Genomic DNA, 226657 nt, shown 5'->3' with positions numbered 1-226657 from the left:
CGATCGCGGTCCTTCTGGGTGCGGATGGTGTTGTAGATCGGGTCGAGCGCGAACAGGGGGTCGCCGGGGAAGTACATCTGGGTGACGATCCGCTGCGTGAACGCCGATCCGAACACCGAGAAGTGGATGTGGGCGGGCCGCCACGCGTTGACGTGGTTCTTCCACGGGTAGGCGCCGGGCTTGATCGTGGTGAAGTGGTACGCGCCGGCGTCGTCGGTGACGATGCGTCCGGCACCGGTGAAGTTCGGGTCCAGCGGCGCGGGGTGCTGGTCGCGCTGGTGGATGTAGCGTCCGGCGGCGTTGGCCTGCCAGATCTCCACGAGCTGGGCGCGCACCGGGCGTCCCCACGAGTCGCGCACCGTGCCGCTGACGGTGATGCGCTCTCCCTGCGGCTCGCCGGTGTGCTGCAGGGTGAGGTCGGACTCGATCGCGGCGACGTCGCGCTGCCCGAACGCCGGCGAGAACAGCTCGATCGTCTCGGGGTCGACCAGCTTCGGGTTCTTCGTCGGATGCCGCAGGATGCTGGACCGGTACGGCGGGAAGTCGTAGAGGGTGGCGGGGACGTCCTCCCCCGCCGCCACCCGGCGCTCCGCCGCGGCGTGCGCGTCGATGATCTCCTGCGTGATGGCAGCCTGGCTCACCTGGTCCGGCGACGCCAGCAGCGTCTCCGGCGCGGCCGCGGACGGGGTCTCGGTCATGGATGTCTCCCTCGACATGACGATCGGGCACTCCATCGTGCGGCGGGACCGCGCGCACGATGGAGGCATTCCCACCCAATGGGAATGAAGATCGCCCTCAGCCGCGGAAGGCCGGGATCCCCGTGATCCGCTCCCCCAGGATCAGCGTGTGGACCTCGTCGGTGCCCTCGTACGTGCGGACGGACTCGAGGTTGTTCGCATGGCGCAGCGGCGAATACTCCAGGGTGACGCCGTTCCCGCCGAGGACGGTGCGCGCGTCCCGGGCGATCTCGATCGCCGCGCGGGTGTTGTTGAGCTTCGCCACCGAGATCATGTGGTGCTCCAGCCTTCCGGCATCCTTCAGGCGTCCGAGCCGGAGGGCGAGGAGCTGCGCCTTCTGGATCTCCAGGGCCCACTCGACGATCTTCCGCTGCGTCAGCTGGAACGATGCGATCGGGCGGTCGAACTGGCGGCGCGCCAGGGCGTACGCCAGCGCCTGTTCGGCCGCGTCCCGCGCGGCGCCGACCGCTCCCCACGCGATGCCGTACCGCGCCTCGTTCAGGCACGAGAAGGGGCCGCGGAGCCCACGGACCTCGAGCATCGCGTCGGCCGGGACGCGCACGCCCTCGAGCGTCACGTCGCACTGGATGGACGCGCGCATCGACAGCTTCTCGGGAATGGGGACGGCCGCGAAGCCGGGGGTGTCCGTCGGGACGAGGAATCCGCGCACACCGTCCTCCGCACGCGCCCAGACGACGGCGACGTCGGCGATGGACGCGAGCCCGATCCAGCGCTTGGCGCCGTCGATGACCCAGCCGTCGCCGTCACGACGCGCGGTCGTGGCCATCCCGCCCGGGTCTGACCCGGCATCCGGCTCGGTGAGACCGAAGCATCCGATGATCTCCCCCGCCGCCATGCCGGGGAGCCACCGCTGCTTCTGCGCCTCGGTGCCGTGCTTCGCGATGGCCGACATCGCCAGCGACCCCTGCACCGACACGAACGTGCGGATGCCGGAGTCGCCGGCCTCGAGCTCGGCCATCGCGAGGCCGTACTCCACCGCCGAGCGCCCCGCGCAGCCGTAGCCGTGCAGGTGCATCCCCAGGAGCCCGAGCTCGGCCATCTCGGGGATCAGCTCGCGGGGGAAGTGCGCCCGGTCGTACCAGTCCGCGATGTGCGGACGGATGCGGCGTTCGACGAACTCCCGCACGCGGTCCCTGCCCGCCCGCTCCTCGTCGGTGAACTCCGACTCGATGTCCATGAGGTCCAGGGCACGGCGGAGGTCCGCCGCGGATGTGTCGGTCATGTCGCGCCTCCGCTTCGAGTGTGCACCACCACGCCCGCAGACGGGCGAGCAAGATGGATCCCATGATCGATCCCGCCGAGCTCGCCCGCGCGTTCGACCGACCGACGCACGGTCCGCTCGCGGGCGTCGTCGTGGCGGACTTCAGCCGCGTCCTCGCGGGCCCCTACGCGACCATGCTGCTGGCCGACATGGGGGCGCTGGTGGTGAAGGTCGAGTCGCCCGGCGGCGACGACACCCGCCGGTGGCGACCTCCGGTCCGGGGCGACGAGAGCACGTACTTCCTCTCCGTCAACCGCAACAAGTTCGCCCTCAGCCTGGACTTCGCGGATGCCGGCGACCTCGCGATCGCCCATCGGATCGTCGCGCGCGCCGATGTGATGGTCGAGAACTTCCGTCCCGGCGCGCTCGCACGGTTCGGCCTGGACGCCGCGAGCGTGCGGGCGCGGCATCCGGCGCTGATCGTCGCCTCACTCACCGGGTTCGGCTCCGGCGCCGGTGCCGCCCTCCCCGGCTACGACCTCCTCGCCCAGGCGGCGTCGGGTCTCATGAGCGTCACCGGAGATGCGGACGGACCGCCGACGAAGGTCGGTGTCGCCGTCGTCGACGTGCTCGCCGGCCTCCATGCCGCTGTCGGCATACTCGGCGCCCTGCACGCACGGGAGCGCGACGGAGAAGGCCAGCGCGTCGAGGTGGACCTGCTGACCTCCGCGTTGTCGGGCCTGGTGAACCAGGCGTCGGCGGTGATCGCCGCGGGCGCGAGCCCCGGCCGGCTCGGCAACGCGCACCCGAGCCTTGCACCCTACGAGCCCTTCGCCACGGCGGACGGCACGCTCGTCATCGCGGTGGGCAACGATCGGCAGTTCGCGCAGCTGTGCGAGGCGCTGGAGACCCCCGATCTCGTCGAGGATCCCCGGTTCGCGACGATGCCCGCGCGCAACGCGCACCGCGAGATCCTGCACACCCTCCTCACCGAGGCGCTGCGGGCGCGACCCGCGGCGGAGTGGTCGGCCCGACTGCGGGATGCAGGCGTGCCCTGCGGACCGCTCAACGACATCGCCGGCGGCATCCGGATGGCCGATGAGCTCGGGCTCGACCCGGTGGTCACCGCGGGCCCGGCGGAGAGCGGCGTCCCCACCGTCCGGCATCCGATCCGCTGGTCGAGCGGCGACCTCGACTACTCGAAAGCTCCCCCGGAGCGGGACGCCGATCGTGACCGGATCCTGCGCTGGCTGGCGGCGGACTCCGCCTGACGCCTCCCGGGGGGCGGGTCAGGAGGCGTCGAACAGCCCCGACGACCCCATCACACGCTCGGGTTCGATGCGGATCACCACGCGTTTCGGGTTCACGCGGGGCGGCCGGTAGCGCTCGGTGTACAGCTCTTCGGCGCGCCGCACGGCAGCGGGATCGCGCTCGATCACCGCGCGTCCGGCGATGCTCAGCCACTGCGGCCCCGACACCTGCGCGACGGTCGCCCGGCCGTCGCGCTCGACGTTGCGGACCTTCTGCGTCCCGTCGCCGGTGATGATCCGCACGACCCCGTCGGCCACCGTGAACCCGACGGCGACCGCGTGGATGAGTGCGGTCGGGCCGATGGTCGACAGGGTGGCCAGGTGGCGGTCGGAGACGAAACGTCGCCCGTCCTCGGTCAGATCCGCAAGCGTGGGCACCCGTTCATTCGATCACACCGCGGAGCCCCCGGGGCGCGGCGGCAGGTGCGGGATCGGCTTGGGTTTGCTGTCGTGGGCATCGTGGATCTCATGCGCTCCTGAGTCAGCCGGTCCCGACGCTCCGGGCGGCGCATTCCGACGCGCATTCCGCGACGCGCTCCGGGACGCACGGAGGAAGCGGCGCCCGCTCACGCGGTCAGGATCGACCCGCACGACCTCGTTCTTCACCCACGACCCCGCCGAGCGCAGACCCCGGACTCCGGATGCCTCGACCTCGGCATCCGTGTCGAGGATGCGCGCGCGACCCCGGACGACCACGCTCCACACGTCTCCGTGATTCTCCCGATCGATCTCGAAGGCGACCGGCCGCCCCGCGGCGAACGCATCGAGCTTCGCGCCCGGCGCGGTGCGGAGGAACAGCGCGTCGGCGCCGGCGACGTAGTTGACCGGGAACAGGTCGGGCGAGCCGTCGGGGTCGACGACGGCGATCCGGCCGAGATGGCTGATGCGCAGCAGGCGCCAGCACTCGGCGACCTCGAGCACTTCCACTTCGGGTGATGGCGCGTGCATACCGACCTCCCATGAACGTCCGGAGATCCAGTCAACGCCGGTGGGGGCATCCGTTCAAGGCCCTTCGTCCCACGCCCACCGGACGAAGAATGGATCAGACGAGGATCTCCTCCCCCGGCCGATGCACGCGGAACCAGTGCCAGCCGAACGGGGCCACATCGATCTCGACCACGGCGCCGTCTGCGCGATGCACGCCCGCGCCGAAGAGGTCGCTGAGGACCGTGCCCTCCGGCTCGTCGCCGACGTCGATGCGCGCCACGCACGGCACGTCGTCGAAGTTGTGGACCGCGATGAGGTGGCCGAGGTCGCTGCGCACCCCGTGGACGAGGAGGGCGTCGTTCTCCTGCGCGAGGATGCGCAGCTCGCCCCACCCGATCTCCGGGCTCGTGCGGTAGCGCGAGGTGAGGTGACGCACGAACTGCAGCAGCGAGTCGGGGTCGTTCCGCTGGGCGGCGGCATTGACGAAACGCGGCGCGTAGCCGTCCTCGGGGAACCGACCCGGCCACCTCGAGGGCGCCGCGGTGGAGAAGCCGCCCTTCGCCTCCGCGGTCCACTGCATGGGGGTGCGGACGGCGAGGCGATCGGTGACGCGCGCGTCTTCGGCCATCCCGATCTCCTCGCCGTAGAAGAGCACGGGGGCTCCGGGGAGGGAGAACATGAGGCTGTAGACCATCCGGAGGCGGCGCGGGTCGCCGTCGAGCATCGTCGGCAGACGCTTGACGATCCCGCGGTCGTAGATGCGCTGACTCTCGTCGGGTGCGAACGCGGCGAAGACCTCCTCCCGCTCCTCGTCGCTGAGCTTGTCGAGGGTGAGCTCGTCGTGGTTGCGGACGAAGTTCGCCCAGCCCGCCTCGATCGGCAGATCCGGCCGCGCCTCGAGCGCCGTGCGGAGCGGCGTCGTGTCCCGCCGGGCGAGCGAGAGGTAGAGGGCCTGCATCCCCACGAAGTCGAACTGCAGGTCGAGCTCGCCACCCTCAGGACCGCCGAAGTACTCCAGCTGCTCGTCGTAGGGCAGGTTGACCTCGCCCAGCAGCATCGACTCGCTGCTGCGCCGCCGGAGGAAGCGCTTCAGGTCGCGGAGGAACGCGTGCGGGTCGCCCATGTCCTCACCCTCGGGCGGTTCGATGAGGAAGGGCACGGCATCCACGCGGAAACCCGAGATGCCCAGCTTCACCCAGAAGCCGATGACCTTCGCGATCTCGTCGCGGACCTTCGGGTTGGCGATGTTCAAATCGGGCTGGTGCCGGTAGAACGTGTGCAGGAAGTACTGCTCGGTCTTCTCGTCGTACTCCCAGATCGAATCTTCCTCGCCCGGGAAGATCATGTTCGGTGCATCGGCGGGAGCCTCATCGGTCCAGACGTAGAAGTCGCGGTAGGGCGAGGTGCGGCTGCGGCGGGCGGAGATGAACCACGGATGCCGGTCGGAGGTGTGGTTGACGACGAGGTCGACGATCACGCGGATGCCGCGATCCCGCGCCATCCGGATGACCTCCACGAGATCGCCGTGGGTCCCCAGCCGCGGGTCGATGCCGTAGAAGTCGCTGACGTCGTACCCGTCGTCGCGGTCGGGGGTCGGGTAAATCGGCATCAGCCACAGGCACGTGATGCCGAGGTCGGCGAGATAGTCGATGCGCTCGGCCAGACCCTCGAGGTCACCGATGCCGTCCCCGTTCGCATCGAGATAGGTCTCGACATCCAGGCAGTAGTAGATCGCCGACTTCCACCACAGGTCGGCGGTGTCCGCGGGCTTCATACGATCGCCCGCAGGGCCGGGAGGAGCTCGCGGCCGGCACGCTCGATGAACGAGCGCTGGTCCGGGCCGACCTCGTGGAGGTAGACGCGGTCGAAGCCGACCGAGACGAGATCGGCGATCCGGGCGGCGAGCTCGTCGGCGTCGTCAGAGATGAGGACGCTCTCGCGGAGTTCCTCGTCGGTGACGTCCGAGGCCGCGGCATCGAACTCCTCCGGAGTGGAGATGTCCCACAGCCGCGTCGGCGGAAGGGCGCCGTGACGCCACTGATCGCGCACGGTACGCATGCCAGCGTCGAGATCATCGGTCAGGCAGACGTGCACCTGGAGGGCGGCGGGACCGCGGCCCCCGGCATCCCGGTAGCCGGTAAGCACCCGCTCCAGCGTCTCCCGCGGCTGGGCGACGGTGGCGAGGCCGTCCGCCCACGGGGCCACGCGGACGGCGGTTTCGACGCTGACCGCGGCGGCGAACAGCGGCGGGGGTGTCTCCGGGAGCGTCCACAGGCGCGCTTCGTGCACGCGCACACGGCCGTCGTGCGTCACCTTCTCGCCGGCGAGGAGTCGGGCGATGACGGACTGCGCTTCGTCCAGGCGCCGGTCGCGTTCGGGCTTCTCCGGCCATCCTTCGCCGGTCACGTGCTCGTTGAGCGCCTCACCGCTGCCGAGCGCCGTCCAGAACCGCCCCGGGAACATCTCCTCCAGCGTCGCGATCGCCTGCGCCGAGACGACCGGGTGCATGCGCTGCACGGGCGACGAGACCGACCCGATCGAGAACGAGGTGCGCGAGAGTGCCGCCCCCAGCCAGCTCCACGAGAACCCGGACTCACCCTGGCGCACGCCCCACGGGGCGAGGTGGTCCGAGCACATCGCGGCGTCGAAACCGGCCTGCTCCGCGAGGGCGACCCACTCGAGGAGGGCGCTCGGCGGGAACTGCTCGTGCGAGGCGTGATAGCCGATGACATCCATTCCCCCACCCTCGCGTCCGAACGCCCGAGCAGCGGAGGCTTGCGGCCGGTCTGCGCTTCGGCTAGGCAGACGGCGACCGATGCCGCACCAGGCGCGGGACGACGGCGACGAGGACGACCATCGCGACGAGCTCGACGAGCGTCTGGGTGACCACCACGAGCGGCGTCAGCGCGAAGCCGGCCGGGAGGGCGAGCGCGAGCGGCAGGACGACGAGGGAGTTCCGCGTCACCCCGCTGAAGACCACCGCCCGCCGCTCGGGGACGGCGAGGCCCGCGACGCGGGCGGCGACGATGCCGAGCGGAACCATCACCGCCGTGAACGCGAGGTACACCGGGACGACGGCGAGGAGCGCACCGGCCCGACCGGCCACATCGGCGATCTGCGAGGCCACCACCACCGCGAGGGTCAGCATCATCAGCGGGACCATCGCGGTGATTGCGGCATCCTGGATCCTCGCGATGACGCGGACGCGACGGGCACCCAGCTGCACGAGGACCGCCGCCCCCAGGGGCAGAGCGATGAGCAGGAGGAAGGCCTCGACGAACGGTCGGAGATCGAACGCGCCGACGATCGTGGGGCCCGCCAGGAGGAGCAGATACAGCGGCAGGAGGAGGATCTGCACCACCATCAGCAGCGGAGTCGCCGCGAGGAGCTTGTCGCGCGCACCACCGGCGAGGCCGGCGAAGACGATGACGTAGTCGACGCACGGCGTCAGCAGCACCAGCAGCACGCCGACGAGCACCGCCTCCTCGGCGGCGACCACGCGGCTGAGGGCGAAGACGACCAGCGGCACCACGAGGAAGTTGACGGCGAGCACCGTGGCGGCGAAGCGCGTGTCGCGCAGCGCCGTCCCGAGCGTCCGGAACGGCACGCCGAGGAACGTGGCGAAGAGGAGGAGGGCGATGACCGGGGTGATCGCCGGTGCGACGACGGGAGCGGTCGCCGGGGCGAGGATGCCGACGGCGGCTCCCCCGGCGATCGCCGCGAGGCACAGCGCCACCTGGTGGCGTTCGAGCGTCGCGGCGACGGGGGGCACCGCTCCATCATGGCCCGGGCGGGGCGTCCGTCACGCCGCGGGGAGCTCCAGCAGGTGCCCGGTCCGGTCGCGCTTGGCCTCCAGGTACCGGGCGTTGGACGCGGTGACGTGGACGCCGGTGCGGACGACATCGACCACGTCGATCCCGAGCGCCGAGAGCTGCGCGGCCTTGTCGGGGTTGTTCGTCAGGAGACGGATGCCGCCGACCCCGACCGCGCGCAGCATCTGGGCGGCGGCGGTGTAGTCGCGTTCGTCCTCCCCGTGGCCGAGCGCGGTGTTCGCGTCGTAGGTGTCGAGGCCGGCATCCTGCAGCGCGTAGGCGTCGAGCTTCGCGTACAGGCCGATCCCGCGGCCCTCCTGGCGGAGGTAGAGGAGCAGGCCGCCCGCGTCGTTCAGGCGCTCGGCGGCCTCGCGCAGCTGAGGTCCGCAGTCGCACCGCTCCGAGCCGAAGACGTCTCCGGTGAGGCACTCGCTGTGCATGCGGATGAGGACGTCCGCGCCGGGGGTCACCTCGCCGTCGTCATTCACCGCGTCGCCGAAGGCGAGGAGGAGGTGCTCGGCGCCGTCGACCAGGCCGGTGAAGGTGAGCACCCGCGCGGGAGCGGTGTACCCGTCGGAGAACCGCAGCGGGATGGTCACCGCAGTGCGCACCTGCGCCTCGGTCAGCGGGGTGATCTCGGCCGGGTGAACATCGGCCGGGACATCGGCGGGGCGGGCCTGTGACATGGGGGCTCCCTCGTTCGGTGACCGCAATGCGGCGTTCGTGCGACCGCGATGCGGGAGTGCAAGCCGGTCGTCTCGCTGATTATTCCGGCGCGCGCAGGGGGTCGGATGCAGTTCCGCCGGATTTCTCCGCGGGCCGAACTCCTCCGATCCGGCCCCGGTTGGCCCCTGCGGGCCCGGATTCGGCCGTTTCCGGCCGGAATGGAGGAGTTCGGTACGCAGCGGGGGCGGCGCGGGAGGCGGGTCAGCCGGCGGGGAAGAGCTCGGCCTCGGTCTTGGCGTACTGCCGCTGCAGCCACACACCGAACTTCGGCTTGGCCAGGCACGCCTGCGCCGACGCGCACGAGACGACCGAATCCTGCGCCGCGTACACCCGGAACGCGTCCACCTTGCGCGCCAGCAGGTCGCCGGAGAGGTTCGCCGGCAGGTCCTGGGTGCGGTAGCCGACCGCGTAGCTGACACGGTCGGCGGGGAAGCCGATCGCCTGCCACGCGGCGCGGGTGACCGTGCCGGTCGCCGAGTGGTCGGGGTGGTCGCCGCCGGCCCACTCGGTGCCCTGCGGCACATGGGTGTACAGCTGATCGACGCGGTAGGCGACGATCAGCTCCGACAGCGACGAGGTCAGCGCGTCGAGGGTCAGCGGGGTCCCGCCGTCGATGGGCGCGAGCGACGCGAGCGCCCCCGAGACCAGGGCCGGCAGCGTGACGAACCCGGTCGCGCGGAATCCGCCGCCGTTCAGCGCTCCGTCGGGGAGGCGCAGGAACACCACGGTGATGTCCGGATCATCCTCCGGCGACCACTGACTGATCTCGACGCCCGAGTTCAGCGTCACGCGGTGCTCGGCCCAGAACCCCTGCGCGCCCCGCATGGTGTTGTACGCGCGCAGGATGCCGAGCTCACGGCCCTTGGCGTAGTGCTCGCCGCGCCCGGCATCCGACCCGGTGAGGAACACGGTCCGCACGCACCGCCCGGCGTCGAACGCCTCGAGGAGACGCGGATTCATGAACAGCAGATCGTCGTCGTAGTGCGCCCACACCGACATCGTCACGCCCGTGTCGCACGGGATGTCGGCGGGCGAGACGGGCGGCGGGGCCGGCTCCGGCTCGGGTGCGACGGGCTCGGCGACGGGGGTCTCAGTGGTGTCGGGAACGGGGAGCGAGGCCGCCGGCGACGGCGTCTCCGGCGGCGACGAGGCCGTCGGGGTACCGGACACGCCGGACGCCCCGGCGGAGGTGCTCACACCGAGACGGTCGGTCGAGGTCACCAGGAACCCGGCGAGTGCCGCGCCGCCCGCACTGCTGAGCCCGACCACCGCGGCGATCGTCAGAACCGCCACCACGGCATTCCGTGCCCGTCCACGCGCCCTCGGGCGCGCACGACGCCCTTGTTCGCGCGCGTCCATCGCGCGCCGATCCCCCACGTGACCGTCCCCCAGTCCTGTCTGCGCCGGATCACCCCCGTGCCCGCGCGCGCCTGATTATGACACGAACGACGCGCAGGGGCTCACATCGACGCGATGGATCCCCCCGGGCGGCGGACATGCGAGGCTGATCCCATGCGTATCGCCCTCACCGGATCCAGCGGAAAGCTCGGCACCGTCGTCGCTCGCGAGCTGCGCGCCGCGGGTCACGATGTCATCGGGATGGATGTCGCGGGGACCCGCGCCCCCGGCTTCCTCCAGGTCGACCTCACCGACTACGGCCAGGTCGTCGACGCGTTCGCCGGGCTCGGCGATCGTGGGGACGGCGTGGACGCGGTCGTCCACCTCGGGGCGATCCCCGCGCCGGGCCTGCGGAGCGAGGTCGCGACGTTCCACAACAACATGACCGCCACGTTCAACGTGTTCTGGGCTGCGGTGCGGCTCGGCATCCGTCGCATCGTGTACGCGTCGAGCGAGACGGTCCTCGGCCTGCCCTTCGACGTCCCCCCGCCCTACGTCCCTGTGGACGAGGAGTACGCGCCGCGGCCGGAGAGCGTCTACTCGCTCGTGAAGACGCTCGAGGAGCGGATGGCCGACGAGCTCGTCCGCTGGCACACCGACCTGTCCATCACGGCCCTGCGCTTCTCGAACGTCATGGTCCCCGAGGACTACGCCGCCTTCCCGTCCTTCGACGCGGATGCCGGCATCCGGAAGTGGAACCTCTGGGGCTACATCGACGCGCGCGACGGCGCGCAGGCGGTCGAGCGGGCGCTCACGTCGGCGCCGGTGGGCTTCGACACGTTCATCATCGCGGCGGCGGACACCGTCATGACCCGCCCGAACGGCGAGCTGCTGCACGAGGTCTTCCCCGACGTCCCGCGCCGGGGCGAGGTGGGGACGAACGAGACCCTGCTCTCGATCGACAAGGCGCGTCGCCTGCTGGGCTACGCTCCGCAGCACTCATGGCGCGACGAGGTCTAGGACTCCCAGCGCACCGCCGAGCCACGTGAGGGCTTCGCGACGGAACGCGACGGATGCCGGGGCCTCGGGGAAGAGCGTGTCGAACCCGTGCGGAGCCCCGGGCACGACGCGGAGCTGAGCATCCACCCCTGCGGCGCGCAGGCGCCGGGCGTAGGCGGCGTCCTCGTCGTGGAAGAGGTCGATGTCGCCGACGCCGATCCACGCCGGAGGGAGTTCCGCGAGGTCTCCGCGCTGGGCGGGGACGGCGTACGGCGGGGGGCACGCGAGGGCCTCGCCGAGGTAGGACCCCCAGCCGAACCGGTTGGAGGTGTTGTTCCAGACGGGGTGGGCGACGGCGTCGAGGGTGCGGTCTGCGGCCGTCCGCGCGTCCAGCATGGGCGCGATCAGCAGCTGCGCGGCCGGCGCGATCCCGCCTTCGTCGCGGAGTCGCTGCGTGAGGGCCGCGGCGAGTCCGCCGCCCGCGCTCACGCCGCCGAGGGCGATGCGCGACGGGTCGAGGTCGCGGGCCCGTGCCGTGGCGACGGTGCGCATCCAGACCGCGTGCACGTCATCGAGCGCGGCGGGGAACGGATGCCGGGGGGCGAGCCGGTAGCCGGCCGAGACGACGGTGATCCGCAGGGTCGCCGCGACAAGCGCGCAGAACCGGTCGTCCTGGCGGGGCGACCCGGTGACGAGCCCGCCCCCGTGGATCCACACGAGGGCCGCGGACGACCGCCGCGTGTGCGGACGGTAAAGCCGGTACTGCACGCCGGCCTCGCGCACCGCACGGACCGACACCGTCCGCGCGAGAGCCGGCGGCACCCGGCTGGGCACATGGCCGAGGAGCCAGCGGACCGGCCGCTTGCGCACATCGAGTGCGCGCGCCGTGGCGACGCCGTGGAAGGAGGGGTCTATCCGCGCGTCGTCCACGGTCCGGGCGAGCCCGGGCCGCCTAGCCGCGACGGTGGACGGCGACCACCGGGCAGTCGAAGGGGTCCCGGGCGGCGAGGCCGACGCGGTTGAGGTAGTCGATCACGATCGCGTACGAGCGCAGCAGCGTCGTCTCGGTGTACGGCACGTCGAGGGTGCGGCACTGCTCGATGACGATCTCGCGGGCCTTGGAGAGGTGCGGGCGCGGCATGTTCGGGAACAGGTGGTGCTCGATCTGGTAGTTGAGTCCGCCCATGAGCCACGTGGCCCACCAGCCGCCGGCGATGTTCCGGGAGGTGCGCACCTGCTTGGAGAAGAAGTCGAGCTTCGCGTCGGGGGCGATCACGGCCATGCCCTTGTGGTTCGGAGCGAAGGAGGCTCCCATGTACACGCCGAAGACCGCGAGCTGCACGCCCAGGAAGGCGAAGGCCATGCCGAGCGGGAGGAGGAAGAAGATCGGCACCACGAAGACGGCGAAGCGCAGGAGGAGGAGGCTGATCTCGGCCGCGCGGTTCTTGACCGGTCCGCGCCCGAAGACGTGGCCGAACGCGATGGCGTGGAGGTTCAGGCCCTCGAGCGTCAGGAGGGGGAAGAACAGCCATCCCTGACGGCGGGTGATCGCCCGGCGGAGACCCCGCGCGGACGCGGCATCCTCGTCGAGGAAGGAGATCGTGTCGATCTCGATGTCGGGGTCTTTGCCGACGCGGTTCGGGTTGGCGTGGTGGCGGGTGTGCTTCGTGGTCCACCACGAGTAGCTCATGCCGACGATGCCGTTGCCGAGGAGACGGGCGAGACGGTCGTTCGCGGGCCCGGAAGAGAGGATCTGCTTGTGCGCGGCCTCGTGCGAGAGGAACGCCACTTGCGTGTACAGGATGCCGAGCGCGGCGGCGATGAGCAGCGTGAACCAGCTGTCTCCGAGGAGGAGAAGACCGGCGACGCAGGCGGCGAAGCCGAGGGCGACGAGGCTGCCGGTGAGGGCGTAGAACCAGGGGGTGCGGCGCAGGAGGCCGCTTTCGCGCACGACCTGGGACACGTCGGTGAACGCGCGGGTCAGCTGCGGGAAGTCTTCGGTGCGGGAGTACGTCTGACGAACAGGTCCGAGCTTGGGCTCGAGGACGGTGGCGACGATGAGAGCACCTGCTCTTTCGATCGGGACCCGGGGGCCGGAAGCCAAGGGCGGGTGCCGATCGCTGTGTGGGCCCACTGTATGCCGGGTGCTATACGCGACCCGGCATACAGTGGACCGCCGACCGGAGGTCATCCGGTCGGCGGTGAGGATCAGAGAGGCCGGATGTTCGCGGCCTGCATGCCCTTGGGCCCGCGCTCCGCGTCGAACTCGACCTTCTGGTCTTCGCGCAGCTCCTTGAAGCCGGACGTGGCGATCGCGCTGTAGTGCGCGAACAGGTCGGCGGAGCCGTCATCGGGAGCGATGAAGCCGTAGCCCTTTTCGGAGTTGAACCATTTCACGGTGCCAGTGGCCATCGTGTCTTTCCTTTTTCTTTTTGTGCAAGCCGCGTATGCGACCATGGACGCCGTTCCGACGGATCGAGACGGACGAGGTGGGATCCGAGATCGTCGAGCGAGCGACGTGATCCGGATGAGGACGGCGATGATGCCGCGTGATGCGGCCCAGACTCCGCAGCTCCGCCGTGAGCGCAGAGGGTTCGGCGACGATGGAACCCCGAGAGCCGGGGTCGGGCCAGGCTAGCACGCCCGAGCCGTCCGGTCTGCATCCGGTTCCCATGCTCCCGCCGCGACGGGTTCCCGTCAGACGGCGCGGGCGTGGAGGATGACGGCGTTGCCCGGGGCGAGCAGCGGCTCCGGGAGGCCGGGCGCCGTGTGCCGGAGGACGTCGGGATCGTCGGGTTCGACGACAGCTCGTGGGCTCTGCGATGCGATCCGCCGCTGTCGACAATCCACCAGCCCGCCGGCGAGCTGGGGCGCGCGGCGGCGAAGGCGGTGCTCGCGCAGCTGCGCGGCGAGCGCATCGAGACCCCGATCATGCTCGACTGCCCCGTCGTCTGGCGCGAATCCGCCTGAGGGCCCTACCCCCTTCGTTCACTCGTCGCCTCTTGCGGGTGACCGCGCGATAGACCCGCAAGACGCGACGAGTGAACGTGTTCGTCAGTGGAGGGACGCGTCGGCGTCCGTCACCCGCCAGGCGTGGAACGGCACGCGCAGGCCCGCGCGCGTCGGACCGCACACCATCGGCCCCGCTCCCACCGCGCCGGGGTCGGCGGGAAGAAAGGGCAGCACCCGCACGAGGCGCAACGGCTCGCCCGTCGGTGCCGCGCGGACGGTGAGGGCATCGCCCGTCCAGCTCACCCGCACGGTGATCCGGCGATCCGTCCAGTCCGGGACGGGTGCGATCGACCAGTCCGAGCGGATGTCGGTGACCACGGCGCCGACGCCGGGGACACCGTCGGCGAACTCCACGCCCGCCTTGATCCAGTGCTCGTCCCCGGCGCGGACGAAGATCCCCGCCTGGTCGAACTCCCCGGAGAACGCCGCGGTGAACTCGACCTCGACCGCCGTGTCGATCGCGAACGGGGCGAGGAGCGCGTGCTCGGTGTCGTGCACGAACCCGTAGGAGGTGTGCCGCCAGGCGTCGCTCCCCTCCACCGCGGTGACGACGAGGTCTCGCCCGACCTCCTCCACCGCCGCCGGCTCGTGCGTCCACGTCCCGTCGGACCAGGAGCGGCTCATCGCGCGCCCTCGCCCGCCGCCCGCACGACGGTCGCCGAGACGGCCGGGAGGCGGAGCCCCGCCGGAATCACCGCGGTCGCGGGGTCGGTGGCGAGGAGGACCTCGGACGCGGCATCCGTCTCCACCGTCACGTCGGCCTCCGACACGTTGACCCACACCGTGACGGCGCCGCGGTCGAGGCGGTACACGCGGCCGCCCGCGACCTCGCGCTGCCCGGCGTCAGGCCACGCCGGGTCGGTCAGCTCGGGCACCTCGCGGCGGAGGCGTGCGAGCTCGCGGTAGAGCGACAGCAGGCGCATGTGCCGTCCGGTGGTCACCTCGTCCCAGTTCAGCTTCGATCGTGTGAACGTCTCGGGATCCTGCGGATCCGGAACGACGGATTCGTCCCAGCCCATCTCGGCGAACTCGGCGATCCGGCCCTTCGCGGTGGCCTCCCCGAGCTCGGGCTCGGGGTGGGAGGTGAAGAACTGCCACGGCGTGGATGCCGCCCACTCCTCGCCCTGGAACAGCATCGGCGTCCCCGGCGCGGTGAGCGTCAGCACCGCGGCGATCGCCAGGCGGTCGTCGTCGAGGTTCTGCGACAGACGGTCGCCCGTCGCGCGGTTGCCGATCTGGTCGTGATCCTGCGCGAAGGTCACCAGACGCCACGCCGGCACCTTGGCGGGGATCGGCTTGCCGTGATCGCGCCCTCGAAAGGACGAGTACGTGCCGTCGTGGTAGAAGCCGCGACTCCAGACCTTCGGCAGCGCCTCGGGGTCGGCGAAGTCCTCGTAGTAGCCCACGGTCTCACCGCTGACGGCGACGTGGACGGCGTGGTGCCAATCGTCGCTCCACTGCGCGGTGAGACCGTACCCGCCGGCCTCCCGCGGGAGGATCAGCGTGGGGTCGTTCATGTCGGACTCGGCGATGAGCGTCAGCGGTCGCCCCAGGTGCGCCGACAGGGCGTCGGTGCGGCGCGCCAGTTCGGCGAGGATGTGCTCGTCGCGCTCGTCGAGGAGGGCGTGGACGGCATCCAGCCGCAGCCCGTCGACGTGCATGTCGCGCATCCACATCAGCGCGTTCTCGACGATGTACGCCCGCACGGCGTCCTCGTCGAGGTTGACCGAGTCCCCCCACGTGTTGCGGCTGCCCTCGCGGAGGTAGGGACCGAACTCGGGCAGGTAGTTCCCGCTCGGGCCGAGGTGGTTGTAGACGACGTCCTGGATCACCGCGAAGCCCGCCGCGTGCGCCGCGTCGACGAATCGCTGGTACGCGGCGGGTCCGCCGTACGGCTCGTGGACGGCGTACCAGAGCACCCCGTCGTACCCCCAGTTGTGCACGCCGTTGACGGCGTTGACGGGCAGGAGTTCGATGTGGGTGACGCCGATGTCGCGCAGGTGCGGGAACTTCGCGATCGCCGCGTCCAGGGTCCCCTCGGGCGTGAAGGTGCCGATGTGCAGCTCGTAGATGAGTCCGCCCGCGAGCTGGCGCCCGGTCCAGGCGGCGTCCGTCCAGGTGTGCTGCGCGAGATCCACATGAGCGGATGCCGCGTGCACGCCGTCGGGCTGACGACGCGAGCGGGGGTCGGGGCGGAGGTCGTCGCCGTCGCCGAGCACGAAGCCGTAGCGTTCCCCGTCGGCGAGCTCGACGTCCGCCCGCCACCATCCGTCGGTGGCGGCGTCCAGCTCGAGGTCGACGCCGGGGGCGCCGTCCGTTCCGATCCGGCGCAGGCGCACCCGGGAGGCACGCGGAGCCCACAGGTCAACGGTCATCGGTCATCGTCCTCTCGGATGAGCAGAGCCACGGGGTAGTGCGCGAAGAGGTCCGCCACGGCGATCTCGCCCGCGGTGAACCGGCGGCCGGTGAACGCGTCGACGGCCGGAACCGGGCGGCGGAGCAGCGCGGTGTCCCCCCACCCGCCGCGCGCGGCCAGACCCACGGGCAGGCGGGTCGCGGCGACGACGGCCCCGCCGCGGTCTGCCGCGACGAGGTGATCGGCCGCGGCCCCGACCGCGGTCATCGGCGTGTAGCGGTCGAACAGCTCCGGGCGGTCGCGACGCAGTCGCAGCGTCCGGGACGTGACGAGGAGCTTGGCAGCTCCCGTCTCGTCGATCGGCGGCACCTGCTCCGCGGGCGCGGCGTCGAGGTCGGCGAGCATCCGTGCGCGCAGATCGAAGTCGACCGGGCGACGGTTGTCGGGGTCGACGAGAGAGGTCTCCCACAGCTCCGACCCCTGGTACACGTCCGGGACGCCGGGACCGGCGAGCTGCAGCACCTTCTGCGAGAGGCTGTTCACCCAGCCGGGGGCGGCGATCTCGTCGACGAACGCCTGCACCTCGGAGGCACCCGGCCCCGTCGCGGCGTCGATGACGGCGTGCATCCGCTTCTCGAAGTCGGCATCCGGATCCCACCACCCGGTGGCTTCGGCGGCCTCGCGCGCCGCCTTCTCGGCGTAGGCGTGGAGGCGCTCGGCGGAGGCCGGCCACGCGCCGATGATCGCCTGCCAGAGCAGAGCGTCGAAGGGCCCGTGCCCCGTCGAACCGATGCGCTGGAATGCGGCGAGCTGATCCGCCCAGCGGTCGGGCATCTCGGCGAGGACGCTCAGACGCGCGCGCACGTCCTCGCCCCGCTTGGTGTCGTGGGTCGACAGCGTCGTCATCGCGTGCGGCCACGCGGCGAGCCGCGCCGCCTGGGCGGTGTGGAACTCCGCGACCGACAGCGAGAACTGCGACGGGTCGCCGCCCACCTCGGTGAGCGGGCCGAGCCGGGTGTGCCGGTAGAACGCGGTGTCTTCGACGCCCTTGGCCATGACGGGCCCGGTGGTCTGCTGGAAGCGCCGCGCGACCTCGTTCGCCGGATCGGCCAGGAGCGGCACGAGCGCGTCGATGGTGGCGGCGAGCTCCGGCCGCCGATCACGGCTCTCGGCGGCAGCGGCCTCGAGGTGCTCGCGTCCCGCCGGCAGGTAGGAGCGGTAGACGGGGAAGCACGCCAGGAGCTCGGCGAGCGCGTCCTGCACCGGCTCCTCCGCCCCCTCACGCACGTCGTCGGGGAGGAGCCGGATGAGGCGGCGGATCTCGGCGACCTGGATCGTGTCCGCGATCATCCGCTTGGTGTCGTGGATGAGGTCGTGCCAGGCGAGCGGGGCGGGGAGGCCGCTGTCGGCGCGCAGGCGCGCATCGAGCGCGTCCAGGCCCGCTTCCCCCGCCGGGTCGATCAGGACCCGTCCGATCTCGGCGAGCGCGTCGTATCCGGTCGTCCCGTCAGTGGCCCACCATGCGGGCAGGGTCTCGCCGTGCTCGAGGATCTTCTCCACGAGCACGTACGCGTCCCCGGTCGCGCCGGCGAGGCGATCGAGGTAGGCGTCCGGGTCAGCGAGTCCGTCCGGGTGGTCCACCCGCAGACCGTCCGCGAGCCCCTCGCGCGTCCAGCGCAGGATCTCGGTGTGGGTCGCGTCGAACACCGCAGGGTCCTCGATCCGGACGCCGGCGAGCGAGGTCACCGCGAAGAAGCGCCGGTAGTTGAGCTCCGCCGCCTCCCGACGCCAGAACATCAGCTCGTAGTGCTGCCGGGCGAGCACCGCGCGGATGGTGTCGGCATCCGTCAGATCGGAGTCCTCCACCGCGTCCAGCGAACCGGGCGCGAGCGGGAAGACGTTCTCGTAGTAGCGCAGGAGTCCGTCGGGCGCGTCCTCCGCGGGGGTCCGATCGAGCGTGAGCTCTCCGGCGGCGAGGACCTCGTCGAGGGGACCGCCGAGGGCGGGCAGGCGCACGCGCCCGCCGCTGAGGCGCGGATCCACGTCGAAGGCGGCCGCGTGCGGCGACTCGGCGCCGCGGCGGAGCATATCCCACCACCACGCGTTCTCGCGCGGGGCGGAGACCCCCATGTGGTTCGGGACGATGTCGATCAGGATGCCGAGCCCGGCCTCCCGCGCCACGGCGGCGAACCGGTCCAGGCCCGCCGCACCGCCGCGGGCCGGATCGATCGCCGTGGTGTCGACGACGTCGTAGCCGTGGTCGGACCCGTCCGTCGCCGCCAGAAGCGGGGACAGATACGCCCACGACGCACCGAGGTCGCTGAGGTACTGCGCGCGGCGCGCCGCGGCGTCCAGGTCGAAGGAGGCGCGGATCTGCAGTCGGTACGTGGAGACAGGCTCGCGCCTCATGTCACAGCTCCGGTTTCGGTGCGGGTGCGGGCGTCGGCACGATCTGGATCGCCGAGGTGGCCGTCTCCGCGCTCAACACGGACGAGAGGGCGTGGTCGACGGTGGTGTCGGAGTCCGCGTGTTCGCGGAGGACGACCATCGACCGTTCGGCGACCTCGATCTCGCCCTCCGGCTTCACCGGTCCGCCGTCGGCCAGACGCGCCGCGGTGTCGACCAGCACGTCCCAGCTCGCGCCGTAGTCCGCGTTCGGCAGCCGGACGGAGACGGGCTCGTCACCGGCGTTGAAGAAGAGGATGAAGTGATCGTCCGTGATGGGCTCGCCACGACGGTCGCGCTCGCGGATGCCGTGGCCGTTGAGGTACACCCCGACCGCGCGGCCGAACCCGGAGTCCCAGTCCTCCGGCTGCATGACGGTCCCATCGGGACGGAGCCACACCACGTCGGGGACGGGGGCGCCCTCCTCTGAGCGGACCGGGCCGCCGTTGAAGAAGCGACTGCGGCGGAACGTCGGATGCTGGCGGCGGAGGCGCGAGAGGGCCGCGGTGAAATCGATCAGCGAGGTGTCGGCGGACTCCCAATCCACCCAGGTGATCTCGTTGTCCTGCGCATACCCGTTGTTGTTGCCGCCCTGCGTGCGGCCGAGCTCGTCTCCGTGCAACAGCATCGGCACCCCCTGGCTGAGGAGCAGCGTGCTGAGGAAGTTCCGCTGCTGCCGGGAGCGCAGCGCCAGGATGTCGGGGTCGTCCGTGGGGCCCTCGACGCCGAAGTTGTACGAGCGGTTGTGCGACTCGCCGTCGCGTCCGTCCTCGCCGTTGGCGTCGTTGTGCTTCTCGTTGTACGACACCAGGTCGCGCAGCGTGAAGCCGTCGTGCGCGGTGACGAAGTTGATCGAGGCGACCGGCCAGCGTCCGGAGTGGGCGTACAGGTCGCTGGACCCGGTCAGGCGGGAGGCGAACTCACCGAGGGTCGAGGGCTCGCCTCGCCAGAAGTCGCGGACGGTGTCGCGGTACTTTCCGTTCCACTCCGTCCACTGCGGCGGGAAGTTGCCCACCTGGTAGCCGCCGGGACCGACGTCCCACGGCTCCGCGATGAGCTTGACCTGGGAGACCACCGGATCCTGCTGCACGAGCTCGAAGAAGGTCGCGAGGCGGTCCACGTCGTAGAACTCGCGGGCCAGAACCGAGGCGAGGTCGAACCGGAAGCCGTCGACGTGCATCTCCAGCACCCAGTACCGCAGCGAGTCCATGATCAGCTGCAGGGCGTGCGGGTTGCCTGCGTTGAGGCTGTTGCCGGTGCCCGTGTAGTCGGTGTAGTACCGCTTGTCGTCGTCCTCGAGCTTGTAATAGGCGACGTTGTCGATGCCGCGCATCGACAGGGTGGGACCGAGGTGGTTGCCCTCCGCGGTGTGGTTGTAGACGACGTCGAGGATGACCTCGATGCCCGCGGCGTGGAGCGCGCGCACCATCGCCTTGAACTCCTGCACCTGCTCGCCGCGCTGACCGCTGGAGGCGTAGGTGTTCTGCGGGGCGAAGAACGCGATCGTGTTGTAACCCCAGTAGTTGGACAGCCCCTTCTCCTGGAGGGTGGAGTCGTCGACGAACTGGTGCACGGGCATCAGCTCGATCGCGGTCACACCGAGCTTCTGCAGATGCTCGATGACGGCGGGGTGGGCGATGCCACTGTACGTGCCGCGGAGCTCTTCGGGAACCAGCGGGTGGAGCTGGGTGAGACCCTTGACGTGGGCCTCGTAGATGAAGGATTCGGCGTAGGGGGTCTTCGGCAGGCGGTCGCCGCTCCAGTCGAAGAACGGGTTCACGACCACGCCCTTCATCGCGGCGGCGGCCGAGTCCTCGTCGTTGCGCGAGTCCGGCTCGCCGAAGTTGTAGCCGAAGACGGACTGCCCCCACGCCACCTGACCGTTCACGGCCTTCGCGTACGGGTCGAGCAGCACCTTGTTCGGGTTGAACCGCATCCCGTTCTCCGGGTCGTACGGACCGTGCACGCGATATCCGTACACCTGACCCGGCCGCACCTCGGGGAGGTACGCGTGCCAGACGTATGCGTCGACGTCGATCAGCTCGATGCGCGTCTCCGTCCCGTCATCGTCGAAGAGGCACAATTCCACTTTGTCGGCGCCCTCACTGAACAGGGCGAAGTTCGTCCCGTTCCCGTCGAAGGTCGCTCCCAGGGGGTAGCTCGATCCAGGCCATGTCTGCACGTCGCTCAGATTAGGCCAGGTAGCCTCCCTCGCGCCGCCCTTGACCGCGGGGGCGGCACCGAGTAGGCGGTCGCTCACATGCGCGCGTAGCGGGCGCGGGCGATCGAGAACAGGCCGTAGAGGATCAGTCCCACTCCCACGACCCACAGCACCGCGGGGCCGAACGGCAGCTCGACCAGCGCCTTGAGCGCGGCGTCCAGGCCGCCGGCGGCTTCCGGGTCGTGGGTGACCGCCGCGGCGAGGAACAGGATGCCGGCGACGCCGATCGCGATGCCCTTGGCCACATACCCGGCGACGCCGAAGGCGACGATGCCCTTGCGTGCGGCTCCCCCGGGGAGGGAGAGGTTCTCCTCGAACTTCCGCGTCACGCCGCGGAAGACGAACGCGACGCCGATACCGAGGATCACGAGACCCACGAGTCCCACGAGGAACACCCCCGCCGGCGCCGCCATGAGCGTCTGGCTGAACGAGGATGCCGAGTCCTCCGAGTCGGAGCTGCCGCCGGCGGCGAAGACGGCCGCGGTGAAGCCGATCGCGAGGTAGGTCACCGCGGTGCCGAGGTACTTCACCCGGTGCGCCCAGGCCTTCTTCGTGTCGGGGTCGCGCTCCAGCAGCGCCTCGGCGATCTGCCAGGCAGCGAGCGCCGCGAGCCCCACGACCACCGCCCACAGGGCGAAGACCCCGGCGGGGGCCTCCCGGATCTGCTGCATCGCGCCGCTCTGATCGGCCTCGCCGCCACCGGCTCCCGTGGCGATCGAGATGGCGATCGCCCCGATGACGAGGTGGAGGAGTCCGAGGACCACGTAGCCGACCCGGGCGGCGACGCGGAACGCGGTGGAGTCCTGGGCCTTGCGCGCGGCATCCTTCGAAGCACTCATGTTCGGGACGATAGCGATCCGGGCCGACGCGGATCGGGGGTTGACGCGGGACGCCGACAGTGTCGAGGCGTAACGTGAGCGCGTGACAGACTCCGCCGCCCGCATGACCGGAACGCAGCGGACGGTGCTCGCCGTGGCGGTGCTCGGCTCGTTCGTGGCGTTCCTGGACTCCACCGTCGCCACCGTCGCCCTCCCCGCCATCAGCGACGAGCTCGGCGGCGGGCTCACCACCCAGCAGGGGGTGGTCGACGCCTATCTCATCACCCTCGGCGCGCTCATCCTGGTCGCAGGTTCGGTCAGCGACGCGTTCGGACGCACCCTCGTGCTCCGCATCGGCCTGTGGGGCTTCGGCATCGCGTCGGTCGCGATCGCCGCCGCGCCGACCGCGGAGGTGCTGATTATCGCGCGGGCCGTGCAGGGGGCGGCCGGCGCGTTCCTCGTCCCGAGCTCGCTCGCCCTGATCACCGCGCACTTCCGCGGGCCCGCGCAGGCCCGGGCGATCGGCCTGTGGACGGCCATGACGACCACGGCGATGATCGCCGGCCCCGTCATCGGGGGCGTCTTCGTCGACACCGCGTCGTGGCGGTGGGCGTTCCTCATCAACGTCGTCCCGATCGCGGTCACCCTGGTCCTCCTCGCGCGCGGCGATTTCCGCGACACCCGGGCACCGGATGCCGCGATCGACGTCCTCGGGGCGGTGCTGTGCACGCTCGGCCTCGCCGGGATCGTCTTCGCGCTCATCGAGCAGCCGAACCTCGGCGCCGCCTCACCCGCGATCTGGATCCCCGGCGGGCTCGGAGTGGTGCTGTTCACCGCCTTCGTGCTGCGTCAGCGGCGCGTGCGCGCGCCGATCCTTCCGCTGGACCTGTTCCGCGCGCGCATCTTCACCGCGGGGAACGTCGCGACCTTCTTCGTCTACGCGGCACTGTCGCTCAACGGGTTCGTCGTGGTGGTCTACCTGCAGCAGGAGGTGGGTTTCCCGGCCACGCTCGCGGGGCTGGCGAGCCTCCCGGTGACGGTGCTGATGATCCTGCTGAGCTCTCGCTTCGGTACGTGGAGCGGTCGGGTCGGACCGCGGTGGTTCATGACGCTCGGCCCCGCCGTCATGGGGATCGGGGCGCTGCTGCTGCTGACCGTCGGCGAGCCGTTCTCCTATCCATGGCAGATGCTGCCGAGCATGCTGCTCATGGGGCTCGGGTTGTCGGCGACCGTCGCGCCGCTGACCGCGGCCGTCCTCGGCGCCGTGTCGACCGAGCGCTCCGGGATCGCCTCCGCCGTCAACAACGCCGTCGCGCGGATCGCGGGGCTCGTGGCGGTCGCGGTGCTGGCGGCGATCGTCGGAGGCGCACTGGATGCGACCGGGTTCCACCGGGCGGCGATCGCCACCGCGGCCCTGCTCTTCGCGGGAGCGATCACCTCGCTCCTCGGCATCCGGAACCCTCAGCCGGTCGAGCGCGCCTGACGTGCGGCGCGGCGCGCGCGCCACCACGTCCAGAAGCGCTCGAGCATGCGCTTGCCCCAGAGCGAGATGCGGCGGGCCCAGTGGAACTCGGTGCCGAGGATCGCGAGCCCGAGGAAGACGACCAGCCAGCCGGGCCCGGGAAGAGGCACGAGGATGAGCCCGAGGACGGCGACGGCGGTGCCGACGACGCCGATCGCGATGCGGTACGCGACTTGGAGAAGCGGATGCCGGGCGATGAACGCGCGGCTCCGACGCATGGAGCGGCTCCAGACGTTGCCGCTGCGTTCCGCATGGGCGATGTCGTCGCGGATCTCCCTCTCGAAAGGGCCGTAGAAGGACGCCGAGGACGCAGACATGGACAGAGGTTAGCGAGCGCAGTCGAGCACCGTCTGCGTGTTGACTGACGATCCCGTGTGTGCGGGCCGGAGACGTCGCCCGTGGGTACGTCGTAGGGTGAGCGGGTGATCTGCGTGGGTGTCGACCTCGCGGCCGAGCCCGCCGCGACGGCCGTCGCCCGGCTCGAGGTCGGCCCGAGCATCCTGCGACTCGTCGACCTGCGCGTCGGCGCGGACGACGACGCGATCGTCGCCGCCGCGGACGGTGCCGACGGGGTCGGGATCGACTGCGCCTTCGGCTGGCCGGTGGCCTTCGTGGAGTTCGTCAGCGCCCACGCGGACGGGCGGATGCCGGCGGTGGCGCCGGTCGGGAAGGACGGGCGTCGCGCCCTCGCCTACCGCCGGACCGATGCGGAGGTGCACCGGAGGACCGGGCGGTGGCCGCTCAGCGTCGCGACCGACCGCCTGGGCCTGACGGCGATGCGGTGCGCGGTGCTGCTGGACCGGTTCGCGCGCGCCGGGGAGGACGTCGACCGCGCCGGATCGGGACGCTTCGTCGAGGTGTACCCGGCGGCGTCGCTCCGGGTGTGGGGCCTGCTCGAGCCGCGGTACAAGGTCGACACGGGCGTGCGGGCCGTGGCCCTGGAACGCGTCCTCGCGGCGGCGGCGCCGATCGTGACGACCGCTCCCCAGCGGGAGCTGATGACGCGGTCCGCGGACGCGTTCGACGCGTTCATCGCCGCGCTCGCCACGGTCGCGCACCGTCGTGGACGGACGCATCCCGTGCCGGAACACCTCGGCGAGGTCGCCGCGGTGGAGGGATGGATCGCCCTCCCCGCCGGAGACCTCGCCGAGGTGCTGCGCGGGTGACCCGAGCTCAGTGCTCGTCGTAGTGGTCGCCGTGCGGCGCGTGCTTGTGGCCGTCGTGCACGTAGTCGACGTGGTCGTCGTGGGCGACGGTCTCGTGCCCGCAGGCCTCACCGTGGGCGTGCTCGGCGACGGTGTGCTCGGCGTGGGTCTCTGTCGTGCTCATGGTGTGCTCCTCGTGTGCTGATCGGTGGGATGGGGTTCTTGGACGTGCGCGAGCGCGTCCTCGATCACGTGGGCGACGTGACGGTCGGCCAGGGCGTAGGTGACCTCTCTGCCGGTGCGGCTGGTGGTCACCAGTCCGACCTGACGGAGCGTCCGCAGATGCTGGGACACCAGCGGCTGCGACATTCCCGTCGCCTCCACCAGCACCCCGACCGTCCGCGGCTCCGCGCCGATCAGGCGCAGAAGACCGAGCCGTGATTCGCTGCCCAGAACCTTGAACAGCTGGGCGGCCTCGGCGAGCCCCGGTTCCGTGATCACTCGTCGATCATGCCCGATGCATAAACAAATCGCTATGTATTCATGCAATTGAGAACGATGGTCGATGTCATCGGGCGCGGCCCGCGGGTTCCGATGTCGCCGGCGCGTGGGACGATCCGGGCACGGAGAGGGAGAGCGGATGCGGGACGAGGCGACGGTGCTGCACGCCGATCTCGACGCGTTCTACGCCTCGGTCGAGCAGCGCGACGCGCCGGCGCTGCGGGGAAGGCCGGTCATCGTGGGCGGCGGCGTGGTGTTGGCCGCGAGCTACGAGGCGAAGGCGCGCGGAGTGCGGACGGCGATGGGCGGGAGGCAGGCACGGGAGCTGTGCCCCGATGCTGTGGTCGTGCCGCCCCGGATGGAGGCGTACTCGGCGGCGAGCCGAGCGGTGTTCGCGATCTTCCACGACACGACCCCGCTCGTGGAGGGTCTGTCGATCGACGAAGCGTTCCTCGAGGTCGGCGGGCTCCGGCGGATCGCAGGCACGCCCACGCAGATCGCCGCGCGGCTGCGCGAGCGGGTGCGATCGGAGGCGGGACTTCCCATCTCGGTGGGCGTAGCCCGCACGAAGTTCCTCGCGAAGGTCGCCAGCGCCGTCAGCAAGCCCGACGGTCTCCTCGTGGTCGAGCCGGATCGCGAGGAGGAGTTCCTTCTGCCCCTGCCGGTCGAGCGGCTGTGGGGCGTCGGGAAGGCGACGGCTGCGAAGCTTCACGGTCTCGGCATCCACACCGTCGGCGAGCTGGCCGAGCTGGAAGCCGCGACCGCGGAACGACTCCTCGGCAGGGCGGCGGGTGCGCACCTGCACGCGCTGTCGCGGCTGCGCGATCCGCGACCGGTGGACATTACAAAGCGACGCGGGTCGATCGGCTCGCAGCGCGCCCTCGGCACGCGCCCGCGCACGCCCGAGGAGCTCGACCTCATCCTCACCCAGATCATCGACCGGCTCGGCCGCAGATTGCGCGAGCACAACCGCGCCAGCCGCACCGTCGTGCTGCGGCTGCGATTCGGCGACTTCGCGAAGGCGACCCGTTCGCGCAGCCTCCGCTCACCGACCGACCGCACGTGGGTCCTGCTCGACGTCGCGCGCGGGCTGATGGAGTCCACGCTCCCCGAGATCGCGGACCGGGGCATCACCCTGATCGGTGTGTCGTTCTCGCAGTTGGAGCGCGCCGACGCCGCTCCCCCCGAGCTCCCCCTCGACTGGGAGGACGGCGCGCGGCTCGACACGGTCCTCGACGCGGTGCGCGATCGCTTCGGCGCGTCCTCCGTCGCGCGGGCGACCCAGCTCGGACGCGACCCCGGCTGGTCGACGCCGGTGCTTCCCGAACACGAGTGATGTCGGATGCCGGCCCTACTCTTCCTCCATGGCGGAGCGGGTCGAGCTGTGGTGGGCGCGCCGGCAGTTCTCCAAGGGTGCCGAGGTTCCGTATCCGATGGGCACCTATCGCGAGGCATGGGCGGCCTTCCCCGCGCTGATCCGCCAGTACCACCCCGAGCTGAACGCGGGAATCGTCCTGAGCCAGATCCCGCCCGCGGCGGACGTGCTGCTGCTGTGGCAGTGCGAGGCGGGCCACGCGTTCGCTGCGACCCCCGATGAGCAGCGCCACCGCCCCGGGCGGGAACGACGGCGGTCGGCGTGGTGCCCGGAGTGCACGCAGCGCGCCCGCCCCGCGCCGGCGCTGCCGATGCGCGACTCGGTGACGGTGCCGAGTTCGGGTTCGCCCGGCGTTGCGGGGGTCCGCGGCGCGCCGGATGCCACAGCACAGCGCGCCGTGCTCCGAGCACGGAAGCCGAAGGCGCCGCAGCGAATCTGCGCGAAAACCCCCACACTGCCCGTGGGCACACCCTTCGTGTCCGAGTGCGCACCCCGTCCGGCGTCCGCGATCGAAGGGCAGATGCGAGCCGATCTCTTCGGCGCGCTGGCCCTGACTCCCGGACTGAACGCGGTGCGGGTCGCCCGGCCGTTCTTCGACCACGTCGAGGTGTGGCCCGACATCGTGCTCACCGAGCTGCGGGTCGCGATCGAGTACGACAGCACCGGTCGGCATGGACTGGAGCACGTCGGCAGGCGCGCCGATGCCGACCGCCGGAAGGACCGGGCGCTCCGCGCGGCGAAGTGGGAGGTCGTGCGCATCCGCACCGGGAAGCTCGACCTCCTCGGGCCCCACGACCTGCAGGTCTCGTCGTGGAACCGGGCGACGCTGACGCGGCTGATCGACACACTCCGCGGCATCCGTGGACCGTTGCTGGTCGACGCGTACCTGGCCTGACGTCCGAGGCGCGCTCAGCCGCCCCTGCCGCGCCTCAGGCGGTGAGGGTGTATCTGCGGGTGCCGGTGGGGCGTGGGGTGCGGTGGGGGTCGATCCAGGGTGGCGGGATCAGCCACACGGCGGCGTGGATGCCGGTTCCGTCGATGTGGATGTCCCATCCGTCGGCGTGGAGGCGGTGGTGGCATCCGGTGCACAGCAGCACCCCGTTGTCGAGATCGGTGGTGCCGGTGTCGCGTTTCCACCAGTTGACGTGGTGGACATGGCACCAGGCCGGGGGTGCCCCGCACGACACGCACCCCCCGTCCCGTTCGACGAGCGCGAGCTTCTGCGCGTGGGTGAACAGTCGGCGGGTGCGTCCCCAGTCGAGGATCTCGCTGCCACCGCCGAGGACGCACGGGATGACCTGCGCGTCCGCGGCCAGACGCCGCACGGCCCCGGCGGGGATCGGGGCGGTGAGCCCGTCGATGGTGGCCATCCCGGTGCCGGCTTCGAGGCCTGCCAGGTCCACCCTGACCACGATGGTGGCCTGCGGACCGGTGGGGACTTCGGTGCATCCGATCGCGTGACGACACAGGTCCGCCAGGGCGTCCGCTTGGATCTGTTTCACGGACCGGGGGTCTCGTTCTCCGCCGTCCGTGTCGGCGTGTTCGTTGCGGCGCAGCACGCCGCCGACGATCGCTTCGATCGCGGCTTTCACCGGTGCCCCGGTTTCGGCATCCAGCTTCCCGGTCAGGTGCAGCATCCCGTCGCGCTCCTGGAGGGTGAACGACCGGTCCGCGACACAGTCCTCGTGACGGGGGGCGACACCGTCGGGGTCCAGGTGCGCTTCCGCACGCGCGAGGAGCTTCGCGAGCTGATCCGGACGGAGACCCGGCACCAACCCCACCAGCTCCTCCTCCGCCCGCTCGAGCCGTTCCGGATCCACCCGGAGGGCGACACGGTCCAGGAGGGCGGTGATCGCCGCAGCCCCCGTCATCCCGAGGACACCGTCCGCAACCGCGCGGGCCACATGCGGATGCGACGCGGGAAGCTCCTCCCCGGTCAGGGCGATGCGGGGTGCGGTCGCTTCCCCGACCTGCGCCCACCGCACCGCTTCCCCCACGCTCGTTCCGACCGTGGTCGCCACCAACGCCGCAGCGGAGGAGAACCCCGCCTTCCGCGCCAGGGAATCCGACCCCAACTCCCGCCGCGACTGCCGCGCCACCTCCGCGGCCACCGGCGCGAGCCCCGCATCCACGTGACGCTTCAACGCCCCGAACGCCTCCACCAGGCCCAGCAACGCCCCCGGCGACAACGCCGTCACCGGCCGGCCACCGCCCGCCGCGACCACCGCCCTCATCGCTTCCGCGATGCCCTCGAGCCCTGAACCATCCATACCCGAACACTAGAACACACCTACGACATTCGAGTGATACATCTAGCCATCCGCTCGTCGATAGATATGTCAACACAGGATGTGGTCGCATCCGCGGCGCGAGTAGGGTCGGATATCTCCCTGCCGACGGGCCTGGCATCATGCGCCCTCCCGCGCGCGGACGCAAGCCCCCGCTCCCCTCAGGTGCGCCGCCCTAGCGTGTGCCCATGGACATCTCAGACGTCACCTGGAACGAGCCCGCTCGCAAGAAGATCCTCGACGACGCCGATCGCGTCCTGCAGGAGGCCGTTCAGGCCGTCGCCGAGAAGCCCGGGCTGTCGTCGGACGATGCTTTCGCCGAGCTGAACGGCCTGCTGAAGGATCGCTTCATCGATTACGAGCCCGGCCCGGACATCCGCAAATACGCCGACGCGATCGCCGACGGCGAGTTCTCCGACTCGGAACCCACGTCGTGAGCGACGCGGTCGCCCCCGTCACCCCGATCCGCCATCGCGTGGTGGTGATCGGCGGCGGCAACGGCGGCGTGTCCGTCGCCGCGCGTCTGCGACGACGCGGGGTGACCGACATCGCGATCATCGAGCCGCGCGGGGCCCACCACTACAAGCCCCTGTTCTCCCATGTCGCCGGCGGCACCGCGCGCGCCAGCGAGACCGTGCGGGCGCAGCGCTCCGTCATTCCTCCGGGCGTCCGCTGGATCCGGGATGCCGTCGCCGAGGTCCACCCCGAGGACCACGCCGTGAGCCTCAGCGACGGCACGCGCGTGGAGTACGACCAGCTCATCGTCTCCCCCGGCATCCAGCTGGACTGGGATCGCATCCCCGGTCTCACCGCCGCCCTCGACACCCCCGCGGTGTCGTCGCACTACCGCTTCGACCTCGCGAAGAAGACCTCCCGTCTCCTGCGCGACGTCACCTCCGGCACGGTGGTCTTCGTCCAGCCCGATGGACCCGCGTCGTGCGCCGGCGCCGGCCAGAAGCCGATGTACCAGGCCTGCGATTACTGGCGCGCCCGCGGTGTGCTCGACGCCATCCGCGTGGTCCTCGTCGTGCCGACGCACTCGGTCTTCCTCGCCCCCTTCGACGCCGAGCTCGAGCGAAAGATCGCCGAGTACGGCATCGAGCTGCGCACCTCGACCACGCTCGCCGCGGTCGACGGCGAAACGCAGACGGTGACCCTCGAGGGCCCCGGTGGTCGCGAGGAGCTCGCCTTCGACGTCCTCAACGTCGAGCCTCCGCAGTCCGCTCCCGACTGGCTGAAAGCCTCCGCGCTGCCGGCGGAGGGCGACGACGGCGGCTTCGTCGAGGTCGACCCCGAGACGCTCCGGCATCCGCGCTTCCCCGACGTCTGGGCGATCGGCGACGCAGCGGCGAGCTCGAACTCCAAGTGCGGCGGCGCCCTGCGCAAGCAGACCTGGGCGGTCGCGGAGAACGTCGCCGCCGTCCTCGCGGGCCGTCAGGCATCCGCTCGCTACGACGGCTACGGCGTGTGCCCGTTCACGGTGTCGCGATCGAGTGTCGTGTGGGCGGAGTTCGACGACCACGGTGCGCAGAAGCCCACGATCCCGTTCTTCCGCGGGATGTACCGCGAGAGCCGGCTGTCATGGATCGCCGACCGGCACATCCTCCCCTGGGTCTACTGGAACCTGATCCTCACGGGCCGCGTCTGATCGCGCGGTGCACCGACTGCGGAGCCAGGTAGGCCGAGAGTCCCTCGATGCCGTACTCGAGCCCGAGCCCGGAGTCGTGTCGGCCGCCGAACGGCGCGTGATGGTTCGAGGCGAAGAAGTTGATGCCGATCGACCCGGTGTCCACGCGCCGCGCGACCCGCAGCGCGGCCTCCTCGTCGGCGCCGAACACGATGCCGCCGAGCCCGAACCGCGTGCTGTTGGCGACCGCGACCGCGTCGTCGACGTCGGCGGCGCGCAGGATCGTCACGACCGGTCCGAAGACCTCCTCCTGCGCGATGCGCATGTCCGGACGCACGTCCGCGAACACCGTGGGCGCGACGAACGAACCGCCCGGCAACGGCGGCGCGACGTCGCCGCCGACCGTGACCCGCGCGCCCTCGGCGACACCGGCGCGGATCAGCGCACGCACGCCGTCGCGCTGCGCGGCGGTCGCGACCGGGCCGAACACCGTCGCGGGGTCGAGCGGATCGCCGAGCACCGCCCCGCCCACGACCCCGGTCACCATCTCGACGAGGTCGTCGTAGCGCTCGGGCGTCGCGATGAGGCGCGTCGAGATGTAACAGGTCTGGCCCGTGTTGCGGATGCAGCTGCGCAGCAGCACCGCCGACATCGCGTCGAGGTCGGCATCCGGCAGCACGATCGCCGCCGACTTGCCGCCGAGCTCGAGCGTGACCGGACGCAGCAGCTCGCCGCACGCGGCGGCGATCTTCCGGCCCACGGGCGTCGACCCGGTGAAGGCCACCTTGTCGACGTCGGGATGCCGCACGAGCGCGTCGCCGGTCGCGGCACCCCCGGTCACGAGATTGATCACGCCGGGCGGGATGCCGGCCTCGTCGGCGGCGTCCAGCAGGAAGCGCACCGACAGCGGCGTGGGCGACGCGGGCTTGATCACCACAGCGCACCCGGCGAGAAGCGCGGGCGCGAGCTTGATCACGACGAGGTTGATCGGAAAGTTCCATGGTGCGATGAGCGCGCACACTCCGATCGGGTCACGCGCCACGAGGGTCTCGTTGGCCCCGCCGGGGAAGGGTCGGATGTCGGGTTCTTCCAGGAACCCGGCCATCCCTGCGAACACCCGCAAAATGGATGCCGCATTCCCGGCCGCACCGGAGGTCTCGGCGATCGGCGAGCCGTTCTCGAGCGTGTTGGTGAGCGCGAGGGGCTCGGCCCGGCGCTCGATCGCGTCCGCCATGCGCCGAAGCGCGTCGGCGCGGGCGGTCGGCGCGAGCGCCGCCCACGCAGGAAAGGCCGCGCGTGCGGCGCGGACGGCGGAATCCACTTCGTCGGCGGTCGCCTCGGGCACCGACCCCCACTGCTCCCCTGTCGCCGGATCGATCACGGGTGAAGCGGGGCCGGTCGACGTGACCTCGTCTCTGCCGATCCGAAGGGTGCGGACGTCGGTGTACGGGACGTCGGCCGCCGCGGCGCGGTGCCGTTCCCGCATCGCGCCGACGGCGCCTTGGACATCCACCACCGTGCTCACGACAGCTGCTCCGTCTTGAGCAGCACCTCGGAGCGCGCGAGCTCGGCCTCGGCCATCTGCACGGCGGCCTCGGTGAGGAGCTCCGGCACGATCTCCGAGCGGAGGCGCCGGCAGTACTCCGCCGGGGTCAGGCCGAACCAGCCCGACGCGAGCGCGATGCCCGCGGGGGTGAACCGCCACAGGCGATCCGCATCGCGAACGAGGCTGTCTTCGAGCGAATGCGACTCGGGGCGGGTGTCGTGCCCGTCGATGATGTCGGTCACGCGCGTCACGAACCCCTCGTCGTAGCCGAGGGGAGGAAGCACCTCGCGCGCGATGTCGCACCCGTGTCGCTCGTGCTCGTACCGCACGTCGGCCTTCCGCCAGTCGCCGGTGAATCCCTCGCTCAGGATGCGGGTCTCGTCGACCCGGGCCCACCCGGTGTCGTGCAGGAGGATCGCGACGCGGACGACGAGGGCGTCGGCATCCGGGTACGCGTCGCACAGTCGCTCGGCGAACGCGAACGAGATCGGCAGATGGATGTCGTTCGCGCGCGTGCGGGACTCCGCGACGATCGCGCGCCAGATGGGATCGAGGTCGCGGTCCCGCTCGTCGGCGTGGATCGGCGAGATGTCGACGGGATGCGTGGTCTGGACGGTCATGGTCTCACCTCAGGATGCGAGCGCCACGGGGGCGTCGACGACGGATTGCTTGAGCGGCACGCCGGTGTCGACGGCGGCGAGCGGGGGGATGGTCTTGCCCTTGGCGAGCGCCTGTTTGATCGCGAGGAACTCGGCGGGCTGGTTGACGCAGTCGGCGGCGATCAGACGCCCGTCGCGGTAGTACAGGACGGCGAACTTCTCGGCATCCGGATCCCCACGGACCACGACGTCGTCGTAGCCCGTGGAGAGGCCGGCGATCTGCAGCTTGAGGTCGGCCTGATCGGACCAGAACCACGGCACGCTCACATACGCGGCATCGCGTCCGAGCAGGGTGGCCGCGGCGACCTTCGCCTGCTCGAGCGCGTTGTTGACACTTTCGATGCGGACCATGCCGCCGACCCCGGCGGGGTACGGGTTCGGCATGATCGCGCAGTCGCCGGCCGCGACGGTGCGCCCGTCCGAGGTGCGGCACGCCTCGTCGACGACGATGCCGCCGGCGACCTCGAGTCCGAGCTGCACCGCGAGCTCGACGCGCGGAAGCACCCCGATCCCGATCACGACGAGGTCGGCGGGGATCACACGTCCGTCCTCGAGTTCGACCCCGGTGACCGAACCACGGCGACCTGCGGCGGAGGCGTCCTCCCCGAGGATGCGCGCGAGTCGCGCGCCGAGGAGCACCTCGGTCCCGCGGCGGCGGTGGGCGGCGAGGTAGAAGTCGCTCGTGGGCTCGGCGACGACTCGGCCGATCAGGCGACCGGTGCCCTCGACGATCGTCACGTGCTTGCCGAGCTGACGGGCCGCCGATGCCGCCTCGAGCCCGATGAAGCCTCCGCCGATCACGACGACGCGCTCGGCACCGGGCTCGGCGAGCGCCGGGCCGAGCGCGATCGCGTCATCCGCGTCCCGCAGGTAGTGCACGCCCCGGTAGTCGGTGCCGGGAAGGGCGAGGCGCCGCACGGCGGCACCGGTCGTGAGGGCCAGGCGGGTGAACGCGATCTGCCGGCCGCCGAGCGTCTGGGCGATCCCGGTGCCGTTCGACTCCCGATGGATCGTGACGACCCGGTCCCCCGCGATCAGCGCGATCTCGCGGTCGGCGAACCACTGCCGGGTGCGCAGGACGACGTCGTCAGGCTCGAGCTCGCCCTTGAGCCAGCCCTTCGACAGCGGCGGGCGCTGGTACGGGCGGTGAGCCTCCTCACCGATCATGATGATCGGGTCGGTGTCGCCGAGATCGCGCAGCGTGGCGGCGAGCTGCACGCCCGCCTGGCACGCGCCGACGATGAGCGTGGTCTCCATCAGAGCTGCCCGCTCGGAGTCGTGACGTGGTACTCGCACCCGTCGGCGAGCGTGATCTGGCACGACAGCCGCGAGTTATCGCGGCGATCCACCGCGGTGCCGTCGAGCATCTCGTCCTCCAGATCGCCGGGGCCTCCGACGAGGTCCAGGGTCTCGGGCGCGACGAAGACGTGGCACGTGGCGCACGACAGGCTCCCGCCGCATTCGCCGACGATGCCGGGAACCCCGTTGCGCACGGCGGTCTCCATCACGGAGTCACCGGGGCGCCCCTCGATCGTCGTGACGCTGCCGTCGTCGGCGGTGTAGACGACTGTGCTCATTGCTGCTCCTTGGAAGGTCTAGATGAACTGCCGGCCGCCGTCGACGACGAGCGTCTGTCCCGTGACGAACGCGGCGTCGGGGCCGGCGAGGAAGAGGACCGCGCCGACGATGTCGTCGGGCTGGATCGGCCGCTTGATCGCCCCACGCTCGATGCCGTACGACCCGGCATCCTCGATGAGCGCGTGGCTCGCCTCGGTGAGCGTGAAGCCCGGGGCCACCGCGTTGACGGTGATCCCCCGCGTGCCCAGCTCTTTCGCGAGCACGCGGGTGAGGCCGATGACGCCGGCCTTCGAGGCGACGTAGTGGGCCCACTGGGCGGACCCGCTCATGACCGTGGCGGAGGACACGTTCACGATGCGGCCGTCCTGGTTCAGGTGTGGCGAGCATGCGCGGGCGATCTGCCACGGCCCCTTGAGGTTCACAGCCATGACGCGGTCCCACTCGTCCTCGTCGATGTCTTCGAAAGCCGACCGGGTGAGGGTCGCATAGATCGCCGCGTTGTTCACGACGACGTCGATCCCGCCGCGACCGGATGCCGCGGCCAGGGCCGCGAGCGAGGCCGACGAGTCGGCATCCGTCACGTCCACGCGCGTCCCGACGACCGCGAGTCCGTCGGCGGAGAGCTCGGCGGCCGCACGCTCGGCCCCTGCCCCGTCGATGTCGGCGATGACCACGACATCGCCGCGGCGCGCGAAGGCCTCAGCGAACGCGCGGCCGAGCCCTCCCGCCGCGCCCGTGACGATCACGGTGCGCGGCGCCGTGCGCGCAGGCGTGCCGCCCGGCGATGTCGTGGTATCGGTCATCGTCGCGCCTCAGTCCAGGACGGTGACGGTGCCGGAGTTGCCGTCGACGCGCAGCATCTGCCCGGTGCGGATCTCGGTCGACGCGGTGCCGGTGCCCGTGACCGCCGGCATCCCGTATTCGCGACAGACGATCGCGGCGTGGCTCATCATGCCGCCGATGTCGGTGACGGTCGCCCGGATCTTGCCGAAGATCGGTCCCCAGCTGGGCGCCGTCACGGGAGCGACGAGGATCTCGCCGTCCTGCACGTCGGAGAGCTGATCGGCGCTGGAGATCACGCGGGCGGGGCCCTCGGCGATGCCGGGAGATGCCGCCATGCCCTTGAGGGTCCCCTCGGGCACGTCGCCCTTGCCGAGCCAGTTCTGGATCTGGTCGTCGGTGATGCCCCAGAGCATGAGGGTGAAGGGCTCGGTGATCACGGCGGGCGGGGTGTTCAGTGCCGGCTGCGGACGGGCGGTCGACAGCGCGTCCACGATCCCGCGGCGGCGCTCGACCTCGTCGGGCCAGTAGTCCGGTCCGATCGCAGGTGCGCCGACCATCCACGCGTTCACGTAGTCGAACAGCGCCTCGCGCACCTCGTCGCGACGGAGGTAGAACATGTCGTTCGCCCGCGGCCAGAAGCCCTGCGCGTGCAGCACGGCCGACAGCTGCCGGGCCTTCCGCCAGAACACGCCCATCGTCCAATGCTCGATGTGGAAGTTGTGGTTCTCGACGTACGGGTAGACCGTGCGGGCCAAGCCCAGCTTGCCGCGGAACGTGTCGAGCGCGTCGCCGTCCAGCAGCTCGGCGTACTCGCCTGTGATGCGGTCGCGCTCGGCGACGAGCTCGTCGACGTGCCGGTCGATGTCGGCGCCGTTCTGCAGTCGCTCGATGTAGCCCTTGATGAACGCGAGCGGGGTCTCGGGAACATCGCGCCAGTACTCGTCGTGCGCGTAGAAGCCGTTGCCGGTCGTGAAGTTGAACCACGGGTCCTGCGCGCCCTGCCACGCTTGCGTCCACGCGCCGCCGGCGGGGTCGGCGGCGATCGCGGCGAGCAGGACGGCCGCATCCGATGTGTCTGCGAAGTGGGGCACGAGTCCGTCGCGCACCGCGATCTTCGCGAGGTTCTTCAGCTCGTCGTCGGGGCGGAACAGCTCCATGTCGACGCCCTGCACCATCGTCGCGATCGCCTGGTCGGGGATGCGCGGGAAGACCTGCTTGCAGAACATGAACAGGTCGAGGTAGGCCACGTACCCGAGGTTCAGGAACTCGAAGTGGTACTGCCACGCGCGGTAGGCCAGCGCGATGAGGCGGTCGTAGTCGGCGAGGAGCTCGGTCGCGGGGCCGGTGCCCTTCCCCGCGAGCACGTCCTCGAGGGCGATCGCGTCGGGGAGCGCCGTGAACTCGATCGACTCGAGCTCGTCGATCGTGGCCTTGAGCTTGGTGTGCCAGTTCGCCAGCAGGCTCTCCCAGTTCTGGAAGTAGTGGCCGGCGCGCTCCATGAACTGCGGCACACGGGCCTCGATGTCCGCGGGGTCGACCGCGACGGGCGACATGAAGACGTAGCCGTTGTGGATGCGGTACTCGATGCCGTTCGCCGTCGGGATGAGGAGCTGACGCGAGTTGTACTGACCGAGACATCCGACGGCGAACTCGAAGCCGATCGTCTCGAAGGGCTTGGTCACGGTGGGCCAGTGCTGGCTGTCGCAGAACCAGAACTTCGCCTCCTCGGCCTCGCGCCGGTTCTCCTGGAAGACGAGGTTGTAGGCGTAGAGATCCCTCCATCCCTCGGCGCCGGCCGGGGCCGGCTGCTCGTACGGGCTCGGGAAGGCGTTCTTCGCGGGGGCGATGACAGCGGTCGCCTGTGACATGTCGGGTCCTTTCAGCGTGCGTTCGGGTGTGTGCTCGGGGAGGTTTCGGGTGGGAAGAGGAGGGCGTCGAAACGGACGACGCGACGTCAGCGGCCGATCTGGGCCATGAGCGACTGGGTGATGCTGGCGATACCGAACCCGGAGGTCGTCGGTGCCGTCTCGCTCGTCTTCGACGCCCAGACCGTTTCGGGCCGCGACTGCAGGAGGAGCAGGTTCTCGCCCTCGGGGAGGCCCCGGTCGATCGCCCATTCGATGTCCTGCGGCGAGCCGAAGTGCTTCTCCGCACGCTTGGCCATCGCCGCGACCGCCGTCACCTCGGCGTCGGTCAGGCATCGCACCGTGCGACGCTCGGGCTCGACCTCACGCTCGCGGATGCCGCGGGCATCGGCATCCGGAACCAGCTCGACGTGCTTGTCGCCGATGTGCTCGGCCGACACCGTCAGCATGACCTTGTCGACGTGCAGGTTGTCGGGGGTCACCAGCCCCGACACGACGAGCTCTCCCAAGCCCCAGGCCGCATCGATCACGATCGTGGAGCGATCGCCGTTCGAGGGGTCCACGGTCATCGCGACGCCGGCGGCCTTCGCGTCGACCATCTTCTGCACGGCGACGGCCATCGACAGCCCCTCGTTGGGGATGCCGGCGCGCAGCCGGTAAACGATGGCGCGGGAGGTGTACAGCGATGCCCAGCAGCGGCGGACGTGCTCGGCGACGTCGTCGCGGCCGGTGAGCCAGAGGTAGGTGTCCTGCTGCCCGGCGAAACTCGCATCGGGCAGATCCTCGGCGGTCGCGGACGAACGCACGGCGACCGGCGTCTCGCTCGCGAAGCGCGACTGCAGCGCGGCGTACGCCTCGGAGAACTCGTCGTGGATCTCCCGCGGGACGGGTCGCTTCAGGATCTCTTCTCGGATCTGCGCCGACACCCGGTCGATGGACGCGACGTCATCGGGGTCGATCGACCCGAGGAGGGCGTGGATGTCATCGGCGATCCCGGAGTGCTCGATGAAGGCGGTGTAGGCGTCGGTCGTGATCGCGAAACCGGGAGGGACCGGCATCCCCGCAGTGGTGAGCGCGACGAGCGAGGCGCACTTGCCGCCGAGGAGCTCGATCGGCGCAGGACCGGTCTCCTCGAAGAATCGGATGAAAAGACGGGCAGAGGGCGTGGCGTCGGACATCTCAGGCCTCCCAGGTGACGGGGACGGAAGTGGGTGCGCGGAAGGAGAGGTTTTCGCCGAAGGCGATCGGCTCGCCGGTCAGGCGCAGGCTCGGCACGGCCGCCGCGGTCTCCTCCAGGACGATGCGGTCTTGGAGCTTGGCAAGCATGTTGCCGAGGCAGTAGTGGATGCCGTAGCCGAACGACATGTGGTTGCGCGCGTCGGTGCGGGCGATGTCGAACACCTCGGGGTGCGCGAACACCTCCTCGTCGCGGTTGGCCGACCCCATCACGAGCAGGATGCCGGCGCCCTCGGGGATCTTCACTCCCCCGATCTCGGCGTCGCGGAGGGCCTTGCGGCGCCACGCCACGATCGAGCCGCTGTAGCGGAGCACCTCGTCGATCGCCGACGGGATGCGCGACGGATCGGCGACGATCGCCTCCCACGCCTCACGATGCGACAGGAGGACGCGGATCGAGTTCGCGATCAGTGTCGTCGTGGTCTCGTGGCCCGCGAACAGAAGGCTGTAGCAGAGCGAGGCGATCTCGTGATCGGTGATCTCTGCGCCCGCGCCCTGCGCTTCGACGAGGTCGGCGATGAGGCTGTCGCCGCCGCGCTGGTGGGCCTCGACGACGAGGCGCTGGCACTCCTGCCAGTACTCGACGAGGTTGTGCGCATGCGGAACCTGCTGCTCGTCGCTGAGGTCGCCCCACGTCATCGCTCCGCGCGAGTCCGACCACCGCTTGTAGGTCGGCACCATCGCCGGGTCGACACCGAGCAGCGTGAGGATCGTGATCGTGGGGATGTCGAAGGCGATGTCATGAAGGACGTCACCCTGCCGATCCGGGCTCTCGAGCATGCGCTGCAGCGCGGTGCGCGTGTTCTCGCGGATCGTCGGCTCGAGAGCCTTGAAGCGCCGCGGCGTGAAGGCGCGCTGGGCGATCGCGCGGATGCGGGTGTGGTCCGGGGGGATGCGTGCCGAGAGACCGGAGTACGCCGTGAACCCGCCCTCCTTCATGATGCGGGTCGCCTCGGCGCCGCGTTCGCGGACGGGCGCCTGCGCGTTCTCACTCGAGAACGTCTCCCAGTCGTCGAAGACCGCGCGGACATCGGCCCAGCGCGTCACGACCCAGTAGCCGATGCGCTCGTCGTACATCACGGGCTCCTCGCTGCGGAGGCGCTCGTAGGCGGGGAACGGATCGGTCATGTCGAACGGCTCGTACCCGTGGTGCGCGGAGTCGCCGGCGCCGGCGCCCGTGAAGGCGGTGTGGTCCACCGGGCAGGCAGCTGCGGCGGCGGCATCCTGAGTGTCTGCATCATGCAGATCGGTGGGTTGGGCCACCATGACGACTCCTTCGTTGTCCGGGCTGGGGCGCCACGTCGGACGCGGCAGTGACATTCAACGTCCGCGGGTGTCGGGCGCGATAGCATCCTTCCGCTGAGCGGAAGCAACTTCCGCGGAGCGCGACGAGCGGGACGGCACGAGGGTCCGGAGCGGGAACGGCCCGACACTGTTCTGGATGCGATGGGCGATACCCCGGAGCGCCGGGAGATGCCGCTCGAGACCGGCGGCGGTCTCAGCGGAGGTCACGAGCCCGAGCGCGGCCCCGATGCTGCCGTCGTACTGGAAGACGGGCACGGCGATCGATGCGGACCCGAGCCGCACCTCATCGACGGTCAGCGCGTAGCCGCGCGCTCGGATGACATCCAGCTCGATCCGGAGCGCATCCGGGTCGACGTGGGTCTTCGGCGTCCGGCTCTCCAGCGGCTGCGCGAGGACGGCCTCGCGCACCCATGATTCCTCGTGCGCGAGGAGCACCTTCCCGACCGCCGTCGCGTGCAACGGCAGACGCCCACCCACCCGCGAGGCCTGCGGCACACGCCGAGTGCCGTAGACCCGGTCGATGTAGAGCGCATCGGTGTGCTCGCGCACGGCGATGTGCACGGTCTCCTGCGTCAGGCTGTACAAGTCCTGCAGGAGAGGTCGGGCGATGTCGCGGACCTGCCGGCCCGCGTGCTGGCCCAGCTCCCACAGGCGCAGGCCGATCTGGTAGCGCCCGTTGTCATCGCGCTGCAGCGCGCCCCACGCCTCGAGTTCGGCGAGGAGGCGATGGGTCGTGCTCAGCGGAATCCCGGTCTCCTCGCTGATCTCCGTCAGGCTTCGGGGCGCGAGGCTCTTCTCGAACACCGCCAGGATCGCCAGAGTCCTGCCCGCCACCGTTTCTCCCGGAGTGCTCACTCCGCCGGCCATGACGCCTCCTCCGCCGGAAGCCGCGTCGCTTCCGATGAGTGGAAGCATAGTTGTCTTACGCGGCGAGCGCCTGCGAGGGTGTCGCCATGAGCTCGCCGACCTCGACACGCCTGGGCCGCGACATCCGCGCGCACATCCCTCCGGCATCCGACGTACCCGGCGTCGTCGCACTGCGCGACGCGGACGCCGAGGTCTGGGCGCTCGCAGCGCCGCACCTCGCTGTCCGCAACAACGACAGCCACACCCTTTACGCGTACGGGATCGCACGGGCGCTGCTTCCGCTCGTCCCGGATGCCGAACCCGAGGTGGTGCTGCCGGCGATCCTCCTGCACGACACCGGGTGGTCGACGGTGCCGGACGCGCTGATTCTCGAAGCGATCGCCCCCGGCGGCGGCCGGCCGGACCTCGTACGTCAGCACGAGGTCGAGGGAGCGCGGATCGCGACGGAGGTCCTGACCGCGCTCGGGCGAGACTCCGACATCATCGGGAGCGTGGTCGCGATCATCGACGGGCACGATTCCCGACTCACTGCGGAGAGCGCGTCGGACGCCGTGGTGAAAGACGCCGACAAACTGTGGCGGGTCACTCCGCACGGGAACCGGATCGTCAGCGACTGGTTCGGGCTCACCCCCGACGAAGCGATGCGGCTGACGACCGCCCGCGTCCACGACGCGCTCTTCACCGAGCCTGCGCGCGCGATGGCCCGCGTCCTCTCCGCGATCGCCTCGATCGACCTGATCCCCGAACGTCGAGGGCTGGCCTGATCCGGACTCGATGACCGGTCAGGCGCGCCGCCGGTCTACAGTTCCGCGTATGCGAGAGACGTCGCTCGAGACCGGGGAGGTGGACCTCGGGCTCGTGCTCGCCCCGCTCGCGATGCTCCCGGGCGATCCCACGGTCCGTCTCGCCTCGGGCCGCTTCGTGCGGTCGACCCTCACCCCGGAGGGTCCGGGAACGATCGCCGTCGCGTGGGACTCGACCGCGGCATCGGCGCGCGTGCGAACGACCGGCCCCGGAGAGGAGTGGCTCGCGCGACGCGCATCGGCCCTCCTCGGAGTCGCGGACGACGCGTCCGGATTCGCTCCGGATGCCGATCCGCGACCGCTGAGCGCCGGCACGCGAGACGAAGGGGTGGACTCGGCATCCCGGCAGGAGGATGCTGATCTCCGACACTCGCCCGCTCGAAGGAGGAGTCATGTTCACCACCGACCGCGCGTTCGCGGGGTTCTCCGTCGATGACATCGAGGCGGCGCGTCACTTCTACGGCGACGTGCTCGGCCTCGACGTCTCGGACAACGTCATGGGCTTTCTCGAGCTCCATCTGGACTCGGGTGCCGACATGCTCGTGTACGCCAAGCCGAACCACACACCCGCGAGCTACACGATCCTGAACTTTCCGGTCCGCGACATCGACGCCGCCGTCGACGACCTCAACGCGCGAGGAGTCGTCACGAAGATCTACGGCGACGACGAGTTCCCCTCGGACAGCCGCGGGATCGTCCGGGCCACGGACCGCGGACCCGACATCGCGTGGTTCCGCGACCCGGCCGGCAACGTCCTCGCCGTCTACGAGGACGACGAGCTCGAGGACGCCGACCGGGAGGACTGAGCGCGGTTCCGGCTCAGATCGCGGGCGTGCGGACTGCCGAGAACGTGGTGTGGCGACGCAGAACGAAGCCGAGCCGCTCGTAGACGGCGATCGCGCCCGTATTCGACGCGGCCGCGTGGAGAAGCGCGCGGTCGCCGCGCTGTTGGATGTGGAACGCGACGTCGAGCACGAGACGCGACGCGAGGCCCTGCCCGCGGAATTCGGGATCCGTCGCGACCGCGCTGATCTCGGTCCATCCCTCGGGGTGCAGGCGCTCGCCGGCCATCGCGATCAGCTTTCCCTCCCGACGGATGCCGATGTAGCGGCCGAGCTCGTGCGTGCGCGGGCGGAAGGGTCCGGGCTGGTTGCGCTCGACGAGGGCGAGCATCTCGGGGACATCATCCGCTCCGAGCTCGATCGCCTCCTCGAAGGGCCGCGTCGCCAGAACGTCCGTCTCCACCATCTGAACCCCCGCACCGTGACCGAGGATCTCCCACCCCGGGGGCGGCGGGTCGTCGGTGCCGGACAGGCCGACCTCGGCATCCGGTCCGACGAGTTCTGCCAGCGCGTCCCACACGCGTGGGTCGTCCCAGCTCCGCGCCGCGACGAAGGGTGCCACCTCAGGCGGATAGCGGCGGACGAGATCGCCGCCGATCGCGAACGGGGCGTGCGGGCCGGTCAACGCGTGCCAGCTCGGGTTGTCGAGGAGGTCGACATCCCGGTGCGTCAGGGAGATGGTGCTCATGCGTGGTCCTTCGCGGGTCGTGGTCCCGCGAGCACAACCCGGCGGTGACGCACGATGTTCCCGCCGCCACGACGGTGAAGGCGGGAACGTGCACCGGGTCGACGTGACCCCTCAGGCGCAGACGCGGACGCGGCGAGCCTCGAACTCCACGACGTCGCCGAGCTGCAACTGCCGGCCCCGGCGACGATCGATCTCACCGTTGACGGTGACGTAACCGTCGATGATCGCCTCTTTCACGTCGCCGCCCGAGTCGAGCAGGCCCGCGAACTTGAGGAACTGACCGAGGCGGATGCCGTCTCCGCCGATCGAGACGTCGGTGATCGGTGTCGGGGTCGTCATGCGGGAATGCTAACCGGTCACGCGCCGCGGATGAGGTCGGCGCACTTCTCGCCGATCATCATCACGGTGATGTTGGGGTTCACCGTCGTGATCTCCGGCATCACCGAGGCGTCGGCGACCCGGAGGCCGGTCACGCCCTTCACCCGCAGCTGCGGATCGACCGGCGACATCGCGTCGTCGATCGCGCCCATTCGCGCCGTCCCCACCGGGTGGTAGACGGTGTTGTGCGTGCGTCGGATATAGTCGGCGAGCTGCTCGTCGGTGACGGCATCCGCTCCCGGAGCGAGCTCGCGCTCGACCCACTCCGCCATCGCCGGCTGGGCGACGATCTCGCGCGCCTTTCGGATACCGGCGATCATGACGCGCATGTCGTGACCCTCGGGGTCGGTGAAGTACCGCGGGTCGACCATCGGCTTGTCGCGGTAGTCCCGCGAACGCAGCCGCACCGTCCCGCGCGACCGGGCGTGGGTGACGTTCGGCGTGAGGCAGAACACCTCCTCCGCCGTCGGGTATCCCGCACGGTAGGTGTGCATGTCGAACGGGACCGAGCCGTAGTGCATCATCAGGTCGGGGCGATCGAGGCCCTCCTCGGTCGGGGTGAAGACACCGATCTCCCACCACTGCACCGACTCGCGCGGCATCGGCTTCTTCGCCTCCCACTGCACGACCCCCTCGGGGTGGTCCTGCAGGTTCGCGCCGACGCCGGGCGCGTCCACCCGCACCTCGATGCCGTGCTCTTCGAGATGCTCGCGCGGGCCGATGCCCGAGAGCATCAGGAGCTGCGGGGTGTTGATCGCCCCGGCCGAGACGATCACCTCACGCGTGGCGGCGATACGGTTCGGGCGGCCGAAGGCGTTGTCGACGTATTGCACGCCGACGCAGCGGTCGCCGTCGAATTCCAGCTCCCGCACGTGCGCATCAGTGAGGATCGTGAGGTTCTCCCGATCGAGGATCGGATGCAGGTACGACACCGACGACGACGCGCGCGTGCCGTCGGGCTGACGGTTCACCTGGAAGACCCCGGCCCCGTTGACCACTGTCTCCCCGGTGTTGAACCGGACGTTCGGGATGCCCGCCTGCTCGCACGCGGCGAGGAGGGCCGCACCCGACGGGTCGGTCGAGGGGGCGGTCATCAGGTGCACAGGCCCGTCGTGGCCGTGGTGGTCGCCGTCGTCCTCGTTGGTCTCGAGGCGCTGGAAGAGGGGGAAGGTGCTGTCGGCGTCCCAGCCCTCGGCGCCGTGCTTCTGCGCCCACTCGTCGAGGTCCTCGCGCGGCGCCCAGAACGCGATGCACGAGTTGTGCGACGAGCATCCGCCCAGCACCTTGGCGCGGGCGTGACGCATGAAGGAGTTGCCGTTCTCCTGCGGCTCGACGGGGTAGTCCCAGTCGTAGCCGGACTCGAGCAGCTCCATCCACCGCGAGAGCGTGAGGACGACATCCGTGTCGACATCCGTCGGACCGGCCTCGAGCAGTCCGACCGTCACGGTCGGGTCTTCGCTCAGGCGGGCCGCGACGGCGGCGCCGGCAGAGCCGCCGCCGACGACGACGTAATCGAAGGTGTGCGTGGTCTCCATGACGGGATCCTTTCGTCAGCGGTTCGCGAACCAGCCGGTCACGGCCGGACGGAGGTTCTGGTAGATGTGCTTGGCTTCCTGGTACTCTGCGAGGCCCGTGGGGCCGAGCTCGCGTCCGAAGCCGGACTGCTTGAATCCGCCCCACTCCGCCTGCGGCAGGTAGGGGTGGTAGTCGTTGATCCAGATCGTGCCGTGGCGAAGGCGCCCGGCGATGCGCTGCACCCGGCCGGCATCCTGCGACCAGACAGCACCGGCGAGACCGTAGACGGTGTCGTTCGCCGTCGCGACGGCCTCGTCCTCGGTCTCGAAGGTCTCCACCGTCACAACAGGACCGAAGGCCTCGTCGCGTACGACCGACATCCCCCGCGTGACCCGGTCGAGGACCGTGGGGAGGTAGTAGAAGCCGTCGGCGAGATCGCCCTCGCCCCAGCGTCCGCCGCAGCGCACGCGAGCCCCCTCCTCGACACCCTTCTCGACGTAGGCGGTCACCTTGTCGCGGTGCGCGGCCGAGATGAGCGGACCGGTCTCCGCCGCATCGTCGAAGGGACCGCCGAGACGGATGCCCTCGGCGCGCCGGACGAGTTCGTCCACGAAGCGCTCGGCGATGGATGCCTCGACGATGAGCCGCGCTCCCGCCGAGCACACCTGCCCCGAATGCACGAACGCGGCGTTCAGCGCGTTGTCGACGGCTGCGTCGAAGTCGGCATCCGCGAATATGACGTTCGGATTCTTGCCGCCGAGCTCCAGAGCGACCTTCTTCACGGTGGCTGCGGCGTTCGCGGCGATGATCCGGCCCGTCACGAGCCCTCCAGTGAAGGAGACCATGTCGACGTCGTCGTGGGTGGAGAGCGGTCCGCCCGCCGACGCGCCGGAGCCGAGGATGAGGTTCGCGACGCCGCGCGGCAGGCCGGCGCCCTCCAGCACCCGCATCATGAGGATGGCGGTGTGCGGGGTCAACTCCGCGGGCTTGAGCACGATCGAGTTGCCCGCGGCGAGCGCCGGCGCGATCTTCCATGCCGCCTGCAGGAGCGGGTAGTTCCACGGCGTGATGAGGGCGCAGACACCGACCGGTTCGTAGACGACGCGGCTCAGCACGTCGGCGGAGCCGGCGTCGACGACACGGCCCGCGTCGTTCCCCGCCAGGCGCCCGTAGTACTCGAAGCACGCGGCGATGTCGTCCATGTCGATGCGCGACTCGACGATGCGCTTGCCGGTGTCACGCGACTCGGCCTCGGCGAACTCCTCCTTGCGCTCGCGAAGCGTTTCAGCGACGCGGAGCAGGAACGCACCGCGCTCGGGCATGGGCGTGTCCGCCCACTCCCCGCGGTCGAAGGCGGCGCGGGCCGCGGCGATCGCGCGAACGGTGTCCGTCTCGTCCGCCTCGTCGACCACCGCGACGAGGGTCCCGTCGGCCGGGCAATGGATCTCGCGGGTTCCGCCGGCTGCGGCGGACACCCAGCGTCCGTCGATGAACAGTGTTTCGGGCATGGGGGGCTCCTTCTGCTCGGGCTTGCTGTGACTGCTGTGTGGGGCGTTGAACAGGCGGGTCAGCTCTGGTGGGTGGGGAAGTCGGACTGCCAGTCCGGGACGGGGGCGTCCTCGACGATCGAGGCGTCCTGGCCGTCGGGGGCGACGCGCAGGAATTCCATGTGGGATTCGTAGTGCGCGACGGCGTCGGCGATCAGCTGCTCGGTGGTGTAGCCGTAGACGTCGTAGCCGCGGGAACCGGTCGCGGTGAACACCTCGAGCCGGTAGTAGAGATCGCTCCGACGGGGCGCGCGGCGCGCGTAGGTCGGCAGCTCTTCAACGACCGGGTAGACCTGGTAGACGAAGTCGGCGTGGTCCGGGAACCGGGCGGTGAGGACGACCGTCGGGAGGTCGACGTCGGGCACGTCGGAGCGCACGCATGACACGTCCACGCCGACCGCGGCGAGTTCGGTCTCGACGTCCCGCAGCGCCGGCTCAGCTGTCTTCTCCAGGTAGTTCAGTGCCTTATCGCGGTCGGGGAACTCGGCAACGCGACGGAGGCGTCGCCGCCACGGCGTCTCCACGGTCGCAATCCGCGCGGTCACGGTCGCGCGGAACCCTTCGGCCTGATGCTGCTCCGTGCGCAGGGCCCGGAAGAGGGAGATCATCACCAGGTACAGCACGATCGAGAACGGCACACCGACGATGAGGGTCGCGTTCTGCAGGGTCGAGATGCCGCCGATCAGAAGCATCGACATCGTCAGCACGCCCGTGACGACCGCCCAGTAGACCCGCATCCGGCTGCCGCCGTCTTCGCGCGGATCCTCGATGATCGAGGTGAAGTTCGCCAGCACGAGCGCGCCGGAGTCTGCGGAGGTGACGTAGAACAGCAGGCCCGTGAGGGTGGCGAGGGCGATGACGAACGGGGCGGCGGGGTAAGCCGCGAGGAGGTCGTAGAACCCCTGCTCCGGCGAGGCGAGCGCCGTTTGCCCGAAGGAATCGTTGCCGCCGACGATGAGCTCGAGCGCGGAGTTCCCGAGGACGGAGATGAAGACGGCGATGAACACGAACGGCACGACGAGGACGCCCGTGATGAACTGACGGAGCGTGCGGCCTCGGGAGATGCGCGCGAGGAAGAGCCCCACGAAGGGTGCCCACGCGATCCACCACGCCCAGAAGAACAGGGTCCACGCGCTCATCCAGCTGTCCGGCTGCACCCACGCGAAGGTGTTCATCACCATGCTCGGGAACGTGGAGACGAAGTCGCCGACGTTCATCACGATGCCGTCGAGGAGCCGCCGGGTGTTCCCGGTGATCGCGAGGAAGAACAGCAGGAGGATCGCCAGGATCACGTTCAGCTCCGACAGTCGTCGGATGCCCTTCTCGACACCGGAGACAGTGGAGATCGTCGCCATGACGACGGCGAGGACGATGAGTCCGACCTGCGCCGCCACCCCCTGCGGGATGCCGAAGAGGAGATAGAGGCCGTAGTTGAGCTGCACCACGCCGATACCGAGCGAGGTCGCGATGCCGAACACCGTGCCGAGGACGGCGGCGATGTCGACCGTGTGACCCGCCCACCCGCGCAGACGGTTGCCGAGGATCGGCGTCAACAGCGAACGGATGCTGAGCGGCAGGTTGCGGCGGTAGGCGAAGTACGCGAAGGCGCCGCCCATGAGGGCGTACATCGCCCAGCCGACGGGCCCGTAGTGGAACAGCGTCCAGACGACCGCCTGCCGCGCGGCCTCGATGTTCTCAGAGGCGCCGGTGGGCGGTTCGTAGTACTGCGCGACCGGCTCGGCGACGGAAAAGAAGAGGAGGTCGATGCCGATGCCCGCGGCGAAGAGCATCGACATCCAGGTGAAGAGGCGGAACTGCGGCCTCGAGTGATCCGGTCCGAGCTTCGTCTTCCCCATAGGGGACAGCGCGAGATAGATCACGAAACCGAGGACGAGCGTGGCCGTAAGGATGTAATACCAGCCGAGGTTGGTGGCCACCCACCCGACGGCCGAGCCGATGACGCCCCCGGCCTGATCCGGAAGGATGATCGCCCACACCGCGATGCCGACGATGAGGACGGAGGACCCGATCAGGACGGGCCAGTTGGGTCTGACGGTCGTTGCGGGTGCGGCGATGGTCTGCTCGGTCATGGTTCCTCCCCGGGCGAGGTCGTTGAGGCCGTGTTCGACAGCTCATGATGGCGCGGCGTGGGGAAACGCGCCGGGTGTTGACGAATGGTGGCCGACTGTGAAAGGGGCAGGCTCCGGATCGCCGGTAGATCGGCGATTCGCGGGTCACTTGCTCGCGGGAGTGTCGGAGGTGCGTCCTACCGTGCCGCCATGACGATCGATGAAGTCCTCGTAGAAGGCGAACCCGCCGTTCTAATCCTCGAAGCACTGAGGTCGATGACGGTGACCCACGACGGTGATGGAATGTCCACGATGAAGGGGAGGATCGGAGGCGACAGCGGCGCCGCGCTTCTGCACGCTCTCGGAAACATCACAGCCGAGTTGACGGCCGAAGACATGCGCAGTTTTCTCCCCGGGAGGACGCCCAACCGACGCACGGAGGAACAGCGGGAGGCGGACGCCTTCATCCTCCTCGCTGATCGAGTCGACAAGGCGCTGACCGCGTGGCGAAACCGATGACACCAAGAGCGCAACTCTCCGAAAGGTGAGGACGCCTGGTCGGAGTGACTACGCGGACGCCGCTTCGACCATCATCTCGACGGCTTCGATCATGCCGTATCGGGCTCGCAAGGTGTCTAGGATTTCCTCGACGGTGAGTGCTGCACCGTAGCGGCCGGAACGACTCGCGATCTCCTGCACCGCGGTGAGCGCGCGCCTGGGGTTGAGCGCGACGGTGTTCTTCGCGGCCTGCAGCCTCCGCTACAGGGATTCCCCGCTTCACGAGCTTGGCGTCCTCGTGATATTCGAGCTCTTCGAGGATCGTCGAGCTCCAACTCGGTCGATACGCGCCTTCGATCGCGAGGGAAAGGAGGAAGTCACGTTGCAGGCTCGGCCACAGCACGCTGGTGTCGAGGGTTGCCGTGAACACGTCCCCCATCGTGTCAGGCTCCGGAGCTAAAGGCGGGCAGCCCGCCACGACGCGACCGCCTTCCTCGCCGATTTGAGGTCCTCTAGCGTCTGTTCGACGTTGTCCTCGTCGACAGCGTCACGCGTAGAAGAGAGCATGTCGTACTGACGCTCACGACGGCGCTCCCGATACTCGAGCAGATCTGCAAGGAGAACACGGCGATGCGTTCCGGCCCTCTCGAACGGGATCTCGCCCTCGTCGAGGAGCTTGACAACGGTCGGGCGGCTTACGTTCAGGAGATCTGCTGCTTGCTGAGTGGTCAACCGCGTCGTTTGCGGCACAACCGAGACGGCCAGCCCGCGCTGCATGGCATCAACAACCTTGCGGAGCGCAAGGTAGACCTCCTCCGGGAGTTCTACCTGATCGCCTGGACGCGCTCGCGCGAGAAAGTACCTTGGCTCGGGAAGAGCTCGCCCGACAGCCTCATGGGCGGCGAGGAAGTCCAGAACAGGAGCGAGCTCGTCTCCCCTGCTGGGAAGGTACGTCTCTTCGATGACTGCAGCGCGAGACACGGGAATCACCTCAATACACGTAAACGCAGAAGGTTGCGTTTGTTGCGATTACGATAGCATGCGTCACCGACAGATCGAAGGAGCATGCTGGGATCAGGGCCACTGCCGGCCGCGCTCACCGCACGTGGAGCTTCAGGAGCGCATAGTCCAACGGGATGCGCTCCGACGAGAACATCGCGCCGATCGCGGCAAGCGACGGATTGTGGACAGCCCGCCCGAATCGGCCGTTGTGGAGGAACGAAGGTCTGCCAGAAGCGTTCGTACTAGTTCTGGAGCCAGAGAGGTACGTGCTCCCGACCTCGCGCTCCGGATGCGGGATTGACAGGCGCTGACCGGGGGTTTTTCAGCGGAGACGGAGGGATTTGAACCCTCGGTCCCCGTGAGGGGACTCCACCTTAGCAGGGTGGTGCACTAGGCCTGACTATGCGACGTCTCCAGGCGCTCGACGGAAAACCAACGAGCGCGCCTGGCAATCATAGCCGCACAAGCCGCTCCTGCCGAACCGCGCGGATCAGGACTCGGGGCGCGTGCAGGTGACCTCGGCAGCCGTGGTGCCGGCGATCTGGGAGGGCAGCTCGACGCGCTCAATCGGGGCGGCGGCCTCACCACCGGTCTCGCCCTCCGCCTCGGGTGCGGCATCCGTCTCGCCCGCCGCTGCGTCGCCCTCACCCTCGGGCGCGGGCTCCGCCGCCTCGCCGGCGTCGACCTCGCCGCGCACCTCGACGCCATACCCCTGGCTGGCCTCGCCGGTCAGGGTGACCGCCTGGTTCTCCCGGAGCGCCGCGAACAGCACGTCCGCCGCGTCGCGTACCGGCAGCACGTGGACGAAGTCGGCGTCGTACTCGGTGGGGTACTGCACGAAGACGATGTCTTCGAACGGCACGTCCTTGGCCGCCATCGCGATCTGCACCATGCGCATGGGGTTCGCCAGATCCGAGCTCAGCACCAGCTGCGGCGGGTCCTGCCGCGTCAGGCCGACGGCTGTGGTGGCGAAGCGGAGCAGCGTCTGCGGATCGCCGAGGACGGCATCCGATTTCAGCTTGCGCACCATCGACGACATGAACTGCTGCTGATTGGAGATGCGCCCGAGATCGGAACCGTCGCCGATGCCGTGGCGGATGCGGAGGAACTGCAGCGCCTGCACGCCCTGCAACGTGTGCTCGCCCTCAGTGAGAGACAGGCCGGTGTGGACGTCTGAGATGTCACCGGCGACGCACACGTCGACGCCGCCGATCGCGTCCGACATGTCGATGACGCCGGTCCAGCGGATCGCGGCGGCGAAGTGGATCTCCTCGCCGGTGAGCTCCTCGATCGTCAGCGCCGTGCACGGAAGACCGCCGTACATGTACGAGGCGTTCAGCGGCTGCGCCGACATCGCCGAGTACTGCCCACCCTCGCCGTCCGGGCAGGAGGGGATCGGCACGATCATGTCGCGCGGGAAAGACACGACGGTCACCCGCCGCGGCTCGTCGGAGATGTGCACCAGCATCGTGACGTCGTTGCGCTCACCCTCGGCGTCGTTGTTCGCGCAGCGCGGGAAGAGCGAGATGTCCTGCCCCTCGCACGAATCCGATCCGACCAGGAGGACGTTGACCCCACCCTCGATCTCGCCGATCGACGGCGGGAGCACCTCGTTCCCGACGAGCTCGACGGACGAGTCCTCGAGGGCGGAGACGGTGTCCCACACGGTGTACGCGGCGACGCCGGCGATGCTCGTGGCGAGCACGGCGACCACGACGCCCACCACCGACAGGGCACGGATGAGCGGATGCCGCGTCTCACGGGCATGCCGTGCGACGGTCTCGCGCCCCGCGCGGGGCGCCGGCTGATGCGCGCCGGTCACCCGAACCCGCGCAGGTTGCCGTTGGAGCAGGTCTCCTGCGCCGCCGTGGAACCGGGGATGGTCGACGGGAGTGCGACGGAGGTCTCCGCCGGCGCCGGAGTCGGCTCCACGGCCTCGCCGTCCTCTTCGGGGGCCACCTCGCCACCGTCCTCCGGTGCGGCCTCGCCCCCGTTCTCCGGTGCGGGCTCACCGTCCTCGACAACCACGACGCCCTCGTTCGCGCCGGCCTCGCCGGTGAGGGTCAGCGGCTGGTTGGCGGCGATCGCGTCCCACAGGACCGACGCGGACGCCTCATCGGGCACGACCTTGTTCTCGTCGTACGGGTCGGTGAGGACGGGGTACTGCACGAAGACGATCTCGTCGAAGGGCACGTCGCGGACGGCGAGCGCGATCTGCACGAGCGTCAGCGGGTTCGTGAGGCTCTGGCTGGGAGTGACGTTGTCGACGGTGGTCGTCGCGAGGCGGTAGAGCGTCGCGGGGTCGGAGAGGACCTCGCCGCTGATGAGCTTCCGCGCGAGCCGCGACATGTACTGCTGCTGGTTCGAGATGCGCCCGAGGTCGGAGCCGTCACCGACGCCGTAGCGGGTGCGGAGGAACTGCAGAGCCTCCAGGCCCTGGATCGTGCGGTTGCCCGCGGGCCAGTCGATGCCGGTGTTCACGTCGCGGATGCCGGAGGCCAGGCACACCTCGACGCCGCCGACGGCGTCGGTGATCTCGATGACCCCGCCCCACGTGACCTTCGCGGCGAAGGGGATGTTCTGCCCGCTCAGCTGCGACACGGTCTTCACGACGCACGACAGTCCCCCGACCGAGAACGCGGAGTTGATCGGCGCGTAGCTCTGCGGCGACGACTCGCTGCCGTCCTCGCGGGTGCAGGAGGGGATCTCGACCATGAGGTCGCGGGGGAACGAGACGACCGTGACGCGACGGGGCTCGTCCGAGATGTGGACGAGCATGTTGACGTCGTTGAGCTCGCCCTCGGCATCCGCTCCCGAACACCGGTCACCGAAGAACTGGGCGTACTCGGGCTCGCACGCGTCGGTGCCCGCGAGGAACATGTTCACGCCGCCCTCGATCGCGCCGATGTCGGGCGGAACGCTCTCCTGGCCCTCGAGTTCGACGGCCTCATCGGCGAAGCCTGTGGCGATGTCGGTGACGGCGTACGCGGCGATGCCCGCACCCGAGACGAGGACGACGGCCAGCATGATGCCGACGATCTTCATGAGCGAGGCGAACGGATGCGGCGAGCGCAATTCTCCGTGCCGGGCGACGGTGCGACGCCCCGACGCCGGACGCCGAGACGAGGGCTGGGACTTCTCGCTCACTCGGGTCCTCTCGGGTGGATCTCGTCGTACTCCGCCCCGGGGTCATCCGGCACACTCTGCGGAGGGTGTGGGATTCGAACCCACGGGACATTGCTGCCCACTGGTTTTCAAGACCAGGTCCATCGGCCGCTCGGACAACCCTCCCGACCGGATGCCGGGTCACGGCGCCCTGTCGAACGGCGTCGAGTCTAGCCGACCGCTCGGTCGCCTCATTGTTCCAGTGCACGCCTGAGGACGGGCTGAGACACCCCGCTCCGCGTGATCGTGCAGCCGCTCGGTCAGAGCCGATGCAGGACGGCGGCGACACCGCCCTCGTGGACCGACAGCGTGATCTCCCCCGCTGCGTCGTGCACCTCGGGCGGCCCCTGCTTCATCGCCACCGCGCGGCCGCCGTTCTCCACGGCCCAGCGCATCATCCCGACGTCGTTGCGCCCGTCGCCGATGACGAGCACGTGCGGCGGGTCGATGCCGAGCTCGGTGCGGACGAGTTCGAGCGCGGTGCTCTTGTCGACCCCCTGGGGGGCGATGTCGAGCCACGCCGTCCACCCGACCGAGTAGGAGACCTGGCTCAGGCCGATGCGCGAGACGAGGTCGACGAAGTCCTCTTCCTGCTGCTCCGGCGAGACGACCACGACACGGCAGACCGGCTGATCGCCGAGCTCGTCGAAGGCCACCCGCCGCGCCTCGATGAGGTTCCAGTCGTCGAGGTACTCGGTGTACAGGCGGTCGCCGTTGGGCAGCTCGACGAGGTAGCGCGCATCCGGCAGGTGGACGCGGAGGTCGGCGAGCACCTCACGGGGGTCGAAGGTCTCGACGTGCCAGCGCTCGTAGAGGAGATCGTCGGCATCCTCTCGGCGGAGCACCACGGCGCCGTTGGAGCAGACGACGTACTCGGGGGCGAGCCCGAGGACGCGCAGGATGCCGCGCGTGGCCTCCCAGCTGCGTCCCGTCGCGATCATGACCTCGTGGCCGGCACGGTCGGCGTGGGCCACCGCATCCACGACGCCAGGGCTCAACGACTCGTCCTCGAGGATCAGCGTGCCGTCGATGTCGAGGGCGATGAGCAGCCGCTCCGTGGGGACCGCGGGGTCCTCGGTCTCGCGGGCTACTCGCTCGACGAGCTTCGCGGCCTTCTTGGCCTTCACGACCTTCACCTCGCCCGTGGGCGGCAGGTGCGCTTCGCTCATGCGATCGGCTCCAGCACCTCGAGGCCGCCGAGGTACGGGCGCAGCACCTCCGGCACGGCGACGGATCCGTCTTCGCGCTGGTGCGTCTCGAGGATCGCCACGATCCAGCGCGTGGTGGCGAGCGTGCCGTTGAGGGTCGCGACGTGCTGGGTGCGCCCCGTGCCGCCGTCCTCCGCGGCGGGGCGGTGACGGATGTCGAGCCGACGCGCCTGGTAGGTGGTGCAGTTGGAGGTCGAGGTGAGCTCGCGATACGCGCCCTGAGTGGGCACCCACGCCTCGATGTCGTACTTCCGCGCGGCGCTGGAGCCGAGGTCGCCGGCGGCGACGTCGATGACGCGGTAGCCGAGCCCGAGGTCCTGCAGCATCTGCTCCTGGAGGGCGACGAGCCGGAGGTGCTCGGCCTCGGCATCCTCCGGGGTCGTGTAGACGAACATCTCGAGCTTGTTGAACTGGTGCACGCGGATGATGCCGCGGGTGTCCTTGCCGTACGAACCCGCCTCACGGCGGTAACAGGTCGACCAGCCGGCGTAGCGCTTGGCGCCGGCGGCGAGGTCGAGGATCTCGCCCATGTGGTACCCGGCGAGGGGCACCTCGCTGGTCCCGACGAGGTAGAGGTCGTCTTCGGGGAGGTGGTAGATCTCCGCGGCGTGCTGCCCGAGGAACCCGGTGCCCCGCATCACCTCGGGACGCACGAGGGTCGGCGGGATCATCGGGATGAACCCGGCATCCAGCGCCCGCTGCATCGCCAGCGACATCAGGGCGTACTCGAGGCGCGCGCCGACCCCGGTGAGGAAGTAGAAGCGGCTGCCGGAGACCTTGGTGCCGCGCTCCATGTCGATGGCGCCGAGCATCTCGCCGAGGGCGAGGTGGTCGCGCGGCTCGAAGTCGAAGGATGCCGGCTCTCCGTGCGTGCGGAGGGTGACGAAGTCGGCTTCACCGCCGGCGGGCACGTCGTCGATGACGAGGTTCTCGATCGCGGCGAGCGCCGCTTCCGCGGCCTGTTCGGCCTCACCCACGGCGTGCTGCGCGGCCTTCACGCGGTCGCTCAGCTCCTTGGCCTGGGCCACGAGCGCCGCCTTCTCGTCTTTGGGGGCCCGCGCCACGAGCTTGCCGTGCGCGTTCTGGTCGGCGCGGAGCTCTTCGAACGTCGTGATCGCGCGGCGACGGTCATGGTCGGCGGCGAGCGCGGCATCCACGGTGTCCGGAGAGAGTCCGCGCTTCTCCTGCGAACGCTTGACCTGGTCGGGGTTGTCGCGGAGGAGGGTGAGATCGATCACCCCTCCGAGCTTAGTCACCGCCCGCGTCGGGGCAGCCCTGAGGTCGGGCCTATTGTGTACGCATGACCCCCGATCGCCCGGGTGCGCCGGACCCGGAGGACGCCGCGGCCCCCAACGACATCATCCGCGAACCCGAGGATGTCGCCCCCGACACGACGGGCGATGCCGACGGCGAAGCGCGCCGGGTGGACACCGAGGGGCGCACCGCGGAGATGTCCGGCGGCGACCGTGCCGGCAAGGTCGCGGCGCTCGTCTACAACCCGACGAAGGTCGAGGCGGACGGCCTCCGCCGCGCCGTCGAGACGGCCGCGCGAGACGCCGGGTGGGCCGAACCGCTCTTCTACGAGACGACGGTCGACGATCTCGGCGACGACGTCACCCGCCAGGCCCTCCAGAAGGGGGCGGATGCCGTCCTCGTGGCCGGGGGCGACGGCACGGTCCGCGCCGTCGCGGAGGCCATGGGCGGGACCGGGATCCCCCTCACGATCGTCCCGAGCGGGACGGGCAACCTCCTCGCCCGGAATCTCCGCCTGCCCCTGGACGATCGCGATCGCATGATCCGCGCGACCTTCGAGGGTGACCGCCTGGCGATGGACATCGGCTGGGCGACGCTCACGCGCCCCGACGGCACGCGCGCCGACCACGCCTTCGTGGTGATGGGCGGGGTGGGACTCGACGCCGCGATGATCGCCAACACCAATCCCGCGCTGAAGAAGAGCGTCGGATGGGTCGCCTACGTCGACGGCGCGGCCCGGTCGCTCGCGAACGCCAAGCCGTTCCGCGTCATGTACGAGATCACCGGCCACCGCCTGCACTCGGCGCGCGTGCACAGCGTGCTCTTCGCCAACTGCGGGTCACTGCCGGCGGGCCTCGAGCTGATCCCGGAAGCCTCGCTCACGGATGGGAACCTCGACATCGTCATGTTCCAGCCGAAGGGGGCGCTCGGCTGGATCTTCGTGTGGCGCCGCGTCGCGTGGGACAACAGCTTCCTCCGTCGCTTCCGTGCCGGACGCCGGGTCTTGGCCCTCCGCACGAAGGACAACGCCGTCCGCTACGCCCGTGGCACCGGCGCCGAGGTCGGGATGGCCGAGCCGCACCCCGTGCAGCTCGACGGCGACGAGTTCGGCGAGGTCATCGACATCGCCACGCGCGTGGACGCCGGCGGACTCCTCGTCGCCGTCCCCCGCGGGCACGACACGCGCACCCTCTGAGTCCGCTCGCCGGCGGAGGCGCGGCAAGCGGCGGGAAGTATACGCATCGCGGCGCGGTTCGCCGAGACCGCCCCGAGGCGTCCCTGCCGCGCCAGGATGGTCGCATGAGCAGCCCCAGCATCGTGTGGTTCCGCGACGACCTGCGCCTCGCCGACAACCCGGCCCTGCGTGCGGCGATCGATCGGGACGAGCCGATCATCGCTCTGTACCTCCTCGACGAAGAGAGCCCGGACATGCGCCCGCTCGGCGGTGCCGCACGCTGGTGGCTGCATCACTCCCTCGTCTCGCTCGGCGAGCGCATCGCGGAACGCGGCGGCCAGCTCATCCTCCGCCGAGGCGCGGCCGCCGACGTCGTGCCGCAGCTCGTGACCGACACCGGTGCCGGTGCGGTGTTCTGGAACCGTCGCTATGGAGGGCCCGGACGCACGGTGGACGCCGACCTCAAGGCCTCGCTTCGCGACGACGGTGTCGAGGTCGCGTCGTTCGCGGCATCCGTCCTCTTCGAGCCGTGGACCGTGACGACCGGGTCGGGAACCCATTTCTCGGTCTTCACCCCGTTCTGGAAGGCCTGCCAGGCCCTGCCGTCGCCGCGCGCGCCCCTTCCCGAGCCGCGCGAGCTCGCCGGTCCCGGCCGGCGCGTCGCGTCGGACGATCTGGACGACTGGGCACTGCTCCCGACGCGCCCCGACTGGGCGGGAGGCCTGCGCGAGACATGGGAGCCGGGAGAGCCGGCGGCTCGGGCACGCCTACGGGAGTTCCTCCGCACCGACCTCGACGACTACTCCCGCGGCCGCGACGAACCCGCCCGCGACGTCACGTCGCGCCTGTCTCCGCGCCTGCGCTGGGGCGAGATCAGCCCCTACACGGTGTGGCACGAGACCGTCGAGACCGGCGGCGGGGCGAAGTTCCTCTCCGAGGTGGGCTGGCGCGAGTTCGCGTGGCACACGCTGTACCACTTCCCGGATCTCGCGACGAAGAACCTCCGCCCCGAGTTCGACGCCTTCCCCTGGCCGCGGCTGGAGCCGACCCACCTCGAGGCGTGGCAGCGCGGGGAGACCGGCGTCGCGCTCGTGGATGCCGGCATGAAGGAGCTCTGGCACTCCGGCATCATGCACAACCGCGTGCGGATGGTCACGGCATCCTTCCTCATCAAGAACCTCATGATCGACTGGCGCCGCGGCGAGGAGTGGTTCTGGGACTGCCTCGTCGACGCCGACGAGGCCTCCAACCCGTTCAGCTGGCAGTGGGTCGCCGGATCCGGCGCAGATGCCGCCCCGTACTTCCGGGTGTTCAATCCCGAGCTGCAGCGCGAGAAGTTCGACAAGCACGACGAGTACGTCCGCCGGTGGGCCCCCGAGCACCTTGATGGCGGCGCTCCCGAGCCGATCGTCGACCTTAAGGCCTCGCGGAACGCCGCGCTCGACGCGTACGAGAAGGTCAAGCGCACGCCGCGCTGAGCCGACACGACGTCGCGACGGGGAATGCGGCGCCGGGACGACCGGTTGGCATCGGGGTGAGCGAGTCGAACACACAGCAGCGGATGCCGGCCCTGTCGGTCCTGGACCTCGTGCCGGTGCGCACGGGACAGACGAGTGCGGAGGCGGTGGCGTCCTCCCTGACGCTCGCCGCCCGCGCGGACGAGCTCGGGATGCGGCGCTACTGGTTCGCCGAGCACCACAACATGCCGGCCGTCGCCTCGACGACGCCGCCCGTGCTGATCGCCGCCGCGGCGGCCCGAACGAGCCGCATCCGCGTCGGCTCGGGCGGCGTGATGCTGCCCAACCATGCGCCGCTGGTCGTCGCCGAGCAGTTCGCCGCCCTCGAGGCGCTCGCGCCCGGCCGGGTCGACCTCGGCCTCGGCCGCGCCCCCGGCAGCGACCCGGTGATCACCCAGCTGCTCCGCCAGTCGGGCACCACGAGCGACGTCGACCGGTTCCCCGACCACGTGCGCGACATCCGCTCGCTCGTCTCCCGGGACGGCGCGAGCCTCCGCTTCACCAGCGGCGGCACGTACGAGGTCACCGCGACGCCGGCGGCATCCTCGGTCCCCGAGGTCTGGCTCCTCGGCTCGAGCGACTACTCGGCGCAGCTGGCCGCGACGCTCGGCCTCCCCTATGTCTTCGCCAACCACTTCTCCGGCGAGGGGCTCGAGCGCGCTCTCGACCTCTACCGCACCGGTTTCGTCCCGAACGAGGAGAACCCCGCCCCGCGGACCTTCCTCACCGCCAACGCCGTGGTGGCCGACACCGTGGAGGAGGCGGACGCTCGCGCCCTCCCGCAGGCCCGCATGATGGCACGCCTCCGCACCGGCCGCCCCCTCACGGCCCTGGAGAGCGTCGAAGAGGCCGCCGGGGCGGAGAAGACCGACCGCCTCGCCGCGCCGATGTGGGACGCGCTCCGCGCGAAGTGGTTCGTCGGCACCGCCGCGGACGTCACGGCCGACCTCGCCGCGTTCGCCGAGCGCTGGGGTGTGGACGAGGTCATGATCTCGCCGGTGGCGGGTTCCGACCGCGAGGAGCCGATGGACCGCCCCGACGCGCGTCTGCGGACCCTGGAGCTGCTCGCGCAGCCCGAACCCGTCGCCGCCTGACCCACCACGCAACGGTCTCCGCACGGGCCCCGCGGGTCAGCGGACGCCGGGCTCGCCGGTGATGAGGCCGCGGAGCCAGTCGCGCGCCTCGACGAAGATGTCGTCCGAGTAGCGCTCCGGATAGCGGACCACCGCACGATCGGCGCGGGGATACGACCCGAGGAAGATCACCCGCGGGCTGAAGCGGCGGAGCCCGAGGAGGGCATCCGCCATCCGTTCGTCCTGGATGTGTCCGTCGGCATCGATGACGAAGCGGTAGCGGCCGAGTGCGTCGCCGATCGGGCGCGACGCGAGGAGGGAGAGGTTGATCCCCCGGGTGGCGAACTGCTCGAGCATCTCCAGCAGCGCCCCGGGGTGGTCGTCGGGCAGCTCGACGATGAGCGAGGTCTTGTCGGCACCGGTCGGCGGCTGCGGAGCGATCGTCCGGGCCACGAGGACGAACCGCGTCACGGCGTTCGGGTTGTCGCCGATGTCCTCGGCGAGGAGCTCGAGATCGTGGTGCTCCAGGATGCCGGGCGGCGAGATCGCGGCATCCGCTCCGCTCGTGCCGTCGAGGAGCTCGAGGGCGCTGGCGACGTTGCTCGCCGCCGGAAGGTGCGCGTGGGCGGGGAGGGCGCGTCCGAGCCAGCGCAGGCACTGGGCGTACGCGACCGGGTGCGCGGCGACGAGCGAGACGTCCTCGAGCGTCGCGCCGGGCCGACCGACCAGGACGAACCGCACGGGGACGAGGTACTCCCCCACGATCCGGACGCCCGGCATCGTCGCCAGCGCATCCTGCGCCGTCGAGACCCCGCCGTCGACGGAGTTCTCGATCGCGATCATGGCGGCATCCGACCGGCCTTCGACGACGTCCTCGAGGGCCTCGGCGACGTTGCGGACCGACTTCCAGACGCCACCGCGCGCTTCGGGGACCTGCGCCAGCGCGGCCTCGGTGAATGTGCCCGCGGGTCCGAGGTAGCTGTACGTACGGCGGGCCGGCGGTGCCGGCGGCTGTGGGGGCGCGGAAGTCACGCGTGTCAGCCTAGATGCGTGCGGCGACCCCGCGCAGCAGGCAGACTGGGGAGTATGAGTCGCGCAGGACAGCCCGCCGAACCGTCCGACCTCATCGACATCGATGAGCTGATCAACGCCTACTACGACATCGCCCCCGATCCCGCCGTGCCCTCCCAGCGCGTGGCGTTCGGCACCAGCGGACACCGCGGGTCGTCGCTCTCGGCGAGCTTCAACGAGGCGCACATCCTCGCCACGACGCAGGCGATCGCCGACTACCGCCAGCGCCAGGGCATCGCCGGCCCACTCTTCCTCGGACGCGACACGCACGGACTGTCGCTGCCCGCCGAGCGCAGCGCCATCGAGGTGCTCGTCGCGAACGGCGTCGACGTGCGTGTCGACTCCCGCGACGCGTGGGTGCCCACCCCGGCGCTCAGCCACGCGATCCTGACGTGGAACAAGGGTCGGGATGCCGACGATCCCGACCGCGCGGACGGCATCGTCGTGACCCCGAGCCACAACCCGCCCCGCGACGGCGGCTTCAAGTACAACCCCCCGCACGGCGGTCCCGCCGACACGGACGCGACCGGGTGGATCGCCGACCGCGCGAACGCGATCATCGAGGGCGGCCTCGAGGAGGTCCGGCGCACCCCGTTCGCCGACATCGACGCCGACGCGCTCGGCTCCTACGACTTCCGCGACGTGTACGTGCGCGATCTCGCCGACATCATCGACCTCGACGCCATCCGCCGCGCGGGCGTCCGCATCGGCGCCGACCCGCTGGGCGGGGCATCCGTGGACTACTGGGCGCTCATCGCCGAGGTGCACGACCTCGACCTCACCGTCGTGAACCCCGACGTCGACCCGACGTGGCGCTTCATGACGCTCGACTGGGACGAGAAGATCCGCATGGATCCCTCCTCCCCCTCCGCGATGGCGTCGCTCGTCGCCAAGCGCCACGACTACGACATCCTCACCGGGAACGACGCCGACGCCGACCGCCACGGCATCGTCACCCCCGACGCGGGGCTGATGAACCCGAACCACTACCTCGCCGTCGCCATCGACTACCTGTACGGACACCGCCCGGACTGGCCGAAGGATGCCGCGATCGGGAAGACGCTGGTCTCGTCGATGATCATCGACCGCGTCGCCGCCTCGCTCGGGCGGGACCTGCTGGAGGTTCCGGTCGGGTTCAAGTGGTTCGTGCCGGGCCTCCTCGACGGATCCGTCGCCTTCGGCGGGGAGGAGTCGGCGGGCGCGTCGTTCCTGCGCTTCGACGGCACCGTGTGGACGACCGACAAGGACGGCATCCTGCTGTGCCTGCTGGCCGCCGAGATCCTCGCCGTGACCGGCAAGACCCCCTCCCAGCGCTACGCGGAGCTCGAGGCCGAGTTCGGCGCGTCGGCCTACCAGCGCGTGGACGCCCCGGCGACCCCGGAGCAGAAGGCGACGCTGTCGAAACTGTCGGGCGACGCGGTGTCGGCGACGACGCTCGCCGGCGAGCCGATCACGGCGAAGCTCTCGCACGCCCCCGGCAACGGCGCGGCGATCGGGGGCCTCAAGGTACAGACGGAGTCGGCGTGGTTCGCTGCGCGCCCCTCGGGCACCGAAGACGTCTACAAGCTCTACGCCGAGAGCCTGCGCGGACCCGAGCACCTCGCTGAGGTGCAGGCCGAGGCCCGCGCGGTCGTCTCCGCCGCCCTCGGCGGCTGACCTCGATTCTTCGCCCGTTCATGTGACAGGTGTGGCCCCCTCACGCGCGGTGAGGGGGCCACACCTGTCACATGAGCGCGCGAGAAAGTCGCGAGCGGGGTGCATCCGATTGGGGTATTGGCGCCGAATACCTCTGTGACGGCGACGATGCCGCCCCGTTCGAGCCGAGGAGGCCTTCGATGAAAAGGATGCCGGCGGAAGCCACGCGCTATCGGTACGAGGAGCACGGCGGTGCGGACGTGCTGAAGGAGGACCGGCATCCGCTCGACGGGCCGGGCTCGGGAGAGGTCGTCGTCGAGGTCGTCTCGGCGGGGATCAGCCACATCGACAGCTTCATCCGCGAGGGGCACGAGCACGTCTTCCACGACGACCCGTGGCCGCGCTTCTCGGGGAGCGACTTCGCCGGGATCGTGCGCGCCGTCGGCAGCCATGTGAGCGGATTCCGGCCCGGCGACGAGGTCATCGGGCACGTCCGCTCCGGGGCGCACGCGACGTTCGTCACGGTGTCGGCTGGTGCGATCGTGGCCAAGCCCCGCACGATGTCGTGGGAGATCGCCGGGGGTCTGTACCTCGCCGGCGCGACGGCGCTGGAGATGCTCGACGACCTGAGGATCGGGGCATCCGACGTCGTCGTGGTCTCGGCTGCCGCGGGAGGGGTGGGGAGCCTCGAGGTGCAGCTCGCCAAGCGCCGCGGCGCGCGTGTGATCGGCACCTGCGGCGAGCGCAACTTCGACTACCTGCGCCAGCTCGGGATCATCCCGGTGCGGTACGGCGACGGCCTCACCGACCGGATCCGGCACGTTTCCCGCGGACAGGTCACCGCCTACATCGACAACTTCGGCAAGGACGGCCGCGACGTCGCCGCCGACCTCGGCGTGCCTGCCGAGCGGTACCGCTCGAGCGCCGATCGCCGCGACGTCGAGCTGCGCCTGCTGCAGGATGACCCGGTCTCGGTCGCGCACGGCACGGACCTGCTGCGTCGCGTGGCGACCCTTTACGCCGAGGGCGCCTTCCGCCTCCTCGTATCAGGGCTGTACCCGCTGAGCGACATCGCCGAGGCCTACCGCGACCTGTCGCAGCTGCACGCGCGGGGCAAGATCGTGCTCGCGACGAACCCGGTCTCGCCCTACCGCGTGACGAAGGCGCGCGACCTGCACGAGTCGATGGCCTGACGCGGATTCGACGACCCGGGGCGGAAGGCAAGCGCTTTCCGCCCATCTGGGCGAGAATGGCGGCATGGCCGACTTCACCCTGGACCTCACGGATGCCGCCGCCTCGGTCGCGGCATCCGGAATCGAGATCGCCCACTACGTCTTCGACCCCGTGCCCGAGGCCGAGGGCGGCGAAAAGCCGTATCTCCATCCCGTGCGGACGCTCGACGGCGCCGTCGTCTCGGCCTACCGCCCGTGGGATCACCGGTGGCACAAGGGCCTGCAGGTGACCTGGACTCATGTGTCCGGCGAGAACTTCTGGGGCGGACCGACCTACGTCGACGGGCTCGGCTACGTCGCCCGGGACAATGTCGGGACCATCCGCCACGATGCCTTCACGGCGACCGAGGATGCCGGGGAGGAGGTGTCGTTCACCGAGAGTCTGACCTGGATCACGCGCGCGGGCGACGCATGGATCGCGGAGGAGCGGCGGCACCGCTTCCATGGCCTCGATCGCGCCCGAGGACTGTGGTCACTGGACGTCACCACGACGCTGCGCAACATCAGTAGCCGCCCGCTCGAACTCGGCAGCCCCACGACGCAGGGGCGCCCGAACGCCGGCTACACCGGGGTCGCGCTGCGGCTCGCGCGCGCGTGGACCGGGGGACGCGTCCTCAGCTCGGCCGCGCCCGAGGCGGATGCGGCCGACCCCGCCGCGGTGATGGGATCGACGGCGGAGTGGATCGCGCTCTCCGGCGAGCACGACGAGGTCGACGGGGGCGGCACCGTGCTCGCGTTCGCGGGGAGCTCGACCGCCGATCCCGCGATCCGGTGGTTCGTGCGGAGCGAGCCGTTCCCGATCCTCGCGCCCTCCCCCGCGTTCGCGGAGGCGATCACTCTCGACCCGGATGCCGAGCTCGCGCTCGCGCACCGCTGGGTGATCGGCGACCGCGTCTGGACGCCGGACGAGACCCGCGTCATCGCGGCGGAGTTCGCCCTGTGACCACCCCGCTCTTCCCGGGCAGCGTGGCCGCGAGCCGGCTCCGCGTCTACGACTGGCCTGATGCGGACGGAGTGCCGGGCGGCTCACCGCACCTGCACACGGCGTCGAGTGAGGGGTACGTCGTCCTCAGCGGTTCCGGCGAGGTGCACACGCTCACCCCCGACGGCCTCGCCGTGACCCCGCTCACGGACGGGGTGACGGCGTGGTTCTCCCCGGGCACCGTGCACCGCCTCGTGAACCACGATCGACTCGAACTCCTTGTGGTCATGCAGAACGCGGGCCTCCCCGAGGCGGGCGACGCCGTGCTCACCTTCCCCTCCGACATCCTGGACGACGCCGCCGCTTATCGCGCCGCGGCGGCCCTGCCGGACACCGGCGACGAGAAGACCCTCGCCACCGCCGCCCGCGCCCGCCGCGACCTCGCCCTCGCCGGCTACGCGGAGCTCCTCGCCGCCGTCGAGCGCGACGGCCCGGCCATGGCGCTCGCGGCGCTCCACGCGCGCGCCGCGCGGCTCGTCCACCCGAGGGTCGCGGCGTGGTCCGCCCTGTGGGAGGCCACGGTCGCCCGCGAGACGGAGCGCACGCGCGCACAGCTCGACGCGCTCGCGACGGCGGATGCCGGCATCCTGAGCGATGCGCGTGTCGCCCGCGCCGACGCGGAACCGGGCGAGCGCTTCGGGATGTGCGGACGCCTGCGCGTCTGGCCCCGCGCGGAGGCCCTTCCGGCGCGTTGAGGTGGCAGCCGTGGCCGCCTCGGCGGGCACGAGGGGGCGACGAGCGCCACACGAACGCGTCCGCGCGGCGGTTTGGCCGCGGCGCACGGCTGGGCTAGCCTCGGCCCCGAAACGTTTTTCCTCCCGCGGCGATGCGCGAGGGACCGAGATCGAGGCGGCCGTGATGAAGCGCGTAGGCATCCGTGACGTCGCCGCCCGCGCCGGCGTGTCGATCAGCACGGTCAGCAACGCGCTGAACCACCCCGAGCAGGTGAGCGCCGCCCTCGGCGCCCGCATCCGCACCATCGCCGACGACCTCGGCTACGTTCCGCTGCACGCCGCACGCCAGCTCCGCGCCGGTCGCAGCGGCCTGCTCGGCATGACGGTGATCAACATCGCCAACCCCTTCTTCGCCGAGCTTGTCGCCGGAGCGGAGGATGCCGCGGCGGCGGCCGGGCTGAGCATCCTCGTCGGCAACGCCAGCGACGACGCCGCCCGCGAGAGCCACCACCTCGAGCTCTTCGACCGGGTGCAGGTCGAGGGCGCCCTGGTGAGTCCGTTCGGCGACCCGTCACCAGGGATCGCGCGCCTGCGCGCCCGCGGCGTCCCGGTCGTGATGGTCGACGCCGTCGACGACGCCGGCATCCTCCCGTCCGTCTCGTTCGACGACGTCGCCGGAGGACGCCTCGCCGCCGAGCATCTCCTCGCGTGCGGCCGCCGCCGCCTCGCCTTCGTCGGGGCCCGCGAGGAGGTGCGGCAGGAGCGCGAGCGCCTCGCGGGCACCCGCGCCGCCGTGGCGCAGGTGGCCGGCGCCACCGTGGAACCGATCTGGACCCGCCGCACCACCTCCGAGACCGGGATCGCGTTCGGCGCCGCGATCGCCGCGCGGGATGCCGCATCCCGGCCCGACGGCATCGTCACCTCGAACGATCACCTCGCCATCGGACTCGTCCACGGCCTCCTGTCGCACGGCGTCCGCGTTCCCGAGGACATCGCCGTCGTCGGCTACGACGACATCGAGTTCGCCGCCATCGCGACCGTCCCCCTCACCAGCATCCGTCAGCCGGCGCGGGAGATGGGTCGGCGTGCGGCCGAGCTCCTCATAGCCGCGATCGCGGGCGAGGCGCCGCCCCCCGACCCCGCGGTCGTCTACGCGCCGGAGCTCATCGCACGCGCCTCCACCGGGTCGGGGTGACACCGGACCCGCCTCTCGGCGTAGCATGGCCGCATGACCCAGAAAGCGCTTACCGACGCGGTTCGCGTCGTCGACGGCCAGCGGCCGGCGCGGTCGGTGCTGCGTCTGCTCGCGCGTCGACCCGCGCGCATGACGGGCGCGATCCTGGCGTTCACGATGAAGGAGATCCCGCTGTGGTTCCTCCCGGTGGTCACCGCCGAGATCATCGACATCGTCGCCACCGGGGGCGATGTGCGGACCGTGCTCGGCTGGTTCGCGATCGCCGGCGTCCTGCTGCTGCAGAACTATCCGATGCACATCGTCTACACACGGAACTTCATGACCGTCGTCCGCGACACCGGCGCCGACCTCCGCAACTCCCTTGCGGCGCGCCTGCAGAGCCTGTCGATCGGGTACCACACGCGCGTCAGCTCGTCGATCGTGCAGACCAAGGTCGTGCGCGACGTGGAGAACGTCGAGCTCATGCTGCAGCAGGTGACGCACCCCCTGCTGTCGTCGATCATGGTGCTCTGCGGAGCTCTGGCGATGACCGCGATCGCGGTGCCGGAGTTCCTCCCCGTCTACGCCCTCGCTGTTCCGATCGCCCTCGGCCTGCGGTGGGTGCTGGGGCGCCGGTCTCGCGTGCGCAACGAGGTCTTCCGGCGCGAGGTCGAGGGCTTCGCCGCGCGCGTCGGCGAGATGGCCTCGCTCATCCCGGTCACCCGCGCCCACGGCCTCGAGCGCACCGCGGTCTCGCGCGTGGCGACGGGAGCGGACGGGGTCCGTCGGGCGGGCCTGCACCTCGACATGCTCAACGGGCACGTCGCGTCACTGTCGTGGGTGAGCATGCAGCTGCTCGGACTCGGATGCCTCGTCCTCGCCGCCGTCTTCTCGCTCTCCGGCATCCTTCCGATCACCCCCGGCGAAGTCGTCCTGCTCTCGACCTACTTCACGCTGCTGACACAGGGGCTGACGGCGCTGCTCATGCTCATCCCGGTCGGCGCCCGGGGCCTGGAGTCCATGCGCTCCATCGCCGAGGTGCTGCAGGAGCCTGACCTCGAGCAGAACGAGGGCAAGCGCGCCGTCCCCGAGGTCTCGGGCCGCCTCGACCTCGAGCGGGTGAGTCACCGCTACCCCGACGCGGATCGGGATGCCGTCCACGACGTGTCGCTGTCGATCGCCGCGGGCGAGACCGTCGCCTTCGTCGGGTCGTCCGGGTCGGGCAAGTCCACGATGCTCAACCTCGTGCTCGGCTTCGTCCGCCCCACATCCGGGCGCATCCTCCTCGACGGCGCGGACATGCAGGAGCTGGATCTGCGCACCGCCCGGCGTCACGTCTCGGTCGTCCCGCAGGAGTCGGTTCTCTTCGAGGGCACGATCCGCGAGAACATCGCGTACGGCCGCGACGACGTCGAAGACGACCGCATCCGCGCCGCGCTCGTCGACGCGAACGCCGCGGAGTTCGTCGACCGGCTTCCGGACGGCTGGAACACCGTCGTCGGCGAGCGCGGCGCGCGCCTGTCCGGAGGTCAGCGCCAGCGCCTCGCGATCGCTCGTGCCCTCGTCCGCGACCTCCGGATCCTCTTGCTCGACGAAGCCACCAGCGCCCTCGACCCCGAATCGGAGGAGCTGGTCAAGAGCGCTCTGACGAGACTCATGCGCGGTCGAACGACCCTCGTGGTCGCCCACCGGCTCTCCACGATCCGCCAAGCCGACCGCATCATCGTGCTGGAGCACGGCGAGATCGTCGAGGAGGGCGCCCACGACGACCTCCTCGCGCGCGCCGGACGATACTCGCACCTGCACGCGACCCAGGCGGGGATCACCCCGTGATCCACCCCGACACCTCTCCCGAAAGGACCGCCGCATGACCGAACCGCTGCGCTGCGCCATCGTCGGCACGGGCGCGATCGCCCACGCCCACCGCCACGCCATCGACGTCGACCCCGGTGCGACCCTCGTCGCCGTGACCGACCTCTCGCGGCCCTCCGCGGAGGCCTTCGCGGCCGGTCGCGAGGGCGTCGTCGTGTACGACGACCTCGACACGCTGCTGCAGGATGCGGCGCCCGACGTCGTCCACGTGTGCACGCCGCCGGTGGCCCACGCAGCGCAGGCGATCGCCGCCCTCTCCTCGGGGGCGCACGTGATCGTCGAGAAGCCCCCGGCACCCAGCCTCGACGAGCTCGACGCGATGCGCGCGGCTGCGGCCGCCGTGGACCGACGGCTGGCGGTCGTCTTCCAGCAGCGCACCGGCACCGCCGCCGCGCACGTGAAGGGGCTCCTCGACTCCGGCGCGCTGGGTCGCCCGCTGGTCGCCCTGTGCCAGACACTGTGGTTCCGCGATGCCGACTACTTCGCCGTGCCGTGGCGCGGGAAGTGGGAGACCGAGGGCGGCGGACCCACGCTCGGGCACGGCATCCATCAGCTGGATCTCCTCGCGTTCCTCCTCGGCGACTGGGCGGAGGTGGAGGCGCGCCTGTGGCGCCTGGACCGCGAGACCGCGACGGAGGACGTGTCGACCGCCACGATCCGGTTCGCGCAGGGGACCGTGGCGCAGATGATCACGAGCGCGGTGTCGCCGCGCGAGATCAGCACGATCCGCATCGACACCCAGCGCGCCACGATCACGGTGGACCATCTCTACGGCCACGGGCACGACAACTGGAAGATCACCCCGGCGCCCGGATTCGAGGACGAGGCCGCCGCATGGGCGCTCCCCGACGTCGAGGAACCCAGCGGGCACGATCCCCTCATGCGCGATGTCTTCGCGGCCCTCCGGACCGGAGCGCCGCTGCCGCCCACCGCCGACGCACCCGCGCGCTCGTTCGAGCTGGTGGCCGCCGTCTACGCCTCGGCCGCCGACGACGGACGCCCGGTCACCCCGGACGATCTCGCCACCCATCCCACGCACCGCCGCGGCTTCGCGAGCCCGGTGCGCGACCTGCGTGGCTGAGGCGGCACCGGCGCCGGACGCCGATGCCCCCGCGCCGGGCGAGATCTACCGCGATCCGGTCTACGACGGGGCGACCGACCCGACGGTGGTGCGCGCGGACGACGGCACGTGGTGGATGTTCTACACCCAGCGCCGGGCGAGCCATCCCGCCCCCGGACCCGGCGTCGCGTGGGTGCATGGGAGCCGTATCGGCGTCGCGCACTCCGACGACGGCCTCCGCTGGGACTACGCCGGCACGCTGGAGCCGACGCCCACCGGGCTCGCCCTCGACCCCGACGGTCCGCCGGTCACCGTCGCCGAGACCCACTGGGCGCCGGAGGTGATCCACGACGACCGGCGCTGGTGGATGTTCCTCACCGAGATCGACGGCATCCCGGACGCATGGCCGGGCCATGCGCGGCACATCGTCGCGTACGTCTCCGACGATCTTGCGACGTGGGAGCGTCGGGGCCCGCTCGCCCTCGACAGCGATCGGGTCATCGACGCCGCCGTCGCCCGCTGCCCGGACGGGCTGTGGCGGCTCTGGCACAAGGACGAGGCCGCGGACTCGATGACGAAGGTCGCCGCATCCGCCGATCTGGAATCGTGGCGGAGCGAGGGGACCGCGATCGCCGGTCGACCCCACGAGGGCCCCTACGCCTTCGCGCTCGCCGGCCGATGGTTCCTCCTCACCGACGAGTGGCGCGGTATGGCGGTGTACAGCTCCGACGACGCGATCACCTGGACGCGACAGGGCGGGGCGGATGCCGTGATCCTCGGCGAGCACGGCCCTGCGGACCTCGGCGTGCAGGTGGGGCGCCACGGGATGGTGGTCGTCGATACCGAGACCGACACCGCCCGGCTCTACTACTTCACGCACCCCTGGTGGGACGGCGCCGAGATCGCGGATGCCGCGCCGGACGCGGCACGACGGAGCGCCGTCCACACGGCGACGCTGAGCGTGGGCACGGACGGCGTTCTCACCTGCCGGCGTTCGTGAATCGTTACAAGATTTGCGAGAAGACCCTTGCGAAACGTTTTTGCGCGGGGTAGCGTAACGGGCAAGCGCTTTCCAGCACCCTGAAGCACCGGAGACGCTCACACCGCACCATCGGACACGGACGTCGCGAGCGCGAGAATCGGACGCAGACGTCAAGAGAGGACAAGGATGTTCAGCAAGAAGCGGGCCATCACCGGGATCGCCGTCGCGACCGGTGCCGCCCTGGCCCTGGCCGGCTGCGCCGGCGGCAGCGAGCCGGCAGGAACCCTCGACCCCGACGAGGAGGTGACGCTCGACCTCGCCTTCTGGGGCAACGACGTGCGCGCCGAGATGTACAACGAGGCGATCGCCGCGTTCGAGGAGGAGTACCCGAATATCACGGTGAACTCCTCGTTCCTCGACTTCCCCGCGTTCTGGGAGCGTCGCCAGACCGAGGCCGCCGGCGGCAACCTGCCCGACGTCATGCAGTTCGACTACTCCTACCTCCGGCAGTACTCCGAGAACGGGCTGCTGCTCGATCTCGACCCCTACCTCGGCGACGTCATCGAGACCGACCCGATCCCGCAGAACATCCTCGACATCGGCGTGGTCGGCGGCACCACCTACGGCATCGCCACGTCGACGAACGCCTGGGGCATGTACACCAACCCGACCCTCCTCGCCGAGGTCGGCGTCGACGAGTTCGCCGGCGGCACGTGGGACGACTACGCCGCGTGGATGGGCGAGGTCACCGAGGCCAGCGGCGGCGAGGTGTGGGGCGGATCGGACTACGCCGGTCGCATCCAGAACTTCGAGATCCAGCTGCGCGCCGAAGGCAGCGCCCTGTTCACCGAAGACGGCGAGCCCGGCTTCGACGAGGCCCGCCTGGCGGAGTTCTGGGAGGACGGCCAGGAGGTCATCGCCTCGGGAGCTGTCATCTCGGCCCAGCGCCTCGAAGAGATCTTCCCGACGTCCGGCTTCGGTGCGGCCCTGACCGCCAGCGAGCTGACGTGGGACAACTTCGGCGCCGGCTACCTCGGCGAGCTGGGCGAGGGATACCCGGAGCTCGGTCTCGTCGCCCCGCCCATCACCGTCGAGGGAGCGCAGGACCTGTACCTCAAGCCCTCGATGCTCCACTCGATCGCCGCCAACACCGATCACCCGGAAGCCGCCGCGACCCTCGTGAACTTCCTGGTGAACTCGCCGCAGTCGGGTGAGATCTTCGGCACGAACCGCGGCCTCCCGGCATCCGAGACCGCGCTGGAAGCAGCCGACCTCGACCCGCTGAGCGAGCAGATCCGCGACTACGAAGCCTCGATCCAGGACCGCCTGGGCGACGCGCCGCCGGTGCCGATCGTCGGCTACGGCACGCTCGAGGAGGAGTTCCGGGTCCTCGGCCAGGAGCTCGGCTTCGGCACGATCTCCGTGGAGGACGCGGTCGACCGCTTCTTCACCGAGATGGACGTCGTCCTCAGCAACAACTCGTGAGCGACGGGGAGGCCCGGGCGGATCGCTCGGGCCTCCCCTCGCCCCATCCTCCACCTCGAGACCAGGAGTAACCGTGAGTACGACAACGACGAGGGTCATCGTCACCGGGAAGACCTCCAAGCGGTCGCTGAGCGCTCGCAACCGCCCCGAGGCGCCCGCGGCCCGACCGGGCCAGCGCACCCGCCAGCGCAAGGAGACCCTCGCTGGCTACGGGTTCCTCATCCCCTGGCTCATCGGCTTCTTCGGCCTCACGATCATCCCGATGGTGTACTCGCTCTACCTGTCCTTCACGCGGTACAACATCTTCCAGCCGCCGGAATGGGTGGGCATCGACAACTACGTCCGCCTCTTCACCGACGACCCGCAGTTCATCCAGTCGGCGCAGATCACCCTCATCTACGTGCTCGTCGGCACCCCGATCATGCTCGCCGCGGCCCTCATCGTGGCCATGCTCCTGAACTACCGCGACCGCGGAGCGGCGTTCTTCCGCTCGGCGTTCTACGCCCCCTCCCTCATCGGCGCCTCGGTCTCGGTCGCCATCGTGTGGCGGGCGATGTTCGCCGGCGAGGGTCCGGTCGACAACTTCCTCAGCTTCTTCGGCATCAACCTCGGGTCGTGGATCGGCAACCCCGCCCTCGTCCTCCCCGCGATGATCATCCTGGCGGTCTGGCAGTTCGGCGCGACGATGGTCATCTTCCTCGCCGGCCTCAAGCAGATCCCGAAGGAGCTCTACGAGGCCGCGGAGATGGACGGCGCGGGTCCGTGGCACCGCTTCCGCGCGGTGACCCTGCCGATGCTCTCGCCCGTGATCTTCTTCAACCTGCTGCTCGGTCTGATCGGGGCCTTCCAGGTCTTCGCGTCGGCGTACATCATCTCCAACGGCACGGGTGGCCCGGCGGGCATGACGAACTTCATCACCCTCTACCTCTACAAGCGCGGCTTCTCCGACGGCCAGTACGGCTACGCTGCCGCGATCGCGTGGGCACTGATGATCGTCGTCGCGATCATCGCCCTCATCTTGTTCCGCACCCAGAAGAACTGGGTCCACTACTCGGGAGACAACCGATGAGCTCCGCATCCTTCGGCGAACCCGCCGTCCAGGTCCTCGAGCAGCAGGACCTCGAGAACGACACCGCGACGCCGTCTCCCACCCGTCGCCGCGTCAAGCGCAAGACATGGCAGACCGTGGTGTGGTTCATCGTGCTCGCGGTGATCACCGCGGTCGTCCTCTACCCGCTCGTCTGGCTGCTCTTCGCGACGTTCAAGCCGAACTCCGAATTCGGACAGAACCCCGGCATTCTGCCGGACAGCCCCACGGTGCAGAACTACCTCACCGTGATGGAGGGGATCGCCGGCATCCCGATGTGGCGCTTCTTCGCCAACTCGCTCATCCTCGCGGTTCTCGCGGTCATCGGCACCGTGATGTCGTCGGCGCTCGCGGCGTACGCGTTCGCCCGCATCCAGTTCAAGGGCCTCGGGATCCTCTTCGCCGCGATGATCGGCACGCTCCTGCTGCCGTTCCACGTCGTGATCATCCCGCAGTACCTGCTCTTCAACTCGCTCGACATGATCGACACCTTCTGGCCGCTCGTGCTGCCGAAGTTCCTCGCCACCGAGGCGTTCTTCGTCTTCCTCCTGGTGCAGTTCATGCGGCAGATGCCGCGCGACATGGATGAAGCGGCCCGCATCGACGGCGCGGGCCACATCCGGATCTTCTGGGCGATCATCGTGCCGCTCATCCGCCCGGCCCTCATCACGTGCGCGATCTTCGCGTTCATCTGGAGCTGGAACGACTTCCTCGGACCGCTGCTGTACCTGACGAGCCCCGACAACTATCCGCTGCCGATCGCGCTCCGCCTGTGGAACGACCAGACCTCGACGAGCGACTACGGCGCGACCGTGACCGCGAGCTTCATCGCCCTCGTCCCGGTGCTGCTGTTCTTCATCGTCTTCCAGCGCTTCCTCGTCGACGGCGTCGCGACCCAGGGCCTGAAGGGCTGATCGTGGCCCGCCCCCGGATGTCGGTCCGCGCCGAGGAGCGCGCGGCGAAGCGCGAGGCGCTCTCCGGTGCCGGCCCCACGCCCGAAGGGCACGAGATCGCACGGAACCCCGGCGCCGGGGCGCGGTTCGCCCTCTTCGGCGAGGTGCTGATCGTCGGGCTCCTCATCACCGTGGTCTCGCTGCCGCTCGTGACGCTGCCCGCGGCGCTGGCGGCAGGCATCCGTCATCTCCGGCGGTTCGCCGCCGCGGAGGAGTCGCACGTGCGGACGTTCTTCCGCGACCTTCACCGTGCCCTCCCCGGCGGGCTCGTCGTCGGGCTGATCGCGGTGGTGGCGACCCTCGTGCTGCTGCTCGACATCGACCTCGCCCGGAGCGGGTTCCTTCCCGGCGGACCCGTGATCGAGGCCGTCGGCTGGGCAGGTCTGGCCGCGACGGCCCTCGTCGTCCTGACGTCCGCGACGCTGTGGACGCCCGAGACCGGCTGGCGCGCGGCGATCCGCGCGACCCCCCACGCCCTGGCCGCCGATCCCGCCGGGGCCGCCTACCTGCTCGCGACCGTCGTCTTCGCGGTCGTCGTCACGTGGGTGCTCCTCCCGTTGGTCATCGCCGCCCTCGGGTGCACCGCGCTGGCGGCCATGGCCGTTCCCGTCCGCCCGCGCAGACGCGCCTGACGCGTCGCGCGCCCGCTCCACCCCTTCGCTTCCTTCTTCCCACGACAGGAGTCCCCGACGTGTTCTACGGCGCCGACTACAACCCGGACCAGTGGCCCGAGGAGGTGTGGGCCGAAGACGTCCGTCTCATGCAGGAGGCGGGGGTCAACATCGTCAGCCTCGGCATCTTCGCGTGGTCGCGCATCCAACCCGCCGAGGACGTGTGGGACTTTGATTGGCTCGACACCGTCATCGACACCCTGCACGCCGGCGACATCCGGGTGAACCTCGCCACTGCCACCGCCTCGCCGCCGCCGTGGGTGAGTGCGACCTACCCCGAGACGCTTCCGGCCGATCAGAGCGGCGCGTCTTACTGGCCCGGGAGCCGTCAGCACTTCGCCCCGTCCTCCCCCGTCTACCGCCGTCTGGCGGGGGAGCTCGTTCGCCGCCTCGCGGAGCGCTACGTCCACCACCCCGCGGTGGTGATGTGGCACGTCGGCAACGAGTTCGGATGCCACCTGCCGATGGACTTCTCGGATGCCGCCCGCGACGCCTACCGCGTCTGGCTGCGCGAGAAGTACACGAGCATCGCCGCGCTCAACGAGGCGTGGGGCACGAGCTTCTGGTCGCAGCGCTACGGATCGTTCGACGAGATCTTCCCCCCGCGCCTCGCGCCCTACAGCCACAACCCGTCGTCGATGCTCGACTGGCGACGGTTCACCAGCGACATGCTGCTGGAGTGCTACCTCGCCGAGCGCCGCATCCTGCAGGAGGCCGGGGCCACGCAGCCGATCACGACGAACTTCATGGGCCCGTTCAAGCCCGCGGACTACCGCCGGTGGGCACCGCACATGGACGTCATCGCCGACGACTGCTACCCGGACCCGGCGAACCCTCACCGTGTGCGCGACGCCGCGTTCCAACGCGACCTGGTCCGCTCCCTCAAGCCCGACGTGCCGTGGCTGCTGTGGGAGCAGGCGACGGATGCCGTCAACTGGCGCCCCGCCAACCCCGGGAAGTCCCCCGGCATGCTCATGGTCGAGACCGCGCAGTCGGTCGGGCGCGGAGCCGACGGGATCATGTTCTTCCAGTGGCGGCAGTCCCGCGCGGGGAGCGAGAAGTTCCACTCGGCGATGCTCCCCCACGCCGGAACCGACACCCGCACCTGGGACGCCGTCACGGAGCTCGGCGCGCGCCTCGCCGCCCTCCCGACCCTCCCCGCCCCGGCGCCGGGCACCGATGCGCGCGTGGGCCTGGTCTTCGACTGGGAGAACTGGTGGGCGGTCGAAGAACGCGACCACCCGGTGCTGCTGGACTACCTCGCGATCTGCCTCGACTGGTACGGGGCGCTCCACGCGCGCGGCATCCAGGTCGACATCATCGCGCCCGAGGAGGCGGCCGGCGAGCGCGTCGACCTCGTCCTCGCCCCGGCGCTCTACCTCCTCCGCGACGAGGGCGCCGCGGCTCTGGTGCGCTTCGTCGAGAACGGTGGAACGCTCCTCGGCGGTCCCTTCACCGACATCGTCGACGCCCACGACCAATTCCTCCCCGGCGGGTTCCTCACCCGGCTCGGCGACGTGTTCGGCATCCGCTTCGAGGACTTCGGCGCTCTCCCCTCTCGCGGCGTCGGTGGCATGGGCGTCGGTGCCCTCACGACGATCGCGCCGGATACGGCGACGGATGCCGCCCGCGTCGGCGTCCGCTACGGCGGCGTCGTCTTCGACGGGGGTCTCGTCGCCGAGCACATCCACGCGCGCGGCGCCGACGTGCTCGCGCGCTTCGCCGACGGGCTCGCCGAGGGTGGCCCCGCCCTCACCCGGCACCGGCACGGCGCGGGTGAGGCCTGGTACGTCGCGACCCACCCGGACGCTGCGGGCATCGACGCCATCGTCGCCGCGGTCGTGGCGGGAGCCGGTATCCGTCCGGTCGTGGAGAATCTCCCCCCCGGGGTGGAGGCCGCCCGCCGCGGCGACCTCGTGACCGTCATCAACCACACCGACGCCCCCGTGTCGGTCGACATCGAAGGCACCGACGCCGAAACCGGCGCGGCCGTCGATCACCTGGAGCTGGACCCGCAGCAGGTGGCCTTCATTCGTGTCGCGGTCACCCGCCCTGAGACGGAGCAGGCGATCGCACCTGCGGAAGGGCTCGCGGTACCCGTAGCCTGAGGGTGGCGGATAACGCGATTTCCGCAACATAATCCCCCCGCACACCGCAGAGAGGCAGTGACATGACCGACGCCACCGCACGCCTGGACCCCTACCTGGAGATCGCCCCGATCGATCGCCGCATCTTCGGCGGGTTCGTCGAGCATCTCGGACGCCACATCTACGACGGCATCTTCGAGCCCGGCCACCCCACCGCCGACGAGAACGGGTTCCGCCAGGACGTCATCGACCTCGTCCGCGAGCTCGGCGTCAGCACCATCCGCTACCCCGGCGGGAACTTCGTCTCGGGGTACCGCTGGGAAGACGGCATCGGTCCGGTCGACGAACGACCGCGGCGTCTGGACCTCGCCTGGCACGCCACCGAGACCAACCGGATCGGACTGCACGAGTTCCAGCAGTGGCTCGACGCGGTCGGCAGCGACCTGATGCTCGCGGTGAACCTCGGCACGCGCGGCACCGCCGAGGCCCTCGACCTCCTCGAGTATGCGAACACCATCGTCCCGACCGCGTGGACCGAGCGTCGCGCGGCCAACGGCCACCCCGAGCCGTTCGCGGTGAAGATGTGGTGCCTCGGCAACGAGATGGACGGACCCTGGCAGCTCGGGCACCGGAACGCAGAGGATTACGGCAAGCTCGCCTCGCGGACCGCCAAGGCGATGCGCCAGCTCGATCCGTCGATCGAACTCGTCGCGTGCGGGTCGTCCGGGCGGACGATGCCGACCTTCGGCTCGTGGGAGCGCGAGGTGCTGCAGCACACCTTCGACGACGTCGACTTCATCTCGTGCCACGCCTACTACCAGGAGCGCGACGGCGACGCACAGGAGTTCCTGACCTCCGGCGAGGACATGGCCCGCTTCATCGCCTCGGTCGTCGCGACCGCCGACCACGTCGCCGCCGAGCGCGGCAGCGACAAGCGCATCATGATCTCATTCGACGAGTGGAACGTCTGGTACCTCGACCGCTGGGAGGCCCAGCAGAAGCAGTACGGTCCCGACGAATGGCCGATCGCTCCGCGCCAGCTCGAGGATTCCTACAGCGCTCTGGATGCCGTCGTGTTCGGCGACCTCATGATCACCCTCCTCCAGCACGCCGACCGCGTGCGCTCGGCATCCCTCGCGCAGCTGGTCAACGTGATCGCGCCGATCATGACCGAGCCGGGCGGCCCGACTTGGCGGCAGACGACCTTCTTCCCGTTCTCGCTCACGTCGCGCCTGGCGCAGGGACGCGCGGTGCGCGTGCCGGTCACCGCCGGTACCGTGCCGAGCGCCCGATTCGGCGACGTCGCGGCGGTCAACGCCGTCGCGACGATCGACAACGACGGCGCGACGCTGTTCCTCGTGAACCGCTCCGTGAGCGACGCCGCGACTGTGCGGGTGGATCTGTCCCCGCTCGGCGCGGCCGGTCTCGCCGTCGTCGAGGCGCACCTCCTCCACGAGGACGACCTGGCCGCGGCCAACACGCTCGAGGACACCGATCGCGTCGGCATCCGGCGGGCGGACGCCCGGGTGACGGATGCCGAACTCACCGTCGCGCTGCCGCCGGTGTCGTGGGCGGCGATCCGGCTGGGCTCGGCGTGAACGCCGCCGCACGGGCGCGGGTGCGCCGCGACACCGCGCCCGTGCGGCGCCCCGCGATGGGGAACGACATCGACATCCGGCCGGGACTCGAGGTCACGAGTGCCGCCCTCCTCCGCGACGGTCGACCGTGGCTCCCCGTGTCGGGCGAGCTGCACTACACACGGGTGCCCCGGGCACGCTGGACCGAACGGATCCGCCTCATGCGGGCGGGCGGCATCGACGTCGTGTCGACCTACGTCCCGTGGATCCACCATCAGCCCGAGCCGGGACCGGCCGACTTCCATGGCGAGCTCGACATCGCGGCGTTCGTCGACACCGTCCGCGCCGAGGGCCTCGAGCTCGTCCTGCGGATCGGCCCCTGGGCGCACGGCGAGCTCCGCAACGGCGGGTTCCCCGACTGGGTCCAGGCCCTCCCCGTCCGGCACCGCACCGACGACCCCGCCTATCTCGCGGTGGTGCGGGAGTGGTTCGGCGCGCTGGGGGCGGCGCTCGACGGACGCGCGCACCCCGAGAACGTCCTCGGCATCCAGCTCGACAACGAGCTCTACGATCAACCCGATCATCTCGTCACGCTCAAGCACCTGGCCCGGGATGCCGGGCTCTCGGCGCCCCTGTGGACGGCGACCGCATGGGGGTCGGCGCAGCTACCGGAGGGTGAGGTCGTGCCGCTGTGGGGCGGGTACGGAGACGGCTTCTGGGTGGACCCCGACCAGCCGTGGGACGACACCTTCCGCGCGCATTTCTTCTTCTCCGACCGCTGGGACGATCCCGGGATCGGCGCGGACCTGCGCGCCGCCGAGGTCGCCGCCGCCTCCTCGGCATCCGAGCTGTTCCCCCGTGCCACGTGCGAGGTCGGCGGCGGCATGGCGACCGCCTACCACCGCCGCCCGCGCCCGGCGGCGCCCGACATCGCCGCCGTCGCGCACGCGAAGCTCGGCAGCGGATCGGCCTGGCAGGGGCTGTACATGTACGCCGGCGGCGCCAATCCGGTCCTCGGGACGGCAGAGAGCCAGGCGACCGGGTACCCCAACGACCTGCCGGATCTGAGCTACGACTTCCACGCCCCGATCGGCGAGGCCGGTCGCGTCGCGCCGTCGCACGCGGCGCTGCGCCTCCAGCACGCCGTGATCGAGGCGTTCGGCTCCGACCTCGCGACGATGCCGACGACGTTCCCGGACGTCGCACCCGCGGGCGTGCGCGACCGCACGACGCCTCGATGGGCGATCCGCAGCGACGGGACTCGCGGGTTCCTCTTCGTCGGGTGGCAGCAGCCGTACGAGCCCCTCGACGACCTCCCCGGCATCCGTTTCCGCGTCGAGACCGACAAGCGGACGTGGGAGGTACCCGACCGTGCGGTGACCATTCCGGCCGGCACCCTCGCGTGCTGGCCGCTCGGGCTGGCGCTCGGCGGGGTGGAGGTCGCGTGGGCGTCCGCGTCGCTCGTCACCGTCCTCGACGGCGTGGCCGAAGAAGACGCGGGTACGCGCGCCGTGCCCACGCTCGTGCTCCGCGAGGACGCGGGGATCGAGGTTCGGGCCGAGATCGACGGCACCGTCCGGACCCTGCGTCCGGGCCTCGACCCGGTGCGCGTGGCCGGCACCGAGGGGGCGCTCGACATCCTGGTCGTGCCCGCGCGCCTCGCCGCCGATCTGTGGGTGGTCGACGCCGCGACGGGACGACGACGCCTTCTTCTCTCGCGCGACGAACTGACCTGGGATCCTGCCGGCACCGTGTCGGTGCGGACCGAGGCGCCGACGCCTGACGTCCTCGAGTACCTGCCCGAGGGCCGTCGCTGGCGCCGCCGGACGTGGGAGACCCCGGTGAGCGGATGCACGGCGACGGTGATCTCGGAGCAGATCCGCGCGGGGATGACGCCGGATGCCGGGGGCTACGGCGCCCGCGACGGGCGGCACACCGCCCCCGACCGCACGGTCATCGATGCCCACGCCGCGGTGCATCGCCTGCACCTCCCCGCCGCCGTCGGACGAGACGCGACCCTGCGGATCGACTGGGCGGGAGACGTCGCCCAGCTCCGCGCCGACGGGCGCATCGTCGCGGACCGGTTCTGGGACGCCTCGCCGTTCGTCGTCGACCTCGACGACCTCCGCATCAGTCCCGACACCGACCTGCAGCTGTGGCTCCTGCCGCTGCGGACGGATGCCGGCATCCACCTCCCCGCCGCTGCGGCGCAGCGACTCGCGAGCGCGGCGGATGACGGAGGGTCCGCGCTGTGCGCGCTGGACGAAGCCCGCGTCGCCACTCCCGGGCGCGGGGTCGAAATGGACGCCGCCGGAGGGCGCTGACACTCCCGCCCACCGGGAAAGCGCTTGCGGATCGCGGATCCGCCGTGGCACACTGGAATAAGTTGGAAAGCGTTTACCGCTCCTCTCGGATCGGTTCCCCGCCTCGGCGGGTCACACCCGCAGAAAGAAGGCCACCGTGAGCGACACCGCCCTCGCCCCCGCCGTCACCCCGGCATCCGTCGACCGCCCCGCCGTCCGCGAGGTCGGCATCATCATGAACGGCGTCTCGGGTCGAATGGGGTACCGCCAGCATCTGGTCCGCTCGATCCTCGCGATCCGCGACGCCGGCGGCATCCTGCTGCCCGACGGCACGCGTCTGACCGTGAAGCCGCTCCTGGTGGGACGCAGCGAGGCCAAGCTCGCCGAGCTCGCCGCCCGGCACGGCATCGAGGACTACACCACCGACCTCGACGCCGCCCTCGCCGACCCGCGCTGGGAGATCTACGCCGACTTCCTGGTGACGAAGGCCCGCTCGTCGGCCCTCCGCAAGGCGATCGCCGCGGGCAAGACGATCTACACCGAGAAGCCGACCGCCGAGACCGCCGACGAGGCGCTGGAGCTCGCGAAGCTCGCCGCCGCCGCCGGCGTGAAGACCGGCGTCGTCCACGACAAGCTCTACCTCCCCGGCCTGCAGAAGCTGAAGCGGCTCATCGACTCCGGATTCTTCGGCCGCATCCTGTCGGTCCGCGGCGAGTTCGGATACTGGGTGTTCGAGGGCGACTGGCAGCCCGCGCAGCGCCCGAGCTGGAACTACCGCGCCGAAGACGGCGGCGGGATCATCGTCGACATGTTCCCGCACTGGAACTACGTGCTGGAGAACCTCTTCGGCGAGGTCAAGAGCGTCTACGCGCAGGCCTCGGTGCACATCGCCGACCGCTGGGACGAGAACGGCGAACACTACACCGCCACCGCAGAGGATGCCGCCTACGGGATCTTCGAGATCGACGGCAACGCGGCGGGCGAGCCCATCGTCGCGCAGATCAACTCCTCCTGGACGGTGCGCGTCAACCGCGACGAGCTCGTGGAGTTCCACGTCGACGGCACGCACGGCTCGGCCGTGGTCGGACTCTTCGGCGCGAAGATCCAGCACCGGAACGCCACCCCGAAGCCGGTGTGGAACCCCGACCTCGCCGACGACCACGACTACGACGCCGATTGGGCCGAGGTGCCCACCAACGACGTCTTCCAGAACGGGTTCAAGCAGCAGTGGGAGGAGTTCCTCCTCTCGTACGCCCTCGGCACCGAGTACGAGTTCGACCTCCTCTCCGGCGCGCGCGGCGTGCTGCTGGCCGAGGCGGGACTCCGCTCGAGCCGCGAGGGCCGCAAGGTCGAGCTGACCGCACTGAGCCTGGACTGACCCGTGGGCGGCCTCACCCTCCTCGCCCCCGACGGCGCGCTGTCGCGCGTCGCCCTGCCCGACGCGCCGGAGTACACCCGGCCGACCGCACCGCTGCGCTCGCGCGTGGCGTATGCCGCCGCACACGTGGTGCCGCGGGTCGCGGGAGACAACACCCCGGGCCAGCCCGCCGACATCGACTGGGACGCCACCCTCGACTTCCGCCGCTCGGTGTACGGGTGGGGTCTCGGCGTCGCGGACGCGATGGACACCGCCCAGCGGAACATGGGTCTCGACGCCGCTGCGACGCGCGAGCTCATCGCCCGGTCGGCCGAGGTCGCCCGCGAGAGCGGCGGCCGGGTGGTCGTCGGGGTCAACACCGACCACGTCGAGGAGGAGCGCATCTCGCTCCGCGCCGTGACCGACGCCTTCCTCTCCCAGCTGGCCTTCACCGAGGAGCAGGGGGCGGGGCCGGTCCTCATGGCATCGCGCCACCTGGCGCGCGCCGCGGAATCGGCCGAGGACTACCGGCGCGTCTACCGCGAGGTACTGCAGGCGGCATCCGGTCCGGTCGTGCTGCACTGGCTCGGCACCGCCTTCGACCCGACCCTCGAGGGGTACTTCGGCTCCAGCGACTGGCGTGCGGCATCCGCTGTCCTGCTCGAGATCATCGAGGAGAACGTCGACAAGGTCGCCGGGGTGAAGATGAGCCTCCTCGATGCCACGTCCGAGGTGTCGGTGCGCGAGCGCCTGCCCGAGGGTGTGCGCATGTTCACCGGTGACGACTTCAACTACGTCGGCCTCATCGGCGGAGCCTCGGTGCTGGACGCGGCACAACCTGCGCGTGACGCGGAGGCGCGGCACCAGCACTCCGACGCGCTGCTCGGCGCGTTCGCGGCGCTCGCCCCGTCGGCATCCGCCGCGATCCAGGCGCTCGACGCCGACGACCCCGACCGGTACCTCGCGATCCTCGGGCCCACCGAGGAGCTCAGCCGGCAGATCTTCGCCGCGCCGACCTTCTACTACAAGACCGGGGTCGCGTTCCTGTCGTGGCTGAACGGACATCAGGTCGCGTTCCAGATGGTCGGGGGCCTGCACTCCGCGCGGAGCCTTCCGCACCTCTCCCGCATCGTGGAGCTCGCCGCCGGCTGCGGCGCCCTGGAGGACCCCGAGCTCGCGGCGGACCGCTGGCACGGGATGCTGCGCGTGAACGGGGTCGACGCGTGAGCGCGGCATCCGTCGCCGGTGTTTCGGGGACTTCGCGCCTGTCGATCAATCAGGGGACGATCAAGCACGCCTCCCTCGCCGAAGCGCTGCGGGCGACGACGGATGCCGGGGTGCCGGCGATCGGGCTGTGGCGCGAGCCGGTGCAGGAGGTCGGGCTCGACGTCGCCGCGTCGATGGTCGCCGACTCGGGGCTGCGGGTGTCGACCCACTGCCGCTCGGGCTTCTTCACGATGCCCGAGGGTCCCGCGCGCCGCGCCGCCATTGACGACAACCGCCGCGCGATCGAGGAGGCCGCGACCCTCGCCGCCGCGGGGGCCGACGGCTCCGTCGCGGTGCTCGTGCTCGTCGCCGGGGCGCTGCCGGACGGGTCGCGCGACCTCATCGGAGCGCGCGCCCGGGTGCGCGACGCGATCGGCGAGCTCGCCCCGTACGCCGCCGAGGCCGGGGTGCAGCTCGCGATCGAGCCGCTGCACCCGATGTACGCGTCCGACCGGTGCGTCGTCTCGACGCTCGGCCAGGCGCTCGACATCGCCGCGGACTTCGAACCGTCGGTCGTCGGCGTGACGGTCGACACGTTCCACATCTGGTGGGATCCGGACGTCCTCCCGCAGATCGCGCGCGCGGGCCGCGAGGGCCGGATCGCCACGTACCAGGTGTGCGACTGGAAGACGCCGCTGCCCGCGGACGTGCTCCTCAGCCGCCACTACCCGGGCGACGGAGTGATCGACTTCGCGTCCCTCACCAGCGCGGTCGAGGACACCGGCTACGACCGCGACGTCGAGGTCGAGATCTTCAACGCCGACATCTGGTCGCGTCCCGCCGCGACCATCGCGCGCGAGACCGCGGCATCCTTCGCCTCCGCCGTCGCCCCGCACCTCCGCCTCCGCTGACCCGCGGGATGGGGCGCGGTGAGGGCCGGTCCCACGTGCCCAGCCATCCCCGTTCACTTGTCGCGTGGTGCGGGTGACGCGGCCCGCGACCCGCAAGAGGCGCCAAGTGAACCGGGGCCTCAGCCCTTGCGGTGGGCGCGGTAGGCGGTCGGGCTCGTCCCGTGGATCTTGCGGAACTGGCGGGAGGAGTAGAACGCGTCGTCCATGCCCACCTGGCGCGCGATCTCGGCGACAGCAAGGTCGGTCGTGTCGAGCAGTCGCCGGGCGCGCGCCATCTTCAGCGACAGGTGGTGGGCGACGACGCCCCCGCCGTCGCCTGGCGGAAGAGCGCAGCCAGATGCGACGGCGAGACCCCCACGAACGCGGCGAGCTCGCCGACCTGCACGTGCCCGTCGATGCGGTCCTCGAGATACCGCATCGCGCGCTCGACCGGCGTGCCGTCCTCGGGCAGCAGCCGGTCGACGGCGAGCTGGGTCATCAGGCGCCACGCCATTCCGCTCGTCGCGACGAGCCGCGCGGGGGTCATGTCGCGCTCGAACGACGTGACGATCTCATCGAGGAGAGCCGTGACGCGGTCGAGCGACCGCAGCGACAACAGGGGCGCATCCGGACGGATGCCGCAGGCCTCCACCAGCTCGTCGACATCGCGTCCTCGCACATGCGCCCACCAGATCGTCCAGGGAGCGTCCTCGCTCGCTCCATACGCATGAGGAGTTCCGGCGGGGAGGACGATCGCGCCGCCCGGCCCGACCCGCACGCGGGATCCCCCGATCTCCAGCCACCCCGCGCCGTCGACGCACACCCTCGCCGAGCGCTACCGGGTGCTGGCCGCCGCGTGGGACCGCATGATCGCTTTCCTGACCACGAAGGTGCACCGCGAGCGCATAGCCCTCGTCGAGCTCCACAACGAGATCGGCTTCTCGATCCTCCCGGCGCTCGCCGACGGCGGCATCGAGCAGGTGTCGTGGCTGCTGTCGCGACATCCGGATCTCCTGGTCACGGCGAGCTACGGCAAGCCGCCGCACCTGGCGATGCACCGCGTCCCCGAGGGGATCGGCGCCGCGCAGTTCCACGTCTACAGCTACGGCGTGCTGGACGCGCTGCAGAAGCGGATCGACATCCGCTCCGAGGGGAGCGCGGGCTTCCCCAACGCCGAGCTCCGCGCCCTGCTGCGCCCCGACGCACCCACGGTCGCCGACTACGGCCGGGCGGCGGAGTGGAAGTACCGGGCGACCGTCGTGACGGATCAGATGATCTACGGCTACGACTGGATCGATCCGGATGCCTGGGACGCGTGGCTGCGCGCGCATGAGGGGCCGTACCGGGAAATGATGCGGCGCGAGATCGAGTCGCGGGTGATCGCGATCGCGGAGTGGGCGCGCGCGCAGCGGATCCCGGCGCTCGTCGGCGAGGGATGGGTGGGGTACACCCCGCTCCACGGCACATTCGAGGAGGGCCCCACAGGCCGCGCGCTCGCCGAGCACGGCATCGACACGGCGCTCGAGCACGGTGTGTGGGGCGTGGTGCTGTGCTCGAACGCCGCCCCGCATCACCCGATGTGGGAGCAGCGCGCCTGGCAGCGCGCGCAGAACGCCCGCATCCTCGCCCACCCCGTCTGACGCACCCGGTTCACTTGTCGCCTCCCGCGGGTGCCGAGCCCCGCGACCCGCAAGAGGCGACAAGTGAACGGGGAGAGCCGGGCGACACGCGGGAGGTAAGCGTTTCCTGACGCCAGGCATCCGCACCCGCGGCGCTCTAGACTCGGGCCCGTGAGCGAGATCATCGCGCCTTCCCGAAGCGCTGCCACCCTGCACGATGTGGCGCGCGAGGCCGGCGTGTCCCTGGCGACCGCGTCCCGCGTGCTCAACGGCTCGACCCGCAAGGTCGCCGAGAGCTACCGCGAGCGCGTCGAGGCCGCCGCCGAGAAGCTCGGCTACACCGCGAACCTCTCCGCGCAGGCGACCGCGCGCGGCACCTCCGCGATCGTCGCGCTGCTCGTCGCCGACATCGCCGACCCCTACTTCGGCCAGCTCGCCTCCGGCGTCGCCCGCGGCGCTGACGAAGCGGGCCTCGTCGTCACGATCGCCATCACCGAGCGCGACGCCCAGCGCGAGACGCGTCTGGTGCGGGCCCTCCGCGGCCAGCGCCCGCGCGGCCTCATCCTCGCGGCATCCCGCACCGACGGCCCGGACTCCGTCGGACTGGATGCCGAGCTCTCCGCCTTCGCGGCCGGCGGGGGGCAGATCGTCTCCCTCGGCCCCGACGGTCCGGGCCGGGCCGTGTCGGTCGACAACGTCGGCGGTGCGACGGCGCTCGGCGCGCAGCTCGCCGCTCTCGGCTACACCCGCGCGGTCATCGTCGCCGCGGGGATCGGCATCCGCACGTCCGACGATCGCGTCGCCGGCTTCACCGCCGGCTTCACCGGGGCCGGCGGTGAAGTGCAGGAGGTCGTCCGCGGCGGGTTCACGCGCGACGCCGGTTACGACACCGCGCGCGCCCTCCTCGAGCGCGGGCTCGAACCCGGCACCCTCGTCTTCGGCATCAGCGATGTCGTGGCGATCGGCATCATGTCGGCGGTGCGGGATGCCGGACTCCGCGTGGGCGCCGATATCGCCGTGGCGGGTTTCGACGACATCTCCACGGGCCGCGACATCCGTCCGGGTCTGACGACGGTGCGCGTGCCGCTGGAGGACCTCGGCTACCGCGCCCTACACGCCGCCGTCGATGCGGAGTGGGCGCCTGACCCGCAGCCGCTCCCCCTCGAGGTCATCGTGCGCGGGAGCACACCGCCGCGCCGCTGATGGCCCGCCGTCCCGCCGTCGTCACGATCGCCGACGTCGCCGCGCGCGCCGGCGTCTCGCTGTCGACCGTCTCTCGCGCGCTGAACGGCAACCCCACGGTCGATCCGACTCTCGCCGAGCGCGTGCGCGCCGCCGCCACCGAGCTCAACTACACCGCCAACCCTTGGGCGCGGAGTCTCGTCTCGGGGCGCACGCAGACGATCGCCGTCGTCGTTCCCGATCTCGCGAACCCGACCTTCCAGACGATCCTGCGTGGCCTCGGCCGCGCGGCCGCCGCCGACGACTTCCACGTGCTCGTCTCCGATTCGGCCGAGTCCGTCGACGCCGAACGCACCCTCGCCACGACGACACGGCGGCGCACCGACGGAGTCATCCTCTGCGCCCCGCGGATGCCGCAGCCCGACCTCGACGCCCTCGCGGCGACGCTCACCCCGCTCGTGCTCGTGAATCGCACCTCCCCCGACGTCGCGAGCGTCCGCGCGGACTACGGCGCCGCCCTCCGCGCGCAGCTCGACGACCTTCACCGGCTCGGACATCGCCGGATCCTCCATCTCTCCGGCGCACCGGGCAGCGCCTCGGGCGCGCAGCGCGCGGAGGCCCTCGACGCGTTCGCCGCGGCGCACCCCGAGGTCGATCTGCGTCGCCTTCCCTGCGGAGTGGAGGCGGATGCCGGGACCGCCGCCGCCGACGCCGTGCTCGACTCCGGCGCCACGGCGGCGCTCGCCTTCAACGACCTCGTCGCCGTCGGCCTCCTCGACGCGGTCCGTCGCCGCGGATGCCGCGTCCCGGACGACCTGTCGATCGTGGGATTCGACGACATCCCCTTCGCCCGCTTCACCACGCCGGCCCTCACGACGGCGGCCGTCCCCGCCGAAGAGCTCGGTCGCGCGGCATGGGTGCGGATGCGTGCCCTCCTCTCGGGCGAGGCTCCTCCACCGTCACTCACGCTCGTCCCGGAGACGGTGGTGCGCGCCACGACCGGCCCGCCACCTTCCTGAGCGGCATCCGTCGCAGCCCGGGCGAGCGCTTTCCCCCACCCTCTGTTACCCTGAGAAAAGGTTTTCTGAAGGAGAGAGATGTCTCGTCGTCGCTACGCCCTCATCGGTGCGGGTCACCGCGCCCACATGTACGTCGACGCCCTGACAGGCCCCTACGCCGAGACCGCCGAGCTCGTGGCGATCTGCGAGCCGAACCCCGTGCGCGCCGCGTACCACGCGGACCGCGTCCGGGCGGCGACGGGGGTCTCCCCCGCGGTGTACGGCCCCGACGACGTCGAGACGATGATCCGCACCGAGCGGGTCGATCGCGTGATCATCTGCGCGCGCGATGATCTGCACGCCTCGCTGATCGTGCGGTCGATGGATGCCGGTGCCGACGCGGTCGTCGAGAAGCCCCTCACGATCGACGCCCCGAGCGCCGCGGCCATCGAGGACGCGATCGACCGCACCGGCCGTGACGTCGTCATCACCTTCAACTACCGCTACTCGCCGCGGAACTCCGCTCTGCGCGAGCTCATCCAGCGCGGCGAGATCGGACGCGTCACCTCGATCGACTTCTCGTGGATGCTCGACACCAAGCACGGCGCCGACTACTTCCGCCGCTGGCACCGCGAGAAGAAGCACTCCGGCGGACTGCTCGTCCATAAGGCCAGCCATCACTTCGACCTGGTCAACTGGTGGATCCGATCCGAGCCCCGCCGCGTGTTCGCCTCCGGGGGTCTCCGCTTCTACGGCGCCGAGAACGCGGCGTCCCGCGGCGAGGGCGCGGACAGCGATCTGTTCGGTCTCGACATCCGCCAGGACGCGGTGCTCGGCGCGCTGTACGGCGACGCCGCGGCGCACGACGGCTACCGCCGCGACCGCGACGTGTTCTCCGAGGGCATCACGATCGAGGACAACCTCGCCCTCGTCGTCGACTACGCCTCCGGCGCGACGCTCAGCTACTCCCTCAACGCCCATGCTCCGTGGGAGGGCTACCGCGTCGCGGTCAACGGCACCGAGGGCCGCGCCGAGCTCGAGGTCGTCGAGCGCGGCGCGGTGCTGCCCGACGAGGGCCTGCACCCCGTGCTCGATCCGAGCGCCACGGATGCCGGATCCTCCGGATCGCTCCGCACGGAGGGCGAGCGCCTCCTCGTGCAGCGGCACTGGGAGGCGGCGCGCGAGGTCGAGATCCCCGATGCCGGCGGCGGCCACGGCGGCGGCGACCGACTGCTCCTCGCCGACGTGTTCGAGGGACCCGGCGACGATCCGCTCGGCCGTCCGGCGGACTGGCGCGACGGAGTCCGCTCCATCGCCGTCGGCATCGCCGGCAACCGCTCGCTCGAGACGGGCCAGGCGGTGCGGGTCGCCGAGCTCGGCATCCGTCTCCTCGCAGACACTCCCGCAAGCGCGACCGCGACCGCCGGGATCCCGGCGCCGTGAGCCGCATCGTCGTCACGGGCGGATCCGGCCGCCTCGGCCGCACCGTCGTGGCGGGGCTCGCCGCCGCCGGGTACGAGGTCGTGAGCCTCGACCGCGCACGCCCCATCGACACGACGCCTTCCGCGGAGGGCGTCACACACGTCGACGTCGACCTCACCGACGCGGATGCCGCGCGACGGGCCCTCGTCGATGCCCACGCCGATGCGCTCATACACCTCGCGGCGATCGCGGTGCCGTTCAGCGCACCCGAGGACGTGATCCTCCGCACCAACACCACCCTCGCCCTCAACGTCCTCGGCGGAGCGGCGGGGGTCGGCATCCGTCGCATCGTCACGGCGTCGAGCCCGACGGTGCTCGGCTACGGTGCGCCGAACGGCTGGCTGCCCGACCGCTTCCCGCTCGACGAGACGACCCCGGCCCGCCCGTGGAACGCGTACGCGCTGTCGAAGCTCGTCGCCGAGCAGACGATCGCGATGCTCGCCCGCGAGGTGTCTCCCGACATCCGCTTCGCCGCGTTCCGCCCCTGCTACGTGATCGCCCCGGAGGAGTGGCGCGGCGCCCCCACCCAGCAGGGCAACACGGTCGCCGAGCGCCTCGACGACCCCGCTCTCTCGGCGCCCGCGCTGTTCAACTACGTCGACGCGCGCGACGTGACCGGATTCCTCGAGGCCTTGCTCCCTGCGATGGGAGACCTGCCTCCGGCCGAGGTGTTCTTCGTGGGTGCCGCCGACGCCCTCGCCCGTGACCCGCTCGCCGAGCTGCTCCCCCGGTTCCTCCCCGGATCCGACGCGCTCGCCGCCGACCTCACCGGGACGACGCCGGCGTTCTCCTCCGCGAAGGCGGAACGGATGCTCGGCTGGAGCCCGACGCGATCCTGGCGGAGCGAGCTCGCGGCCTCCGCCCCTTCCTCTCCCGCATCCCGAAAGGACGTGCCGGCATGAACCTCGACGGCATCCTCTTCTTCCCCGTCACCGCCTTCGACACCGCCGACCGCGTCGACGAGGACGTCCTCGCCGCGCACATCGCCGGCGGTCTCGCGCACGCGCCGGGTGCGGTGTTCCCCGCGTGCGGGACGGGCGAGCTCCACGCACTGTCCGAGAGCGAGGCGGCGCGCGTGGTGCAGGTGGCGACCGCGACCGTCGCCGGCCGCGTCCCGGTGATCGCGGGCACAGGCGGCCCGCTCGGGCACGCGATCCGCCTCGCGCGTGCGGCGGCGGATGCCGGTGCCGACGCCCTTCTGGTGCTCCCGCCGTACCTCGTCGGGGGCCCGCAGGCGGGACTCGTCGCGTATGTCGAGGCGGTCGCCGGCGCCTCCGACCTCCCCGTTATCGTGTACCACCGCGGGACGGCGCAGTTCTCCGTGGACAGCATCCGCACGCTCGCACGGAACCCGAAGGTCATCGGGTTCAAGGACGGCGTCGGCGACATCGGCCTCGCGCAGCAGATCGTGCGCGCCGTCCGCGCCGAAGGCCGGGAGGACTTCGCCTTCTTCAACGGCCTCCTCACGGCCGAACTGACCCAGGCCGCGTACCGCGGCATCGGCATCCCGCTGTACTCCTCGGCGGCGTTCGCGATGATCCCCGAGGTGGCGAACGCCTACTACCGCGCCTACGTCGCCGGCGACGAGGAGCGGCGCCTCGCCCTCCTCGACGGCTTCTACACGCCGCTCGTCGCGCTCCGCGACGAGCGGCCCGGATTCGGGGTGTCCCTCGTCAAGGCGGGGCTGCGCCTCGGCGGTCTCTCCGTCGGATCCGTCCGGGCACCGCTGGTAGACCCGAGCCCCGCCCAGAAGGCGCGACTCGCCGACATCCTCTCCGCCGGACGGACGCTGGTGTGAGCACCGGAGTGATCACCCTCCGCTCGCTCGATGCGCGACTCGTGCGCGTGCCGCTGACGCGCCCGTGGGGATCGGGGGTGACCTCGGTCGGCGTCGTCGCGACCCACGTCGTCCGCAGCGACGGCGCGGAGGGCTGGGGCTTCTCCTGGACGCCGCAGATCGGTGCGGAAGCCGTGCATGCCCTGCTGGTGAACGACATCGCCCCGGTGGCCGTCGGCGGTCCCGGTGAACCGGGCGAGGGGTGGAGGCCGATGTGGCAGCACCTCCACGAAGCCGGAGGTGGCGGACTCACCACCATCGCCCTCGCCGGTCTCGACCTCGCCCTGTGGGATGCCGCCGCCCGGGCCGACGACGCCTCCGTCTCGGGATGGCTCGGCGCGCAGCGCGAGGCCGTCCGCGCCTACGGCAGCGGGGTGAACCTCCACTACCCGATCGACGACCTCGTCGCCCAGGCCGAGCGGTGGACGGATGCCGGATTCGACGCGGTGAAGGTGAAGGTCGGCAAGCCCGAGGTCGCCGAAGACCTCGACCGCCTGCGCGCGGTCCGCGCGGTGATCGGCCCCGACCGCGCGCTGATGATCGACGCGAACCAGCGGTGGGAGCTCGACCGTGCCACCGCCGCACTCGAGGTCCTCGCGGAGGTGTCCCCGGCGTGGATCGAAGAACCGCTGCGCGCCGAGGACCTGTGGGGGCACACCGAGCTCGCCCGCCGGCTCGCCGCATCGAGCGGCATCCCGATCGCCGTCGGCGAGAACCTGCACACCGTGCACCGGTTCGACGAGTACCTCCGCGCGGGCGCCGCGCAGATCGTGCAGCCGAACATCGTCCGGGTGGGCGGGATCACCCCGTTCCTCGGGATCGCCGCGATCGCCGCCGAGTACGGCACCGCCGTCCACCCCCACCTCCTGCCGGAACTGTCGACCCAGGTCGCCCGCACGCTCCGGGCGACCCCGGGCGTCGCGGAGCCGATGGTGGAGGACGTCGAGGATGCCGGCTTCGGCGACCTCGGCGCGCTCCGCGACCCGTCCCCGGTCACCGTCCGCGACGGATACGCCGTCGAGAACGCCCACGTCGGGCTCGGCATCCGTTTCCGCTGAGCGCGCCTCCCCCCGCTTCGAAAGGACCCGCCATGAGCACCACGACCACCGAGCTGGATGAGCGCACCACCGCCGCCGAGGCCGCCGCGCCCGCGTGGCGCGCGGCGAGCGCCGGGACGCGGGCCGCATGGCTCCGCGCCGCCGCCGACGCGCTCGACGCCCACGCCGATGAGCTCGTGCCCCTCGCCGACGCCGAGACCCGCCTCGGCGAGACCCGGCTGCGCGGCGAGGTCGCGCGGACGAGCGGACAGCTGCGCCTGTTCGCCGGCGTGGTCGAGGAGGGCGCGTACCTCGAGGCGATCGTCGACGACGCCGATGCCGCGGCCACCCCGCCGCGCCCGGAGCTTCGCCGCATGCTCACCGGCGTCGGCCCCGTGGCGGTGTTCTCGGCCTCGAACTTCCCCTTCGCCTTCTCCGTCGCCGGCGGCGACACCGCCTCCGCGCTCGCCGCGGGGAACCCCGTGATCGTCAAGGCCCACTCCGGGCACGTGCGCCTGTCGCGGCGGACGGCCGAGATCGTCGCCGCCGCGCTCGTGGACGCCGGTGCGCCGGTCGGATCGCTCGGGCTCGTCGAGGGTCGGGAGGCCGGCGAGGCGCTGGTAGGGCATCCGTCGATCCAGGCCGTCGGATTCACCGGGTCGGTCTCGGGCGGCCGGGCGCTGTTCGACCTCGCGGCCGGCCGGCCCGATCCGATCCCGTTCTACGGCGAGCTCGGGAGCGTCAACCCCGTCGTGCTGACCGCGGGCGCCGTCGCGGCGCGGGGTCCTGCCCTCGCGGAGGGACTCGTCGGGTCGTTCACTCTCGGCGTCGGACAGTTCTGCACCAAGCCCGGCGTGGTGTTCGTGCCGCGCGCGACGGGGTTCGCCGAGCTCGTCGCGTCGCGGGTCGCGGGGGCCGCGGGCGGTCGTTTGCTGACCGACCGCATCACCGAGGCCTTTCCCGAGGGACTCGCGCACCTCGAGGCCGACCCCTCCGTGACGGTGGTCGCTCGGGGAGGGGCCGGGGGTGCAGACGCGGCGACGCCGACCGTGCTCGCCACGGATGCCGCGGCCGTCGCCGCGCGCCCCGACACCCTTCTGGAGGAATGCTTCGGACCGGTCACCCTGCTCGTGCACTACGACGGGCCGGAGGATCTGCTCGCGGCGCTGCGGGCGGTGCCCGGGTCGCTGACCGCGACGCTCCACAGCGAAACGGGCGAGGAGGTGACCGAGGTCGTCGCCGTGCTCGAGCGCCGGGCCGGTCGCGTTCTGTTCGCGGGGTGGCCGACCGGTGTCGCGGTGACGTGGTCGCAGCACCACGGCGGCCCCTGGCCCGCGACGACGTCGCTGCACACGTCCGTGGGGGCCACGGCGATCCGCCGGTTCCTCCGCCCGGTGGTGTTCCAGGACGCCCCCGCACACCTCCTCCCGGAGGTGCTGCGCGACGAGGCGCTCGCCGCCATCCCGCACCGGCGGAACGGCATCCTCCGGGTTCCGGCTCTCCGGCGCTGAGCTACGCGCCGCGGTGCGCGGTTCGGCGGCGTTCAGGCGTCGGGACCCGCGGCGTCGGCGTTCAAGCGTCGGTGGCACCGCGGGCGAGGGACGCACCGGCCTCCGCGAGCCACCGCGCGGCGTCGGCCATCGCCTCGGCGGCGGATCCCGCGAGCGCCGTCAACGACACGGATGCCGCGAACCCCGCGAGGTCGGCGACGGCGACGTCATCGGCGATGCGACCCGCGACGAGCGCGACCGGGGTGGCGGCATCCGTCGCCAGTCGCGCCACGTGCGTCGGAACCTTTCCGGCGGCCGACTGCCCGTCGAACGAACCCTCGCCGGTGAGCACGAAGTCTGCGGCATCGAGGGCCGCGGACAAGCCGATGAGGTCGGCAACGGCACCGGCCCCCGGGACGAGATCCGCACCCCAGACCCGCAGCGCGTAGCCGGTGCCGCCCGCGGCGCCCGATCCGGGGGAATCGGGGTCGCCGCCGAGCACCGTCGACAGACGCGTGAGTCCGGCATCCATCCGGGGGAGGTCGTCCGGCGCCGCACCCTTCTGCGGAGCGAAGACGTGGGCGGCACCGGCCGGGCCGAGGAGACCGTGGGTGACGTCGGAGAGCACCGTCGCACCGCCGGGCGGGAGCGGGCGGAGCCCGGTGAGGTCAGCGCGCGCGATGTCGGCGAGCCCCCGGGCACCGGGCGCGACGGGGCGACCGCGGTCGTCGAGGAACCGCGCGCCCAGTGCGGTGAGCATCCCCGTGCCGCCGTCGGTCGAGGCGCTCGAGCCGATGCCGAGGACGAGGCGGGCGACGCCGTGGTCCAGGGCCGCGGCGATCATCTCGCCGAAGCCGCGGGTGTGCGCGTCCCACGGGCGGAGGGCGTCGGGGCTGAGGAGTTCGATTCCGCTGGTGCTTGCGAGCTCGACGACGCCGGTGGGGCCGGAGCCGTCGCCGGCGGGGAGGAGCACCCAGGAGGCGTCGACCGGGTGGTCGTCCGGGCCGGTCACGGTCACCGGCATCCGGCGCGCTCCGGGCACCGCGGCGGCGAACGCGTCGAGCGTCCCCTCGCCCCCGTCGGCCATGGGGAGGAGGCGGATCTCATCGCCCGGTCGCGCCGCGGCCCACCCGCGCGCGAGGGCGCCGGCGGCGGCGGCCGCGCCGATCGTCCCCTTGAAGGAATCGACGGCGATCACGATGTTCCGCGCTGTCATCCCCCCAGTATGCCGCCCCGCACCCCGCGCCGGAAAGCGCTTCCCGTTGTGTGAGAGGCCACCGTTCGCCCCGTCCCCTCCCTCGCCCGTACCGAACTCCTCAAAATCCTCCGCCCCGACACTCCGCCTCCCGGCGCAGGAATCCCCCGAAAGTGAGGAGTTCGGCACGCCGACCGCCGCGACCAGCCCGCCGCCCGCCGGTGCCCGCCGCCCGCGACCGGCCCGCCGCAAGCCCGTACCGAACTCCTCAAAAAACCCGCATCCCAGGCCCGGACAGGGCCGAATCCGCCCCTCCCGGCCCCGAAATTGAGGAGTTCGGTACACACCCCGGGACGCAGTGATGCCGGCGGCTCCGCGCTACACGGAACCGCCGGCATCGTCAGGTCAGCTGCAGGTGCGAGCCGGGACGACGAGCGTGGCCGAGAAGGGAGCCACCCCGTCCTGCGTTCCCGTCACCGTCAGCTCACCCTCAGGGATCGGCGAGGCGCGCGTCGTGAACGCGTGGCTGCTCGCCTTGCCCGGAGCCAGGGCGGTGCCCGACTGTCCCGCACCGACCACGACCGTGCCGCAGTGATCCCGCGAGGCGAGATGCTCACCGTGCTCGTCGAGGACCAGGGCCGCGTCAACTACGCCGGCCGGATCGGCGAGCCGAAAGGCCTCGTGGGCGGCATCCGACTGGCGGGAGAGCCGCTGACGGGGTGGAAGGCGCGCCCGGTCGATCTCTCGGCGGTCGCGGCGGGCATCGCCCACGCTCCGGCGGGGTCCACGGTCGGGCGGACGGGCCTCCGCGGCTCGTTCACCCTGGACGCCCCGGCCGACCTGTACCTCGACACCGCCACGCTCGGAAAGGGCTTCGCGGTGCTGAACGGCTTCGTCCTCGGTCGCTACTGGCGGCACAGCCCGCAGCGGACCCTGTTCGTGCCCGCACCGGTCACCCGGGCGGGAGCGAACGAGCTCATCATCATCGAACTCGACCAGGTCGCCGAGGCCGCGGTCTCGTTCGTCGCCGCGCCCGAGCTCGGCCAGCTCGAGGAGTAGCGGGGTCGGGCCGACGCGCGGTCAGGCGCCACCGGCGTCGAAAACGCGGGACGGATCGACCCACGGGCCCGGCGGAGGCCCCGAACACGCCCGGATCCACCGCGTTTCCGACGGCTGACGGCTCGGACCGCGGGCGACGGGTCAGTGCCAGAGGGAGGGGCCCCGCCCGCCGGTCAGGCGCCGCCGGCGTCGAAAACGCGGGACGGATCGACCCACGGGCCCGGTGGAGGCCCCGAACACGCCCGGATCCACCGCGTTTCCGACGGCTGACGGCTCGGACCGCGGGCGACGGGTCAGTGCCAGAGGGAGGGGCCCCGCCCGCCGGTCAGGCGCCGCCGGCGTCGAAAACGCGGGACGGATCGACCCACGGGCCCGGCGGAGCCCCCGAAACCTCCCTGATCCACCGCGTTTCCGACGGCGGACGGTCAGGCGCCGCGGGCGACGGGTCAGGCCCCGGGCGCGGGGCGGCTGCTGTCGCGCACGATGAGCTCGGCCCCGACGACCTCCGCGAGGCTGTCGGATGCCGCGTCCCGCGGGCCCGCTCCTTCGGCGAGGTCGATGAGCCGGCTCACGGCGCGCTCTGCCAGAGCGTCGAAGTCCTGACGCAGGGTGGTGAGCGGCGGGAGGTAGTCCACGGCCTCCGGCACATCGTCGAACCCCACGACGGCGACGTCGTTCGGAACGCGTCGGCCGAGGTCTGCGAACCCGTGGAGGAGGCCGAGCGCCATCTGGTCGTTGGCGGCGAAGACCGCCGTCGCGTCGCCGAGCAGCACCGCCGCCGCCGCGCCCGACCTCGATCCCCAGTCCCCGCGCACGGGCTCGGGCACCACGGCGCCGGCCTCCGCGAGCGCTGCCCGCCAACCGCGCTCGCGCTCGGCGGCGGCGAATGAATCGGCAGGGCCGGCGAGGTGATGGACCGTCGCGGCGCCGCCGGCGAGGAGGTGCGCCGTCGCCGTCCGCGCGCCGTCCGCGTGATCGGTCTGCACGGTGACGAGGTGCGCGGCGGGCTCGGCGTCGACGACGACGAGCGGCATGTCTCCGGTGGTCCCGGCGAGCTGCACGAGCCGCGTGGCCTCGTTCAGCACGATCGCACCGTCGACCGCGCGGTCGTGCAGACGCGAGAACGCCGGACGGATGCCGGAGTCCGCCGTCGCGGTCACCACGACGATCGCGTAGTCCCGGGCTTCCGCCGCCGCGCACACCGCCTGCAGCATGCGGCTGTTGCCGACGGTGGCGAGGGTGGAGACGACGAGCCCGATGGCGCGGGTGCGTCCTGTGCGGAGCGCCTGCGCCGCGCGATGGATGCGGTAGCCGAGCGCGGCCATCGCCTCCTCGACGCGGGCGCGGGTCTGCGGGTCGACCCGGGGCGATCCGTTGACGACGCGCGACACAGTCTGCGCGGACACGCCGGCGTGTGCCGCGACGTCGGCCATCGACACGCGGGGCATCGCACCTCCTGGACACTCGGTGTGTTGACGATAACACCCACGGTCTCGCCGCGTTCGTCTCTGACGTTCGCGACGCCTGTGCGAGGGTGGGCCGATGTCCCACGATCTCTCCCCGCGGTTCCGCGACGTGTCCCTGCGCATCCTCGACGCCGACGGCGCCCCGGCGGATCCGGCATCCGTGGTCGTGGAGCAGACCCGCCACGCGTTCGGCTTCGGCAACATCGGGTTCGATTTCCTCGGCCTCCTCGGCGGCGCAACCTCCGGCCCCCACGGCGACCGCGAGGCCCTCGCCGCCGCCGATGTCGCGCTCGCCGAGCACCTCCTCGAGGCGTGGCTGGCGGCGTTCGACACGGTGACGCTGCCGTTCTACTGGCGGTTCTTCGAGCCGGCGCCCGGCCACCCCGACACTGCACGGCTGCAGGCGACGGCGCGGTGGTTCGCCGACCGGGGAGTGCGCGTGAAGGGCCACCCCCTCGTCTGGCACACGCTCGCGCCCGCGTGGCTGCTCGACCGAACGGATGCCGAGGTCGAGGCCGCGATCCGTGCGCGCATCCGACGCGACGCCTCCGACTTCTCCGGCCTCGTCGACCAGTGGGACGCCATCAACGAGGTCGTGATCCTCCCGGACTTCACCGCCGAGGACAACGCGGTCACCCGCCTGGCACGGTCCCGCGGACGGGTGGAGATGGTGCGGATGGCGTTCGAGACCGCCCGCGAGGCAGACCCGAGCGCACGGCTCGTGCTCAACGACTTCGATCTCTCGCCGCGCTATGAGCGCCTCATCGAGGAGTGCCTGGCCGCCGGCATCCGCATCGACGCGATCGGACTGCAGACGCACATGCACCAGGGGTTCCGCGGAGAGGATCAGCTCGCGTCGATCCTCGAGCGCTTCGCCCGGTTCGGCCTGCCGCTGCAGCTGACCGAGACGACGCTGGTCTCGGGCGATCTGATGCCGCCCGAGATCGTCGATCTCAACGACCACGTCGTATCCGAATGGCCCTCGACTCCCGAGGGCGAGGCCCGTCAGGCCGACGAGCTCGAGCGCCACTACCGGACGGCTCTCGCCCATCCCGCCGTCGAATCGCTCACGATGTGGGGTATCACGGATGCCGGGGCCTGGCTCGGCGCCCCGGTCGGCCTCCTGCGCGCCGACGGCAGCGAGAAGCCCTCGTATGCGATGCTGCGGAATCTGATCCGCGGCGAGTGGTGGCATGCGCCGCGGGCGATCGCACCGGATGCCGACGGCCTGATCCGGGTGCGCGGGTTCGCGGGCGACTACCGGGCGACCGCGGCTGCGGGGTCGGCGACCTTCTCGATCGCGCCGGATGCGGATGCCGCGGCGGCGGCGCTCGAGGTGCGCCTGACCCGCTGAGCCCCTCTGACCCGGCACGTCTCCCGCGCCTCTCACCCGCGTCCCCGACGGGACAGCGTGTTGACGATAACACACTGTCCCGCTACCGTGTTATCGTGGCCATCACCGAAGAGACCCCCCAGATCCTGGGCGCCGGCGTCGTCAAACGCCCCACCCTCCTCGCCGACGGACGCGAGCTGATCTACTACGACGATCCCGACACGACGCTCGGTCCCGACCGGGCGGTCGACGCCCGCACCCTCGACGCGCGTCCCGCGACGGCGACCATGCGCCGCGACGTCCTCACCGGCGACTGGGTCTCGATCGCCGCTGCCCGGCAGAACCGTGCGTTCCTCCCGCCCGCTGAGCTTGACCCGCTCGCGCCGCAGACCCCCACGAACCCGTCCGAGATCCCCTCGCGGTACGACGTCGCGGTGTTCGAGAACAAGAGCCCGTCCTTCGGCCCGGCCCTCGCGACCGCCCACGGCTCGGCCCCCGCCGCTGTCGACCCGCCGCGCGACCTCGACGACCTCGACGCGCCCGGCCTCGGACGCACCCGCACGAGTGTCGGCCGCTGCGAGGTCGTCTGCTTCAGCCCCGAGCACGCGGGCTCGTTCGGCACCCTCTCGCGCACCCGCGCCCGCACCGTCATCGAGGCGTGGGCGGACCGGACCGCGGCATTGTCGGCCCTCCCCGGCATCCAGCAGGTGTTCCCGTTCGAGAACCGCGGCGAGGCGATCGGCGTGACCCTCCCCCACCCGCACGGGCAGATCTACGCCTACCCGTACATCACGCCGCGGACCGCCGGCCTCCTCCGCTCGATCGAGCGCGAGGGCGACGACCTGTTCGCCCGCATCCTCGAGCACGAGCGGGGCGGCGAGCGCATGATCCTCGAGGGCGAGCACTGGAGCGCGTTCGTCCCGTTCGCCGCGCGCTGGCCGCTCGAGGTCCATCTCCTGCCGCACCGCCACGTCGCCGATTTCGCTGGAACGACGGATGCCGAGCGCGACGAGCTCGCCGGACTTTACCTGCGGCTCCTGCGCGGCGTCGACGCCGTCTACGACACCCCGACGCCGTACATCGCCGCGTGGCACCAGGCGCCGGTGCACGCCGGCCGCGACAGCGCGCGCCTGCACCTGCAGCTGACGAGCCCGCGTCGCGCCGCCGACAAGTTGAAGTTCCTCGCCGGTTCCGAGGCCGCCATGGGCGCCTGGATCGGCGACATCCCCCCCGAGGCCTCCGCCGCACGCCTGCGCGAGGCCGTCTCGACGATCCCCGAGGTGACCGCATGACCGACGCCCCCGCCACCGACGCCCCCGGAGCCCGCCCTGAGGCCGCCCAGAGCGCCCGCGCGCTCTTCACCGAGCGGTTCGACGCCGTTCCCCTCGGCACGTGGTCCGCGCCCGGACGCGTGAACCTCATCGGCGAGCACACCGACTACAACGACGGGTTCGTGCTCCCCTTCGCGATCCAGCACCGCACCCATGTCGCGCTCGGCACCCGCGCGGACGGGGTCATCCGCGTCGCGTCCACCTTCGCCGACGATGCCGTCGAGGTGCCGCTCGCCGAGCTCAACGCCCTGTTTCCCGACGGACGCGAGACCGTGGCAGAGTGGGCGCGCTACCCGCTCGGGGTCGCGTGGGCGCTGCAGCGCGCGGCCGGGCGCGACCCGGTGACGCTCGTCGGCGTGGACCTCGCCTTCGCCTCCGACGTCCCCGTCGGTGCGGGGCTGTCCTCCTCCGCCGCGATCGAGGGCGCCACCGCGAGCGCCCTCGCCGCGATCTGGGGCATCGACCTCGACCGCACCGCGCTCGCGCGGGTCGGGCGCACCGCCGAAAACGAGGCCGTGGGCGCCCCCACCGGGATCATGGACCAGATGTCGTCGATGCTCGGCCGCGCCGATGCGGCGATCTTCCTCGACTGCCGGTCGCTGGAGGCGGAGGTCATCGACCTCGGATTCGCGGATGCCGGCCTCGAGCTCGTCGTCATCGACACCGGCGTGAGCCACTCCCACGCCACGGGCGGCTACGGCGAGCGCCGCGCGGCCTGCGAGCGCGGCGCCGAGGCGATGGGGGCATCCGCCCTCCGCGATGTCTCGGTCGCCGATCTCGAGCGCGCTCAGGAGCTCCTCGACGATGTGACCTTCCGGCGCGTGCGTCACGTCGTGACCGAGAATCAGCGCGTGCTCGACACGGTCGCAGCCCTCGCCGCCGAGGGTCCGGCATCCGTCGGACCACTGCTGGTGGCCTCGCACGCCTCGATGCGCGACGACTTCGAGATCTCCGTCCCCGAGCTCGACACCGCCGTGGAGGCCGCTCTCGCCGCCGGCGCGATCGGCGCCCGCATGACCGGGGGCGGCTTCGGCGGCGCCGCGATCGCCCTCGTCGCGCGCGACGGGGTCGGAGCCGTGACGGATGCCGTCACCGCCGCGTTCACCGACGCCGGGTTCGCCGCGCCGACGATCTTCACCGTCGCCCCGTCGGCCGGCGCCGCCCGCGACTGACGTCGCACCACAGACGTCCTCGGATCGCAAGACCTTCCGGGTCCGGACGCGGCGCTCTAGCGTCGTATCCGGACCCGGCAGAGCGCCGGTCCGGAAAGGATCCGACGTGGCCTACATCACCGTAGGGACCGAGAACTCCGCCGACATCGAGCTGTACTACACCGACCAGGGGTCGGGGCAGCCCGTCGTCCTGATCCACGGCTTCCCGCTGAACGGCGAGTCCTGGGGCAAGCAGCAGGCGGCGCTGCTGGATGCCGGATACCGCGTGATCGCGTACGACCGCCGCGGGTTCGGCGCGTCGACCAAGGTCGCCTCCGGCCTCGACTACGACACGTTCGCCGCCGACCTGCACGCGCTCCTCGAAGACCTCGACCTGAGCGACGTCGTCCTCGTCGGCTTCTCGATGGGAACCGGCGAGATCGCCCGGTACCTCTCCCGCTACGGCAGCGAGCGCGTCGCGAAGGCCGCCTTCCTCGGGTCCCTCGAGCCCTACCTTCTCATCACCGACGACAACCCCGACGGTGCCGGCCCCCAGGACTTCTTCGACGGCGTCGCCGCCTCCGTCCGGGAGGACCGCTACGGCTTCGTCACCGGGTTCCTGAAGGACTTCTACAACCTCGACGACACCCTGGGCTCGCGCATCTCGCAGGAGGCCGTCGACGCGAGTGCCCGCGTGGCCGCACAGGCCGGCAACGCCGCGATCGCGGCGGCGCCGCTGACGTGGCCGACCGACTTCCGCGGCGACATCCCCGCGATCGGCGTCCCCGCGCTCATCCTGCACGGGACCGCCGACAACGTCCTGCCGATCGATGCCACCGCGCGCCGCTTCCGGGAACTCCTCCCCGACGCGACCTACGTCGAGATCGAGGGCGCCCCGCACGGGCTCCTCTGGACGCACGGCGACGAGGTCAACGAGGCACTGCTGGCCTTCCTCCGCTCCTGACGACCGCCCGGTCCCAGGTCACCCGGCCGGCTGCTCGGACGCGTTCGCCGTCTCGAGCAGCCGGTCGACCTCGTCCGGGCCGAACCCCAGTCCCGCCATCATGCCGAGACGCCCGAGCGGGAACGACCCGAGCATGGCCATCATGTCCACACCCTCCGGCATGATGGCCGACGCCCCGGAGGCCTCGGTCATCGGCGCGAACGCCCGAGCGAGGACGGGGCCGGCGACGGGGTGGGCGAGCGCCTCCGCCAATGACGACTCGCGCGAGAGCGGCCGGGTCACGGCATCCCCGGCGATCTCCAGTGAGAGCTCGGACCGGATGTCGCGACTCGACGCGGCCACCGCGAAGACGTGGTCCCCGCCCGCGACGAGGGGAGCGGGGCGTGGGACGTCATCGGTCCTCCTCGTGTGCGGCATTCATCGCGATTATCGTCGACGCGCGAGAAACCTAACAGTACTCGGTTTTTGTCTTTTCGGGAAGGTGCGATGTACTGCTGTCATGCCGGATCCGCACCGCACGCGTGGCTCCTACGCCAAGGGCATCGCCAAACGCGAGGAGATCCTCGAGCGGGCCCTCGAGGTGGTCGCACGCGAAGGGATGCGCGGCGCGTCCGTGCGGGAACTCGCCGATGCGGTCGGGCTCAGCCAGGCGGGGCTCCTGCACTATTTCGACAGCAAGGAAGAGCTGTTCACCGAGATCCTGCGCAAGCGCGACGAGATCGACGCCACCGAGCGTCTCGGCGGGGGCGAGGGCGACGTCCGCGAGGGGCTGCGTCGCGTCGTGCGGCACAACAGCGAGGTGCCGGGCGTGGTCGCGCTCTTCTCCCAACTCTCGGTCGACGCCGCCGACCCCCAGCATCCGGCGCACGCCTTCTTCCTCGAGCGCGGAGAGGGCCTCCGGGGCTCGTTCGCCGCATCCTTCCGCCGCCGGCAGGAGGCGGGCGAGATCAGCGACGCCGTGGATGCGGAGACGCTCGCCCGGCTCCTCCAGGCCGCCGCCGACGGACTGCAGCTGCAGTGGATGCTCGCACCCACGTTCGACATGGCCGACACCCTCGACGCGCTCTTCATCGCGCTCGCGGGCCCGCTCACCCGACCCGCGGAGGACACCCGTGAACCCTGACCCCATCGTCCGCATCACCGCGGGGCAGATCCGCGGGTTCTGGCGGGGTCCCGCGGGGGCGCCCGGCAGCTCCGCCGCCTTCCTCGGCATCCCGTTCGCCGAGGCCCCGGTGGGCGCGTTGCGGTTCGCCGCGCCCGTCCAGGTGGCGCCGTGGGACGGCATCCGTGACGCCCGGGAGTACGGTGCGACGGCGAAGCGCGCCAAACCGGGCGAGAAGACCCTCATCCCCGAGCCCGCGGTGCCCGGAGAGGCGACGCTGAACGTGAACGTCTTCACCCCGACGCCGGGCGGGGACGCGGCGCTGCCGGTGCTGGTCTACATCCACGGCGGCGGCTTCACCGAGGGGTCGCCCGCGAGCCCCTGGTACGACGGGAAGGCGTTCACGCGCGACGGCGTCGTGACGGTGACGATCTCGTACCGTCTCGGCTTCGACGGGTTCGGCCACATCCCGGGGGCGCCGAGCAACCGCGGCGTCCGCGACTGGCTCGCCGCCCTCGCCTGGGTGCAGGAGAACATCGCCGCGTTCGGGGGCGACCCGGGGCACGTGACGATCGCGGGCCAGTCCGCGGGCGGCGGTGCTGTGCTGACGCTCCTCGGGATGCCGGCGGCGCAGGGACTCTTCCACGCGGCCTGGGCGCTCTCCCCCGCCCTCGGCGACGTGTCGGGCGAACGCGCGCGGACGCTGACGGCGAAGCTCGCGGGCCTCCTCGGCGTCGATCCCTCGCGGGACGGATTCGCGGGCGTGACGGAAGCCGACATCCTCGCGCAGCAGGAGTCGGTCGGGCGCACCGGGCAGTCGCCGCTGGACGTCGCCCGCGGAATGCTGCAGGACGGTCTGAGCTTCGGCCCGATGATCGACGGCGACCTCCTCGCCCGACCCACGATCGAGGCGCTGCGCTCAGGCCTCGGCGGCGATGTGCCGCTCGTGCTCGGGGCGACCGACGACGAGTTCACGATGATCACCGACGGGGCCACACGGGTGCTGGGGCTGGTGCCGCCCGGGGTCGCGCTGCAGCAGCTCGACGTGCCGAGGGAGAGGCGGCACGCCTGGCTCGCCGCGAACGCCCCACAGCGGCACAAGGGGACCGCCGCGGTCGTCGGGCGCTACGTCGGCGACGTCATCTTCCGCTCGACGGTGCTGCGCGCCGCCGACGCGCGGGCCGCGGCCGGCGGCGCGGCGAAAACCTGGGCGTACCGGTTCACGTGGCCGTCGCCGACGATCGGGTGGGCGTGCCACTGCCTCGACGTGCCGTTCTGGTTCGACGCGCTGGGCGCCGAGTCCGTCGGCGCGATCGCCGGCGACGCACCGTCTCAGGCTCTGGCCGACGCGGTGCACGGGGCCGCCGTCGCCCTGATCCGCGACGGGGACCCGGGGTGGCCCGCATGGGATCCGGCGACACAGCCCACCCGGGTCTTCGACGTCCCGGCTGACGGCCGCGCCCCGGTCGTCTTCGACGGCTACGCCTCGGTCCGGGCCCTGGCCTGACAGCCGACCGCCGCCGGACGGCCTGGCGCGACCGTCGAAAACGCGTGGGATGCGGCATTCGGAGGTTTCATGCCACCGTCGACACGCCGTGAACCCCCGCGTTTCCGACGGCGTCGGCTCGGCGCCGCGACGTGGCTTCATCTCCGCTCCCGGCTCGACCATGTCAAGAGCGCGTGAGATCCGGGCTACCGAGCCACCGCGGGAATCTCGACACGCCGCGCGACCCCGCGTCCTCGACGGCCCGGGCCTGTCCCCTGACGGCTAGCGCTTGGCGGGACGGGACGCGAGGATGCCGACGAGAGCCTCCCGGACCTCGTCGGGGTGCCACATGATGTCCTCGGCGATGAGCCGGAGAGTGGCGTACCCGAGAGCCGCTGCGGCACGGTCACGACGGCGATCTCGACGCTGGGCGTCCCACGAGGCGTGATGCTCGGCACTGTCGCACTCGACGATGAGCCAGCCGTTGACCACGAAATCCACGCGTCCGACGGTGGCAATCGACACCTGCAGCTCGACGGATGCGCCCAGAGTGCGCAGCATCACGCGCACGAGCGACTCGGGGCCGGATTCAGCACGCGCGTCGAGCAGTCGGCGCAGTACACGGTAGCGACGGGGAAGCATGCCGAACAGCTCGTCGAGGTCTCCGGGATCGATCACACGGTTGCGGAGGGCGGAATCGATCGTGGCGACCGCGGCTCGCGGTGACTGGCACCGCACCGCGCATGCAACGGCATCGAGCGGCGACACCGCCACAGCGGACGGATGCGGCTGCCGCCGCAGCTGAGCCCAGTGCCGCCGCGTCGGGCGCCCGAGGGCGGTGCGCTTCAGGCGCGGAGCATGCAGATGTACGTGCAGAACTGAGGAGTCCATCACGAAGACCCCTCGTCGCGCGAGCTCGGACACGCATGCGAGCCGGCCTCCCAGCGCGCAGGCATCCACGACGTCTGCGGATACGTCAGCATTCAGATACACACCGGCACGGGGTCGGAGAAGCGCGCCGGTCTCGACAGCGAAGCGCAGTGCGCGGTCGCTCCAGCCCGCGGCAATGAGATCGCGGCGACGGAGGAAGATCGGGGACTCGTCGCGCAGGGCCGTTGCCATGCATCCCAGCATCCGGCGCACGCATCTCCCGAGCCGCCGATCAGCCGCGAAGCGTGGACAACACGCGCGCGCCCGTCCCTGGGGAGGAGGCTCCTCGTGGCGCGAGGCATTCGCTTCACGGGGAGAAAACGCGGGGGATCCCGGCGCCCCAACGGCTCCAGGGCCCTGAAGACCGTTGTCTGCCACGCGATTTCGACGCCGAACGATCCATCGGACGCGGCGCGGGTGTCGCCGACCATCCGAGGACGGGGTAGCCACCGACCGTCGAGAACGCGGGAGATCCGGGCACCTGGGACCCCGCACGACCCCGAAATCTGCCGTTCGCCACGCGTTCTTGACGCGAATCGGTGAACCCCGCGCTTTCACACGCGCCGGCAGTCGGGTCAGGTCAGCGCGGGGAGGACCTCGCGCTCGAACAGCGAGATGCCGGACCGGTCGTACGCGGCCTCAGGGAAGTAGTGGATGGCGTAGCCGAGGCCGTGCGCCGCGCGCTCGGCGAGACGCTCGACGACCTGCTCGGGGGTGCCGAACCCGGGCGACGAGCGGTAGTCCTCCTCGATGGCGGCAGCCCGTTCGTCCCCGACGTGCGGACGCAGCCGCTCGACGACGACGCGCAGCCGCTCGGCGGCTTCGGCCTCGGTCGCCCCGACGAGCGTGTTGAAGTTCGACGAGCGGGTGATCTCGCCCATGTCGCGTCCGATCGCGTCGCAGTGCCCCTGCAGCACGGAGCTCTTGTGGTCGAACTCCTCGAGCGACCCGGCGAAGTTCGTGTACGACGCGTAGCGCGCAGCGATCTTCAGGGTCACCTTCTCGCCGCCTCCGGCGATCCACAGCGGGATGCCGCCCTCCTGCAGCGGGGTCGGCCGGACGATCGCGCCGTCGACCTGGTAGTGCTTCCCGTCGAGGGTCGCCGTGCCGGTCGTCCAGGCCTGGTGCATGATGTCGACACCTTCGCGCAGGCGCGCGAGCCGGTCGCCGATCCCCGGGAATCCGTATCCGTACGCGCGCCACTCGTGCTCGTACCACCCGCCGCCGATCCCCATCTCGGCGCGCCCGCCGGAGATCAGATCGACCGTGGCGGCGACCTTGGCGAGGTAGGCCGGGTTCCGGTACCCCATCGAGGTGCACATCTGTCCGAGACGGATGCGGTCGGTCGACGCCGCGAAGGCGGCCATGAGCGTCCACGCCTCGTGGGTGGCCTCCTCGGTCGGCACCGGCACGGTGTGGAAGTGGTCGTAGACCCACAGCGATTCCCACGCCGCGGCATCCGCGCGCTGCGCGATCTCGTTCATCGTCGACCACTGGTCGGCGGGATCGATGCCGACGAGGTCGAGACGCCAGCCCTGGGGGATGAAGATTCCGAAACGCATGAGGTCAGCCTAGGGTCGGAGCGACCTCGGCGTCCGGGATCCGCTCGCGCATCACGGCCACCGCCTCGGGGTTCGCGTCGACGAGGACGGCGTCGCGCCCGAGGGCCGCGGCCACCGCGCCGGTGGTCCCGCTGCCGGCGAAGAGGTCGAGCACCCGGTCGCCCGGGCGAGAGGATGCCTGGACGATGCGCCGCAGGATCCCCTCCGGCTTCTGCGTCGGGTACCCGGTCTTCTCGCGTCCGGTGGTCGGGACGATGGTGTGCCACCACACGTCGGTGGGGAGCTTCCCGCGGGCGGCCTTCTCGGCCGTGACAAGGCCCGGGGCCATGTACGGCTCGCGGTCGACGGCGCCGGAGTCGAACCAGTAGCGCGCCGGGTCCTTGACGTAGACGAGGATCGTGTCGTGCTTGGTGGGCCAGCGGCGGCGGGTCTTCGCACCGTAGTCGTAGGCCCAGATGATCTCGTTGAGGAAGCAAGCGCGACCGAAGAGGGCGTCCATGAGCACCTTCGCGTAGTGCGCCTCGCGATAGTCCAGGTGCAGGTACAGCGTGCCGTCGTCGGCGAGGAGCCGCCACGCCTCGACCAGGCGCGGTTCGAGGAAGCCCCAGTAGTCGTCGAACCGGTCGTCGTAGGTGAGGAGGTCTCCGCGCAGTCGCTCGTACTCCCGCCCGTGGAACCCGCGGCGGACGACGCCCGGAACGGCGCGCGCGGCAGCCCCCGCTCCGGCATCCGTCGCAGCATCCGTCGCTCCGTCCACGGATGCCGGTCGATGCAGCGCCGTTTCGACGGTCTTGGTCTGCGGGCGTCCGGTGTTGAACGGCGGGTCCAGGTACACCACGGTGAAGGCGGCGTCCGGGAGAGACGCCGCGACGGCGAGGTTGTCCCCGTGGTGGATCGTCACGCGCCCGCGCGGTCGGTCTTCGACGATCGGCGATGCCGACACGGAGGTCACGGCACGCGACGCAACCACGCGTCGGTGGCGAACTTGGAGGCGACGAGCGCCTCCGCCTCGGCGTATTCCTCGTCGGTGATGCGACCCGCCTCGGCGTTGTAGAGGGATGTGAAGGTCGCCTTCAGCTGCTCGATGATCGCGTCGCGAGGGAGCCCGGTCTGCCGCTTCAGCGGGTCGACGCGTTTGGCGGCGGAGGTCGTGCCCTTGTCGCTGAGCTTCTCCCGCCCGATCCGCAGCACCTCGGTCATCACCTGGCCGTCCATGTCGTAGCTGAGGGTCGCGTGGTGGAGCACGCCGCCGTTGGCGAGGCGCTTCTGTGCGGCGCCGCCGATCTTCCCCTGCGGGGAGGCGATGTCGTTGAGCGGCTGGTAGGTCGCCTCGACGCCCAGGGCGCGGAGGGCTTGCAACGCCCAATCGTCGAGGAAGGCGTAGGAGTCGGCGAAGGTCAGCCCCTGGACGAGGGATGCCGGCACCGAGAGCGAATAGGTGACGATCGAGTTCGCGCCCATCATCATCGCGCCGCCGCCGGAGATCCGGCGCACGACGTCGTATCCGTGGCGCGCCGCACCTTCGGGGTCGACCTCGTTGCGCAACGACTGGAACGACCCGATCACCACGGCCGACTCGTTCCACTCCCACAGGCGCAGCGTCGGGCGTCGGCGGCCCTCGCCGACGCGCGCGGTCAGCACCTCGTCGAGGGCGAGGTTCATGCGCGGCGAGAGGGGCCGGTCATGCACGATCTCCCAGTCGAAGTCGCCCCAGCCGGGTGCCGTGACGAGCGCGCGGCGCACCGCTGTGCCGACCGCCTCCGGGGTGAAGCCCAGCAGCTGCGCACCCTCGGGGAGAGCGGCACGGACGGCGGCGGCGATGGTGGCGACATCCGCCTCCACCGGGAGGCCGGTGACCGCGCGGTCGATGTCGTCGAGGGCGGAGTCGGGTTCGAGGAAGAAGTCGCCCGCGAGGTGGAACGCGTCGATGCGCCCGTCACGCTCCTCGAGGTCGACGACGACGAGCTTGCCGCCAGGAACCTTGTATTCGCCGTGCATGCTCCCAGCCTAGGCGCGCCGCCGCGTCTGCCACCGCGAGACGATCACACCGACGAGGCTGATCGCCGTCGCGTACGTGCCGATCCGGGCGATCCACAGGACGAAGTACTGCCACGGATGCTCGAGCCACACCTCGCCGAACAGGAACGCGCCGATGGCGTCGCCGCCCTCGAGCGACACCGACGTCGTGTCCGAGAGCCCCACGGCGAAGGTTGCCGGCACGGCGAGCGCGAGCCCCGCGACGACAGCGATGCTCCACCAGGCGGATGCCGGAGCATTCGCCCCCGCACGCCGCATCCGCGCGAGGCGCACGAGTCCACAGCTCGCCAGCACGAGCAACCATCCCGCGATCAACAGCGATGCGAACACGATGAAACCGACGAGCGGCGCCTTCACGAAGCTCCGGATGACCTCCACCGACCACCCGACCCGGCCATGATGACGACGGTCCGCACCGCCATGCCGACCACGATCGTGAGCACGAGCCAGCCGGAGTCGGCGAGGGTCCGCCCCAGGATGAGCTCAAGAGCGCGCGTCCACGGACCGCGCCCGCCCTTCGTGGATGCCTCGAATCGCGGCATCAACGAAGCACTCCTGACCCGCGCCCTGTGAACAATTAACGTCCATGTAATGCGAGACATGTGATTTTGTAACAGCCGCTCGACACTCTTCCTTCAGGTCATATGTCATGGCCGCGGAGGGAACCCCATGGATCGCGAGCGCATCGAACGCATCGGACGGCGCGTACTGCTGCCGTGCGTCGCCGTTCTGCTGGCGCTCGCGGTGGGCGGGATCCTCGTCTCCACGCTCGGCGTGTCCGCATGGGATGCGGCGGCCACCGTCGTCCAGGCGGGCTTCACCTGTGATCCCGGCTACTGCAACATCGGTGGCACCTTCGCCCTCGCCGCCCCCATCATCTTCTGCGCACTGGGAGCGGTCGTCAGCCTCCGCAGCGGGCTTTTCAGTATCGGCCAGGAAGGCCAATACGCCCTCGGCGGCCTGGCCGCCGCGGTCGTCGGATACGCGGTGCCGTTGCCCCTGGGCGTGCACCCGGTGTTCTGCCTGCTCATCGCCGCGATCGTCGGGGCGCTCTGGGGGGTGATCCCGGCGGTGCTGAAGGTCTATCTCGGGGTCAACGAGCTCATCATCACGATCGTGCTGAACACGGTCGCCGGGCTCCTCCTCGACTTCCTGGTCAACTATCCGCTGCGCTTCGAGGCATCCACGGTCGGATACACCCAGCCCATCCTCGACACCGCGAAGCTGCCGTTGTTCGACACGTCGACCAAGTTCGGCCTGGCCTTCCCGCTCGCCCTGCTCGCCGCGCTCGGCGTCTGGTTCTACCTCTCCCGCACGACGCGGGGCTACGAGCAGCGGATGGGGGGAGAGGCTCCGGCCTTCGCCCGGTACTCGGGGATGTCCAGCCGCGGCGCCGTGCTGCGCGCGGGGCTCATGGGCGGCGCGCTGGCGGGCCTCGGCGGTGGGGTGCAGGTGCTCGGCACGAACTACCGGGTCATCGAGGGATTCAGCGACGGTACCGGACTCACCGGCCTGACAGCGGCCATCCTCGGCGGCACGACCGCGATCGGTGCAGCCGTGGTCGGAGTGCTGTACGCCGGTATCACCGTCGGCGCCGTCAACGGTCTCCAGATCGTGCTCGGCGTCCCCCGTGAGATCGGTTCGACGGTCCTCGCGCTCATGATCGTCTTCGTCGCCGCGCAGGCACCGCTGCTCGCCCGCCTGGAGCGGTTCACCGACCGGCGACGCGCGAACGGCATGATCGACGCTGGCGCGCCTCCGCCTCCGCCTTCGCCTTCGCCCCCCGACACGGAGGCGCCGGACGTGCACCGCGCCGGTGGCTGGGACGACGCTGCATCGACCATCCGCCCGCACGCCGGGGAGGTGACCCCGTGACCGTCTTCGCAGACTTCCTCAACAGCGGCATACGGCTGACCACGCCGATCCTGTTCGCGGCGCTCGCCTCGCTCATCTCGGCGCGAGTGGGGGTGCTCAACCTCGCGATCGAGTCCAAGGTCCTCGGCGGCGCCTTCGTCGGCATCCTCGTCGGCGCCGCGACCGGGAACCCCTTCATCGGGGTGATCGCGGCTGCGCTGACCGGTGCGGTCATCGGTGCGATCATGGCCGGCGCGCACCGGATCGGCGTCGACCTCGTGGTGCTCGCCATCGGGCTGAACATCCTCGTCCTGCAACTGACGGTATTCGTCATGCGGTCCTACCTCGACGGGGTCGGTACCTTCAAACCGGACGTCGCGAAGTTCCCACCGGTCGAGGTGCCGTTCGCGACCGAGGTGCCCTTTCTGGACCACCTGCTGGCGCACCTCAACTGGATGGTCTACGTGGCCTTCCTGCTCGTCGCCGTCGTCGCCGTGTGGTTCCGCACCCGCAGCGGCCGGCACCTGCTCGCCGTCGGTGAGGCGCCGACGGCCGCCGCGAGCGCCGGTCTGAAGGTCGGTCGCACGCAGCTGTGGGCGCTGGTCGCGGCGGGCGCGGTCGCGGGTCTCGGCGGCGCGTTCCTGTCCATCGGCGACCTCGGTCTGTTCACCCGCAACATGAGCGCCGACCGTGGCTGGATCGGGATCACCGCGGCACTACTCGCGCTGAACAAGCCCGGCCTGCTGATCCCCGCCGCCGCCGTCTTCGGCCTCGCCAGCGCGGCCAGCATCCGTCTGCAGCAGTTCGACGTGCCGGCGAATCTCACCCAGTTCATCCCGCAGGGTGCCGCTTTCGTCGCTCTGGTCCTCGTCGGGGTGCACGCCACGTCGCGCGGACGGTTCATCGACCTGTGGAACCGCAGCACCCGCATCCGGCTGCGACGTCCGCCCAGACCGCCGGCGGCGGCAGGCACCGGGCCCGACGGCCCCCCGCCTTCCGCCACCTCGGAACGCACCACCACCGCACCCGCATCCACACCCTGAGGAGAACATCCATGTCCCGCACCCGAATGTCGATCGGCGCCGGCGTCCTGCTGGTGAGCGCGATCGCCCTCGCCGGCTGTGCCGGCGGCGATGCGACGGGCGCCGCCCCCGCATCCGACACGTTCAGCTACGCGCTCGTCACCCCCGGTGCCGCGGGCGACGGCGGTTTCATCGACTCGGCCATCACTGGGACGAAGCTCGCCGAATCCGAGCTCGGGGTCACCGGCCGCGTCGTCGAGGCTGAGTCGGTCTCGCAGCAGGAGGGGGTCCTCCGCTCGACCGTCGCGACCAAGCCCGGCATCATCATCGCGCCCGGGCTGGACCCGGATTCGCTCCTCGCTGTCGCGCAGGAGAACCCGGACCAGCTCTTCGGCGTACCGAGCGACATCTTCGTCGACGAGCTTCCCGAGAACGTGCAGGCCTACGCGATCAATGTGCACGAGTCGAGCTTCCTGGGCGGCTACGTCGCGGGCTCGCTCACGCAGACGAAGAAGGTCGGCGCAGTCCTCGGCATCGACAACCCGGGGCTGAACCAGTTCTTCTACGGCTATAAGCAGGGTGTCCTCGCGGCGTGCCCCGACTGCGTCGTCACGCCGAGCTACCTCAACGGCGAGTTCGGCGACCCGTCTGTCGGCCAGGAGGCGGCGCTCGCGCTGTACCAGGGTGGCAACGACATCGTCTTCGCCGTCGCCGGTCTCTCCGGCCAGGGCGTGTTCGCCGCGGCCGCCCAGCAGGGCGCCTACGCGATCGGGGTGGATTCGAACCAGGACGGTGACGCGCCGGGCACCATCCTCGTGTCGGTGATGAAGCGCGTCGACATGACCACCCTGAACCTCATCCGGGCGGCCCAGGACGGGGAGTTCACCCCCGGCTTCGTCGCCGCCGGTATGAAGGACGGGGTCACCGGGCTCTCGTGGGACGACGGATCCACCGTGTTCGCAGAGAACGGCCCGGCCGCGATGGTCGCGCTGCTGCCCGATGTGCAGACGCAAATCGAGGAGCTGCAGGAGCAGATCCTCGGCGGTTCGCTGGTTGTCTGCGACGCCCTCAACGAACCGTCCAGCGCGGCCTGCACCGCCGTCGGCCTCGCCGGCTGATCCCGAACGACGACAAGGACCTCTCACGATGATCGAGACCTCGAGCGAGACCCCGCCCCGGTTGGAGATGCGCGGGATGCGGAAGTACTTCGCCGCGTCCGGTGTGCTGGCGGTGGCGGACGTCTCGCTCGAGGTCGCGCCAGGGGAGGTCGTCGCCATCATCGGCGAGAACGGAACCGGTAAGAGCACGCTGATGAATCTGCTCTTCGGGGTGCACCATCCCGACGCGGGGCAAATCCTGATCGATGGCCGACCTGTGGAGATCCGCGACCAGCAGGACGCGATCGCGTACGGGCTCGGCATGGTGCACCAGCATTTCGAGCTCGTGCCGAGCTTCTCGGTCGCCCAGAACGTGTTGCTCGGGCGGGAGCCGCGTCGCCGCGGACTCTACGACGACCGGGGCGCGCGACGCCGGGTGGCGGAGCTCGCCGCCGAGACGGGGCTCGTGATCGATCCGGCCGCGCGGGTGCGCGACCTGCCGATCGGTGCGCAGCAGCGCGTCGAGATCCTGAAGGCGCTCGCCGCCGAGGCGCGACTGCTCATCCTCGACGAACCCACGGCGGTGCTGACCCCGCAGGAGGCAGACGATCTGCTCGTGATGGTGCGCCGCCTCGCCGCGAGCGGGAGGTCCGTCGTGTTCATCTCGCACAAGCTTCCCGAGGTGCGCGCGATCGCCGACCGCATCATCGTGATGCGCCGTGGTCGGGTCGTCGGGAATCTGGTCCGCGGCGAGGCGGACGACGCGGAACTCGCCCGGCTCATGGTCGGTCGCGACGTCCTGCTCACCGCAGATCGCGCCCCGGATGCGGCCGGTGATGTGCTGCTGGAGGTGCGGGAGGCGCGGGTCGCGCCCTCAGCCGACGGGACCCCCGGGCTCAAGGACGTGCATCTCCAGCTTCGCGAACGCGAGATCCTCGGCATCGCCGGGGTCAGCGGTAACGGACAGGACGAACTGATCGATGCGCTGGCGGGATTGCGGCGTCTCGAGGGCGGCGCCGTCCGGATGCGCGACACGGACCTCACCGATGCCGACCCGGCCGCCACCCGCCGCGCCGGGATCGCCCACATCGCAGGGGACCGGATGCAGGTCGGTCTGAACCTGCAGGCCACGCTCGAGGAGAACGCCGCCTCGACCGCCTACCGTTCCGCCCGGTTCAGCCGTGCGGGCCTCATCCGCCGTGGCGCCCGCCGACGCTTCGCAGAGCAGATCATCGCCGACTACGAGGTCCGCGGGGCTGCACCCGACCGCCCGGTCGGGTCGCTCTCGGGTGGCAATCTGCAGAAGGTCGTGATCGGGCGCGAGCTCTCGGGCCGGCCTGAGGTCGTCCTCGCGAACCAGCCCACCCGCGGCCTGGATGTCGGATCGATCGAGTTCGTGCACCGCGCCCTGTCCGCGGCGCGGGCCGAGGGCAGCGGCGTGCTCCTCGTGTCCACCGAGCTCGATGAGATCCTCGCCCTCTCCGACCGGGTCGCCGTCATGTACGACGGCACTTTGGTCGGCCCCTTCCCCCGAGACGACGTCGACCGGGAGCGTCTCGGCGCTTTGATGTCCGGCGGAAAGGCCGACGCATGACCTCCACCACTCCCCGCCTCATCGTGGCCGACCTCGTCTGGACCGGCACCGGAGACGCCCTGGAGCCGGGCGTCGTCGAGATCTCGGACGGCAGGATCAGCGCCGTCTCGCCGCTGCGGGGTGCGCGGCCGGCCGGCCCGGACGTCGCCGACCTCGGCGCGTCCCTGCTGATGCCCGGACTGGTCAACACCCACGCGCACACGCCGATGTCCCTCATGCGGGGCGTCGCGCAGGGGCATTCGCTCCTGTGCATGGAGGGCTACCTCGAGGTGCTACGTACCCGCGAGGCGCACCTCACCCCCGATCTCGTGCCCGCCTCGGTGGCGGTCAGCTGCGCGGATTTCATCCGGCACGGTGTGACGGCTTTCGCGGACCAGTACTTCTACGCCGACGACATCGCACCCACGGTGATGCGGTCGGGCCTGCGGGCGGCGATCGGATGGGGCATCGTCGAGCTCGGCGATGACGACGCGCGAGCACGGGAACTCGCCGAGGCCACCCGGTTCGCGGAGTCCATGGCCGGGGTGTCCCGGGTGGTCCGCGGGTGGGTCGGTCCGCACGCGTACTTCGTCGACAACCAGGTCGAGGCCATGCGCGCCGAGCGCGACCTCGCCCGCCGATTGGGCGTCGGACTGCACGTGCACTTCTCGACATCGGGTGAGGAGGACGCGCTGTGCCAGGAGGCGTACGGGCGGCCGGCGCTGGAGGTCATGGCCGAGATGGGGATGTTGGACGTGCCCACGATCCTCGCCCACTGCAACACCGTCCCCGTCGACCAGCTGCCGTTGCTGGCCGGCACCCGTGCCGCGATGGCCGTCATCCCCTCGGTCGCCATGCAGTCGGGGGTTCCGGCGGCACCCGTGCGCGCGGCGCTCGACGCCGGCGTGACGGTGACGCTCGGAAGCGACAACGTCTGCAACAACACGAACGTGGACCTGTTCGAGGAGATGCGAATGCTGGGCAAGCTCGCCGCCTTCACCTCGCGGTCCCCGAACAACGTCAGCCCCCGCGAGATCCTCGGGATCGCCACGGTCAACGGGCACCGTGCGCTCGACGGCGGTGCCGACGACGGTCTGATCGCCGTCGGCGCGGTCGCCGATCTGATCGCGGTCCCACTCGCCGAGATCCCGCGCGGGCCGGTCGGTGCGCAGAGCCTGGAGGCGGCGCTCGTCTACGGCGTCAGCGGAGCCTCCGTCAGCCACAGCATGGTCGACGGGCGGTGGCTCATGACCGATCGCGTGGTGCGCACGCTGGACGTTGAGGCCGCGCTCATCCAGCAGCAGGCTGACTACGACACGCTCGTCGCGCGGACGGCGGGCGCGCCGGCCGACGGAAGGTGGCTGTGATGGATGCGCGCGAACGCCGCACCCGGATCGAGGAGCGGGTGGTGCGAAACGGCGAGGTGCTGTTCGCCCAGCTCGCCACCGAGTTCGATGTCAGCGAGATGACGATCCGGCGCGACATCGAGACGCTGCAGCAGGCGGGCGTCGTGCGCCGGATCTCCGGCGGCGCCATCGCCCTGACCGGCACCGCCTTCGAGCCGTCGTACGGTCTGCGCGCCGGGACGGCCGTCGAATCCAAGATGCACATCGCCGAGCGCATCGCGGATCTGCTGCGTCCCGGCGAGACGGTCGCCCTCGACGGAGGATCGACGGTGGGTGCGGTCGCCCGCGCCATCCGCGGCAGGGGGCTCAGACTGACCGTCGTGACACCCTCGATCCTGGTCGCCTCGACACTCGCCGACGACGAGGGGACCACCATCATCCTCACCGGCGGGCGGCTGCGGTCGGGCGAGATGAGCCTCGTGGGGACGGACGCCGAGGCGACCTTCGCACGCTACAACTGCGACACGTTCGTCATCGGCGTCGCCGGCGTGGACGCCGAGCACGGGCTCACCGAATACCACCCCCAGGAGGCGAGCGTGAAGCGCGCCGCCATCGCGGCGAGTTCCCGGCTGATCGTCGGCGTGGACTCCACCAAGCTCGGCCGTGTCCACCTGGTCAACATTGCCCCGCTCACGCGGGTGTCCGCCCTCGTCACCGACGCCGCCGACGCCGACCTCACCGTCCGTGCAGCCGCGGCCGCCGGTGCCGACACCATCCTTGTCCCCCCGCCGGTGCGGGCCACGGACGTCTGACCCCGATAGCCATCACCTGTTCTCTGGAGTTTCCATGCCCTCGTTGTTCCGCTCGGCGTTCCCCGGTGTCGACAAGCCCCTCATCGCCATGGCGCACGTCCCCGCGCTGCCCGGCGCCCCGCTCTACGACGCCCAGGGCGGCGTCGACGCCCTCGTCGAGCACGTCCATCGGGACGTCGGCATCCTCGTCGACGCCGGTTTCGACGCCGTGATGTTCTGCAACGAGAATGATCGGCCCTATCAGCTGCACGCCGGGCCGGAATCGGCGGCAGTGATGAGTCGGGTCGTCACGGAGTGCCGCCCGACGTCGATCCCCTTCGGCGTCGACTTCCTCTGGGACCCGCGGATCGCGCTGGCGACCGCGGTCGCGACCGGAGCATCGTTCCTGCGCGAGGTCGTCACGGGCGTCTGGGAGTCCGACATGGGCTTGTGGAACACGGATGCCGCAACCACCCTGCGCGAGCGCCGCCGGCTCGACGCACACGGCCTGGCCGTGCTGATAAACGTGACGCCCGAGTTCGCCTCCCCGCTGGGAACGCGCACGCCCGCACAGGTAGCGCGCTCGACCGTGGTGTCGTCCCTCGCCGACGGCATCCTCGTCTCCGGCCCGATGGCGGGTGCCGGGCCCGACGTGTCCACGCTCCGCGAGGTCCGCGATGCCGTGCCGGACGAGGTCCCCGTGCTGCTGAACACCGGCGCACGGGCGGAGACGATCGCGGAGATGCTGGCGATCGCGGACGGTTGCATCGTCGGTTCGTCGTTGAAGGTCGACGGTGAAACCTGGAACCCCGTCGATCCCGATCGCGCGCGTCGTTTCGTCGCGGCGGTCAAGGGGTGACGGCCGCATTCACGATCGGTATCGACATCGGCACGACCGCCGTCAAGGCGGCTGTACTCGATCCCGACCGCGGCATCGTGGCCCAGGCGAGCCGCAGCAACCGGCTGCACTCTCCGCATCCGGGCTGGGCCGAGGCCGATCCCGCAATGTGGCTTTCGAACGCGGCGGGCGCGGTGCGGGAGGTCGTGCGCGGGATCGGCGCGCACCGCATCGCGGCGATCGCGACGAGCGGCATGGTGCCGGCGGTGGTCGCCGTCGACGCGGCGGGCATCCCGGTGCGCCCGGCGATCCTGCAGAACGACACCCGCGCCGCGCTCGAGGTGACCGAGCTGGCCGGTGCTCTACGGGCCGCGGACACGCTCGCGCGCACCGGGTCACCGGTCAGTCAGCAGTCTGTCGCGCCGAAGTTGCGGTGGCTGGCGCGGCACGAACCCGACGCGTGGCGGCGGACGACGGCGGTGATGGGGTCGTACGACTGGTTGCTGGTCGCGCTCGGCGCGCGCGTGCACGTCGAGCGCAACTGGGCGATCGAGTCCGGGTTGTTCGATCTGGCCGCGCTGCCCTACGAGCCGGTCCTGCGCGCCCTTCCGGAGATCGGGTCACGGCTCGCGTCGCCGGTGACAGGCGGCGACGTGGTCGGTGAACTGAGTGTCGAGGGCAGTGCCCTGCTCGGTCTCCCGGCCGGACTGCCCCTGGTGGCCGGCGGTGCGGACCATGTCCTTTCGGCGTTCGGCGCGGGACTGTCGGCGCCCGGGGACTGGCTGATAAAGCTCGGCGGGGCGGGGGACATCCTCGTGGTCAGCCCCGAGCCCGTCACGGATGAGCGGTTCTTCCTCGACGAGCACCCGATCGCCGGGCGATACCTGCCGAACGGCTGCATGGCGACCAGCGGCAGCCTCGTGCGCTGGGTGCAGGGCGCGCTCGGTATCGAGGACCTGGCCGCCATGGACGCCGAGGCCGCCGGGCGCGGGGCCGGTGAGGTGCTCTGTCTGCCCTACTTCCTCGGCGAGAAGACGCCGCTGAACGATCCCGAGCTGCGCGGCGTCTTCGCCGGTTTCCATCTCGGGCACACGCGCGCGGACCTCTACCGGGCTGGGCTGGAGGGCGTCGCGTTCGCCTTCCGTCACAACGCGGAGTCCTTCCGCGACCGTGGCCTGGCGCTGGAACGGGCGGTCGTCACGGACGGCGGGGCCACGTCGCTGCTGTGGAAGCAGATCCACGCCAGTGTGCTCGGTGCGCCGCTGGGCACGGTAGTCGACCACCCGGGCGCGGCGCTGGGGGCCGCGGTCCTCGCCGCCTGCGGGGCAGGGGTGCTTCCCGGCCCCGAGTCGATCGAGCGGTTCGTGCGGTCGGGCCCTACGGTGGACCCGGATCCGGCGCTCACCGACCGGTATGACGACGCGTATGCACTCTGGCGTGAGCTCGGCGTTGTGACGGCCCCGACGATGCGCGCCCTCGGGCGCCTCTGAGCGTCTAGGCGCGATGCCGGTGCGCGATGGTGGCCGTCGAGTTCGTCGTCGCGGACACGGGCGAACCGGATGCCGCGCTCGCCGCATCCGTCGCCAAGGCCTGCATCGCCGAGGGCGTGATCGTGGTCACCTGCGGGACGTACGGGAACGTCATCCGTTTCCTGCCGCCGCTCACGACGATCCGGATGACGCCCCAGCTGCGCACCGCCCAGGCCGGCTCGAGGTCGCGTACGCGGGACGGGGGTGGGGGGGGATGCCGGGGTCTTCCGCCGCGGGCGGGATTATTTGCGCGGGCGTGACACGGTTCAGTCGCGGGCGGGGAAGCGGGGGTCGAGCCAGGCGACGAGGTCGGCGCGGACCTTGTCCTGCATGACCTCGTTGAAGATCTCGTGCCGCGCTCCGGGGTAGACGAGGGTGGTCACATCAGTGAACCCCGAGCGGGTGCGGTAGGCCTCGGCGAGCCGGTGGACGCTCCGCGGCCCGCCCACCGTGTCGTCGCGCCCGACCATGAGCAGGGTCGGAAGGTCGCGCGGGAGGTTCCGCGCCGGACGTCCGAACAGCCGCGCGGCCTCCAGCGGACCGAAGAGCTTCAGCAGGGGCTCGGAGGTCGTCAGCGGGTCGTCGAGGAAGGCGCGTCCGACCGCGTGGTCCGACGACAGCCACTCCGTCCCCATCGCGTCGTCCCCCTTCCACGGCGCGTTGAGGTCGCCGGCGTTGAGGCTCCCCGGCGTGCGCAGCGCCGAGCCCGACAGGACGAGGGCGTCGAAGGATGCCGCGTGCCGGTCGACGAGCATCTGCGCGAGGAACGATCCCCACGAGTGCCCGAGGAGGATGAGCGGCAGGTCGGGATGCTCGCGACGGATGCGTTCGGTCAGCGCGTAGACCGCGTCGCGCGCCGCGCGCATGCCTCCAGGCCCCAGCCGACCGAGCTTGCCGGGGTGCCCGTGCTGCACGATGCCCGTGCGACCATGCCCGAGGTGGTCGTCGGCGTAGACGGTGTAGCCGTGCGCGGCGAGCGTCTCGGCGAGCGCCCGGTAGCGACCGGCGTGCTCGCCGACGCCGTGCAGGATCTGCACCACGGCGCGGGCGGTGCCGTCGGCGGGATAGACGTCGTAGAAGATCCGGGTCCCGCGGGCATCGGTGAAGGAGGACGCGGCGTCGCTGTCGGGCATGGCTCGAGTCTAGGTGCGCGGTTTCTTTAGCAGGGCTAATGAGCTATGCTAAGGAATCGCATGAGCCCCACAGACATCTCCTCCCCCCGCACGACGACCTCCGCCGACGATCCGACGACCCCGCTGTCGTCACCGGCATCCGATCTCCGCATCGCGACGTTCCGCCTCGCCCGCCGCATGCGCACGCAGCGCGCGGACGACTCGATGAGCGACGGCCAGTTCGGCGTCCTCGCGGCCCTCTGGGTCCACGGCGACCACACCCTCGGTGAGCTGGCAGACCGTGAGCGCGTGTCAGCACCGTCGATGAACCGCACCGTGAACTGCCTGCAGGATGCCGGCTACATCGGCCGGTCCGCCGACGAGAACGACGGCCGGAAGGTCGTGATCTCGCTGACGGATGCCGGGCGCGCGGTCGTCGATGAGACCGCCCGACGCCGCGACGCGTGGGTTGAATCCGCCCTCGAGGACCTCACCGCCGAGGAGCGCGACACGCTTGCCCGGGCCGCCGAGATCATGGGACGGATGGCCGCACGATGAGCGCGATGTTCCGGTCCTTCTCCGTCTTCAACTACCGCGTCTGGTTCATCGGCGCGCTCGTGTCGAACATCGGCGCGTGGATGCAGGCCACCGCGATCAGCTGGGTGGTCCTGACGGAGCTCACGAACAACGACGCCGCCGCCATGGGCGTGACGATGGGCCTGCAATTCGCCCCGCAGCTGCTTCTCGTCAGCGTCACCGGGTGGGTCGCCGATCGTTTCGACCGGCGGCGCCTCCTCATGCTCACCCAGGCCCTGCTGCTCCTCCTCGGCCTCGCGATCGGTGCGCTCCTCCTCGCCGGGGTGATGACGCTTCCGCTGATGTACGGCTTCGCCCTCACGCTCGGCGTCATCGCCGCGTTCGACAATCCGGCGCGGCAAGCGTTCGTCTCCGACCTCGTCGCCCGCGAGAACGCCTCGAACGCGGTCGCCCTCAACGCGGCATCCTTCAACAGCGCGCGCATGATCGGACCGGCCGTCGCGGGCCTCATGATCGTCGCCGTCGGCAGCGGCTGGGTGTTCGTCGTCAACGCGGTCACGTTCGTGGGGATGATCGTCGCCCTCATACTGATCCGGGTCGACCTTCTCGTGCCGCGCGTGAAGGCGCCGTCGGGGGCGCGGCTGGCCGACGGCTTCCGGTACGTCGCGAAGCGCCCCGACCTGGTCGTCGCCTTCAGCATGGTGTTCCTCGTCGGCGCGTTCGGGATGAACTTCCCGATCTTCGCCTCGACGATGGCGCTGGAATTCGGCCAGGAGGCCGACGGCTACGGCCTCCTCAGCTCGATCCTCGCCGTCGGGTCGCTCGCGGGCGCCCTGCTCGCCGCGCGCCGCGATCGCGCCCGCATCCGTGTGGTCATCGCGGGCGTCCTCCTCTTCGCGATCGCCGCCACCGTGTCGGCGTTCATGCCGAACTACTGGCTGTATGCCGCAACGCTCATGTTCACCGGCTTCGCCGTCGTCACGATGCTCACCACCGCGAACGGGTACGTCCAGACGACGACGGATCCGGCGCTCCGCGGCCGCGTCCTCGCCCTCTACGTGGCGATCCTCATGGGCGGAACCCCGATCGGCGCCCCGATCGTCGGCTGGGTCGCGTCGGAGTTCGGTCCCCGCACCGCGATCCTGCTCGGTGCCGGTGCAGGCTTCACCGCCTTCGCCGTCGGCGCGATCTGGCTGCTCGCCTCGGGACGTCTGCACAGGCACGAACAGCGCCGGTTCCGCCTCACGATCGACGAGACGCGTCCGCTGTCGGTGGTACGCCCGCAGCCGGAGGACTTCTCCGAAGAGGTCGCCGCCACGAGCCCGATCGCGACGCCCCGACGCTGAGGCTCGCGCGGCCCGCCGGAGACAGGCGATCCGACGAGAACAGGACGGATGCCGACGATTCGGCCTGTTCCGGTCGGATCGCCTGTTCTCGATCGACGTCCCGGCCGTGCCGGTCGCGTCAGGCGCGCGGCTCGCGCACCCCGACGCGCTCGAGGTGCGCGTTGGAGAACCGGCCGTCGGGGTCGAGCCGCTCGAACACGGCACGCGCCTCGGCCAGCCGCGGGTGCGCGCGGGCGATCGCGTCGCGCTCCATGAGGTGCAGCTTGCCCCAGTGCGGGCGCGCGGCGAAGGGCTCGAGCGCCGCTTCGATGTCGACCAGCAGCGAGCGCACCGCGCGTGGGTGGTTGCCCCACGTGAAGTGGATCGCCATCACATCCTGACCGGATGCCGGGCTCAGCCACAGGTCGTCGGCAGCGATCGTCCGCAGCTCCGTGATGAACAGCAACGGCTGGATGCGGGGCGCGAGCGGGCGGAGCGCCTGCAGCGCCGCGGCGGCATGGGGGCGCGCGACGAAATACTCCGACTGGATCTCGTCCCCGAAGGACGGCGTCCCGTCGAGGCGAAAGTGCGGCAGCCGCAGCATCCACGGCCCCGGCACACCGCCGAGCTCGGTGACGTCGGCGAGCCCTCCGAGGGGCTCGGCGGCGGCATCCTGGCGTCCGTCGAGAAGGGCGTCGGGCACCGGATCGTCGTCGCGGTCGAGCCGCGTCTTGATCCAGACGTCGCCGATCGTCTCGTCGTCCCAGCGTGAGAAGACCGAGACGCTGTACCCCGCGCCGGTCACGGCGGACAGGTCGGCGAGCGCGGCATCCCACGTCACCCCCGTATAGACGTCCTGCCGCATCCGGAAGGACGGGACGATGTCGAGGGTCAGCGCGACGACAATGCCGTAGGCGCCGAGTCCGACGACCAGCGCGTCGAAGTCGGCGTCGCCGCGGTGGACCTCGTGCATCTCGGCGTCCGCGCCGACGTACCGCAGCATCCGCACGTTCGCAGCGAGGTTCCGTTGCGCGTCCCCCGAGCCGTGCGTCCCGGTCGCGGTGGCGCCGCCGACGTTGATGTGCGGGAGCGAGCCCATGTTCGCCAGTCCCCAGCCGCGCTCGTCGAGCCACGCGGCGAGCACGCCGTAACGGATGCCGGCACCCACGGTCACGGTCCGCTGCGCCTCGTCGAGCGCGAACTCGGCGGGAAGGGCCGTGACGTCGACCAGGGTGCCGGCGGTGTCCGGGAGGTCGGTGAAGGAGTGCCGGGTCCCGAGCGCCCGCACCCGCCCTGGGGCAGCGACGAGCGCCCGGAGCGCGTCGACGGTCTCCGGCGTCTCGATCCGCAGCGCGGTGTAGGAGTACGTCCCGGCCCAGTTGCGCGTCATGCTGCCCAGCTTCCGTGGAGCGCGTCGAGCTCCGGCCAGATCTCGCCGGGAACCTCCACTTCGGCCAGCTGGTCGAGGGCCGCGAGGCGCGATGTGGTCTTGACTCCGACCACGGTCGAATCGACGAGGGGCGAACGGAGGGAGAAGTGCAGCGCCACAGCGGCGAGCTCGACCCCGTGGGCTCGGCACAGCTCCTCCAGCTGCGCGAGTCGCGCAAGGATCTCCGGCGACGGCTCACGGTAGGTGTAGGTCGACGTCGCCCCCTTGGCCAGGATGCCGCTGGCGAACGGGGCCGCGTTGAACACCGTCATCCCCCGCTCCTGCGCCGCGCGGAACAGCGGGGTCGCGCTCTGGTCGAGCAGGGTGAAGCAGTTGTGGCTGAGCACCGCGTCGAAGACGCCGGTGGCGACGTACTCGCGCATCTCGTCCACCGGGTAGGTGGCGATGCCGATCGCGTCGACGACTCCCGCGTCGCGGAGTTCGCGCAGGCCCTCCACGGCACCGTTCGGGCCCATCGCCTCCGAGACGCTCACCGCATACGGGTCGTGCAGGTGCAGGAGCGGCAGTCGATCGACGCCGAGCCGTGCGGTGCTCTCTTCGAACGAACGCAGGACGCGGTCGCGGTCGAAGGCGCCGGTGACGGGGTCGACGTCGACCTTCGTGATGACGCGGGTGGCGGCATCCGTACCCGCATCTGTATCCGCTTCGCGGAGCGCGAGCCCGATGACGGCTTCCGAACGGCCGTCGGAGTAGTTGTTCGACGTGTCGACGTACGCGTGTCCGGAGCGGAGCAGGGCGACGGCGTCGGCCACCACCTCGGCCTCTTCCGGGCTGCCGGGCACCGTTCCCCGCCCGAGCCCCGATGTGCCGAGGGTGAGCGGGCTGACGGTCGTGGCGATGCGGGTCATCGTCTCTCTTCTCTCTCGGGTGCTTCGCCCGTCGGTCGCAGGCGTCCTCGGCCGAACGGCAGCGCCGGCGCGCGGTACTCCCACGCCCGACGGTCCCCCGCGGGGATCGCGGCCTCGGCGTCGCCGAACCGCCACCCCCGCGAGAAGAGGAACACCCCGAGCGCGGCGTCCTCGTCGTCGGGGAGCTGCCACGTGCCCACGCCCCACTGCGTCGGCTGACCGCGACCGCCGATGACGAGGGTCGGACGGATGCCGGCGTACAGCGCGAACCAGGGGCGGCGGAGCGTCAGCTCCACCCGCCGGGTCGGACGCGAAGTGCCGCCGGTGTCGGTCATGCCGTCCACGAGGAGCGGCCGAAGCGCTCCCACCGCTCGACGATGCGGGGCAGCCCCTGGTCGTCCGCGGGCTCGACCATAGGACGGCCGCCGATGAAGACCTGCTCGACGCGGGAGTCCAGGGCCAGCGGGTCACCCGACCACAGCACGACATCGCCGTCGCGTCCGGTCTCGAGCGCGCCGACGCGGCCCTCGAGCCCGAGGATGGCGGCGGGGTTCATCGTCAGCGCGCGGAGCGCCGTCTCGGGCGGCAGTCCCTCGCGGACGGCGAGGATCGCCTGCAGGCGCAGCTGGTCGATCGGGACGACCGGGTGGTCCGTGGTGATCGCCACGGTGACGCCGGCCTCGGCGATGAGGGCGAGGTTGCCGATGGCGCGGTCGCGCAACTCGACCTTCGAGCGCGAGGTGAGCATCGGACCGAAGATCACGGGGATCTGCTTCTCGGCGAGCACGTCGGCGATCTTGTGCCCCTCGGTGCCGTGGTTCACGACGAGGCGGTAGCCGAACTCCTCCGCGAGGCGGATGGCGGTGGCGATGTCGTCGTGGCGGTGGCAGTGCTGGTCCCAGACCAGATCGCCGTCGAGCACGGCGGCGAGGGTCTCGTTCGTGAGGTCGCGCTCGAACGGCTCTCCGGCGGAGGCCGCGGCGGCGCGCTTCTCGGCGTAGGTGCGTGCCTTCACGAAGGCCTCGCGGAGCACGGCGGCGACGCCGAGTCGGGTCGAGGGCGTCTGCTTCTTGTCGCCGTAGACGCGCTTGGGGTTCTCGCCGAGCGCGGACTTCACCGACACGTCGTACGCGAGGAGCTGCTCGTCGACCGTGCGCCCACCCCACGTCTTGATCGCGACGGTGCGCCCGCCGATCGGGTTGCCGGAACCAGGCTTGATGACCGCGGTCGTCACGCCGCCGCGAAGGGCGTCGCGGAAGCCGACCTCCTCGATGTCGATGCCGTCCAGCGCCCGGAACCGCGCGCCGTTCGGATCGGTCATCTCGTTCGTGTCGTCGCCGGACCAGCCCTCGCCGTCCTCGTGGACGCCGAGGTGCCCGTGCGCCTCGACGAAGCCGGGGAGCACCCAGCGCCCGGTCGCGTCGACGACCCGAGCGCCCTCCGGGACGACGGTGTCGGCGTCGCCGACCGCCGTGATGACGCCATCGGCGATCACGACCGTGCCGCCGGCGATCGGGTCTCCGCTGACGGGAACGACATGGCCACCGGTGATCGCGAGGTACTCGGTCATCCCTCCACCCTAGGTCGGCGGGGCCGTCCGCGGCCGGTGCGGCCACTCAGCCGCCCGTGGAGGCGCGGACGATCAGCTCGGGACGGAAGCGGATGCGGCGCTCGCCGGCATCCGGACCCGGGCCACCGCCCGGCCCGTGCTCGCCGCCCGCACCCGCGCGCGCGATCTCGGCGAGGAGCAGGTCGACGGCGGTCGCCCCGATCTCGCGGGCGGGCTGGCGGATGGAGCTGAGCGGCACGACGGTGGCCGCGGCGAAGTCGATGTCGTCGTAGCCGATGAGGGCGATGTCCTCGGGGACGCGGATCTCGCCGAGCAGCGCGAAGGACTGCAGCACCCCGACGGCCAGGAGGTCGTTCGCGGCGAACACCCCGTCGGGCCGGGATGCGGCATCCCGTGCGCGGAGCAGATTCCCCGCCTCACGTCCCTGCAGGACCGTGAGCGCGGGCATCTCCATCACGTCGAGGGCGACGTCCGGATGTTCTGCGACCGCCCGGCGCGCCCCCTCGAGCCGATCGTGCACCTGGCGGGTCGAGAGCGGTCCCCCGACGAAGGTGATGCGGCGGCGTCCGGCGTCGATCAGGTGCCGCGTGGCGAGGTACCCGCCCTCGACGTCGTCGACGGCGACCGAGGCGAGCGCGTCGTCATCGGCCTCCCGGTCGACGAGCACCACGGGGATGCCGGCATCCTGCAGCCGCGTGAGGGCGGTGAGGTCCGCGGTGGCGGGGGTCACGAGCACGCCGTTGACCCGCTGCTCGCGGAAGAGATCGACGTAGGCTCCCTCGCGGTCGGCGCGCTCGTCGCTGCTGCCGAAGAGGACGGCGAGGCCCGCCTCGGCCGCCCGCGCCTCTGCTCCGCGCGCGACGTCGGCGAAGAAGGGGTTGCCGACGTCGAGGACCACGAGGCCGATGCTGCGACTGCGCCCGGCGCGCAGCTGCCGGGCCGCGTCGTTGCGCACGAAGCCGAGCTCGGCGATCGCCTTCTGCACGCGTGCGACCGTGGCGGGCGCGACCTTCTCGGGATTGTTGAGCACGTTGGAGACCGTGCCCACCGACACGGATGCCGCGGCTGCCACGTCCTTCACTCCGACGGCCACGTGGGTCCCTCTCCGTTGGTGACGTTGTCAGAAGTGTAGGGCGCTTGCGTTCGTCGGCCGCGGGCCTTATCTTTGAAACGATTCACGACGCCGCGCCGAATGTCGGACCGCGTCGCCCCGACAAGGAGCGCCTTCGATGACGAACACGCCGACCCGCACCCCCGCGCGCGTCTGCTTCGAGCTGCGGATCGATCCCGCGCGGATCGACGACTACATCGCTCGGCACACACCGGTGCGCGCCGAGATGCTCGCTGAGATCGCCGCCGCCGGCCGACGCAACTACTCGCTCTTCCTCGCACCGGGCGGGCGACTCATCGGCTACTACGAGACCGACGACGACGACGCGGCGCAGGCCTACCTCGCCGCCTCCCCCGTCGCCGCCGCGTGGGAGGCCGAGATGGCCCCCTTCTTCGTGGGCCTCGACGGCCGCCCCGATCAGGCGGCCACCCCGCTGACGGAGATCTTCCACCTCGCAGACCAACTCGCCGCCTCGACCGGGGGATCGGCATCCGACGACGAAAGAGACGCATCGTGAGCATCCTGTCCGCCGACATCCAGTCCCAGCTCGCCGGGCAGGGCATCGAGCTGCCCTCCTGGGCCTTCGGGAATTCCGGCACCCGCTTCCGCGTGTGGACCACCGAGGGGACGCCCCGCGACCCGTTCGAGAAGATCGCCGATGCGGCCGAGGTGAACCGGGTGACCGGCCTCGCGCCGAGCGTCGCCCTGCACATCCCGTGGGACAAGGTCGACGACTTCGGCGCCCTCCGCCGTCACGCGGAAGACCTCGGAGTCGCACTCGGGACGATCAACTCCAACACGTTCCAGGACGAGGACTACAAGTTCGGCGCACTCACCCACGAGGACGACCGCATCCGCCGGAAGGCCGTCGACCACCACCTCGAGTGCATCGACGTGATGGACGCGACCGGATCGCGCGACCTCAAGATCTGGCTCGCCGAGGGGTCGAACTACCCCGGCCAGACCGACATGCGCGCCCGCCAGGACCGTTTGAACGATTCGCTCCGCACCATCTACGAGCGCCTCACGGGCGACCAGCGTCTGGTGCTGGAGTACAAGTTCTTCGAGCCGTCGTTCTACCACACCGACGTTCCCGACTGGGGAACCTCCTACGCGCAGGTGGCCACCCTCGGCGACCGCGCCATGGTGTGCCTGGACACCGGACACCACGCCCCCGGCACGAACATCGAGTTCATCGTGATGCAGCTGCTCCGCCTCGGGAAGCTCGGCTCGTTCGACTTCAACTCGCGCTTCTACGCAGACGACGACCTCATCGTGGGCGCCGCCGACCCCTTCCAGCTCTTCCGGATCCTCGTCGAGGTCATCCGCGGCGGGGGCCTCAACAACCCCGATGTCGCGTTCATGCTCGACCAGTGCCACAACATCGAGGCGAAGATCCCCGGCCAGATCCGCTCGGTGCTGAACGTGCAGGAGATGACCGCGCGTGCCCTGCTGATCGATCAGCCCGCACTGCAGGCCGCGCAGTCGGCGAACGACGTGCTCGGCGCGCAGGCGGTGTTCATGGATGCGTTCTACACCGACGTCCGGCCGGCCCTCGCGGAATGGCGCGCGTCGCGCGGCCTCCCCGACGACCCGATGGCCGCCTATGCGGCATCCGGCTATCAGCAGAAGATCGAGGCCGAGCGCGTCGGCGGCACGCAGGCCGGCTGGGGAGCCTGACCCCGTGACCTCCTCGACCGAACCGCGCACCGCAGCCGGGGGCCTCGTCCGGGTGTATCCCGCGACGGCGCCGAATGGCACGGGGCTCGTCTGGGCGCACGGCGGCGGCTTCGCCGCGGGCGACCTCGACATGCCCGAGGCGGATGCCGTGTCCCGCGCCCTCGCGGCGGCGGGTACGACGGTGGTCTCGGTCGATTACCGGCTCGCGCCGCTCCCCGCGGAATGGGCGGCGGGGATGGGCGTCGCGCCTCGCGGCGGTGACGTCTTCCCCGCGGCATCCGACGATGTCCTCGCCGCGTGGACCTGGGCGCTCGCGCACGCAGCGACCCTCGGGATCGACCCCGCGCGTCTCGCGCTCGGCGGCGCGAGCGCCGGCGCGAACCTCGTCACCGGCGCCGCGCTGCGGATGCCGGGGGCGGGCGTGGCGGCGCCCGCGCTCCTCGTGCTGGCGTATCCGACGCTCCTCGCCGTACAGCCGGAGCCGGATGCCGCTCTCCGCCGCGCGCTCGACGCCGACCCCGACGCCGACCGTTTCGGACCCGACGTGGTCCGGGGGATGTACGAGAACTACCTCGGCGGCCCGGTCGACGACGCGCCGCTCGCCGCCGTGCCGGGGCTCGCCACCGCCGCCGACCTCGCGGGATTCCCACCCGTGTTCATGATCAATGGCGACGTCGACGAGCTGCGAGTCTCGGGCGAGGTGTTCGCCGCCACGCTCCGCGCCGCCGGCCGCCCCGTGGAGGTCGTCGTCGAGTCCGGCACGACCCACGGGCACCTCAACCGCCCCGACGAGCCCGCCTTCGCGCGCTCCCTCACCCGCATCACCCACGCCCTCACCGCCCTCCCCCTCCCTCCTCCCACCCCTCCCGTTCACTTGTCGCCTGGTGCGGGTGCGTGACCCTCGCACCCGCAACACGCGACAAGTGAACGGCGATGAACCGACCGCAGACCCGAAGGACACCATGACGAATCCCGCAGTCGCCGACCTGATCGCCCGGTCCAACCGGCTCGGCTCCGACCCGAAGAACACCAACTACGCCGGCGGCAACACCTCCGCCAAGGGCACCGAGATCGACCCCGTCACGGGCGAACCGGTGGAGCTGCTGTGGGTGAAGGGCTCCGGGGGCGACCTCGGCACCCTCACCGAGCAGGGCCTCGCGGTGCTGCGCCTGGACCGTATGCGCGCCCTGGTGGATGTGTACCCGGGCGTGGAGCGTGAGGACGAGATGGTCGCCGCGTTCGACTACTGCCTGCACGGCAAAGGCGGTGCGGCTCCCTCCATCGACACCGCGATGCACGGCCTGGTGGATGCCGCCCACGTGGACCACCTGCATCCGGACTCCGGCATCGCGATCGCGACCGCCGCCGACGGGGAGGCCCTGACGGCGCAGATCTTCGGGGAGAAGGTCGTATGGGTGCCGTGGCGGCGTCCCGGGTTCCAGCTGGGCCTGGACATCGCGGCGATCAAGGCCGCGAAACCGGCCGCGATCGGGTGCATCCTCGGCGGGCACGGCATCACCGCGTGGGGCGAGACGTCCGAGGAGGCCGAGCGCAACTCCTCCTGGATCATCGCCACCGCCGCCGAATACCTCGACACCCACGGCAAGGCCGACCCGTTCGGAGGAGTTCGGCCCGGCTTCGCCGCGCTCCCCGAGGCCGAGCGGCGCGCGAAGGCCGCAGCCCTCGCCCCCACGATCCGGGGGCTTGCGTCGACGGACAAGCCGATGGTCGGGCACTTCACCGACGCCGAGGTGGTGCTGGACTTCCTCGCGTCCGAAAGGGCACCCGCCCTGGCCGCGCTCGGCACGAGCTGCCCCGACCACTTCCTGCGCACCAAGGTCAAGCCGCTGATCCTCGACCTGCCCGCCGACGCGTCGGTCGACGACGCGATCGCACGCCTGGTCGAGCTGCACGAGGCCTACCGTGCCGACTACCAGGCCTACTACGACGCCCACGCGACCGCGGAGTCCCCCGCCATCCGCGGCGCGGACCCGCTGATCGTGCTCGTCCCCGGGGTGGGGATGTTCTCCTACGGCGCCAACAAGCAGACCGCGCGCGTCGCGGGGGAGTTCTACGTCAACGCGATCAACGTCATGCGCGGCGCCGAGTCGGTGTCGACCTATTCCCCCATCTCGGATGCCGAAAAGTTCCGCATCGAGTACTGGGCGCTGGAGGAGGCGAAGCTCCAGCGGATGCCGAAGCCGAAGACCCACCAGGGCCGCATCGCGTTCGTCACGGGTGCGGCATCCGGAATCGGCAAGGCGATCGCCGGGCGCCTCGCGGCGGAAGGCGCGTGCGTCGTCATCGCCGATCTCGATCTCGCCAAGGCCCAGGCCGCCGCGGCGGAACTCGGCGGAACGGATGTCGCGATCGGCGTCGCGGCGAACGTCGCCGACCCCGAGGCCGTCCAGGCCGCGATCGACGCCACCGTCCTCGCCTTCGGCGGCATCGACCTCGTCGTCAACAACGCCGGACTGTCGCTGTCGAAGCCGCTGCTGGAGACCACCGAGAAGGACTGGGACCTGCAGCACGACGTCATGGCCAAGGGATCGTTCCTCGTCGCCAAGGCCGCAGCGAAAGCCCTCATCGCGCAGAAGATGGGCGGCGACGTCATCTACATCTCATCGAAGAACTCCGTCTTCGCCGGCCCCAACAACATCGCGTACTCGGCGACGAAGGCCGATCAGGCCCACCAGGTGCGTCTCCTCGCCGTCGAGCTCGGTGAGCACGGCGTCCGGGTGAACGGCATCAACCCCGACGGCGTCGTCCGCGGATCGGGCATCTTCGCCGCCGGCTGGGGCGCGAACCGCGCCGCGACCTACGGCGTCGACGAGAAGGACCTCGGCCAGTTCTACGCCAACCGCACGATCCTCAAGCGCGAGGTCGTTCCCGAGAACGTCGCCGACGCGGTCTACGTCCTCACCGGCCCCGAGCTCAGCCGCACGACCGGCCTCCACATCCCCGTGGACTCCGGCGTCGCCGCGGCGTTCCTCCGATGACGGAAGCCGCGACGGACGCGACGGCGGCGACGGGCGCGACGGTGGCGGCCGGCGCGACCCGCGCGGTCGCCGCGGTCGATCTCGGGGCGACGAGCGGCCGCGTCATGATCGGGCGCGTGGGTGACGGGATCCTGGAGCTGGAGAGCGTCGCGCGGTTCCCCAACGGACCGGTCGCCGGGCCCGACAGTCTGCACTGGGACTTCTCCGCGCTTCACGGGCACATCGTCGAGGGCCTTCGCGAAGCGTTCCGGCGGGAGCCGGGCATCGCGAGCATCGGCATCGACTCGTGGGCCGTCGACTACGGGCTCGTCTCCGGCGGCCGCCTCGTCGCCGAGCCGTTCCACTACCGCGACGAGCGGACGGCGGACGGCGTCGAGCGGGTGCACGCCCGCGTGCCGTTCGCGGAGCTTTATCGCCGGAACGGCCTGCAGTTCCTGCCCTTCAACACCGTCTACCAGTTCGCGGTGGAGGAGGGAGTCGACGGTGCCGATGCGGCCCTCCTCATCCCCGATCTCGTCGCGTTCCTCCTCACGGGCCGCCGGGTCGCCGAGCGCACCAACGCCTCGACGACCGGGCTCGTGCGGGTCGACACCGGGGAGTGGGACCTCGACCTGCTCGAGCTGCTCGGGCTGCCGGCATCCGTCCTTCCCGCGCTGATCGATCCCGGCGCGGTCATCGGCACGGTTCAGGGCGACCTCGCCGACGCTCTGGGCGCGACGACACCCGTGATCGCGGTCGGGTCCCACGACACCGCGTCGGCCGTCGTCGCCGTTCCGATGACGGATGCCGCGCGCGCCGCCTACATCTCGTGCGGGACATGGGGGCTCGTCGGCGTCGAGCTCGACGCGCCGCTCGTGACGGACGCCGCGCGCGAGGCGGGCTTCACGAACGAGGGCGGCGTGGACGGACGCATCCGCTTCCTCCAGAACGTCGCCGGGCTGTGGCTCCTGAGCGAGAGCATCCGCGCGTGGGAGGCGGACGACGGCGCCGCCATCGACCTGCCGTCGCTGCTGGATGCCGCCGCCGCCGTCACCGGAGAGGTCGCCCTGTTCGACGCGAACGACCCGCGCCTGAGCGCCCCCGGCGACATGCCGGACCGCATCGCGGCGGTGCTCGCCGAGACCGGCGCCGTCGCTCTGCGCGATCGCGCCGCGCTCACGCGGTCGATCGTGGAGAGCATCGCCGCGGCCTTCGCCGACGCCGTCCGCACCGCGGGCGAACTCACCGGGCGGGCCCTCGAGGTCGTGCACATCGTCGGCGGCGGGTCGCTCAACCGTCTCCTCTGCCAGGCCACGGCCGACCGGACCGGACTCCCCGTGCTCGCGGGTCCCGTCGAGGCGACCGCGCTCGGCAACGTGCTCGTCCAGGCGCGCGCCCACGGGTGGTGCGGGCCCGTCGCGACGCTGGAAGACCTGCGTGCCCGGATGGCGGAGTCCGTTCCCCTCGAGCGCTACGCACCCCGCGGAGACGCCCGATGACCACGACCTACGGCGCCGCGTTCGACTGGGCGCGACGGCACGTGGACGCCGGGCGGCTCCCGACCGCGGTGGTCGGGATCGCGACGTCGGCCGGGACCGTCGCCCTCGAGGCGTTCGGTGCGACGGACGGCCGGCCCGCGCGCATCGACGACCACTACCGCCTCTTTTCGATCACCAAGCCGCTGGTGGGGCTGACGGCGGCCCGCGGCATCGAACGGGGCCTGTTCACGCCCGAGACCCCGGTGCGCGAAGCGGTGCCGGACTTCGGCGCCGACCGCGACGACGTCGTGCGGCTCCGCCACCTCGCCTCGCACACCGCCGGCATTCCGGAGCCGCCACTGGACGCCCCGCGGGGGCTCGCGGGGGGACTTCGCGCACCCGGCCGCGACTTCGCCGCGGGCACCGTCTCGCGGTACTCCTCGATCGCGTTCGAGGGCGTCGCCGAGATGATCCGGCACGCGAGCGCGGAGTCCTGGGATGCGCAGCTCACCCGGTGGGCGACGGCGATCGGTGCCGATGGCCTCACCCTCGACGAGTCCTGCGACCCGCACGCGATTCCGGATGCCGCGGCCGAGGGCGTCGACATGGCGCGCCTGGCCGCCCTCCGGCATCCGGGAGCCGGCTTGATGGGCCGGGCGGAGGACCTCCTGGCGGTCGCCTCGGCGCTCCTGCGCGACCGCGGCGAGATCGTCGCGCCCGCGACGGCGGCGATGATGCGCAGACCGCTGACCACCGGCATCCCGCGGCTCGAGCCGTACCCGGCCGAGCGCGGGCAGGACTGGGGCTTCACCTGGAACCTGCGCTCACGGGCTCCGGGTCTCATCGACACCGACGTCTACGGGCACGGCGGCTGGTCGGGCACGGAGCTGTGGATCCATCCCGACGCGGACGTCGCCTGGGTGCTCCTCACCAACCGCGTCCGTCGCCCCGGCGTCGACCCCGACGCCCTCGACAACGCCGTCGTCACCACCTCCCCCTGACCCTTCCCTTGACCGCGAGACTGCATCCTCCCGTCGAGACAGCACGCGGCGCGCGCAGTCTCGACGGGGATATGCAGTCTCGCGGCCAGGAGAGGGGCTCAGCGAACCCATAAGAAGGCGCGGCACGGAGACGGTGACAGCGGAGAGATTGCTAGATAATCTAGCGAAATGCAGAGCTCGGGTAGCCGCGGCTGGGCGGGTCTGGTCTTCATCAGCATCGCGGTGTCGCTCATCATCGTCGACTCCACGATCGTCAACGTTGCGATCCCCGCGATCGTCGACGACCTCGGCATCACCTCCACCCAGGTCCAGTGGGTGCAGGAGGCGTACACCCTCGTCTTCGCGTCGCTGCTGCTGATCTTCGGCTCGCTCGCCGACCGCTTCGGCAGGCGCCGCATCATGCTCATCGGCGTCGTGCTGTTCGTCCTGTCCTCCGTCGCCGCCGCCCTCGCGCCGACCGGCGACCTCCTGATCGCCGCGCGCCTCGTCCAGGGCGTGGGCGGCGCAATGATCCTGCCGACCACACTGTCGCTCATCAACGCGACCTTCCGCGGCCGCGAGCGCGGCATCGCCTTCGCCGTCTGGGGGTCGACCATCGGCGGCATGGCGGCGGTCGGCCCGCTCCTCGGAGGGTGGTTGACGACCGCGTTCTCGTGGCGGTGGGCGTTCGGCATCAACATCCCGCTCGGCATCCTGATCATCATCGGAGTCCTGCTGACGGTGAGCGAGTCGCGGGACGCGCACGCGAAGTCCATCGACATCGTCGGGGGCCTTCTGTCGTTCGTCACGTTCGGGGCACTGGTGTTCGGCCTGATCGAGGGGCGGACGCTCGGCTGGTGGGAGTCCACGGGCGACTTCACCCTGGGCGAATGGACCTGGCCGTTCGCGCTCTCCCCCGTGCCGATCGCCCTCACGGTCGCCGTCCTCGCCGCCGTCGCGTTCGTGGCGTGGGGGCTACGGCGTGAACGTGCCGGGCGGTCGAACCTGCTGTCGTTCGGACTGTTCCGCATCGGCACGTTCCGCAGCGGCAACATCGCCGCCCTCGTCGTCTCGCTCGGCGAGTTCGGCATCATCCTCTCGCTGCCGCTGTGGCTGCAGTTCGTCCTCGGATTCGATGCCCTCCAGACCGGGTTGATCCTGCTGGCACTCGCCGTCGGATCGTTCTTCGCCAGCGGCGCCGCGGGGGCGGCGAGCGGCCGGATTCCGGCGGTGTGGGTCGTGCGTGCGGGGCTGATCGCCGAGATCATCGGCGTCCTGTGGGTGGCGTTCGTGATCGCTCCGGATGCCGCGTGGGGCTGGCTCGTGCCCGCCCTGTTCATCTACGGATTCGGTGTGGGCCTCGCCACCGCCCAGCTGACGGGTGTCATCCTCGTCGACGTGCCGGTCGAACAGAGCGGACAGGGCTCGGGGACGCAGTCCACCGCGCGCCAGGTCGGCTCGGCGCTCGGCATCGCGATCCTCGGCACGGTGCTCTTCACGAGCACGGCCGGCGTGCTGACGTCGTCCCTGAACGACCAGGGCGTTCCCGCGGCGCAGGTCGACCAGGTCGTCTCGCAGGTCGTGGACAGCGCCGGGGGTGCGATCGCCGGCCTCGAGGAGTCTCCCGACACCGCTCCCCTCGCGGATGCCGCGAAGACGGCGTTCTCGGACGGTACACGCTGGGCCGCCTTCACCGCCGCGGGCTTCCTCGCCGTCGGCCTCGTCGCGACTCTGGCACTCCCCGCCCGCCGCCCCGACGACGACGTCGACGCCCCGACATCCGCCGCCGCGCCGCCCGCCGCCCCCTGACCCGCGGTCGCCGCGCCCCCTTTGGCGCCGAGACTGCATCCTCCCGTCGAAACTGCGTGCGCGGCATGCAGTCTCGACCGGAGGATGCAGTCTCGCGGTCAGGGAAGGGCGGGGGCTACGGTCAGGGGATGGAGACCGCGCGGCACACCTTCCACCAGACGAGCGTGATCGCCGCGCTGCTCGACGGCGTCCTGGACGGCGACACGACGGTCGGCTCCCTTCGCGAGCGCGGCGACTTCGGGCTCGGCACCTTCGACGCGCTCGACGGTGAGATGGTGCTGCTCGACGGCACGTGCTTCCGCCTCCGCGAGGACGGCTCCGCCGAAGAGGCGACGGATGCCGCACGCACGCCGTTCGCGGTCGTGACCCGTTTCGTCGCCCATCGTGAACTCGAGGTCACCGCGCCGACGACGCGGGCGGAGCTCACCGCGAGGATCGACGCGACGCTCGGCTCGACGAACTACCTCTACGCGGTGCGCGTGGACGGGACATTCTCCCGCGTCCGCGTGCGGGCGGTCGCGGCGCAGCAGCACCCCTACCCGCGGCTCGACGAGGTCACCGAGCACGAGAGCATCGCGGAGTTCGCCGATGCCGAGGGCACGGTGGTGGGGTTCCGCACTCCCGCATTCGAACGCGGCGTCTCGGTCCCCGGGTACCACGCGCACTTCCTGGGCGCCGATCGCACCGGCGGCGGGCACATCCAGGACTACGTCCTCGACCGCGGGCGCGTCGCGGTCTGCATCGGAACCGACCTGCACCTCGAGCTCCCGCGGACCGCCGCGTTCGCCGGCGCCGACCTCGACCCCGACGACCTCGACTCCCGCGTCACCGCCGCCGAGTCCTGACCCGTCTCTCCCTGCCCTCCCTGCCCCCGCCCGAGACTGCATCCTCCGGTCGAAAGAGCATGCGCGGCACGCAGTCTCGTCGGGAGGGTGCAGCCTCGGGGCCATCAAGATCCTTCGGCGGCGAAGGCGAGCGTGAAGCCGCCGTCGTTCTCACGCACCTGGAACGCGATGCCGGGACCGTCGCCCTCGAGGGACCCGCACCCGGTGCCGTTCTTCTCACCGGACACATGCTCGGCGGTGAAGCCCGCGGGGAGAGCCGCCTCATAGAACGCGAGCACCTCATCGATCGAGAGCGGCGAGGCGTACGCCGCGGTGTGGATCGAGCCGCCGCCCCGCGTCGCGCACAGGACCGAATCCTGCGGGGGCGTGCGTAGACGACCGCGGTGACGAGCAGTCGTGTGATGACGGTCCAATAGGTCTCCACGACGAGCCCGATGATCACGGCAGCGGTGATCATCGCGCCGGCGAGCGCGACGACGAGCCCGCCGCCCACGGTCACGGCGGGACTCGTCGAGCGATCCTCGGAGAGCGCGCTCACGTGATCAGTATCGCGATCAGGCGACCTCGCATGCAGATGACCTCACACGCGGAGGAACTCGCGGCGGTGCGCGCGATCTCCGAGGGTGAAGCCGAAGGCGGTCACCAGCAGCCAGAGCGCCCCGGGTCCGGCGGCCATGTACTGCAGCGGAGAGAGGGCCAGGAGCGCGGTCAGACCGCCCAGCACCCAGCCGACGATCGAGAGCCACACGGGGATGGCCCGCGAGCGTCCGGCGGCACCGAGCGCGAGTCCCGCGAGGCCTGCTCCCACCCAAACCCACGGGAGCGTGGCGATCCGGTGGGAGTACAGCCCGATGTCGCCGGGGAGGTTGATCGCCGTGTCCGAGGTGCCGAACAGGAACTCGGTGTCCAGCGCTGTGCCCATGATCTGGCTCACAGCCACAAGCACGACTCCAGCGAGGCGAAGCCGGCGACGATGCCGAGCGCCGCCCAGCTCCGGGAGACGGCGGCTGTCGCCTCCGTGTCAGAGACGGCCAGGACGGCAGAGGGAAGGGTGCGGGACATGATTCTCCTTGAGTGGGGTCGGCGTGACACGCTTCCACGCTCGCCGTCCTCCCGTCCCGGCGCCCAGAGGCAGTCGTCCCGGATGCGACCCCCGTTCCGCCCGTTCCCTGGCGCCGAGACTGCATCCTCCCGCCGAAACAGCCTGCGCGGCACGCAGTCTCGACCGGAAGATGCAGTCTCGCGGCCAACCAGGAGGCGGGCGAGGTGACGGATGCCGGGGGTCAGGCCTCGCGGGTGATCGTGACCTTCACGTGCAGCTGGCTCTTGAACGGGCCGGCGTAGACGCCGCGGAGCGGCGGGACGTCGTTGTAGTCGCGACCGCGACCGACGAGCACGTGGCGGTCGCCGATCTCGATGTTGTTCGTGGGATCGAACCCCTGCCACTCCCCCGCGAACCACTCGACCCAGGCGTGAGACTCGCCTGTGACCGCGACGCCGACCTCGGCATCCGGTCGGGGGTGGAGGTAGCCCGAGACGTAGCGCGCCGGGATCCCGACCTCGCGGAGCGCGCCGAGGGTGATGTGCGCGATGTCCTGGCAGACGCCCTTGCGCGCCGTCCAGGCCTCGCCCGCGGTGGAGTGGACCTCGGTCACGCCGTGGACGTACTCCACCGCGTCGCCGACGGCGACGGCGATCGCGTGGGCCGCCTCGCCCGGACGCGAGTGCTGCGCCGCGATGCCGCGGGCGAGCTCGGCCACCTCGGGGTGCGGGAGGGTGCGCGCGGTCTGCCCCATCTGCTCGACCGTCTCGATCGAGCGCGACGCCTCCTGCGCCAGATCGTGCCAGGTCACGTCGGCGTGCTCGAGGGGGCGGGGGCGCACCTCGACGAGCGACCGCGCCGTGATCGACAGCGACGAGTGCGGCGAGAGCACGTCGAACGACGCCACGCGCGTGCCGAAGTAGTCGACGTACTGGTTGACCGACGCCTGCGGCTCGATGTCGAGGGAGGAGTTCAGCACGAACTGGCTGTCGGTCGAGTTCGGCAGCATGCGCGCCTCGTTGTAGGACGCCGAGACGTCGCCGGGGTAGGAGAACCCCGTCTGATGCTCGATGCGCAGTCTCTTCATGAGATCTCTCCGATCCAGCTGGGCTCGGCTTGCGTGGGGAAGAACCGCGAGCGGATCGCCTCGGATGCCTCGCGCGTGACCTTCTGGACCCGCTGCATGTGCTGCGGCAGCTCGCCGAGGATCTCCGAGATCGGTCGGTACTCGAGGTCGTTGCGGATCTGCCCCAGGGCGCGGAGGACGGTGTTGGAGTGGCCGACGCGATCGGCGCGGGGATCGATGGCGCTCATGCACTGCTCCGCGTGCTGGATGGAGAAGATGATCGAGCGCGGGAACAGGCGGTCCAGCAGCAGGAACTCCGCGGCGTTGCGCGCGCTCGGCATGCCCCGGTAGGTGCGCAGGTAGGCCTCGTACGCGCCGCAGGACCGGAGGATCGTGGTCCACGAGGGCCCGGAAACCTCGGTCAGCGACCGCGTGGCGAGCAGACGCGCGGTCATGTCGGTGCGCTCGATGCTCCGCCCGAGGGTGAAGAACTGCCACGCCTCGTCGCGACTGGTGGAGGAATCGACGACGCCGACGGCCAGCGCCGTCCGCTCGCGCACCCACTGGAAGAAGTCGTGCACCTTGTCGGGGTGCAGCCGCCGCGGCATCCGGGCACTGGTGGTGTTAAGCGTCTCCCAGAGTTCCGTCGACACGATCTCGCGAGCACGACGCGCGTTCTCGCGGGCGGCGGAGAGGGCGTAGGCGATGCTCGCGGGGTTGGAGCGGTCCACGGCGAGGTGCTGAAGGACGTCTTCGCGACGGACGGGGACGGACGCGTCGGGGGCGAGTGCGGAGGACCCCATGACGCTCAGGAGCGAGCGGCAGGCGGTGTCCTCGTCCATCCACGGGTCCTCGAGCAACAGCTGCAGGTGGACGTCGAGGATGCGCGCGGTGCCGTCGGCGCGCTCGATGTACCGCCCGATCCAGAACAACGACTCGGCGATGCGACTCAGCATGCGTCGTCACCCCCCGTCGCATCCTGCGTCGACTGCTGTTGCTGCTGCTCCTGCTGCTCGGTGCGCGATCGAGGTCGATCCTGCGGCGAATGGGTGGGGGCGGGTTGGCCGTCGTAGATGATCGGGATGGCCGCGGTCACCGCCGCCTGGTCGGCGACGAGTCCCGAGACCCCGTTCCCCTGCCCGTACTCGACGTGCGAGGGAGCCGAACCGCCGACGATCCACGTGTCCTTCGAGCCGCCGCCCTGGCTGGAGTTGACCACCAGCTGGTTCTCGGGGAGGGCAACGCGGGTGAGGCCGCCGGGGAGCACCCAGATGTCGTCGCCGTCGTTGACCGCGAAGGGGCGGAGGTCGGCGTGCCGGGGGCGCATGCCGTCCTCGACCAGGGTCGGGATCGTCGACAGCATCACGACGGGCTGCGCGATCCATCCGCGGGGGTCGGCGAGGAGACGCTTGCGGAGGCTCTCGAGTTCCGCGGGCGACGCGTCGGGTCCGACCACGAGCCCCTTGCCGCCCGAGCCGTCGACGGGCTTGACGACGAGTTCGTCCAGCCGGTCGAGGACCTCCTCGAGCGCGTTCGGATCTTCCAGGCGCCACGTGTCGACGTTCTTCAGGATCGGCTCCTCGGCGAGGTAGTACCGGATCAGGTCGGGCACATAGGTGTAGAGGAGCTTGTCGTCGGCGACGCCGTTGCCGACCGCGTTGGCGATCGTGACGTTGCCCAGGCGCGCGGCGAGGAGGAGCCCCGGTGCCCCGAGCATCGAGTCCGCGCGGAACTGCAGCGGATCGAGGAAGTCGTCGTCGACCCGGCGGTAGATCACGTCCACCCGCTTCGGTCCGCGCGTCGTGCGCATGAAGACCTTGCCGCCGACGCACAGCAGGTCGCGTCCCTCGACCAGTTCCACGCCCATGAGGCGGGCGAGGAGGGTGTGCTCGAAGTACGCCGAGTTGTAGACGCCAGGGGTGAGCACGACGACGTTGGGGTCCTCGATGCCTCCGGGAGCCGAGGCCCGGAGCGCCGCCAGGAGCTTGTTCGGGTAGTCGCCGACGGGACGCACCCGCATCGACACGAACAGCTCCGGGAGGGTCTGGGCCATGACCCGCCGGTTGGAGATGACATAGGAGACACCCGACGGCACCCGCACGTTGTCTTCGAGGACGCGCATCTCGCCGTGCTCGTCGCGGATCAGATCGATCCCGGAAACCTGGATGCGCACTCCGTTCGCCGAGTGGATGCCGGCGGCCTGCCGGTAGAAGTACTGCGACGAGGCGATGAGGCCCGCGGGCAGGATGCCGTCGCGGACGCAATGCTGGTGGCCGTAGGCGTCGTCGAGGAACGCCTCGAGCGCCTTGACGCGCTGCTTGACGCCGGCTTCGACGCGCGACCACTCCTCGTAGGCGATGATCCGCGGAACCGCGTCGAGGGGGAACGGACGCTCCTCGCCGGCGAAGTCGAACGTGACGCCCTGCGCGAGGTACGAGCTCGCGAGCGAATCGGTGCGGCCGCGCAGCTCTTCCTGCGTCATCTGGGCGAGCGCCTGGTAGAGCTCGCGATACGCCTCCCGTGAGGGGGCCGGGGCGCCCGGATGATCGGGACTGCCGAACATCTCGTCGAACGCGGGGACCCCCGAGGGGGTCTTGCGGGGCGCCACCGTGGAGCCGTAGCCGTCGAACAGATCACCCATGCGAAGACTCTAGTCCGGGGGGTGTTACCGGAGTGTGTCGACCTGCCGGTCGGGGCACCAGTGCGCGGGATGTGCATACCGGTGCCCCCGACGGGTCAGGCGCGTCCGACCTTCCGGCGGACCAGGACCGCTCCGAGGAGGAGGAGCAGTGCCGCGATCATCGCACCGACCAGGCCGTTCCCGCCGCCGGTGACCGCGAGGTCACCGGTGCCCGAGCCGGAACCGGTGCCCGTGCCCGTGCCCGTGCCCGTGCCCGTGCCCGTGCCCGTGCCCGTGCCGGGAGTCGAGCCGGGGCCGGTTCCGGGGGTGGACCCGTCACCGTCACCGTCGCCCGGACCACCGTCGCCGGGTCCGGGGGTCGGGTCCGAGATCTCGGCGAGCGTCTGCACGCGGTCCACGCTCACCGCGCCGTCGACGAGGATCTCGTAGCCGGTCACGGCCGTGCGGCCGAACCCGTCGTCCGCCGCACCGTCGGGCTGCTCGGCCGCGCGGTCGAACGCCTCGAACGGCAGCTCCACGAAGCGCCATCCGGCCTCGTCGTCGACGAAGGTCGTCTGGAAACGCTCGGCGGTGTCGGGTCCCTGGAACACCCGGATGTAGTCGACCTTCAGCTCCTGCGGGAAGGTCAGCGTGTCGGCGAGCGGGCCGCCGAAGTTGCCGCCCACGGCCATGTTCATGATCAGGAAGAACGGGTGCTCGTACACCCAGTCGCTCGGGGCGACGTCCTCGGGCGTGGCGGTGTGGAAGAGGATCTCCTCGCCGCCGTCCCGCTGGACGTACCAGCGGATCTCGCCCTCTTCCCACTCCACCGAGAACGTCAGCCACTGGCCACCGAGGTTCTCACCGAATTCGTGCGTGTTGCCGTACGCCTGACCGCCGGAGTAGCCCGGCCCGTGGATGGTGCCGAAGATCTCCTCGGGCAGCTTCCCGACGAACTCCATGATGTCGATCTCGCCGGTGCGCGGCCAGCCGACCTCGCGGAAGTCGTTGCCGAGCGACCAGATCGCCGGCCAGATCCCCGCTTCGCCGTCGGGCATCTGCGCCCGCGCCTCGATACGCCCGTGCGTGACCTCGAGCTTGTCCTCCGTGACCAGACGCGCGGAGGTGTACTCGCAGTCGCCGTACCAGCACTCGAGGCCCGCCGCGGCCGGATCCTCGACCGCGCGGGTCGTGATCACCATGTTGCCCTCGCCGTCGTGCGCGGCGTTGTCGGTCGAGTCGGTGTAGTACTGCAACTCGTCGTTGCCCCAGCCCCAGCCCCCGGTCTCGTAGGTCCAGTAGCGCGGATCCGCGGGAGTGCCCGCTGCGGCGTCGAACTCGTCCGACCAGCGCAGCTCCCAGTCCTCGGATGCCGCCGCCACGGGCTCGCCGTCCTGCACGCGCACCGTCACCTCGCCGCCGTCGCCCTGGCCCTGGAACCAGAAGCCCAGACCCTCCTGGTCGCTCATGTCGCGCGGCTCGGGGAACGTCCGGCCGAAGCCGCCCGTGCCGTCGCCATCGAGCGAGACGTCGAGGACGTTGTCCCATCGGTCCTGGTCCGCGTAGGCGTCGGCATCCGTCTCGGCGATCTCCCGCGTCGACAGGGTGGCGGCGCCGACGGGGTCGAGCCCCGCGGTGCCCTTCTCGAAGTCGTCGATGATGCCCGGGATCGCCGGGTCGGCGTCGACGATGCTGACGCGCGCGAGGGCGAGGGGGTTCAGCTCCGCACCGACCGGGTTCGACAGGCGCACGAGGAAGGTCTCGTCGACCTCCGCCTTGCCGTCGGCGATCGTCGGCACCGTGATGGTGGCGTCGCGCTCGCCGGCGGGGATCGTGACGGTTCCCGAGGTGGTGACGTAGTCGCGGTCGGCGGTGGCCGACGGGTCCTCGGTCGAGGTCCGGTCGGTCGCCTCCTCCGTGGTGAAGTCGACCGTGACGTCGGCGTCCGCTGCCCGCGTCAGGCGCACGGTGACCTCGGCGTCCTCGCCCTCCGCGACGGTGAAGATCGCCCGCGCGGTGTTGATGACGACCGGACGGTTCGCGTCCGAAGCCCCCACGAGGGTGATGTCGTCGATGGCGATGTCGGCGGTGACGGCCGGGGAGGTCTGCTCCACGCCGATGCCGAACCCATGCATCTCCGTCAGGGTCAGACCGTCATCCGGTGCACCGTTGCCGATGTTCTTCCGCGTGAAGTCCGCGAACGGCAGCTCCACGAACCGCCACCCCGACCAGTCGTCGACGAAGCGCACCGAGAACCGCTCGGCGTCATCGACCGTCGAGTCCGGGTTCCGGTTGTCCAGCAGGTCCACGAACATCGGCGCACCCGAGTTGCTGCCCCGCATCCAGAAGCCCACCCCGCGGGCATCGCTCCAGTCCTGCGTCTGCCACGACGAGCCGTCCTCGGTGAACGTGTCGATCACCACAGCCCACGACGCCGTGTTCATGCTCAGCGCCAGCACATCGTTATCGGATCCAGCACCCGGACGACCGGCATCCACCGACCGCTCGAACGTCGGAACATTCCCCGCACCCTGCGCCGAGAACCACCCCAACGGCGGCACCGCCGCAGGATCCCCCAACACCAACTCCGCCTCGAAATCCTCCACGACGTCGGTCAGGAGGGACAGCTCACCCGCGGCGACCTCGTCGTCGTCGCGGATGAGGATCTCGGCGCGTGAAGCTCCGAGCGTGGCGCCGGAGGCGTCGCTGAGCACGACCGCGAACGAGCGGTTGCCCCCGGCGACGTCGTCGCCGGTCGTCGGAACGGTGATCTGCGCCTCCTGCTCGCCGGCGGCGAGCGTGAGCGTCTCGGTGACGGCGGTGTAGTCCGTTCCGGCGACGGCCGAGCCGTCCTGGGTGGACACCGACACGGTCACCTCCGACGCGGATGCCGCGGACAGGCGCACCGGGATGACGGCGTCCTCACCCTCGGTGACGCTGAGGGAGGTGGTCGTCACGCCGATGCTCGGGGCGACGTCGGCCCCGGCGTAGAGGGAGACCTCGTCGAGCTTGATCGTCGCCTTGCCGCTGACGGCGGGGAAGAGGAGGCCGCGGACGAAGTCGAGGTCGAGCGTCCCGTCGGCGGGGGCGCCGGAGTCCTGGTAGTCGGTGCCGTACGAGAACGCCGAGAAGGGCAGCTGCACGAGGCGCCACCCGGCCGCACCGAGCGGAACGTCGACGTCCCAGCGGTCGTGGACGGCGGAGGAGCCGCTGACGGCGTCGAGGATCTCGACCTGGATGGTCGCGTCCGCGCCGTCGCTGTGCATCCAGAACTGCACGCCGTCGTAGGCGCTCCAGTTCTGTGCCGGAGCCCCGGCGGTGAACTCGTACCCGACGCCGCCGAAGAACGGGTCGGCCGTCAGATCGAAGCCGTAGGAGAGCACGCGCTCATTGGGCTCGGTGTCCGACCACGATCCCGTCCCGGCCTCCGCCACGGGCTGGATGCCGGCGCCGGCAGCGCCCCATTGGATGTGGGTCGAGTCGCCCGTCTCGTAGTCGTACAGGGTCGTGACGGTCCCCTCGGCCGCCGTCGCGGCAGTCGGCACGAGGCCGGCTCCCAAGAGTGAGGCGAGTGCAGCTGCGGCGACCGCGCGCAGCCCGATGATCCTTCGCGCGTTCCCCGAGGTGTCAGGGATGTCGCGCAGACCTTATGGATCTGTGACGTCCGCCCCGCGCCCGCGGGCTCGGACGTACGCTGAATCCGTGCCCGAATCCGCCCCGTCGCGCCGAATCCCGCGCCCCCTCGCCGCCCTCGCGGGCGTGGCGTCCGTGGTGCTCGGCGCGGGCATCGGGGAGGCCGTGGCGGCGCTCGTGGCCCCGGCATCCAGCCCCTTCGCCGCGATCGGCGGCGGACTTATCGACGCCGCACCGGCATGGGCGAAGGATGCCGCGATCGCCCTGTTCGGCACCGGCGACAAGGTGGCCCTCCTCGTCGGCATAGCCGTCGTGCTCCTCGCCGTCGCCGCCGTCGCCGGTCTGCTCGAGGTGGCACGCCCGCCGTGGGGCCGCGTGATCTTCGCAGCGGTCGGGGTCGCGGGCGCGATCGTGGCTGCCACGCGGCCGGATGCGGGGCTCCTGGCCTGGATCCCGTCGGTGATCGCCGCCGCGGTGTCGGCGGGCGCGCTGTGGTTCCTCACAGGGCGCCTCCGGCCCGCGGAGACCCCGGGCGCTTCCGACGAGGACACCTCCCCCGGTCCGTCGCCCGCGCCGGACCGCCGCACGTTCCTCGCGTACAGCGGCGGGGCGGTGACCATCGGCATCCTGGCGGCCTTCGTGGGCGCCATCCGCACCTCCGGCACGGTCGCCGTGGACGCGATCCGCTCGGCGCTGCGCCTTCCCACCCCCGCCGTGACGGCGCCCCCGATCCCCGCGGGAGCCGAGCTCGACCTCCCTGGCCTCGCTCGCGTCATCACCCCGAATGACGCGTTCTACCGGATCGACACCGCCCTCGTCGTCCCCGAGATCGATCCGGCCGACTGGAGTCTCCGCATCCACGGCATGGTCGCGCGCGAGATCACGCTGACCTGGGACGAGCTGCTCGCCCTCCCCCTCCGCGAGAGCGTCACGACCCTCGCCTGCGTGTCGAACCCGGTCGGCGGCGACCTCATCGGAAACGCCCGATGGCTCGGCTACCCGATCCGCGAGCTGCTCGCCCGCGCGGAACCGTCGGCGGATGCCGACATGGTGCTCTCGTGGTCGATCGACGGTTTCAGCGCGTCGACCCCGATCGAAGCTCTCACCGACGAGCGCGAGTCGATCCTCGCGGTGGGGATGAACGGCGAGCCGCTCCCCGTCGAGCACGGCTTCCCGGTGCGGATGGTCGTGCCCGGCCTCTACGGCTACGTGTCGGCGACGAAGTGGGTCACCGAACTCGAGGTGACGCGATTCGACCGGAAGCAGGCCTACTGGTCGACCCGCGGGTGGTCGGAGCGCGGGCCGATCAAGCTGCAGTCGCGCATCGACGTGCCGCGCCGCGAGCAGGGCCTCCGCGCGGGCGACACGGTCATCGCCGGGATGGCGTGGCAGCAGCACGTCGGCATCGCAGGCGTCCAGGTGCAGATCGACGACGGCCCCTGGCAGGACGCGGCCCTCGCGGCCGCGATCTCCGACGACACCTGGGTGCAGTGGAGCTTCCCGTGGACCGCCGATCCCGGCGACCACCTCATCCGCTGCCGCGCCGTGAGCGTCACGGGCGATGTGCAGACCGCCGACCGCGCCGCCGTCGCCCCCGACGGCGCGACCGGGTACCACGAGCGTTTCGTCCAGGTCTTCACCTGACCCGCCGGCGCCGTCATCCGCCGCGCGGTGCCGGGGTGATCAGCGCGCGAGCTCGACGCGCAGGCGCTCGGCCATCCGCCGGCCGCCGGCATCCGACATCACGACGGTGTAGTGGTTGAACCCGTCCCAGCGCTCGTGGACGATCTGCGGGTGCGCGGCCAGCAGCGCCTCCAGGTGCGTCGGCGGGTACAGCCCCGGCACCTGGTCCTGCAGGCCGCGCGGCACCGTCACGAACGAGGTCGGATGCCGCAGCGCCGCGAGCGCGTCCGGAACGGTCGTGGATCCGCCGTTGAGGTCGACGGTGTCCTCCACGGTGGTGGCGTAGCTCGTCGCCGGCCGGAACGCGTCGCCGTCGGGGGTGAGGTCGTACGCGAAGTACGCCTCGAGCGTCTCGTCCCAGACCTCTCGGAAGGCCGGATGCGGCCGCCAGAAGTCGAGATACTCCTCGGGCCCCGCGAAGCGCATGCGCAACCGCTCGGCCGTAGGCCCGAGGATCGCGGCGACGAGCTCCTCGGCCGACAGTCCGGCGGGGGTCGCCAAGGGGAGCCCTCCGTCGACGAGCACGAGGCGGGTGACGAGATCGGGGTGCCGGTGCGCGAGGGCGACGGCGACGAACGCCCCCATCGAGTGCCCCACCACGATGCCGGGACGCACGCCGAGGTGCGCGACGACGGCCGCGAGATCGTCGGCGTGCGCCGCCATGCCGGCGGGCCCGTCGACGCCGTTGCTCCGCCCGCGTCCGCGGAGGTCGGGGGCGACGAGACGGACGCCCGCGAGGTGCGCGGCGGTGTAGGTCCACGCGAGGTGCGACGCCGTGACCCCGTGGATGAGGACGACCGTGGGGGCGTCGGGGTCGTCGGGCCCCCAGATCCCGACGGTGAGCGCGCCGCCGCGGACGGGGACCTCGACGGTCCTGTGGGCGACCGTGTCTGCGTCACTGTCGGAGCGGATCATCGCGCGGTCCATCCGCCGTCCATGGCGAGGCTCGCGCCGGTCATCATGCCCGCGGCATCCGTCGCCAGCCAGCCGGCGAGCGAGGCGACCTCCTCCGGGGCGACGAGGCGCTTGACGGCCGACTCGGTGAGCATGATCTTCTCGACCACCTCACCCTCGGGGATGCCGTGGATCCGCGCCTGATCGGCGATCTGCTGTTCGACGAGGGGCGTGCGCACGTAGCCGGGATTGATGCAGTTGCTCGTCACGCCGTGGGGGCCGCCCTCGAGCGCGACCACCTTCGAGAGCCCCTCCAACGCGTGTTTGGCGGAGACGTAGGCGACCTTGAAGGGACTTGCCCGCAGACCGTGCGCGCTGGAGATGTTGATCACGCGTCCCCAGCCGCGCGCGTACATGTGCGGAAGGGCGGCGCGCACGAGCAGGAACGGCGACTCGACCATGAGCCGATGGATGAGGCGGAAGGTCTCGGGATCGTACTCGTGGATCGGCGCGACCTTCTGGATGCCCGCATTGTTCACCAGGATGTCGACCTCGAGCGACAGGCCCTCCTGCGCGGCCGTGTCGGAGAGGTCCACGACCCAGGCCGACCCGCCGACCCGCTCGGCCGCGGCGTGCGCGGCATCCGCGTTCCGGTCGGCGATGGTGACGTGCGCTCCGCGACGCGCGAACTCCTCGGCACAGGCGAGGCCGATGCCGCTCGCGCCGCCGGTGACGAGGGCGCGGCGGCCCTCCAGGTCCTGGGTCATGCGGGTCCTTCCGTGCGTGCGCGGGGAGAGAGGGCGTTGCGGATGAACCGGGCCATGTCGTCGACGACGGATGCCGGCATCTCGGCGGGCGGGGCGCCGTCGGCGTCCCGCTCCCACAGCAGGTAGCGCATGCCGATGAGCTCGCCCGCGCCCATGAGCGCCCACGCCGTCACCTCGGGATCGAGCGCCTCGTCGACGTCGCCATCGGCCTGTGCTGCGCGCAGGCCCGACTCGTAGCCCTCGACGATGCGCGTGTAGTGCAGGCGAAGCGTCTCCGGGGAGACGAACTCGGCCTCGCGGACGACGCGGTACAGCGCGGGGTGGGCCGCGGTGAAGCGGAAGAACCCCTCGAAGCCGGCGCGCTCGGCGCTGATGCGATCGGTCGCCCCGGCCATCGCCTCCGCCATCGACCGGCGCACGCGACGGTTGAGGTCGATGACGAGCTCTTCGAACACCTGCTGCTTGCCGTCGAAGTACAGGTAGAACGTGCCGAGTCCGATCCCGGCGTGCTCGGTGATCTTCACGATCGACGCCTCGTGATAGCCGAGGTCGGCGAACACGTGCTCGGCGGCCTCCAGGATCCGGCCGCGCGTCGCCTCGCCGCGCGAGGTCAGCGGTTTCCCGGCCGCGGAGAGCGGGCGCGGGTCGGTGTGCGGGTCAGCGACGCTCATGGGCGTCCTCCTCGACGAGGGTCCGGGCGCGGGCGCGCAGGACGGAGCGGGCGGGCTTGTCCAGAGCGGTGCGCGGCAGGTCGTCGACGAAGACGTACCGGATCGGCACCTTGTACGCGGCGAGGACCCCGCGGGCGTGGGCGTCGAGCTCGTCGGCGCCGAGCGGCGCGCCGGCGGTGCGCGCGACGAAGGCGACGCCGCGCTCGCCCCAGACCGGGTCGGGTACGCCGACGACGGCGACCGCCGCCACCGCGGGATGCGCGGCGAGCACCTGCTCGACCTCCGCCGGCGCGACGTTCTCGCCGCCGGTGATGAAGATCTCCTTGATGCGGTCGACGACGCGGAACACCCCGGCGTGATCGCGGTGCACGAGATCGCCGGTGCGCAGCCACCCGTCCTCGAGCGCTCGCGCGGTCGCCTCGGGGTCGTCGAGGTAGCCGGAGAACATGCCGGGGCCGCGGACCCACAGCTCGCCCGTCACCGCCCCCTCCAGGGTCAGGCCGGTGGCGTGGTCCACGACACGGGTCTCGACGTGTCGGTACGGTCGGCCCACCGCGCCGGGATGCGCGGCGGCCTCCGCCGCCGGCAGGTGCAGCACGTTCGGGCCGGCCTCGGTGAGCCCGTAGCCCTGCACGAGCGGGACCCCGCGCGCGGCCCAGGCGTCGGCGAGCGCCGGATCGATCGTCGCGCCGCCCACGAACGCGTGCCGGAGGGAGGACAGATCGGACGCCGCGAACCCGACGTCGTCGGCGAGCATGCGGTACTGCGTGGGGACGCCCATCACGGCGGTCACGCCGCGGTCGGCGATGAGCTGAAGGGCGCGCGCCGGCTGGAAGGTGCGCTCGAGCACGACGGTCGCTCCGCTCCACCAGGCCAGGAGCGGCTGGACGTTCCAGCTCGCGACGTGGAACTGGGGCAGCATCGACAGGACGACGTCGGCCTCGGTGAGCTGCAGCGCTCCGGCGAGCGAGTGGTTCGTCCAGAAGCACGAGGCGTGGCTGAGCACGACCCCCTTCGGCGCCGCCTCGCTGCCGGAGGTGAAGATGACCAGCAGCGCATCGTCGTCGCGGACCGGCCGAGGCGGCACGGGGGCGCCGCGGCGGGCGGGGACCTCGCGCTCGATGCCGGTCGTTCCGAGGATCGCGGTCGGGACGGCGTGCGGCATCCGGCCGCGCGTCTCCCGGGCGAGGGCGATGTGCTCCTCGTCGACGAGGAGCAGCGCCGGGTCGGTGCGGACGGCGAGCGCGGCGAGTTCGGCGGGGGTGAGCCGCCACGACAGCGGCACGAGCGCGAGACCGAGCCGGGCGCAGGCGAAGAACGCGACGATGTGGTCGATGGAGTTGCCCGACAGAGTCGCAACGCGGTCGCCGGGTCCGTATCCCGCGCCCCGCAGCGCGTCGGCGAGGGAGGCGGCGCGGGCATCGAGCGCGGCGTAGGTGATGGTCACCCCGCGGTCGTCGACCGCGATCCGCGAGCCCGACACGGCGGCCCGTTCGGGCAGCCACCGCCCGAGGGTGTGGGCCCCGTCGCCGGTGGTCACGCCGTCACCTCCGAGCGCGGCTCCGCGGAGTCGTCCATGCGGGCCAGCTCCGACCGGGTCCGCTCGCCGCGCCGGCGGCGCACGGCCGCGTCGACGGTGCCGGCGATGCCGCCGGGGAGGAACAGGACGACGAGGATGAACAGCACGCCGAGCAGGAACAGCGGCTCGGACAGGGGCACCCGCAGGATGCCGGGGAGGTCCTGGATCCACTCGGCCCGCGCGAGCACCGTCAGGCGCTGGTCGAGGATCGTGTAGAGCACACCGCCTACGATCGCACCCCAACGGAAGCCGACGCCACCGAGGACCACCATGACGAGGACGGTGATGGTGAGGTCGGCACCGACGGCGCTCGGCTGCGTGCCCGACTGCAGGAGCATGTAGGCGATGCCGGACAGCGACGCGCAGCCGGCGGCGACGACGAACACGGCGAGCTTGGCGCGGTAGGGGTGGAGTCCCAGAACCTGCACGCGCAGCTCGTTCTCGCGCGTCGCCTGGGCCAGGTGGCCGAGACGGGAGCGATCCACCCACAGCACGACCAGGTAGACGACGACGAGCACGACGAGCGTGAACCAGTAGAGGTTGCGGGTGTTCGCGACCCCGACGAGCCAGTCGGGCACGTGCTCCACAGGCAGACGGAGGCCCTCCTCGCCGCCGGTGATCTGCTGGTTGCGGCGGACGAGCACCGATCCCGCTTGCGCGAAGGCGAGGGTGACCATCGCGAACGGAATGCCGTTCACCCGCATCGCGACGCTGCCGGTGACGAGGGCGATCACGAGCCCGCCGAGGAGCGCGATGAGGATGCCGGGCCACAGGGGGACCTCGAGGAAGCGCAGCACCACGCCGAGGCCGTAGGCGCCGGCGCCGAAGTACAGGGCGTGGCCGAACGACAGCATCCCGGACGTGCCGAGCAGCAGGTTGTACGAGAGGGCGAGCGCGGCGAACACGAGGCACAGCGACAGGAGCGCGAGCGTGCCCGGCGTGTAGGTCGGGCCGGGCAGGATGCCGGGGATCGAGATGTTCAGGAGCGGCAGCACCGCCATGACGACGACGAGCACGCCGCCGACGAGGAAGGGCAGGGCCGGGCCGAGGCGGCCGCGGACGAGGGTGGGGACACCGGTCGTGGTGGTCATGCTTTCCTCCCGAGGATGCCCCGCGGGCGGACCAGCAGGACGACGGCGAGGAGCGCGACGACGATGAAGTCGCCCGTGCCGTCGAGGTAGAAGTTGGCGAACTGCTGGAGCACCGCCACGACGACGGAGGCGATCGCGGCGCCGGTGAGCGAGCCGAGCCCGCCGATGACGGTCACGATGAACGCGAAGATGAGCAGCGTCGAGCCCAGGTGCGCCGAGACGAAGGTGAAGTAGTGCATCGCGAGCACGCCGCCGATGCCGGCTGCCGCCCCGCCGATCGCGAACACGAGCGTGAACGAGCGGCGGACGTCGATCCCGAGCGCGGTCACCATCGAGCGGTTCTCGACTCCGGCGCGGATGATCATGCCGTACCGCGTCTTCTGCAGGAACAGCACGAGGGCGGCGAGCACGACGACCGCGGCGATCATGAGCACCCAGTAGGTGTTCGGGATGCGGGCGCCGAGCACCTCGGTGGTCTCGCGAAGCCAGCCCGGGCCGTTGATGTTGATGGGGTCGGTCCCCCAGATGCCTTCGAACAGAGCGACCGCGGCGAAGGAGAGGCCGACGGTGATGAGCACCTGCTCGATGTGGCGCTCGTACAGCGGCCGGATGAGCACGAGCTCGGTCAGCGTCGCGAAGACCGCGCCGACGACGGCGCCGACAGCGACCGACGCGAGGAACGATCCCCACGAGTCCGTGCCGAGGGTCTGCGCGACCTGCCAGCCGATGAACGCGCTCAGGGTGAGGAACGCGCCGTGCGCGAAGTTCAGCACGTGCATGAGGCCGTAGATGAGGCTGAGCCCCGAGGCGACGAGGAAGTACAGGGCGCCGAGGCCCACGCCGGTGATGAGGATGAGGACGAGGCCGCTCATGCCGTCACCTCCCCGCTGACGCCCAGGAGGCGCATCGTGAGCGCCCGGTCGTCGAGGATCGACGCTGCGGTTCCGGTGTGCACGACCTGGCCCCCGGCGATCACGACGGCGTCGTCGGCGAGCCGGCGGACCACCTCGAGGTTCTGCTCCACGAGGAGGATCGGCACGATCTTCGCCGCCTCCCGGAGCGCGTCGGCGACCTGCGCGACGATCTTCGGCGCGAGACCCTTCGTGGGCTCGTCGACGAGGAGGATGCGGTTGTCGTTGAGCAGCGCGCGGGCCACCGACACCATCTGCTGCTGGCCCCCGGAGAGGGTCCCGGCCATCTGGCCGCGGCGTGCGACGAGGTCGGGGAACAGCTCGGCGACGAACTCGCGCCGCGGGTTCTTGGAGCGCTCGGCGAGGGCGAGGTTCTCGGCGACGGTGAGCTTGGCGAAGACCTCGCGATCCTCCGGCACGTAGCCGACGCCGCGCTGGACGATGCGGTGCGTGGGGAGGGACTCGATGCGCTCGCCGGCGAGGGTGACGGCTCCGCGGCGGGAGATGAGACCCAGGATGCCGCGCAGCGTGGAGGTCTTGCCCACGCCGTTGCGGCCGAGGACGGCGGTGATGCCGACGGAGGGGACAGAGAAGGAGACGTCCTGGACGACCTGCTGCCCGGCGATCGTTCCGGAGAGATGCTCGACGGTGAGGATGGGCTCGGCGACGGCGCTCACGCGGCGGTCCCGAGGTAGGCGCTCTGCACGGTGGGGTTCTCCATGATCCGCTGCGGGGTGTCGTAGGCGATGATCGAGCCGGAGTACATCACCGCGACCCGGTCGACGAGGCCCATGAGGACGTCGATGTGGTGCTCGACCATGAGCACGGTCGCCCCGGTCTCGCTCTGCATCCGTCGGATGGTGTCGACGAGGCCGGGCACATCGCCCGATCCGACACCGGCCATCGGCTCGTCCAGTAGCACGATGGAGGCGTCGGTGGCCAGCAGCACCGCGATCTCGAGCTTGCGCTTGTCGCCGTGCGAGATGTCTCCGGCGGCGGTGTCGAGCTTGTGCTCGAGGCCGACGAGCGCGAGCTTCTCGCGGGCCGTGGCGGTGGCGGCATCCGAGCGCCGGGGGAAGCGCAGCAGCGAGTAGCTGCCGCCGCGCGTGACCTGCGCGGCGAGCCGGACGTTCTCGAGCACGCTCAGCCGCGGGAACAGGCTCGAGGTCTGGAAGGTACGCCCCAGCCCCGCCCGCGCCCGCTGGGGCACGGACAGGCGGGTGATGTCCTCACCGTCCATGAGGACGCGGCCCGCGGTGGGGCGCGCGATCCCGGAGAGGACGTTGAACAGTGTCGTCTTCCCGGCACCGTTGGGGCCGATGACCCCGACGAGGCTGCCGGCGGGGACGTCGAGGTCGACGTCCTCCAGGATGGTCGCACCGCCGATCTGCAGGCCGAGGCCTTCGACACGGAGCGCGGACGGGACAGGGGCGTTCATGATGCTCCTCGGAGGGCTTCAGGTCACGGGGCTTCGGCGGGCGCGACCGACTCCGCGTCGACCGTGCCCACGAGCTCGGGGACGAGTTCGCCGTCCTTCGTGACGAGCTTCACCTGGTACATCTCCTGGATGAGCGCGTGGTCGCTCGCCCGGACCGTGGTCTCGCCCTTCGGGCCGTCGAAGGTCCAGCCCTCGAGCGCCGCGATCATCGCGTCGACGTCGCCCTGTCCCTCGGCCACGGCCTGCACGAGCATGAGCGCGGCGACGAAGCCGTCCGGGGTGAAGAGGTCGGGTGTGCCGCCCTCGGCCTCGACCGCCTCGATCATCGCGTCGTTGACCGCGTTGTCGGGGCCGCCGGCGAAGTAGTGGTTCAGGAAGCTGATCTGCTCGGATGCCGCGCCGTAGGCGCCGAACGTCGCCGCGTCGCCGAGACCGGTGACGACGGGGATGTCGTCGAGCACGCCCTGCTGGCTCATCGCCTGCCACATGGCACCGGAGGTCGCACCCGCCCAGGCGACGAACACGAGGTCGGGGGCACCCGAGAGCACCTGCTGCGCGAACGGGGTGAACTCGGTGACGTCCTCGGCCACGAGCACGCTGTCCACCTCGGCACCCATGCCGCCGAGGATCGCGGTGACCGCGGCCTCGTTGCCCTGGCCGAAGGCGTTGTTCTGCGCGAAGACGGTGACCTTCTTGCCCTCGATGTCGTCGAGGAAGCCGCCGGCGGTCGCGACGTCCTGCGCCGACTGACGACCGGTGCGGAACGTGTACTCGTTGATGCCGGTGACGGCGTCGGCCGCGGCAGGTCCCGAGAGGAAGAGCACCTGGTTCTGCGCGGCCTGCTCGGCGAGCGCCAGGGCGACGCCCGACGACGCGCTCCCGGCGAGGATGTTGACGCCCTCGCCGATGAGCTCCTTGGCGATCGTGACCGCAGTGTCGGGGTCGCCGGCGTCGTCGCGGTAGACGACGTCGAGCGCGATGCCGTCGACCTCGTTCGTGCCGTCCGTGGCGTAGTCGAGGCCCGCGCGGAAGCCTTCGAGGTACTGCTCGCCGTAGCCGGCCAGCGGGCCGGTCTCGCTCGTGATCACGCCGACGGAGATCGACGCGGGCCCCTCTTCGCCGGCCTCGCCGCCGGGCGGGGCCGTGGTCGGCGCGCACGCGGCCAGTGCGAGGGCGGCCGTGGCGACCAACGACCCCAGGAACAGCTTCTTCGGAACGCGCATGGCACTTCCCTTTCACCTTTGAAAGCAAGACATGAGACCCGATTCAGGTCTCCTCAATCATGGGGTGTCCGAGTCGACATGTCAATGCGCCCGCCCTTCGCGGGCACGACGAAGGCCGGCTTGCGCGCAGATGCGCGCGTCGAGGAAAGGACCGGCTCAGCCGGCGAGGACGTGCCGGAGCTGCTCGACGGCCCAGTCGAGCTCGGTGGCGCGAATGACCAGCGGCGGGGCGATGCGGATCGTCTGCCCGTGCGTGTCCTTGACGAGCACTCCGCGACCGAGGAGCCTCTCGGCGACCTCGCGACCGGTGCCCCGCGCCGGGTCGATGTCGACGCCGGCCCAGAGTCCTGCCACACGAATGCCGGTGACACCGGACCCGACGAGCTCGCCGAGCTTCGCCTCGAGGTGTTCGCCGAGCGCGGCCGCGCGGGTCTGGATCTCGCCCGTGGCGAGCATCTCGACGACGCGCGTGCCGACCGCAGCGGCGAGGGGGTTTCCCCCGAAGGTCGAGCCGTGCTCGCCGGGGCGGATGACCCCGAGCACGTCACGGTCGGCGACCACCGCGGAGACGGGGAGGATGCCGCCGCCGAGCGCCTTGCCGAGCAGATACACGTCGGGCACGACGTCCTCGCGCTGGCACGCGAAGGTCGTGCCGACCCGTCCGAGCCCGGACTGGATCTCGTCGGCGATCATCAGCACACCGCGGCGCGCGGTGATCTCGCGGACCGCCCGGAGGTACCCCTCAGGCGGGATGATGACCCCGGCCTCGCCCTGGATGGGCTCGAGCAGGACCGCGGCGGTGGTCTCGTCGATCGCGGCCTCGAGGGCGGCGGCGTCGCCGAACGGCACGGTGACGAAGCCGGGCGCGTAGGGCCCGAAGTCGTCGCGAGCCTGCGGGTCGTCACTGAAGCCGACGATGGTGGTCGTGCGCCCGTGGAAGTTGTCGCTCGCCACGATGACGGTCGCCCGGTCCGCGGGGATGCCCTTCACGCGGTAGCCCCACGCGCGCGCGACCTTGATCCCGGTCTCCACGGCTTCGGCGCCGGTGTTCATCGGCAGCACCATGTCCTTGCCGCAGAGGTCGGCGAGCGCGGTGGCGAAGGTGCCGAGCCGGTCGTTGTGGAACGCGCGACTGGTGAGGGTCACGCGGGCGAGCTGCTCCTGGGCGGCGGCGACGATCGCCGGGTGGCAGTGCCCGAAGTTGACCGCGGAGTACGCGGCGAGGAGGTCCAGGTAGCGCTTGCCCTCGATGTCGGTGACCCATGCCCCCTCACCGCGGGCCACCACGACGGGGAGCGGGTGGTAGTTGTGGGCGACGTGCGCATCCTCGGCCGCGATGAGGGCGGCGGACGACGCCTCGCCGGCGGAGGGGAGGCTCACGATCCCGCTCCGCGGAGCTCGAGCGTGCAGCACTTGATGCCGCCGCCGCCGAGGAGCAGCTCGGAGAGGTCGACCATGATCGGCGTGTAGCCGCGCTCGCGCAGCTGCGCCTCGAAGCCGGTCGCCCGCGGCGAGATGATGACGTTTCGCCCATCGCTGGCCGAGTTCAACCCGAACACCGCGCCGTCGGCATCCGCCACCTGGATCGCGTCGGGATAGCGCTCGGCGAGCACGCGGCGGCTCTCGGCGTCGAACGCGCCGGGGAGATAGGCGATGTTCGCCCGCTCCACGCCGCCCGGTCCCTCGACCGGGTCGAGCACCGAGATGGCGGTGTCGAGGTGGTAGAACCGCGGATCGGTGAGGGTGAGGCTCACGACCTCCTTGCCGAACACGTCGCGGAGCTCACGGTGGCTGTCGCCGGTGGAGCGGAAGCCGGTGCCGGCGAGGATCGTGTCACCGACGAGGAGGAAGTCGCCCTCGCCCTCGTTGACCTCGACGGGGTCGACGACGTCGAAACCCTGGGCGCCGAACCACTCCATGAACGCCGGCCCCTCGGGCGCGCGCTCTGGGAAGCGGAAGCGGGCTCCGTACGCGACGCCGTCGATCACGAAACCGCCGTTGGCGGTGTAGACCATGTCCGGGAGACCCGGGATCGGATCGATCAGCTCGACCTCGTGGCCGAGGGAGAGGTAGGTGTCGTAGAGCGTCTGCCACTGGGCGACGGCCTTGGCGGTGTCGGTCGGCTTCGCCGGCTCCATCCAGGGGTTGATCGAGTAGGTGACGGTGAAGTGCTCGGGCCGGCACATGAGGTACCGGCGGTGCTGCTGCACGCGCTCCGTGCGTCCGGATGCCGCAGCGGTGGCGGCGGGGGTGGTCGGCGTCTGGTGTCCAGTGGTCATTTCGCTCCTCGGCGGAGGGGATGGCGGACGCTGTCCTCGAGGCCCGGCGGAGTCGAAGAGACCGGCGACCCGGGCACGCCGGGCACCATTCTCGCACGCACGCCCCCGCGGATCCTGACGGCACCGCCGGGTGGCGCCGCGTCTCAGGCGACGACGACGACCTTCCCGACGGTGTGCCCCTCCTCGACGTGGGCGAGGGCAGCGGCGGCGTCCGTCAGCGGAACGCGGCGCTGGATGACGGGGGTGAGGATGCCGCGGGCGAGGAGATCGACGAGCTCGGCGGTGACGGCGCTCTTCGTCGTCGCGGTGACCGGGCGGAAGCGGCGTCCGCGACGGCGCGCGAACACCGAGCGCACGAGGCGCGGGATCGGGCCGAGGATCGCGCCGCCCTCGCCGCCGACGAGCGCGACGACGCCGCCCGCGCGCAGACGCTCGCGCAGCATCGGGAGCGGCGTGAGACCGGCGATGTCGACCACGAGGTCGAAGTGGTCGCGCGGGAGGTCGCTCACCGGCACCGTGCGGTAGTCGACCGTGTGCGCCGCACCGAGCCCGGCGAGGGTGGCTTCCGCGCGCGCCCCGCAGGTCGCCCAGACCTTCGCGCCACGGGCGGCCGCCAGCTGCACCGTGAGGGTCCCGACTCCGCCGCCCGCTCCGACGACGAGGACCCGGCTCCCCGCGAGGTCTCGGCCGGCGAGCGCGACGACGGCGGTGTTCCCGGCGACCGGCAGGCACGCGGCATCCGCGGGATCCACGCCGTCCGGCAGGACGGTGAGCGCGGATGCCGCGACCACGACGTGCTCGGCGAGCGTCTCGGTGCCCGCTCCGACGACGCGGTCGCCCACGGCGAGCGCGTCGACCCCCGTGCCGACGGCCACGACGACGCCGGCGAGATCCATCCCCCGCCCGCGGATGCGGGGCCGGCGGATACCGAAGAAGAGTCGCACCATCCGGGGCGAGCCCTGCATGAGGTGGATGTCGCCGGAATTGATCGACACGGCCTCGGTCCGCACGAGCACCTCCCCCGGGCCGGGGGCGGGCATCGGGACGGCGCGGGAGGTCACGGTGGCGGCGGTGCCGTAGCGGTCCTGCCGCCAGACGGTCATCGTCGCGGGCAGAGTGGGTTCGGTCATGCGTCAGTCCTCCGGGTAGTGGAAGAGCTCGTCGAGCGTCGCCCCGAAGACCCGGGCGAGCTGGAAGGCGAGTTCCAGGGTGGGTGAGTACTTGCCCTGCTCGATCGCGATCAGGGTCTGGCGGGTCACACCGACGCGTCGGGCGACGTCGGCCTGGGTGAGCTGCTGCGCCTCACGGACGGCGCGCAACGAGTTGGTCACGCGAGTGGGCTTGACCATCAGACGAGTCCGCGGCGGTAGAGGATGACGCTCGCGACGCCACCGACGATGGACGACAGCGCGAAGCCGTAGAACATCGTCTGGGCGATCCAGAACCAGTCGACCCGGAACGCGCACAGAACGATCACGACGAGCCCGGCGAGGACGAGGAAGGCCTGGCCGACGCGGGAGCCCAGGTGCGCGATGTCGCGGTCGCGCTGATCGCTGACCACGGCGCCGTCGCGTCGCCGGATGAGGAGACCCCAGGCGGTGCTCACGACGATGGCGGCGACGATGCCGAGGCCGATCGTCCAGAGCATCAGCGGCACCCAGTCGACCTGCGACACGGGTCCGCCGGCGGCGGCCGCGAACAGCAGCGCCGTGTAGATCCCCACCGCGATGATCGACAGCACCAGGCCCGACCACGCGTTGCGTTCTTCGTACCCCACGACGACCTCCGATGTAAAGAAAACCTGACACCGTCACGGTAGACCCGCCACCGTTGCCACGTCAAGAATTTTTTACATGCGGATGACGCGCCACGGCGCTCAGATCACGTCGGCACTCCAGGGGTCGGGCGTGCCGAAGCGATGCGCGGTGATCGTGACCGACTGCTCGCGGAGGAACGGCAGGAGCTCGAGCCGCCCCGCCGTGGTGACCTCGTCAGCGTAGACGGCGATGTCGGGATCCCCACCGGTTGCCGCCGCGAGCGCGCGACGCGCCGCGTCCACCGCGTCGGCCGAGCCGATCAGCCGCACGCGCTCGGGACGCGGTCCGGCGAGCGCGTCCGCGATGGCGGCCTCGGCATCCGTCGCCTCCCCCTCGCCGTGCGCGACCTGCTCCGTGGCGCGACCAGCGGTGCGCTGGACCCACTCATCCTCGGTCTCGACGAAGACGGTGATGCCGAGGTCGCCGAGCGCCCGGCGGACCGCGGCGGGGAGCCCGACCGGGGCGCTGACCGTGAACGCGGAGCCGCAGCGGATGCCGGCCACCACCACCCGCAGCAGGGCGTGCCACGAGGCATCACCGGCGGCACGGATGCCGATGCGGGCGACCGGTCGGTAGCGGAAGAGGTTCCGCTCGACGCCGAGTCCCGAGACGTCCTTGACCCGACCGAACTCGCGGTCCCACCAGATCGCGTCGGAGAGGGCCGCGCGACGCAGCCACTCGAACGAGGGGTAGTCCAGCGACGGCTGGGCCGCCTCGATGAGCGTCGTGATGCGCGAGTCGAGCCCGCGCAGGTGCAGGGTCGTCGACGCCGGCCCGCCGGACGTCGCGCGCCACGACCCGAGCCCCACGAGGTAGTTCGGGCCGCCGGCCTTCGCTCCCGCGCCGACGGACGAGCGCTTCCACCCGCCGAACGGCTGGCGCTGGACGATCGCACCGGTGATCCCGCGGTTGACGTACAGGTTTCCGGCCTCGACGCTCTCGAGCCAGCGGCGGAGGTCGCGGGCATCCTGTGTGTACAGACCCGCGGTGAGCCCGTACTCCACGGCGTTCTGCAGCTCGATCGCCTTGTCCAGGTTCGAGGCGTGCATGAGCCCGAGGATCGGGCCGAAGAACTCCTCGAGGTGGAAGCGCGATCCCGGGCGGACGTTCGTGCGGATGCCGGGTGTCCACAGCCGCCCCGCATAGCCCCCGTCGAGATCGACGGGCGGGCGGAGGGTCGGTCGGACGAGCCACTTCTCGCCCTCGTCGAGGGTCCGCAGCGCCCAGTCGAGCTTGCCGTGCGGGGGCTCGATGACGGGGCCCATCTCGCTCCGGGGATCGGTCGGCGGTCCGACGCGGAGGGAGCGCGTGGCGTCCTCGAGCTGACGGAGGAAGCGTCGCGAGCGCGCGACGGGACCGACGAGGATCGCCAGCGACGCCGCGGAGCACTTCTGCCCCGCGTGCCCGAACGCGCTCTTGACCAGGTCGCCGACGGCGAGGTCGAGGTCGGCGGAGGGCATGACGATCATCGCGTTCTTGCCGCTCGTCTCGGCCAGGAGCGGGAGGTCCTCGCGCCACGAGCGGAAGAGCGCCGCGGTCTCGAACGATCCGGTCAGGATCACCCGGTCGACATCGGGATGGGCGATGAGAGTCTGCCCGAGCTCTTTCTCATCCAGGTCCACCAGGGCGAGCACGGCCCGCGGGATGCCGGCCGCCCAGAGCGCCTCGGCGATCACCGCGGCGCAGCGCCGCGCCTGGGGTGCGGGCTTGAAGACGACCCCCGACCCGGCCGCGAGCGCGGCGAGCACACCGCCGGCCGGGATGGCGAGGGGGAAGTTCCACGGCGGCGCGACGACAGTGAGCCGGGACGGGACGAACACCGCTCCGCTCACCCGGTCGAGCTCGCGCGCGGTCGAGGCGTAGTACGCGGCGAAGTCGACCGCTTCGCTGACCTCGACATCCGCTTCGGCGAACACCTTCCCCGTCTCGCTCGCGGCGACCTCGATCAACAGGCCCCGGCGCGCCTCGAGCTCGCGCGCCGCGCGGGCGAGGACCTCCGCGCGCTCGGTCGCGGGGAGCGCACCCCACGACGCGCCGGCCTCGCGCACGCGCGCGATCGTCGCCTCGAGGTCCGCGGCGTCATCGACGCGTGCGGCGGCGACGGTGTCATCCCCCGCCCGGGAGGTCGAGACGCGGGCGAGGACCGCCTCGGCCCACTCGCGGTTCGCCGGGAGCGCCGGGTCGGTGTCGGGAGTGTTGCGGAAGCCCGGGGCGCCGGCGGTCGAGCCGCCGGATTCGCGCTCGGAGAACACCGCGGTCTCCACGAACGCCTCGCCGCCGAACATCAGCTCGGCGCCGACCGGCACCACCGGCGCCGTCTCCCCGGGGTCCGCCGCAGCGCCGCGCGAGATCCCGAGCACGACCTGCGTCAAACCCGCGGGATCCAGCGGCGTGTCGATGTCGGAAGAGGCCGGGAACACGGCATCCGTCCCGCGTTCTTCACCGGCCTCGGCCCCGCGGTCCTGCCGGCGGGTGGGACCGACCGGGAGCGTCTCGTCGTCGGCCCGCACCAGGGAGGCCTCGAACCGCTCGCGCTCGCGCGTGAAGAGGGCGGGGTCGTCGGCGAGGTCGAAGGCGGCGGAGAGAAAGTTCTCGCTCGAGGCGTTCTCCTCCAGGCGCCGCACGAGGTAGCTGATGGCGACGTCGAACTCGTCGGGGCGGACGACGGGGACGTACAGCAGCACCGGACCGACCTCGCGGCGCACGGCCTCGATCTGCCCCTGCGCCATCCCCAGGAGCATCTCGAACTCGATGTCGTCGCGGACCCCGCGCTCGCCCGCGAGCAGCCAGGCGTAGGCGATGTCGAAGAGGTTGTGTCCGGCGACCCCGACTCGCACCGCCGCGGTCCGCGCCGGGTCGAGGAGGTAGCGCAGGCACCGCAGGTAGTTCGCGTCGGTGTCGAGCTTGGACGCGTGGGGTGCGGGGGTCCAGCCGTGGAGGACCGCATCCACCCGCTCCATGGCGAGGTTCGCACCCTTGACCAGCCGCACCTTGATGCGGGCCCCGCCCGCCGCAACGCGCGTCTTCGCCCACGCCGACAGCTCCGCCACCGCGCCGAGCGCGTCCGGCAGATACGCCTGCAGCACGATCCCGGCCTCGAGGTCGACCAGCCGCGGATCCTCGAGCAACCGGGTGAACACCGCGATCGTGAGGTCGAGGTCGCGGTACTCCTCCATATCGAGGTTGATGAAGGTGCCGTCCTCCGCCGCGCTCAGATAGAGGGGAAGGAGGCGCTCGACGACCGTGTCGACCGTCTCGGCGAACGCCCACATCGAGATGTGGCTGACGATGGCCGACACCTTCACCGAGACGTAGTCGACGTCGTCGCGTCGGATCAGGTCGTGGATCCCGTCGAGCCGGCGTCGCGCCTCGGCTTCACCGAGCACCGCCTCCCCGAGGAGGTTCAGGTTCAGGCGTGCGCCGGAGGCGCGCAGCTCCGCGATCGCGGGCCCGAGCTTCTCGGGACGTGCGTCGATGACGAGATGCCCGACCATCTCGCGCAGCACCCGCCGCGCGATCGGCACCACCGGAGCCGGGAGCAGGGGGGCGACCACGCCGCCGGCGCGCACCGCCTGCCGGAGGTACCACGGCAGGAAATCCGGCACGAGCGGAGCCACCTGATGGAGGCGCGATGCCGCGGCCCCGAGGCTCTCGGGGCGCATCACACCGTCGACGAAGCCCATCGTGAAGGGCAGACCTCGCGGGTCCTTCAGCACGCCGGCGAGCCGTGCGGCAGCGGGGTCCACGACCGCCTCCGCGGCCTCGCGCACCCATCTCTCCGCCAGAGCGACGACCTCGTTCGTGGACACGGCGTCGGACGACACAGGCGCTCTCCTTCCGCGGAGGATTCGGGGACAGACCCCACCTCATCACACCTCCCCGCCGATTCGCGGAAAACGCGCTTACCATGGAAGAGCCTTGCGGGTGACGCCGTTGAGCTCGACCCCCTTAAGGAGGTGCGGTGACGGATTCGCCCGCCCTGTCATTCCCCGACCTGCCCGCGTTCGACGAGGCCGAAGTCCGTCGCCTGCGCGAATGCAGCACCGAGGAGCTTCGCGAGATCGGACGCATCCAGTCGTTCGGCTCGCTGATCGGCATCGACGAGCAGACCGGAACGATCGTCGTCGCAAGCGATGACCGCGCCCACTGGCTCGGTCGCCACATCCAGGACGCCGACGATGAGCGGCTGGCGTGGGCGGTCACCAACGGCGCCGCCATCGACCCCGTCCGCGTCTCCGTCGACGGGCGGGCGTTCGACGCCATCGTCCACCGCGGAAGCACCCCCCTCCTGGTCGAGCTCGAGGCCGTCCCCGACTTCGAGTACGCCCGACTCCCCGTCGTCAGCGCCATTCAGCGCTTGGCCACGATCAAGGACGCCGATGAGCTCCGTCAGCGCGCGGTCGAGGAGCTCAAGACCATCACCGGCTTCGACCGGGTCATGTGCTACCAGTTCCACGCGGACGGGCACGGTCAGGTCGCCGCGGAGGCGCGCGAGCCCGACATGGAACCGTACTTCGGGCTCCACTTCCCCTCCTCCGACATCCCGCCGCAGGCGCGCGCGCTGTACTTCGAGAAGCGCTCGCGGGTCATCGCCGACACCCTCGATCCGGGCCAGGGCCTGCAGAGCCTTCCCGGCGTCACCGACGAACTCAACCTCGGGCCGGCCGAACTGCGCGCGGTGTCGCCCCACCACCTGCAGTTCATGAGGAACATGGGTCAGGCCGCGACGGTGTCGTTCGCCCTCATCGCCGACGACACGCTGGTCGGACTCATCACCTGCGCGCACCGCACCCCGCGCCGCCTCCCGGTGCTGCTGCGCCGGTCGATCGAGGTGCTCGCCAGCCAGGTCGCCCTGCAGCTGAGCGCGGCCGAGCAGATGACGGACCTGCGCAGGCAGCTCGCGGTACGCGAGCAGCGCGCCGCCCTGACCGCTCCGCTCTACGGCGCGTTCGAGATCCCCGAAGTGCTTTTCGAGCGCTCCCGCACCGTCCTCGACCTCATTCCCGCCGACGGGGTCGTGCTCATGCTCAACGACCGGGTGCACACCCTCGGAATGGTGCCGACGCCCGAACGCCTGCTGCCGGTCATCGAGGCGGTCGGCGACGGCTTCGTCACCGAGGCGCTCTCCCTGACGCACCCCGACCTCGCGCCGCAGATTCCCGAAGTCGCCGGACTCATCGTGGTGGCGATCGGCGACGCCGGCCACCTGGCGTTCGTGCGCGGCGAGGTGTCGCGCACCGTCGACTGGCTGGGCGACCAGTCGGCATCGAACCGCGACACCCCGCTGTCGCCGCGCCGCTCCTTCTCCTCGTGGCGGGAGAGCGTCACCGGTCGCTGCGCCCCGTGGGGCCCGCACGTCTCGGACGCCTTCGCCCTCGCCGCCGACATCCACACCGCTATCGGCGCGCGCAGTCAGGCCGAGCTGGCTGAGCTCGCGCTCCGCGACTCGCTGACCGGGCTCCACAACCGCCGGTTCCTCGCATCGCGCCTCGACGATCTCCTCCAGTCCGCGAGCAAGCCGGTGTCCGTGATCTTCCTCGATCTCGACAACTTCAAGCAGATCAACGACACCCACGGGCACGAGGTCGGCGACGTCGTGCTCGCCACGGTCGGCAAGCGGCTCGCGGGACTCGCCCGTTCCAGCGACATCATCGCGCGACTCGGCGGCGACGAGTTCGTCATGGTGTGCGTCGACGTGGAGGAGGCCACGCCCATCGCGTCGCGCCTCATCCGCGCGATCTCGCGCCCGATCTCCGTCGGCGATCTGCGCGTGACGGTGTCGGCGTCCGCGGGGACCGCGCCGGCGGAGTCCGGCGTCACCGCGGCCGACGTGCTGTCGTCGGCGGATGCCGCGATGTACCGCGCGAAGCGGGACGGACGCGGCCGCACCTCGCGCTGAGAGTCGGGCCCGCGGGCGTCGGGCTGTCAGGCGGTGGGGAGCGACGGCTCGGGCACGATCTTCAGCCCACCCGGGGAGTTCGCCGTCTCGACGAGCTCCTGCAGCCACAGGCGGTTGATCTCGGGCATCGGGCCCTCGTACTCGAAGCGCACGTCCGCGGCCGGCGAGATCCACATGGCCTGGCGGCGCCCGGTGACGTCGTCGACGACGGCGAAGGCCACGCTCTCCTGTCGGCGGAGCTTCGCGAGGATCACCAGTTCCAGGTGTGCCAGCGTGCGGTCGTCGATCGGGAACTCCGTCGAGGGAGAACCGTAGTGCAGAATACCCATCGCGTCGATACTACGGCGATACCGGGACGGCACGCACGACGCTGGGTAGGCTGGAACGATGGCGATTGTGAACCGACTGACCGTCGACGGCCGCGACTACTTCCTCCCCGAGCCGGTGACCCGGCTGAAGGAGGAGATCCTCAAGGCGATCCAGGCCGGCGGCGGATACGTCAACATCCCGCCGCTGCGCGGAGGCCCCGGCATCGACATCCTGTTCTCCCCGGGCATGCCCGTCACGTGGAGCCAGATCGACGTCGGCGACAGCGTTGGTGGCGACGAAGACGACCTCGAGCCCTATCCCGCGCTGTAGTCGCGGGGCGGGAGGCCCGCGAGCAGCCGGTCGACGCCCGCGGCCGGCATGGGCCGGGCGAGCAGGAATCCCTGGCCGCGGTCGCAGCCGCAGTGCCGGGCCTTGTCGAGGTGAGCGGGCGTCTCGATGCCTTCGGCGACCACGCGCATGCCGCGCCGGTGGGCCACCTCTACCACGGCGGAGATGATCTCGTCGGACTCGGCGTCCTCACGGATGATCAGAGACCGATCGATCTTGACCTCATCGACGTCGAGTCGCTCCAGCATCTCCAGCGTGGTGTCTCCGGCGCCGAAGTCGTCGACGGAGATCGCGATCCCCGCTTCCCTCAGCCGCGCAAGCCCATCGGCCATCTCGGTGATGAACTGCGGCGCGGGCGACTCGATGACCTCGATCGTCAGCAGATGCGGGGGGATCCGTAGCGCGCGCAACTGTGCGAGGACGATGTCGACGTAGTCGGGTGCGTCTGCGCGCTCGAGAAAATGGATCGCCGCCGCGTTGATGGACAGACCCACCTCGTGTCCGGCGGTCCGCCACGCGCCGACCTGCCACCCCGCAGTGGTCACCACGTGCGTATCGACCTCATCCAGGAAGCCGCGATCGTGGGCGATCTGGATGAACCGCGAGGGCGGGACGTCGCCCACGGCCCGATGCCGCCAGCGCGAAAGGGCCTCGACCCCGACGGGAAGCGCGATCGGCGACCACGTCGCCAGGTCGAAGATCGGCTGGTAGAACACCTCCACCCGCTTCTCCGCGAGCGCCGAGCGCAGATCGCGGGCGAGCAGAGGCGTATTCGGCATGGGTCCAGAGTGGCAAGGGGCCAGGATCCGAGCAACACCAGACAAACGCGACTCGAGCGAGTATCATGCTCGCTCGTGTCGCGTCCTGACGCGCATCGGCAGGATAATCTGGGTGGATGGGCACGTTCACGTATGACTCGAAAGTCACTGTCTCCTTCGACGATCGAGTCCTCGCCCATCTGCAGGCTGTGATCTGGAGCAAGCTCCGGCGCAGCGAGACCTTTTCCTTCACCTGGACCGACCCCATGCGCAGTGGCATGGGTCGCACGTCCGTCTGGCTGAGCCCGCACGTGTCGATCGTCTTCGAGTACTTCGGCAGCCGGTCCCCGAAGCTGAACCCCGCATGGCTGGACGCCCTGTCGAAGGCCGCCAACTCCCCCGCGGGACTCACGGTCGTTCCGGAACCGGACGAAGCCGCGATGGCCGCTGCCGCGGCGGCACGCGCCGGATAGCCGCACGCCTCCATCGGATCGATCTTCGTCTCGAATGTCGGAGACTGTCACCGATCTTCGAGTATGAATACGAGCCGGAAGACACCGACGGATGCGTCCGCGTGACGTCGCGTCAGGACCAGACGCTCGGCGCCTCCGCACGAGTGGAGGGCAGCGCGGACGCGCGCGCCCACTCGTGCACCCACGGCTCCACCTCGCCGAGATCATCCGGTCGGCCGGTCGCGGCGAAGAGCTCGTCGTGCGACAGCGTGCCGCCCGAGCGCTTCAGCATGCGTGCCCGCACCACCGCCCGGGCGTAGACCTCGCCCTCCACGACCGCACGATGCTCGACGTACAGCGCCCGATCATCGTGCCCGACCAGCCGCGTCTCGACGTCGAAGCGCTGCCCGAGGTCCAACGACTTCCGGAACGTGATCGTCTCGCTCGACACCACCGCGTACCAGCCGTTCCGACGCATCGTCTCGAGCAGCCCGGTGCGCGTCAGCAGATCCCAGCGCCCGAGGTCGAACAGCGACAGATACCGCCCGTTGTTCATGTGCCGCAGAACATCGACATCGGTGGGGAGCGTCCGCAGCCGGATGCGTCCGATCGCGCCGGTCGGCGCAGCGCCGTCGCGACGCAACGCGCGTCGCGCACGCCAAATGACCAGAAGAGTCCGCCAGATCACATTCACGAGCAGTGATCGTAGTGATCGACGAGAGGATGCCGGATTCGTTTGTCGATCGACGACAACCGCCCCGATGCCTCGCGCGACGGCATCCGGTCGATTTCTCCCGCCGTCGCGGCGAGCGTAGAGTCGCCGCATGGAAGCAGAAACCCAGACCGACATCGTCGTCCGTCCGGTGCGCGACGTCGACGCCGAAGCTCTCGGTCGCGTCCACGCCACCTGCTGGCACGAAACCTACGACCACCTCATCAGCAAGGCCGCGCTGGAGAAGATCTCCCCGCGACGCATGGCTGAACTCTGGACCCACTGGGCCGTGCAGGGACCCGACTTCCGGATGTTCGCCGCCCTCGTCGACGGCGAGATCGTCGGCTTCGCCGGATCCGGCCCCGCGCGCGACAAGGACGCCCCGCGCAACCGCGAGCTGTACTTCATCTACCTCCTCGACGCGCACCACGGCACCGGCATCGGCCAGAAGCTGTTCGACGCGGTCATCGGCGCCGACGAAGAGGCCTACCTCTGGGTCGCCGATGACAACCCGCGCGCGCACCGCTTCTATACGCGCAACGGCTTCAGCCTCGACGGCGCCAACCACACGGAGCCCTTCCTCGGTGAGACGCTCACCGAGGTCCGCTTCGTCCGCTGAGCCGCGCACCGACAACTGTGCTGCAGGTCTGGGCCCTCGACGGCATCCCTGAGATCGCCGCGGGCACCGACCTCGTCGAAACGATCGCCGCGCGCGTCGGCGACACCCTCGCCGACGGTGACATCCTCGTCGTCACGTCGAAGATCGTCTCCAAAGCCGAAGGACGCTTCCTCACCGCCGCCGATCGCGAAGAGGCCATCACCGCCGAGACGGTCCGCCTCGTCGCGCGTCGCACCGCGCCCGGTGGGCACGTCACCCGCATCGTCGAGAACCGCCTGGGGATCGTCTCGGCGGCCGCGGGCGTCGACGCGTCGAACACCCCCGAGGGCACCGTGCTCCTCCTTCCCGTAGATCCGGATGCCTCGGCCCGCGCCCTCGCCCGGGGGCTGCGCGAGCGGCTCGGGGTCGAGGTGGGCGTGGTGATCTCCGACACTCTGGGCCGCGCGTGGCGTGAAGGCCAGACCGATCACGCCATCGGCGCCGCCGGCATCCACGTCTTCGAGGACCTGCGCGGACAGACGGATGCCGAGGGCCGGCCTCTCGTGGTGACCATGCCCGCGGTGGCCGACGAGATCGCCGGCGCCGCCGACCTCGTCAAGGGCAAAGCGACCCGACGTCCCGTCGCGATCGTCCGCGGACGCGGCGACCTCGTCGGCTCCCTCGACCTCCCCGGCGCCCGCTCCATCGTGCGCCCCGCCGAGCGCGACATGTTCCGCCAGGGCGCGGATGAGGCCTACGCCGACGGGTTCGCCGCCGGCGTCGCCTCCGCCCAGACGTGACCGGCGCAATGTCACCCGCCGCGGTTCCGCAGCACGGGGCGAAGCCGCGACGCACACAGATCGTGCCGACCCCGCATGCGCGCCGCGGCCCGGCGATAGCCCGCTGATGCTGCGGGTCCTGCGCAACGGCACGTACGCGAAACTCTTCGCGGCGCAGGTGATCGCGCTGCTCGGCACGGGCCTGCTGACCGTCGCACTGGGATTGCTCGCCTTCGACATCGCCGGCGACGCCGCCGGATCAGTGCTCGGCACGGCACTGACGATCAAGATGATCGCCTATGTCGGGGTCGCCCCGCTGATCGCCGCGGTCGTGGATCGACTGCCGAAGAAGGCCGTGCTGATCGGCGCGGACCTGGTGCGTCTCGCGATCGCGTTGCTGTTGCCGTTCGTGACCGAGGCCTGGCAGATCTACGCACTGGTCTTCGTCCTGCAGTCCGCCTCCGCGACCTTCACCCCCGCCTTCCAGTCCCTCATCCCCGCGATCCTTCCGGATCCGGACGAATACACACGGGCACTGTCGCTGTCGCGGCTCGCATACGATCTCGAAGCGTTGCTGAGCCCGGCAATCGCCGCGGTGCTCCTGACTCTGATCAGCTACCACAACCTGTTCGTCGGCACCGCGATCGGCTTCACCGGCTCCGCGCTCCTTGTGCTGGTCTCCCGCCTCCCCGCTCGCCCCGACGACGGACCGGCGATGAGGTTCTGGCAGCGTTTGCCCGCGGGCGCGAAGGTGTTCGTCCGCACTCCGACGCTCCGCTTCCTGATGCTCACCAACATCGTCGTCGCGGCCGGCACCGCGATCGTCCTGGTGAACTCGGTCGTCTACGCCCGCGGCGTGTTCCAGCGGGGAGACGCCGCCCTCGCGCTCGCGCTCGCCTGCTTCGGGATCGGCTCGCTCGTTGTCGCACTCGCCATCCCGTGGCTCGTCGGCCGGCTCGGTGTGATCCGTACGATGGTCACGGGCGCAAGCGTGATCGTCGCCGGTCTCGTCGCCGCTGTCGCGGTCACCGTGATAGCGGCGTTCACGGGCGCCGGCTGGATTCCCCTGTTGGTCACCTGGAGCGTTCTCGGGATGGGGACGTCGCTGGTGAACACGCCCTCGTCCCGGCTGCTCGCCGATGCCTCCACGCCGGCCGACCGGAACCTGGTGTACACCGCCCAGTTCGCCCTCTCACACGCCTGTTTCCTTATCACCTATCCGATCGCCGGATGGGTAGGGGCCCTGAACCTGACCGCCGCCGCAGTCGCGCTTGCCATCCTCGCGATCTGCGGTGGTGCCGGGGCGGTGATCTACGCGAGGGTTCGCCTCCGCGGGTCCATCGCGGAGGCTCCCTCGCGCAGACCGGTACGCCGGCATCCGCGCACGGACGCCGCCGACACCTGAGGCGCGACGGAGGTGTCACTCCGCTCGGAGCACGACCTGACCCGCGGTCAGCTGGACCGAGACCGTGCGCGCGGCATCCGTCGCCGTCGACAGGCGGTTGTCCACCGTCCCGGCCGACACGTCGGACGTCACGCGGTACGCCTCATCGGGCAGCGTGAGCTCGAGCGAACCGGCGCTGACGTCGATGTCGACCGCGCGCGGCGCAGCTCCGGTGAAGGTGCCCTCGAGAGCGCCCGCCGAGACGCTCAGGTCGGCATCGTCGACGTCGGCGAGGGTCAGCGTCGCGCGGCCGGCCGAGATCTCGGCCTCGACCTCGCGAGCGGACCCGTCAACACGCGCGTCCCCGGCCCCGAGGGAGATCTCCAGAGCGCCGAAATCGCCCTCGACATCCAGGTCGCCCGCCGCGAGGTCGAAGGCTCCGTCGACGCCGGCGAGCTCGCGGGGCAGGGTGAGCACCGCCGAGCTTTCCTCGAGGTTCCAGCCCCAGCCCCAGTTCCACGGGCCGCCGCGAGACGGAGAGGCGACCCGGAGCACGTCGCCGTCGCGTTCGAAGGTCCAGCGATCGGCATCCGGTCCGCCGTCCACGCGGAGCTCCGCTCGGGCGACATCGGTGAACTCGACGCGCATGTCGCCGGCGGCGAGGTCGAGATCGATCTGATCCACCCCCGCGACGGTCACGTCCTGCGTGGACGAGGATGTCGACGCCGACGCGACGGTCGACATCGCGGTGGTGGTGACGGCGCCGATGACGACGGCACCGCCCAGGGCGGCGGTGAGGATCGCGATCACACGCGAGGTCGAGGTGGTCATGAGGGGTCTCCTGTCTGGGTGGGCGCCCCGTGGGCGATGTGGGCGAGCGCGGCGAGGACCCGACGGTTGCCCGCCTCGTCCTGCTCGAGATCGAGCTTCTGGAACACCGCGGTGATGTGCTTCTCGACGCTGCCCTCGCTGACGTGCAGTGTCCGGGCGATCGCCTGGTTGGACCGACCCTCGGCGATGAGGGCGAGCACCGTGGATTCGCGATCGGTGAGGCGCTGCATCCGCTCGTCGCGGGTGCGGCGGCCGAGGAGCTGGGCGACGACTTCGGGGTCGAAGATCGTCGCACCCGAACCGATCGCCTCGACGGTCTCGAGGAACTCCGCCACGTCGGCGACGCGGTCCTTGAGGAGGTAGCCGAGGGCGCCGCCGCGGCCCGCGATGAGTTCGCTGGCGTAGCGCTCCTCGACGTACTGCGACAGGACGAGCACCGGGAGTTCGGGCCGATCGCGACGGAGCGCCAGCGCTGCGCGGATCCCCTCGTCGGTCCCCGTCGGCGGGAGCCGCACGTCGAGGATGCACAGGGCGGGCTCCGATGCGGCGACCGTCACCTCCAGATCGGTGGCGTCGGGGAGCGCGGCGACGATGTCGTGTCCGGCATCCGCGAGCAGGCGCGAGAGTCCCTCGCGGAGGAGGACGGAGTCCTCGCAGATCAGGATGCGCACGGGATGCTCACCTCCAGGGCGGTCGGACCGCCGACGGGACTGTCGAGGCGGAACTCTCCGCCGGCGCCGAGAACGCGGTTGGCGATGCCGTCGAGGCCCCCACCCGGGACGATGCGGGCGCCGCCGATGCCGTTGTCCTCGACGCGGGCCCACAGGATGCCGCCCTCGCGCTGGCGCACCACCACGCGACACTCGGACGCCCGCGAGTGCTTCGCGGCATTGGTCAGTGCCTCCGCGATCACGAAGTAGGCCGCGGTCTCCGCCGTCTTGCTGCACCGCTCATCGATGCGCACGTCGAGCGCGACGGGCACGTGCGAACGGGCGGCGAGCGCCGAGAGTGCGGCATCCAGTCCGCGATCGTCCAGCACGGAGGTGTGGATGCCGCGGGCGAGCTGACGGAGCTCGGTGATGGCCGCCTTCGTCGAGGTGTGCGCCTCGGCGAGGAGGGTCTTGGCGGCATCCGGATCGGAGTCGATCTTCTGCTGCGCGAGCCCGAGCGTCATCCCCACCGACACCAGGCGCGGCTGCACCCCGTCGTGGAGGTCGCGCTCGATGCGGGTGCGCTCGAGGTCGGCGGCACGCACCGCGCCGGCGCGTTGGGCGGAGGAGGTGCGCGCCTGCTCGGCGAGCGCTCCTTCGCGGGAGGGGACGAGGATCGCCCGGGCGATGACGCCGTGGAGGAGGGCGACCCCCACGATCGCGGCGGCGGAGAGCAGGACGGCGAGGAGGCCCAGCGGGACGCCCAGCGAGACGGGGATGTCGAAGGGGGTGCGCTCCAGACGGACCGCGTCGGTACCGTCGGCGTAGAGCGGGGAGAAGGCGACGGCGATGCCGGAGACGAGGATGGAGGCGGCGGCGAGGACGATGAACCCGAGGACGGTCGCCACCGCGGCGCTGGCGACCCCGCGCCACATGAGGGGGTCGGTGAACTGCGCCCAGATCGTCCGCACGAATCCGCCGAACCCGGGGCGTCCGCTCGTGCGCGGTCGGACGGCGGGGAGCGACAGGTCGTACAGCCCGTCGACGCGCGCGTACTCGAGGAACGCCAGCGCGAAGAGTCCGTAGACGAAGCCGAGGAGGAGGAGCAGGCCGATCCCGATCACGGGGACGAGCCCGATCCCGACGCCCAGGAGCACGCCGAGGATCGTGAAGACCACCGGTCCCACGACGGCGAGGGCGGACAGCTGGAGGGCCGCGCCGGCCACGCGCAGCGGACGCACGGCGCGTGGAGGTCGAGCGGGCGGGGAAGCGGCGATGTCGGTCATACCTTCACGGTAGAGCGGCGCGCGCCGGCGCGCCCCCGAGGCATCCGGAGACTCCGATTCGGGTTATCCCCCGCACCGGAGCGCGCCGGGCCCGGTCAACGCGACGAGACCGTGCCGAACAGCCGGGCGATCGGGGCGAGCACCATCGGGCGGGCGGCGACCCAGGCGGCGGCGATCACCGCCATCGACAGCGTGAACAGCCAGAACCCGGTCCAGTTCGTCGCGTACGCGTCGGGATCGACCGACCCCTGCGCGGCGTACATGTGGTTCAGGTTCCGCAGCGCCCCCGTGGCGAAGACGAGCGCGACGTGGATGACGATGAACACGACGAAGTACAGCATCACCGGGAAGTGGAGCTTGCGCGCCCACTCGACCGGGTACGCCTTGTTCAGACGCGGGGCGTTCTTCGGCCACCACATGCTCATCCGGATGCCGGTGATGATCGCGAGCGGCGCGGCGATGAACACCGTCGAGAAGTAGGCGAGCTGCTGCAGGCTGTTGTAGTTCACCCATCCGTTCTCGGTCGGCCAGTCGAGCGAGACGTACTGGAGCCCGGCCGAGAGGAGGTTGGGGAACACCTCCCAGCTCGTCGGCACGATCCGCATCCATTGGCCGGTCGCGAACAGCAGCACCACGAAGACGATCCCGTTGACCACCCACAGCACGTCGAGGCTCTGGTGGAACCAGATGTTCAGACTCGTCTTGCGCTTCTTCGCGCCGCGCGGCGACCAGAAGGCGTCGGGCCGCTTCTCGGTGCGCACGCGAAGGCCCGTGCGGATGATGAGCACCATCAGGAAGACGTTGAAGAAGTGCTGCCACGCCAGCCACGCGGGGATGCCGACCGGAGCACCCTCGGGAAGGTGGTACTCGCCGGGATAGCGGATGAGGAACTCCTGCACCGGCGCCGTGCTCACCAGCCACCGCACGGCGACGACGAGCATGCCCGCGGCGTAGATCAGGCCCGCGCCGCCGATGACAACCGCCGCGAGCCACTGCAGAGCGGTGAACGGGCCGAAGCGGCGGGGTTCGGGGCGAGGGGTGGGGCGCGCGGTGGCCGATGCTCCCGCCCAGACCGTCGGGGTGAAGGGCAGCGGAACCGACAGGTCGCGCGCCGGGGCGGCGCCGTCGAGTGGCGCGTGTGACCGCGTCGCGGCATCCGATGCGGCCTCACCCGCCACCTCGGGCGCGGCGGCCGTGGGCTCGGCGGTCTCAGGCCCGGCGGGTGCGGGCGCGGGGGTCTCGGGTGCGGCGGCGCGGGACGCGGACGCCGGGGGCCACGGCTCGCCACCCGGAACGCGCGGGAGCCCACGGCGGAGCCCGGTATCCGTCGTCGGGGCGATGGACTCCGCTTCGGGTGTCGCTTGTGGCCCCGTCACGGGCTCCGAGGGGGCAGCAACTGTCACCTGAGACGCAATAGCGGGCGCGGGCGCCTTCGCGGGCGTCGGAGCAGCGGATGCAGGGGGCCACGGCTCCCCATCCGGAACTCGTGGCAGACCCCGTCGCAGCGGGTGTTCGGGTGTCGCTCGTGGCCCTGTCACGGGCGCCGAGGGGGCCGTAACCGCCACCTCAGCGAGCACGGGTGCGACGTCGGCGTCGGCGGGCGGCGCGGGCGCTCCATCCGGTGCCGGCGCAGGCGGCGCGGCGGATGCCGGGGGCCACGGATCCCCGCCGACCACGCGCGGCAGTCCCCGCCGCAGGCGTCGGGTCGTCGTCATCCTCAGCCCTTCTTCGCCTGCAGCGCCGTGATCAGCCGCGGCACGACCTCGAAGAGGTCTCCGACGACGCCGAAGTCCGCGATCTCGAAGATCGGCGCATCCGCGTCCTTGTTGATCGCCACGATGGTCTTCGCCGTCTGCATGCCCGCCTTGTGCTGGATCGCTCCCGATATGCCGAGAGCGACATAGAGCTGCGGTGAGACCGAGACGCCCGTCTGCCCGACCTGGTAGGTGGCAGGCACGTACCCGGCGTCGACCGCGGCGCGCGACGCACCGACCGCCGCGCCGAGGCTGTCGGCGAGCTCTTCGACGAGCGCGAACTTCTCGGCCGATCCGAGGCCGCGCCCACCCGAGACCACGCGCGGCGCGCCGCGCAGCTCCGGGCGCGCGGACGTCGCGACGGCGGCGTCGACGGACTCCACGACCGCGGCCCGGCGACCCGAGGCGCGGACCTCCAGCGCGTGCACGGCCGGCTCCGCGACCGCTTCCGCCCGCGCATCGACGGCGCCGATCCGCACGGTGATGACGGGCGCACCCCACGTCACCGCGGCGTCGACGAGGTACTCGCCGCCGTACACCGAGTGGTGGGCGAGGATGCCCTCCTCGTCACGCGACACACCGACCGCGTCCACGCACAGGCCCAAGCCGGTCCGGGCGGCGAACCGCGCCGCGACCTCCCGCCCTTCGACCGAATGCGCCGCGAGGACCGCGGCGGGCCGCACGAGGTCGGATGCGGCGGCGAGCGCATCGGTCGCCGCCACCCCGAGCCCGTCGCGCGGGGCGGCGACGAGCACGATCCCGGCACCGAGGGCCGCGGCATCCGTCGCTCGCGCGGCATCACCGATGACGAGCGCGACGGGGGTCCCGATCGACGCCGCGGCGCCGATCAGCCCCGCGCCGGAGGATGCCGGCGCGCCGTCGGGCGCGGTGTCGAGGAGGACGAGGATCGCGTCGTCCGGAAAGGTCATGTCCGCCATGTCACACCAGCCGATTCTGTGCGAGGAAGTCTGCGAGCTGCTCCGCCGCCGTGCCGTCGTCGACGATCTTCACGCCGGCCTCGCGCGGAGGCTTTTCGGCGAGTCCGATGACGATGGACCGCGCGTGCTCGTGCGAGTGCGGGTCGACGCCGAGGTCGGCGCACGACAGGGTCTCGAACGGCTTCTTCTTCGCCGCCATGATCCCCTTGAAGTTCGGGAAGCGGGCGTCCGGCAGCGCCTCGGTGATCGAGATGACCGCCGGCAGCGGCGCCGTGACGCGCATCGTCGCGCCGTCGGACGAACGGATGCCGCGCACCGCGCCGCCTTCCCCGCTCTCCGTGATCTCGACCTCGGTCAGCGACGTCGCCGCGGGCACGTCCAGGAGCTCGGCGATCATCGCGGGGAGCACACCGCCGGCGCCGTCGGTGGAGAGGTTGCCGGCCACGACGAGGTCGAAACCCGTGCGCCGAAGGGCGGCGGCGAGGACCTCGGCGGTGAGGCCCAGATCGGCCCCGAGGAGGCCCTCGTCGACGATCTGCACCGCGGAGGCGGCGCCCATCGCGAGGCCCTTCCGCACGGTCGTCGTCGCGGAGTCCGGGGCCATCGACATCACGACGACCTCGGTGCCCTCGTGGGCGTCGGCGTACGACAGCGCGACCTCGAGGGCCCGCTCGCCGATCTCGTCGAGCACGGCGTCGCTCGATGCGCGGTCGGCGAGCCCCGTCCGGAGATCGAGGCGGCGCTGCCCCCAGGTATCCGGAACCTCTTTGACCAGGACGACGATCTTCATGATGCTCCGCTCCTTCGTGCCCTCGAGTCTAGGACGCCCCGGGGGCTAGCGTGGTGGGTGAGACGGGAGGTGCGCATGCCCAGGAACGGACCGCTTCCGGTCGATCCGATCGCGGAGGCCAAGCGGCAGTGGGTGGACCACGGCTGGACGGATGCCGCTGCCGGCATGTCCGCGGTGACCTCCGTCATCCGTGCGCAGCAGCTGATGTTCGCGCGCATCGACCAGACACTGAAGCCCTTCGGCCTCTCCTTCGCGCGGTACGAGATGCTGCGGCTGCTCGGCTTCACCCGCGAGGGACGGATGCCGATGTCGAGCGCCATCGCGCGCCTGCAGGTGCATCCGACGAGCGTCAGCAGCACGGTGGACCGGCTGGTGCGCGACGGCCTGCTGGTGCGGGAGCAGCACCCGACCGATCGCCGGGCCGCGATGCTCGTGCTCACCGCATCCGGACGGACGGTCGTCGAGGACGCGACCGCGGCGCTGAACGCGGAGGTCTTCTCGCAGCCGGGGCTGGACGAGCAGGACGTGACCGATCTCGTCCGCATCATCGCGCGGCTGCGGCGTTCCGCGGGGGACTTCACCGATCCGCGCCCGCTGCCGGACCCCCTCTGACCCGTCTCGACCCAGACGCCCCTCACCGGTGCCGGAACTCCGCGGCGCGCTTCTCCCGGAAGGCGGCCATGCCCTCCTTCTGGTCCTCCGTGTCGAAGAGACTCGCGAAGACGTGGCGCTCGAGACGGAGCCCCTCGGCGAGGGTCGTCTCCTGCGCGGCGTCCAGCACCGCGGTGGCGGCGTAGATCGACGGGAGCGACTTCGCGGCGATCTGCTCCGCGACCGCGCCCGCCTCGGCCAGCAGGTCGCCAGCCGGGACGACGCGCGAGACGAGGCCCGAGCGCTCGGCCTCGGCGGCATCCATCGTCCGACCGGTGAGGATGAGGTCGGCGGCCTTGTACGGTCCGACTGCTCTCACGAGCCGCTGAGATCCGCCCATCCCGGGGATGACGCCGAGGTTCACCTCCGGCTGCCCGAACCGCGCGGTGTCGGCGGCGAGGATGATGTCGCACATCATCGCCAGCTCGCACCCGCCTCCGAGGGCGTACCCGGCGACGGCGGCGATGACGGGGGTCCGCAGCGCCGCGAACCGCGCCCAGCCGCCGAAGTGGTCCTCCATGACCATGTCGAGGCCGGTCTTGTCCTCCATCTCCTTGATGTCGGCACCGGCGGCGAAGGCCCGATCCGATCCGGTCACGACGATCGCCCCGATCCCGGGATCGGCGTCGAACCGCGTCGCGACGTCGACGACTTCGTGCATGAGGCGGCCGTTCAGGGCGTTCAGCGCCTCGGGACGGTTCAGCGTGATCCACCCCACGCGTCCGCGCGTGTCGACCAGGATCGTGTCGTACTCGGTCATCGGGGTGCTCCTCGTGCGTCGTCGGGCGATTCGGTTCCGCGGCTGTGCGCGCGGATGGTCTCGATGATGCCCGAGAAGTCCCGTCCGGCACCCTCCCCCTCCGCGAAGCGGCGGTACATCTCGTGGGCGGCGGATCCGAGGCGCGCCGAGACACCGGCGTCGGCGATCGCCCGGGCTGCGAGCGTGAGGTCCTTGTCCATGAGGGCGCCCGTGAACCCGGGGGCGAAGTCGCGGTTCGCGGGGCTCGACGGCACCGGGCCGGGCACCGGACAGTTCACCGTCAGGGCCCAGCACTGCCCGCTCGCGTGCGCGGCGACGTCGTACAGTTCCGCGTGACCGAGCCCGAGGCTCTCGCCGAGGACGAACGCCTCCGCGACGGCGATCTGCGACACCGCCAGGATCATGTTGTTGCAGATCTTCGCCGCCTGTCCGAGGCCGGGTCCGCCGCAGTGGACGACGCGTCGCCCCATGGTCTCCAGGAGCGCGCGGACCTCGTCGAGATCGGATGCCGCGCCCCCGACCATGAAGGTCAGGGTGCCCGCCTCGGCCCCCACCACTCCGCCGGACACCGGGGCGTCCAGCGCGCGGTGACCGGCGGATCCGGCGACGCTGTGCGCGCTCCGGGCGTCGTCGACGGCGATGGTGGAGCAGTCCACGAACAGCGTTCCCGGCGCCGCGACGTCGCAGAGACCCGGTTCACCTCCCGCGCCGGTGTACGCCGCGAGCACCTGCGCGCCGTTCTGGAACATCGTTACGACGACCTCCGCCTCCGCGCGACGAACGGCGTCCGGGGCGGAGCCCGCGACCTCCAGGCCCGTCTCCCGCGCGGCCCCCCGTGCCCGATCCGCCACGTCGAAACCGACCACCCGGTGTCCGGCGCGGTGGAGGTTCACCGCCATCGGGAGTCCCATGTGGCCGAGGCCGAGGAAGGCGACGCGCATGTCAGGCCCCGAGGAGGTGCCGGCCGATGACGACGCGCATGATCTCGTTCGTGCCCTCGAGGATCTGGTGGACCCGGAGGTCGCGCACCACCTTCTCGATGCCGTACTCGTGCAGGTAGCCGTACCCGCCGTGGAGCTGGAGGGCGTCGTTGGCGACGCGGAACCCGACGTCGGTGGCGAAGCGTTTGGCCATGGCGCACTGCATCCCGGCATCCGGTTCGCGGGCATCCAGCGCCGCCGCCGCATCCCGGACGAGAGCACGGGCGGCGCGGAGTTCGGTGGCCAGGTCGGCGAGGGTGAAGACGACCGACTGCTTCTCGGCGAGGGGCTCACCGAACGTGAATCGCTCGTGGACGTACCGCGTCGCGCGATCCAGCGCCCACTGCGCCCCGCCGAGCGAGCACGCCGCGATGTTCAGCCGCCCGCCGTCGAGCGCCGACATCGCCATCGCGAAGCCGCGCCCCTCGGTGCCGAGGAGCGCATCGGCCCCCACGCGCACCTCGTCGAGGATGACCTGCCGGGTGGGCTGCGCCTTCCACCCCATCTTCTTCTCGTTCGGTCCGAACAACAGCCCCTCGGCGTCGCCCGGGACGAGGAACGCGGAGATGCCGCGGGCACCCGGTTCGCCGGTGCGCGCCATGACCACGTAGACGGATGCCTCCCCCGCGCCGGAGATGAACTGCTTGACGCCCGTGAGCACGTAGTGCGCGCCGTCGCGGATCGCGCTGGTGGTGATGGCGGCAGCATCCGATCCCGCACCGGGCTCGGTGAGGCAGTAGCTGCCGAAGCCGCGCATCGCGGTGAGCTCGGGCAGGAACCGGCGGCGCTGCGCCTCGCTGCCGTACGTGTCGATCATCCAGGCGACCATGTTGTGGATCGTCACGAAGGCGGCGATCGAGGGGTCGCCCTGGGCTAGCTCCTCGAAGATCGCGATCGCATCGCGGCGGCCGAGGCCGGTGCCGCCGACATCGTCGCGGACGTAGATCCCGCCGAGTCCGAGCTCGCCGGCCCGCTCGAGCGTCTCGCGCGGGAAGTGCCCGGCGAGATCCCACTCCAGCGCGTGCGGGGCGAGCTCTGCGGCGGCGAAGTTCCGTACCGCCTCCAGGACCGCGGCGCGGTCTTCGGCGGACAGCGCGGGGGCGGATTCGGTCGCGCTGGATGCGGCGGCGACGGACATCTCCATGGTCATGATGCTGCTTCCTTGTGGGACGACATTGTCACTGTGGAGATTTTACATGGATGCCCTACTTTTCGGCAGGGCATCCATGCAGCCGAGAACACCTCGGCCCCCTCACCGCGATGGTGAGGGGGCCGAGGTGTTTCCGGCGGAGCGCGTCAGCGCGCGATGACCGGCAGCGGAACCACCATGCGCGAGTCCTCGTAACCCGACGCGCCCGCGAAAGACACCCGCAGCAGATGCAGACCGCGCGACAGCGGCGGGAGCGTCACGCGGAAGCGGCCGTTGGTGTCGGCCGTCACCGTGACGGTCGCCACGGTCTTCCCCGCGTCGGTGATCGTCACCGTGCCGACGGGCGCGGTCCGGTCGCGGGCGAAGACCGCACCGCTGACCGAGACAGCCTTGCCGGCGGGAACGACGAACCGGTCCGGCACCGCCACGACGGTCGTGGCGACCGGCACGATCTCCGCCTCGGTGAGCACCGCGACCGAGCGCGCGGGCACCGTGACCGTTCCCGTGGCGGCATCCCACGTCGTGGTCTTCACCACCGGGTCGGCGCCGTTCGCGAGCGCCGGAGTCAGAGCGAAATCCCGACCGGCGAGCGCGTCGACGGTCTGGGTGACCGGCTCCGGCGAGGCGTTGAAGACCACCAGCGCACCGGCGAGCTCGTCGTCGACCCCCGCGCCGATCCGGTCGTCGATCACCATCGTGATCACGCCGGGTGCGGCATCCGCTCCCCCACCGGGGAACGAGACCTTCTCGGTGATGAGATCCGCCGACCCGAGACGCAGGAGTCCGACCTCCGACCGGACCCGCAGGAGGTCCAGCGCCGCCGACTCCGCCGCGGCGATGTCGGATGCCGCGGGCTTCAGTGCCGGGTTCGCCAGGAGCGGCGCCATCAGCGGCCACTTCTCCTCGTTGTCGGCGCGAGGGGGCAGACCCGACCCGAAGGTCGACTCGGTCCCGGTCCAGTCGATCCGGTTGAACCAGTCGCCGGAGTTGTAGCTGTTGCGATCGAGCGACTTCGAGCGCAGCAGCTCCGTGCCGGCGTGCCAGAACGCGGGCGTCTGCGCCAGAGCGACGGTCGCGAGCGAGACGGTGTTCATCCGCACCCGGTCGGCCATCGAGGTCTCCACCGGCAGCTTCAGCACCGACAGGTCGTAGAGCGTCTCGTTGTCGTGCGCGTCGACGTAGGTGATCACTTCGTCGGGCTGGTCGGCGTAGCCGGCGGCCGAGCCGTTGTAGTCGACCTCGTCGCCCCGCTTCACGGACCCGTCGGATGCCGTGAACGTGAAGTCGCGGAGGTTCCCGGCGAGCCCGAGCTTGACGAGGTCGGTCTGCTGACCGAGCGTGCGGTCGGCCGGGTCGACGGGCGACCCGTTGGGATCCGTACCGAGGCCGGTGCCGAAGCCCTGGTCGAGCGTCGACGAGCCGTCGACCGGGCTGCCGCCGTGCACACCGTCGCGGAGACGGTCGTTGAACGTGCCGATGCCGGTGCCGCCGAGCTGCCCCTGCGTGGCCTGCTCGAACAGGGCGTTGTCCGCCACCTCGCCGAAGTTCCAGCCCTCGCCGTAGAGGTAGACGCTCTTCCCGTCGACGCCGTCCTTCTTCAGCGTCAACTCGTCCAGCGCGGCCCGCACGGCGAGCATGTTGTCGCGCGAGTGGTGCCCCATGAGGTCGAAGCGGAACCCGTCGACCTTGTAGTCGCGCGCCCACATGACGACCGCGTCCACCATGAGCTTCTCGGCGACCTCGTGCTCGGTGGCGACGTTCTCGCAGCAGGTCGAGGTCTCCACGCCGCCCGCCGCGTTCAGGCGGTGGTAGTAGCCGGGGACGACGCGGTCGAGGACCGAGCGCTCGCCCTGACCCGACTGGGCGGTGTGGTTGTAGACCTGGTCGAGCACGACCTGCAGACCCGTGGCATGCAGGGCCCCGACCATGTCGCGGAACTCCGCCACGCGCGCCCCTCCCTCGGGATCGGTCGCGTACGACCCCTCCGGTGCGAAGAAGTGGAACGGGTCGTAGCCCCAGTTGAAGCCGTCGGCGTCGCGGACGGCGTCGATGCAGGCCTGCTGCTGGTCGGAGTCCGGCGCGAACGACGCGAGGTCGCAGTCGGGCACGGCCTGCGCGGCACGGTCCTCCTCGATCGTGGCGATGTCGAACGAGGGCAGGAGGTGCACGGTGTTGATCCCGGCATCCGCCAGCTCGGCGAGCTGTGTCATACCGGCGCTCCCGGCCCGCGTGAACGCCCGGTACGTGCCGCGCTCGTCCTCGGGGACGGTGGTGTCGGTGATCGAGAAGTCGCGGATGTGCAGCTCGTAGATCGCGCGGTCCACGGGGCGGTCGATCTTCGGCGCCGCTGTCTTCTCCCACGCCTTCGGGCGGAAGGCCTTGTCGGCGAGGTCGATCGCGACCGAGCGCTCGGAGTTCGTCGTGAGGGCCACCGAGGAGGGGTCCGTCACGAGGTTCGTCTCGATCGCCCCCGTCGTCGGGGCATAGACCACGACCTCCCACAGGTACTCGTCGCCGCGCAGCTTCGCTCCGCCCTCTACGGTCCAGGATCCGGATGCCGCATCCCGGCGCGCCTCGTGCCGGACGGGGTCGCCGGTGGCTCCGGCCTCCCACGTCAGGAGGGTCGCGGACTGCGCGGTCGGCGCCCAGAGGCGGAAGGTCGGCTTCTTGCCCGAGAACGTCACCCCGAGCGGCAGGTCGCGCACCGCGTCGGCGTAGAGGTCATCGAGGACGCCGGGGATCTGGATGCCGGTGAACGCCGACACCGCACCGTTCGACGTCCGCTGGGCGAGGGCGAGCTGCCCCGTCAGGAGCTCGGCCACCGCGTCACGGTCGACATCGTCCACGCGCAGCGCGGTGTACGCGGCGAGCGCCGGGAACCGGGAGCGCTGCTCCTCGGTGAGGCCGCCGTCGATCACCGAGAGCGCGAGGGGGTCGCCCCCGCGGATCTCGGCGCCGTCGAGGGAGAGACCGGCAGCCGCCGATCCGTAGAGCTCCCACACCGCCCCCGCGGCCGAAGACCCGAGGTCGCTCGGCACGGCGATCGTCGCCTGGTCGATCCAGTGGGCGCGGAGCTCGCCGAGCCCGTCGACCGCGCTCTCGGTGGAGCGGACGGTGAGGCGGTGCGAGGCGATGTCGTAGCGGAACGTGGTGACCTCCCCCTCGGTGGCGCGGAAGGTGATGTTCGACCCGCCGGGGGCGCCGTCCGCGCCGTAGTTCTCGTCCCAGCCGCGGTCGTGGGCGACCTTGACCTCGTACGAGCCGGTCGGCAGATCGTCGGTGGTGAACTGGAAGACGCCGTCACCGTCGCGGTCGAACATCATGCTCGCGAGGCACGCCGGCGACCAGTCGGCCGCGCAGCCCAGCTCGCTCTGGAACGATCCCGGGAGGGTGATGACGGGGCCGTCCGCGGTGGAGGTGACGTTCTTGGTCCGCGGGTCGAAGAAGAACTCGATCGGTCCGCCCGCGTGGGCGAGGGTGATGTTCGGGCCGTTGAGGGCGCCGCCGGCGCCGTAGTTCTCATCCCAGCTCTTCTCGGTGGCGATCTTGTACTCGTAGTCGCCGGCCGCCAGGTCGTCGAGGCGCAACGTCCAGATGCCGTCGACCTGGGTCATCTGCACCGCGTCGCAGCCCGGCTGCCAGTCGTCCGGGCATCCGGCCTCGCGGTTGAGGCTTCCGGGCACGCTGACCGCGCCGTAAACGGTCGGCTCCTGCGGCTCGACCTCGCCGGGCCCCTCGGGCTCCTCCTCGACGACGCCGAGGTCGACGCGGTTGCCGACCGAGGCGTAGGTCGAGGCGGCCGAGCGTGCGCCCGCGGCATCCGTCGACACCGCGCGGTACTCGACGAGCGTTCCGGGGGCGAGGTCGTCGACGTCGTGGAAGACCCGCGGGTCGACGTCCTCGGCCACGCCGAGCGACTGCCAGTCGTCGCCGCCGACGACGCGCCACGCGAACGCGGTCTGACGCCATGCGTCGTCCGCCGTCGCGGCGATCGGGGCGCTTCCGGTGACACCCGCCCCCGCGGTGGGCACCGATACCGTCAGCGGCGCGGCTTCCGCCGGCGCCGATACGGTGCGGTCGGCCCGCCAGACCACGGCGGACAGCGGCGGCACGGTCACCGACACCTCGGCGGCGGCATCCGTGACGAGCGTCTCGGCGTCGCCGTAGACCGGCGCGTAGGATGCGTCCGCGGTCAGGGTCGAGAGGGCGACGGATGCCTCGGTGGTGGCGTTGTTGACCGCGACGAGGTACTCGACACGGTCGGTCGGATCGACGCGGGAGAACGCGTAGATGCCGGCGGCGTCGTCGGCGTGGCGCTCGATCTGCGCCCCGGTGGTGAGCGTCGGGTGCTCCGCCCGCAGCTGCGAGAGCGCGGCGATGTCGGTGTACAGCGGAGCGTCGGTGTCGTAGCGGTCCTGCGCGCCGACGGTCTCGCCCGTCACGAGCGGCTGCTCGATGTACTCGGCGACCTGGCTGGCGAACAGCGACTGCCGTGCGGCGCGGTCGCCGCCGTTGCCGGCGAAGCCCTGCTCGTCGCCGTAGTAGATCACCGGCTGGCCGCGCGTGAGGAACATCAGCTCATGCGCGAGCCGGTCGCGCTGCAGGACGTCGCCCTTGCCGGCGAGGAAGTGTCCGATGCGGCCCATGTCGTGGTTGCCGAGGAAGGTCGGCAGTGCCGTCGCCGAGGAGTCCGGCGTCGTGTAGCGGTCGTCACCCGCGAAGAGCGTCGACAGCACCGTGGGCTTGCCGCCGCCGGCGAACGAGGAGGCCGCGCCCTGGAAGGCGAAATCGAGGACGGAGTTCATGTCGGTGCCGCGGACGTAGGGCGCGAGCTTGGCAGGGTCTCCGTCGTACACCTCGCCGAACATGAAGAAGTCGGGCTTGCCCTGCGCGCGGGCGTAGTCGAGGACCTCCGTGGTCCAGGTCTCCCAGAACTCGGTGTTGACGTGCTTGACGGTGTCGATGCGGAAACCGTCGATGCCGAGGTCGATCCAGTCCTGGTAGACCTCGACGAAGCCGTTCACCACGGTGGGGTGCTCGGTCATGAGGTCGTCGAGACCGACGAAGTCGCCATACGTGACCGACTCCCCCGCCCACGTCGAGTCACCGCGGTTGTGGTACAGCGTCGGGTCGTTGAGCCACGCCGGGACCTTGACCTCCGCCTCCTCCGGCGCGATGACGGGGGTGTACGGGAACGAGGTCGCGGGGTCGAGCGCGGGGAAGGAGTCGGTGCCCGCGTACGTCGCCGGGTCGAAGTCGTTGCCCGCGGCATCCCGGTACGGACGCGTCGCCTGGTCGACGTACGAGTACCGGCCCTCGGCGTAGGTAATGACGTCGGCGGTGTGGTTGGTGATGATGTCGAAGTAGACCTTGATGTCGCGCGCGTGGGCGTCCTCGATGAAGGCCGCGAGCTCCTCGTTGGTGCCGAGGTGCGGGTCGATGCGCGTGAAGTCCGTGATCCAGTAGCCGTGGTAGCCGGCCGAGGCGTCGGCCCCGACGCCCTGGACGGGCTTGTTCATGAAGCTCGGGGTCAGCCAGATCGCACTCGTGCCGAGCCCCTCGATGTAGTCGAGGTTCTGGCGGAGACCGGCGATGTCACCGCCGTGATAGAAGCCGGAGTTCGTCGGGTCGAGCCCGGTGGCGAGGCGATCGCCCTCGAGCCCGCCGGTGTCGTTGGACGGGTCGCCGTTGGCGAACCGGTCGGTCATGACGAAGTAGAACTGCTCCTCCGCGCCTGGCTGGCGGACCGGCTCGGCCACCAGCGCGTCGTCGGCGTCGGTGTACTCGCCGTCCAGGGCGAGCGCCTCGACGCCGACCCGCTGAAGGTTCGCGTCGAAGACGAACCGGAGCTGGGCGGGGCCCGCGACCGTCAAGGGGATGTTCGCGTCGGTGCCGTCGAGCCCGTACGCCTCGTCCCAGGCGTCGTCGAACGCGACCTTGTACTCCCACGTACCGGCCGGGACCTCGAACTCTGCGGCGTACCGGCCGTCGTCGCCGGTCGGGGCGAGCTCGGTGGCGTCGCACTCGGGCTGCCAGTCGGCGCTGCAGCCGAGCTCGCTCTGCAGCGACCCGACGAGGGCGACTGTGCGGTCCGCGGCAGCGGCCGCGGGGGCGGCGAGCGCGGGGACGGCGAGGGACGAAACCCCCGCGGTCAGGACGAGCGCGGCAGTCGCGAGGGAGGCGAGTGCGCGGCGCGCGCGCGAGGGGGTCGTCATCGACACGAAGGACTCCTGGGGAGTGGTGGGAGCGGAACCGGCGGCACGGCGTCGTACCTCCGGCTGGGAGCGACCGTATCCCGGCGTCGCACGTGAATGCAAGCGCTTACATCATGAGAAGCCTCTCATCCTGCGGTGTTCTCGCTCACATGCTCGTTCCCGTCCGCCACCCCGCAAACGCTTGCACGCGTGGATCGCCGCGGCGGGGCGGCGGGCCGGCGGGCCGAACTCCTCTGATCCGGCCTCGTCGGGCCGGGTTCGGGCCTCCCCGGCGCCGCAGGCCGGCGTTTTTGAGGAGTTCGGCCCGGGCATGGTGCCAGGCCCGGTCTCGAGGTGGGGCGGGACGCGGCGCGGGCCGAACTCCTCAAGGCCGGCCCTGTCCGGCCGGATTCGGCCTTGTTCGGCCGGGAACGCGGCGTTTTTGAGGAGTTCGGCACGGGGCCGGGCAGGATGGGGGGATGAGCGAGACCGACCGACCCCGCGCCGTCGTCGCCGGAGCGAGCGGCTTCATCGGCCGGGCCCTCGTGGCGCACCTGCAGGACGCGGGCTACGCCGTGCAGACGATCGGCCGCTCCGGGCCCGTGACGTGGGCGGATCCGGCGGCGGTCGCCCGCGCGGTCGACGGCGCCGAGGTCCTCGTCAACCTCGCCGGGAAGTCGGTGAACTGCCGGTACACCGACCCGAACCGGGACGAGATCCTCCGCTCGAGGGTCGAGACGACCAGCGCGCTCCACGACGCGGTGATCGCGGCATCCGATCCTCCGCGGGTGTGGCTGAACGCCTCCACCGGCACGATCTACCGGCACGCGATGGACCGCCCGCAGACCGAGGAGGACGGAGAGCTCGGCACCGGATTCTCGGTGGATGTCGGTCGGGAATGGGAGCGGGCGTTCTTCGCCGACGACCTGCCGGCGACCCGGCGGGTCGCCCTTCGGATGGCGATCGTCCTCGGCGACGGCCCGGCGACCGCGCTGCTCCTGCGCCTCGCGCGCCTCGGTGTCGGCGGTCCGCAGATCGACGGCTGGTGGTTCCCGCACCGACGGTACCGCGGCATCGGCGAATCCCCCTCCGGCGGCTCCGGATTCACGTGGCGCCGCACCCGCGGGCGCCAGCGGTTCAGCTGGATCCACCTCGACGACGTCCTCGGCGCGATCGACCTCCTCATCGACCGCGACGACATCGCCGGGCCCGTGAACCTCACGAGCCCCCGCCCGAGCGACAACCGCACCCTCATGCGCGAGCTCCGCCGGGCCGTCGGGATGCCGATCGGGATCCCCGCCTGCCGGTTCATGCTCGAACCGGCGATGTGGGTGCTGCGCACAGAGCCCGAGCTCGTCCTCAAGAGCCGCTGGACGCTCCCGGGGGTACTCGAGCGCGCGGGCTACCGGTTCCGGCATCCGCATCTCCGCGCGGCGATCGCCGACGTCGCGCAGACCGGCAGCACCACCCGGGGCGACGTCGTCACCTGACGGCCCCCGCTCGTTCATCCGCTCGACACCCCTGCCCCGTAGGACGGGACGGCGCCTCATCGCGCCCTTCCCGACGCACGAACGAGCAGAGGATCTTTCCCGAGATGAAGACACCGAGACGGGCCGGAGCGCTCGCCGCGGCCACCGCCGTCACCGCCACACTGGCCCTCGCCCCCGCGGGGGTCGCCACCGCCGGGATCGTCGCCGATCCCATCACGTACAGCGCCGACGACGCCGCGCTGACCCTCACCCCCGTCGGCTCGTACGAGAGCGGCGTGTTCGACGCCTCGGCCGCCGAGATCGTCAAGGCCTACGGCGATCGCCTGTTCGTCGTCAACGCCCAGGCCGGCGCGGTCGACGTGCTCGACTACGCCGACCCGACCGCACCCGCCAAGGTGCACACCCTGACCTCCGCCGGCGTCGCCAACTCGATCGCCATCCGCGAGGACGGCCTCGGCGTCGTCGCGTTCGAGGCGCCCACGAAGACGGATGCCGGAACCCTGGTGTTCTTCGACGCGAACGCCGCCACCCCGAGCGTCCTCGGAACGGTCACGGTCGGGGCGCTTCCCGACATGGTCGCGATCTCGGCCGACGGCGCGTACGCCGTCGTCGCGAACGAGGGCGAGCCGGCCGACGACTTCTCCGCCGACCCCGAGGGCTCGGTCGGCATCGTCGCTCTACCCGGCACCGTGGCCGCTCCCGCGCAGGAGGCTGTCCGCACCGCCACCTTCCACGCATTCGAGGAGGGTGGGTCCAAGCCCCTCCCCGAGGACGTCCGCGTCTTCGGTCCCGCCCCCGAGGCGGACTTCCCGGTCTCGCGCAACCTCGAGCCGGAGTACGTCACCATCTCCGGCACGACCGCGTACGTCGCCCTGCAGGAGGCCAATGCCGTCGCGGTGGTCGACATCGCCGCCGCCGAGGTCACCGACATCCTGCCCCTCGGGTTCCAGGACCACGGTGTCGTCCCGCTCGACCCGAGCGACCGCGACCCCCGCGATGCGCCGACCTACAACCCGCGTACCTTCGCGGGCCTGAAGGGCATCTACATGCCCGACGGTATGGAGTCTTACCAGGCCGGCGGTCAGACCTACCTCGTCACCGCGAACGAAGGCGACGCCCGCGAGTGGGGAGACTACGTCGAGCCGGTCCGCGCGAAGGACCTCGCCGCCGACGGCCTGGGCCCGGTCTGCGCCGACAGCCCCCTCGCCGGCCTTCTCGGCGACGCCGATCTCGGACGCCTCAATGTCACCCGGGAGAACGGCTTCGACGAGGCCGCGGGCTGCTACGACGAGCTGTACGCGTTCGGATCACGCTCGTTCTCGATCTGGTCGACCGACGGCACGCAGGTGTTCGACTCGGGTGACGACTTCGAGGAGATCACCCACGCCGCCGCGCCCGACTTCTTCAACTCCAACCACTCGGAGTCGAACCTCGACGGCCGCAGCGACGACAAGGGTCCCGAGCCGGAGAACCTCGCCATCGGCGAGGTCGACGGGCGCACCTACGCCTTCATCGGCTTCGAGCGCGTGGGCGGTATCGCCGTGTACGACATCACCGACCCCGCGGCATCCGTCTTCGTCACCTACATCAACAACCGCGACTTCTCGGCCTCGGTGGAGGACGGCGGGGCACTGGCGGATGCCGGTGACCTCGGCGCCGAGGGCGTGGAGTTCATCCCCGCCGACGCGTCGCCCACGGGTGAGCCGATGATCGCCGTGGCCAACGAGGTCTCGGGGACGGTCACCCTCTTCGCCATCGGAGCGGAGTCGTCGACCACCGACATCCAGGTGCTGACGATCAACGACTTCCACGGTCGCATCGAGCAGAACCTCGGCAACGGCGAGGCGGGCGCGGCGGTCATCGCCGGCGCGATCGACGCGTTCGAGGCGGAGAACCCGAACACGCTGTTCGTCTCCTCCGGCGACAACATCGGCGCCTCGACCTTCACGTCGTTCATCCAGCAGGACGACCCGACGATCGACGCGCTCGTTGCGGCAGGGCTCGACCTCGGCGCCGTGGGCAACCACGAGTTCGACCGCGGTTTCGCCGACCTCACCGACCGCGTCCTGCCGCGCTACGGCGACGACGTCTTCGGTCTGGGTGCGAACGTGTACGAGGCCGGCACCACCACCCCGGCGCTGCCGGAGTACACGGTGCGTGAGGTCGACGGCGTGCGCGTGGCCTTCATCGGCACCGTCACCCCCGACACCGCGACGATGGTGAGCCCCACCGGGGTCGCCGACATCGAGTTCGGCGACCAGCTCGAGGCCGCGAACCGTGTGGCGGCCGAGCTCACCTCCGCCGATGCGGTCGATGTCATCATCCTGCTCACCCACGACGGCGCCCCGACCTCGGACTGCGCGACGCTGGCGCAGGGCGACTCGGACTACGCCGCGCTCGTGAACGGCGCCTCCGCCGAGATCGACGCGATCGTCTCGGGCCACACGCACCAGACGTACGCGTGCGAGGTGCCCGTGAACGGCGTCGCTGGCACGGAGCGCGCGGTCATCCAGGCGAACCAGTACGGCACGACCCTCGGCAAGCTCGACATCTCGGTGGATGCCGAGACGAAGGAGCTCGTCTCGGTGTCGGGTTCGACCGTTCCGCTCGTCGTCGACGAGGTCGCGGCATTCCCCGCCGACCCGGCGGTGGCCGCGATCGTCGCCGACGCGGTCGAGGTCGCTGAGGTCGAGGGCTCGGTCGAGGTCGGTGCGATCAGCGCCGATGTCCTGCGCGGTGGCACGCCTCCGGGAGACGACCGCGGCGTGGAGTCGACGCTCGGCAACCTGGTGGCCGACATGTACCTGTGGGCGACGTCCAACGACGCGTACGCGGGGACGCCCGCCCAGATCGGCCTGATGAACCCCGGCGGTCTTCGTGCCGACCTGCTCTTCGGGGCCGACGGCACCCAGACCTACCGCGACGTGGCGAACGTGCAGCCCTTCGCCAACACGCTGGTCACCGTCACCCTCACCGGAGCGCAGCTGAAGGCCGTGCTCGAGGAGCAGTGGCAGCCGGCGGGGTCGTCGCGTCCGAAGCTCCACCTCGGCGTCTCGGAGGGCTTCTCGTACGAGTACGACCCTGCGGCGGCATCCGGCGAGCGCGTCCTGTCGATGACGCTCGACGGGGCGGAGATCGCGGCGACCGACGAGGTCACCGTCGTCACCAACTCGTTCCTCGCGGCCGGCGGTGACAACTTCTTCACCTTCGCCGAGGGCACCGACCGCACCGACACGGGGCAGGTCGACCTGGTCGCGACGGTGGAGTACTTCGAGGCCTTCGACGTCGTCGACCCGGCACCGCTCGGCCGTGCGGTCGTCGCGGATGCCGTCACCCCGACGCCGACCCCGACGCCGACCGATCCGGGCACGACCCCGGGCGGCACCGGCTCCGGCTCCGGCTCGGGCTCGGGCGGCGACCTCGCCGTCACCGGTGTGGAGCTGCCGTGGGGCATCGCCCTCGCCGCCGCCGTCATGGCGACCCTCGGTGGCCTGCTCGTCGTGACGCGCCGGAGCGTGCGTCCGGGAGCCTGACCCGCCTCCGACGTCGACGCCCCGGGATCGCTTGCGCGGTCTCGGGGCGTCGCGTTCGTCAGAGCCGTTCGATGATCGTGGCGTTGGCGAGCCCGCCGCCCTCGCACATCGTCTGCAGACCGTAGCGTCCGCCGGTGGCCTCGAGGTACGCGAGCATCGTGCCGAAGAGCCGGGTACCGGAGGCGCCGACCGCGTGACCGAGGGCGATGGCGCCGCCCCACGGATTCAGGCGCGCGGGATCGGCGTCGAGCTCGCGCTGCCATGCGAGCGGCACGGAGGCGAACGCTTCGTTGACCTCGTACACGTCGATGTCCGACAGCGTCAGGCCGGAGCGCTCGAGGATGCGGCGGGTCGCCGGGATCGGCCCCGTGAGCATCATCAGGGGATCGTCGCCGACGACGGCGAAGGAGTGGAAACGGGCCCGCGGGGTGAGACCGAGGGTGAGCGCGCGCTCCTCGGACATCAGCAGGACCGCGGATGCGGCATCCGTCAGCGGCGAGGAGTTCCCCGCCGTGACGTGCCAGCCGATCTCGGGGAAGCGCGCGGCCATCTCGTCCGTGCGGAATGCCGCGGGGAGGCCGGCGAGGGTGGCGGCGGTCGTCCCGGGCCGCACCGTCTCGTCACCGTCGATGACGCCGCGGTCCGTGGCGACGGGGAGCACCTCGCCGTCGAAGCGCCAGGCCGCCCACGCGCGCGCGGCCCGTGCATGCGACTGCGCGGCATAGCCGTCGAGCTCGTCGCGCCCCAACCCCCAGCGCGCCGCGATGAGCTCGGCGGCGACGCCCTGATTCACCAGACCCTCCGGATAGCGGCGTCGGATGCCCTCCGGCGGCGTCGCCCCCGCGGTCGACGACCCGAGCGGCACGCGGCTCATCGACTCGACCCCGCCGGCGATGACGACGTCGTAGGCGCCCGCGATGATGCCCTGCGCAGCGAAGTGCACCGCCTGCTGACTCGATCCGCACTGCCGGTCGATCGTCGCCGCGGGCACGCGCTCATCGAACCCCGCGGCGAGCACCGCCTGCCGCGCGACGTTCATCGACTGGTCGCCGACCTGGCTGACGCATCCGAGAAGCACGTCCTCGGCCTCGTCGGAGGCGATGCCGTTCCGCTCGAGCAGCCCCGACAGGACCCCCGCGGCGAGATCGACGGGGTGCACCCCGTGCAGCGACCCGGAGGGCTTGCCCCGGCCGGCGGGGGTGCGGACGGCGTCGACGATGACAGCGGTGCGGAGCATGCCCCCATCGTCGCTGAGCGGCGCGCGGACGTCCAGGCGCTCTGACAGACGGGCCGAGCTCGGCCAGGATGGACCGCATGAGCGCACGCGACCTGGTCCTCGCCGTCGATGTCGGGGGCACGAAGCTCGAGACGGCGATGGTCGACGACGCGGCGGGCCTCGACACCGCCGGCGCCGGCGCGGGATGGACCGCCGAGGGGCTCGGCTCGGGGCAGCACACCGTCGCGTGGGCGCGCCGACAGGGCTGGACCGGAGACACCGGCGAAGACCTCGCCGCGGATGCCGCCGCCGGTGACGCGATCGCCCGCCGCGCCGTCGAACGGTCGGCGCGGGTCGTCGGCATCGCGGTGACGAACGTCGCGATGCTCCTCGACATCGACCTCGCGGTCGTCGGCGGCGGGTTCGCGCGCGTCAGCGCCGACTACACCGAACTCGTCGAGCGCTCCGCCCACGCGCACGCCGTGAACGCGTACGGCCGACGCGTGCGCGTCGTCCCCGCCGCCGCCGGAGCGGATGCCCCGCTCATCGGCGCCGCAGCCCTGCACTGGCGCGCCGACCTCCTCCGCTGAGCCCCCGCGCGGGCACCCCCACGCGCCGCCTCAGACGCGCGTGGCCCGGGTGACGGCGACATGCGCGTCGCACATCATCGCCAGGACGACGCACACCTCTTCGTTCATCGCACGCGCCAAACGACGGGCCATCGCATGGAACGGTCGATCCCGCGTCATCGGAGCGACCGGCCCCAGCATGATCGACTGCTGCTGCGCTGCGGCATAGGCCTCGGCGAGGGCTCTTGTGAGCTTCTCGCGAGCCCTCGTCAATTGCGCGTCGATGCGCGCGAATTCCCTTCGAACCGCGACCCGCTCTTCGAACCAGTCCTCGATCTCCTCCCGCAGGTCGTCATCCAGGTCGAACTGATCGACGTCGTCCTCGTTTTCGTACACGAGCCCTTCTCCTCTCATCGGCATGAGGAGAAAATAGAACAAAGCTACGACATCGGCGTGGCTGAGCGAACCGCTTATGCGGTCAAAGAGTCGATCCGTATGCGCTCGACGCTGCGGCGCCCGGGAGCACCGCGCGGGCACCGCTCAGCCGGCGGCCTCCTCGGGGCGCTCGGCGACCTCAACGTCCGCGGCATCCGGGACGTAGCCCTCGACGTGCCGCTCGGCGGGACCGACGTACTCCGACAGCGGGCGGATGAGGGCATTCGCCCCGAACTGCTCCATGACGTGAGCGGTCCACCCGGTCACGCGCGCGGCGACGAACAGCGGCGTGAAGGTGAGGGTGTCGAAGCCCATCAGCGCGTAGGCCGGGCCCGAGGGGTAGTCGAGGTTGGGGTAGATCCCCTTCCGCGCGACGAACTCGGACTCGAGGGCGTCGTAGAGCTCGGCCACATCGGGCCGCTCGTAGTGCTCGATGAGGGTGTCCAGCGCCGCCTTCATCGTCGGCACGCGCGAGTCGCCCCGTTTGTAGACGCGGTGCCCGAAGCCCATGATCTTGCGCTTGTTCTCGAGGGCGTCATCGAGCCAGGGCGAGACGTTCGCGGCCTCTCCGATCTCGTCGAAGACGTGCAGCACGGCCTCGTTGGCCCCACCGTGAAGCGGTCCCTTCAGAGCGCCGACGGCACCGACGACCGCGGAGTAGAGGTCGCTGAGCGTGGAGGCGATGACCCGCGCGGTGAAGGTCGAGGCGTTGAAGGAGTGCTCGGCGTAGAGGATCATCGACCGGTTGAACGCGTCGACGACGAGGTCGTCCGCCTCTTCACCGAACGTCATCCAGAGGAAGTTCGCCGCGTAGTCGAGGTCATCGCGCGGAGCGACCATCTCCTGTCCTCGCCGGCGACGCTGCCCGTACGCGACGATCGCCGGGAGGGCGGCGAACAGGCGGATGCTCCGCCGGAGGTTGTCCTCCGCGCTGCCGCTCGCCGCCAGCACCGACCCCGAGCCGGCGAGGTCCTGCGCGCCGAGGAGGCTGACCGCGGTCCGCACCTCGTCCATCGGATGCGCGTCGAGCGGCACCAGGTCGATCACGGCACGCACCTCGTCGGCGAGCGCCCGGTGCTCCCGCTCGGTCGCACGCAGGTCGGCAAGGGCCACGGCATCCGGGAGCTCCCCCGTCCACAGCAGGTGCGCGACCGCCTCGAACGGCTGCGTGGCCGCGAGCTCCTGCACGGGATACCCGCGGTACAGCAGCGAATTGGTCTCGGGGTTGACCTTCGAGATCGCGGTGACGTCGGCGACGACGCCCGCGAGCCCCTTCTTGATGTCGGTGGTGTCGGTCATCGTCTCTCCTCGCGGGTGCGGGTCTGTCGTGGTCAGCGCTCGACCTGGAACGTGAAGACGTCCTGGTCGAACCGGGTGTACTGCTCGTAGTCGACCAGGTCGTACAGGTCGGCGCGGTGCTGCATCTCGCCGAGGCGCGACGTGAGGTGCCCCTCGTCGGTCAGGGTCTCGAGGGCGCGGGAGGCAGCCCCCATCGCCATCCGCAGGAGCGACACCGGCCAGATGACGATGTTCACTCCGACATCGCGCAGCTGGTCGACGGTGAAGAGTTCGCTCTTGCCGAACTCCGTCATGTTCGCCAGGATCGGCACGTCCACGGCGGCGCGGACGGCGGCGAACTCCTCGAGGGTGCGCATGGCCTCGGGGAAGATCGCGTCGGCTCCGGCATCTACCAGCGCCTTGGCCCGGTCGATGGCGGCATCCACCCCGTCGATCGCGCGCACATCGGTGCGCGCCATGACGAGGAAGTTCTCATCGCGGCGGGCGTCGGCGGCGGCGCGGATGCGGCGGACCGCGGTGTCGAGATCGACGACGGACTTGCCGTCGAGGTGACCGCAGCGCTTGGGGTTCACCTGGTCTTCGATGTGCATGCCGGCGAGCCCGGCATCCTCCAGGGTCTGGATGGTGCGCGCCACGTTCATCGGCTCGCCGAAGCCGGTGTCGGCGTCGATGAGGGCCGGAAGGTCGGCCATCCGTGCGATCTGCTGCCCGCGCCCGGCAACCTCGGTGAGGGTCGTGAGCCCGATGTCGGGAAGCCCCAGGTCGGCGGACAGCACGGCGCCGGAGATATACACGCCCTCGAAGCCGTGGCGCTGGATGAGCTTCGCGCTCAGCGGGTTGAACGCGCCGGGGAAGCGGAGCAGCTCGCCCGAGGCGAGCCGCTCCCGCAGGACCCGCCGCTTCTCGGCGGCGCTCGTCGTCGCGTACAGCATCAGCGGCCGCCCTCGAGTGAAGAACGCGTGCCGAACCGCATGTCCGTGCCCCCGGCGGCGCCGTAGCCCCGCGGATGTCCCGCGATTTCGACGACAACCCCGCCCGAACCGGCCACCCGGGGCATCAGAACAGCCCCTTCGGTGCCGGAGCGGTGGCGAGGACCCCGAGGAGCGCGACGATCGACAGCTGCCGGACCTCGTCGACGCTCAGTTCCGGCAGCCGTTCGGCGAGGGCGAGGAACCGGTCGATCTCCTCCGGCGACAGGACGGGCTCGGCCAGCAGCCGGAACTTCGCGACGTAGTCGGCCCGCGCGAACGGGCGGGCGCCGAGCGGGTGGGCGTCGGCGACGGCGATCTCGTCCTCGATCACGGTGCCGTCGTTCAGCGTCACGACCACGCGACCGCCGAAGGCCTTCTCGTTCGGGTCTTCCGAGTGATACCGGCGCGTCCACTCCGCATCCTCCGCCGTGGTGATCTTGTGCCACAGCGCGACGGTGTCCTCACGGCCCGCGCGCTCCGGGGTGTAGGAGTCGACGTGGTGCCAGCCGCCATCCTGCAGGGCGACCGCGAAGATGTACGGGATCGAGTGGTCGAGGGTCTCGCGCGAGGCGGTCGGGTCGTACTTCTGCGGGTCGTTCGCGCCGGATCCGATGACGTAGTGCGTGTGGTGCGAGGTGTGCAGCACGATCGAGGCGACGTCGGCGGGGTCGAACGCGGCCTCCCCGTGCAGCTTCCGCGCGAGGTCGATCCACGCCTGCGCCTGATACTCCGCCGAGTGCTCCTTCGTGTAAGAGTCCAGGATGCCGCGCTTGGACTCACCCTCAGCGGGCAGCGGCACCTCGTACGAGGCGTCGGGACCGTCGAGCATCCAGGCGATGACCCCGTCCTCGCCTTCGTAGATCGGCGACGGGCTGGTCTCGCCGCGCATCGCGCGGTCGACGGCTTCGATCGCCATCTTCCCGGCGAAGGCGGGGGCGTGCGCCTTCCAGGTCGAGATCTCGCCCTTACGCGACTGGCGCGTTGCGGTGGTGGTGTGCAGCGCCTGCCCGACGGCCTGGTAGATCGTCTCGACGGGAAGACCGAGGAGCGTGCCTATCCCGGCCGCGGCCGAGGGCCCGAGGTGCGCGACGTGGTCGATCTTGTGCTTGTGCAGGCAGATCGCCCGAACGAGGTCGATCTGGATCTCGTATCCGGTGGCGAGTCCGCGCACGAGCGCGGCACCGTCGACACCGACATGCTGGGCGACCGCGAGGATCGGAGGGATGTTGTCGCCGGGGTGCGAGTAATCCGCCGCGAGGAAGGTGTCGTGGTAGTCGAGCTCGCGCACCGCCACGCCGTTGGCCCATGCCGCCCACTCGGGCGACGTGCGGCGCTCGAGCGCGCAGCCGAAGACGGTGGCGCCGGATCCGCCGACCGACACGGCGTGGTCGAGGGCCTGCTGTCGGGCGGCGCTCACCGGCGCGCGTCGCAGCGACGCCGCGGCGACGGCGGCGTTGTCGATGACGCGGTTGATGATCATCTCGGTCACGTCGTCGTCGACGCCGACGGGGTCGGCGGCGATCTCGGCGATGCGCCACGCGAGCTGCCCCTCGCGGGGGAGGTGCTCGTCGCTGCGGTGGACGCGGAGGTGGTGCGTGACGGTCATGGCGTGCCTTTCACGGGGTCGGGGTCGGCGGAGAGCGCGGTCAGCACGCTCGTCAGGGCGTGGTGGAGGTGCAGGTGGGTGGCATGGGCGGCGAGTTCGGGGTCGCCGGCCGCGATGGCGTCGGCGATGACCCGATGTTCGGCGACGGATGCCGCGAGACGCTCGGGGTTGTCGCGGGCGAGGCGGCGCACGCGTCCGAGGTGCGTGCGGACGGTCCGGAGGGCTGCGGTCAGGTAGTCGTTGGCGGCGGCGGCATCCACCGCCGCGTCGAACCGGGCGATGAGGGCGTAGTAGTCCTCGAGGCGATCGAGGTCGACGCGGGCGAAGGCGTCGGCGAGGCCGGCGAACGTCCCGTCGTCGGGACGGGAGGCGGCGAGGCGCGCCGCGGTCTCCTCGAGTGCGCGCCGGACGATGAACAGGTGACGGATGTCGTCGGCGTCGATCGGTGCGACGACCGTGACGCGCGGGGACTGCTGCACGAGCAGACCGTCGGCGGCGAGCCGGCCGAGGGCCTCTCGCAACGGCGTCCGGCTCACACCGAGGCGGGCGGCTTGGTCCGTTTCGGAGAGGACGGCACCGGGTGCGAGCGAACCGGCCTGGATCTCCTCCAGGAGCTCGCGGTACGCGCGATCACTCGCTCTCATGCCGCTTCCCACCCACGTCGTCAGTGTATACACAAGGCGCGAATGCGCGCGACTGCGCGCATCAGATTCCCTTCAGCGTATACATCGCATCACCCGTGCTCGCCGAGCGTCCGCAGGAGCGCGTCGAGCGCGGCCCGCTGACCCGCCGCGAGCAGATCTCGCGCCTCGGCCACCGGCACCCAGGCGACGCGGTCCACCTCGGGGAACGAGCGCCGCTCCCCCGATCTCGGCGGCCACTCCATCTCGAACTCGCCGAAGACCGGGTTCGTCACGTCGAGATCCGCCTCGACTGCGAAGAAGTGCAGCACCTTCCGGGATGCCGCCACCGGAGCGAGGGCGACGATCGGCCCCGCCGGCGGTGCGAGCCCCAGCTCCTCGCGGAACTCCCGGCGGGCGGCATCCGCCGCCTCCTCCTCGGCGGGGTTGAACTCGCCCTTGGGGAACGTCCACGATCCGGCATCCTTCCGGGCCCAGAACGGTCCGCCCATGTGCGCGACCAGCACCTCGCGCCCGTCCGCGCCGCGACGGTGGACGATGAGCCCCGCACTGGTGACCGGCATCCCTCGATGATGGCACCAGCCCCTACGCTGGGGGCGTGCCCGACGACATCGCGAACGCACCGGCCGGCCGCTTCCGCGGCGAAACCCTCCCGAGCGGAGCACGCGTCTGGCGCGGCATCCGCTACGCCGAGCCCCCGACCGGCGACGCCCGGTGGCGGGACCCGCGCCCGGCCGCCCCCGCGGACGATGTCATCGACGCGGTCCGCTTCGGCGCCGTCGCACCGCAGAACACCAACCCGGCCATCGACCTCGGCCCCGACGCGGTGTTCGCGGAGGACTGCCTGTTCCTGAACGTCTGGTCGCCGGCGGATGCCGACCCCGTGGGCCTCCCGGTGATGGTGTGGGTGCACGGCGGCGCCTACACGTTCGGCTCCGGCTCGCAGCCGCTCTACGACGGCGAGGCCCTCGCCGCACGCGGCACCGTGGTCGTCACGATCAACTACCGCATCGGCGCGCTCGGTTTCCTCGACCTCTCGGCGAAGAGCACCGACGCGCACCCGTTCGACGGCAACCTCGCACTGAAGGACGTGCTGTGCGCGCTGGAGTGGGTACGCGAGAACATCGCCTCGTTCGGCGGCGATCCGGAGCGGGTGACCGTCTTCGGCGAGTCCGCCGGCGCGGGGCTGGTGACCACGCTCCTCGCCGTCCCGCGCGCGGAGGGTCTGTTCTCGCGCGCGATCGCCGAGTCGTCACCGGTCTCCAGCGTCTATGGCGCCGCCCGCGCGGCATCCGTCACCGACCTCTTCCTCGAGCTCGTCGGCGAGTCCGACCCGGCCGCCCTCCGCGACGTCGCGGTCGATCGGATCGTGCAGGCCGGGACGCGGGTGTTCGCCGAGATCCCGGCGCGTCACCCCGGCACGATCGCGTTCGGTCCGGTCATCGACGGCGACCTCCTCCCTGAGGCGCCGGATGCCGTCCTCGCCGCCGGACGCGGACTCCCGGTGCCGCTGCTCATCGGCACGAACCACGATGAATCGTCGCTGTTCCGCATGATGAAGTCGCCGCTGCTGCCGATCCACGAGGACGACATCGATCGCATGATGGCCGACCTCGCCGCCGAACGACCCGACGTGCCGATCCCGCCGAAGCAGCAGATCCTGGAGGCGTACGAGGGCGTCCGCCACCGCGAGATCGGGCTCGGCATCGCGCGCGACATCGGATTCCGGATGCCGACCCTCTGGGCGGTCGAGGGTCACGCGCGTCGCGCCCCGGTGTGGCTGTACCGCTTCGACCACGCCACCCCGATGCTCCACGCGCTGCGGATCGGGGCGACCCACGCGACCGAGCTCCCCTACGTGTGGGGCACCTTCGGACGTCGCGCCCACGACCTCACCTTCCGGCTCGGCGGTCGCCGCGCGGCCGAGGCGATCTCGGATCGGATGCAGCAGCGATGCCGCGACATCGTCGGCGAGCCCGAGCACCTGGGCGGGGTCGCGCAGGTCGATGCCGACGATCTTCAGACGGTCGATCCACTCGGGGGCGTCGGGGAGACTGCTGAACCGGCGCACGGCATCCCGCGGGAATCGCGTCGTGATCGTCGTGTGCGCACCGTCGCGCAGGAGACGCAAGGCGATGTACATGCCGATCTTCGCGCGGCCACCGGTGAGCAGCGCCCGCTTGCCGGTGAGGTCGGTGCGCGCTTCGCGCTTGGCGTGACTCATCGCCGCACATGACGGACAGAGCTGGTGGTAGAACGCGTCGACGAGCGTGTACGGCTGCTTGCAGATGTAGCAGGGGCGCGCCTTGAGCAGGGTTCCCGCCGTCGGCGCGGTCGTCGCCGTCGAGATCGGGATGCCGCGGGTCTCGTCGTCGATGCGGTCGGGCGCTCCCGTGGCCGTCGCCGCGACGACGGCGCGGTCGGCCCGGGCGATGGCGTCCCGGATCTCACGGCGCCGCACGCGCTTGACGGCCTTGAACATCTTGGCCGTGGCCTGACGCACGGCGACGAAGTCGGGATGCGTCTCGTCGAGTCCGGCCATGCCCTCGAGCACCCGCAGGGTGGCCGCGAGGTCGTCGGGATCGATGCCGGACGGCTCCAGCGCGGTGGGGGCGGGGGTCTCGTCGGGCACATGTGATTCTACGTCGCCTGTTAGCGTGCGACGATGACCTCTCCGCGCCGCATCCATGTCTCCGCGGCCGTGATCGTCGACGCGGAGTCCCGCCTGCTGCTCGTCCGCAAGGCCGGCACGACGGCGTTCATGCAACCGGGTGGCAAGCCCGAGCCCGGCGAGACGCCGGCCGAGACCCTGTCGCGCGAGCTGGCTGAGGAGCTCGGGCTGCACCTCGACCCCTCTGCGCTGCGGGCGCTCGGTCGATACGAGGCGGCCGCCGCCAACGAGCCGGGCTTCGTCGTGGTGGCCGACGTGTTCGCGGCCGACATCGGCGCACAGCATCCGATGATCGGTGCCGAGATCGAAGAGCTGCGCTGGGTGTCGCGCGCCGAGGCCGAAGGTCTCGAGGTCGCTCCGCTCGCGCGAGATCACTTCCTGCCGTAGACGCCCCCTCGACCGCCTGCGGAGCGGCGTCAGGCCTCGGTGGGCGTCGCCTCGGCCGCAGCCTCGTCCTCGGTGGTGGCCACGAGCTGACCGCACGCTCCGTCGATCTCCTTGCCGCGGGTGTCGCGGAGGGTCGTCGGGATGCCGGCGTCGTTGAGGCGACGGACGAACTCGTTCTGCACGTCGCGCTCCGACGCCGTCCACACCGACCCGGGCGTCGGGTTCAGCGGGATCGGGTTCACGTGCACCCAGCCGCGCCCGCGGGCGTTGAGCTTCTCGGCGAGGAGGTCGGCGCGCCAGCCGTGATCGTTCATGTCCTTGATCAGCGCGTACTCGATCGACACGCGTCGCCCGGTCTTGTCGAAGTACTCGCGTGCGGCATCCAGCGCCTCGTCGACCTTCCAGCGCGAGTTGACCGGGATGAGCTCGTCGCGCAGCTGGTCGTCGGGAGCGTGGAGTGACAGCGCGAACGTGACGGGGATATCTTCGGCGGAGAGCTTGCGGATCGCGGGGACGAGACCCACCGTAGACACGGTGATCCCGCGCGCGCTCATACCGAGGCCGTGCTTCTTGTCCACCATGACCCGCACCGCCTGCATCACGCGCGCGTAGTTCGCCAGCGGCTCCCCCATGCCCATGAAGACGATGTTGCTCACACGCTCGGCGCTGTGGTCGGAGCTCTTCTTGCCGCCGAGGCCGCCGGCGGCGATGAGGGCGTTGGCCCGCACGATCTGCTCGACGATCTCCGCCGCCGACATGTTGCGCGTCAGCCCCGCCTGCCCGGTCGCGCAGAACGGGCAGTTCATGCCGCACCCGGCCTGACTCGACACGCACAGCGTGATGCGGCCCGGGTAGCGCATGAGCACCGACTCCACGAGGGCGCCGTCGTGCAGCTTCCAGAGGAACTTGATCGTGTCGCCCCGGTCGGTCTCGAGCCGCCGCACCTCGGTCAGCAGCGGCGGCAGCATCCCGTGGACGAACTCTTCGCGTCCGTCGGCCGGGAGATCGGTCATCGCCGCCGGGTCGTGCGTGTAGTGGGTGAAGTAGTGCTTCTCGAGCTGCCCCGCCCGGAAGCCCGGAAGACCGAGCTCCTTCACCTTGGCCACGCGCTCCTCGGGCGTGAGGTCGGCGAGGTGGACGGGCGGCTTGCCGCGCTTGGGGCTGGCGAACTGCAGCAGCGGCCGGCCCTCTTCGTCCTTCTTCTGGGCCCAGCCCTCGGTGCGCGGGCGGACCTGTCGCGGCTCGGTGCGGCGCACGGGGGGCGGAGTGCTCATCCTCCGAGGGTACGGGAACGGCCTGGCCGCCGCCCGTGTGCGCGGCACTAGCGTGGACCCATGGGTCAGATCACCGTGCGCGACATCACCCCCGACGACGCCGGCGAGGTCCTCACCCTCCAGCGCGCCGCGTTCGTGCAGGAGGCGCTCATCTATCGGTCGGTCGACATGCCGCCGCTCACGCAGACCCTCGACGAGGTGCGCGCGGAGCTGGAGGAGAACCTCGGATGCGTCGCCCTCGACGGCGCCCGCATGGTCGGCGCCGTCCGCGCCCGCCGCGACGGCGACCTCCTCCTCATCGGTCGGATCGCCATCGCCCCCGATCAGCAGGGACGCGGCATCGGCACCACTCTGCTCGACGCCGTCGAGACCCGGGGCCGCGATGCCGGTGCCACGGAGGCCGAGCTCTTCACCGGCTCGCTCAGCGAGGCCAACCTGCGCCTGTACGAGCGCGAGGGGTATCGCGAGACGCAGCGCGTGCCGGGAGACGACGGCATCGAGCAGGTGTTCCTCCGGAAGCCCCTGACGGAGGACTGACATGGATGCCGCCTCCCGCCGCGAACTGGACGCCCTGCGTCGTCGCGCGTGGGGCGCGGGCGGCGGACTCGACGACGATCCCGCGGCGCAGCCCCGGCTGGCCGAGCTCGAGCTCGCCGCCGGCACCCGCGGCACCTGCCTCCCCGAGGAGGCGCACCGTCGGAACGCCCTGCTCGTGGTCATCTCGGCATCCGACATCCCGATCGATGCCCGCCCCGAGGGGATGACCGAGACGGATGCCGTCGGCTTCTGGTGGCGGGCGGACGACAACGTCGAGGTCGTGCTCGCGCCGCTCCCCGCGGCCGCACCGTGATCCCGGTCGCGCCGTGACCGCCAGGCAGTAGCCTGCTCCCGTGGTGCCCCTGGAGAACCTCCTCGCCTTCACGCTCGCCGCCCTGGTGCTCATCGTCATCCCGGGGCCCAGCGTGCTCTTCACGATCGGTCGAGCGCTCGCGCTCGGACGCATCGGCGGCCTGCTCAGCGTGCTCGGAAACGCCCTCGGGCTCCTCCCGATCATCGGCCTCGTGGCCCTCGGCGTCGGCGGGATCGTCGCGCGGTCGGCGGTCCTGTTCACCGCGGTCAAGATCGTCGGGGCGCTCTACCTCGCCTACCTCGGCATCCAGGCGATCCGCCACCGGAACCGCGCGGCCGGCGGCGCGGACTCCGCCCCGGCCGCGGGATCGGCGTGGCGACAGCTCGGCGCCGGTTTCGTCGTGGGGGTGACGAATCCGAAGAGCATCGCGTTCTTCGTCGCCGTCCTCCCCCAGTTCGTCGACCTGGACGCCGGAGCGGTGCCCCTGCAGATGGTCGAGCTCGGCCTGGTGTTCTTCGCGCTCGCCCTCATCTCCGACGGCGCGTGGGCGCTCGCCGCCGCGGCGGCGCGAACCTGGTTCGGACGGTCGCCGAAGCGCCTCGCGACGTTGTCGGCCACCGGCGGCGGCATGATGATCGGCCTCGGCGGCGTCCTGCTCTTCAGCGGGTCGACCCACTGACCCGCCGGGAGGCCGGCCCGTCCTCAGAGGAAGATGTCGGGGAAGAGCGCGTCGTCCGGGGTGCCGGGCACCGCGGCGTACCGCGAGAAGTCGGTGACGCCCGCGTCCTCCAGCACGTCTTCGACGATGAGCGTCTGACCGGTGTACGACGACGCCGGCCGCGTGACGACCTCGTAGGCGGCGTCGGCGTAGATCTCCGGCGTGCGACTGACCTTCATCATGCGGTCGCCGCCGAGGGAGAACTGCACCGCGGCGGTCGCGATCGTCGTCCGCGGCCACAGGGTGTTCGCGGCGATCCCGGCGGAGGCGAACTCCGCCCCGATCCCGAGCGTCGCCATGGTCATCCCGTACTTCGCCAGCGTGTACCCGGTGTGGGCGCCGAGCCACTTCGGCGAGAGGTTCAGGGGCGGCGAGAGCGACAGGATGTGCGGGTTCTCGGCATCCTTCAGCATCGGCAGGGCCGCCCGCGAGAGCAGGAACGTCCCGCGGACGTTGACGTCCTGCATCAGGTCGTACTTCTTCATCGACAGGGCTTCGGTGCCCGACAGGTCGATGACGGAGGCGTTGTTGACGACGACGTCGATGCCGCCGAACTCGCCCTGTGTCATCAGGACCGCCTCGGTCACGTCGTCGTCGTTGCGGACGTCGCCGACGATCGGGAGGGCGTTGCCGCCGGCCGCACGGATCTGCTCGGCCGCGGTGTGCACGGTGCCCTCGAGCTTCGGATGCGGGGTGTCGGTCTTGGCGAGGATGGCGACGTTCGCCCCGTCGCGGGCGGCGCGCAGCGCGATCGCGAGGCCGATGCCGCGGCTGCCCCCGGAGAGGAGCACGGTCTTCCCCGCGAGGCTCGTGCGCGAAGCACCCGTTTCGCCGGGGGTGGTCACGGAGTCGTTCTCGGTCATCGGGCGTCCTTTCCGGAAGCGAAGGCCCGGATGCGTGCGGCCGCCTCCGGGGTGTCGAATCGTGCGCCGATCGTGGCGGCCTCATCGGCGAGGTTGGCGGCGAAGTCGCGCTCCGCACCGGCGCGGACGAGCCGCTTGGCCTGACCGTACGCCCCCGTCGCCCCCGTGAGCCAGCTCCGGGCGACGGCGAGCGCGCGCCCGGCGACGTCGGCGGGCGTGACGACCTCGGTCACGAGCCCCCAGTCGAGGGCCGTGTCCGCATCGATCGTGACGTCCTGCAGCAGCATGCGCAGGGCCCGGCGCTGACCGATGGCGGCGGGGAGGAGGGTGGAGACTCCGAGGTCGGGGGTGAGTCCGATCTCGGCGTACTTGCTCACGAAGCGCGCGCTCTCGGACGCGACGATGTAGTCCGCCGCGAGCATGAGGCCGAGCCCGCCGCCGGCGACGGCGCCCTGGACGGCCGCGACGACGGGGATCGACGATTCCACGAACGCACGGATGCCGTCGTGGATGACGTGCGCGGTCTCGGTGACCGCCCCGCCGTCGGCACCGGACGTGGCCATCTCGCGCACGTCGCCCCCGGCGCAGAACGCCGGCCCCGAGGCCTCGATGAGGACGGCCCCGACCGTGTCGTCGCTGGTGATCTCGCGCGCGATGTCACGCCACAGGCGACCCATCGCGAAGCCCATGGCGTTCAGGGACGCCGGGCGGTTGAAGCGCACGCGCGCGAGGGCCCCCTCACGGGCGAGGAGGATCGACGAGTCGTCTGAGTGCATGTCGGTGGTGTCCCCGCTCATTTCGGTGCCATCCGGATCGCGCCGTCGAGGCGGATCGTCTCGCCGTTCAGGTAGCCGTTGTCGACGATCGCCATCACCAGTCGCGCGTACTCGTCGGGTTTCCCGAGCCGGGCGGGATAGGGCACCTGCCGACCGAGCGAGTCCTGCGCGGGCTGCGGGAGCCCCGCGAGCATGGGCGTCTCCATGATCCCGGGGGCGATGGTGACCACCCGGATCGCGTGCCGGGCGAGCTCACGCGCGATCGGGAGGGTCATCGCGTGGACGCCGCCCTTGCTGGCCGCGTACGCGGGCTGACCGATCTGCCCGTCGAAGGCTGCGACGCTCGCCGTGCTGATGATGACGCCGCGGTCCCCGGAGCCGTCCGGCTCGGTACGGGCCATCGCGGCGGCACCGTGCGCGATGACGGTGTAGGTGCCGAGGAGGTTCACGCGGACGAGGCGCTCGAAGTCGGCGATCGGGGTGGGGACGCCGTCTCGATCGAGGACCTTCGCGGGCGGGGCGATCCCCGCGCAGTTGACGACGACGCGCAGCGGGCCGGCTTCGCCCGCCTGCGCCACGGCGGCCGCGACCTGCTCCGGGTCGGTGACGTCGGCCGCGGCGAAGGACGCCCCGATCTCGGCCGCCACGTCCGCACCGGGAGACCCGGGGAGGTCGACGAGCGTGACGGCGGCGCCGGCGTCGATGAGGCGTCGGGCCGTGGCGAGGCCCAGGCCGCTGGCACCGCCGGTGACCAGGGCGGCGGCGGAGGTGAGGTCCATCCGTTCTCCTTCGAACTGCGCCCGGGGGCGTCGACATCACATGTCAGCTTAGGCGGGACTGCGTCTCACGAGGAATCGGGGTCGCCCCGGGCGCCGTCCGGTGCCAGGATGGCGGCATGGCCGAGCCCCATCCGCTCATGTTCGACCCGGATGACCCTTCCCTCGCGCGAGTGCGCGAGATCGCGCTCGCCCTCCCCGGCGCCGCCGAGAAGGTGAGCCACGGCCGGCCCGCCTTCTTCACCGTGAAGGTCTTCTGCTACTACGGGGGCGCGGCGAAGGCCGACATGACCCGACGCCACGACGAGGCGGTCCTCTTCCTCCCCGACCCGGGCGACGCGGCCGCGCTGGCGCAGGACCCCCGCGTCTGGGTCCCCGCCTATCTCGGCCCGAGCGGCTGGCTCGCGATCGACCTCGCGGATGCCGAGCCCGGCGAGATCGGTGAACTCCTCGACGCGTCCTTCCGCCGCACGGCACCGGCGCGGCTCGTGCGCGAACTCGATGCCCGCGGGTGAGCGCGGCGCCCGTCAGCCGGGGCCGAGGATGAAGTTCCACGTGCCGGCGGCGAGGGCCGCGGCGACCGCGACGAGGGCGATCCCCGCCCCCACGGCGATGAGCGCCCATTCGCGCCCGCCGAACGTCGAGATGCGTGCCCACGTCCGCGGTCCCGGAGCGCCGAAGCCGCGTGCCTCCATCGCGGTGGCGAGCTTCGCACCGCGACGGATGGACAGCACGAGCAGCGCGAACGCCATCCCGAGGAACCGGCGCAGCCGCCCCCGGTCGGCGACACCGCGGGCGCGGCGGGCGAGTTCGAGCGCGCGCCAGTCGTCGAGGAAGAGACCGACCATCCGCAGGCCCGCGAGCGCCCCCAGCACGAACCGCGCCGGAAGCCGCCAGATCTGCGACAGTCCGTCGGCGAGGTCCGTGGGATCGACGCTCGCGAAGAGCACGACAGACGGCAGGGCGATGGCGAGCACGCGCAGCGTCGTCGCCAGGGCCAGCTCGAGCGATCCGTCGCTGACGCGCACCGCGAGCCACTCGACGTAGACCTGTCCGCTCGTCCGCCCGTAGAGGGCGATCGTCACGCCGGTGAGCGGAGCGAGGGCCCACACGAGCCACGTCCGCCGCCAGAACTCGCCCCATCGGAGCCCCGCCCACGGCATCAGGAGCAGCTCGACGAAAAGCGCCGCCCCCGCCGAGACGACGTCGAGGGTCAAGACGAGCGGCACGGTGAGCACCATCGTCGCGGCGAGCTTCGCCACGGGGTTCACCCGCGCCATCGTGCTCGTGCGCGCCTGGTCCGGCGCCAGCGTCATCGCGTCGCCCCGCGGATCTCGACCCGCGCGGCGTGGAGGGCACGCACGACGTCGGCGTCGTGCGTGATCGTCACGATCGCCGACCCCTCGTCCCGCAGGCGCGCGAGGAGCGCGACCATCTCCCCCCACGTCCGCGCGTCCTGCCCGAACGTCGGCTCGTCGAGGACCAGCACCCGCGGCGCGGTCGCGAGCGCCGCGGCCACCGTGAGACGGCGCTTCTCCCCTCCGGAGAGCGTGTACGGGTTGGCGGCGGCCAGATGATCCAGCCGGAGGCGCGCGAGGAGCTCATCGACCACGGCGTCCCGCGCCGCGGCATCCTGTCCGAGGGCGCGCGGCCCGACCTCGAGCTCGGCCCGCACCGTGCGCTCGAGCAGCTGATGCTCGGGGCCCTGGAAGACCGTGCCGATGCGCGTGAGCAGCTGCCTCGATCGCCAGCGGATCGGCGCGGGGCCCGCCCCGGCGGCGAGCGCGTCCGAGGCTTCGAGGAGACCGGATGCCGGGGCGATGAGCCCCGCGAGCGTGAGACCGAGGGTCGACTTCCCCGCGCCGTTCGGCCCGGTGATCGCCAGCGCCGCGCCGGCACGCACGTCCGCATCGATACCGGAGGCCACCGGAGTGCCCGCCACGCGCTGCACCGCGAGGTCGCGGGCGCGCAGGAGCACGTCACCGGGCGCCGAGGCGGGCGGGGCGGGATGCGGCGGGGGCGAGGCGGGGACCCAGACCCCGGCATCCGTCAACCGTGCGCGCTGCGCGCCCAGAACCTCGGCGGGCGTCCCGTCGGCGATCACGCCCTCATCACCCGCGCCCAGGACGATCACCCGCGTGACCAGCGGAAGCCACACCTCCACGCGATGCTCGACGACCACGAGGGTCGCCGGGTGGGCGTCGAGGAGGCCGCCGACGGCGGCGCGCACCTCGGCGACACCGTGCGGGTCGAGGTTGGCGGTGGGTTCGTCGAGCAGGATCAGCCCCGGCCGCATCGCGAGGACGCCGGCGAGCGCCATCCGCTGCTTCTGCCCGCCGGAGAGCTCCTTCGTCGCGCGGTCCAGCGGCACGTCGAGCCCGACCGCCTCGCGGGCGGCGTGCACGCGTGGCCAGATCTCGTCGTGCGGGATGCCGAGGTTCTCGCAGCCGAACGCGATGTCGTCGCCGACCCGGGCGAGGATCACCTGCGCATCGGGATCCTGCAGGAGGAGGCCCGCGCGCCCGCGCGCGGCTTCCGCGGGAACGTCGTCGAGGAGCAGCTCCCCCTCGGACTCGCCCTCCTCCGCGCCGCCGAGCACGCCCGCAAGCCCCTGGAGGAGCGTGGACTTCCCGGCCCCGGATGCGCCGAGGAGGAGGACCCGCTCCCCCGGCTCGATCCGCAGGTCGAGGCCACGCACCGCCCAGGCGCGTCGCGACGCGTGCCGCCAGCCCCATCCGCGCACCCGCACCGCGGCCGCGGTGCCCGGCATCCGCGACACGCTCAGACGCGGGTGCGGTGCGCGCGACCCGACGCGAACCGGTCGAGGGCGCCGGTGGCCGCGAGGCCGCGCGCGATCGCCCACGACAGCGCACCGGCGATCACCGCGCCCGAGATCATCGTGCTGATGAGGTAGACGACGACGAAGGTGATGTCGGCGCCGGCGTACCAGAGCAGGAGGTTGTTCACGCCGCCGAGGAGGGCCGCCCCGATCCCCGCGAGGACGGCGACCGGCAGCGACCAGCGGCGGTAGAAGAAGGCGAGGAAGATCAGCTCGGCACCGAGGCCCTGCACGAGCCCCGCCTCGAGGGTGAGGAACGCGCCCCACGTGTTGCCGACCAGCGTGAGCGCCGACACGGCCGCCGCGACGAGTTCGGTGTACACCGCCGCGCCGGGCTTGCGGATGATGAGGGCGCCGAGGACGCCCGCGAACAGCCAGGGTCCGTCGAGGAGTCCCTGGAGCCCCGGCAGGAGCGGCTCGAGGAACGCGCTCGGACCGCGGTAGGCGACGTTCCACAGCAGGAAGACGAGTCCGCACGCGACGCCCAGGACGCTGGCGACGACGATGTCGACGACGCGCCAGCGGTGCGTCCGCGGCGGCGTCGAGGTGGGGACGGACGTGGACGTGGATGCAGACATCGATGCTCCTCCCTGCGCCGGCATGATCCGGATCAGGTTCGACGGTCGAAGCGTGGATCGCTTCCTCTCAGCCCGGCTCACCGGACTCCCGTGGTTGTGCGCTCGAGTATAGCGGCGCCCGGGCGCGGTATCTTGGCCGGGTGAGCGTGGACGAAGCCCCGGCGACGACGCGTCGCGCGCGTCGGGAGAACGTCGCGTCGACGACGGGCCCGACCCCGACGGGGGCGCTGGCGTGGCTCGACCCGAAGCGGGTCACGGGCGCGTCGTCCCGGACCGACTTCGCCACGGCATCCGCTCCCTTCGTCCCGGTCGAACCCGACCTGCTCGCCGACGCCCCGCGCCGCTCGATCCTCCGCCCGGGGGTCCTCATCCCGGTCGGGGTGTTCGCCGCGCTCGCCGGCGCGTATGCGGCCACCACCCTCCTCTGGCCGCTGCACGCCGTGGCACCGGAGGTGGCCCCCGTGCAGGTCGAGCCGATCGCCTCGGTCGCTGCGGCTCCGGCGTGGCCCGGCGCGGGATCGGCGGCGATCGCGGTCGAGGGCATCGACGAGACGCTCGCGTCGTCGCTGGATCCGGCATCCATCGCCAGCATCACCAAGGTCGTCACGGCGCTGATGATCCTCGACGAGCTGCCCCTCGCCCCGGGCGAGCAGGGCCCGGAGTACCGGTTCCGTTACGCGGACATGCTCGAGTACTGGGACTACCGCGCCCGCGGGGAGTCCGCCCTCGACGTCCCGATCGACGGCGCACTCACGCAGTACCAGATGCTCGAGGGGATCCTCGTGGGGTCGGCGAACAACTACGCCGAGCGCCTCGCATCCACGATCTGGCCCTCGGACCAGGTGTTCGCCTCGGCGGCACGGTCGTGGCTGGCCACCCACGGCATCCCCGGCATCACCGTCGTCGAGCCGACGGGCATGGACCTGGGGAACACCGCCACCGCCGAGGCGCTCATCCCGCTGGCGAAGAAGGCGATGGAGAACCCGGTGGTCGCCGAGATCGTCTCGAAGCAGGCGATCGAGCTCCCGGGCGCCGGCCGGGTGGAGAACACCAACGGACTCCTCGCCGACCCCGGCGTGCTCGGCATCAAGACCGGCACCCTCGACGCGTGGAACCTCCTCTCGGCGAAGGACGTCGTCGCCGGTGAGACCACCGTCCGGCTGTACGCCGCCGTCCTCGGCCAGCCCGATGACGCGGCGCGGGTCGAGGCGTCGCGCGCGCTGTACGCGCAGCTGGAGCAGGAGCTGCAGCCGCGGCCGTCCGTCACCGCCGACACCGTCGCGGGGCTCGTCCGCACGGAGTGGGGCGAGGAGGTCTCGATCGTCACGGCGAGCGACGCGGCCGTCGTCCTGTGGAACGGCGGGGCCGGAACGGTGTCGACCCGGTACGACCTCGGCGACGCCCGCACCGCCGGCGACGTCGTCGGAGCGCTCTCGGTCGACGGTCCGCTCGACGACGACCTCGTCGACCTGCGGCTGGCCGAAGACATCGAGCCCCCGAGCGTCTGGTGGCGCCTCACCCACCCGCTCGAACTCTTCGGCCTCGCCGACTGATCCTCACGCGGGCTCAGGCGGGCGGCCGAGGACCTCGCGCCGTCAGGCGAAGCGCACCCGCTGCTGCAGACGCGTACGCGCGTCGAAGACCTCGTTGCCGCCCATCGCGCGCGCGCCGGTGAGCCCGCGGCGGAGGATCGTCGACAGCGCGCTGCGCGCGACGACCGCGACGGGCACACCGCGCACCTTGCCGAGCTCGGTGATCGCCTGGTCGAGGTCGTCGTCGGGGAGCACCACGATCGCGCCGCGGAAGCGCACCCCCGCCGCACGACCCATGCCGCGCACGCGCGCGACGAGGTCCGCGATCGGCGTGCCCACCACGCCGTCGCCCACGATCTCGCCGCGACGGACACCGACCGGTCCGCCGAAGTCCTCCGACAGCACCCCGTAGAGGCCGCTCGGGCCCAGCACGATGTGGTCGATCTTGTCGTCGGATCCGGCGTCGCGACCCTCGACCATCACGTCGTGCCACACCGTGTACCCCATGCCGAGATCGGCGACGATGCGGGCGGTCGCCTCCTCGGCGAGCGCGTCGGCGAGCAGCCGTCGCAGGTGGTGCGGGGCGGTGCGCACGAGCGCCGGGTCGTACGGGTCCTCCAGCGGAACGCCGCGGCCGACCCACTCGCGCATGAGGTCGAGGTAGCGCTCGCGTCGCCAGCCACCCGGATGCCCGTGCGAACGGGCCCGCGGACGGGTGTCGCGGGAGGCCGCCCGCGGGGCGCGCCACGCGGTGGCATCGGATGCCGACCCCGCGGCATCCGACCACTCCGGCGCCGCGCTCGAGCCGAAGCCGTGCCCGCGGTCGTACGCCGCGCGGGCGTCGGCGGTGCCGACGAGCTCCCACGCGCGCTGGACCTGCACGAAGGTCGCGGCGTCGCCGCCGGTGTCGGGATGGGTCTGTCGCAGACGCAGGCGGTAGGCCTTGCGGAGGGCGTCGTCGTCGACGTCGGGGGCGACCCCCAGCACGTCGTACGCGGAGGCCGACAGCGGGCTGTCGAACATCCCGCTCCTTCCTCAGTCGTTCTCGGGTCGTCTCTCGTTCCGGCGGGCGTAGGCCGCCGCGCTGCGGCTCGACAGCGCGAGCAGCAGCAGGATGTCCAGGCTCAGCGACAGGAACGTCCCGTCCAGGGTGATCTCCTCGCCCCGCACCCACCACGCGGTGAACACGGTGCTGATGGAGATGACCGAGAACAGCATGACGAGCACGCGCGGCCAGTTATGGCCACGATAGATCAGGATTCCGAGCACGGCGTCGATGAGGAGGAACGTGCTCCCTCCGATGAGCACCAGCCCGAGGAGGATCGCCTTCACGTCCGGCGACCCGAGCGAGGGGTCGGCCGCGATCGCGTCGGCGAAGAACGTGTCCCACTCCCGCGCGATCTCCCACAGGATGAGCGCCCCGGCGATCACCCGGAGGAGCACCAGGAGACTCCCCGCGACGGTCGTGGCCGGTCGCGGCATGTCCGGGTCGTAGCGGACGGGCGAGAGCAGCAGCGCCCCCGGCTCGTACGCCGGCCGCTTGTGCGGCGCGTGGTGGTGCGCGTGCGCGTGGTCGGGGTTCACGACCTCACCTCCTCGTCGGCGGGATGGGCGACCGTAACCGCGCGGACGTCGATGATCGGCAGATCCCCGTCGGTGCGGATGCTGTCTCCCCCGCCGTTCCGGGCGTGGTAGCCGGTGGCGAAGTCGGCGATGACGTCCACCCGCACGCGCGGGTCGGCCTCCGACACGGTGCGGACGATGTGGTCACGCTCGACATCCGTGTCGGCGTCGATCTTGTGGGTGACCTGGAGGGTGAACAGCGACAGCCCGACACGGGTGTCGAAGGTGCCCGCCGCGAGCCAGTCCACGCGCGTGCCGCCGGGGAGGAGCCAGCCGTCGGGGCACCGCCAGAACCGCACGTGGTGGCGCTGGGCGGGATTGCCGTCGACCTCCTGCTGGTAGGCGAAGTCCTGCTGGCGCCCGAACAGGAAAAGGGGGCTGACCGGGGCTTCGTGGTAGCTCCGCCGACGGAGCGTCGAGGTGATGATGCGCCACGACGACGCGAGGGTCACCGGGTCGGCCTTCGTCCACCCGGCGCGGCGCATCGCCTGCTCGATCTGCGCCCCCTCGCCGAGGAGGGCGAGGTTCACCGGATCGCCGAGGAGGCCGTCGCTCGTGCGCGTGCGACCGATGAAGTAGTCCGGCACGTACACGGTCGTGAGGATCCGGTGCAGGCGCGGGAGCACCAGGTAGGCCAGGAGCACCCAGAAGCCGATGAAGAAGGGGAGCCCCCACCAACCCACGCGGAACGATTCGGTGAAGCTGAGGTAGGCCAGCCAGACCGCCGCGAGGCCCGCGAAGACGAAGAAGAACCAGTCGACGGCGATGCCGAGCGAGTACGTCCGGCGGCGAGTCCCGGTCATCGTCCCCTCACCCCCGGAGCGGCTCGTCGGGGACGAAGGCGAGAGCGGATGCCGCGAGCCCGGGGTCGATCTCCGCAAGCGTCGCGGGCTGCCACCGGGGCGAACGGTCCTTGTCGATGAGCTGCGCGCGCACGCCCTCGGGGAGGTCGGGCTGGGTGTGGGCGAACCACATCACCAGCCCGTACTCCTGACCGAGCGCCGCACGGAGGTCCGGCAGCTCGCGCGCGCGGCGGACGGCGGCCAGGGTCACCGTCAACGCCGTCGGCGAGAGCTCCTCGAGGGTGTCGGCGGCGGCGTGCGCGGCATCCTCGTCGCGCGCCCGGAGCCGCTCGATGATCTCGGGGACCGTGTCGGCCGCGAACGCGTCGTCGATCCAGACGCGCGCGGCGGCGAGGCGGGACGGTTCCGGCGTCTCGTCGAAGAGGAGCACGAGCTCGGTCGGGGTCTCCGGATCCGCACGCCGCTCGAACGCCTCACGGAGGGCGTCGAGGTGGGCGCGGGGCACGCAGTGGTCGGCGAATCCGGCGTAGACCGCGTCGGCGGCATCCATCGTCCCGCCGGTCAGCGCGAGGAACTCCCCCAGCCGGCCCGGCGCGCGGGCGAGCAGCCACGAACCGCCGACGTCCGGGGTGAACCCGATCCGGGTCTCGGGCATCGCCAACCGCGAGGTCTCGGTGACGATGCGGATCGCCGCGTGGCCCGCGACGCCGATCCCGCCCCCCATCGTGATGCCGTCCGCGAGCGCGATGACGGGCTTCGGGTACTCGGCGATGCGGGCGTTGAGCGCGTACTCCTCCTGGAAGAAGAGCGCCACCTCCGCCGGGTGTCCCGCGGTGATGCGGGAGGCGAGGTCGCGCACGTCGCCGCCCGCGCAGAGCCCCCGGTCGCCCGCTCCGTCGATGAGGACGACGTCGATGTCGGTGTCGTCCTCCCACGCGTCCAGCGCGGCATGCAGAGCCCGGATCATCTCGAGGTCGAGGGCGTTGATCGCGCGGGGCCGATTGAGCGTCAGCCACCCGAGTCTGCCCGCGGGACGGGCGAGGACGGTGGGTGCGGCGTCGTCGGTCACGGCACACACGTTACCGGGGCGGCACCCCCGCCATCGGGGTGCCTCCGCGGAGCGTTTCTGCATCGCCGCGTCCGATCCGACAGGATGGGGGGACCTGACCGCAGAACGACGACACCGACGAGAGGCGCGGCATGCCCGACGCATTGGCGCTCGAGTTCACCGGACTCACGAAAGACTTCGGCCGCATCCGGGCCGTCTCCGACTTCACCGCCCGCGTGGAACCGGGGCTGGTGACCGGCTTCCTGGGGCCCAACGGCGCGGGGAAGACCACCACCCTCCGCATGCTGCTCGGGCTCGTCCGCGCCACACACGGGACGGCGACGGTGGGCGGGCGCCCGTACGCGGAGCTGCGGCATCCGCTGCGCTCGGTGGGCGCGGCCCTCGAGGCCTCCAGCTTCCACCCGGGCCGCACCGGCGCGGGACACCTCCGGGTCCTCGCCGCGGCGGCGGGTCTTCCCCGCACCCGCGTGGACGAGACCCTCGCCCTCGTCGGACTCTCGGATGCCGCCGGCCGGAAGGTCGGGGGCTATTCCCTCGGCATGCGTCAGCGACTCGGACTCGCCTCGGCGCTCCTCGGCGACCCCGGCGTCCTCGTCCTCGACGAGCCGTCCAACGGCCTCGACCCGGAGGGCATCCGCTGGATGCGCCGGCTCCTGCAGGAGCTCGCCCGCGAGGGTCGCACGGTGCTCGTCTCCTCGCACCTCCTCGCCGAAGTGCAGCAGACCGCCGATGCGGTGCTGATCATCTCCCGCGGGCAGCGCGTCTTCCAGGGCGGCCTCGACGACCTCGCCGATCCCAACGAGTACGCCACCGTCGTCGACGCCCCCGATCGACAGAGCCTTCTCGATGCCCTGGGCGCGGCCGGTGCGACCGTGGAGATCATCCGTGGCGGCATCCGCGTGACCGACCGCGATCCGGCCGAGGTCGGCACGATCGCCGCCGCGGCGGGCGTGGCCCTCTCGGGCCTTCAGCGCCGCGGCCCCGCGCTGGAGGAGGTGTTCCTCGACCTCGTCAACGGGACCCGCGTGCACACCCCCGCGGAGCCGCAGGCCGCCGCCGACGAAGGGGCCATCGCCGACGAAGAGCTAACGACCGAGGAAAGAGGTGAGCTGCGATGACGCTCGCCGCAGCGGTCCGCTCCGAGTCCGTCAAGCAGATCACCACCTCGATGTGGTGGCTGCTCGCAATCATCCTCGTCGCCTACGTCGCCTTCACCGCGGCGGCGCTCGGGTTCGTCTTCGCCGCCTCGGCGAGCGGCGCACTCCCCGGGCAGCAGATGACGATCGACCCGTCGATCCTCCCGCCGACGATCTACAGCTCCGCCACCTCCGTCGGCTACGTCTTCCCGCTCCTCATCGGCACCCTGATGGTCACGAGCGAGTTCCGCCACCAGACGCTCACCCCCACCTTCCTCGCCTTCCCCCGGCGCGGCACGGCGCTCGCGGGCAAGGTCGTGGTCGGCATCCTGCTCGGCCTCCTCTACGGCGTGCTCGGAACGCTCGCGGCCGTCGGCGCCGGCGCGGGGTTCCTCGCCGGATTCGGCATCGACACGGGTCTCGGCGAGGCCGACACGTGGGCGCTCATCGGGCGGATGCTGATCGCCTTCGTCTTGTGGGTCCTCATCGGCATCGGTGTCGGTGCGCTCGTCCGCAACCAGGTGGGCGCCGTCGTCGGCGTGCTGGTGTTCACCCAGTTCCTCGAGCCGATCGGCCGTGTCGCCGGCTCGTTCGTCGATGGCCTCTCCGAGGTCGTCCGGTTCCTTCCGGGAGCCGCGGGCGACGCCCTCGTCGGCGCGAGCGTCTTCACCGGCATCGGCCCGACCGGTGGCGACGGCGGGACACTCGAGTGGTGGGCCGGCGGCATCGTGCTTCTCGCCTATGCCGCGGTGTTCCTCGTGGTCGGGTGGGCGACCACCTGGCGACGCGACGTCAGCTGACGCCGGGAACGATCACCGGAACCGCCGCGGTCTCGACGATCTCGACGACATCCGTCGCCGCGTCATCGGCGTCCACGTCGATGCGGAGCGCCTGGACGAGCGCGAGCCCGTGGCGGGTCGTGAGGAGGATGCGTTCGAACTCCTCGTGCCCCTCGAGGTCGATGACGACCCCTTCGCGGCGTCGGCGGATCATCGCGAAGTCGTCGCCGCCCGCCGAGCGCCAGCGACCCGCCGCAACGATCCCGCGCACGTGCGTACCGGGGCTCGGTACGCCGCGGAGCCAGGTCCAGACGTCCTCGGTGAGCTGGACCTTCGCGATCTGGGACCGCTCGACCAGCACATTCTCCTTGCGGAATGCGAGGAGGCGCTCCGACCCCGACAGCGCGATTTCGAGCCGGGTGGAATCGAGCAGGAGCGTGACCATGCCCCTAGTCTGCCAGCGTCGCGGCGCACGTTCCGAGGCGTTTGCTCACAGGAGCGCAACGATCCGCGACGCGACGGTTGCCGCGCGGTGGGAGACTTGAGCGATGACCCTGCTCGGCTCCGCGGTGCACCGCGCGCTCGACCGCGTCCGCTCCGGCGCCGCGCTCGACGCCGACGACGCCGAAGCGCTGCTCGCGGCATCCGGTCCCGACGAGGAGACGCTCGCCGCTCTCGCCGGTCGCCTCCGCGACGAGGGGCTCGCCGCGGCCGGACGCGCCGGGGTCATCACGTACTCGCGCAAGGTGTTCGTGCCGCTGACCACCCTCTGCCGCGACCGCTGCCACTACTGCGTGTTCGTCGACACCCCCGGGCAGCTCGCGCTGCTGCAGAAGCCCGCGTACATGTCGCCCGAGCAGGTGCTCCAGGTGGTGCGACAGGGTCAGGCGCTCGGGTGCAAGGAGGCCCTGCTCACCCTCGGCGACCGCCCGGAGGAGCGCTGGCCCGAGGCTCGCGCCTGGCTGGACGACCACGGCTTCGCCTCCACGATCGACTACGTCGCCCACATCGCCGCGCTCATCACGGCCGAGACCGGCATGCTCGTGCACGCCAACCCCGGCGTGATGACGGAAGACGAGCTCCGACGCCTGCGCACCGTGTCGCCGTCGATGGGCATGATGCTCGAAACGACCTCACGGCGGCTGTTCGAGGAGCGCGGTCAGGTCCACTACGGCTCGCCCGACAAGGACCCCGATCTCCGCCTCGCCGTCATCGAAGACGCCGGGCGCCTGCGCGTGCCGTTCACCACCGGCATCCTCGTCGGCATCGGCGAGACGATCCGCGATCGGGCCGAGTCGCTGGTGGCGATCCGCGACGCACACCTCCGTCATGCGGCGTCCGGACGCGGGCACGTGCAGGAGGTGATCGTGCAGAACTTCCGCGCCAAGGCGCAGACGGCGATGCGCGACGCCCCCGACGCCGATCTCGACGAGTACATCCGCACCGTCGCGGTCGCGCGCCTGGTGATGGGCCCGCACATGCGGATCCAGGTGCCGCCGAACCTGTCCGACCCGCGCGAGTTCGCCCGGCTCGTCGCGGCCGGGATCGACGACTGGGGCGGGGTCTCGCCGCTCACCGCGGATCATGTCAACCCAGAGCGCCCGTGGCCGCACGTCGACGACCTCGCCGCGGCCACCGCCGACCTCGGCTACACCCTCCGCGAGCGCCTGACGGCGCACCCGGAGTACGTCCGGGACGCCGAGACCTGGCTCGATCCCGGGCTCGCCCCCGCCGTCGCCGGCCTTGCCGATCCGGACACGGGCCTCGCCGCGGCCGGTTCCCGCGTCTCCGCTGTCGAAAACGCGGGACGGATCGGCCCCGGAGCCCCCGCCGCATCCGCCGAGGCGACATCCGTCCCGCGTCCTTCACCGCGATCGGGCGCCACCCGCCTGGCCGAACGCGCCGCCGACGACCCGGCGAGCCTCGACGACGCCGAATGGGTCGACCTCCTCGAGTCCACCGGCGAGGCGCTCGACGTCCTCGCCCGCACCGCGGACGACGTCCGCCGCTACACCGTCGGCGAGGCGGTGAGCATGGTCGTCAACCGCAACCTCACCTCCACCGGGTTCCGCGCGACGCCGACCGGTGAGCCCGGGACGTTCTCACTCGACGAGGTCGCCGAGATCGCCGCGGATGCCGCCGCCCTCGGCGCCACGGAGATCTGCGTGCAGGGGCGCCTCCCCGACACGGAGGACCCCGCCGCGTACCTGGCGATCGCGCGGACGATCACGGCCGCAGCGCCCGCCCTCCACCTCCACGCGTACCGCCCGCAGGACGTCCGCGACCTCGCCGACCGCGGCGGGCTCGGCCTCCCCGGCGCCCTCGCGGCTTTGCGGGACGCCGGGGTGGACACGGTCCCCGGCACCGGCGTGAAGGTCCTCAGCGAACGCGTCCGCGCCCTCGTGGCCCCCGACGACCTCGACATCGCCCGGTGGGAGGAGGGGATCATCACCGCCCACGAGGCCGGGTTCCGCTCGACCTCGGTGCTCTTCTACGGTCACGTCGAGACCGCTGCCGAGCGCATCGCCCACCTCCGCCGCCTCCGGGGAATCCAGGAGCGCACGCGCGGGTTCACCGAGTTCGTGCCGATCCCCCTCCCCGGTCCCGCCGGCGGCGTCCCCCTCGTGCCCGGGCGCGCCGCGATCGACGAGCACCGGGCGATGGTCGCGGTGTCGCGTCTGCTCCTCAGCGGCAGCATCGCTCACGTGCAGATCCCGTGGACCCGCGTCGGCCGCGATACCGCCGCCACCCTCCTCCGCTCCGGCGGAGACGACCTCGGTGGCACGCTGCTCGACGGGCGCGTCCGCCCCGACACCGGCATCGAGCAGGGATTGGAGTTCCCCCGAGCGGATGCCGAGCGCCTCGTCGCGCGCCTCCTCCGGCCGTTCCGCCAGCGCACCACCGACTACCGCGAGGTGAGCCGGTGACCGCGCGCCGCGTGGAGGTGGCGATCGTCGGCGCCGGGTTCGCCGGGCTCGCGATGGCGATCGCGCTCCAGCGGGCGGGCCGCGACGATTTCGTGCTGCTCGAGCGTGCGGCATCCGTCGGCGGGACCTGGCGCGAGAACACCTACCCCGGCGTCGCGTGCGACGTGCCGGCGCACCTGTACGGCTTCGCCGAGTATCCGCGTCCGGATGCCCCGGGGGTCTACGCGCGGGGCGCCGAGATCCGCGCCTACCTCGAGGACGTCGCCGCTCGCGAGCGCCTCGGCGAGCGCCTGCGCCTTCGCACCGCCGTGACCGCGGCGAGATGGGATGTCTCCGCGGCCGTCTGGCGGATCGAGACCGCGGGCCCCACTGCGGAGACATTCGAGGCCGAGGTGCTGGTGCTCGCGTGCGGGCGGCTCACCGAGCCCTCGATCCCCGACATCGCCGGACTCGAGACCTTCCCCGGGCCGATGTTCCACTCCGCGCGCTGGGATCACGACGTGCCGCTCGCCGACGCCCGGGTCGCCCTCGTCGGAACGGGGGCGAGCGCGGTGCAGATCCTCCCGGAGCTCGCGCGCACCGCCGCGCACGTGACGCTCTTCCAGCGGACTCCGGCGTGGATCGTGCCGCGCGGCGACGCACCCTACACGGATGCCGAGCGCCGACGCCTGAGAGACGACCCCGACGCCCTCGCACGCCTGCGCCGGACGCTGTACCTCCAGGGCGAGGATCGCTTCGCGTCGCGCTCGGGGGACGCCGCGGCCTCGGAGGCTGCCCGCGCGGAAGCCCTGGCGCACCTGCACGCCCAGGTGGCCGACCCCGCCCTCCGCGCCGCACTCACCCCCGATTACGCCTTCGGCTGCACGCGCGTGCTCCTCTCCGACGACTTCTACCCCGCCGTCGCGGGCGACCGGGTGACGCTCGAGCCGACCGCCCTCGCGCAGGTCGACGGCGCCTGTCTGATGTCCGCGGCGGGCCGTGCGCATGACGCCGACGTCGTGATCCTCGCCACCGGCTTCGCCTCCGCGCAGCAGCCTTACGCCGCCCTCGTGCGGGGTGAGGACGACGTCACCCTCGCTGAGCACTGGGCCTCGGGCATGACCTCGTTCGCCTCCACCGTGGTCTCCGGCTTCCCGAACCTCTTCGTCCTCAACGGCCCGAATGCGTCGCTCGGTCACAACTCCGCCGTCCTGATGATCCAGGAGCAGGCCGCGTACGCCGTGAACGCCCTCGCGCACCGCGACACGATGCCCGACGGCGTCCTGCGGGTGCGCCCCGATGCCGAGGTCGCCTACACCGCGGAGATCGACGCGGCGGCGGCATCCACGCCGTGGATCACCGGCGGATGCCGCAGCTGGTACGTCGATCCTCGCTCCGGCCGCCTCACGCTGCTGTGGCCGGGCACGGTCGACGCCTTCCGCGCGCGGCTCGCCCGCACCGACGGATCCGAATTCGCCCCCGCACCGGCGCGGGCGGGAAAGGGAGCACCATGACCATCCCCCTCCGTTTGGGATACAAGGCCTCCGCCGAGCAGTTCGGCCCGGGCGAGCTGCTCGAATTCGCCGTGCTCGCCGAGGAGGTCGGGTTCGACTCGGTGTTCGTGTCGGACCATCTCCAGCCGTGGCTGCACGACGGCGGTCATGCCCCGGCATCCGTTCCGCTCCTCGGCGCGCTCGGCGCGCGCACCTCGCGGGTGCTCATCGGCACCTCCGTGCTCACCCCGACCTTCCGCTACAACCCGACCGTCATCGCGCAGGAGTTCGCCACCCTCGGCGCGCTCTACCCCGGACGCGTGATCCTCGGCGTCGGAACGGGCGAGGCGCTCAATGAGGCGAACCTCGGCTTCGCGTGGCCCGATCCCCCCGAGCGCTTCCAGCGGCTGAAGGAGGCCCTCGGCCTCATCGACCGCCTGTGGAGCGAGGACCGCGTGAGCTTCGACGGCACCTTCTACACGACGCGCAACGTCACGATCTACGACCGCCCCGATGAGCGCGTGCCGGTCTACATCGGCGCATCAGGCCCCGCCGCGACCCGCCTCGCGGGCCGGATCGCCGACGGCTTCATCACCACCAGCGGGAAGAAGCCCGAGCTCTACACCGACACCCTCCTCCCCGCCCTCGACGAGGGATTGGGCAAGGCGGGCCGCACGAGGGACGACATCGACACCCTCATGGAAGTCAAGGTCTCGCTCGCCGACACTCTCGAGGAGGGTCGCGAGAAGACCCGCTTCTGGGCCCCGCTCGCCCTCAGCCCCGACGAGAAAATGGGCACCGACGACCCGATCGAGATGCAGCGCCTCGGCGATGCGCTCCCGATCGAGCGCGCCGCCTCGCGGTTCATCGTCTCGGACGATCCCGACGAGCACGTCGAGCGGATCGCCTGGTACGTCGAGCAGGGCTTCCGCCACCTCGTCTTCCACGACCCGGGTCACGACCAGGAGGCCTTCCTCCGCCGCTACGGCGCGGAGATCCTCCCGCGTCTGCGCGAGCGTTTCGGCGCGTGACCGACACCGCCCGACCCGCCCGCTGGGTCGTCGTCGTCCCGGTCAAGCCCGCCGGCGAGGGGAAGTCGCGCCTGCAGGTCGACGGTGCGCGCCGCACCGACCTCGCCCGTGCGATAGCCCTGGACACCCTCGCCGCCGTCGCCGCGTCCCCCCGGGTGCTTCAGCTCGTCGTCGTCGGCGATGACCCGCAGCTCGCCCGGGAAGCGGCGATGCTCCCCGCGGTCCGCTTCGTCCCCGACCCGCGACCCGGCGGCCTCGACCGCGCCGTCGCCGCCGGCGTCGAGGCGGTCGATCCGCGTGCCGCACTCCCCCGCGCCGCCCTCCTCGGCGACCTCCCCGCCCTGCGCCCGGACGACCTGACGGCGGCGCTCGATCTCGCCGCGGACGTCGATCGCGCCGTCGTGGCCGATGCCGAGGGCACCGGGTCGACCCTCGTCACCGCCGCCGCGGGGGTGCCGTGGGCGTCGTCCTTCGGCGACGGCTCGCTCGCCCGGCATGTGGAGATCGGATGCCGCCTCCTCGACCTTCCGTCGTCGTCGCCGCTCCGGCGCGACGTCGACACGATCGCGCAGCTCCGCGCCGCCCTCGCCCTCGGGGTGGGTCCGCGGACCGCCGCCGCGAGCGCGGGGCTTCCCGACTGAGCCTCAGGCGAAGATCAGGTACAGGGCGCCGAAGAGCGTCGCCGCCACGACGAGCCGTTCGAACAGCCGCTGCGACAGACGCGGCGCGAACCACCGCCCGAAGATCGCCGCGGCCACGACGATCGGGGCGAGCACGAGGTCGAGCAGCAGTCCCTCCGGGGTGATCAGACCGAGGCCGACGGAGAACGGCACCTTCGAGATGTTCACGATCGCGAAGAACCACGCCGCCGTGCCGAGGAACTCCTTCACCGGCATCCGCGCCGCGAGGAAGTACATCGACATCACCGGGCCCGCGGCGTTGGCGACCATCGTGGCGAAGCCGCCGAGCGTGCCGTAGGCCGCCGCGGCCACCCTCGGGGCACGACCGCTCGCTGCTGCGCTGCCGAATCGGCGTCGCAGCAGCGTGAACGCGACCACGACGAGCAGGATGACACCGATCACGCGCGTGACCGCGGTGTCGTCCGCGACGGCGAGGAACGCCACGCCGAGAAGGATGCCGACCCCCACCGCGGGCGCGAGCCGCACGAGCGCCCGCCAGTTCACGTCGCGGCGGTACGCGATGAGCGCGATCATGTCGGCGAGGATCAGCAGCAGGAGGATGGTTCCGGTCGACTGCCGCGCCGGCAGCACCGCGGCGAAGATCGCCACGGCGATGGTCCCGGATGCCGGGACGGCGGTCTTCGACAGACCGATCACGACTGCGGCGACGCCGAGGAGCACCCATGCTCCCGCGCCCAGGTCGATCACGTCAGGCCCGCCGCCCGGAGGGCGTCCTCGGCGAGACGAGCCGAGCGCGCGGCATCCGTCATCCACAGCGGCGCGACGACGGGACGGATGCCGGCATCGGCCACGCGCGCGGCCGCGCCGGCGTCCTCCTCGGCCAGGAGCCACGCGTCGAGGAGACCGGAGGGATCGCGGCGGGCGCCGTAGTGCGCGGCGACGGCGGCAGCGTCGGTGTCGACGCCGATCGCGGTGAGGCAGACATCCGCCATCCCGCGCACGACCCGGCCGCCGATGATCGGCGAGACGCCGACGACGGGGGCCGCGCTCGCACGCACCGCGTCGCGGATGCCGGGGACGGCGAGGATCGGCCCGATCGAGACGACCGGGTTCGAGGGGGCGAGCAGGACGACGTCGGCGTCGGCGATCGCGTCGATGACGCCCGGCGCGGGGACGGCCTCGGCGATGCCGGGGTTGTCGAAGCGCAGCGGGCGGAGGGCGGCGCGGTGCCGCGTCCACCACTCCTGGAAGTGCACGACCCGTTCGGATCCGGGTTCTCCGTCCGGCGCGTCGGCGGCGACGGTCACGCGGGTGTCGACCTCGGCATCCGTCATCGGGATCAGGCGCGCTCCGAGGCTCCATCGGCCCCCGAGCCGCGCGGCGACCTCGGTCGGCGTGGCGCCCTCGCGCAGCCAGCCGGTCCGGGCGAGGTGGGTGCCGAGGTCGAGGTCGCCGAGGGTGAACCACGGCCAGCCGGACCCCCAGGCCTGCAGCTCGGCGCTCACCCGCTCGCTCTCGCCCGCGCGCCCCCAGCCCCGCTCGGTGTCGCCGACGCCGGCGAGGGCGTACAGGAGCGAATCGTGGTCGGGCTGCAGGCGGACACCCGAAAGCCACAGGTCGTCGCCGGTGTTGACGACGACGGTGAGGCGGGCCGCTGTGTCGTCGATCCCGCGCGCCCGGAGGGCGGCACGGACGCCCAGGACGAAGCGCGATCCGCCGACACCGCCGGCGAGGACCACGATGCGGGGGCCGCCCGCGCGGGTCATCCGCGGTCGTACGGCGGCAGGGGGACCGCGCCGGTGCGCGGGGCGAACTCGTCTTCGGCGTGCGGGAGCGTGAAGCGCGCGACGGCGTCGATGAGCGCGTCGACCGTCTGCTGGTCGGCGATCACGTCGACCTCGAGGCCGGCCTTCAGGGCATCGCTCGCGGTGCGCGGGCCGATCGCGGCGATGATCGTGCTCTCGGGGACCTCGGGGAACTGCTCGTGCACCTGCTCGGCGACCGAGCCGCTCGTCACGAGGATCGCGTTGATGCGTCCCGACCGGACATCCTCGGCGATCCGCTCGGTGACCGGCACACCGACGGTGCGGTACGCCACGACGCTGCGGACCCGATGACCCGCCTCGGAGAGCATGTTGGTCAGCACGGGTTTGGCGATCTCGCTCCGGAGGGTCAGGATGTCGCGCGCCTGCGGCTCGAGCCCGATGAGCTGCTCGGCCATGCCGGCGGCGGAGTTGTCCTGCTCGGGGACGAGGTCGACGCGGTACCCGACCGCGAGGAGCGCGGCGGCGGTGGTCTCGCCGACCGCGGCGACCTTGGTCGACGCCGGGATGGCGGCTCGATAGGCGTAGAGCACGTCCACGGTGGTCGCACTCGTGACGGTCAGCCAGTCGAAGCGACCGGCGGCGAGGTCCGCGAGCGCGTTGTCGAGGCTCGCCTGGTCATTCGTCGGCGCGAAGTTGATGAGCGGGGCGATGACGGGCGTCGCACCCTGACGGCGAAGGGTGGCGGCCACGCCGTCTCCCCACGGGCCGCCGCGGGGCACGAGCACGCGCCAGCCCGCCAGGGGCTTGGGCGGACGGTGTGCTGCGGCAGAATTCATGACATCGACTCTCGAGGTGCTCGGTCGGCCGCCCTCACCTCGAGCAGCCGCCACGCGGGACGAATCGGGTTCGCGCGGTCGGCAGCATCGCTCCATTGCACTGCCTTGCATGCGAGCATACCCCCGGCCGCGTGGCTCGCGGACGATCCGCCGCCGGGGTCAGGGTCGCGTCAGCGTGCGTAGCCGCGGACGAGCGCCCACACCGCGGTGCCGATCAGCGCGGCCGCACCGACGACGGCGACCGCGGCGAGGCCCGGTTCGCGGCGGCGAAACTCGCGCGCCTGGGCGACCTTCTCGTCGACGACGTGGCTCACGCGGCGCGGCACGTTGGCTTTCACCTCGATCGCGGCGAGGGCCGCCTTCAGCTCGGCGCGCGCCTTCTCGACGGGATCGGTGATCCCGAGCGGGACCCCCGTGCGCGGCACCGGGATCGGGGTCCGGGAGTTCCTCAGGTCAGAGTCCATCACGGATCGCCTCCACATCTTTCGCGAGCGCCTCAGCGGGGTTCTCCGCCTTCGCCATACGGCGGAAGCGGAGGATGCCGAAGAGCGCGAGCACACCGGTCAACAGGAGCATCGCCAGGAAGAGCACCAGCGCCGACAGCCACACGGGCCACCATGACGACAGGCCGGCGATGATGAATGCGCCGAGGGCCGGGATCGACCAGAAGAGCACGACGAGGGCGGCGACGAGCCACCCTGCGCCGATGCCGGCATCCTTCGCCGTGCGCTTGACCCAGCCCTTGGCCGCGTCGATCTCGGCGACGACGAGGTTGCGGACGAGTTCGGGGATCTCGCCGACGAGAGTGAAGATCGAGTCGTCGGCGCGATCACGGAAACCGCGCGGGGTCGTCATGTCAGGAACCACTGCCTTCGGTCGAGAGGTCGTCGGCGGCCTGCTTCGCGGCGCGAGCCGACACCTTCGCGGTCTTCTGGATCTCGTCGGCCGATTCCGCACCCGCAGCTTTGACGCGTTCGACGCGCTCCTCTGCCGTACCCTTCGACGCTGCGGCCTTGGTGACCTTCACTGCGGAGTTCCACAGGGTGCTGGGGAGAGCCATCGCCGCGGACGCGGCGAACTCCTTGACCTTCACGACCTGGCGCTGCACCGGTTCGGCGCTCCACACCTTGTCGGCCTGGGTCTTGATCTGCTCGTAACGCTCGCGACCGGCGCGCGTGCCGAGGACGTACCCGACGGCCAGTCCGAGGACCACTCCTGCTTTGCCCCTCATGGGGTCTCCTCACGATCGGTTCTGCGCTGGAAAGTGAGTCCCAGAGTAGCGGCGTATGCCGATTCCGGCATCCACCCTTGACATTGCCGGCGATACC

Annotated in this window: 210 protein-coding genes, 2 tRNA genes, 1 pseudogene and 1 riboswitch (1 of these 214 only partly in view); of the genes and pseudogenes, 93 read left to right on the top strand and 120 right to left on the bottom strand. The window is 71.4% G+C overall.

What is annotated here, in order from left to right; genetic code table 11:
* Together pcaH and LTL01_RS02730 are read right to left on the bottom strand one after the other, a co-directional pair.
* Nucleotides 1–698, bottom strand: the 5' portion of a protein-coding gene (gene pcaH / locus LTL01_RS02735) for a protocatechuate 3,4-dioxygenase subunit beta (protein ID WP_236967315.1). It extends 118 nt beyond the left edge of the window; only the first 698 of its 816 coding nucleotides appear in the window; its start codon is at nucleotides 696–698; its stop codon lies beyond the left edge, outside the window.
* 97 nt (nucleotides 699–795) lie between these two features.
* On the bottom strand, nucleotides 796–1980 hold the full coding sequence (locus LTL01_RS02730) for an acyl-CoA dehydrogenase family protein (RefSeq protein WP_236967314.1): 1185 nt from the start codon (nucleotides 1978–1980) through the stop codon (nucleotides 796–798).
* A gap of 62 nt (nucleotides 1981–2042) precedes the next feature.
* Here LTL01_RS02730 and LTL01_RS02725 point away from each other — a divergent pair, with 62 nt between their 5' ends.
* Nucleotides 2043–3230 (top strand): CaiB/BaiF CoA transferase family protein, encoded by a 1188-nt coding sequence (locus LTL01_RS02725; protein WP_236967313.1) that lies wholly within the window; start codon nucleotides 2043–2045, stop codon nucleotides 3228–3230.
* 18 nt (nucleotides 3231–3248) lie between these two features.
* On the opposite strand, the gene LTL01_RS02720 is transcribed toward LTL01_RS02725, so the two are convergent.
* The 7 genes from LTL01_RS02720 to LTL01_RS02690 form a co-directional block, all read right to left on the bottom strand.
* Nucleotides 3249–3647 carry a PPOX class F420-dependent oxidoreductase gene (locus LTL01_RS02720; RefSeq protein ID WP_053548860.1) on the bottom strand — a complete coding sequence of 133 codons (399 nt, stop codon included), beginning with the start codon at nucleotides 3645–3647 and terminating at the stop codon, nucleotides 3249–3251.
* 12 nt (nucleotides 3648–3659) lie between these two features.
* Nucleotides 3660–4217: a pyridoxamine 5'-phosphate oxidase family protein gene (locus LTL01_RS02715; protein ID WP_236967312.1), complete on the bottom strand. Its 558-nt coding sequence runs from the start codon at nucleotides 4215–4217 to the stop codon at nucleotides 3660–3662.
* A gap of 94 nt (nucleotides 4218–4311) precedes the next feature.
* Nucleotides 4312–5970, bottom strand: a complete 1659-nt coding sequence (locus tag LTL01_RS02710) for an alpha-amylase family protein (protein WP_236967311.1) — start codon at nucleotides 5968–5970, stop codon at nucleotides 4312–4314.
* Complete coding sequence (locus LTL01_RS02705; RefSeq protein WP_053548863.1) at nucleotides 5967–6932, bottom strand: TIGR03885 family FMN-dependent LLM class oxidoreductase; 966 nt, start codon at nucleotides 6930–6932, stop codon at nucleotides 5967–5969. The genes LTL01_RS02710 and LTL01_RS02705 overlap by 4 nt, the downstream gene beginning before the upstream one ends.
* Nucleotides 6933–6993: 61 nt before the next feature.
* Nucleotides 6994–7968, bottom strand: coding sequence for an arsenic resistance protein (locus LTL01_RS02700; RefSeq protein WP_236967310.1), 975 nt, complete (start codon nucleotides 7966–7968; stop codon nucleotides 6994–6996).
* Nucleotides 7969–7998: 30 nt separating this feature from the next.
* Nucleotides 7999–8694, bottom strand: a complete 696-nt coding sequence (locus LTL01_RS02695; RefSeq protein WP_236967309.1) for a GTP cyclohydrolase II — start codon at nucleotides 8692–8694, stop codon at nucleotides 7999–8001.
* Between the two features lie 241 nt (nucleotides 8695–8935).
* Nucleotides 8936–10027: a PIG-L deacetylase family protein gene (locus LTL01_RS02690; RefSeq protein WP_236967308.1), complete on the bottom strand. Its 1092-nt coding sequence runs from the start codon at nucleotides 10025–10027 to the stop codon at nucleotides 8936–8938.
* 219 nt (nucleotides 10028–10246) lie between these two features.
* Between LTL01_RS02690 and LTL01_RS02685 the strand changes: the two genes are divergently transcribed.
* On the top strand, nucleotides 10247–11092 hold the full coding sequence (locus LTL01_RS02685; protein WP_236967307.1) for an NAD-dependent epimerase/dehydratase family protein: 846 nt from the start codon (nucleotides 10247–10249) through the stop codon (nucleotides 11090–11092).
* Here LTL01_RS02685 and LTL01_RS02680 read toward each other — a convergent pair.
* From LTL01_RS02680 to LTL01_RS02670, 3 genes are all read right to left on the bottom strand, one after another.
* Complete coding sequence (locus tag LTL01_RS02680; protein ID WP_236967306.1) at nucleotides 11072–12001, bottom strand: alpha/beta hydrolase; 930 nt, start codon at nucleotides 11999–12001, stop codon at nucleotides 11072–11074. The two genes, LTL01_RS02685 and LTL01_RS02680, sit on opposite strands and share 21 nt — an antisense overlap.
* 22 nt (nucleotides 12002–12023) lie before the next feature.
* Nucleotides 12024–13151, bottom strand: coding sequence for a fatty acid desaturase family protein (locus LTL01_RS02675; RefSeq protein WP_236967719.1), 1128 nt, complete (start codon nucleotides 13149–13151; stop codon nucleotides 12024–12026).
* Nucleotides 13152–13279: 128 nt separating this feature from the next.
* Nucleotides 13280–13483 carry a cold-shock protein gene (locus LTL01_RS02670; RefSeq protein WP_236967305.1) on the bottom strand — a complete coding sequence of 68 codons (204 nt, stop codon included), beginning with the start codon at nucleotides 13481–13483 and terminating at the stop codon, nucleotides 13280–13282.
* 300 nt (nucleotides 13484–13783) lie between these two features.
* On the opposite strand from LTL01_RS02670, the gene LTL01_RS02665 reads away from it, so the two are divergent.
* On the top strand, nucleotides 13784–14041 hold the full coding sequence (locus LTL01_RS02665) for a substrate-binding domain-containing protein (RefSeq protein WP_308195163.1): 258 nt from the start codon (nucleotides 13784–13786) through the stop codon (nucleotides 14039–14041).
* 84 nt (nucleotides 14042–14125) lie between these two features.
* Here LTL01_RS02665 and LTL01_RS02660 read toward each other — a convergent pair whose 3' ends face one another.
* From LTL01_RS02660 to LTL01_RS02640, 5 genes are all read right to left on the bottom strand, one after another.
* The gene (locus LTL01_RS02660; RefSeq protein WP_236967304.1) at nucleotides 14126–14707 is read right to left on the bottom strand and encodes a DUF1349 domain-containing protein; all 582 of its coding nucleotides are present in this window, start codon (nucleotides 14705–14707) and stop codon (nucleotides 14126–14128) included.
* The gene (gene treZ / locus LTL01_RS02655) at nucleotides 14704–16458 is read right to left on the bottom strand and encodes a malto-oligosyltrehalose trehalohydrolase (protein WP_236967303.1); all 1755 of its coding nucleotides are present in this window, start codon (nucleotides 16456–16458) and stop codon (nucleotides 14704–14706) included. The genes LTL01_RS02660 and treZ overlap by 4 nt, the downstream gene beginning before the upstream one ends.
* Complete coding sequence (gene treY, locus LTL01_RS02650; protein ID WP_236967302.1) at nucleotides 16455–18848, bottom strand: malto-oligosyltrehalose synthase; 2394 nt, start codon at nucleotides 18846–18848, stop codon at nucleotides 16455–16457. The genes treZ and treY overlap by 4 nt, the downstream gene beginning before the upstream one ends.
* Nucleotide 18849: 1 nt before the next feature.
* Entirely contained in the window at nucleotides 18850–21066 is a 2217-nt protein-coding gene (gene glgX / locus LTL01_RS02645) for a glycogen debranching protein GlgX (protein WP_236967301.1), read from the bottom strand.
* 74 nt (nucleotides 21067–21140) lie between these two features.
* On the bottom strand, nucleotides 21141–21944 hold the full coding sequence (locus LTL01_RS02640) for a DUF1206 domain-containing protein (RefSeq protein ID WP_236967300.1): 804 nt from the start codon (nucleotides 21942–21944) through the stop codon (nucleotides 21141–21143).
* A gap of 103 nt (nucleotides 21945–22047) precedes the next feature.
* On the opposite strand from LTL01_RS02640, the gene LTL01_RS02635 reads away from it, so the two are divergent.
* On the top strand, nucleotides 22048–23406 hold the full coding sequence (locus tag LTL01_RS02635; protein WP_236967718.1) for an MFS transporter: 1359 nt from the start codon (nucleotides 22048–22050) through the stop codon (nucleotides 23404–23406).
* Here LTL01_RS02635 and LTL01_RS02630 read toward each other — a convergent pair.
* The gene (locus LTL01_RS02630) at nucleotides 23385–23762 is read right to left on the bottom strand and encodes a TIGR02611 family protein (protein ID WP_236967299.1); all 378 of its coding nucleotides are present in this window, start codon (nucleotides 23760–23762) and stop codon (nucleotides 23385–23387) included. The two genes, LTL01_RS02635 and LTL01_RS02630, sit on opposite strands and share 22 nt — an antisense overlap.
* 105 nt (nucleotides 23763–23867) lie before the next feature.
* Between LTL01_RS02630 and LTL01_RS02625 the strand changes: the two genes are divergently transcribed.
* A complete protein-coding gene (locus tag LTL01_RS02625; protein WP_236967298.1) occupies nucleotides 23868–24611 on the top strand; it encodes a DUF429 domain-containing protein in 744 nt (247 codons plus the stop codon).
* 7 nt (nucleotides 24612–24618) lie between these two features.
* Here LTL01_RS02625 and LTL01_RS02620 read toward each other — a convergent pair whose 3' ends face one another.
* Together LTL01_RS02620 and LTL01_RS02615 are read right to left on the bottom strand one after the other, a co-directional pair.
* Nucleotides 24619–24774 (bottom strand): hypothetical protein, encoded by a 156-nt coding sequence (locus LTL01_RS02620; protein WP_053548983.1) that lies wholly within the window; start codon nucleotides 24772–24774, stop codon nucleotides 24619–24621.
* Entirely contained in the window at nucleotides 24771–25091 is a 321-nt protein-coding gene (locus tag LTL01_RS02615) for an ArsR/SmtB family transcription factor (RefSeq protein WP_156305270.1), read from the bottom strand. Before LTL01_RS02615 ends, LTL01_RS02620 begins: the two co-directional genes overlap by 4 nt.
* Nucleotides 25092–25230: 139 nt before the next feature.
* On the opposite strand from LTL01_RS02615, the gene dinB reads away from it, so the two are divergent.
* Together dinB and LTL01_RS02605 are read left to right on the top strand one after the other, a co-directional pair.
* On the top strand, nucleotides 25231–26427 hold the full coding sequence (gene dinB / locus LTL01_RS02610; RefSeq protein WP_236967297.1) for a DNA polymerase IV: 1197 nt from the start codon (nucleotides 25231–25233) through the stop codon (nucleotides 26425–26427).
* A 28-nt stretch (nucleotides 26428–26455) separates the two neighbouring features.
* Nucleotides 26456–27361, top strand: a complete 906-nt coding sequence (locus tag LTL01_RS02605) for a zinc-ribbon domain-containing protein (RefSeq protein WP_236967296.1) — start codon at nucleotides 26456–26458, stop codon at nucleotides 27359–27361.
* Between the two features lie 34 nt (nucleotides 27362–27395).
* Here LTL01_RS02605 and LTL01_RS02600 read toward each other — a convergent pair whose 3' ends face one another.
* The gene (locus LTL01_RS02600; RefSeq protein ID WP_236967295.1) at nucleotides 27396–28736 is read right to left on the bottom strand and encodes an HNH endonuclease; all 1341 of its coding nucleotides are present in this window, start codon (nucleotides 28734–28736) and stop codon (nucleotides 27396–27398) included.
* A gap of 206 nt (nucleotides 28737–28942) precedes the next feature.
* On the opposite strand from LTL01_RS02600, the gene LTL01_RS02595 reads away from it, so the two are divergent.
* Nucleotides 28943–29191: a hypothetical protein gene (locus LTL01_RS02595; RefSeq protein ID WP_053548979.1), complete on the top strand. Its 249-nt coding sequence runs from the start codon at nucleotides 28943–28945 to the stop codon at nucleotides 29189–29191.
* Nucleotides 29188–30402, top strand: a complete 1215-nt coding sequence (locus LTL01_RS02590) for an NAD(P)/FAD-dependent oxidoreductase (RefSeq protein WP_236967294.1) — start codon at nucleotides 29188–29190, stop codon at nucleotides 30400–30402. Before LTL01_RS02595 ends, LTL01_RS02590 begins: the two co-directional genes overlap by 4 nt.
* Here LTL01_RS02590 and LTL01_RS02585 read toward each other — a convergent pair.
* The 9 genes from LTL01_RS02585 to LTL01_RS02545 form a co-directional block, all read right to left on the bottom strand.
* Nucleotides 30386–31906: an aldehyde dehydrogenase family protein gene (locus tag LTL01_RS02585; RefSeq protein WP_236967293.1), complete on the bottom strand. Its 1521-nt coding sequence runs from the start codon at nucleotides 31904–31906 to the stop codon at nucleotides 30386–30388. The genes LTL01_RS02590 and LTL01_RS02585 overlap by 17 nt on opposite strands.
* The gene (locus tag LTL01_RS02580) at nucleotides 31903–32547 is read right to left on the bottom strand and encodes an HD domain-containing protein (protein WP_236967292.1); all 645 of its coding nucleotides are present in this window, start codon (nucleotides 32545–32547) and stop codon (nucleotides 31903–31905) included. Before LTL01_RS02580 ends, LTL01_RS02585 begins: the two co-directional genes overlap by 4 nt.
* A 9-nt stretch (nucleotides 32548–32556) precedes the next feature.
* A complete protein-coding gene (locus tag LTL01_RS02575; protein WP_236967291.1) occupies nucleotides 32557–33843 on the bottom strand; it encodes an NAD(P)/FAD-dependent oxidoreductase in 1287 nt (428 codons plus the stop codon).
* Nucleotides 33843–34163, bottom strand: a complete 321-nt coding sequence (locus LTL01_RS02570; RefSeq protein WP_236967290.1) for a 2Fe-2S iron-sulfur cluster-binding protein — start codon at nucleotides 34161–34163, stop codon at nucleotides 33843–33845. Before LTL01_RS02570 ends, LTL01_RS02575 begins: the two co-directional genes overlap by 1 nt.
* An 18-nt stretch (nucleotides 34164–34181) precedes the next feature.
* A complete protein-coding gene (locus LTL01_RS02565) occupies nucleotides 34182–34967 on the bottom strand; it encodes an SDR family NAD(P)-dependent oxidoreductase (protein WP_236967289.1) in 786 nt (261 codons plus the stop codon).
* A 9-nt stretch (nucleotides 34968–34976) separates the two neighbouring features.
* Entirely contained in the window at nucleotides 34977–36815 is a 1839-nt protein-coding gene (locus LTL01_RS02560; RefSeq protein ID WP_236967288.1) for a PEP-utilizing enzyme, read from the bottom strand.
* An 86-nt stretch (nucleotides 36816–36901) separates the two neighbouring features.
* A complete protein-coding gene (locus LTL01_RS02555; protein WP_236967287.1) occupies nucleotides 36902–37990 on the bottom strand; it encodes a PEP/pyruvate-binding domain-containing protein in 1089 nt (362 codons plus the stop codon).
* A gap of 1 nt (nucleotide 37991) precedes the next feature.
* A complete protein-coding gene (locus LTL01_RS02550) occupies nucleotides 37992–39314 on the bottom strand; it encodes a cytochrome P450 (protein WP_236967286.1) in 1323 nt (440 codons plus the stop codon).
* 54 nt (nucleotides 39315–39368) lie between these two features.
* Nucleotides 39369–40220, bottom strand: coding sequence for an IclR family transcriptional regulator (locus LTL01_RS02545; protein ID WP_236967285.1), 852 nt, complete (start codon nucleotides 40218–40220; stop codon nucleotides 39369–39371).
* Between the two features lie 86 nt (nucleotides 40221–40306).
* Here LTL01_RS02545 and LTL01_RS02540 point away from each other — a divergent pair, with 86 nt between their 5' ends.
* From LTL01_RS02540 to LTL01_RS02530, 3 genes are read left to right on the top strand one after another with little or no spacing between them, the layout of a single operon-like run.
* On the top strand, nucleotides 40307–40984 hold the full coding sequence (locus tag LTL01_RS02540; protein WP_236967284.1) for an HD domain-containing protein: 678 nt from the start codon (nucleotides 40307–40309) through the stop codon (nucleotides 40982–40984).
* Nucleotides 40985–41033: 49 nt separating this feature from the next.
* Entirely contained in the window at nucleotides 41034–41459 is a 426-nt protein-coding gene (locus LTL01_RS02535; protein ID WP_236967283.1) for a hypothetical protein, read from the top strand.
* Complete coding sequence (locus tag LTL01_RS02530; protein WP_236967282.1) at nucleotides 41416–41829, top strand: VOC family protein; 414 nt, start codon at nucleotides 41416–41418, stop codon at nucleotides 41827–41829. Before LTL01_RS02535 ends, LTL01_RS02530 begins: the two co-directional genes overlap by 44 nt.
* 13 nt (nucleotides 41830–41842) lie before the next feature.
* Here LTL01_RS02530 and LTL01_RS02525 read toward each other — a convergent pair whose 3' ends face one another.
* The 5 genes from LTL01_RS02525 to betT form a co-directional block, all read right to left on the bottom strand.
* Nucleotides 41843–42553: a GNAT family N-acetyltransferase gene (locus LTL01_RS02525; RefSeq protein WP_236967281.1), complete on the bottom strand. Its 711-nt coding sequence runs from the start codon at nucleotides 42551–42553 to the stop codon at nucleotides 41843–41845.
* Nucleotides 42554–42664: 111 nt separating this feature from the next.
* Entirely contained in the window at nucleotides 42665–42892 is a 228-nt protein-coding gene (locus tag LTL01_RS02520) for an RNA-binding S4 domain-containing protein (protein ID WP_236967280.1), read from the bottom strand.
* A gap of 17 nt (nucleotides 42893–42909) precedes the next feature.
* The gene (locus LTL01_RS02515) at nucleotides 42910–44466 is read right to left on the bottom strand and encodes a GMC family oxidoreductase (protein WP_236967279.1); all 1557 of its coding nucleotides are present in this window, start codon (nucleotides 44464–44466) and stop codon (nucleotides 42910–42912) included.
* Nucleotides 44467–44481: 15 nt separating this feature from the next.
* Complete coding sequence (locus LTL01_RS02510; RefSeq protein ID WP_236967278.1) at nucleotides 44482–45954, bottom strand: aldehyde dehydrogenase family protein; 1473 nt, start codon at nucleotides 45952–45954, stop codon at nucleotides 44482–44484.
* A gap of 59 nt (nucleotides 45955–46013) precedes the next feature.
* A complete protein-coding gene (betT, locus tag LTL01_RS02505) occupies nucleotides 46014–48083 on the bottom strand; it encodes a choline BCCT transporter BetT (protein ID WP_236967277.1) in 2070 nt (689 codons plus the stop codon).
* Nucleotides 48084–48272: 189 nt separating this feature from the next.
* On the opposite strand from betT, the gene LTL01_RS02500 reads away from it, so the two are divergent.
* Nucleotides 48273–48581 carry a DUF222 domain-containing protein gene (locus LTL01_RS02500; RefSeq protein WP_236967276.1) on the top strand — a complete coding sequence of 103 codons (309 nt, stop codon included), beginning with the start codon at nucleotides 48273–48275 and terminating at the stop codon, nucleotides 48579–48581.
* Nucleotides 48582–49016: 435 nt separating this feature from the next.
* Here LTL01_RS02500 and LTL01_RS14795 read toward each other — a convergent pair whose 3' ends face one another.
* The 7 genes from LTL01_RS14795 to serS all read right to left on the bottom strand — a co-directional run bounded on the left by LTL01_RS14795 (nucleotide 49017) and on the right by serS (nucleotide 55173).
* Complete coding sequence (locus tag LTL01_RS14795) at nucleotides 49017–49541, bottom strand: helix-turn-helix domain-containing protein (protein WP_236967275.1); 525 nt, start codon at nucleotides 49539–49541, stop codon at nucleotides 49017–49019.
* Nucleotides 49542–49888: 347 nt separating this feature from the next.
* Nucleotides 49889–49977, bottom strand: a tRNA-Ser gene (locus LTL01_RS02490).
* A 75-nt stretch (nucleotides 49978–50052) separates the two neighbouring features.
* Nucleotides 50053–51384, bottom strand: coding sequence for an LCP family protein (locus LTL01_RS02485; RefSeq protein WP_236967274.1), 1332 nt, complete (start codon nucleotides 51382–51384; stop codon nucleotides 50053–50055).
* Nucleotides 51381–52709 (bottom strand): LCP family protein, encoded by a 1329-nt coding sequence (locus tag LTL01_RS02480; protein WP_236967273.1) that lies wholly within the window; start codon nucleotides 52707–52709, stop codon nucleotides 51381–51383. Before LTL01_RS02480 ends, LTL01_RS02485 begins: the two co-directional genes overlap by 4 nt.
* A gap of 59 nt (nucleotides 52710–52768) precedes the next feature.
* Nucleotides 52769–52853 (bottom strand) — tRNA-Ser (locus LTL01_RS02475).
* 134 nt (nucleotides 52854–52987) lie between these two features.
* A complete protein-coding gene (locus LTL01_RS02470; protein WP_236967272.1) occupies nucleotides 52988–53896 on the bottom strand; it encodes an HAD family hydrolase in 909 nt (302 codons plus the stop codon).
* Nucleotides 53893–55173 (bottom strand): serine--tRNA ligase, encoded by a 1281-nt coding sequence (gene serS, locus LTL01_RS02465; protein WP_236967271.1) that lies wholly within the window; start codon nucleotides 55171–55173, stop codon nucleotides 53893–53895. The genes LTL01_RS02470 and serS overlap by 4 nt, the downstream gene beginning before the upstream one ends.
* A 62-nt stretch (nucleotides 55174–55235) precedes the next feature.
* On the opposite strand from serS, the gene LTL01_RS02460 reads away from it, so the two are divergent.
* From LTL01_RS02460 to LTL01_RS02450, 3 genes are all read left to right on the top strand, one after another.
* On the top strand, nucleotides 55236–56384 hold the full coding sequence (locus LTL01_RS02460; RefSeq protein ID WP_236967270.1) for a diacylglycerol/lipid kinase family protein: 1149 nt from the start codon (nucleotides 55236–55238) through the stop codon (nucleotides 56382–56384).
* A gap of 104 nt (nucleotides 56385–56488) precedes the next feature.
* On the top strand, nucleotides 56489–57841 hold the full coding sequence (locus LTL01_RS02455) for a cryptochrome/photolyase family protein (protein ID WP_236967269.1): 1353 nt from the start codon (nucleotides 56489–56491) through the stop codon (nucleotides 57839–57841).
* 83 nt (nucleotides 57842–57924) lie between these two features.
* Nucleotides 57925–58974 (top strand): LLM class flavin-dependent oxidoreductase, encoded by a 1050-nt coding sequence (locus LTL01_RS02450; protein ID WP_236967717.1) that lies wholly within the window; start codon nucleotides 57925–57927, stop codon nucleotides 58972–58974.
* A 36-nt stretch (nucleotides 58975–59010) separates the two neighbouring features.
* Here the strand turns inward: LTL01_RS02450 and pheA are convergent, their stop codons facing one another.
* Nucleotides 59011–59985: a prephenate dehydratase gene (pheA, locus tag LTL01_RS02445; RefSeq protein ID WP_236967268.1), complete on the bottom strand. Its 975-nt coding sequence runs from the start codon at nucleotides 59983–59985 to the stop codon at nucleotides 59011–59013.
* Nucleotides 59986–60039: 54 nt separating this feature from the next.
* Here pheA and pgm point away from each other — a divergent pair, with 54 nt between their 5' ends.
* The 18 genes from pgm to LTL01_RS02355 all read left to right on the top strand — a co-directional run bounded on the left by pgm (nucleotide 60040) and on the right by LTL01_RS02355 (nucleotide 83272).
* Entirely contained in the window at nucleotides 60040–61680 is a 1641-nt protein-coding gene (gene pgm, locus LTL01_RS02440) for a phosphoglucomutase (alpha-D-glucose-1,6-bisphosphate-dependent) (protein WP_236967267.1), read from the top strand.
* A 179-nt stretch (nucleotides 61681–61859) separates the two neighbouring features.
* Nucleotides 61860–62852, top strand: coding sequence for an NADP-dependent oxidoreductase (locus LTL01_RS02435; protein ID WP_236967266.1), 993 nt, complete (start codon nucleotides 61860–61862; stop codon nucleotides 62850–62852).
* Between the two features lie 64 nt (nucleotides 62853–62916).
* Nucleotides 62917–63834 (top strand): DUF6807 domain-containing protein, encoded by a 918-nt coding sequence (locus LTL01_RS02430; RefSeq protein ID WP_236967265.1) that lies wholly within the window; start codon nucleotides 62917–62919, stop codon nucleotides 63832–63834.
* Complete coding sequence (locus LTL01_RS02425; RefSeq protein WP_236967264.1) at nucleotides 63831–64568, top strand: cupin domain-containing protein; 738 nt, start codon at nucleotides 63831–63833, stop codon at nucleotides 64566–64568. Before LTL01_RS02430 ends, LTL01_RS02425 begins: the two co-directional genes overlap by 4 nt.
* Nucleotides 64569–64731: 163 nt before the next feature.
* Complete coding sequence (locus LTL01_RS02420; protein ID WP_236967263.1) at nucleotides 64732–65742, top strand: LacI family DNA-binding transcriptional regulator; 1011 nt, start codon at nucleotides 64732–64734, stop codon at nucleotides 65740–65742.
* 33 nt (nucleotides 65743–65775) lie between these two features.
* Nucleotides 65776–67554, top strand: a complete 1779-nt coding sequence (locus LTL01_RS02415) for an ABC transporter ATP-binding protein (RefSeq protein WP_236967262.1) — start codon at nucleotides 65776–65778, stop codon at nucleotides 67552–67554.
* A gap of 34 nt (nucleotides 67555–67588) precedes the next feature.
* Entirely contained in the window at nucleotides 67589–68674 is a 1086-nt protein-coding gene (locus tag LTL01_RS02410) for a Gfo/Idh/MocA family protein (RefSeq protein ID WP_236967261.1), read from the top strand.
* Nucleotides 68667–69653 carry a family 43 glycosylhydrolase gene (locus LTL01_RS02405; protein WP_236967260.1) on the top strand — a complete coding sequence of 329 codons (987 nt, stop codon included), beginning with the start codon at nucleotides 68667–68669 and terminating at the stop codon, nucleotides 69651–69653. The genes LTL01_RS02410 and LTL01_RS02405 overlap by 8 nt, the downstream gene beginning before the upstream one ends.
* A 168-nt stretch (nucleotides 69654–69821) precedes the next feature.
* Entirely contained in the window at nucleotides 69822–71120 is a 1299-nt protein-coding gene (locus LTL01_RS02400) for an ABC transporter substrate-binding protein (protein WP_236967259.1), read from the top strand.
* 73 nt (nucleotides 71121–71193) lie between these two features.
* Nucleotides 71194–72189 carry a carbohydrate ABC transporter permease gene (locus LTL01_RS02395; RefSeq protein WP_236967258.1) on the top strand — a complete coding sequence of 332 codons (996 nt, stop codon included), beginning with the start codon at nucleotides 71194–71196 and terminating at the stop codon, nucleotides 72187–72189.
* On the top strand, nucleotides 72186–73121 hold the full coding sequence (locus tag LTL01_RS02390; protein WP_236967257.1) for a carbohydrate ABC transporter permease: 936 nt from the start codon (nucleotides 72186–72188) through the stop codon (nucleotides 73119–73121). The genes LTL01_RS02395 and LTL01_RS02390 overlap by 4 nt, the downstream gene beginning before the upstream one ends.
* Before the next feature lie 2 nt (nucleotides 73122–73123).
* Nucleotides 73124–73792: a hypothetical protein gene (locus LTL01_RS02385; RefSeq protein ID WP_236967256.1), complete on the top strand. Its 669-nt coding sequence runs from the start codon at nucleotides 73124–73126 to the stop codon at nucleotides 73790–73792.
* Nucleotides 73793–73851: 59 nt separating this feature from the next.
* On the top strand, nucleotides 73852–75939 hold the full coding sequence (locus LTL01_RS02380; RefSeq protein ID WP_236967255.1) for a beta-galactosidase: 2088 nt from the start codon (nucleotides 73852–73854) through the stop codon (nucleotides 75937–75939).
* Between the two features lie 62 nt (nucleotides 75940–76001).
* Nucleotides 76002–77516, top strand: a complete 1515-nt coding sequence (arfA, locus tag LTL01_RS02375; protein WP_236967254.1) for an arabinosylfuranosidase ArfA — start codon at nucleotides 76002–76004, stop codon at nucleotides 77514–77516.
* On the top strand, nucleotides 77513–79819 hold the full coding sequence (locus LTL01_RS02370; protein WP_236967253.1) for a beta-galactosidase: 2307 nt from the start codon (nucleotides 77513–77515) through the stop codon (nucleotides 79817–79819). The genes arfA and LTL01_RS02370 overlap by 4 nt, the downstream gene beginning before the upstream one ends.
* Before the next feature lie 136 nt (nucleotides 79820–79955).
* Nucleotides 79956–81176, top strand: coding sequence for a Gfo/Idh/MocA family protein (locus LTL01_RS02365; protein ID WP_197272944.1), 1221 nt, complete (start codon nucleotides 79956–79958; stop codon nucleotides 81174–81176).
* A 3-nt stretch (nucleotides 81177–81179) separates the two neighbouring features.
* Nucleotides 81180–82382, top strand: coding sequence for a DUF993 family protein (locus tag LTL01_RS02360; protein ID WP_236967252.1), 1203 nt, complete (start codon nucleotides 81180–81182; stop codon nucleotides 82380–82382).
* The gene (locus LTL01_RS02355; protein ID WP_236967251.1) at nucleotides 82379–83272 is read left to right on the top strand and encodes a sugar phosphate isomerase/epimerase family protein; all 894 of its coding nucleotides are present in this window, start codon (nucleotides 82379–82381) and stop codon (nucleotides 83270–83272) included. The genes LTL01_RS02360 and LTL01_RS02355 overlap by 4 nt, the downstream gene beginning before the upstream one ends.
* Nucleotides 83273–83391: 119 nt before the next feature.
* Here the strand turns inward: LTL01_RS02355 and LTL01_RS02350 are convergent, their stop codons facing one another.
* Both LTL01_RS02350 and LTL01_RS02345 read right to left on the bottom strand, forming a co-directional pair.
* Nucleotides 83392–83547, bottom strand: a complete 156-nt coding sequence (locus tag LTL01_RS02350) for a helix-turn-helix domain-containing protein (RefSeq protein WP_236967250.1) — start codon at nucleotides 83545–83547, stop codon at nucleotides 83392–83394.
* 2 nt (nucleotides 83548–83549) lie between these two features.
* Nucleotides 83550–84074, bottom strand: coding sequence for an AraC family ligand binding domain-containing protein (locus LTL01_RS02345; protein WP_236967249.1), 525 nt, complete (start codon nucleotides 84072–84074; stop codon nucleotides 83550–83552).
* A gap of 43 nt (nucleotides 84075–84117) precedes the next feature.
* Here LTL01_RS02345 and LTL01_RS02340 point away from each other — a divergent pair, with 43 nt between their 5' ends.
* The 8 genes from LTL01_RS02340 to LTL01_RS02305 all read left to right on the top strand — a co-directional run bounded on the left by LTL01_RS02340 (nucleotide 84118) and on the right by LTL01_RS02305 (nucleotide 92917).
* Nucleotides 84118–84891: a cellulase-like family protein gene (locus tag LTL01_RS02340; RefSeq protein ID WP_236967248.1), complete on the top strand. Its 774-nt coding sequence runs from the start codon at nucleotides 84118–84120 to the stop codon at nucleotides 84889–84891.
* Between the two features lie 150 nt (nucleotides 84892–85041).
* Nucleotides 85042–86073: a LacI family DNA-binding transcriptional regulator gene (locus tag LTL01_RS02335; RefSeq protein WP_236967247.1), complete on the top strand. Its 1032-nt coding sequence runs from the start codon at nucleotides 85042–85044 to the stop codon at nucleotides 86071–86073.
* On the top strand, nucleotides 86073–87071 hold the full coding sequence (locus tag LTL01_RS02330) for a LacI family DNA-binding transcriptional regulator (protein WP_236967246.1): 999 nt from the start codon (nucleotides 86073–86075) through the stop codon (nucleotides 87069–87071). The genes LTL01_RS02335 and LTL01_RS02330 overlap by 1 nt, the downstream gene beginning before the upstream one ends.
* A 78-nt stretch (nucleotides 87072–87149) precedes the next feature.
* Nucleotides 87150–88493 carry a Gfo/Idh/MocA family oxidoreductase gene (locus LTL01_RS02325; protein WP_236967245.1) on the top strand — a complete coding sequence of 448 codons (1344 nt, stop codon included), beginning with the start codon at nucleotides 87150–87152 and terminating at the stop codon, nucleotides 88491–88493.
* A complete protein-coding gene (locus LTL01_RS02320; protein WP_236967244.1) occupies nucleotides 88490–89434 on the top strand; it encodes an NAD-dependent epimerase/dehydratase family protein in 945 nt (314 codons plus the stop codon). Before LTL01_RS02325 ends, LTL01_RS02320 begins: the two co-directional genes overlap by 4 nt.
* Nucleotides 89431–90330, top strand: a complete 900-nt coding sequence (locus LTL01_RS02315) for a 5-dehydro-4-deoxyglucarate dehydratase (protein ID WP_236967243.1) — start codon at nucleotides 89431–89433, stop codon at nucleotides 90328–90330. The genes LTL01_RS02320 and LTL01_RS02315 overlap by 4 nt, the downstream gene beginning before the upstream one ends.
* On the top strand, nucleotides 90327–91427 hold the full coding sequence (locus LTL01_RS02310) for a mandelate racemase/muconate lactonizing enzyme family protein (protein ID WP_236967242.1): 1101 nt from the start codon (nucleotides 90327–90329) through the stop codon (nucleotides 91425–91427). Before LTL01_RS02315 ends, LTL01_RS02310 begins: the two co-directional genes overlap by 4 nt.
* Nucleotides 91428–91459: 32 nt before the next feature.
* Nucleotides 91460–92917: an aldehyde dehydrogenase (NADP(+)) gene (locus tag LTL01_RS02305; RefSeq protein ID WP_236967241.1), complete on the top strand. Its 1458-nt coding sequence runs from the start codon at nucleotides 91460–91462 to the stop codon at nucleotides 92915–92917.
* 61 nt (nucleotides 92918–92978) lie between these two features.
* Here the strand turns inward: LTL01_RS02305 and LTL01_RS02300 are convergent, their stop codons facing one another.
* A complete protein-coding gene (locus tag LTL01_RS02300) occupies nucleotides 92979–94112 on the bottom strand; it encodes a glycerate kinase (RefSeq protein WP_236967240.1) in 1134 nt (377 codons plus the stop codon).
* A gap of 501 nt (nucleotides 94113–94613) precedes the next feature.
* On the opposite strand from LTL01_RS02300, the gene LTL01_RS02295 reads away from it, so the two are divergent.
* On the top strand, nucleotides 94614–95150 hold the full coding sequence (locus tag LTL01_RS02295) for a glycoside hydrolase family 35 protein (protein WP_236967239.1): 537 nt from the start codon (nucleotides 94614–94616) through the stop codon (nucleotides 95148–95150).
* 446 nt (nucleotides 95151–95596) lie between these two features.
* Here LTL01_RS02295 and LTL01_RS02290 read toward each other — a convergent pair whose 3' ends face one another.
* Nucleotides 95597–96598: a LacI family DNA-binding transcriptional regulator gene (locus LTL01_RS02290; protein ID WP_236967238.1), complete on the bottom strand. Its 1002-nt coding sequence runs from the start codon at nucleotides 96596–96598 to the stop codon at nucleotides 95597–95599.
* 94 nt (nucleotides 96599–96692) lie between these two features.
* Here LTL01_RS02290 and LTL01_RS02285 point away from each other — a divergent pair, with 94 nt between their 5' ends.
* From LTL01_RS02285 to LTL01_RS02270, 4 genes are all read left to right on the top strand, one after another.
* On the top strand, nucleotides 96693–97970 hold the full coding sequence (locus tag LTL01_RS02285) for an endo-1,4-beta-xylanase (protein ID WP_236967237.1): 1278 nt from the start codon (nucleotides 96693–96695) through the stop codon (nucleotides 97968–97970).
* Nucleotides 97971–98065: 95 nt separating this feature from the next.
* Nucleotides 98066–99241: a galactose-1-phosphate uridylyltransferase gene (galT, locus tag LTL01_RS02280; RefSeq protein ID WP_231717923.1), complete on the top strand. Its 1176-nt coding sequence runs from the start codon at nucleotides 98066–98068 to the stop codon at nucleotides 99239–99241.
* Nucleotides 99238–100452 (top strand): galactokinase, encoded by a 1215-nt coding sequence (gene galK / locus LTL01_RS02275; RefSeq protein WP_236967236.1) that lies wholly within the window; start codon nucleotides 99238–99240, stop codon nucleotides 100450–100452. The genes galT and galK overlap by 4 nt, the downstream gene beginning before the upstream one ends.
* 106 nt (nucleotides 100453–100558) lie before the next feature.
* On the top strand, nucleotides 100559–101395 hold the full coding sequence (locus tag LTL01_RS02270; RefSeq protein ID WP_236967235.1) for an alpha/beta fold hydrolase: 837 nt from the start codon (nucleotides 100559–100561) through the stop codon (nucleotides 101393–101395).
* Between the two features lie 18 nt (nucleotides 101396–101413).
* Here LTL01_RS02270 and LTL01_RS02265 read toward each other — a convergent pair whose 3' ends face one another.
* Nucleotides 101414–101812 (bottom strand): hypothetical protein, encoded by a 399-nt coding sequence (locus LTL01_RS02265; protein WP_236967234.1) that lies wholly within the window; start codon nucleotides 101810–101812, stop codon nucleotides 101414–101416.
* 82 nt (nucleotides 101813–101894) lie between these two features.
* Between LTL01_RS02265 and LTL01_RS02260 the strand changes: the two genes are divergently transcribed.
* Both LTL01_RS02260 and LTL01_RS02255 read left to right on the top strand, forming a co-directional pair.
* Nucleotides 101895–102518 (top strand): TetR/AcrR family transcriptional regulator, encoded by a 624-nt coding sequence (locus tag LTL01_RS02260; protein WP_236967233.1) that lies wholly within the window; start codon nucleotides 101895–101897, stop codon nucleotides 102516–102518.
* Entirely contained in the window at nucleotides 102508–104004 is a 1497-nt protein-coding gene (locus tag LTL01_RS02255; protein ID WP_236967232.1) for a carboxylesterase/lipase family protein, read from the top strand. Before LTL01_RS02260 ends, LTL01_RS02255 begins: the two co-directional genes overlap by 11 nt.
* Before the next feature lie 261 nt (nucleotides 104005–104265).
* Here the strand turns inward: LTL01_RS02255 and LTL01_RS02250 are convergent, their stop codons facing one another.
* From LTL01_RS02250 to LTL01_RS02225, 6 genes are all read right to left on the bottom strand, one after another.
* Nucleotides 104266–105105 carry a type IV toxin-antitoxin system AbiEi family antitoxin domain-containing protein gene (locus LTL01_RS02250; protein ID WP_236967231.1) on the bottom strand — a complete coding sequence of 280 codons (840 nt, stop codon included), beginning with the start codon at nucleotides 105103–105105 and terminating at the stop codon, nucleotides 104266–104268.
* Nucleotides 105106–105488: 383 nt separating this feature from the next.
* Complete coding sequence (locus tag LTL01_RS02245) at nucleotides 105489–106475, bottom strand: LLM class F420-dependent oxidoreductase (RefSeq protein ID WP_236967230.1); 987 nt, start codon at nucleotides 106473–106475, stop codon at nucleotides 105489–105491.
* A gap of 4 nt (nucleotides 106476–106479) precedes the next feature.
* Nucleotides 106480–107427, bottom strand: coding sequence for a DNA-methyltransferase (locus tag LTL01_RS02240; RefSeq protein WP_236967229.1), 948 nt, complete (start codon nucleotides 107425–107427; stop codon nucleotides 106480–106482).
* Nucleotides 107424–108473 carry a lipoate-protein ligase LplAB gene (gene lplAB / locus LTL01_RS02235; RefSeq protein ID WP_236967228.1) on the bottom strand — a complete coding sequence of 350 codons (1050 nt, stop codon included), beginning with the start codon at nucleotides 108471–108473 and terminating at the stop codon, nucleotides 107424–107426. The genes LTL01_RS02240 and lplAB overlap by 4 nt, the downstream gene beginning before the upstream one ends.
* A 9-nt stretch (nucleotides 108474–108482) precedes the next feature.
* Complete coding sequence (locus tag LTL01_RS02230) at nucleotides 108483–108890, bottom strand: hypothetical protein (protein WP_236967227.1); 408 nt, start codon at nucleotides 108888–108890, stop codon at nucleotides 108483–108485.
* Complete coding sequence (locus tag LTL01_RS02225; RefSeq protein WP_236967226.1) at nucleotides 108866–109054, bottom strand: hypothetical protein; 189 nt, start codon at nucleotides 109052–109054, stop codon at nucleotides 108866–108868. The genes LTL01_RS02230 and LTL01_RS02225 overlap by 25 nt, the downstream gene beginning before the upstream one ends.
* Nucleotides 109055–109181: 127 nt before the next feature.
* On the opposite strand from LTL01_RS02225, the gene LTL01_RS02220 reads away from it, so the two are divergent.
* From LTL01_RS02220 to LTL01_RS02180, 9 genes and pseudogenes are all read left to right on the top strand, one after another.
* Nucleotides 109182–110387 carry an ABC transporter permease gene (locus LTL01_RS02220; protein WP_236967225.1) on the top strand — a complete coding sequence of 402 codons (1206 nt, stop codon included), beginning with the start codon at nucleotides 109182–109184 and terminating at the stop codon, nucleotides 110385–110387.
* On the top strand, nucleotides 110384–111409 hold the full coding sequence (locus LTL01_RS02215) for an ABC transporter permease (protein ID WP_053547083.1): 1026 nt from the start codon (nucleotides 110384–110386) through the stop codon (nucleotides 111407–111409). Before LTL01_RS02220 ends, LTL01_RS02215 begins: the two co-directional genes overlap by 4 nt.
* Before the next feature lie 11 nt (nucleotides 111410–111420).
* The gene (locus LTL01_RS02210; protein ID WP_236967224.1) at nucleotides 111421–112506 is read left to right on the top strand and encodes a BMP family ABC transporter substrate-binding protein; all 1086 of its coding nucleotides are present in this window, start codon (nucleotides 111421–111423) and stop codon (nucleotides 112504–112506) included.
* 28 nt (nucleotides 112507–112534) lie between these two features.
* The gene (locus LTL01_RS02205; RefSeq protein WP_236967223.1) at nucleotides 112535–114079 is read left to right on the top strand and encodes an ABC transporter ATP-binding protein; all 1545 of its coding nucleotides are present in this window, start codon (nucleotides 112535–112537) and stop codon (nucleotides 114077–114079) included.
* On the top strand, nucleotides 114076–115425 hold the full coding sequence (locus LTL01_RS02200) for an amidohydrolase family protein (RefSeq protein ID WP_236967222.1): 1350 nt from the start codon (nucleotides 114076–114078) through the stop codon (nucleotides 115423–115425). Before LTL01_RS02205 ends, LTL01_RS02200 begins: the two co-directional genes overlap by 4 nt.
* Nucleotides 115425–116216, top strand: a complete 792-nt coding sequence (locus LTL01_RS02195) for a DeoR/GlpR family DNA-binding transcription regulator (protein ID WP_236967221.1) — start codon at nucleotides 115425–115427, stop codon at nucleotides 116214–116216. Before LTL01_RS02200 ends, LTL01_RS02195 begins: the two co-directional genes overlap by 1 nt.
* Nucleotides 116217–116250: 34 nt before the next feature.
* The gene (locus tag LTL01_RS02190; RefSeq protein ID WP_236967220.1) at nucleotides 116251–117054 is read left to right on the top strand and encodes a BtpA/SgcQ family protein; all 804 of its coding nucleotides are present in this window, start codon (nucleotides 116251–116253) and stop codon (nucleotides 117052–117054) included.
* Nucleotides 117051–118523 (top strand): FGGY family carbohydrate kinase, encoded by a 1473-nt coding sequence (locus tag LTL01_RS02185; protein WP_053547077.1) that lies wholly within the window; start codon nucleotides 117051–117053, stop codon nucleotides 118521–118523. Before LTL01_RS02190 ends, LTL01_RS02185 begins: the two co-directional genes overlap by 4 nt.
* Before the next feature lie 23 nt (nucleotides 118524–118546).
* A pseudogene (locus tag LTL01_RS02180) lies at nucleotides 118547–118699 on the top strand (4-aminobutyrate--2-oxoglutarate transaminase); the annotation flags it as partial.
* Between the two features lie 129 nt (nucleotides 118700–118828).
* Here the strand turns inward: LTL01_RS02180 and LTL01_RS02175 are convergent.
* Nucleotides 118829–119695 carry an alpha/beta hydrolase gene (locus LTL01_RS02175; RefSeq protein ID WP_236967219.1) on the bottom strand — a complete coding sequence of 289 codons (867 nt, stop codon included), beginning with the start codon at nucleotides 119693–119695 and terminating at the stop codon, nucleotides 118829–118831.
* A gap of 60 nt (nucleotides 119696–119755) precedes the next feature.
* Between LTL01_RS02175 and LTL01_RS02170 the strand changes: the two genes are divergently transcribed.
* Together LTL01_RS02170 and LTL01_RS02165 are read left to right on the top strand one after the other, a co-directional pair.
* Complete coding sequence (locus LTL01_RS02170) at nucleotides 119756–120232, top strand: MarR family winged helix-turn-helix transcriptional regulator (RefSeq protein ID WP_236967218.1); 477 nt, start codon at nucleotides 119756–119758, stop codon at nucleotides 120230–120232.
* A 5-nt stretch (nucleotides 120233–120237) separates the two neighbouring features.
* Entirely contained in the window at nucleotides 120238–121557 is a 1320-nt protein-coding gene (locus tag LTL01_RS02165; RefSeq protein WP_372461297.1) for an MFS transporter, read from the top strand.
* Between the two features lie 118 nt (nucleotides 121558–121675).
* On the opposite strand, the gene LTL01_RS02160 is transcribed toward LTL01_RS02165, so the two are convergent.
* From LTL01_RS02160 to LTL01_RS02140, 5 genes are read right to left on the bottom strand one after another with little or no spacing between them, the layout of a single operon-like run.
* On the bottom strand, nucleotides 121676–122926 hold the full coding sequence (locus tag LTL01_RS02160; RefSeq protein ID WP_236967216.1) for an FAD-binding protein: 1251 nt from the start codon (nucleotides 122924–122926) through the stop codon (nucleotides 121676–121678).
* Nucleotides 122923–123834, bottom strand: coding sequence for an aldo/keto reductase (locus LTL01_RS02155; protein WP_236967215.1), 912 nt, complete (start codon nucleotides 123832–123834; stop codon nucleotides 122923–122925). The genes LTL01_RS02160 and LTL01_RS02155 overlap by 4 nt, the downstream gene beginning before the upstream one ends.
* The gene (locus tag LTL01_RS02150; protein WP_236967214.1) at nucleotides 123831–124202 is read right to left on the bottom strand and encodes a hypothetical protein; all 372 of its coding nucleotides are present in this window, start codon (nucleotides 124200–124202) and stop codon (nucleotides 123831–123833) included. Before LTL01_RS02150 ends, LTL01_RS02155 begins: the two co-directional genes overlap by 4 nt.
* The gene (locus LTL01_RS02145) at nucleotides 124166–125404 is read right to left on the bottom strand and encodes an amidohydrolase (protein ID WP_236967213.1); all 1239 of its coding nucleotides are present in this window, start codon (nucleotides 125402–125404) and stop codon (nucleotides 124166–124168) included. Before LTL01_RS02145 ends, LTL01_RS02150 begins: the two co-directional genes overlap by 37 nt.
* Nucleotides 125405–125450: 46 nt before the next feature.
* Nucleotides 125451–126497 carry a LacI family DNA-binding transcriptional regulator gene (locus LTL01_RS02140; protein ID WP_197272941.1) on the bottom strand — a complete coding sequence of 349 codons (1047 nt, stop codon included), beginning with the start codon at nucleotides 126495–126497 and terminating at the stop codon, nucleotides 125451–125453.
* Nucleotides 126498–126633: 136 nt separating this feature from the next.
* Here LTL01_RS02140 and LTL01_RS02135 point away from each other — a divergent pair, with 136 nt between their 5' ends.
* The 8 genes from LTL01_RS02135 to budA all read left to right on the top strand — a co-directional run bounded on the left by LTL01_RS02135 (nucleotide 126634) and on the right by budA (nucleotide 136285).
* Complete coding sequence (locus LTL01_RS02135) at nucleotides 126634–127032, top strand: L-rhamnose mutarotase (protein WP_236967212.1); 399 nt, start codon at nucleotides 126634–126636, stop codon at nucleotides 127030–127032.
* Nucleotides 127029–128195 carry an L-rhamnose isomerase gene (rhaI, locus tag LTL01_RS02130; protein ID WP_053547069.1) on the top strand — a complete coding sequence of 389 codons (1167 nt, stop codon included), beginning with the start codon at nucleotides 127029–127031 and terminating at the stop codon, nucleotides 128193–128195. The genes LTL01_RS02135 and rhaI overlap by 4 nt, the downstream gene beginning before the upstream one ends.
* 4 nt (nucleotides 128196–128199) lie before the next feature.
* The gene (locus LTL01_RS02125; RefSeq protein WP_236967211.1) at nucleotides 128200–129093 is read left to right on the top strand and encodes an alpha/beta hydrolase fold domain-containing protein; all 894 of its coding nucleotides are present in this window, start codon (nucleotides 128200–128202) and stop codon (nucleotides 129091–129093) included.
* Nucleotides 129094–129157: 64 nt separating this feature from the next.
* Nucleotides 129158–131194 (top strand): bifunctional aldolase/short-chain dehydrogenase, encoded by a 2037-nt coding sequence (locus tag LTL01_RS02120; protein WP_236967210.1) that lies wholly within the window; start codon nucleotides 129158–129160, stop codon nucleotides 131192–131194.
* Complete coding sequence (locus tag LTL01_RS02115; RefSeq protein ID WP_236967209.1) at nucleotides 131191–132672, top strand: rhamnulokinase; 1482 nt, start codon at nucleotides 131191–131193, stop codon at nucleotides 132670–132672. The genes LTL01_RS02120 and LTL01_RS02115 overlap by 4 nt, the downstream gene beginning before the upstream one ends.
* Nucleotides 132669–133652 carry a serine hydrolase domain-containing protein gene (locus tag LTL01_RS02110; RefSeq protein ID WP_236967208.1) on the top strand — a complete coding sequence of 328 codons (984 nt, stop codon included), beginning with the start codon at nucleotides 132669–132671 and terminating at the stop codon, nucleotides 133650–133652. Before LTL01_RS02115 ends, LTL01_RS02110 begins: the two co-directional genes overlap by 4 nt.
* A 168-nt stretch (nucleotides 133653–133820) precedes the next feature.
* Nucleotides 133821–135440 (top strand): MFS transporter, encoded by a 1620-nt coding sequence (locus LTL01_RS02105; RefSeq protein WP_236967207.1) that lies wholly within the window; start codon nucleotides 133821–133823, stop codon nucleotides 135438–135440.
* A gap of 128 nt (nucleotides 135441–135568) precedes the next feature.
* Complete coding sequence (budA, locus tag LTL01_RS02100) at nucleotides 135569–136285, top strand: acetolactate decarboxylase (RefSeq protein WP_236967206.1); 717 nt, start codon at nucleotides 135569–135571, stop codon at nucleotides 136283–136285.
* Nucleotides 136286–136389: 104 nt separating this feature from the next.
* Here the strand turns inward: budA and LTL01_RS02095 are convergent, their stop codons facing one another.
* The 7 genes from LTL01_RS02095 to LTL01_RS02070 form a co-directional block, all read right to left on the bottom strand.
* Nucleotides 136390–136563, bottom strand: coding sequence for a hypothetical protein (locus tag LTL01_RS02095; RefSeq protein WP_236967205.1), 174 nt, complete (start codon nucleotides 136561–136563; stop codon nucleotides 136390–136392).
* Between the two features lie 302 nt (nucleotides 136564–136865).
* The gene (locus LTL01_RS02090; protein WP_236967204.1) at nucleotides 136866–137207 is read right to left on the bottom strand and encodes a hypothetical protein; all 342 of its coding nucleotides are present in this window, start codon (nucleotides 137205–137207) and stop codon (nucleotides 136866–136868) included.
* An 8-nt stretch (nucleotides 137208–137215) separates the two neighbouring features.
* Nucleotides 137216–137347: a hypothetical protein gene (locus tag LTL01_RS14585; RefSeq protein ID WP_272877631.1), complete on the bottom strand. Its 132-nt coding sequence runs from the start codon at nucleotides 137345–137347 to the stop codon at nucleotides 137216–137218.
* Between the two features lie 221 nt (nucleotides 137348–137568).
* On the bottom strand, nucleotides 137569–138414 hold the full coding sequence (locus LTL01_RS02085; protein WP_053547062.1) for a transglutaminase family protein: 846 nt from the start codon (nucleotides 138412–138414) through the stop codon (nucleotides 137569–137571).
* Nucleotides 138411–139349 carry an alpha-E domain-containing protein gene (locus LTL01_RS02080; RefSeq protein WP_053547061.1) on the bottom strand — a complete coding sequence of 313 codons (939 nt, stop codon included), beginning with the start codon at nucleotides 139347–139349 and terminating at the stop codon, nucleotides 138411–138413. Before LTL01_RS02080 ends, LTL01_RS02085 begins: the two co-directional genes overlap by 4 nt.
* Nucleotides 139343–141034: a circularly permuted type 2 ATP-grasp protein gene (locus LTL01_RS02075; protein WP_053547060.1), complete on the bottom strand. Its 1692-nt coding sequence runs from the start codon at nucleotides 141032–141034 to the stop codon at nucleotides 139343–139345. The genes LTL01_RS02080 and LTL01_RS02075 overlap by 7 nt, the downstream gene beginning before the upstream one ends.
* A gap of 95 nt (nucleotides 141035–141129) precedes the next feature.
* Nucleotides 141130–144558, bottom strand: a complete 3429-nt coding sequence (locus LTL01_RS02070) for a carbohydrate binding domain-containing protein (protein WP_236967203.1) — start codon at nucleotides 144556–144558, stop codon at nucleotides 141130–141132.
* Nucleotides 144559–144715: 157 nt separating this feature from the next.
* On the opposite strand from LTL01_RS02070, the gene LTL01_RS02065 reads away from it, so the two are divergent.
* Nucleotides 144716–146290 (top strand): molybdopterin-dependent oxidoreductase, encoded by a 1575-nt coding sequence (locus tag LTL01_RS02065; protein WP_236967202.1) that lies wholly within the window; start codon nucleotides 144716–144718, stop codon nucleotides 146288–146290.
* 39 nt (nucleotides 146291–146329) lie between these two features.
* Here LTL01_RS02065 and LTL01_RS02060 read toward each other — a convergent pair whose 3' ends face one another.
* The 15 genes from LTL01_RS02060 to LTL01_RS01990 form a co-directional block, all read right to left on the bottom strand.
* Nucleotides 146330–147256 (bottom strand): alpha/beta fold hydrolase, encoded by a 927-nt coding sequence (locus LTL01_RS02060; protein WP_236967201.1) that lies wholly within the window; start codon nucleotides 147254–147256, stop codon nucleotides 146330–146332.
* Nucleotides 147241–147990, bottom strand: coding sequence for a 3-hydroxybutyrate dehydrogenase (locus LTL01_RS02055; RefSeq protein WP_053547058.1), 750 nt, complete (start codon nucleotides 147988–147990; stop codon nucleotides 147241–147243). The genes LTL01_RS02060 and LTL01_RS02055 overlap by 16 nt, the downstream gene beginning before the upstream one ends.
* Complete coding sequence (locus LTL01_RS02050; RefSeq protein WP_236967200.1) at nucleotides 147987–148661, bottom strand: TetR/AcrR family transcriptional regulator; 675 nt, start codon at nucleotides 148659–148661, stop codon at nucleotides 147987–147989. Before LTL01_RS02050 ends, LTL01_RS02055 begins: the two co-directional genes overlap by 4 nt.
* Nucleotides 148648–150201 carry a class I adenylate-forming enzyme family protein gene (locus LTL01_RS02045; RefSeq protein WP_236967199.1) on the bottom strand — a complete coding sequence of 518 codons (1554 nt, stop codon included), beginning with the start codon at nucleotides 150199–150201 and terminating at the stop codon, nucleotides 148648–148650. Before LTL01_RS02045 ends, LTL01_RS02050 begins: the two co-directional genes overlap by 14 nt.
* Nucleotides 150198–151331 carry a branched-chain amino acid ABC transporter permease gene (locus tag LTL01_RS02040; RefSeq protein ID WP_053547055.1) on the bottom strand — a complete coding sequence of 378 codons (1134 nt, stop codon included), beginning with the start codon at nucleotides 151329–151331 and terminating at the stop codon, nucleotides 150198–150200. The genes LTL01_RS02045 and LTL01_RS02040 overlap by 4 nt, the downstream gene beginning before the upstream one ends.
* On the bottom strand, nucleotides 151328–152203 hold the full coding sequence (locus tag LTL01_RS02035) for a branched-chain amino acid ABC transporter permease (protein WP_236967198.1): 876 nt from the start codon (nucleotides 152201–152203) through the stop codon (nucleotides 151328–151330). Before LTL01_RS02035 ends, LTL01_RS02040 begins: the two co-directional genes overlap by 4 nt.
* A complete protein-coding gene (locus tag LTL01_RS02030) occupies nucleotides 152200–152919 on the bottom strand; it encodes an ABC transporter ATP-binding protein (protein ID WP_236967197.1) in 720 nt (239 codons plus the stop codon). The genes LTL01_RS02035 and LTL01_RS02030 overlap by 4 nt, the downstream gene beginning before the upstream one ends.
* Nucleotides 152916–153680 carry an ABC transporter ATP-binding protein gene (locus LTL01_RS02025; RefSeq protein ID WP_236967196.1) on the bottom strand — a complete coding sequence of 255 codons (765 nt, stop codon included), beginning with the start codon at nucleotides 153678–153680 and terminating at the stop codon, nucleotides 152916–152918. Before LTL01_RS02025 ends, LTL01_RS02030 begins: the two co-directional genes overlap by 4 nt.
* 23 nt (nucleotides 153681–153703) lie before the next feature.
* Entirely contained in the window at nucleotides 153704–154903 is a 1200-nt protein-coding gene (locus LTL01_RS02020; RefSeq protein WP_236967195.1) for a substrate-binding domain-containing protein, read from the bottom strand.
* A gap of 156 nt (nucleotides 154904–155059) precedes the next feature.
* The gene (gene rocD, locus LTL01_RS02015) at nucleotides 155060–156283 is read right to left on the bottom strand and encodes an ornithine--oxo-acid transaminase (RefSeq protein ID WP_236967194.1); all 1224 of its coding nucleotides are present in this window, start codon (nucleotides 156281–156283) and stop codon (nucleotides 155060–155062) included.
* Nucleotides 156280–157182 (bottom strand): dimethylargininase, encoded by a 903-nt coding sequence (gene ddaH / locus LTL01_RS02010; protein ID WP_372461277.1) that lies wholly within the window; start codon nucleotides 157180–157182, stop codon nucleotides 156280–156282. Before ddaH ends, rocD begins: the two co-directional genes overlap by 4 nt.
* A 143-nt stretch (nucleotides 157183–157325) precedes the next feature.
* The gene (locus LTL01_RS02005) at nucleotides 157326–158312 is read right to left on the bottom strand and encodes an NAD(P)-dependent alcohol dehydrogenase (RefSeq protein ID WP_236967193.1); all 987 of its coding nucleotides are present in this window, start codon (nucleotides 158310–158312) and stop codon (nucleotides 157326–157328) included.
* 3 nt (nucleotides 158313–158315) lie between these two features.
* Nucleotides 158316–158531, bottom strand: a complete 216-nt coding sequence (locus LTL01_RS02000) for a helix-turn-helix transcriptional regulator (RefSeq protein WP_053547049.1) — start codon at nucleotides 158529–158531, stop codon at nucleotides 158316–158318.
* Nucleotides 158531–158959, bottom strand: coding sequence for a hypothetical protein (locus LTL01_RS01995; RefSeq protein ID WP_053547048.1), 429 nt, complete (start codon nucleotides 158957–158959; stop codon nucleotides 158531–158533). Before LTL01_RS01995 ends, LTL01_RS02000 begins: the two co-directional genes overlap by 1 nt.
* 99 nt (nucleotides 158960–159058) lie before the next feature.
* A complete protein-coding gene (locus LTL01_RS01990; RefSeq protein WP_236967192.1) occupies nucleotides 159059–162823 on the bottom strand; it encodes a proline dehydrogenase family protein in 3765 nt (1254 codons plus the stop codon).
* A 137-nt stretch (nucleotides 162824–162960) separates the two neighbouring features.
* On the opposite strand from LTL01_RS01990, the gene LTL01_RS01985 reads away from it, so the two are divergent.
* On the top strand, nucleotides 162961–164898 hold the full coding sequence (locus tag LTL01_RS01985; RefSeq protein ID WP_236967191.1) for a bifunctional diguanylate cyclase/phosphodiesterase: 1938 nt from the start codon (nucleotides 162961–162963) through the stop codon (nucleotides 164896–164898).
* A gap of 26 nt (nucleotides 164899–164924) precedes the next feature.
* Here LTL01_RS01985 and LTL01_RS01980 read toward each other — a convergent pair whose 3' ends face one another.
* Nucleotides 164925–165227 carry a DUF7882 family protein gene (locus tag LTL01_RS01980; protein WP_236967190.1) on the bottom strand — a complete coding sequence of 101 codons (303 nt, stop codon included), beginning with the start codon at nucleotides 165225–165227 and terminating at the stop codon, nucleotides 164925–164927.
* A 58-nt stretch (nucleotides 165228–165285) separates the two neighbouring features.
* Between LTL01_RS01980 and LTL01_RS01975 the strand changes: the two genes are divergently transcribed.
* On the top strand, nucleotides 165286–165537 hold the full coding sequence (locus LTL01_RS01975; protein WP_053547045.1) for a hypothetical protein: 252 nt from the start codon (nucleotides 165286–165288) through the stop codon (nucleotides 165535–165537).
* Here LTL01_RS01975 and LTL01_RS01970 read toward each other — a convergent pair.
* Nucleotides 165522–166334 (bottom strand): EAL domain-containing protein, encoded by an 813-nt coding sequence (locus tag LTL01_RS01970; protein ID WP_236967189.1) that lies wholly within the window; start codon nucleotides 166332–166334, stop codon nucleotides 165522–165524. The genes LTL01_RS01975 and LTL01_RS01970 overlap by 16 nt on opposite strands.
* A 116-nt stretch (nucleotides 166335–166450) precedes the next feature.
* Here LTL01_RS01970 and LTL01_RS01965 point away from each other — a divergent pair, with 116 nt between their 5' ends.
* Nucleotides 166451–166786 (top strand): DUF7882 family protein, encoded by a 336-nt coding sequence (locus LTL01_RS01965; RefSeq protein ID WP_236967188.1) that lies wholly within the window; start codon nucleotides 166451–166453, stop codon nucleotides 166784–166786.
* Between the two features lie 112 nt (nucleotides 166787–166898).
* Here LTL01_RS01965 and LTL01_RS01960 read toward each other — a convergent pair whose 3' ends face one another.
* On the bottom strand, nucleotides 166899–167459 hold the full coding sequence (locus LTL01_RS01960; RefSeq protein ID WP_236967187.1) for an acyl-CoA thioesterase: 561 nt from the start codon (nucleotides 167457–167459) through the stop codon (nucleotides 166899–166901).
* Nucleotides 167460–167589: 130 nt separating this feature from the next.
* Between LTL01_RS01960 and LTL01_RS01955 the strand changes: the two genes are divergently transcribed.
* The 3 genes from LTL01_RS01955 to LTL01_RS01945 all read left to right on the top strand — a co-directional run bounded on the left by LTL01_RS01955 (nucleotide 167590) and on the right by LTL01_RS01945 (nucleotide 170259).
* Entirely contained in the window at nucleotides 167590–168096 is a 507-nt protein-coding gene (locus LTL01_RS01955; RefSeq protein ID WP_236967186.1) for a GNAT family N-acetyltransferase, read from the top strand.
* Between the two features lie 17 nt (nucleotides 168097–168113).
* A complete protein-coding gene (cofE, locus tag LTL01_RS01950; RefSeq protein WP_236967185.1) occupies nucleotides 168114–168875 on the top strand; it encodes a coenzyme F420-0:L-glutamate ligase in 762 nt (253 codons plus the stop codon).
* 106 nt (nucleotides 168876–168981) lie between these two features.
* Nucleotides 168982–170259, top strand: coding sequence for an MFS transporter (locus LTL01_RS01945; RefSeq protein WP_236967184.1), 1278 nt, complete (start codon nucleotides 168982–168984; stop codon nucleotides 170257–170259).
* Nucleotides 170260–170274: 15 nt separating this feature from the next.
* Here LTL01_RS01945 and LTL01_RS01940 read toward each other — a convergent pair whose 3' ends face one another.
* The 6 genes from LTL01_RS01940 to LTL01_RS01915 form a co-directional block, all read right to left on the bottom strand.
* Entirely contained in the window at nucleotides 170275–171069 is a 795-nt protein-coding gene (locus LTL01_RS01940) for a DUF4097 family beta strand repeat-containing protein (RefSeq protein WP_236967183.1), read from the bottom strand.
* The gene (locus LTL01_RS01935) at nucleotides 171066–171740 is read right to left on the bottom strand and encodes a response regulator (RefSeq protein WP_236967182.1); all 675 of its coding nucleotides are present in this window, start codon (nucleotides 171738–171740) and stop codon (nucleotides 171066–171068) included. Before LTL01_RS01935 ends, LTL01_RS01940 begins: the two co-directional genes overlap by 4 nt.
* The gene (locus LTL01_RS01930; RefSeq protein WP_236967181.1) at nucleotides 171728–173005 is read right to left on the bottom strand and encodes a sensor histidine kinase; all 1278 of its coding nucleotides are present in this window, start codon (nucleotides 173003–173005) and stop codon (nucleotides 171728–171730) included. The genes LTL01_RS01935 and LTL01_RS01930 overlap by 13 nt, the downstream gene beginning before the upstream one ends.
* Nucleotides 173006–173100: 95 nt before the next feature.
* On the bottom strand, nucleotides 173101–174381 hold the full coding sequence (locus tag LTL01_RS01925) for a cytochrome b/b6 domain-containing protein (protein ID WP_236967180.1): 1281 nt from the start codon (nucleotides 174379–174381) through the stop codon (nucleotides 173101–173103).
* 341 nt (nucleotides 174382–174722) lie between these two features.
* The gene (locus LTL01_RS01920; RefSeq protein ID WP_236967715.1) at nucleotides 174723–175688 is read right to left on the bottom strand and encodes an electron transfer flavoprotein subunit alpha/FixB family protein; all 966 of its coding nucleotides are present in this window, start codon (nucleotides 175686–175688) and stop codon (nucleotides 174723–174725) included.
* A gap of 10 nt (nucleotides 175689–175698) precedes the next feature.
* Nucleotides 175699–176487, bottom strand: coding sequence for an electron transfer flavoprotein subunit beta/FixA family protein (locus LTL01_RS01915; protein WP_053547035.1), 789 nt, complete (start codon nucleotides 176485–176487; stop codon nucleotides 175699–175701).
* A gap of 75 nt (nucleotides 176488–176562) precedes the next feature.
* Between LTL01_RS01915 and LTL01_RS01910 the strand changes: the two genes are divergently transcribed.
* Nucleotides 176563–177099: a MarR family winged helix-turn-helix transcriptional regulator gene (locus LTL01_RS01910; RefSeq protein ID WP_236967179.1), complete on the top strand. Its 537-nt coding sequence runs from the start codon at nucleotides 176563–176565 to the stop codon at nucleotides 177097–177099.
* A gap of 22 nt (nucleotides 177100–177121) precedes the next feature.
* Here LTL01_RS01910 and LTL01_RS01905 read toward each other — a convergent pair whose 3' ends face one another.
* The 4 genes from LTL01_RS01905 to pulA all read right to left on the bottom strand — a co-directional run bounded on the left by LTL01_RS01905 (nucleotide 177122) and on the right by pulA (nucleotide 186243).
* Nucleotides 177122–177898 carry an enoyl-CoA hydratase gene (locus LTL01_RS01905; protein ID WP_236967178.1) on the bottom strand — a complete coding sequence of 259 codons (777 nt, stop codon included), beginning with the start codon at nucleotides 177896–177898 and terminating at the stop codon, nucleotides 177122–177124.
* The gene (gene mmsB / locus LTL01_RS01900) at nucleotides 177895–178839 is read right to left on the bottom strand and encodes a 3-hydroxyisobutyrate dehydrogenase (protein ID WP_236967177.1); all 945 of its coding nucleotides are present in this window, start codon (nucleotides 178837–178839) and stop codon (nucleotides 177895–177897) included. Before mmsB ends, LTL01_RS01905 begins: the two co-directional genes overlap by 4 nt.
* Nucleotide 178840: 1 nt before the next feature.
* The gene (locus LTL01_RS01895; RefSeq protein ID WP_236967714.1) at nucleotides 178841–180022 is read right to left on the bottom strand and encodes an acyl-CoA dehydrogenase family protein; all 1182 of its coding nucleotides are present in this window, start codon (nucleotides 180020–180022) and stop codon (nucleotides 178841–178843) included.
* 152 nt (nucleotides 180023–180174) lie between these two features.
* A complete protein-coding gene (gene pulA / locus LTL01_RS01890; RefSeq protein ID WP_236967713.1) occupies nucleotides 180175–186243 on the bottom strand; it encodes a pullulanase-type alpha-1,6-glucosidase in 6069 nt (2022 codons plus the stop codon).
* Nucleotides 186244–186701: 458 nt separating this feature from the next.
* Here pulA and LTL01_RS01885 point away from each other — a divergent pair, with 458 nt between their 5' ends.
* Both LTL01_RS01885 and LTL01_RS01880 read left to right on the top strand, forming a co-directional pair.
* The gene (locus tag LTL01_RS01885; protein WP_236967176.1) at nucleotides 186702–187712 is read left to right on the top strand and encodes an epimerase; all 1011 of its coding nucleotides are present in this window, start codon (nucleotides 186702–186704) and stop codon (nucleotides 187710–187712) included.
* A gap of 104 nt (nucleotides 187713–187816) precedes the next feature.
* Nucleotides 187817–191245, top strand: coding sequence for a choice-of-anchor I family protein (locus LTL01_RS01880; RefSeq protein WP_236967175.1), 3429 nt, complete (start codon nucleotides 187817–187819; stop codon nucleotides 191243–191245).
* Between the two features lie 58 nt (nucleotides 191246–191303).
* Here LTL01_RS01880 and LTL01_RS01875 read toward each other — a convergent pair whose 3' ends face one another.
* Nucleotides 191304–192482: a thiolase family protein gene (locus tag LTL01_RS01875; RefSeq protein ID WP_236967174.1), complete on the bottom strand. Its 1179-nt coding sequence runs from the start codon at nucleotides 192480–192482 to the stop codon at nucleotides 191304–191306.
* 77 nt (nucleotides 192483–192559) lie between these two features.
* On the opposite strand from LTL01_RS01875, the gene LTL01_RS01870 reads away from it, so the two are divergent.
* The gene (locus LTL01_RS01870; RefSeq protein ID WP_236967173.1) at nucleotides 192560–193051 is read left to right on the top strand and encodes an ROK family protein; all 492 of its coding nucleotides are present in this window, start codon (nucleotides 192560–192562) and stop codon (nucleotides 193049–193051) included.
* 30 nt (nucleotides 193052–193081) lie between these two features.
* On the opposite strand, the gene LTL01_RS01865 is transcribed toward LTL01_RS01870, so the two are convergent.
* The 6 genes from LTL01_RS01865 to LTL01_RS01840 form a co-directional block, all read right to left on the bottom strand.
* Nucleotides 193082–193450, bottom strand: coding sequence for a hypothetical protein (locus LTL01_RS01865; RefSeq protein ID WP_156305137.1), 369 nt, complete (start codon nucleotides 193448–193450; stop codon nucleotides 193082–193084).
* Nucleotides 193451–193570: 120 nt separating this feature from the next.
* Nucleotides 193571–194764, bottom strand: a complete 1194-nt coding sequence (locus LTL01_RS01860; RefSeq protein WP_053547025.1) for a bifunctional 2-methylcitrate synthase/citrate synthase — start codon at nucleotides 194762–194764, stop codon at nucleotides 193571–193573.
* Nucleotides 194765–194796: 32 nt separating this feature from the next.
* Entirely contained in the window at nucleotides 194797–195696 is a 900-nt protein-coding gene (gene prpB, locus LTL01_RS01855) for a methylisocitrate lyase (RefSeq protein WP_236967172.1), read from the bottom strand.
* 124 nt (nucleotides 195697–195820) lie between these two features.
* Entirely contained in the window at nucleotides 195821–197341 is a 1521-nt protein-coding gene (locus tag LTL01_RS01850; RefSeq protein WP_236967171.1) for an MmgE/PrpD family protein, read from the bottom strand.
* The gene (locus tag LTL01_RS01845; protein ID WP_236967170.1) at nucleotides 197338–197985 is read right to left on the bottom strand and encodes a GntR family transcriptional regulator; all 648 of its coding nucleotides are present in this window, start codon (nucleotides 197983–197985) and stop codon (nucleotides 197338–197340) included. The genes LTL01_RS01850 and LTL01_RS01845 overlap by 4 nt, the downstream gene beginning before the upstream one ends.
* A gap of 89 nt (nucleotides 197986–198074) precedes the next feature.
* The gene (locus LTL01_RS01840; protein WP_236967169.1) at nucleotides 198075–198545 is read right to left on the bottom strand and encodes an NUDIX domain-containing protein; all 471 of its coding nucleotides are present in this window, start codon (nucleotides 198543–198545) and stop codon (nucleotides 198075–198077) included.
* 35 nt (nucleotides 198546–198580) lie between these two features.
* On the opposite strand from LTL01_RS01840, the gene LTL01_RS01835 reads away from it, so the two are divergent.
* The 3 genes from LTL01_RS01835 (at nucleotide 198581) to LTL01_RS01825 (ending at nucleotide 201040) form a co-directional block, all read left to right on the top strand.
* Nucleotides 198581–200218, top strand: a complete 1638-nt coding sequence (locus tag LTL01_RS01835) for a carboxylesterase/lipase family protein (RefSeq protein WP_505187743.1) — start codon at nucleotides 198581–198583, stop codon at nucleotides 200216–200218.
* 70 nt (nucleotides 200219–200288) lie between these two features.
* Complete coding sequence (locus LTL01_RS14965) at nucleotides 200289–200480, top strand: hypothetical protein (protein ID WP_505187742.1); 192 nt, start codon at nucleotides 200289–200291, stop codon at nucleotides 200478–200480.
* 167 nt (nucleotides 200481–200647) lie between these two features.
* Nucleotides 200648–201040, top strand: coding sequence for an NUDIX hydrolase (locus tag LTL01_RS01825; protein WP_236967168.1), 393 nt, complete (start codon nucleotides 200648–200650; stop codon nucleotides 201038–201040).
* Between the two features lie 29 nt (nucleotides 201041–201069).
* Here the strand turns inward: LTL01_RS01825 and rlmN are convergent, their stop codons facing one another.
* On the bottom strand, nucleotides 201070–202314 hold the full coding sequence (gene rlmN / locus LTL01_RS01820) for a dual-specificity RNA methyltransferase RlmN (protein ID WP_053547013.1): 1245 nt from the start codon (nucleotides 202312–202314) through the stop codon (nucleotides 201070–201072).
* 60 nt (nucleotides 202315–202374) lie between these two features.
* Here rlmN and LTL01_RS01815 point away from each other — a divergent pair, with 60 nt between their 5' ends.
* The 3 genes from LTL01_RS01815 to LTL01_RS01805 are packed head-to-tail and all read left to right on the top strand — an operon-like array spanning nucleotide 202375 to nucleotide 203843.
* Nucleotides 202375–202851 (top strand): GNAT family N-acetyltransferase, encoded by a 477-nt coding sequence (locus LTL01_RS01815; protein WP_236967167.1) that lies wholly within the window; start codon nucleotides 202375–202377, stop codon nucleotides 202849–202851.
* Nucleotide 202852: 1 nt separating this feature from the next.
* On the top strand, nucleotides 202853–203164 hold the full coding sequence (locus LTL01_RS01810; RefSeq protein ID WP_236967166.1) for a hypothetical protein: 312 nt from the start codon (nucleotides 202853–202855) through the stop codon (nucleotides 203162–203164).
* Between the two features lie 40 nt (nucleotides 203165–203204).
* Entirely contained in the window at nucleotides 203205–203843 is a 639-nt protein-coding gene (locus tag LTL01_RS01805) for a LysE family translocator (RefSeq protein ID WP_236967165.1), read from the top strand.
* A 23-nt stretch (nucleotides 203844–203866) separates the two neighbouring features.
* Here LTL01_RS01805 and LTL01_RS01800 read toward each other — a convergent pair whose 3' ends face one another.
* The 3 genes from LTL01_RS01800 to LTL01_RS01790 are packed head-to-tail and all read right to left on the bottom strand — an operon-like array spanning nucleotide 203867 to nucleotide 206300.
* The gene (locus LTL01_RS01800; protein WP_236967164.1) at nucleotides 203867–204745 is read right to left on the bottom strand and encodes an SDR family oxidoreductase; all 879 of its coding nucleotides are present in this window, start codon (nucleotides 204743–204745) and stop codon (nucleotides 203867–203869) included.
* Nucleotides 204742–205542 (bottom strand): enoyl-CoA hydratase/isomerase family protein, encoded by an 801-nt coding sequence (locus LTL01_RS01795; protein ID WP_236967163.1) that lies wholly within the window; start codon nucleotides 205540–205542, stop codon nucleotides 204742–204744. The genes LTL01_RS01800 and LTL01_RS01795 overlap by 4 nt, the downstream gene beginning before the upstream one ends.
* Nucleotides 205539–206300 carry an SDR family NAD(P)-dependent oxidoreductase gene (locus LTL01_RS01790; RefSeq protein ID WP_236967162.1) on the bottom strand — a complete coding sequence of 254 codons (762 nt, stop codon included), beginning with the start codon at nucleotides 206298–206300 and terminating at the stop codon, nucleotides 205539–205541. The genes LTL01_RS01795 and LTL01_RS01790 overlap by 4 nt, the downstream gene beginning before the upstream one ends.
* Nucleotides 206301–206416: 116 nt before the next feature.
* Here LTL01_RS01790 and LTL01_RS01785 point away from each other — a divergent pair, with 116 nt between their 5' ends.
* Nucleotides 206417–206812 carry an MmcQ/YjbR family DNA-binding protein gene (locus tag LTL01_RS01785; RefSeq protein ID WP_236967161.1) on the top strand — a complete coding sequence of 132 codons (396 nt, stop codon included), beginning with the start codon at nucleotides 206417–206419 and terminating at the stop codon, nucleotides 206810–206812.
* Between the two features lie 12 nt (nucleotides 206813–206824).
* On the opposite strand, the gene LTL01_RS01780 is transcribed toward LTL01_RS01785, so the two are convergent.
* The 3 genes from LTL01_RS01780 to LTL01_RS01770 form a co-directional block, all read right to left on the bottom strand.
* Entirely contained in the window at nucleotides 206825–207613 is a 789-nt protein-coding gene (locus LTL01_RS01780; protein ID WP_236967160.1) for an energy-coupling factor transporter transmembrane component T family protein, read from the bottom strand.
* Nucleotides 207610–209067: an ABC transporter ATP-binding protein gene (locus tag LTL01_RS01775; RefSeq protein ID WP_236967159.1), complete on the bottom strand. Its 1458-nt coding sequence runs from the start codon at nucleotides 209065–209067 to the stop codon at nucleotides 207610–207612. Before LTL01_RS01775 ends, LTL01_RS01780 begins: the two co-directional genes overlap by 4 nt.
* An 11-nt stretch (nucleotides 209068–209078) precedes the next feature.
* Nucleotides 209079–209714: an ECF transporter S component gene (locus LTL01_RS01770; protein ID WP_236967158.1), complete on the bottom strand. Its 636-nt coding sequence runs from the start codon at nucleotides 209712–209714 to the stop codon at nucleotides 209079–209081.
* A riboswitch (TPP riboswitch) is annotated at nucleotides 209707–209816 on the bottom strand. (Overlaps the previous gene by 8 nt.)
* A 38-nt stretch (nucleotides 209817–209854) precedes the next feature.
* Between LTL01_RS01770 and LTL01_RS01765 the strand changes: the two genes are divergently transcribed.
* Entirely contained in the window at nucleotides 209855–211267 is a 1413-nt protein-coding gene (locus LTL01_RS01765; protein ID WP_236967157.1) for a D-alanyl-D-alanine carboxypeptidase family protein, read from the top strand.
* 42 nt (nucleotides 211268–211309) lie between these two features.
* On the opposite strand, the gene LTL01_RS01760 is transcribed toward LTL01_RS01765, so the two are convergent.
* The 4 genes from LTL01_RS01760 to LTL01_RS01745 are packed head-to-tail and all read right to left on the bottom strand — an operon-like array spanning nucleotide 211310 to nucleotide 214741.
* Nucleotides 211310–212269 carry a J domain-containing protein gene (locus LTL01_RS01760; protein ID WP_236967156.1) on the bottom strand — a complete coding sequence of 320 codons (960 nt, stop codon included), beginning with the start codon at nucleotides 212267–212269 and terminating at the stop codon, nucleotides 211310–211312.
* Nucleotides 212270–212281: 12 nt separating this feature from the next.
* Nucleotides 212282–212830, bottom strand: coding sequence for a hypothetical protein (locus tag LTL01_RS01755; RefSeq protein ID WP_236967155.1), 549 nt, complete (start codon nucleotides 212828–212830; stop codon nucleotides 212282–212284).
* Complete coding sequence (locus LTL01_RS01750) at nucleotides 212827–213672, bottom strand: LssY C-terminal domain-containing protein (RefSeq protein ID WP_308195162.1); 846 nt, start codon at nucleotides 213670–213672, stop codon at nucleotides 212827–212829. The genes LTL01_RS01755 and LTL01_RS01750 overlap by 4 nt, the downstream gene beginning before the upstream one ends.
* A gap of 7 nt (nucleotides 213673–213679) precedes the next feature.
* The gene (locus tag LTL01_RS01745; RefSeq protein ID WP_236967154.1) at nucleotides 213680–214741 is read right to left on the bottom strand and encodes an enoyl-CoA hydratase/isomerase family protein; all 1062 of its coding nucleotides are present in this window, start codon (nucleotides 214739–214741) and stop codon (nucleotides 213680–213682) included.
* A 131-nt stretch (nucleotides 214742–214872) separates the two neighbouring features.
* Between LTL01_RS01745 and LTL01_RS01740 the strand changes: the two genes are divergently transcribed.
* Both LTL01_RS01740 and LTL01_RS01735 read left to right on the top strand, forming a co-directional pair.
* Nucleotides 214873–215859, top strand: a complete 987-nt coding sequence (locus LTL01_RS01740; protein ID WP_236967153.1) for an ABC transporter ATP-binding protein — start codon at nucleotides 214873–214875, stop codon at nucleotides 215857–215859.
* A complete protein-coding gene (locus LTL01_RS01735; RefSeq protein ID WP_236967152.1) occupies nucleotides 215856–216677 on the top strand; it encodes an ABC transporter permease in 822 nt (273 codons plus the stop codon). The genes LTL01_RS01740 and LTL01_RS01735 overlap by 4 nt, the downstream gene beginning before the upstream one ends.
* Here LTL01_RS01735 and LTL01_RS01730 read toward each other — a convergent pair.
* A complete protein-coding gene (locus LTL01_RS01730) occupies nucleotides 216670–217101 on the bottom strand; it encodes a hypothetical protein (protein ID WP_053547000.1) in 432 nt (143 codons plus the stop codon). The genes LTL01_RS01735 and LTL01_RS01730 overlap by 8 nt on opposite strands.
* A gap of 103 nt (nucleotides 217102–217204) precedes the next feature.
* Here LTL01_RS01730 and cofG point away from each other — a divergent pair, with 103 nt between their 5' ends.
* The 4 genes from cofG to cofC are packed head-to-tail and all read left to right on the top strand — an operon-like array spanning nucleotide 217205 to nucleotide 222727.
* Nucleotides 217205–219583 (top strand): 7,8-didemethyl-8-hydroxy-5-deazariboflavin synthase CofG, encoded by a 2379-nt coding sequence (gene cofG / locus LTL01_RS01725; protein ID WP_236967151.1) that lies wholly within the window; start codon nucleotides 217205–217207, stop codon nucleotides 219581–219583.
* Nucleotides 219580–221076, top strand: coding sequence for a flavin-containing monooxygenase (locus tag LTL01_RS01720; protein ID WP_236967150.1), 1497 nt, complete (start codon nucleotides 219580–219582; stop codon nucleotides 221074–221076). The genes cofG and LTL01_RS01720 overlap by 4 nt, the downstream gene beginning before the upstream one ends.
* Nucleotides 221073–222086: a glucose-6-phosphate dehydrogenase (coenzyme-F420) gene (fgd, locus tag LTL01_RS01715; RefSeq protein ID WP_236967149.1), complete on the top strand. Its 1014-nt coding sequence runs from the start codon at nucleotides 221073–221075 to the stop codon at nucleotides 222084–222086. The genes LTL01_RS01720 and fgd overlap by 4 nt, the downstream gene beginning before the upstream one ends.
* A complete protein-coding gene (cofC, locus tag LTL01_RS01710; RefSeq protein ID WP_236967148.1) occupies nucleotides 222083–222727 on the top strand; it encodes a 2-phospho-L-lactate guanylyltransferase in 645 nt (214 codons plus the stop codon). Before fgd ends, cofC begins: the two co-directional genes overlap by 4 nt.
* 3 nt (nucleotides 222728–222730) lie before the next feature.
* On the opposite strand, the gene LTL01_RS01705 is transcribed toward cofC, so the two are convergent.
* The 6 genes from LTL01_RS01705 to LTL01_RS01680 all read right to left on the bottom strand — a co-directional run bounded on the left by LTL01_RS01705 (nucleotide 222731) and on the right by LTL01_RS01680 (nucleotide 226560).
* Nucleotides 222731–223474, bottom strand: a complete 744-nt coding sequence (locus tag LTL01_RS01705; RefSeq protein WP_236967147.1) for a sulfite exporter TauE/SafE family protein — start codon at nucleotides 223472–223474, stop codon at nucleotides 222731–222733.
* Nucleotides 223471–224493, bottom strand: coding sequence for a 2-phospho-L-lactate transferase (gene cofD / locus LTL01_RS01700; RefSeq protein ID WP_236967146.1), 1023 nt, complete (start codon nucleotides 224491–224493; stop codon nucleotides 223471–223473). Before cofD ends, LTL01_RS01705 begins: the two co-directional genes overlap by 4 nt.
* Nucleotides 224490–225329 (bottom strand): uroporphyrinogen-III synthase, encoded by an 840-nt coding sequence (locus LTL01_RS01695; protein ID WP_053546994.1) that lies wholly within the window; start codon nucleotides 225327–225329, stop codon nucleotides 224490–224492. The genes cofD and LTL01_RS01695 overlap by 4 nt, the downstream gene beginning before the upstream one ends.
* 170 nt (nucleotides 225330–225499) lie before the next feature.
* Nucleotides 225500–225793, bottom strand: a complete 294-nt coding sequence (locus LTL01_RS01690; protein WP_236967145.1) for a hypothetical protein — start codon at nucleotides 225791–225793, stop codon at nucleotides 225500–225502.
* Complete coding sequence (locus tag LTL01_RS01685; protein WP_053546992.1) at nucleotides 225783–226184, bottom strand: phage holin family protein; 402 nt, start codon at nucleotides 226182–226184, stop codon at nucleotides 225783–225785. The genes LTL01_RS01690 and LTL01_RS01685 overlap by 11 nt, the downstream gene beginning before the upstream one ends.
* A gap of 1 nt (nucleotide 226185) precedes the next feature.
* Nucleotides 226186–226560, bottom strand: coding sequence for a hypothetical protein (locus tag LTL01_RS01680; RefSeq protein WP_236967144.1), 375 nt, complete (start codon nucleotides 226558–226560; stop codon nucleotides 226186–226188).
* Nucleotides 226561–226657 lie beyond the last annotated feature (97 nt).

This window comes from Microbacterium aurantiacum (assembly GCF_021654035.1).
Lineage (GTDB): Bacteria > Actinomycetota > Actinomycetes > Actinomycetales > Microbacteriaceae > Microbacterium > Microbacterium aurantiacum.
This window is presented reverse-complemented; position numbering and strand designations above follow the sequence as displayed.

Bases quoted from the DNA above. Each gene is read 5' to 3' on its own strand.
- LTL01_RS02730 (WP_236967314.1), bottom strand. From the start codon at position 1,980: ATGACCGACACATCCGCGGCGGACCTCCGCCGTGCCCTGGACCTCATG.
- LTL01_RS02725 (WP_236967313.1), top strand. From the start codon at position 2,043: ATGATCGATCCCGCCGAGCTCGCCCGCGCGTTCGACCGACCGACGCAC.
- LTL01_RS02715 (WP_236967312.1), bottom strand. From the start codon at position 4,217: ATGCACGCGCCATCACCCGAAGTGGAAGTGCTCGAGGTCGCCGAGTGC.
- LTL01_RS02710 (WP_236967311.1), bottom strand. From the start codon at position 5,970: ATGAAGCCCGCGGACACCGCCGACCTGTGGTGGAAGTCGGCGATCTAC.
- LTL01_RS02705 (WP_053548863.1), bottom strand. From the start codon at position 6,932: ATGGATGTCATCGGCTATCACGCCTCGCACGAGCAGTTCCCGCCGAGC.
- LTL01_RS02695 (WP_236967309.1), bottom strand. From the start codon at position 8,694: ATGTCACAGGCCCGCCCCGCCGATGTCCCGGCCGATGTTCACCCGGCC.
- LTL01_RS02685 (WP_236967307.1), top strand. From the start codon at position 10,247: ATGCGTATCGCCCTCACCGGATCCAGCGGAAAGCTCGGCACCGTCGTC.
- LTL01_RS02670 (WP_236967305.1), bottom strand. From the start codon at position 13,483: ATGGCCACTGGCACCGTGAAATGGTTCAACTCCGAAAAGGGCTACGGC.
- LTL01_RS02660 (WP_236967304.1), bottom strand. From the start codon at position 14,707: ATGAGCCGCTCCTGGTCCGACGGGACGTGGACGCACGAGCCGGCGGCG.
- treZ (WP_236967303.1), bottom strand. From the start codon at position 16,458: ATGACCGTTGACCTGTGGGCTCCGCGTGCCTCCCGGGTGCGCCTGCGC.
- treY (WP_236967302.1), bottom strand. From the start codon at position 18,848: ATGAGGCGCGAGCCTGTCTCCACGTACCGACTGCAGATCCGCGCCTCC.
- LTL01_RS02640 (WP_236967300.1), bottom strand. From the start codon at position 21,944: ATGAGTGCTTCGAAGGATGCCGCGCGCAAGGCCCAGGACTCCACCGCG.
- LTL01_RS02635 (WP_236967718.1), top strand. From the start codon at position 22,048: ATGACCGGAACGCAGCGGACGGTGCTCGCCGTGGCGGTGCTCGGCTCG.
- LTL01_RS02630 (WP_236967299.1), bottom strand. From the start codon at position 23,762: ATGTCTGCGTCCTCGGCGTCCTTCTACGGCCCTTTCGAGAGGGAGATC.
- LTL01_RS02620 (WP_053548983.1), bottom strand. From the start codon at position 24,774: ATGAGCACGACAGAGACCCACGCCGAGCACACCGTCGCCGAGCACGCC.
- dinB (WP_236967297.1), top strand. From the start codon at position 25,231: ATGCGGGACGAGGCGACGGTGCTGCACGCCGATCTCGACGCGTTCTAC.
- LTL01_RS02605 (WP_236967296.1), top strand. From the start codon at position 26,456: ATGGCGGAGCGGGTCGAGCTGTGGTGGGCGCGCCGGCAGTTCTCCAAG.
- LTL01_RS02600 (WP_236967295.1), bottom strand. From the start codon at position 28,736: ATGGATGGTTCAGGGCTCGAGGGCATCGCGGAAGCGATGAGGGCGGTG.
- LTL01_RS02595 (WP_053548979.1), top strand. From the start codon at position 28,943: ATGGACATCTCAGACGTCACCTGGAACGAGCCCGCTCGCAAGAAGATC.
- LTL01_RS02580 (WP_236967292.1), bottom strand. From the start codon at position 32,547: ATGACCGTCCAGACCACGCATCCCGTCGACATCTCGCCGATCCACGCC.
- LTL01_RS02575 (WP_236967291.1), bottom strand. From the start codon at position 33,843: ATGGAGACCACGCTCATCGTCGGCGCGTGCCAGGCGGGCGTGCAGCTC.
- LTL01_RS02570 (WP_236967290.1), bottom strand. From the start codon at position 34,163: ATGAGCACAGTCGTCTACACCGCCGACGACGGCAGCGTCACGACGATC.
- LTL01_RS02565 (WP_236967289.1), bottom strand. From the start codon at position 34,967: ATGACCGATACCACGACATCGCCGGGCGGCACGCCTGCGCGCACGGCG.
- LTL01_RS02560 (WP_236967288.1), bottom strand. From the start codon at position 36,815: ATGTCACAGGCGACCGCTGTCATCGCCCCCGCGAAGAACGCCTTCCCG.
- LTL01_RS02555 (WP_236967287.1), bottom strand. From the start codon at position 37,990: ATGTCCGACGCCACGCCCTCTGCCCGTCTTTTCATCCGATTCTTCGAG.
- LTL01_RS02550 (WP_236967286.1), bottom strand. From the start codon at position 39,314: ATGGTGGCCCAACCCACCGATCTGCATGATGCAGACACTCAGGATGCC.
- LTL01_RS02545 (WP_236967285.1), bottom strand. From the start codon at position 40,220: ATGGCCGGCGGAGTGAGCACTCCGGGAGAAACGGTGGCGGGCAGGACT.
- LTL01_RS02540 (WP_236967284.1), top strand. From the start codon at position 40,307: ATGAGCTCGCCGACCTCGACACGCCTGGGCCGCGACATCCGCGCGCAC.
- LTL01_RS02535 (WP_236967283.1), top strand. From the start codon at position 41,034: ATGCGAGAGACGTCGCTCGAGACCGGGGAGGTGGACCTCGGGCTCGTG.
- LTL01_RS02530 (WP_236967282.1), top strand. From the start codon at position 41,416: ATGTTCACCACCGACCGCGCGTTCGCGGGGTTCTCCGTCGATGACATC.
- LTL01_RS02525 (WP_236967281.1), bottom strand. From the start codon at position 42,553: ATGAGCACCATCTCCCTGACGCACCGGGATGTCGACCTCCTCGACAAC.
- LTL01_RS02520 (WP_236967280.1), bottom strand. From the start codon at position 42,892: ATGACGACCCCGACACCGATCACCGACGTCTCGATCGGCGGAGACGGC.
- LTL01_RS02515 (WP_236967279.1), bottom strand. From the start codon at position 44,466: ATGGAGACCACGCACACCTTCGATTACGTCGTCGTCGGCGGCGGCTCT.
- LTL01_RS02510 (WP_236967278.1), bottom strand. From the start codon at position 45,954: ATGCCCGAAACACTGTTCATCGACGGACGCTGGGTGTCCGCCGCAGCC.
- betT (WP_236967277.1), bottom strand. From the start codon at position 48,083: ATGACCGAGCAGACCATCGCCGCACCCGCAACGACCGTCAGACCCAAC.
- LTL01_RS02500 (WP_236967276.1), top strand. From the start codon at position 48,273: ATGACGATCGATGAAGTCCTCGTAGAAGGCGAACCCGCCGTTCTAATC.
- LTL01_RS02470 (WP_236967272.1), bottom strand. From the start codon at position 53,896: ATGAGCGAAGCGCACCTGCCGCCCACGGGCGAGGTGAAGGTCGTGAAG.
- LTL01_RS02460 (WP_236967270.1), top strand. From the start codon at position 55,236: ATGACCCCCGATCGCCCGGGTGCGCCGGACCCGGAGGACGCCGCGGCC.
- LTL01_RS02455 (WP_236967269.1), top strand. From the start codon at position 56,489: ATGAGCAGCCCCAGCATCGTGTGGTTCCGCGACGACCTGCGCCTCGCC.
- LTL01_RS02450 (WP_236967717.1), top strand. From the start codon at position 57,925: ATGCCGGCCCTGTCGGTCCTGGACCTCGTGCCGGTGCGCACGGGACAG.
- pgm (WP_236967267.1), top strand. From the start codon at position 60,040: ATGAGTCGCGCAGGACAGCCCGCCGAACCGTCCGACCTCATCGACATC.
- LTL01_RS02435 (WP_236967266.1), top strand. From the start codon at position 61,860: ATGAAAAGGATGCCGGCGGAAGCCACGCGCTATCGGTACGAGGAGCAC.
- LTL01_RS02430 (WP_236967265.1), top strand. From the start codon at position 62,917: ATGGCCGACTTCACCCTGGACCTCACGGATGCCGCCGCCTCGGTCGCG.
- LTL01_RS02420 (WP_236967263.1), top strand. From the start codon at position 64,732: ATGAAGCGCGTAGGCATCCGTGACGTCGCCGCCCGCGCCGGCGTGTCG.
- LTL01_RS02415 (WP_236967262.1), top strand. From the start codon at position 65,776: ATGACCCAGAAAGCGCTTACCGACGCGGTTCGCGTCGTCGACGGCCAG.
- LTL01_RS02410 (WP_236967261.1), top strand. From the start codon at position 67,589: ATGACCGAACCGCTGCGCTGCGCCATCGTCGGCACGGGCGCGATCGCC.
- LTL01_RS02400 (WP_236967259.1), top strand. From the start codon at position 69,822: ATGTTCAGCAAGAAGCGGGCCATCACCGGGATCGCCGTCGCGACCGGT.
- LTL01_RS02390 (WP_236967257.1), top strand. From the start codon at position 72,186: ATGAGCTCCGCATCCTTCGGCGAACCCGCCGTCCAGGTCCTCGAGCAG.
- arfA (WP_236967254.1), top strand. From the start codon at position 76,002: ATGACCGACGCCACCGCACGCCTGGACCCCTACCTGGAGATCGCCCCG.
- LTL01_RS02350 (WP_236967250.1), bottom strand. From the start codon at position 83,547: ATGGCGCGCGCCCGGCGACTGCTCGACACGACCGACCTTGCTGTCGCC.
- LTL01_RS02340 (WP_236967248.1), top strand. From the start codon at position 84,118: ATGATCGCTTTCCTGACCACGAAGGTGCACCGCGAGCGCATAGCCCTC.
- LTL01_RS02330 (WP_236967246.1), top strand. From the start codon at position 86,073: ATGGCCCGCCGTCCCGCCGTCGTCACGATCGCCGACGTCGCCGCGCGC.
- LTL01_RS02325 (WP_236967245.1), top strand. From the start codon at position 87,150: ATGTCTCGTCGTCGCTACGCCCTCATCGGTGCGGGTCACCGCGCCCAC.
- LTL01_RS02315 (WP_236967243.1), top strand. From the start codon at position 89,431: ATGAACCTCGACGGCATCCTCTTCTTCCCCGTCACCGCCTTCGACACC.
- LTL01_RS02305 (WP_236967241.1), top strand. From the start codon at position 91,460: ATGAGCACCACGACCACCGAGCTGGATGAGCGCACCACCGCCGCCGAG.
- LTL01_RS02300 (WP_236967240.1), bottom strand. From the start codon at position 94,112: ATGACAGCGCGGAACATCGTGATCGCCGTCGATTCCTTCAAGGGGACG.
- LTL01_RS02290 (WP_236967238.1), bottom strand. From the start codon at position 96,598: ATGCCCCGCGTGTCGATGGCCGACGTCGCGGCACACGCCGGCGTGTCC.
- LTL01_RS02285 (WP_236967237.1), top strand. From the start codon at position 96,693: ATGTCCCACGATCTCTCCCCGCGGTTCCGCGACGTGTCCCTGCGCATC.
- galK (WP_236967236.1), top strand. From the start codon at position 99,238: ATGACCGACGCCCCCGCCACCGACGCCCCCGGAGCCCGCCCTGAGGCC.
- LTL01_RS02265 (WP_236967234.1), bottom strand. From the start codon at position 101,812: ATGCCGCACACGAGGAGGACCGATGACGTCCCACGCCCCGCTCCCCTC.
- LTL01_RS02260 (WP_236967233.1), top strand. From the start codon at position 101,895: ATGCCGGATCCGCACCGCACGCGTGGCTCCTACGCCAAGGGCATCGCC.
- LTL01_RS02250 (WP_236967231.1), bottom strand. From the start codon at position 105,105: ATGGCAACGGCCCTGCGCGACGAGTCCCCGATCTTCCTCCGTCGCCGC.
- LTL01_RS02245 (WP_236967230.1), bottom strand. From the start codon at position 106,475: ATGCGTTTCGGAATCTTCATCCCCCAGGGCTGGCGTCTCGACCTCGTC.
- lplAB (WP_236967228.1), bottom strand. From the start codon at position 108,473: ATGCACGGCGAATACAAGGTTCCTGGCGGCAAGCTCGTCGTCGTCGAC.
- LTL01_RS02225 (WP_236967226.1), bottom strand. From the start codon at position 109,054: ATGCCGCGATTCGAGGCATCCACGAAGGGCGGGCGCGGTCCGTGGACG.
- LTL01_RS02220 (WP_236967225.1), top strand. From the start codon at position 109,182: ATGGATCGCGAGCGCATCGAACGCATCGGACGGCGCGTACTGCTGCCG.
- LTL01_RS02210 (WP_236967224.1), top strand. From the start codon at position 111,421: ATGTCCCGCACCCGAATGTCGATCGGCGCCGGCGTCCTGCTGGTGAGC.
- LTL01_RS02205 (WP_236967223.1), top strand. From the start codon at position 112,535: ATGATCGAGACCTCGAGCGAGACCCCGCCCCGGTTGGAGATGCGCGGG.
- LTL01_RS02200 (WP_236967222.1), top strand. From the start codon at position 114,076: ATGACCTCCACCACTCCCCGCCTCATCGTGGCCGACCTCGTCTGGACC.
- LTL01_RS02195 (WP_236967221.1), top strand. From the start codon at position 115,425: ATGGATGCGCGCGAACGCCGCACCCGGATCGAGGAGCGGGTGGTGCGA.
- LTL01_RS02190 (WP_236967220.1), top strand. From the start codon at position 116,251: ATGCCCTCGTTGTTCCGCTCGGCGTTCCCCGGTGTCGACAAGCCCCTC.
- LTL01_RS02175 (WP_236967219.1), bottom strand. From the start codon at position 119,695: ATGCCCGACAGCGACGCCGCGTCCTCCTTCACCGATGCCCGCGGGACC.
- LTL01_RS02170 (WP_236967218.1), top strand. From the start codon at position 119,756: ATGAGCCCCACAGACATCTCCTCCCCCCGCACGACGACCTCCGCCGAC.
- LTL01_RS02165 (WP_372461297.1), top strand. From the start codon at position 120,238: ATGTTCCGGTCCTTCTCCGTCTTCAACTACCGCGTCTGGTTCATCGGC.
- LTL01_RS02160 (WP_236967216.1), bottom strand. From the start codon at position 122,926: ATGACGCGCAACTGGGCCGGGACGTACTCCTACACCGCGCTGCGGATC.
- LTL01_RS02155 (WP_236967215.1), bottom strand. From the start codon at position 123,834: ATGACCCGCATCGCCACGACCGTCAGCCCGCTCACCCTCGGCACATCG.
- LTL01_RS02145 (WP_236967213.1), bottom strand. From the start codon at position 125,404: ATGACCGAGTACCTCGCGATCACCGGTGGCCATGTCGTTCCCGTCAGC.
- LTL01_RS02135 (WP_236967212.1), top strand. From the start codon at position 126,634: ATGACGAACACGCCGACCCGCACCCCCGCGCGCGTCTGCTTCGAGCTG.
- LTL01_RS02120 (WP_236967210.1), top strand. From the start codon at position 129,158: ATGACGAATCCCGCAGTCGCCGACCTGATCGCCCGGTCCAACCGGCTC.
- LTL01_RS02115 (WP_236967209.1), top strand. From the start codon at position 131,191: ATGACGGAAGCCGCGACGGACGCGACGGCGGCGACGGGCGCGACGGTG.
- LTL01_RS02110 (WP_236967208.1), top strand. From the start codon at position 132,669: ATGACCACGACCTACGGCGCCGCGTTCGACTGGGCGCGACGGCACGTG.
- LTL01_RS02105 (WP_236967207.1), top strand. From the start codon at position 133,821: ATGCAGAGCTCGGGTAGCCGCGGCTGGGCGGGTCTGGTCTTCATCAGC.
- budA (WP_236967206.1), top strand. From the start codon at position 135,569: ATGGAGACCGCGCGGCACACCTTCCACCAGACGAGCGTGATCGCCGCG.
- LTL01_RS02090 (WP_236967204.1), bottom strand. From the start codon at position 137,207: ATGGGCACAGCGCTGGACACCGAGTTCCTGTTCGGCACCTCGGACACG.
- LTL01_RS14585 (WP_272877631.1), bottom strand. From the start codon at position 137,347: ATGTCCCGCACCCTTCCCTCTGCCGTCCTGGCCGTCTCTGACACGGAG.
- LTL01_RS02085 (WP_053547062.1), bottom strand. From the start codon at position 138,414: ATGAAGAGACTGCGCATCGAGCATCAGACGGGGTTCTCCTACCCCGGC.
- LTL01_RS02080 (WP_053547061.1), bottom strand. From the start codon at position 139,349: ATGCTGAGTCGCATCGCCGAGTCGTTGTTCTGGATCGGGCGGTACATC.
- LTL01_RS02075 (WP_053547060.1), bottom strand. From the start codon at position 141,034: ATGGGTGATCTGTTCGACGGCTACGGCTCCACGGTGGCGCCCCGCAAG.
- LTL01_RS02060 (WP_236967201.1), bottom strand. From the start codon at position 147,256: ATGGACCGCGCGATGATCCGCTCCGACAGTGACGCAGACACGGTCGCC.
- LTL01_RS02055 (WP_053547058.1), bottom strand. From the start codon at position 147,990: ATGACCCAGGACCTGGAGGGCCGCCGCGCCCTCGTCACCGGCGGCGCG.
- LTL01_RS02050 (WP_236967200.1), bottom strand. From the start codon at position 148,661: ATGAGCGTCGCTGACCCGCACACCGACCCGCGCCCGCTCTCCGCGGCC.
- LTL01_RS02040 (WP_053547055.1), bottom strand. From the start codon at position 151,331: ATGACCACCACGACCGGTGTCCCCACCCTCGTCCGCGGCCGCCTCGGC.
- LTL01_RS02035 (WP_236967198.1), bottom strand. From the start codon at position 152,203: ATGAGCGGCCTCGTCCTCATCCTCATCACCGGCGTGGGCCTCGGCGCC.
- LTL01_RS02025 (WP_236967196.1), bottom strand. From the start codon at position 153,680: ATGAACGCCCCTGTCCCGTCCGCGCTCCGTGTCGAAGGCCTCGGCCTG.
- LTL01_RS02020 (WP_236967195.1), bottom strand. From the start codon at position 154,903: ATGCGCGTTCCGAAGAAGCTGTTCCTGGGGTCGTTGGTCGCCACGGCC.
- ddaH (WP_372461277.1), bottom strand. From the start codon at position 157,182: ATGACCACTGGACACCAGACGCCGACCACCCCCGCCGCCACCGCTGCG.
- LTL01_RS02005 (WP_236967193.1), bottom strand. From the start codon at position 158,312: ATGACCGAACCCACTCTGCCCGCGACGATGACCGTCTGGCGGCAGGAC.
- LTL01_RS02000 (WP_053547049.1), bottom strand. From the start codon at position 158,531: ATGGTCAAGCCCACTCGCGTGACCAACTCGTTGCGCGCCGTCCGTGAG.
- LTL01_RS01980 (WP_236967190.1), bottom strand. From the start codon at position 165,227: ATGGGTATTCTGCACTACGGTTCTCCCTCGACGGAGTTCCCGATCGAC.
- LTL01_RS01975 (WP_053547045.1), top strand. From the start codon at position 165,286: ATGGCGATTGTGAACCGACTGACCGTCGACGGCCGCGACTACTTCCTC.
- LTL01_RS01970 (WP_236967189.1), bottom strand. From the start codon at position 166,334: ATGCCGAATACGCCTCTGCTCGCCCGCGATCTGCGCTCGGCGCTCGCG.
- LTL01_RS01965 (WP_236967188.1), top strand. From the start codon at position 166,451: ATGGGCACGTTCACGTATGACTCGAAAGTCACTGTCTCCTTCGACGAT.
- LTL01_RS01955 (WP_236967186.1), top strand. From the start codon at position 167,590: ATGGAAGCAGAAACCCAGACCGACATCGTCGTCCGTCCGGTGCGCGAC.
- LTL01_RS01945 (WP_236967184.1), top strand. From the start codon at position 168,982: ATGCTGCGGGTCCTGCGCAACGGCACGTACGCGAAACTCTTCGCGGCG.
- LTL01_RS01940 (WP_236967183.1), bottom strand. From the start codon at position 171,069: ATGACCACCTCGACCTCGCGTGTGATCGCGATCCTCACCGCCGCCCTG.
- LTL01_RS01930 (WP_236967181.1), bottom strand. From the start codon at position 173,005: ATGACCGACATCGCCGCTTCCCCGCCCGCTCGACCTCCACGCGCCGTG.
- LTL01_RS01920 (WP_236967715.1), bottom strand. From the start codon at position 175,688: ATGACCTTTCCGGACGACGCGATCCTCGTCCTCCTCGACACCGCGCCC.
- LTL01_RS01915 (WP_053547035.1), bottom strand. From the start codon at position 176,487: ATGAAGATCGTCGTCCTGGTCAAAGAGGTTCCGGATACCTGGGGGCAG.
- LTL01_RS01910 (WP_236967179.1), top strand. From the start codon at position 176,563: ATGCCCAGGAACGGACCGCTTCCGGTCGATCCGATCGCGGAGGCCAAG.
- LTL01_RS01905 (WP_236967178.1), bottom strand. From the start codon at position 177,898: ATGACCGAGTACGACACGATCCTGGTCGACACGCGCGGACGCGTGGGG.
- mmsB (WP_236967177.1), bottom strand. From the start codon at position 178,839: ATGCGCGTCGCCTTCCTCGGCCTCGGCCACATGGGACTCCCGATGGCG.
- LTL01_RS01895 (WP_236967714.1), bottom strand. From the start codon at position 180,022: ATGGAGATGTCCGTCGCCGCCGCATCCAGCGCGACCGAATCCGCCCCC.
- pulA (WP_236967713.1), bottom strand. From the start codon at position 186,243: ATGACGACCCCCTCGCGCGCGCGCCGCGCACTCGCCTCCCTCGCGACT.
- LTL01_RS01885 (WP_236967176.1), top strand. From the start codon at position 186,702: ATGAGCGAGACCGACCGACCCCGCGCCGTCGTCGCCGGAGCGAGCGGC.
- LTL01_RS01880 (WP_236967175.1), top strand. From the start codon at position 187,817: ATGAAGACACCGAGACGGGCCGGAGCGCTCGCCGCGGCCACCGCCGTC.
- LTL01_RS01875 (WP_236967174.1), bottom strand. From the start codon at position 192,482: ATGCTCCGCACCGCTGTCATCGTCGACGCCGTCCGCACCCCCGCCGGC.
- LTL01_RS01870 (WP_236967173.1), top strand. From the start codon at position 192,560: ATGAGCGCACGCGACCTGGTCCTCGCCGTCGATGTCGGGGGCACGAAG.
- LTL01_RS01865 (WP_156305137.1), bottom strand. From the start codon at position 193,450: ATGCCGATGAGAGGAGAAGGGCTCGTGTACGAAAACGAGGACGACGTC.
- LTL01_RS01860 (WP_053547025.1), bottom strand. From the start codon at position 194,764: ATGACCGACACCACCGACATCAAGAAGGGGCTCGCGGGCGTCGTCGCC.
- prpB (WP_236967172.1), bottom strand. From the start codon at position 195,696: ATGCTGTACGCGACGACGAGCGCCGCCGAGAAGCGGCGGGTCCTGCGG.
- LTL01_RS01850 (WP_236967171.1), bottom strand. From the start codon at position 197,341: ATGACCGTCACGCACCACCTCCGCGTCCACCGCAGCGACGAGCACCTC.
- LTL01_RS01845 (WP_236967170.1), bottom strand. From the start codon at position 197,985: ATGAGAGCGAGTGATCGCGCGTACCGCGAGCTCCTGGAGGAGATCCAG.
- LTL01_RS01840 (WP_236967169.1), bottom strand. From the start codon at position 198,545: ATGCCGGTCACCAGTGCGGGGCTCATCGTCCACCGTCGCGGCGCGGAC.
- LTL01_RS01825 (WP_236967168.1), top strand. From the start codon at position 200,648: ATGACCTCTCCGCGCCGCATCCATGTCTCCGCGGCCGTGATCGTCGAC.
- rlmN (WP_053547013.1), bottom strand. From the start codon at position 202,314: ATGAGCACTCCGCCCCCCGTGCGCCGCACCGAGCCGCGACAGGTCCGC.
- LTL01_RS01815 (WP_236967167.1), top strand. From the start codon at position 202,375: ATGGGTCAGATCACCGTGCGCGACATCACCCCCGACGACGCCGGCGAG.
- LTL01_RS01810 (WP_236967166.1), top strand. From the start codon at position 202,853: ATGGATGCCGCCTCCCGCCGCGAACTGGACGCCCTGCGTCGTCGCGCG.
- LTL01_RS01800 (WP_236967164.1), bottom strand. From the start codon at position 204,745: ATGACCGAGAACGACTCCGTGACCACCCCCGGCGAAACGGGTGCTTCG.
- LTL01_RS01795 (WP_236967163.1), bottom strand. From the start codon at position 205,542: ATGAGCGGGGACACCACCGACATGCACTCAGACGACTCGTCGATCCTC.
- LTL01_RS01790 (WP_236967162.1), bottom strand. From the start codon at position 206,300: ATGGACCTCACCTCCGCCGCCGCCCTGGTCACCGGCGGTGCCAGCGGC.
- LTL01_RS01785 (WP_236967161.1), top strand. From the start codon at position 206,417: ATGGCCGAGCCCCATCCGCTCATGTTCGACCCGGATGACCCTTCCCTC.
- LTL01_RS01780 (WP_236967160.1), bottom strand. From the start codon at position 207,613: ATGACGCTGGCGCCGGACCAGGCGCGCACGAGCACGATGGCGCGGGTG.
- LTL01_RS01775 (WP_236967159.1), bottom strand. From the start codon at position 209,067: ATGCCGGGCACCGCGGCCGCGGTGCGGGTGCGCGGATGGGGCTGGCGG.
- LTL01_RS01770 (WP_236967158.1), bottom strand. From the start codon at position 209,714: ATGTCTGCATCCACGTCCACGTCCGTCCCCACCTCGACGCCGCCGCGG.
- LTL01_RS01760 (WP_236967156.1), bottom strand. From the start codon at position 212,269: ATGTTCGACAGCCCGCTGTCGGCCTCCGCGTACGACGTGCTGGGGGTC.
- LTL01_RS01750 (WP_308195162.1), bottom strand. From the start codon at position 213,672: ATGACCGGGACTCGCCGCCGGACGTACTCGCTCGGCATCGCCGTCGAC.
- LTL01_RS01740 (WP_236967153.1), top strand. From the start codon at position 214,873: ATGCCCGACGCATTGGCGCTCGAGTTCACCGGACTCACGAAAGACTTC.
- LTL01_RS01735 (WP_236967152.1), top strand. From the start codon at position 215,856: ATGACGCTCGCCGCAGCGGTCCGCTCCGAGTCCGTCAAGCAGATCACC.
- LTL01_RS01730 (WP_053547000.1), bottom strand. From the start codon at position 217,101: ATGGTCACGCTCCTGCTCGATTCCACCCGGCTCGAAATCGCGCTGTCG.
- cofG (WP_236967151.1), top strand. From the start codon at position 217,205: ATGACCCTGCTCGGCTCCGCGGTGCACCGCGCGCTCGACCGCGTCCGC.
- fgd (WP_236967149.1), top strand. From the start codon at position 221,073: ATGACCATCCCCCTCCGTTTGGGATACAAGGCCTCCGCCGAGCAGTTC.
- cofD (WP_236967146.1), bottom strand. From the start codon at position 224,493: ATGACCCGCGCGGGCGGCCCCCGCATCGTGGTCCTCGCCGGCGGTGTC.
- LTL01_RS01695 (WP_053546994.1), bottom strand. From the start codon at position 225,329: ATGAATTCTGCCGCAGCACACCGTCCGCCCAAGCCCCTGGCGGGCTGG.
- LTL01_RS01690 (WP_236967145.1), bottom strand. From the start codon at position 225,793: ATGGACTCTGACCTGAGGAACTCCCGGACCCCGATCCCGGTGCCGCGC.
- LTL01_RS01685 (WP_053546992.1), bottom strand. From the start codon at position 226,184: ATGACGACCCCGCGCGGTTTCCGTGATCGCGCCGACGACTCGATCTTC.
- LTL01_RS01680 (WP_236967144.1), bottom strand. From the start codon at position 226,560: ATGAGGGGCAAAGCAGGAGTGGTCCTCGGACTGGCCGTCGGGTACGTC.